146 protein-coding genes, 3 tRNA genes, 2 other RNA genes, 1 pseudogene and 2 riboswitches are annotated in these 184,349 nt (G+C 35.5%); of the genes and pseudogenes, 53 read left to right on the top strand and 99 right to left on the bottom strand.

All coding sequences use genetic code 11. From position 1 onward, the window contains the following. Window positions 1-172: 172 nt before the first annotated feature. The 9 genes from GM552_RS02890 to aroA all read right to left on the bottom strand — a co-directional run bounded on the left by GM552_RS02890 (window position 173) and on the right by aroA (window position 17,945). Window positions 173-2,542, bottom strand: a complete 2,370-nt coding sequence (locus GM552_RS02890) for a P-loop NTPase fold protein (RefSeq protein WP_155565184.1) — start codon at window positions 2,540-2,542, stop codon at window positions 173-175. Between the two features lie 95 nt (window positions 2,543-2,637). Beyond that, on the bottom strand, window positions 2,638-3,096 hold the full coding sequence (locus GM552_RS02885) for a DUF805 domain-containing protein (protein ID WP_196424841.1): 459 nt from the start codon (window positions 3,094-3,096) through the stop codon (window positions 2,638-2,640). A 324-nt stretch (window positions 3,097-3,420) separates the two neighbouring features. Continuing rightward, entirely contained in the window at window positions 3,421-4,107 is a 687-nt protein-coding gene (locus GM552_RS02880; protein WP_155565182.1) for a DUF805 domain-containing protein, read from the bottom strand. A 60-nt stretch (window positions 4,108-4,167) separates the two neighbouring features. Further along, window positions 4,168-5,172: a glycosyltransferase gene (locus GM552_RS02875; RefSeq protein ID WP_155565181.1), complete on the bottom strand. Its 1,005-nt coding sequence runs from the start codon at window positions 5,170-5,172 to the stop codon at window positions 4,168-4,170. A gap of 9 nt (window positions 5,173-5,181) precedes the next feature. Continuing rightward, window positions 5,182-10,254: a glycosyltransferase gene (locus GM552_RS09040; protein WP_155565180.1), complete on the bottom strand. Its 5,073-nt coding sequence runs from the start codon at window positions 10,252-10,254 to the stop codon at window positions 5,182-5,184. A gap of 95 nt (window positions 10,255-10,349) precedes the next feature. Further along, window positions 10,350-13,703: a glycosyltransferase gene (locus GM552_RS02865; RefSeq protein ID WP_155565179.1), complete on the bottom strand. Its 3,354-nt coding sequence runs from the start codon at window positions 13,701-13,703 to the stop codon at window positions 10,350-10,352. Window positions 13,704-13,942: 239 nt separating this feature from the next. Then, window positions 13,943-15,670, bottom strand: a complete 1,728-nt coding sequence (gene rpsA, locus GM552_RS02860; RefSeq protein ID WP_110438746.1) for a 30S ribosomal protein S1 — start codon at window positions 15,668-15,670, stop codon at window positions 13,943-13,945. A 244-nt stretch (window positions 15,671-15,914) separates the two neighbouring features. After that, window positions 15,915-16,559, bottom strand: coding sequence for a (d)CMP kinase (gene cmk / locus GM552_RS02855; RefSeq protein WP_155565178.1), 645 nt, complete (start codon window positions 16,557-16,559; stop codon window positions 15,915-15,917). Window positions 16,560-16,601: 42 nt separating this feature from the next. Next, window positions 16,602-17,945 carry a 3-phosphoshikimate 1-carboxyvinyltransferase gene (aroA, locus tag GM552_RS02850; protein ID WP_155565177.1) on the bottom strand — a complete coding sequence of 448 codons (1,344 nt, stop codon included), beginning with the start codon at window positions 17,943-17,945 and terminating at the stop codon, window positions 16,602-16,604. 155 nt (window positions 17,946-18,100) lie between these two features. On the opposite strand from aroA, the gene GM552_RS02845 reads away from it, so the two are divergent. Beyond that, window positions 18,101-18,424: a TIGR02300 family protein gene (locus GM552_RS02845; protein WP_122123317.1), complete on the top strand. Its 324-nt coding sequence runs from the start codon at window positions 18,101-18,103 to the stop codon at window positions 18,422-18,424. 175 nt (window positions 18,425-18,599) lie between these two features. On the opposite strand, the gene folB is transcribed toward GM552_RS02845, so the two are convergent. The 7 genes from folB to ggt all read right to left on the bottom strand — a co-directional run bounded on the left by folB (window position 18,600) and on the right by ggt (window position 25,036). Further along, on the bottom strand, window positions 18,600-18,995 hold the full coding sequence (folB, locus tag GM552_RS02840; RefSeq protein ID WP_155565176.1) for a dihydroneopterin aldolase: 396 nt from the start codon (window positions 18,993-18,995) through the stop codon (window positions 18,600-18,602). 14 nt (window positions 18,996-19,009) lie between these two features. Beyond that, window positions 19,010-19,816, bottom strand: a complete 807-nt coding sequence (locus GM552_RS02835; protein ID WP_370533582.1) for an SDR family oxidoreductase — start codon at window positions 19,814-19,816, stop codon at window positions 19,010-19,012. 84 nt (window positions 19,817-19,900) lie between these two features. After that, window positions 19,901-20,497, bottom strand: coding sequence for a recombination mediator RecR (recR, locus tag GM552_RS02830; RefSeq protein ID WP_370533581.1), 597 nt, complete (start codon window positions 20,495-20,497; stop codon window positions 19,901-19,903). An 80-nt stretch (window positions 20,498-20,577) separates the two neighbouring features. Further along, a complete protein-coding gene (locus GM552_RS02825; RefSeq protein ID WP_155565174.1) occupies window positions 20,578-20,901 on the bottom strand; it encodes a YbaB/EbfC family nucleoid-associated protein in 324 nt (107 codons plus the stop codon). A gap of 62 nt (window positions 20,902-20,963) precedes the next feature. Continuing rightward, window positions 20,964-22,922 (bottom strand): DNA polymerase III subunit gamma/tau, encoded by a 1,959-nt coding sequence (locus GM552_RS02820; RefSeq protein WP_155565173.1) that lies wholly within the window; start codon window positions 22,920-22,922, stop codon window positions 20,964-20,966. Between the two features lie 95 nt (window positions 22,923-23,017). Further along, an RNA gene (gene ffs / locus GM552_RS02815) (signal recognition particle sRNA small type) lies at window positions 23,018-23,112 on the bottom strand. 88 nt (window positions 23,113-23,200) lie between these two features. Beyond that, window positions 23,201-25,036: a gamma-glutamyltransferase gene (gene ggt, locus GM552_RS02810; protein WP_155565172.1), complete on the bottom strand. Its 1,836-nt coding sequence runs from the start codon at window positions 25,034-25,036 to the stop codon at window positions 23,201-23,203. Window positions 25,037-25,215: 179 nt separating this feature from the next. Between ggt and GM552_RS02805 the strand changes: the two genes are divergently transcribed. Next, window positions 25,216-26,565 carry a discoidin domain-containing protein gene (locus tag GM552_RS02805; protein ID WP_155565171.1) on the top strand — a complete coding sequence of 450 codons (1,350 nt, stop codon included), beginning with the start codon at window positions 25,216-25,218 and terminating at the stop codon, window positions 26,563-26,565. Window positions 26,566-26,644: 79 nt separating this feature from the next. On the opposite strand, the gene GM552_RS02800 is transcribed toward GM552_RS02805, so the two are convergent. The 3 genes from GM552_RS02800 to GM552_RS02790 form a co-directional block, all read right to left on the bottom strand. After that, window positions 26,645-28,306, bottom strand: a complete 1,662-nt coding sequence (locus GM552_RS02800) for a dihydroxyacetone kinase subunit DhaK (protein WP_155565170.1) — start codon at window positions 28,304-28,306, stop codon at window positions 26,645-26,647. 518 nt (window positions 28,307-28,824) lie between these two features. Continuing rightward, window positions 28,825-29,613, bottom strand: coding sequence for a type I methionyl aminopeptidase (map, locus tag GM552_RS02795; RefSeq protein WP_230882736.1), 789 nt, complete (start codon window positions 29,611-29,613; stop codon window positions 28,825-28,827). A gap of 107 nt (window positions 29,614-29,720) precedes the next feature. After that, window positions 29,721-30,677 (bottom strand): D-alanyl-D-alanine carboxypeptidase family protein, encoded by a 957-nt coding sequence (locus tag GM552_RS02790; protein ID WP_230882740.1) that lies wholly within the window; start codon window positions 30,675-30,677, stop codon window positions 29,721-29,723. A 531-nt stretch (window positions 30,678-31,208) separates the two neighbouring features. Here GM552_RS02790 and clpS point away from each other — a divergent pair. Both clpS and clpA read left to right on the top strand, forming a co-directional pair. Then, window positions 31,209-31,529 (top strand): ATP-dependent Clp protease adapter ClpS, encoded by a 321-nt coding sequence (gene clpS / locus GM552_RS02785; protein WP_196424101.1) that lies wholly within the window; start codon window positions 31,209-31,211, stop codon window positions 31,527-31,529. A gap of 123 nt (window positions 31,530-31,652) precedes the next feature. Then, window positions 31,653-33,980, top strand: coding sequence for an ATP-dependent Clp protease ATP-binding subunit ClpA (clpA, locus tag GM552_RS02780; RefSeq protein WP_155565196.1), 2,328 nt, complete (start codon window positions 31,653-31,655; stop codon window positions 33,978-33,980). Window positions 33,981-34,066: 86 nt separating this feature from the next. Here the strand turns inward: clpA and GM552_RS02775 are convergent, their stop codons facing one another. From GM552_RS02775 to GM552_RS02765, 3 genes are read right to left on the bottom strand one after another with little or no spacing between them, the layout of a single operon-like run. Further along, entirely contained in the window at window positions 34,067-34,537 is a 471-nt protein-coding gene (locus tag GM552_RS02775) for a DUF3465 domain-containing protein (RefSeq protein ID WP_155565169.1), read from the bottom strand. 6 nt (window positions 34,538-34,543) lie between these two features. Beyond that, window positions 34,544-35,527 (bottom strand): PPK2 family polyphosphate kinase, encoded by a 984-nt coding sequence (locus GM552_RS02770; RefSeq protein WP_155565168.1) that lies wholly within the window; start codon window positions 35,525-35,527, stop codon window positions 34,544-34,546. Between the two features lie 41 nt (window positions 35,528-35,568). Further along, on the bottom strand, window positions 35,569-36,342 hold the full coding sequence (locus GM552_RS02765) for an SDR family NAD(P)-dependent oxidoreductase (protein ID WP_370533580.1): 774 nt from the start codon (window positions 36,340-36,342) through the stop codon (window positions 35,569-35,571). 187 nt (window positions 36,343-36,529) lie between these two features. Between GM552_RS02765 and GM552_RS02760 the strand changes: the two genes are divergently transcribed. Next, window positions 36,530-37,111 carry a YqgE/AlgH family protein gene (locus GM552_RS02760; protein WP_122123309.1) on the top strand — a complete coding sequence of 194 codons (582 nt, stop codon included), beginning with the start codon at window positions 36,530-36,532 and terminating at the stop codon, window positions 37,109-37,111. A gap of 336 nt (window positions 37,112-37,447) precedes the next feature. On the opposite strand, the gene GM552_RS02755 is transcribed toward GM552_RS02760, so the two are convergent. Continuing rightward, the gene (locus tag GM552_RS02755) at window positions 37,448-39,004 is read right to left on the bottom strand and encodes an inorganic phosphate transporter (RefSeq protein WP_155565194.1); all 1,557 of its coding nucleotides are present in this window, start codon (window positions 39,002-39,004) and stop codon (window positions 37,448-37,450) included. A 462-nt stretch (window positions 39,005-39,466) separates the two neighbouring features. On the opposite strand from GM552_RS02755, the gene cysG reads away from it, so the two are divergent. Continuing rightward, window positions 39,467-40,858 carry a siroheme synthase CysG gene (cysG, locus tag GM552_RS02750; protein WP_230882734.1) on the top strand — a complete coding sequence of 464 codons (1,392 nt, stop codon included), beginning with the start codon at window positions 39,467-39,469 and terminating at the stop codon, window positions 40,856-40,858. 7 nt (window positions 40,859-40,865) lie between these two features. Here cysG and grxB read toward each other — a convergent pair whose 3' ends face one another. Next, window positions 40,866-41,516, bottom strand: a complete 651-nt coding sequence (gene grxB / locus GM552_RS02745; protein WP_155565166.1) for a glutaredoxin 2 — start codon at window positions 41,514-41,516, stop codon at window positions 40,866-40,868. A 184-nt stretch (window positions 41,517-41,700) separates the two neighbouring features. Between grxB and GM552_RS02740 the strand changes: the two genes are divergently transcribed. Beyond that, window positions 41,701-42,186, top strand: a complete 486-nt coding sequence (locus GM552_RS02740) for an ecotin (protein WP_196424096.1) — start codon at window positions 41,701-41,703, stop codon at window positions 42,184-42,186. Window positions 42,187-42,429: 243 nt separating this feature from the next. Here the strand turns inward: GM552_RS02740 and GM552_RS02735 are convergent, their stop codons facing one another. After that, a complete protein-coding gene (locus GM552_RS02735) occupies window positions 42,430-44,145 on the bottom strand; it encodes a hypothetical protein (RefSeq protein WP_155565165.1) in 1,716 nt (571 codons plus the stop codon). A 248-nt stretch (window positions 44,146-44,393) separates the two neighbouring features. Here GM552_RS02735 and GM552_RS02730 point away from each other — a divergent pair, with 248 nt between their 5' ends. From GM552_RS02730 to GM552_RS02720, 3 genes are all read left to right on the top strand, one after another. Further along, on the top strand, window positions 44,394-45,410 hold the full coding sequence (locus GM552_RS02730) for an asparaginase (RefSeq protein ID WP_155565164.1): 1,017 nt from the start codon (window positions 44,394-44,396) through the stop codon (window positions 45,408-45,410). A gap of 164 nt (window positions 45,411-45,574) precedes the next feature. Further along, window positions 45,575-46,093, top strand: a complete 519-nt coding sequence (locus GM552_RS02725) for a hypothetical protein (RefSeq protein WP_155565163.1) — start codon at window positions 45,575-45,577, stop codon at window positions 46,091-46,093. After that, window positions 46,090-46,551 (top strand): hypothetical protein, encoded by a 462-nt coding sequence (locus GM552_RS02720; protein WP_155565162.1) that lies wholly within the window; start codon window positions 46,090-46,092, stop codon window positions 46,549-46,551. Before GM552_RS02725 ends, GM552_RS02720 begins: the two co-directional genes overlap by 4 nt. A gap of 51 nt (window positions 46,552-46,602) precedes the next feature. Here GM552_RS02720 and GM552_RS02715 read toward each other — a convergent pair whose 3' ends face one another. The 4 genes from GM552_RS02715 to GM552_RS02700 all read right to left on the bottom strand — a co-directional run bounded on the left by GM552_RS02715 (window position 46,603) and on the right by GM552_RS02700 (window position 49,725). Continuing rightward, window positions 46,603-47,721, bottom strand: a complete 1,119-nt coding sequence (locus GM552_RS02715; RefSeq protein ID WP_155565161.1) for a glycerol dehydrogenase — start codon at window positions 47,719-47,721, stop codon at window positions 46,603-46,605. A gap of 254 nt (window positions 47,722-47,975) precedes the next feature. Further along, window positions 47,976-48,383: a LysE family transporter gene (locus GM552_RS02710; RefSeq protein ID WP_196424840.1), complete on the bottom strand. Its 408-nt coding sequence runs from the start codon at window positions 48,381-48,383 to the stop codon at window positions 47,976-47,978. Between the two features lie 129 nt (window positions 48,384-48,512). After that, on the bottom strand, window positions 48,513-49,250 hold the full coding sequence (locus GM552_RS02705; protein WP_155565159.1) for a DNA/RNA non-specific endonuclease: 738 nt from the start codon (window positions 49,248-49,250) through the stop codon (window positions 48,513-48,515). Window positions 49,251-49,650: 400 nt separating this feature from the next. Next, window positions 49,651-49,725, bottom strand: a tRNA-Gly gene (locus GM552_RS02700). 189 nt (window positions 49,726-49,914) lie between these two features. Between GM552_RS02700 and GM552_RS02695 the strand changes: the two genes are divergently transcribed. After that, window positions 49,915-50,892 (top strand): tetratricopeptide repeat protein, encoded by a 978-nt coding sequence (locus GM552_RS02695; protein WP_155565158.1) that lies wholly within the window; start codon window positions 49,915-49,917, stop codon window positions 50,890-50,892. Window positions 50,893-50,938: 46 nt separating this feature from the next. Further along, window positions 50,939-51,157 carry a Trm112 family protein gene (locus tag GM552_RS02690; protein ID WP_155565157.1) on the top strand — a complete coding sequence of 73 codons (219 nt, stop codon included), beginning with the start codon at window positions 50,939-50,941 and terminating at the stop codon, window positions 51,155-51,157. A gap of 16 nt (window positions 51,158-51,173) precedes the next feature. Here GM552_RS02690 and GM552_RS02685 read toward each other — a convergent pair whose 3' ends face one another. The 3 genes from GM552_RS02685 to GM552_RS02675 all read right to left on the bottom strand — a co-directional run bounded on the left by GM552_RS02685 (window position 51,174) and on the right by GM552_RS02675 (window position 55,152). Then, a complete protein-coding gene (locus GM552_RS02685) occupies window positions 51,174-52,193 on the bottom strand; it encodes an aromatic acid exporter family protein (protein WP_155565156.1) in 1,020 nt (339 codons plus the stop codon). 47 nt (window positions 52,194-52,240) lie between these two features. Beyond that, the gene (locus GM552_RS02680) at window positions 52,241-53,809 is read right to left on the bottom strand and encodes a Do family serine endopeptidase (RefSeq protein WP_230882733.1); all 1,569 of its coding nucleotides are present in this window, start codon (window positions 53,807-53,809) and stop codon (window positions 52,241-52,243) included. Between the two features lie 263 nt (window positions 53,810-54,072). Next, on the bottom strand, window positions 54,073-55,152 hold the full coding sequence (locus GM552_RS02675) for an OpgC domain-containing protein (protein ID WP_347400610.1): 1,080 nt from the start codon (window positions 55,150-55,152) through the stop codon (window positions 54,073-54,075). A 206-nt stretch (window positions 55,153-55,358) separates the two neighbouring features. Here GM552_RS02675 and GM552_RS02670 point away from each other — a divergent pair, with 206 nt between their 5' ends. Beyond that, complete coding sequence (locus GM552_RS02670; RefSeq protein WP_110438715.1) at window positions 55,359-56,528, top strand: Mrp/NBP35 family ATP-binding protein; 1,170 nt, start codon at window positions 55,359-55,361, stop codon at window positions 56,526-56,528. Between the two features lie 19 nt (window positions 56,529-56,547). Here GM552_RS02670 and GM552_RS02665 read toward each other — a convergent pair whose 3' ends face one another. From GM552_RS02665 to GM552_RS02645, 5 genes are all read right to left on the bottom strand, one after another. Further along, window positions 56,548-56,910, bottom strand: coding sequence for a hypothetical protein (locus GM552_RS02665; protein ID WP_155565154.1), 363 nt, complete (start codon window positions 56,908-56,910; stop codon window positions 56,548-56,550). A gap of 26 nt (window positions 56,911-56,936) precedes the next feature. Next, window positions 56,937-57,077, bottom strand: a complete 141-nt coding sequence (locus tag GM552_RS02660; protein WP_155565153.1) for a hypothetical protein — start codon at window positions 57,075-57,077, stop codon at window positions 56,937-56,939. Between the two features lie 38 nt (window positions 57,078-57,115). Beyond that, window positions 57,116-58,039, bottom strand: a complete 924-nt coding sequence (gene thyX / locus GM552_RS02655) for an FAD-dependent thymidylate synthase (protein ID WP_155565152.1) — start codon at window positions 58,037-58,039, stop codon at window positions 57,116-57,118. 486 nt (window positions 58,040-58,525) lie between these two features. After that, entirely contained in the window at window positions 58,526-58,834 is a 309-nt protein-coding gene (locus GM552_RS02650; protein ID WP_155565151.1) for a hypothetical protein, read from the bottom strand. Between the two features lie 405 nt (window positions 58,835-59,239). Next, complete coding sequence (locus GM552_RS02645; RefSeq protein ID WP_155565150.1) at window positions 59,240-60,643, bottom strand: hypothetical protein; 1,404 nt, start codon at window positions 60,641-60,643, stop codon at window positions 59,240-59,242. Window positions 60,644-60,758: 115 nt separating this feature from the next. Between GM552_RS02645 and ssrA the strand changes: the two genes are divergently transcribed. The 6 genes from ssrA (at window position 60,759) to tgt (ending at window position 67,734) form a co-directional block, all read left to right on the top strand. After that, window positions 60,759-61,069, top strand: a transfer-messenger RNA (tmRNA) gene (gene ssrA / locus GM552_RS02640). A gap of 34 nt (window positions 61,070-61,103) precedes the next feature. Continuing rightward, a complete protein-coding gene (locus GM552_RS02635) occupies window positions 61,104-61,670 on the top strand; it encodes an SspB family protein (protein WP_155565149.1) in 567 nt (188 codons plus the stop codon). Window positions 61,671-62,125: 455 nt separating this feature from the next. After that, complete coding sequence (locus GM552_RS02630) at window positions 62,126-63,487, top strand: glycosyltransferase family 39 protein (RefSeq protein ID WP_155565148.1); 1,362 nt, start codon at window positions 62,126-62,128, stop codon at window positions 63,485-63,487. A gap of 95 nt (window positions 63,488-63,582) precedes the next feature. Continuing rightward, complete coding sequence (locus GM552_RS02625) at window positions 63,583-64,998, top strand: glycosyltransferase family 39 protein (RefSeq protein WP_155565147.1); 1,416 nt, start codon at window positions 63,583-63,585, stop codon at window positions 64,996-64,998. A gap of 87 nt (window positions 64,999-65,085) precedes the next feature. Then, complete coding sequence (gene queA / locus GM552_RS02620; RefSeq protein ID WP_155565146.1) at window positions 65,086-66,138, top strand: tRNA preQ1(34) S-adenosylmethionine ribosyltransferase-isomerase QueA; 1,053 nt, start codon at window positions 65,086-65,088, stop codon at window positions 66,136-66,138. A 453-nt stretch (window positions 66,139-66,591) separates the two neighbouring features. Continuing rightward, on the top strand, window positions 66,592-67,734 hold the full coding sequence (gene tgt / locus GM552_RS02615) for a tRNA guanosine(34) transglycosylase Tgt (RefSeq protein ID WP_155565145.1): 1,143 nt from the start codon (window positions 66,592-66,594) through the stop codon (window positions 67,732-67,734). A 173-nt stretch (window positions 67,735-67,907) separates the two neighbouring features. On the opposite strand, the gene GM552_RS02610 is transcribed toward tgt, so the two are convergent. From GM552_RS02610 to pdxS, 3 genes are all read right to left on the bottom strand, one after another. Then, window positions 67,908-69,014 carry an AAA family ATPase gene (locus tag GM552_RS02610; protein WP_155565144.1) on the bottom strand — a complete coding sequence of 369 codons (1,107 nt, stop codon included), beginning with the start codon at window positions 69,012-69,014 and terminating at the stop codon, window positions 67,908-67,910. Between the two features lie 189 nt (window positions 69,015-69,203). Continuing rightward, window positions 69,204-69,779 carry a pyridoxal 5'-phosphate synthase glutaminase subunit PdxT gene (pdxT, locus tag GM552_RS02605; protein ID WP_155565143.1) on the bottom strand — a complete coding sequence of 192 codons (576 nt, stop codon included), beginning with the start codon at window positions 69,777-69,779 and terminating at the stop codon, window positions 69,204-69,206. 80 nt (window positions 69,780-69,859) lie between these two features. Beyond that, window positions 69,860-70,747: a pyridoxal 5'-phosphate synthase lyase subunit PdxS gene (gene pdxS / locus GM552_RS02600; RefSeq protein ID WP_155565142.1), complete on the bottom strand. Its 888-nt coding sequence runs from the start codon at window positions 70,745-70,747 to the stop codon at window positions 69,860-69,862. A gap of 381 nt (window positions 70,748-71,128) precedes the next feature. Between pdxS and GM552_RS02595 the strand changes: the two genes are divergently transcribed. From GM552_RS02595 to GM552_RS09035, 3 genes are all read left to right on the top strand, one after another. Further along, window positions 71,129-72,559: a PLP-dependent aminotransferase family protein gene (locus tag GM552_RS02595; protein ID WP_155565141.1), complete on the top strand. Its 1,431-nt coding sequence runs from the start codon at window positions 71,129-71,131 to the stop codon at window positions 72,557-72,559. A gap of 60 nt (window positions 72,560-72,619) precedes the next feature. Next, window positions 72,620-72,994 carry a VOC family protein gene (locus tag GM552_RS02590; RefSeq protein ID WP_155565140.1) on the top strand — a complete coding sequence of 125 codons (375 nt, stop codon included), beginning with the start codon at window positions 72,620-72,622 and terminating at the stop codon, window positions 72,992-72,994. Window positions 72,995-73,204: 210 nt separating this feature from the next. After that, window positions 73,205-73,519 (top strand): TM2 domain-containing protein, encoded by a 315-nt coding sequence (locus tag GM552_RS09035; protein WP_155565139.1) that lies wholly within the window; start codon window positions 73,205-73,207, stop codon window positions 73,517-73,519. Here GM552_RS09035 and GM552_RS02580 read toward each other — a convergent pair whose 3' ends face one another. Then, the gene (locus GM552_RS02580) at window positions 73,520-74,764 is read right to left on the bottom strand and encodes an NAD(P)/FAD-dependent oxidoreductase (protein ID WP_155565138.1); all 1,245 of its coding nucleotides are present in this window, start codon (window positions 74,762-74,764) and stop codon (window positions 73,520-73,522) included. Window positions 74,765-75,135: 371 nt separating this feature from the next. On the opposite strand from GM552_RS02580, the gene queG reads away from it, so the two are divergent. The 7 genes from queG to GM552_RS02545 all read left to right on the top strand — a co-directional run bounded on the left by queG (window position 75,136) and on the right by GM552_RS02545 (window position 81,788). Then, window positions 75,136-76,194, top strand: coding sequence for a tRNA epoxyqueuosine(34) reductase QueG (queG, locus tag GM552_RS02575; protein ID WP_155565137.1), 1,059 nt, complete (start codon window positions 75,136-75,138; stop codon window positions 76,192-76,194). Window positions 76,195-76,214: 20 nt separating this feature from the next. Continuing rightward, the gene (locus GM552_RS02570) at window positions 76,215-76,439 is read left to right on the top strand and encodes a ribbon-helix-helix domain-containing protein (protein ID WP_155565136.1); all 225 of its coding nucleotides are present in this window, start codon (window positions 76,215-76,217) and stop codon (window positions 76,437-76,439) included. A gap of 170 nt (window positions 76,440-76,609) precedes the next feature. Next, window positions 76,610-77,440 carry a TerB family tellurite resistance protein gene (locus GM552_RS02565; RefSeq protein ID WP_110438695.1) on the top strand — a complete coding sequence of 277 codons (831 nt, stop codon included), beginning with the start codon at window positions 76,610-76,612 and terminating at the stop codon, window positions 77,438-77,440. A gap of 282 nt (window positions 77,441-77,722) precedes the next feature. Further along, the gene (locus tag GM552_RS02560) at window positions 77,723-78,544 is read left to right on the top strand and encodes a VacJ family lipoprotein (protein WP_155565135.1); all 822 of its coding nucleotides are present in this window, start codon (window positions 77,723-77,725) and stop codon (window positions 78,542-78,544) included. A gap of 15 nt (window positions 78,545-78,559) precedes the next feature. Next, window positions 78,560-79,222 carry a phospholipid-binding protein MlaC gene (locus GM552_RS02555; RefSeq protein ID WP_110438693.1) on the top strand — a complete coding sequence of 221 codons (663 nt, stop codon included), beginning with the start codon at window positions 78,560-78,562 and terminating at the stop codon, window positions 79,220-79,222. Window positions 79,223-79,281: 59 nt separating this feature from the next. Beyond that, on the top strand, window positions 79,282-79,920 hold the full coding sequence (bluB, locus tag GM552_RS02550) for a 5,6-dimethylbenzimidazole synthase (protein ID WP_155565134.1): 639 nt from the start codon (window positions 79,282-79,284) through the stop codon (window positions 79,918-79,920). Window positions 79,921-80,111: 191 nt separating this feature from the next. Continuing rightward, window positions 80,112-81,788, top strand: a complete 1,677-nt coding sequence (locus GM552_RS02545; RefSeq protein WP_155565133.1) for a sugar MFS transporter — start codon at window positions 80,112-80,114, stop codon at window positions 81,786-81,788. 167 nt (window positions 81,789-81,955) lie between these two features. On the opposite strand, the gene GM552_RS02540 is transcribed toward GM552_RS02545, so the two are convergent. From GM552_RS02540 to GM552_RS02530, 3 genes are all read right to left on the bottom strand, one after another. Continuing rightward, window positions 81,956-82,468, bottom strand: a complete 513-nt coding sequence (locus GM552_RS02540; protein WP_347400606.1) for a GNAT family N-acetyltransferase — start codon at window positions 82,466-82,468, stop codon at window positions 81,956-81,958. An 80-nt stretch (window positions 82,469-82,548) separates the two neighbouring features. Further along, window positions 82,549-84,228 carry an energy-dependent translational throttle protein EttA gene (gene ettA, locus GM552_RS02535; RefSeq protein WP_155565132.1) on the bottom strand — a complete coding sequence of 560 codons (1,680 nt, stop codon included), beginning with the start codon at window positions 84,226-84,228 and terminating at the stop codon, window positions 82,549-82,551. A 107-nt stretch (window positions 84,229-84,335) separates the two neighbouring features. Beyond that, window positions 84,336-84,409: transfer RNA gene (locus GM552_RS02530), tRNA-Ile, on the bottom strand. Window positions 84,410-84,700: 291 nt separating this feature from the next. Between GM552_RS02530 and ppa the strand changes: the two genes are divergently transcribed. Then, entirely contained in the window at window positions 84,701-85,225 is a 525-nt protein-coding gene (gene ppa, locus GM552_RS02525; RefSeq protein ID WP_155565131.1) for an inorganic diphosphatase, read from the top strand. 145 nt (window positions 85,226-85,370) lie between these two features. On the opposite strand, the gene GM552_RS02520 is transcribed toward ppa, so the two are convergent. The 9 genes from GM552_RS02520 to GM552_RS02480 form a co-directional block, all read right to left on the bottom strand. Then, the gene (locus GM552_RS02520; protein WP_155565130.1) at window positions 85,371-86,126 is read right to left on the bottom strand and encodes an ABC transporter ATP-binding protein; all 756 of its coding nucleotides are present in this window, start codon (window positions 86,124-86,126) and stop codon (window positions 85,371-85,373) included. 6 nt (window positions 86,127-86,132) lie between these two features. Beyond that, a complete protein-coding gene (locus GM552_RS02515) occupies window positions 86,133-87,068 on the bottom strand; it encodes an ABC transporter permease (RefSeq protein WP_155565129.1) in 936 nt (311 codons plus the stop codon). Beyond that, the gene (locus GM552_RS02510) at window positions 87,065-88,132 is read right to left on the bottom strand and encodes an ABC transporter substrate-binding protein (RefSeq protein WP_155565128.1); all 1,068 of its coding nucleotides are present in this window, start codon (window positions 88,130-88,132) and stop codon (window positions 87,065-87,067) included. Before GM552_RS02510 ends, GM552_RS02515 begins: the two co-directional genes overlap by 4 nt. Before the next feature lie 151 nt (window positions 88,133-88,283). Further along, a complete protein-coding gene (locus GM552_RS09030; RefSeq protein WP_198193409.1) occupies window positions 88,284-89,558 on the bottom strand; it encodes a glycosyltransferase in 1,275 nt (424 codons plus the stop codon). Window positions 89,559-89,628: 70 nt separating this feature from the next. Next, a complete protein-coding gene (locus tag GM552_RS02500) occupies window positions 89,629-90,657 on the bottom strand; it encodes a hypothetical protein (protein ID WP_155565127.1) in 1,029 nt (342 codons plus the stop codon). 116 nt (window positions 90,658-90,773) lie between these two features. After that, window positions 90,774-93,860 (bottom strand): glycosyltransferase, encoded by a 3,087-nt coding sequence (locus tag GM552_RS02495; RefSeq protein ID WP_155565126.1) that lies wholly within the window; start codon window positions 93,858-93,860, stop codon window positions 90,774-90,776. A gap of 35 nt (window positions 93,861-93,895) precedes the next feature. Further along, window positions 93,896-95,752, bottom strand: a complete 1,857-nt coding sequence (locus GM552_RS02490) for a tetratricopeptide repeat protein (RefSeq protein ID WP_155565125.1) — start codon at window positions 95,750-95,752, stop codon at window positions 93,896-93,898. A 35-nt stretch (window positions 95,753-95,787) separates the two neighbouring features. After that, a complete protein-coding gene (locus GM552_RS02485) occupies window positions 95,788-97,356 on the bottom strand; it encodes an HlyD family type I secretion periplasmic adaptor subunit (protein ID WP_155565124.1) in 1,569 nt (522 codons plus the stop codon). 1 nt (window position 97,357) lies between these two features. Beyond that, the gene (locus tag GM552_RS02480) at window positions 97,358-99,628 is read right to left on the bottom strand and encodes a peptidase domain-containing ABC transporter (RefSeq protein ID WP_370533579.1); all 2,271 of its coding nucleotides are present in this window, start codon (window positions 99,626-99,628) and stop codon (window positions 97,358-97,360) included. 439 nt (window positions 99,629-100,067) lie between these two features. Here GM552_RS02480 and metH point away from each other — a divergent pair, with 439 nt between their 5' ends. Continuing rightward, window positions 100,068-103,565: a methionine synthase gene (gene metH, locus GM552_RS02475; protein WP_155565123.1), complete on the top strand. Its 3,498-nt coding sequence runs from the start codon at window positions 100,068-100,070 to the stop codon at window positions 103,563-103,565. Between the two features lie 89 nt (window positions 103,566-103,654). Then, window positions 103,655-104,812, top strand: a complete 1,158-nt coding sequence (locus GM552_RS02470; RefSeq protein ID WP_155565122.1) for a polysaccharide pyruvyl transferase family protein — start codon at window positions 103,655-103,657, stop codon at window positions 104,810-104,812. Between the two features lie 255 nt (window positions 104,813-105,067). Here the strand turns inward: GM552_RS02470 and GM552_RS02465 are convergent, their stop codons facing one another. After that, entirely contained in the window at window positions 105,068-105,277 is a 210-nt protein-coding gene (locus GM552_RS02465; protein WP_122123259.1) for a hypothetical protein, read from the bottom strand. A gap of 339 nt (window positions 105,278-105,616) precedes the next feature. Between GM552_RS02465 and GM552_RS02460 the strand changes: the two genes are divergently transcribed. The 8 genes from GM552_RS02460 (at window position 105,617) to GM552_RS02425 (ending at window position 113,046) form a co-directional block, all read left to right on the top strand. Continuing rightward, window positions 105,617-107,350 carry a Na/Pi cotransporter family protein gene (locus GM552_RS02460; protein ID WP_155565121.1) on the top strand — a complete coding sequence of 578 codons (1,734 nt, stop codon included), beginning with the start codon at window positions 105,617-105,619 and terminating at the stop codon, window positions 107,348-107,350. 202 nt (window positions 107,351-107,552) lie between these two features. After that, window positions 107,553-108,218: a CvpA family protein gene (locus GM552_RS02455; protein WP_196424839.1), complete on the top strand. Its 666-nt coding sequence runs from the start codon at window positions 107,553-107,555 to the stop codon at window positions 108,216-108,218. Window positions 108,219-108,275: 57 nt separating this feature from the next. After that, complete coding sequence (gene purF, locus GM552_RS02450; protein ID WP_155565119.1) at window positions 108,276-109,754, top strand: amidophosphoribosyltransferase; 1,479 nt, start codon at window positions 108,276-108,278, stop codon at window positions 109,752-109,754. Window positions 109,755-109,764: 10 nt separating this feature from the next. After that, the gene (locus GM552_RS02445; protein ID WP_155565118.1) at window positions 109,765-110,469 is read left to right on the top strand and encodes an SDR family oxidoreductase; all 705 of its coding nucleotides are present in this window, start codon (window positions 109,765-109,767) and stop codon (window positions 110,467-110,469) included. A gap of 140 nt (window positions 110,470-110,609) precedes the next feature. Further along, window positions 110,610-110,861, top strand: a complete 252-nt coding sequence (locus tag GM552_RS02440) for a hypothetical protein (protein ID WP_110438671.1) — start codon at window positions 110,610-110,612, stop codon at window positions 110,859-110,861. Between the two features lie 496 nt (window positions 110,862-111,357). Continuing rightward, complete coding sequence (nfsB, locus tag GM552_RS02435; protein WP_155565117.1) at window positions 111,358-112,014, top strand: oxygen-insensitive NAD(P)H nitroreductase; 657 nt, start codon at window positions 111,358-111,360, stop codon at window positions 112,012-112,014. A gap of 299 nt (window positions 112,015-112,313) precedes the next feature. After that, window positions 112,314-112,544 carry a hypothetical protein gene (locus GM552_RS02430; RefSeq protein WP_155565116.1) on the top strand — a complete coding sequence of 77 codons (231 nt, stop codon included), beginning with the start codon at window positions 112,314-112,316 and terminating at the stop codon, window positions 112,542-112,544. A 268-nt stretch (window positions 112,545-112,812) separates the two neighbouring features. Beyond that, window positions 112,813-113,046, top strand: coding sequence for a hypothetical protein (locus GM552_RS02425; RefSeq protein WP_155565115.1), 234 nt, complete (start codon window positions 112,813-112,815; stop codon window positions 113,044-113,046). A gap of 161 nt (window positions 113,047-113,207) precedes the next feature. On the opposite strand, the gene GM552_RS02420 is transcribed toward GM552_RS02425, so the two are convergent. Further along, a complete protein-coding gene (locus tag GM552_RS02420) occupies window positions 113,208-114,740 on the bottom strand; it encodes a lytic transglycosylase domain-containing protein (RefSeq protein WP_230882732.1) in 1,533 nt (510 codons plus the stop codon). A gap of 310 nt (window positions 114,741-115,050) precedes the next feature. Between GM552_RS02420 and GM552_RS02415 the strand changes: the two genes are divergently transcribed. The 5 genes from GM552_RS02415 (at window position 115,051) to GM552_RS02395 (ending at window position 120,220) form a co-directional block, all read left to right on the top strand. Next, the gene (locus GM552_RS02415; RefSeq protein ID WP_155565114.1) at window positions 115,051-115,878 is read left to right on the top strand and encodes an ABC transporter permease; all 828 of its coding nucleotides are present in this window, start codon (window positions 115,051-115,053) and stop codon (window positions 115,876-115,878) included. Window positions 115,879-115,921: 43 nt separating this feature from the next. Further along, the gene (locus tag GM552_RS02410) at window positions 115,922-117,034 is read left to right on the top strand and encodes a glycosyltransferase 61 family protein (protein WP_155565113.1); all 1,113 of its coding nucleotides are present in this window, start codon (window positions 115,922-115,924) and stop codon (window positions 117,032-117,034) included. 10 nt (window positions 117,035-117,044) lie between these two features. Beyond that, window positions 117,045-117,854, top strand: a complete 810-nt coding sequence (locus GM552_RS02405; protein WP_155565112.1) for an ABC transporter ATP-binding protein — start codon at window positions 117,045-117,047, stop codon at window positions 117,852-117,854. A 90-nt stretch (window positions 117,855-117,944) separates the two neighbouring features. Next, window positions 117,945-119,027, top strand: a complete 1,083-nt coding sequence (locus GM552_RS02400) for an AI-2E family transporter (RefSeq protein WP_155565111.1) — start codon at window positions 117,945-117,947, stop codon at window positions 119,025-119,027. Between the two features lie 197 nt (window positions 119,028-119,224). Beyond that, window positions 119,225-120,220 carry an aldo/keto reductase gene (locus tag GM552_RS02395; RefSeq protein WP_122123250.1) on the top strand — a complete coding sequence of 332 codons (996 nt, stop codon included), beginning with the start codon at window positions 119,225-119,227 and terminating at the stop codon, window positions 120,218-120,220. Between the two features lie 59 nt (window positions 120,221-120,279). Here GM552_RS02395 and GM552_RS02390 read toward each other — a convergent pair whose 3' ends face one another. Then, complete coding sequence (locus tag GM552_RS02390) at window positions 120,280-120,603, bottom strand: multidrug efflux SMR transporter (protein WP_110438663.1); 324 nt, start codon at window positions 120,601-120,603, stop codon at window positions 120,280-120,282. A gap of 56 nt (window positions 120,604-120,659) precedes the next feature. On the opposite strand from GM552_RS02390, the gene GM552_RS02385 reads away from it, so the two are divergent. After that, window positions 120,660-120,809, top strand: coding sequence for a hypothetical protein (locus GM552_RS02385; protein ID WP_155565110.1), 150 nt, complete (start codon window positions 120,660-120,662; stop codon window positions 120,807-120,809). Between the two features lie 2 nt (window positions 120,810-120,811). Here the strand turns inward: GM552_RS02385 and GM552_RS02380 are convergent, their stop codons facing one another. The 3 genes from GM552_RS02380 to mutY all read right to left on the bottom strand — a co-directional run bounded on the left by GM552_RS02380 (window position 120,812) and on the right by mutY (window position 123,365). Further along, on the bottom strand, window positions 120,812-121,213 hold the full coding sequence (locus GM552_RS02380; RefSeq protein ID WP_155565109.1) for a POTRA domain-containing protein: 402 nt from the start codon (window positions 121,211-121,213) through the stop codon (window positions 120,812-120,814). Between the two features lie 63 nt (window positions 121,214-121,276). Beyond that, window positions 121,277-122,278, bottom strand: a complete 1,002-nt coding sequence (gene hemH, locus GM552_RS02375) for a ferrochelatase (RefSeq protein ID WP_155565108.1) — start codon at window positions 122,276-122,278, stop codon at window positions 121,277-121,279. A gap of 25 nt (window positions 122,279-122,303) precedes the next feature. Further along, the gene (gene mutY, locus GM552_RS02370; protein ID WP_155565107.1) at window positions 122,304-123,365 is read right to left on the bottom strand and encodes an A/G-specific adenine glycosylase; all 1,062 of its coding nucleotides are present in this window, start codon (window positions 123,363-123,365) and stop codon (window positions 122,304-122,306) included. Between the two features lie 3 nt (window positions 123,366-123,368). On the opposite strand from mutY, the gene GM552_RS02365 reads away from it, so the two are divergent. Continuing rightward, window positions 123,369-123,890 (top strand): DUF721 domain-containing protein, encoded by a 522-nt coding sequence (locus GM552_RS02365; protein ID WP_155565106.1) that lies wholly within the window; start codon window positions 123,369-123,371, stop codon window positions 123,888-123,890. Window positions 123,891-123,893: 3 nt separating this feature from the next. Further along, on the top strand, window positions 123,894-124,808 hold the full coding sequence (locus GM552_RS02360; RefSeq protein WP_155565105.1) for a bifunctional enoyl-CoA hydratase/phosphate acetyltransferase: 915 nt from the start codon (window positions 123,894-123,896) through the stop codon (window positions 124,806-124,808). A gap of 325 nt (window positions 124,809-125,133) precedes the next feature. On the opposite strand, the gene GM552_RS09090 is transcribed toward GM552_RS02360, so the two are convergent. Both GM552_RS09090 and GM552_RS09025 read right to left on the bottom strand, forming a co-directional pair. Continuing rightward, a complete protein-coding gene (locus GM552_RS09090) occupies window positions 125,134-125,253 on the bottom strand; it encodes a hypothetical protein (RefSeq protein WP_408869346.1) in 120 nt (39 codons plus the stop codon). 9 nt (window positions 125,254-125,262) lie between these two features. Continuing rightward, window positions 125,263-125,407, bottom strand: a pseudogene (locus tag GM552_RS09025) (DDE-type integrase/transposase/recombinase); the annotation flags it as partial. A 383-nt stretch (window positions 125,408-125,790) separates the two neighbouring features. Between GM552_RS09025 and GM552_RS02355 the strand changes: the two are divergent. Together GM552_RS02355 and GM552_RS02350 are read left to right on the top strand one after the other, a co-directional pair. After that, window positions 125,791-126,063 (top strand): type II toxin-antitoxin system RelB/DinJ family antitoxin, encoded by a 273-nt coding sequence (locus GM552_RS02355; protein ID WP_370533583.1) that lies wholly within the window; start codon window positions 125,791-125,793, stop codon window positions 126,061-126,063. Beyond that, complete coding sequence (locus GM552_RS02350; protein WP_347400830.1) at window positions 126,029-126,292, top strand: Txe/YoeB family addiction module toxin; 264 nt, start codon at window positions 126,029-126,031, stop codon at window positions 126,290-126,292. Before GM552_RS02355 ends, GM552_RS02350 begins: the two co-directional genes overlap by 35 nt. A 74-nt stretch (window positions 126,293-126,366) precedes the next feature. Here the strand turns inward: GM552_RS02350 and GM552_RS02345 are convergent, their stop codons facing one another. The 5 genes from GM552_RS02345 to GM552_RS08865 all read right to left on the bottom strand — a co-directional run bounded on the left by GM552_RS02345 (window position 126,367) and on the right by GM552_RS08865 (window position 133,658). Further along, window positions 126,367-129,648, bottom strand: coding sequence for a type I restriction endonuclease subunit R (locus tag GM552_RS02345; protein ID WP_155565103.1), 3,282 nt, complete (start codon window positions 129,646-129,648; stop codon window positions 126,367-126,369). Further along, complete coding sequence (locus GM552_RS02340) at window positions 129,645-130,940, bottom strand: restriction endonuclease subunit S (RefSeq protein ID WP_155565102.1); 1,296 nt, start codon at window positions 130,938-130,940, stop codon at window positions 129,645-129,647. Before GM552_RS02340 ends, GM552_RS02345 begins: the two co-directional genes overlap by 4 nt. Continuing rightward, on the bottom strand, window positions 130,940-132,943 hold the full coding sequence (locus GM552_RS02335; RefSeq protein ID WP_155565101.1) for a class I SAM-dependent DNA methyltransferase: 2,004 nt from the start codon (window positions 132,941-132,943) through the stop codon (window positions 130,940-130,942). Before GM552_RS02335 ends, GM552_RS02340 begins: the two co-directional genes overlap by 1 nt. 90 nt (window positions 132,944-133,033) lie before the next feature. Further along, the gene (locus GM552_RS02330) at window positions 133,034-133,432 is read right to left on the bottom strand and encodes a type II toxin-antitoxin system VapC family toxin (protein WP_196424212.1); all 399 of its coding nucleotides are present in this window, start codon (window positions 133,430-133,432) and stop codon (window positions 133,034-133,036) included. A gap of 82 nt (window positions 133,433-133,514) precedes the next feature. Further along, the gene (locus tag GM552_RS08865) at window positions 133,515-133,658 is read right to left on the bottom strand and encodes an antitoxin (protein ID WP_196424211.1); all 144 of its coding nucleotides are present in this window, start codon (window positions 133,656-133,658) and stop codon (window positions 133,515-133,517) included. A 641-nt stretch (window positions 133,659-134,299) separates the two neighbouring features. On the opposite strand from GM552_RS08865, the gene GM552_RS02320 reads away from it, so the two are divergent. Next, the gene (locus GM552_RS02320; RefSeq protein WP_155565100.1) at window positions 134,300-134,533 is read left to right on the top strand and encodes a hypothetical protein; all 234 of its coding nucleotides are present in this window, start codon (window positions 134,300-134,302) and stop codon (window positions 134,531-134,533) included. Between the two features lie 1,043 nt (window positions 134,534-135,576). On the opposite strand, the gene GM552_RS02315 is transcribed toward GM552_RS02320, so the two are convergent. The 23 genes from GM552_RS02315 to GM552_RS02205 all read right to left on the bottom strand — a co-directional run bounded on the left by GM552_RS02315 (window position 135,577) and on the right by GM552_RS02205 (window position 163,539). Further along, window positions 135,577-136,242, bottom strand: a complete 666-nt coding sequence (locus tag GM552_RS02315; protein WP_155565099.1) for a DUF805 domain-containing protein — start codon at window positions 136,240-136,242, stop codon at window positions 135,577-135,579. A 113-nt stretch (window positions 136,243-136,355) separates the two neighbouring features. Beyond that, window positions 136,356-137,282: an ABC transporter substrate-binding protein gene (locus tag GM552_RS02310; RefSeq protein ID WP_230882731.1), complete on the bottom strand. Its 927-nt coding sequence runs from the start codon at window positions 137,280-137,282 to the stop codon at window positions 136,356-136,358. A gap of 14 nt (window positions 137,283-137,296) precedes the next feature. Continuing rightward, window positions 137,297-139,708 carry a TonB-dependent receptor gene (locus GM552_RS02305; protein WP_155565098.1) on the bottom strand — a complete coding sequence of 804 codons (2,412 nt, stop codon included), beginning with the start codon at window positions 139,706-139,708 and terminating at the stop codon, window positions 137,297-137,299. Then, window positions 139,700-139,792: riboswitch (TPP riboswitch) on the bottom strand. Its footprint overlaps the gene before it by 9 nt. Window positions 139,793-139,834: 42 nt before the next feature. After that, window positions 139,835-142,015: an FUSC family protein gene (locus tag GM552_RS02300; protein WP_155565097.1), complete on the bottom strand. Its 2,181-nt coding sequence runs from the start codon at window positions 142,013-142,015 to the stop codon at window positions 139,835-139,837. 115 nt (window positions 142,016-142,130) lie between these two features. Next, window positions 142,131-144,248, bottom strand: a complete 2,118-nt coding sequence (locus tag GM552_RS02295) for an FUSC family protein (RefSeq protein ID WP_155565096.1) — start codon at window positions 144,246-144,248, stop codon at window positions 142,131-142,133. 158 nt (window positions 144,249-144,406) lie between these two features. Beyond that, window positions 144,407-146,317 carry a hypothetical protein gene (locus GM552_RS02290; protein ID WP_155565095.1) on the bottom strand — a complete coding sequence of 637 codons (1,911 nt, stop codon included), beginning with the start codon at window positions 146,315-146,317 and terminating at the stop codon, window positions 144,407-144,409. 71 nt (window positions 146,318-146,388) lie between these two features. Continuing rightward, entirely contained in the window at window positions 146,389-148,542 is a 2,154-nt protein-coding gene (locus GM552_RS02285) for an FUSC family protein (protein ID WP_155565094.1), read from the bottom strand. A gap of 25 nt (window positions 148,543-148,567) precedes the next feature. Then, window positions 148,568-150,151 carry an apolipoprotein N-acyltransferase gene (lnt, locus tag GM552_RS02280; RefSeq protein ID WP_155565093.1) on the bottom strand — a complete coding sequence of 528 codons (1,584 nt, stop codon included), beginning with the start codon at window positions 150,149-150,151 and terminating at the stop codon, window positions 148,568-148,570. A gap of 62 nt (window positions 150,152-150,213) precedes the next feature. Further along, window positions 150,214-151,062: a GNAT family N-acetyltransferase gene (locus tag GM552_RS02275; RefSeq protein ID WP_155565092.1), complete on the bottom strand. Its 849-nt coding sequence runs from the start codon at window positions 151,060-151,062 to the stop codon at window positions 150,214-150,216. Between the two features lie 57 nt (window positions 151,063-151,119). After that, entirely contained in the window at window positions 151,120-151,563 is a 444-nt protein-coding gene (locus tag GM552_RS02270; protein ID WP_110438649.1) for a Fur family transcriptional regulator, read from the bottom strand. A gap of 175 nt (window positions 151,564-151,738) precedes the next feature. After that, window positions 151,739-152,188: a ribosomal protein S18-alanine N-acetyltransferase gene (gene rimI / locus GM552_RS02265; protein ID WP_155565091.1), complete on the bottom strand. Its 450-nt coding sequence runs from the start codon at window positions 152,186-152,188 to the stop codon at window positions 151,739-151,741. A gap of 21 nt (window positions 152,189-152,209) precedes the next feature. Beyond that, on the bottom strand, window positions 152,210-152,902 hold the full coding sequence (locus tag GM552_RS02260; protein ID WP_155565090.1) for a tRNA (adenosine(37)-N6)-threonylcarbamoyltransferase complex dimerization subunit type 1 TsaB: 693 nt from the start codon (window positions 152,900-152,902) through the stop codon (window positions 152,210-152,212). Window positions 152,903-152,906: 4 nt separating this feature from the next. Next, the gene (locus GM552_RS02255) at window positions 152,907-153,503 is read right to left on the bottom strand and encodes a malonic semialdehyde reductase (protein WP_155565089.1); all 597 of its coding nucleotides are present in this window, start codon (window positions 153,501-153,503) and stop codon (window positions 152,907-152,909) included. Between the two features lie 74 nt (window positions 153,504-153,577). Next, window positions 153,578-154,144 carry a NifU family protein gene (locus GM552_RS02250; protein WP_155565088.1) on the bottom strand — a complete coding sequence of 189 codons (567 nt, stop codon included), beginning with the start codon at window positions 154,142-154,144 and terminating at the stop codon, window positions 153,578-153,580. 199 nt (window positions 154,145-154,343) lie between these two features. After that, complete coding sequence (locus GM552_RS02245; protein ID WP_155565087.1) at window positions 154,344-155,576, bottom strand: lipopolysaccharide assembly protein LapB; 1,233 nt, start codon at window positions 155,574-155,576, stop codon at window positions 154,344-154,346. Window positions 155,577-155,605: 29 nt separating this feature from the next. Then, window positions 155,606-156,046, bottom strand: coding sequence for a biopolymer transporter ExbD (locus GM552_RS02240; RefSeq protein ID WP_230873027.1), 441 nt, complete (start codon window positions 156,044-156,046; stop codon window positions 155,606-155,608). A gap of 52 nt (window positions 156,047-156,098) precedes the next feature. After that, window positions 156,099-156,551, bottom strand: coding sequence for a biopolymer transporter ExbD (locus GM552_RS02235; protein ID WP_155565086.1), 453 nt, complete (start codon window positions 156,549-156,551; stop codon window positions 156,099-156,101). Next, the gene (locus GM552_RS02230; RefSeq protein ID WP_230882730.1) at window positions 156,548-157,501 is read right to left on the bottom strand and encodes a MotA/TolQ/ExbB proton channel family protein; all 954 of its coding nucleotides are present in this window, start codon (window positions 157,499-157,501) and stop codon (window positions 156,548-156,550) included. Before GM552_RS02230 ends, GM552_RS02235 begins: the two co-directional genes overlap by 4 nt. Window positions 157,502-157,660: 159 nt before the next feature. Continuing rightward, complete coding sequence (locus GM552_RS02225) at window positions 157,661-157,870, bottom strand: hypothetical protein (RefSeq protein ID WP_155565085.1); 210 nt, start codon at window positions 157,868-157,870, stop codon at window positions 157,661-157,663. Window positions 157,871-157,956: 86 nt separating this feature from the next. Beyond that, window positions 157,957-158,670 (bottom strand): energy transducer TonB, encoded by a 714-nt coding sequence (locus GM552_RS02220; protein ID WP_155565084.1) that lies wholly within the window; start codon window positions 158,668-158,670, stop codon window positions 157,957-157,959. Window positions 158,671-158,763: 93 nt separating this feature from the next. Beyond that, window positions 158,764-159,895 (bottom strand): peptide chain release factor 2 gene (gene prfB / locus GM552_RS02215; protein ID WP_155565083.1). Its coding sequence is split into 2 segments (ribosomal slippage): window positions 158,764-159,825 and window positions 159,827-159,895, totalling 1,131 coding nucleotides; the frame shifts between segments, so codons are not numbered across the junction. Window positions 159,896-159,975: 80 nt separating this feature from the next. Beyond that, on the bottom strand, window positions 159,976-162,513 hold the full coding sequence (locus tag GM552_RS02210; protein ID WP_196424838.1) for a penicillin-binding protein 1A: 2,538 nt from the start codon (window positions 162,511-162,513) through the stop codon (window positions 159,976-159,978). A gap of 123 nt (window positions 162,514-162,636) precedes the next feature. Further along, window positions 162,637-163,539, bottom strand: a complete 903-nt coding sequence (locus GM552_RS02205) for an aldo/keto reductase (protein WP_155565082.1) — start codon at window positions 163,537-163,539, stop codon at window positions 162,637-162,639. Between the two features lie 321 nt (window positions 163,540-163,860). Here GM552_RS02205 and rdgB point away from each other — a divergent pair, with 321 nt between their 5' ends. After that, window positions 163,861-164,466 (top strand): RdgB/HAM1 family non-canonical purine NTP pyrophosphatase, encoded by a 606-nt coding sequence (rdgB, locus tag GM552_RS02200; protein WP_155565081.1) that lies wholly within the window; start codon window positions 163,861-163,863, stop codon window positions 164,464-164,466. A gap of 45 nt (window positions 164,467-164,511) precedes the next feature. Here the strand turns inward: rdgB and GM552_RS02195 are convergent, their stop codons facing one another. From GM552_RS02195 to GM552_RS02170, 6 genes are all read right to left on the bottom strand, one after another. Continuing rightward, the gene (locus tag GM552_RS02195) at window positions 164,512-167,124 is read right to left on the bottom strand and encodes an MMPL family transporter (RefSeq protein ID WP_155565080.1); all 2,613 of its coding nucleotides are present in this window, start codon (window positions 167,122-167,124) and stop codon (window positions 164,512-164,514) included. Window positions 167,125-167,583: 459 nt separating this feature from the next. Next, window positions 167,584-168,060, bottom strand: a complete 477-nt coding sequence (gene ribH / locus GM552_RS02190; protein WP_155565079.1) for a 6,7-dimethyl-8-ribityllumazine synthase — start codon at window positions 168,058-168,060, stop codon at window positions 167,584-167,586. Between the two features lie 41 nt (window positions 168,061-168,101). Next, window positions 168,102-169,379 (bottom strand): 3,4-dihydroxy-2-butanone-4-phosphate synthase, encoded by a 1,278-nt coding sequence (ribB, locus tag GM552_RS02185; RefSeq protein ID WP_155565078.1) that lies wholly within the window; start codon window positions 169,377-169,379, stop codon window positions 168,102-168,104. Continuing rightward, window positions 169,361-169,996, bottom strand: a complete 636-nt coding sequence (locus GM552_RS02180; RefSeq protein ID WP_110438635.1) for a riboflavin synthase — start codon at window positions 169,994-169,996, stop codon at window positions 169,361-169,363. The genes ribB and GM552_RS02180 overlap by 19 nt, the downstream gene beginning before the upstream one ends. Continuing rightward, complete coding sequence (gene ribD / locus GM552_RS02175; RefSeq protein ID WP_230882729.1) at window positions 169,978-171,102, bottom strand: bifunctional diaminohydroxyphosphoribosylaminopyrimidine deaminase/5-amino-6-(5-phosphoribosylamino)uracil reductase RibD; 1,125 nt, start codon at window positions 171,100-171,102, stop codon at window positions 169,978-169,980. Before ribD ends, GM552_RS02180 begins: the two co-directional genes overlap by 19 nt. A gap of 83 nt (window positions 171,103-171,185) precedes the next feature. Further along, a riboswitch (FMN riboswitch) is annotated at window positions 171,186-171,340 on the bottom strand. A gap of 120 nt (window positions 171,341-171,460) precedes the next feature. Continuing rightward, entirely contained in the window at window positions 171,461-173,119 is a 1,659-nt protein-coding gene (locus GM552_RS02170; protein ID WP_155565077.1) for a ribulokinase, read from the bottom strand. A gap of 204 nt (window positions 173,120-173,323) precedes the next feature. Here GM552_RS02170 and GM552_RS02165 point away from each other — a divergent pair. Continuing rightward, window positions 173,324-173,398: transfer RNA gene (locus GM552_RS02165), tRNA-Thr, on the top strand. 1,311 nt (window positions 173,399-174,709) lie between these two features. Here the strand turns inward: GM552_RS02165 and GM552_RS02160 are convergent. From GM552_RS02160 to GM552_RS08860, 4 genes are all read right to left on the bottom strand, one after another. Next, the gene (locus GM552_RS02160; RefSeq protein WP_196424837.1) at window positions 174,710-177,454 is read right to left on the bottom strand and encodes a hypothetical protein; all 2,745 of its coding nucleotides are present in this window, start codon (window positions 177,452-177,454) and stop codon (window positions 174,710-174,712) included. A gap of 319 nt (window positions 177,455-177,773) precedes the next feature. Further along, the gene (locus GM552_RS02155; protein ID WP_155565075.1) at window positions 177,774-180,842 is read right to left on the bottom strand and encodes a hypothetical protein; all 3,069 of its coding nucleotides are present in this window, start codon (window positions 180,840-180,842) and stop codon (window positions 177,774-177,776) included. Window positions 180,843-181,200: 358 nt separating this feature from the next. Then, a complete protein-coding gene (locus tag GM552_RS08920) occupies window positions 181,201-181,359 on the bottom strand; it encodes a hypothetical protein (RefSeq protein WP_230882728.1) in 159 nt (52 codons plus the stop codon). Between the two features lie 793 nt (window positions 181,360-182,152). After that, the coding region (locus tag GM552_RS08860; protein ID WP_196424836.1) for a hypothetical protein at window positions 182,153-184,349 on the bottom strand (2,197 nt) is incomplete at its 5' end.

Raw genomic sequence — 184,349 nt, 5'->3', positions numbered from 1 at the left:
AATCTATTATCGGATGAGTGCCGGCGATATTCGGAAAGCCTTTAAAACATGGATCAGAATTGATGATCTCGCCCAGATTACCAAAGGGCCAATTAACCAGAAATAAAATTATATATTATTGTTATTTATTATATAGGCAGATTTAAATTTTTGCCTTTTTAATTTATTATTCCTAAGATTTTTGAGGTTTATTTATAAACTTCTGAATTTCTTTTATCAGCAATTCCAAATTTACAATTTTAACGATTCTAAGAGAATTATCACTATCGTAATCTTTTATATATTCTGTAAGTTTTTCGACAACTTCTTGCCAAAAGAATTTTTCTTTAATAATAATTTCCTCATTATAAGAATGGTTACTATTATACCGTAAATATAATGCATGATGAAAATCATATATCAAAGAATTTTTGCAATTTACTATTGCCTGAACAAATTCATCAATATAATCATTGTTGATAAAAATTTCTTTTTGCAGATTTTTATCATTAAAGTAAATTACACTATCAAAATCCTTATTTCCCTCTTCCCTTAACATCTGAATTATTTTTTTTAATTTTTCATCACTTGCTTCTTCTTTAGACAATTCAGAAATACATTCTTCTTTGGACTTTATAAATTTTTTCAATATTTCAGAAAAAACAGGATTATCATACGATGCAAAATTATAATTTTTTGGATTATTCCAATATAAATCATTAAAATTTGTAATATTTCCATAATTTATTATCCATGTCTTGCAATATTTCCTGATATAATTAACTGCGAGCCATTTAATTGAATTTATATCTTCCTTAATCAATTTCTTTTCATTAAAATGAATAATTAATCCTAAATAGTGAAAAAATATAGGGAAATCCAAATATTCTAACGAAAAATAATTAACCCTAAATTCATTAAGTAAATTTTGAAAATCTTTTTCATCTAATGATCTATAAAAAAATAATTTATCCAATAAATCCTTACGATTCTTATCAAAAAAACTTTTAATGTTTTTATCTATATTGGTAAAATCTAATCTAAATAGAATATTAATCCATACATGCCATTCAAATATAGTAGTTTGTATTGAATTAAGTCCAAGAAAAAACCTCTCTAAATAATTATTAAAAAAAAATCTTCTTTTATCCATAATTTCCAGAAGTTTATAATTTTTAGCATAAATTTCTTCTAATTCTAGTGGATCACTATTAATAAAATGGTGTGGATTAATTATTTTATTTATATCCCTCATGATTTTTTTAGATAAATCATTGCCCGTTATTTTCCATTCAATAATTACTAATTTTAAAATGAAAAAATTTTCAATTAACATATTAATAAAATTTCTTTTTATTTCATTCTCTACTCTTTCTTCACCCTTTAATTCATTATCCTTTTCCAGGGGATAATAATCGTCTTTGATATTATGTAACAAATATCCACAATCATCTATGGCCTGTTTAAGCCCCCTTAAATTTGGTGTGGCAATCATACCATCTTTATAAATCCGTTTAATAAAATCATGACGTTGTGCGATAAACTTTTTATATTTGTTGGGTTCCGTGCCATTCTTGTCAGTAAATAAAAAATAATCCACTACAGCTTCAAAATCAAAATGAATTTTGAAAGTTTTCCCAATGACTTTCTCTTTAAATTCTTTATATAAATCAGATTTTTTCAGAATTTCAGGATCTACAGCCTGTTTATTGCGATCAATTACATTACCCTGATTTACATTATCAGGTTGCCTGTTTCTGTCTTTGTTGTTTTTTTCGTTATCCTCAATCCCAGAAATTTCAGATTGTTCAATCAAAAGCTTTTCCTCATTGACTATAAGGATAACTTTCATTTTTTCAACCTCTACAACTTGATTGATCCAGCCCAGCAACTCTTTTAAGGGAATATCCGATCTTTCCAAATCATCAAAAATAAAAACCAGATTATGTTTTTTCACTGATGAAATAATAGATTTCAATTTTTTTTTAAAATCTGGAAAAGTTGTTAATGGAATAAATGCCTTGAGTAAGGAAAAATAAGGGTTGGCAAAATTAGAAATATTTGCATTTTTAATCAATAAGGAAGCAACATCTGATAGAATATTAAAATTACCAAAAATTGATTTAGTCAATCTACTTTCAAGCTCTTCTACAGTTTTGATACCGAATACGCTGATCTTGATCAATCGTATATTATATTTTTTTAATTTTTCATTTCTTGATAATACTTTTCTTGATAATACTTTATTTAATCGATCAGGTTCGAATGCAAGATAATAATCAAATTTTATACCAACGGATACCAACTTTCGAAAGATAAATACCAAATATATTATAAACCAATTTCGTTTTTTTTTCGGTAATTCACTTTCATTTAAAATGATTTTGCTATTTTGTAATTTATCAGTCCCTGAATATGCATCGATATAATATGTTTTACCGATGCCCCATTTACCAGTTAACAATACAGCAAATTCTGGCTCTTTTTTATCAAGAACATAGTAATCCAGATATTCAGTGATATGCTGATTATCACCACCTAAAATGTCAGAAAATTTATCCACAGTTTATCTCATTCATAATATCACTTATTTTGATTTTGTAATATTTTAACCTGAAATTTGAATGAATGAGATATTATTTCATAATCAAGTAATCACTATTGATTTATATTATGTGCAGGCTTTCCCCATCTGTTTTCCGTTGTTTTGCTATCAATACAAAACATGATAATAAGGGCTAATGCCCCTATGACGGTAAAATATAGCAATAACCACCACCCCGATAGATTAATATCATGCAAACGCCTGATTGAAACCGAAATCAGGGGAATAAACGTAAATAAAAGCCAACAGAAAATAAAAAGATAAATAACCCATACAAGAATTGACAAGACTGGATGGGATGATGATCCTATATTATATACAACATAAAAAAGAACGACCGTGTTTATAACTAGAACGGCAAGAAAGATAAGCAGAAAATACCAGAATTCCTTTCTTCCAGCCCTTCCCTCTACTGTCAAATAATTTTTTATACATCTATTAAACCAATCAATGATTGTATAATTTTCTTCATTATCATATTGGTTAGATACATCAATGTTATTCTCTGACATGTTCATCTGTTTGCACCCTTTTCAGTAAAGATAAATGGTGGACTTTTTGCATTCACCGAATTATCAGAAACACCTGATTATTGAATATTCTGGTCAATATTCCGGAATATCCCAATATTTGTATTTATATTGTAATAATAAATAATTATACAAACAACCAAAATAATTCCATAATAATAGAATTAATATTTTTATAGAATTACAAACAATACTGTTAAAATTATTAACATAGATTATTTTATATTTTTTTTATTTTATATTATCCAGACTGATAACAAAAATCTTTTTTCTGTAAAACTGTTAGAGAAAAGGGATGAAAATCAGTTATCTATATTTTAATTTTGCTGGAGGCCCCCATTGATTATCCTCATATTTAGTATCAATACAAAACATGATCCAAACAGCAATTGAACCAACGGGTATGAAATGAAGCAACAACCAAAAACCTGACAAATTAATATCATGAAGACGTCTGACCGCAACGGAAATCATGGGAATAAACATTACAATGCTAAATACACTCCACAAGAATATTGATAGATATAGACAGACCTCAAACATTAGTATTCCATCGAATGAAGTATCCATTTGAACAATGGTAGCAGAAAATAACAGGCCAATTATGAGTAGTCCAATAAAAAAAACGGCCCAGTAACAAATTTGAAACGACCAAAATTCTGTTCTTCTGGCCCTTCCTTCAAAATTAACATAATTTCTGATGCATTTACTAAACCATCCTATGATCGTATAGTTTTTTTCGTTTTCAAGTTTTTGTTCATATTGGGTCCGTGATTGAATTTTATTCATAAAATGAACATTTTTATCATCAATTAATATAAAAACTGCAACAGCCCTACCGAGTTGATTGACTTGAAAATCAACACAGGTCCCTTTTTGAGGGACGATATTTTCCTTCCATTCATCGCCACTAAATTCGTAACGCTGCCCATCATCGCCTGAGATATACCCTGTATTAGTCTGAATGATAAAATTGAGTATAAATCCCCGCATATTTAAAATTTTTTTCCTGTCTTAAATAAATGATATCAAATAATTTTTCTAAAATATAATCTAATCTAGAAATCCATCATTTTTCAAAATTTCCATAACGGTCTGAATTCGGTTATTATAAAGATGATTCCGCAGAGTGCGTGCCTGTGCTTTTTTAGCCGTTTCCAATAATAAATCTGGATCATTCAAATATTTATCAAGTTGTTGTTGAAAATCATAACGTGTTGAAAAAACCGGAACCTCATCCCGTTCATAAAAATCATGAATTGCATAATTATCTTCATGAAAAAGCTGCATAGCACCTGCAGCAGATGCCTCGAACGTTCTTGGTCCAGGGTTTGAAGGCATAATCATATACCGTTTATTTTCAAAATGAAGGCTACGACCCAAATTAAGAACAATTTTCGAGCGCTGATATAACTCAATTAACTGATCTTTCTCTATCCTGGCATCTGAAAAGCCAATCCCGAATTCACCCCAACCCGGGCCGATAATTTTTACTTTTAGATTTGTCAGGGCTGGTTTTATGCTGCGCATGACATCCTTGCGGCTACCAAATGCAACACCACAAAACATGACATCAACCGTTTTTTCAATGGTTTCGTCAATGGGACGGTAATGCAACTTTTCACAAGCTGCCAAAGGTAAAAAATGGGTATGTGGATGATTATAAAAATTCGTTCCCCAACGATCACAGGAAAATATTACATCGAAATCGTCAATAATTCTGTAATTGGCATCTTGTTCATATGGATCTTCTGTCGCCCAAAAAATGGTGATCGCACCGAATTTTTTTGCCCTGTGACATACTTCTCCAAAATAGGTGCTTTCCGGCAAATATGATCCAATTGAAAAAACAATCTTAGGTTTTATATACTCAATTGCAGCCGCGGCTCCTGCAATATTCGTGGAAATTACATTACCTTCACCAAAAACACTTTCCCAACCTGATATAATGGCTTCACGGATCTGCGCATTGGCCTGCGATTCATAACGTCCACCACTGCATACCATTACTTTTTCATTTTTAGTTTTTTGAAATTTATTTTTTGATTTTATAGCCATATGAACCTTTTAACACCTGTGTAAAATAACTTTTGATAAAATTGACTGCAACTGCTCCTTAAACCGTTCACGATTGCATTCGCGAGCAATACGATCAAGGGCATTTTGACGCAGTTGATTCCATAATTCCTCCGTCTGGTACAACCTAATAATTTGCGAGGCAAAAAATTCCGGATTATCCGTGGAGGCTGCAAGAATATCCCTTTCATCTTGCCATCCCAGTTGTTCCACCAATAAATTTGACGCCACGATAGGAATTCCATAGGATGCAGCTTCATGTAACTTATAGGGAATGCCACCCGCAAATCTCGTTGGTGCGATATAGACACGATGATCATCATATAAACTGGACAAATCTGGCACCATTCCCAAAAAATCTATATCAGGATAATTAATCAAGGCGGATATATCAACAGAAGGATTTACATAGCCTGCAATTGAAAAAGTAAAATCCGATCCCATTTTATCAATCAAAATCGGCATCACAGAAGTTATAAACCATTTCAAACTGTCATAATTAGGTGCCTGATCATCATGCAAAGCGCCAACAAAAAGAATATTTTTGCGCTCTTTCCATTCCTTTTGTGATTTGCGTATGTTGATACTGTGTCCGAGGATATCGACATTGTTAAATCCTGCCTGTCTAATATAATTTGCATCAATTTCATTAACGGCTACAATTTCTTGACAATGTTTTGCACAGGATAACTCCTCCTCCAGAGCCTGTTGAAAATTTTCGTCTATTTCCTTTTCCAATAGCTTTGCCTGCAATCGTGTCCGGGGTGTCGCAACAACCTCTGTATCAAGGATTATTTCCTGGGGTAAATAACGGCTAGCTTCACCCATCATAGGCAATATTCTATTTAAATTATGAGTTCTTCCTATCCAGACCAAATCATAATATCCCGCTCTTTCCTTAAAGAAATCACGAAGATGTTCAACTGTATGATTGAACAACACCTCAACCGTATCAGGCATGCTTGAATAAATCTGATAAACATGGGGATAAAAGTAATTTATAGGATAAACCGTCACTTCATACCCTAATTCAGACATTTGAAAGATAATGTCATTTGAACGAATATACCCAGACCCAAGATGTTTTAAAGGAACCCTATCCTCAATGAATAAAATTCTTTTATTTATATTTCGTCTCTGTCGCGCAATTAAAACATTATCACTATGCCGGGGAGATTGAAACCTTAAAAAATCCGCATGTTCTCTGGCAAATAATCGATGGTTTCGCTTTATCAAACCACTTGAAATAATCGGATTGCTTGAACAATACTCCATATGTTCCACAACTGCATTGGGATCATATACAATACGATATCCCGCCTTTATCATCCGAACACAGAAATCCGTATCCTCAAAGTAGGCTGGATAATAAATAGGGGAAAATCCATTCAATTCCTTCAGCACTTTTGATTTTACTGCCAACATCGCCGCTGAACAGTAATCAACATCCCGAACAAAATTCGCCTCAGGAATCAATGGGTCTTTTCCCCTCAAATACCCTGTCGTTGTTCCATCCCGCCAAATAATCTGGCCTGCCTCTTGAAGCAATCCATCTGGATGAATTATTTTACCTCCGACTGCACCAATATTATCTGCTGAAGTCAACCGTTTACAAAGTACATCAATTGTTCCCGGCAATAAATTAATGTCATTATTCAAAAAGATAACAATCGGGGCATCAACGTCTTCCATCAATATGTTACATGCTTTACCAAAGCCAAAATTATAGGGAAAACGGTTTACGGAAGCACCGATCAAACAACCTTGGATAAATTTACTGTCATCTATCGAGTGATTATCACCCAAAAGCAATTGTATATTTCCATTAAAATTAGAGCGAAGGGATGCCAACGCGGTCAATGTTACCGTCAGATTATTGTGCATCAACATAATTACACAGATATCCGCCTTACCCTTATAGGAGAAATCAAGCTTTTCATGAACAACCGATGGTAAAACAAGTCTTGATTTTTTTTTAAAATATGTTCTGCTTTCCTTTGTTTCATTAGTTAAGCGATAATGAGAATCATCAGGTTGCTTATTTATCCACTGATCAAGTTTTTGTTCAAATACATAAGCAGCAAAAGCATCCCTGAATATACCCGTTTCAACCTTATCACGAATATCCCCTGATAGATAATATTCGTGTAGATTAATATCGGTCCGTGGAGAACGAAGTTCTAACGCACCATAATGTATGAAATGATCATAGCCGTTTCTAAAATTTGCTGTTGATTCAATGGCTTGATTTATATCCTTATAATGATCTAGGTAAAATTCTTCTTCAAACCATGGAGATGGATTAAATAGTTTTGGTGTTTCATTCAAACAATAATGATGTAGAGCACAAAGATATTCACCATCAGCAATTTTTTGTTTTACATCAGGATATTTTTCTAAATACCATGATGTGTCAAAATAAAGAGAGACATTTGTATTTTTTTCAACATCACTAAGATAATAAAGAAAATTTCTATAAGGATTTTGACTGCGCTTTACATCTTCACGTTCATAACATGCCTGTTGATAGATTGAAGGATCGAATAACAAGGATCCTGTACGACGTAATCCATCCCCTTTTTTCAAATAATGATCATAAGCATTAATATATTGGGAATCATTAATAACTTCATGAATAAAATCAGCGTTATTTTTTAAATAATAATGTGTTGAAAAAAGCCAGTGAGGATCATGTGTCAAATAACCCTGATTACAATAATGCTCAAAACCTGATTTAAACGCTCCACGATCAATATTTTTTCTTAATTCAGGATATCGTTGTAAATACCATTCCTCATCAAAGTAGGGATTGGGAGAATGACCTAAAATTGAACCTACCTGATTATAATAAATTTCCACATCATCCAAACCACAATTTTTCATTCTTTCACTTAGGTCAGGATAGGTTTTTATATACCATTCCCCATCAAATTTAGCCCATAATGCTTGATCAACTGCATCCTTGTCATTTTCTATATTTTTTTGAATTGGCAAACTATCAGATTGTGACGAAACAGGTAAATCCTTATTCCGTCCCCCATAATTTGTTCCGCTAGCTAGCAATCGAATATAGGCATTTGGATAAAGTCCCTTTTGAATATCCTGTTTTACAGCTTTATCCGCAGCATATTGCTGTAAATTTATTTCTTCACAGGGATCCCATAAAAGCTGTATTCCCTCGTAAATAAAATGAGCATATCCATTTCTATATTTTTTGAACGCTTGAACATTCTCAAGCTGGCTTTTATATTTTTGATCATAAAAGGATTCATCAAACCAGGCATTTGGATTGAAATTGAAAGCTTGACTGTTTACTAGATAATGATGAATATAATTGTTGAATGTTCCTTCTGAAATTGCCTTTGTTATTTCTGGATAATTCTGCGCATACCATTCTGGATCAAAATACCAGGATACCTGTATTTTACCATCAATTTCATCCAAATATTTTAGATAATGTTGATAAGGCGATAACCCTTCCTTAATGGCCTGTTGATATTTTCCAATGAAAAAATTACTGTTAAAAAAAAGACTGCCACTATTTCCCTCAATATCTCCCACTTTCAGAAAATGGTCATATCCATTAACAAATCCATTCCTTTCCAAATTCTCATTTGTCAAATGTGGATTTACTTTTTTGTAATATTTTTCAGAAAATAACCAATGCGGATCATGGGTATGATATCCCTCCTTGCAATAATGTTGAAAACCACTGCTAAATTGATGGCAATCAACCATTAGTTTTACATCAGGATATTTCTGTAAATACCATTCCTCATCAAAATAAGGATTGGGGGAATGACCTTCAAAACAACCAAATGTTTTATAATATTCTTCAACACTATCAACTTCCAGTGCCTTCATTTTTGAAGTTACATGATCATATTTGTGAACATACCATTTTTCATCAAAAGCCTGCCATATTGGCATATAATCTGAAGAGGTTATTTCCTTTTCAATATTAGAAATGTTATCCTCGATAACTGAAAACCCTTTTTCATTTTTTCGCGTAGATATGGAGTCTGAAACATCCCCAGATTCAACGGTCTCTTGATTCTTTACTGATTTTTGTATATTAAAACTATTTTCGATTTTGTCTTTATCGTTTGAATATTTTTTTTGGATTTCCATGAATTTATTTAAAAGATGCAAATCCTGTTGAGCCACCCAATATTCAAATATATTCAGATATAGATTGTCTTTTGCAATTTTTTCAAATATCTCATCAGAAAATTGATTATAATCAAAATCCTTCAATGGTTTTCGTTTTTCCTTGCATCCACATACAATAAAATGTTCATAACCATTTCGAAAAAGTCCATGACCATCCATCAAAATCGAAGGAGATAAATCCTGATAGTTTTCAAGATAAAATTGTTCGGAAAATTGTTCCAAAGGCGAGAATAATGTTGGTGTTGGATTGGATAGATAATGATGGAGAAGATTCAAGTATTGATAATTGGTGGTTTTTAATGTTTCCTTTGAATATGTATTTCCATACCATTTTGGATCAAAAAACCATGAAAGTCTGAATTTATCGAAATCATCCGTATCATTTGTTAAAACATATTGATATGGACCATATTCTGTGATTTCGTCTAAATTCTCTTTTTGGGATAAATACAAACAGGGATTGAAAAAAAAACTTCCTTTAAGACAGGATCTATCTCCAACCCGTAAATAATGATCATAACCATTAATATAAGGTTTTCCCTCGCCAATTAGGTCATTTATTTCTGGATTATGCTTTTTATAAAATGTTTCTGAAAATAACCAATGTGGTGAATGATCTTTAAAGCCAATTTTACAGTAATGATCAAATCCAGAAGTGTATTTCCCTTTTTTTATAAGCTCCTTTACATCATAATATTTTGTCAAATACCATTTTTCATCAAAATACGGATTGGGCGAATTTCCAACCTTATACCCATTAGTTGAATGATAAGCAAAAACATCGCCTTGATATATATCCTGTATCAGTAACGAAAAACTTTTATACCGATTACGATACCATTCTAAGTCGAAAACCATCCATTTGGGTTGTTTTTCTTCACTATCATACACAATTTACCACCTTATATTTTAATTAAAATAGCTACTTAAATAATTATACTTATCGCTAGTTAAAATTTATTTGAAATTATTTTTATTAATTAAAATCACTCCCTAAATAATTTTCTTTTCAAAAAATCCGTATATTGATCAATTGTATCTTCATTTATTATATCATCCATAATATTACTGACCTGGTTATTTTTAAAATTCACAGAAATATTCACTGGAACAACCAAAAATTCATTATGAATGAGATTAATCAGAAAAATTTGAAATTTTCCTTCTAATTTTAGAGAATATCCTTTCTGTAAATCCAATTGTATGTAAAAGCCATTGTTTAATGGAACATTTTGAAAAACTGAAATTGTTTCATGACGAATAAATCTTGATGTGGCAACAAAAAAACAGTTTTTAAAAGATTCATTAACAAAGGCAAGATATATCTGCCCTGCCTTACTTGTTGTGCGATCAAAGGCCCATCCGGAAATTTTAAGCAAATTCCCTGCTTTTTCATTTTCCGGATTAACATCCGTAGATAAATTTTGAATATAATATTCTAGTTTACCTAAATTTTTATGAAACAATCTATTTTCAGAAATATCACTTAATTTTATTCCACGCATAATACCATCTTTTTCAGTAATACGCAGAAAATCATCTAATATAACCTGATTATCATGAAATTCATTATAGATTTTAACAACTTTTCCGGCGTTAACCTTTATTTCGTAACCAGCCAGTTGAAATGCCGCTATTCCATTGACAACATTAATCAAGCCAATTCTGAAACGGCCCTCACACCATTTTCCTCTCAATGCTGATTTACACGAAAATCCATTTCGTACAGGAGCATTAACAAAATTAGATGCCACATCCTCCCGACTTTCTCGATCGCATTTTAAGAAAATTGTCAAATCACTATCCTGATGAATCAAAACCGTATACAAATTTCCTGCATTGGACATATCAGGATAAATAAACCATCCACGAATATGGAATTCATCTGCCTCTTTAAATTTGCTGTCATCATCGACATTAAGAATATGATAACAGATATCATCAATATAAAAATGTGCTCCCTGTACAACTGCCCAATCTTCAATTTCCTGTGGAAGCTCGATATAAAGACTGCTACTTGTGGGCGCATCAAAAATATGACGAGGTGGTGCCTGCTCTTTCCAAGATGCATGTGGAATATAATGAAGTCGCCCTATATCCCATCGCAACCCGCTGTTACCCAACATATTTATAGGAACGACTTCATCGTAAACTTGCAATAATTTTTCAGCATAATCTTTTGAATTGACCCATAAATCAGGTGAAATGTTATTGATAAGCTTCTGACGCAATATTTCATCCGAACGTATCAGTTCCAATCGATCAATAACCAGATTCACATCCCCGATGGGAACCGTAAATCCATTAATTCCATCCTGCACACGATCTTTTAACGCACCAACATCTGTCACAATGGGAATTAACCCATTCTGCCAAACTTCAGAAAGCGATATACAATATGTTTCGGGCCATATTGACAATATCAGGGCTACATCTGCTACCTGCAATGCCGAAACTTCACCCAATCCATATGAACCATGCAATATAATATTATCAAGTTTCAAATCTTTTAGGACAGATTCATAGTCAGGCTGCATATATCCAAAAATATGAAATTCATACAAATTTGGATTGGCAGTCTGTAATATGGATAAAATCGTATCTGCACCCTTTGAACGGATAAAATTACCAACAGTCGCAACTTTCAGTTTTCTGCCTTCCAGGGGTTTGAACTCTTTTTTTATCAAAGGTATTGTTGTGTCTGGCGAAGGGATACCAAGAATATAATTTTTTTTACTTTCCACAACAGGATAAATATATTTTGCCACATCAAACGAATGTTGTGTTCCATATAAAAACGCATCAATGGATTTCATGACTTTTCCAACAAATGCACGTCGTGTCTGTTGCACACCAAAATCCAGCTTTTCAGAAATTTTAAGGCAAACATCACAAGTTCCAACATCTTTATTTTCTTCAATACGACAGTAACGTTGTTCGTAATTCAAAAGATTATAATGAGAACAAACCGCCAGAAAATCATGAAAAGAAAAAACCGTTCCAACACCGCAAGCCTTGGCTATAATCGGTAAGGAAAGAGTATGATGGCCTAAATGCTGAATGTGGACCACATCAAATCCATATTGATTAATTACATTCGAAAAGGCAGTTTCTTCCCCGGCATCATTCATGGAATCCAACCAGCCCACATCTGGCATGTCAAACCGTTCCAATTCTTGACCATTAGAATCTGTTAGCGTACATGCACCTCTTCGACGAAGCCAATAATAAAATTCCACATCTTTTACTAGTCCAAAAGAAATAATCTGCTGATATACTTCAATGCCACCCCATACTTGTTCACGAATAGTGGAATGCGTGACAAATAAGACCTTCAATTTTTTTTTAAACTGAGATTCAACAATAATTTTTTTCTCTTTTTTCTTTAAAGAAAAATCCGCCTGAGTCACATCTTCAATAACTTTCAGACGATTTTGATACAAATGTGATTTCATTACAGATTGCTGGGAGGAAATCGCCATTTTCTTTCTGATATTCTTTTTTTCAATCACCTCTGCGATCTGTTTAATGATTTCTTCAGTATTATGGGCAATAGCAACGCCATTAATCTCTTTTAAATATTTCTCATTCATACCTGCTGGCAATTCCACAATCTGTGCTGTACCAGCCAAACCCAATTCATATAGACGTGGACCAGGTGCAGTTGCCTGCCCTATATCTCCATGACTGGCATAATTGCGAAACATTGTTAAGGTAACTTTACTTGCATTGGCAAAATCAGTAAACGCTTCAATACTTACAGGTCTATGTATAACCCTTTCACTCAAATCAGCTGGCAAAGGTGGCAAATATTCATTTCCAGGACAAATCAATTTATACCGTGCCTGGGGAAAGGCAATTATAACACGACGCAAAATATCAACACGGTTTGGCCACATTGTCCCCGCAAAACATATATCATAATCCAGCGCATCAGTTTCTTTCACTTTACGATAATGAATTTGATCACTTGCAGCCAAAGGTAAATAAAATGCTTCTGTTTGATAGGCCTTCACGCAAATAGGGTCGTTTGTAAACACATAATCAAAAATAGTCGTTACCTGAACATTGAAATCCAACATGAAGGGATCTTCAAAAGCCCAGAAAATCATGGTTTTAAAACACGGTCTAAGCCTTTTCATCAATTCATAATCAGTTCGCTGTCCATCAATACAAATAATAACTTCATGTTCTCCACTTGCTGCAACTGACAAGATATCCATATTATCAACTACAACAACATTATCTTCCCCCCATAGTTTTTTTGCTGCCCAAAAAACAGCAAGAGTTAAGTAAGAATTAGAGTTATGCGTATAATTTGTATTGTAAATGACTGCCATGATAAATACTTAATAATTCTTAATTAATTAGAAAAAGTAACAAAATCTATGATTTTAGTAAAAATATAATTTATATACGATATACTACAAAAGATTGCGTAATCACAACCAATTTGAATTATATTTTAAAATTATAAAAATTATCTTTTAACAGTTTTCATTAAAAGAATAAATTGTATCAATAAAAAAAACAGACTTTTTACAAAGCCTGTTTTTTAAAAGTTAAAAATATAAAAATCCTATTCTACATCCGGCTCGTTTTCGTTCCGTCGTCGGAAAGCTGCTCCAAGAATGTCTCCCAAGGAAGCGCCACTATCTGAAGACCCATAATCAGAAATAGCCTGTTTATCCTCTTCAACTTCACGTCCTTTAATCGTTAAGGTTAAACGACGTGCATTTTTATCAATTGAAACAACCTTGGCATCTACACGATCACCGACGTTAAAACGTTCCGGACGTTGTTCCGCCTTGTCACGAGAAAGTTCGGTACGTCGTATAAAACCACTTAAAATGTCATTAACACTTACATCAATACCATTTTGTTGAATACCGGTGATGGTACATGTAACAATACTGCCCTTGTTGACTTTTGCAAGTGCATCTGCAACAGAATCTTCACTTAACTGTTTGATACCCAATGAAATACGTTCTTTTTCAACATCCACATCAAGTACTTTTGCTTTAACAACGTCACCTTTTTTAAAGTGAGTAATAGCAACTTCACCAGGTTCATCCCATGAAAGATCAGACATATGAACCATACCATCAATATCGGCTGATAGACCGATAAACAGACCGAATTCGGTGATATTGCGGATTTCACCTTCAATTTCAGAACCAACCTGATGTGTATCAGCAAACTGTTGCCAAGGATTTGGTTGAACCTGTTTAAGACCTAATGAAATACGACGTTTTGAACTGTCAACATCCAATACAACAATATCAACTTCCTGAGATGTTGATACAATTTTGCCGGGATGAACATTTTTCTTTGTCCAAGACATTTCGGAAATATGAACAAGCCCCTCGACTCCAGGTTCCAATTCAACAAAAGCACCATAATCCGTGATGTTTGTAACGCGACCAGTAAATCGTGAGCCAACAGGATATTTTGTTGTGACATTTTCCCATGGATCAGCTTCAAGCTGTTTCATACCCAATGAAATACGATGAGTTTCAGGATTGAAACGAATAACCTGAACACGTACCGGCTGACCAATCTGTAAAGCTTCAGCTGGATGATTGACACGTTTCCAGGCTATATCCGTGACATGCAATAATCCGTCAACACCACCCAAATCAACAAAGGCACCATAATCCGTGATGTTCTTTACGACACCATCCAGAATCATGCCCTCTTTTAATCCTTGTATCAACTCGCTGCGTTGTTCAGCACGTGTTTCCTCCAATACCGCACGACGAGAAACAACAATATTCCCACGGGCACGATCCATTTTCAAAATTTGGAAAGGCTGTGCCACACCAATCATGGGGTTGATGTCACGGATAGGACGAATATCAACTTGTGATCCAGGTAAGAAAGCCATTGCCCCACCTAAATCAACAGTAAATCCACCTTTGACACGACCGAAAATGGTTCCGTTTATGCGTTGATTATTTTCAAATGCTTTTTCAAGAGCAGACCATGCCTCTTCACGACGTGCCTTTTCACGTGAAAGCAGAATTGAACCGTCACGATCCTCGTAACGTTCCACATAAAGTTCAACCATATCGCCTGGTTTAACTTCTGCCTTTACACCCGCAGGTGCGAATTCTTTTAAAGGAACACGTCCTTCACTTTTTAAACCGACATCAACGATCGCATAATCATCCGTTAAACGAACAATTTTACCTACAACAACGGAGCCTTCGAACCCAATATCTTGTCCAAGGGTTTCATCTAAAAGCGTAGCAAAATCTTCCCCACCAAAATGATCATTAGGGGTTTGTGTGGTGGCTGCAGCCATGAGTTTCTGTAATCCCAGTCACATTTAAAGACAAATATTGCCTTTTATATACAGACTTTAATTTGCGCGTTTCCAAAATAGAATGAATCTATTTATAAAAATACGACTTTTTCACGATTGAATTCATGAAACAATTTCAACGAAAAAATAATTTATTCTATTCTTTAAGAATAGAGGGGAGCATATAAGGAAGTTACTTTTTTTTCAATAATTTATTAAAGATAAATTTAAATTTCTTATCTCTTTAACAATTATTATGTCTTTTTACTTTATTAACCACTTTTTCTAGAACCTCCAGAGCTGTCAAATGATCTGTATCAATTACAATAGCATCCTCTGCAGGTTTTAACGGAGCTACTTCTCGAGACGAATCCATTTCATCCCTGGTTTTCAAATCCATCTCTATTTTGTTAATCTGCTGTTCTTTATTTTCCGCTTTTGAAGAATTCGCAAATTGCAACCAGCGTCTTTCTGCCCGTATCCTTGGTGAGGCCGTAAGATAAAATTTAAAATCAGCGGAAGGAAAAATGACCGTTCCAATATCCCGACCATCCATAACCCCGCCTCTTAACATGGCGAAATTGCGTTGAACATTTAATAAAGCGGCTCTGATTTTTGGATTGGCAGCAACCTGGCTGGCCGCTTTATCCACTTCAGGTATACGCAGATCATTTCTTAACCAATCTTTTTCTTGAAGATTTTCAGCAAAAGCCAAGACAGATTTGGAATCTGGTTTTTCACCTGCATCCAGCATTTTTCTACCAACTGCCCGATAAAGCAATCCCGTATCAAGATAAGGTAAATGAAAATAATCAGCTACTGACTTGGCCAATGTTCCCTTTCCCACTCCTGAAGGTCCATCGATTGCTATAATTATATTTTTATCCATAATGAATATTTATTAGCCTTTATATTAAGTTATAATTATATTTTATATTTGAAATCCACATCCCAGTGAATTCATCAATTCAAAATATCCAGGAAAACTGGTGCGTATAAAACGAATATCATCGATAATTATCATTTTTTTTGCAACTAATCCCAAGATTGAAGCGCTCATTGCCAATCGATGATCCATATGGGTTTCAACCTCGCCTCCCCCTGGAATATTACCAAAGGTACCCTCAATAATCATATCATCTCCGTGAGATTCAACAGAAACACCATTTTTCCGCAACATGTTTATGATGCTATTAAACCGATCACTTTCCTTAACCCGTAATTCTGCCAATCCTCTAAAACGGCTCTCGCCTTTGGCATACGCAGCAGCAACCGATAGAATTGGAAATTCATCTATCATGGATGGGACAATTGAAGCCGGAAGATCAACACCCTTTAATGTCGTGTTTTTAACAATGATATCACCCGTTATTTCACCACCTTCCTTACGCTTATTAGATATCTGCAAATTTGCTCCCATCATTTTCAACGCTTCAATTATCCCGGTTCTCAAAGGATTAAGCCCGACATTCTCTATCAGTATTTCTGATCCGGAAATAATCAAGCCAGCTACCATCAAAAATGCAGCAGAGGATGGATCACCTGGAACATTAACATCTTTAGCCACTAGTTTTGTTGGGCCTTGCAAACAGATTTTGCGACCTTTTTCAGCTAAGGTGCTAATATCAACCTTTACCCCAAAATGATTCAACATATTTTCTGTATGATCTCTTGTTGCAATCGGTTCTTCTACAATTGTCATGCCATTAGCATTTAGACCCGCCAACAAAATGGCGGATTTTACCTGGGCAGACGCAACAGGTAACCGGTATGTAACGGGATTAGCCTTTTCCACTCCCTTGATCGCCATAGGCAAACGTCCTTCATTGCGCGTAATAAACTGGGCACCAGTCTGGCTCAAGGGTTCTATAACTCTTCTCATGGGGCGTTTTCTCAAACTGCAATCACCTGTCATAACGCTGAAAATATTATGTGTTGATAAAATCCCACTCAACAACCGCGCCGACGTTCCGGAATTTCCCATATTCAAAACATCATCGGGCTCATTCAGATATCCAACCCCCTTGCCTATAACGTGCCATTCACCGGGTGCCTTTTGATAAATAATTGCTCCCAAAGCACGCATGACCTGAGCGGTTTGCATAACATCCTCACCCTCAAGCAATCCCGTGATTTTTGTTTCTCCATTTGCCAGAGCCGATAACATTAGAGCACGATGGCTGATTGATTTGTCACCTGGAACATTCACTTTACCTTTCAAAGGCTGTTGTAAAAAAGAAACAACAAGTGGTTGTTTTGAGTGAGTAACTGTCATAATTTTATTTTCCAATTTAACAAATAGAGTATAAAAACAAAAAAACTTTTGATTTAAATCAACAAATCGTATTTTATCATTTGACAATAAGACAATAAACTGGCATTTCGCCATATTTATGTTTTATTTTTTCGATCAGAGAACAGGATACATAAATGGTCAAGCTAGAATTGGGTATTAAAAGAACATGTTGTGCTTGTGGGACTCGTTTTTATGATTTAAACAAAATGTTACCTGTATGCCCAAAATGTGGCACTGAACAACCCATTGAACTACCTCGTCATCGTCAAATTGAAGGAAGCGGCAATCTGGACGAAGAAAAAGAAATCGATACCATGATTGATACTGATGATCTGGAAAATTCAGATGCTGATGTCGATGATGTAATTGAGGATGCTTCAGATCTTGAGGACGATGTTGATGCTATCGGCTCTGAAATAGAAGCAATTAAAAATAACGACGACGATAACGATTCTTAAAAATGATACAGGAATTCATAATGAATTCCTCTTTTCTGGTTATAAATACATTGAACCAGTCTTTCCATTTAAATCGCATTTGATATCATAACAAACTTGAATTTTAATAAATTTGTATTTAATCAATTAAAGATAAAAAAGTATTTTGCAAATTTTCTGGTATTAATAACTTACTTTATCTATTCCATCGTTCAATTTCAACGCCGACCCCAGCTGTCTCCGGAATAATATCCAGTTTTTCAATCATGACGCGAACAACCTGAATCCTCTCATCCTTCAATATACGATCAGCCAAGGTCTCAGCCAACGTTTCGACCAAATGAAAATGGGTCTGAAGAACAGTGTCTTTTACATCATCAACAATATCCGCATAGGATACCGTCCGGGATAAAATGTCTGGACCAACGCCTTTTTCTTCCTGAATTCCAATGGAAATATTCAATTGAATACGTTGAGTATTTTCCTGTTCAAAATCATAAACACCTATACGTGCCATCAAAATTAAGTCACGAATAAAAATACGACGTAAGGGTATGTCATAATGCCCTGACCATACTAGGGAAAAATTCATAAATAAATCCTGTTTTACTCGTTTTTATCTGGCATTAATGTCGGTGACCACTGTAAATGTTGCCCTCCATCCAAAGCGATCATCTGTCCCGTCACAGAGGGTAAACATATCAAGCTTAGTACCGCTCGAGCCACTTCCTGTGCAGACGTGCCACGCTGCAACGGAACAGATTTGCATTGATTGGCAAATTGTTCGGCGGTTTGACGTTTATGGGCCATTGCTGGACCGGGTCCAACAGCATTGACTCGAATTGATTTATGTGCCAATGCTAGGGCCATTGTTTGTGTTAATGTCCATAATGCGGATTTGGAAACTGTATAACTGACAAAATGTGGTGTTAGAGACCATACACGTTGATCAAGCAAATTAATAACACATCCACTAGATTGCTTCGGTAATAATTTTGCAAAATCCTGAATTAACTGAAAAGGGGCCCATAAATTGGGCATTAAATGTTCTTGCCAGGATTGCAGGGTTACACTATCCCATTCATCGCGCTCAAATACACTTGCATTATTAATCAGAATACCCATTGATCCCAATTGATCTACTGCCAGTTCAATCAAGCGTTTAACCTGATCAGCATCGGAAAGATCGGCTGTCAGTAGAATTACATTTCTCCCAAGCTGCCGAATTTCCTCTATCAATGTTTCAGCTTCTTGAGTGCGCTTACGGGCATGTAAAACAATATCAAATCCAAATCTTGCCAAGGTTAAAGCAATTTCACGCCCTAACCTTACGGTCGCCCCCGTAATAAAAGCAACTTTAGGGAGTGAATCAGAAACTGGGAAAAAATTAGTTGATCTCCCTTGATTGGACACAGAACTTTCCTTTATTTTGTAAAGATGCAACTTATTATCATAAACAACATGATTTTTGCAGTAAAAAATTACGAATTTGCATAACTAAGCTGGACGTCTGGCGGTCAAAGCCGCTGTCAGGGTTCCTTCATCAAGAATTTCCAGTGAGCCACCCATTGGAATGCCTTGACCAACACGGGTAATTTTTACATGCCAGGGTAACAATTGATCATATAGCCAATGCATAGTTGTTACACCCTCAACCGTAGCACCAAGTGCAAGAATAATTTCTTTGACCTCATTGCGCTTCAACCGTTTTAAAAGAGGCGCTAGATTTAAATCCTCTGGCCCTACCCCAGCCAAGGGGGATAAGGTGCCGCCCAACACCTGATAATAGCCCCTGAACGCCCCGGTTTTTTCCAGTGCCCATAAATCCCCAACTGTCTCAACGATACAAATCAATTCACGATTACGATTTAAATCATTACAGATCTGGCATGGGTCACTGCTATCCAAATTACCACAAGAAGAACAGGTTTTCACCATCTTGGCTGCCTGTTCTAACGCGTTTGCCAAGGGAATCATACGGGAATGTGGCTGTTTTAGTAATGACAAAACAGCACGACGCGCCGAACGTGGTCCAAAACCAGGTAATTTACCAAATAAAGAAATTAGCCGTTCAATTTCCGGACCACCATCCACGATACCCTCTTCTTACCAAGATAATTAACAAACAAAAAATTACCTTTATTACCCATATTCACAAGATAACTTCTGGTCAATTAGAAAGGAAATTTTAAACCTTCAGGAAGATTTATTCCCCCGGTAACTTTCTGCATTTCCTCCTGTGTTGTTTCATCAAGTCGCCTACGTGCATCACTGTAAGCTGCAACAATAAGATCCTGCAACATTTCCATTTCAGCTGGATCAGCCAATTTGGGGTCGATTTTTATAAATTTCATGTCACCTTTTCCACCCAATGTTACAGTTACCATACCGGCCCCTGAAACACCCTCAATTGTAATGGTGGCAAGCTTTTCTTGCATCTCGGTCATCTTGCTTTGCATTTGAGAAGCTTGTTTCATAAGATTGGCAAAATTTTTCATTCAATTCTCTTTCAAAATTTAATTTTGGGACTAATTATATGTCAATTCGTCAAAATCATCTATCATTGCTGATTTTTTTCAGTTTCAAGATCTGACATACTTTGCTCATCCCTGTCTGTAAATGAATTGTGTTCTGGAAATAGACCATATTCATCAAGATGTGGATTGATAACCTTATTAACAACAGCCCCAGGAAATATACGCATAATTTCTTTTACGATTGGTTCAGATGCAACTTTGTCAAAATCGGCCTGAACCTGTAAAGATTCCTGTTCCATCAAGGTTGGTTCACCCTTTTGCTGGGAAAGAACAATTGTCCATCGCAACCCTGAATGTTCATTCAACAATCTTGATAATTGTTGGGGCAGATTTGCGGGAGCCCTATCTTCAATTCTTATTTCAATCATTGGTGGTGCGAATTTAACCAGATGAACCGCGTTACGTAAATGGGCATGCAAAATTGCAGCCTGTTGCTGCTTTACAAAAGATATGATTTCCCGCCAACTGTTCCATAAAATTTTGGGGTTTTCGATCTCGGGATTTTGTTTAGGTAATGACAGGACTTCAGATTTTGGTTGTATCAAAGAATTTGAGGCATAAGTTTTACCATATCCATGAAAATTGCCACCCTCTTTTGATACAGATACCAATGACATTGGCTTTGATGATTGCATATCTGAAGATGATAATGAGGAATGATGAGAATATTGGTCTGACTTCTGTTCCGGGGAATTGGATAAATGATCGATTATTTCACCAGGAGTGGGTAAATCGGCTATAAAACATAAACGAATCAAAATCATTTCAGCTGCTGCCTTACGATTGGGAGCCATATCAACCTCCTTGATCCCTTTAAGCAGCATTTGCCATGCGCGACCCAATACGGGTATGGAAAGCATGGAAGCCATATGACCACCACGATTTCGTTCAAGTTCTGATAATTCAGAACCATTTCGCAGATTTGGCAATGATTTCATTCTTGAAAGAAGATGAATTAGTTCCAGAAGATCGGATAATAACACACCTAGGTCAACGCCGCCTGCATAAGCCTGTTCAGTCAAGCTTAGAACCTGATCAGCTTTTCCTGACATAGCCGCTTCAAGTAAATCGAATATTAGGGTTTTATCCGCAAAACCCAACATGCCTGAAACAGCTTCAGCCGTTATTTCATGATCCCGCTTATCATTTTCTGGCTGATCAGGGATAGTGGCACGGCCAAGTGCAATAGCCTGATCTAACAAGGATAAACCATCCCGGACCGATCCATCAGCTGCACGTGCAATCAAATGAATAGCCTCTTCAGATATGTTTACTTTTTCCCGATTTGAAATTTTTTGAAAAAATTGACTTAGCTGATCCTGCGGGACACGTCGCAGATCAAACCTTTGACAACGTGATAATACCGTTACGGGAACCTTGCGAATTTCAGTTGTCGCAAAAATGAATGTAACCTGGTCAGGTGGCTCCTCGAGTGTTTTCAACAATGCATTAAACGCATTACGCGATAACATATGAACTTCATCAATGATATAAACCTTCATCCTGGCCTGAATGGGACGGAAACGTGAACCGTCTATAATTTCCCTTACATCATCAACACCCGTATGAGAAGCTGCATCAATCTCCAATACATCAGGATGCCGATCTGCCAAAATTGCCTTGCAATTTGGACAAACACCACAGGGATCTGCCGTAGGTCCACCCTGACCATCAACCCCTATACAATTTAATGCACGCGCGATAATACGGGCGGTTGTTGTTTTGCCAACTCCCCTAACTCCCGTAAGCATAAAAGCATGAGCAACTCTACCCATTGCAAAAGCATTACGCAGAGTGCGTACCATTGTTTCTTGACCGATCAAATCCTTGAAATCCTGGGGTCTATATTTTCGTGCCAAGACACGATAGGACTTTTCATCAGATGAGGATTTGGTCTCAGAATCATCGCTCGATAAGGATTCAAATAATCCAGCGGGCTCAATATCTGGGGCGGGTAATTGTTCGTCCGGAATATCTTTCATTAACAACCATTCCAGAAAATATGATAAAACCAGTTTTTGCGAATTTTGATTATACCACTAAATTACCTGAGATTCTAATTTATTTGTCTTAAATCCAGGGAAAGCTTGAATGACCCAAACGATACTCGTGATGGCTGCTTCCTTCCGGACCTGACCGAGTTCACAAGGTGTTCGTCCACCCAAGCTTTCCAGTTTCTTTCTATTACAAATTAAAAAAAATTGGCAAGTGTTTTTTTTGATTTTTCAAAAAAATTATTTTTCATATGAATAATCAAAAATTAATATCCTATAGCTCCCCCGCCAGCATGACGATAATCCACCCCGCCATAATAAACAGTCTTACCGTTTTTATCCTGTTCAACAAGAATCCCTTCGGCAATTCCCCAAGTAGAGTAAAGATCCAAGGGATAGTTTTTTCTTTTTAAAATTTTACGAACTTGACCGCTTAACGCATTATGTTCAAGCTGAATTCCCTGAGGCTGCCATTGTTCATGTATACGGGGGAGATTAATCGCCTGCTGAATATTCATTTTGTAATCAATGACACCTGTTATTACAGAAAGAATAATAGTGGGAATTCTTGACCCCCCAGGGCTGCCTATAACCATAAAGACCTTATTGTCTTTGGAAACTATTGTTGGTGTCATTGAAGATAAGGGCGTTTTCCCCGGGGCAATTTCATTAGCCTTACCCCCGATTATTCCATACATATTTGCTTCACCTGGCACCGTGGTAAAATCATCCATTTCGTCATTCATAATTATACCGGTATTGCCAGCAACAACCCTCGCTCCATACCAGCCATTAAGCGTATAGGTTAATGAAACCGCCATGCCATCCTTGTCAATCACAGAAAAATGCGTCGTTTCATTCCTTTCATGTGATAATAATGCTTTTCTTTCCTTCTTATTCAACGATGTTGCCTCGGTAACCTTTCCTGGAACCAAATCAGAGGAATTAACCGCTTTTTTAAAGGTCAAGCTTTTGCGTATTTTTTCTGCATAATCGGGATCATTCAGGTGTTTTACAGGATTATCAACAAATTCTGGATCCCCCAAATCTCTCCGATCTGAATAGGCCCGACGCATTGCTTCAACCTGTCTTTCCACCGCAGGAACTGTCTGAAGACCCATTTTATGTAAATCATAACCGGATAAAATATTTAACATTTCGCACAAAGCTATTCCCCCACCACTTGGAGGCGGGGCTGTATCAATATGATAACCTCGATAAGAACAGGTTAATGGCAGCATCATTCGTGGATGATAATTTTCAAAATCTTTCAAGGACAATATTCCACCATGCTTTTTACTGGCATCAACTATTTTTTTTGCAATTGAACCATGATAGAAAACATCTTCCCCATGCTTTGAAATAGTTTGCAAGGTATCTGCCAAATCTTTTTGACGAAAGATATCCCCTTTTTTCCATGGATTTCCGTCTGATTTAAGAAAAATTTTAGCTGCATTGCGATCTTTGGCAAAATCAGACAAAGAAGTCGCCATCAGATCGATATCTTCCTGCGTCAGGATATATCCATTTTGCGCAAGTTTAATAGCTGGAGCCATTAATTCCGCACGAGACTTGCTTCCCCATCGTTTACGCAACATTTCCATACCTGCCACCGTTCCCGGAATAGCAACAGCTTTCCATCCCAATATAGAGGCATTAAGAATTTTCTTTCCATTACTGTCAACAAACATTTTGGAAGTTGCTGCTTTTGGCGCCTTCTCTCGAAAATCTATAAAATAAGCCTGTCCATTTGGTAAACGAAGCGTGAGGAACCCCCCGCCCCCTAAATTTCCAGCGGCAGGATAGGTGACCGCCATTGCATAGGCAACTGCCACAGCTGCATCAGCTGCATTTCCGCCATTTTTTAAAACCTCAGATCCAATTTTTGCAGCAAGATTACTTGCCGAAACAACCATTCCTTTTGACGCCACAACAGGTTCTGAAGACATGGTTTCTTGAGCAACCTCACCAAATGCTAAGGCATCAACCCCATTACCAACCTGCGCATAAACTGCCCCAGAAAAACAACCACTTGAAAGGAGTAATATACCTAATGAATATTTATATTTTTTTTGTCTTATTTCTTTGAGTACGCTTTTCATATCACTTCCTGAACGTGTATTATTTAATTAAAATATTTCTGAAAAAATCTATTAAAGAAATATTTTTTATATCTTGCATAAACAAACATAACACAATTTTATTTTTAATATAAAAATAGACAAAATAACACTTACAAAATATATATTAACTTTCAATATTTTATTTTAAGGTTTTTTCAATGAGTGTTATTATTGCATTTAGAACTCATATTTGGAATGATGATATCGAATATATGGCAAGACGCCTTAAAGGTTCTTTTAGCAAAGCTGATTTTGTTATTCTTGCTGATGAAAGCAGGGAGATCTTGGATGTAGGTGATTTTCCTAAAATAGATCATACCTCTGATTTTTCTGAATTCAATATCCCGAATATTCCCGGTCAAAAAACTTTATGGTATAACGCTGATTATCCTTTATATGCCTTACGCAAAGCATTGCCTAACTATAATCATTATATAATGATTGAAAATGATGTCTTAATAAATATTAATCTAGACCCCTTAATAACATCCCTTGAAAAAAAACAGACAGATTTAATTGCCCACAACATTTTAAGCATACCGGATCATTGGGTTTTCAAAGATACGATAACACCCTATTTTAAAAATTCTAAATATTGTTTTTTACCGGTATTGGCACTATCCGCCCGGGCAATTGACCATCTTCTTATGAAAAAACAGGAGATTTCACACCTATACAATAATGATAATTCCATCATATGGCCATATTGTGAGGGATTTATTCCATCAGCTGTTTTTGAAATGGAAAACCCTATTGTGGAAGAATTGCGCAACTTCTGCAAATTACAACCATATGATTTTTGTAGTGGTTATTACTATCTTGATCCATATGTTAACATTCATGGCACGATATGCCATCCTGTCAAAGGCAAAGATTTTGTGGAACGTTGCATTACACATGATGGTATCAATCCAATTTTCAATCCACGTTCTTCATTAAGAAGAGGTCTAAAGAATCTTAAGCCCAATGACTTTTACCAATATATTCATGATACAATAAAAAAGACAGGAAATGTGGGTTTTTATCAACAATTCAATGAAATTGCACTTCAGGAAAGGTGGATAAAAAAACCTGAGGCTGTGAACTGGGCGCTTGGCGGTAAAGCTTCACAATCATCCGTTTGTGCATTTTCAAAATTCAATGACATATACAAAGATGCTGCGGGCGCAGTTAATGGACGTATTGGTCCAGATTACAATTTTCATACTGCAACAGAATATAACCCTTGGTGGAAACTGGAATTACCCCGCACAATCAACATTAAACACATAATCATTTATAATCGTCTAAACTTTGAAGATCGTGCCTCAAAAATAAAAGTTGAAGTATCTGATGATAACGAAAACTGGATAATTGTCGCTGATTATCCTGACGGAATTATTTTTGGTGGAGCCGATGGCAACCCATTAATTATAAGAGTGAATAATATTAACGCCCAGTATGTCAAAATAAGTCTTTATGATGAAAATGTATTACATTTAAATCAAGTAGAAGTATATGACCAATAAAATTTGATTTCTCATTATCAAAAAATTAAAGCTAGCTTGTTATTATAACATAGCCAGCTTTTCAAGAATAATTTATAATTTATTTATTTGGACACTGTTTTGACAAGGCTGCAAAAACACCTGCGACAGCTACAGCACCCGGATCAGGATTTCCCGCCAAACTACCACTGTTCAAATAGGATGAACGTCCTGCATTTGCTTTCGTTGCTTTTGCCGTATTTTCAACGCCTTTTTCAGCCGCTTGAACGGCACCTTTTAAATCGTTCTGATCTTTAAGCAATATTTCCAAAGCAGGTTGTAACGCATCAATCATCGTACGATCCCCAAGATCAGCCCCACCATAATGTTTCATCTGTTTTAAGCCAAATACAAGACCTTCAACAAATGATGAGCCTTCAGCAATTTTTTGACCTGTTGCAGTAAAGAAAATCGACATTAAAACACCACTGGAGCCCCCCATAACAACAGCCAGTCTTTCACCAATGACTAGACAGAGTTTTGTCAGATCGTTTAGGGGTAATTGATTGGTATTTAACAATTCGGCAATACCTCTTGCCCCTGCAGCAAATGTTGAACCTGTATCTCCATCCCCAACCTTGGCATCCAGATCATTCAATTTTCCTTCAAGATCAATTAATGTCTTTGTAACAACGGCGATAATATGTGCCACAACTGGATTATCAGAAGGTGTGAATTGCACTTTAGTTTCAACAGGATTAACAGGCATATGTACAATTTTAGCAGGTTGAACAGCCTTAAAAGATCCTGTAATTTCAACAGGTGCTGTCAAAGCGCTGACGATCTTGTCATCCAAAACCATGGCTGATAATGAAAAACCCTTCATGTCAAGCGCTGTCGTAAACCAGTCTGGTCCTACAATCCAGTCAATATTTGAAGCAAGTGCAGAATATGAAAGTTCTTTAGCCAAAATGGCCATTTCTGTAACCGAAACACCGCCCAGATTATTCAACATGACAGCAAGACGATCCGAATCATTTATACAAGCCTTGATTTTTGCCGTCATGATATCCATGATTTCACGACTATTTTGAGTATTAATTGTCGTGGCGCCTGGTTCACCATGAATACCAAGACCCAGTTCAATAGACCCTTCTGGAATTCGTTTATCATCACTTTGGGACTGGGGTAAATCACACCCAGTCATGGCAACTCCCAGGCTAAAAATCTGCCTATTTGCATAATCAACAAATTTTTTAACTTCCTCAAGAGAATACCCGGTCTCGGCAGCATAACCGGCCATTTTATGGACAAAAATAGTGCCAGCAATACCACGTGGCTGTTTATTGTCAGGTAAAGAAATATCATCCTTAACCATAACAACTTCTACCTTGTAGCCTAACTGTTTTGCCTTTTCAGCCGCAAGTCCAAAATTTAGACGATCTCCTGTATAATTTTTGATTACCAATAAACATCCAGCTTCACCTGTTACTGTTGTAATGGCGGTCAATACGGCATCAACTGAAGGAGAGGCAAACAAATCGCCACATACAGCGGCTGTCAACATCCCTTTACCGACAAATCCCAAATGAGTAGGCTCATGTCCAGATCCCCCCCCCGAAATAACGGCAACTTTTTTCTTATCCCAGTCTTTACGAACCACAATTCGCATAGAAGGGTCAGTATCAAGTTTCACAAGATTATTATAGGGAGCTGTGACTAATGTACCTTCAATAGCATCATTCACTAATGAAGCACGATCATTAAAAAAGAAATTGGACATTTTATATCTTTCATTTTTGAAAGTTCAAATCACTATAAATTGACTTATAATATCTATATATAATAATTAAATAAAGACTTAATAAGACAACCGTTTGTTTTATTATTTATAATTTTAATTGAACTAAACAAATTAACATCTTTTATAATGCTCGATAGTCAATTTTATAATAATGCCAGTTTAATGAACGTTTTTAAAACATTAATTAAAACTTTTGGTCTCGATATTGTTTAAATACAAGACCAAAGCATTCTTATCCTATGGTAAATACTTTAATTTATAATAATTTTATAAATAAATAATTATTTGGAGTTTCCAAAAATAAAAAACTTGATTGAAATTAAGTTTCAACTCTGTTTAAAAATTCTAAATAACTCAATATTACAACGTTTTTGAAATTCTCATCTATATTGTTTTGATGAATTTATTAGTCTTAAATTAGAATTTCAAACAAATATTCATTTTATATAACTCTTTATCAAATTTTGATTTATTAATTTCCATTTTGATAAAAATCATCAAATATAAGGAGGACAATTCCAACCTTTGGGTGAATAGGTGAATACTTCACATCCATCTTCAGTTACTCCCATCATATGTTCAAATTGCGCACTGAGAGATCGATCACGCGTTACGGCTGTCCAGTCATCATCAAGAATTTTAACGTCTGCCTTACCAGCGTTTAACATAGGTTCAATAGTGAAAACCATTCCTGGTTTTAGCACAAGTCCCTGCCCCTTTTTTCCATAATGCAATACATTGGGTTCTTGATGAAAAACGCGTCCAATTCCATGACCACAAAAATCGCGTACAACAGAAAAACGCTGTGATTCTGCATATTGCTGAATGACGTAACCTATATCCCCCAAAGTGTTCCCGGGTTTAACAATATCTATTGCCCTTTTCAGACTTTCATAGGTTACATCTATCAATCGTTGTGCCAAGCGTGAGGCCTTGCCAACGACATACATACGGCTACTGTCACCAAACCATCCATCAAGAATAGATGTAACATCGATATTAACTATATCTCCATTTTTTAATTTACGATCTCCAGGAATACCGTGACAAACTACATGATTGATAGATATACAACAAGATTTTGGAAAACCACGATAGTTAAGTGGTGCTGGAATGGCACCTTTATCAATTGTATAATCATGAATAATCTGGTTAAGTTCGTCTGTTGTAACACCTTCCTGAACATGAGGAGTAATCATGTCAAGTGTTTCTGCTGCCAAACGTCCCACAGCTCTTAACCCAACAAAATCCTCGTGAGTGTAAAACATCATGCGACGATCTGTCATTCCTAACTCTCCAATAAGACTTTATCAAATTACCAATAATAAATAACTTGGTATAATTTACGAACTTTTCTTATATACCTAGCTAGGATTATGATCCCTGTCCAGTCTTACTTTTTCCGATTATGTCTGGATGTGGTATGATGTCTCACAGCCGCCTTTTTGATATTACGCTTAAAAATCGAATCCCGTTTTTTTGCAATTGAAGTACGTGACGAGGCCTGTGCCACTTCAACCGACTTTTTACCTCTTGTAGTACGGGTTGCACGAACAAGAATTACTTTTGGATGTTTATTATAACGTGGGTGTTTTTTCAAGGAATTTGTTCTTGCCAGATAAACCGGTCTAGCAACAGGAGCCACACCACTTTTTGCAAATCCGTCATCTAGTGCACTCATCATGTATTGATTTCGTGAACCATTACTTGGTGCACCCATTACAACACCAATCAAACGGACATTATCATGAACGGCTGATCCTACAAGATTATGCCCTGCCGCAGCTGTATAACCTGTTTTTAACCCATCCGCGCCAGCATAACCTTTTAACAAGGGATCGTGATTGGGAATTGTCCGTCCACGAAAATAAAAGTAAGGTGTTCTGAACAAAGGATAATATTGAGGAAAATCCGAAATCAAATGTTGTGCCAAAATTGCCAAATCACGCGCAGTTGTTAGTTGCCCAGGATTTGGAAGGCCAGAAGCATTATAAAAACGTGTCCGATTCATTCCCAAAACTTTGGCCTGTTGTGTCATCATTTTGGCAAAGCGTTCTTCGTCTCCACCTCCAATAAATTCACCAAGAGCACTAGCCGCATCATTCGCGGATTTAGTAATCAAGCCTAAAACAGCTTCCCTGACAGTAATATATGAACCTGGACGGACTCCTAATTTGGAAGGTTCCATTGAAGCTGCATGAATGGTTATAGGAATTCTCTGATCAAATCGTATGGCATTGGCATTTAAGGCACGAAATGCCATATATAAGGTCATCATTTTTGTCAAACTGGCTGGAAACCGTTTCAAATCAGCATCTTGTTCTGACAAGACTCGGCCATTAACGTCCATTACAATTGAACTGATTCTTCCTACATACTGGGCATGCGCACAATGCGCATAAAATAGTGTATAAGAATATACAGCCGTAAAAAAACCTAAGAAAAAATTCCTAAACGTTTTTCTCATAATTTTCTTAAGACTTACGGTAAAGTTTAACTGTTTCAATTTTTTTATATGATTGCAATAAGTGGACACTTTAATTTTCCAGCTTCTTTTTCATTAAACGTTTACTTGACCTTTAAAAATGATTAACTTCTTAAATTGTTTTGTTTATTTTGGAATCAAATCCCCATGTTAAACAAAACGTTACAAGAAATTACACCACTATCTTTACGAATATATATTTGGGACTTTATATTCATATAAAAAATATACATCTGAATTTACGCCATATTTTGCAACCATACAAGTCCAAATCAAAATCATTCAATTAGATTCTTCCTTAATTTGAACCTTAACAAAATATTTTATGAAATTTATAAAATGCACTCCAAATACATCATAATGAATCCCTTTAGTAAATCATTTTCTCTTTATTGTATGACTTCCAACCAGAACCAGCATGATTCTAGAAAGAACACAAAAACGCTGACAAAAACAAATTTGAAGAAACCCACCCTGTATAAAGTTCTTATGCTCAATGATGATTTCACTCCCATGAATTTTGTCATTTACACATTGGAAACAATATTCAGAAAAACAACTGAAAATGCTGTTTCAATCATGTTAAAAATCCATCACAATGGAATAGGAATATGTGGTATATTCACATACGAGGTTGCTGAAACAAAAGTTATGCAGGTTATGAATCTTGCCAAACAACATCAATATCCACTGCAATGCCTATTAGAAAAAGAATAAATTTAATTAAATATGATTTGATCAAAATATTAACTGTATAAACCCTTTTCAATAACTATATAATAAATAAAAGGAATATGCAGGATTTCTCTTTCGATATTTCACAGTTTGAAAGTTTAAATGATGTTATCTGATAACTTAGAACATTCCTTACGACAAGCTTTTGAGTTTGCTTTAAATTTTCAACATGAATACATGACGCTTGAACATTTGCTCTATGCATTGACAGGCGATCCCGATGCTATTGTAATTTTTGAAGCCTGTCAGATAAATCTTGAAAAATTACGTCAAGATATCTTCACATTTATTAAAAATGACCTGAATATTCTAGTAACTGAAAAAAAACCATCCCCCAAACCCACGCATGCATTTCAAAGGGTCATTCAAAACGCGTCTGTCCATCTTTCTTCAGACCCAAGTGAAAAAATTAGTGCCGTGCATGTTTTAATTGCTCTTTTTTCTGAGCAGGAAAGTCATGCGGTTTACTTTTTACAAATGCATAATTTGTCAAAATTGGACATTCTGAATTTTATCGCACATGGTATAACAAAAAATACAGAATCCACCCATTTTTTTGGATCAAATTTTTTACCTCAGAATGATATCGATAACCAATTGAATGATCTGTTTACCTATACTGAAAAAGAAAATTCAAACTCTAAGAATACCAATCCCTTACAACTTTATTGCGTTAATCTAAACGATAAAGCCCGTCAAAACCGTATTGATCCCTTGATTGGAAGGCAATATGAAATTCAGCGTGCAATCCAAATATTGGCACGTCGAACAAAAAACAATCCGTTATTGGTTGGAAATCCTGGTGTAGGAAAAACCGCTATCATAGAAGGTCTGGCCTTACAGATTGTAAACAAGACAGCACCTGAGTTATTGCATAATTCTATAATTTATGCATTAGACATGGGAGTTTTATTGGCTGGTACACGATATAGAGGTGATTTTGAGGAACGTTTAAAATCCCTCATTCAATCCATTAAACAAGAAAAAAATGCCATTCTTTTTATTGATGAAATTCATACAATAGTCGGGGCTGGTTCCACTACAAACGGATCCATGGATGCATCAAACCTTTTAAAACCAGCACTCGCCGAAGGCAGTTTAAGATGTATCGGATCAACTACCTATAAGGAATATCGGCAATATATTGAAAAAGATCATGCCTTAGTCAGAAGATTTCAAAAAATCGATATTCCCGAACCTTCGATAGATGAAACAATCAACATCTTAAAAGGTCTTAAAAAAAATTATGAAAAATATCACAATGTAAAATACACTCATGATGCTCTTGAAACAGCGGTTACCCTATCTGCCAGATATATCCATGACCGTAAATTTCCGGATAAAGCATTAGACATAATTGATGAGGTTGGTGCTATACAGGCCATTTCCCCTGCCAAAAAACGCAAAAAAACGATTACAGTCAATGACATTGAAAAAACAATTGCTAATATCGCCCGCATTCCTGAAAATACTGTTTCAACCAGTGATAAAAAGGTTCTCTCTCAAATTGATAATAAACTGAAAAAAGTTATTTTTGGGCAGGATCAAGCAATTGAGACATTAGCTTCAGCCATAAGAATTTCCCGTGCAGGATTGCGTTCCGAAAGAAAACCAATAGGTAACTACCTCTTTGCAGGACCAACAGGCGTTGGAAAAACAGAAATCGCTCGACAACTTTCAATTCATCTTGGCATCAAGCTTATCCGATACGACATGTCTGAATATATGGAAAAACACTCTGTTTCAAGAATGATTGGTGCACCACCCGGTTATATCGGTTTTGATCAGGGTGGATTGTTGACAGATATAATTGACCAGAATCCCTATGCCATTCTTCTTCTTGATGAAATTGAAAAAGCTCATCCTGATTTACATAATATTCTTTTACAGGTAATGGATCATGGTATTTTAACAGATCATAATGGTAAGGAAATTAATTTTCGAAATATTATCATTATTATGACCACCAATACAGGAGCAACAGAATTTGCTCGTTCAGCAATTGGTTTTGTAAAAAATCATCAAGCAGGATATGCAAACGAGGCCGTAAACGAAAAATTTTCACCAGAATTCAGAAATCGTCTCGATGCGATTATTAATTTTAGACCTTTATCAAAACCAATCGTTGCTCAAATTGTTGATAAATTCATTAATGAACTAAACACTAGATTATCAAATAAAAACATTATTATAGAAATTTCCAAATCGGCAAAGGATTGGCTGGTTGAAAATGGATATGATCCATTATATGGAGCACGCCCTATGCATCGTATTATTCAGGACTTTATTAACAAACCCCTCTCTAATGAAATATTGTTTGGTACATTAACAAAAGGTGGCAAAGTTCATGTAGTAGTAAAAAATAATAAAATATTCCTTAATTGCATAAAAGAAATAAATTCAATTCTATCAAGAAAAAACGAGCTGGTTTAAAATATATTCTACTTTATCATCAAAATTTCAAAAAATGATGTTTCAAAACGCATAATCTTATTTTTATATTTAAAATTCTAATTGAATTAATAATATTTTATACCATTTATAATCACATAACCTGGATAGGGCCATTTTCTGCTTGCTCCCTTATGCGTCCAATCAACTCCTTGACGTCTTGGGCTATCATAATAATATCGCCCGACAACTTCAGCATAATCCCCTATTTTTACCCAAGGCCAGGTTGGAGCTTTCATTTCATCGAGATTATTCACAATTCTAATGGATACACCTTTCCCGACATAAAGATAAAAATAGCCATGTAAGCCACTTCTGGTATAACGTGCATCACTTACTGTGATCACCTTACCACAAAGATGAACAGGAACATCCTTGAAAGTTAAATGTTCAATATTATTTTCATACTCTTGTTGAATATGTAAAAAATTTTCATTATCACATTTATCAGAAGCAGGTTGTGCCAGACTTTGAAAAGAGTAAAAAAAGAGGCTGGACAATATGAACAGCCAAGAAAAAAAACGAGTTTCAATAATCATTGAAGATTATTCCTTAGACTTATTTAGATTTTTTATTTTTTTATCTTTACCGATTTTATTATTCTTTTTGATTTTTTTTCCTACTTTATTATCAGAAAATTTACCTCCTAATTCAGCTTTCAGTGAATTTAAAGATTCCAGAACTTCTTGACTTGGCTTGGGTTCTGGAATATGAAGTTTTTCCAATTCATCAATCATGATTTCCGCAACAACCAAACGTGCAAACCATTTGTTGTTGGCAGGAATCACAAACCAGGGGGCGTTTGGTGCCGCTGTCTGCACAATAACCTCTTGATATGCACCTTGATATTCTTCCCAAAATTGACGCTCTTTTGGATCATTGGGGGAAAATTTCCATTGTTTTTCTTTATTTTCCAAACGTGCCAATAAACGCTTGCGCTGTTCCTCTTTGGATATATTTAAAAAACATTTAACTATTCCAATACCTTGTCGATAAATATATTTTTCGAAATTACGAATATCTTCATAACGGTCAGACCAGAAATTTTTATTGTTAAGTACCCGTAACGGTAGTTTTTGATTGGCCAAAATAGAGGGATGAACCTTGGTAACAAGCACTTCCTCATAATGACTTCGATTAAAAATCGTAATCTTGCCTCTGGAAGGAACGGCCATATGAATACGCCATAAATAATCATGCATCAATTCTACAGGACCAGGCTGCTTAAATGAAGTTATCGTAATGCCCTGCGGATTTATTCCAGAAGTGACATGTTTAATCGTACCGTCTTTACCAGAAGTATCCATACCTTGCAAAGCGACCAATAAAGCTGAATGCCCATTCGCAAATAACAGCTCTTGTAAATAGCTTAACCGTTTAATACGTTTCTTCAGCACTTTTTTTGCTTCTTTGTGAGATAGGGATAATCCGGCAGTATCATCCGCATTATAATCCGTTATAAGAAATTTTTTTCCATCCTCTACACGATATTTTGTTCTTAACAACTCACGTATTGATTGATCCGACATTTAAAGCTCCTTTAATGTTAACGATAAATTATTACGATATATCAATTTCCTATTTTTACTACTGCAACCCCACCCGGCGCTTGGCAAACAGGCATAAGTTCAATTCGATTAACATTGACATGAGAGGGAAGACTTAAAATCCAACGTACCGTTTCAGCAATATCCATAGCTGTTAAGGGAATTGTACCTTTGTAAACTTCTTTACCTTTAGCAGAATCTTTTAGTCTTACCTCGCTAAATTCGGTTCCACCACAAAGACCCGGTTCAATATTTGTTACCTTCAATGCAGTGCCAACCAGATCAGTTTTAAGATTTAACATAAACTGTTTAACAAATGCCTTTGTCGCACCATAAACATTCCCACCACGATATGGATACGTACCTGCAATACTGCCCAAGGAAATAATATGTCCCCTCTTTCTTTCAAGCATTCCACTAATAACCAACTGAGTCAAATGAATTAACCCGATAATATTTGTTTGAACCATCCGATCCCAATCCTTTAAATCAATATTGGGAATTGGCTCCACGCCAAGTGCCAATCCTGCATTATTGACCAAAACATCAATATTCTGAAATTTGGCTGGTAAACTACCTAATTGACGCAAAAACAATTCTGATTTGGTCATATCCATTTCAAGTGGAAAAATTTTTCCAGGATGTTTGCTTGATAGGGATTCCAATTTATTCATCCTACGTGCCGCTGCAACAACCTGATAACCCTCCTGCACCAATACTTCGGCTATTGCCATTCCAAATCCAGCCGATGCACCTGTGACCAGTACCGTTCCCCTCATGATTTTCGTTCCCCTCATGATTTTCGTTCCCCTAACTATTAAAAAAACTAAGTAAATTATAATAATTACATTACCGCAATTATAAATTATTTTTTTGAAACGGACCATTAAAAGCTGTTCATTTACATTTCATTAAATCTGATAGTATAGTTTAATTTGAATCATCTCATTTTAAATAAATTATTATATTTGGTTTCTTTGAAAAATGACACATTCTTTCCTTGATCTTACCAAAGGATTGGCAGGCTGTTTTCTAATGTCAAGTCCTTTTACAACCTCACCCGCATTTGCACAGACGGTTGTTTTTATTTGTGCATATTCTCCGAAGGAAGGTACAATGGGCATTGTCATTAACCGTCATATTGCCAAACCAACTCCAAAAGAATTGCTAAATCAGCTTGGAATTAAAACCATGCCAACATCAAATAATTTTTCCATTACAGCGGGTGGTCCAATTGAAAATGCCCATGGTCTGGTTCTGCACACAAATGACTGGAAAGGTAAGGAATCAGTCTATGTAACAAAACAAATCAAATTGAGTACAAGCCTGGATATCTTACGTGATTTATCAGAAGGGCATGGTCCTTCAAAAGCGTTACTAGCCCTTGGTCATGCCAATTGGTCACCAGGACAGCTGGAAGAGGAACTTAATAATAATCTTTGGTATGTTGCTCCCTGTCAGGAAAGCATTTTATACAACAAAAATTTCAAGAATAAATGGTCAGACTGCTATAAATCCATTCTAACAAATCCAAGAAAAATATCTTTATATTCCGGAGAAGCGTGATTTAGTTTGATACATAAAAAAATAACTCAAATATTTAATCGTTTCCGTTTCCTGAATAGCCAGCTCAACTTTAACAAAGCATGTTATGATTTTTTTTCTAATATGACAAAACAAGTTTGATTATTTAATGATACATTTGTTAGCTCTTACAGTTTGTTATTGAATGAAATAAAAACATACAATAAACAGATTTTTATCTTTACGTTTTTCTATATACAAATATAGAAAAACGATACGTAATTTTACCAAATTATTTACAGATTTTTTATTTATTTCAAGTAGTGGATAGACATTTTACAAAAAAATTTTATTTGTTTATTGAACATAAATTCCAAACTAAAATAATTTTAAAAATATCCAAAATAGAACTGCAGATAACATAATTGAAACAGGCAAGGTTAAAATCCACGCCATTGCCATATTACGTATTGTTCTCCATTGAATACCATCACCATTGGCCAGTGCAGTTCCTGCCACCGCAGAAGTCACGACATGAGTGGTGCTAATAGGCATATGAAACTGATTTCCCATTTGTATCATTGTCATTGCGACAGTTTCAGCAACCGCACCTTGACCATAGCTCATTTCATTTTTACCAATTTTTCTGCCTACTGTAACAACCACTCTTTTCCATCCAACCATTGTTCCCAAACCTAGGGCAATTGCAATTACAGCCTTGACCCACGGAGGAATGAATTGTATTGCCGTGACAATCTCTTTCTCGAATTTTTCAAATAAATCCTTTTGAGAAGATGTCAGAGGAGATACCTTGGTAAAATGCACCAGATTCTGTTCAACCAAATACAAATCGTTTCTTAAATTGGCCTGATATTCAACAGGGACTTGCTTAAAAGTTTCCTTGTTATTTACATCATGCTGAATGGATTGCAACATCATACGAATAGCAGGAATAGTTTCGGGAAAAATTTTACTGGACTGAATTGTTTTTGTCAGAATTTGACGACTTTGATCAATTGTAGGTAAATCCGGATTATTATTATATTTCATGAGAACTTGATCAATAACTACCGCTTTATTCATGAAATTCTCGACTTGTTTTGATGAAACCGCATTATTCAACGCATATGCGGTTGGTACGGTTCCTATCAAAATAAGCATGATTAATCCCATACCCTTTTGCCCATCATTTGAACCATGACTAAAGCTTACACCGGTACATGTAAGAATCAATAATAAACGGATCGGCCAAGGAGGTGTCTTTCCTGCTTCAGGTACTTTGTAAAAAGAGGTGATGGGCAAAAAATTCTTCAACAGAAACATTCCCAGTAATGCAATCGTAAATCCTGCCAAAGGACTGAATACAAGAGCCTTGAAAACCTGCAAAGCCTGTCCCCAGTCAACACCACTTGCCCTGTTATTTCCCATAAGCAACTGATTCATTAGACCAACGCCCAAAATCGAACCAATTAAAGTATGAGATGAAGAATTCGGAATCCCGAAAAACCAGGTTACCAGATTCCAGATCACTGCAGCCAGAAGTAATGCAAAAACCATTGAAAATCCAGCTTCACTTCCAACCTTGAGAACTAATTCAACAGGTAAAAGAGAAACTATTGTAAAAGCAACAGCGCCGCTTGAACACAAAACACCCAGGAAATTCCATAAACCTGACCAGACAACAGCTACAATTGGCGGCAAGGAATTGCTGTAAATTACAGTTGCAACAGCATTGGCTGTGTCATGAAAACCGTTTATGAATTCAAAACCCAAAGCAATAACAAGAGCCAGAGCCAATAATACAAATGCCAGAAAAGATGGATTGGTAACGCCTATTATATCTTCACGCAAATGAAGGATAATGTAGATTATGCTACCCAATAAAACTAAGATAAAAGCGATCTTGTTGAAACGTGGATTATTAGGTAGGATCATATTCAAGGCTTTTTTCACTATAGACAAAATCCGTTTCTTGCATCATCAAATTGATCATAAAATTAACTTTATTTCAGAAACGCTACAATTTAGTTGGATAGAATTGTTTACGGATAGATTAATTGTTTACAATGGCCTGACCCCTTTATCATAGGTCTTCATATAGTCATCCAAACCTTAATTTATAATGTTTTCATATTTATCATCATCAATCTTTTTTTACAAAAGAAAAATATGCTTCTCAAGAAATGAGATTTATATCTTTCACATTTATGAATAAAAAAAATCATATACGTCATCGCAAAGATACACCCCGAACAATTAAGAACTATTTTCTTACGTGTTTTTTCTGTTTTCTCTTTATTTTTACAAATTATTTGTTTAAATAAATATGAGGCTTTTTGTCAGATAAATTTCTTCAGTTGAAACTCTATTTACTCTCTACTATCCATGAATGACAATTTGATAAATTCGGAAGTTCCCTCTTATTTTCCAATAACTTTGCGTATAGATGGAACGCGAATAGTGATAATTGGCGGGGGTAGAATTGCGGCACGTAAAATCAGGCTTTTATTAAGGAAAAATGTACAAATTGAAGTTTATGCGCAAACCTTTAATAAAGAATTGCAAACCTATGAAAAAGAAAAACTGATTAAATTTTGTTCCCCTTTACTAAACGAAAATGATTTTATTCAAAATGCGAAAGACGCTACCTTAATTTTTATCACGACTGACGATCATGAATATAATACTCATATTTCCCTATGGGCAAAAAAATTAAATATTCCTGTCTGCACTGTTGATAATGCGGAATTATCTACCTTTATCACTCCTTCGATTATTGATCGTGATCCCGTGCAGATCGCCATCTCCACAGGAGGTTCCGCTCCTGTATTGGGACGGCGAATACGTCAAAAAATTGAACCTCTACTCGGACAAGTCATCGGTCCATTAGCTTCATTCATCGGAAAACACAGGAATTGGGCCAAGGAAATATTATCAACCCATCAAGAACGACAACGGTTATGGGAAAGATTCATTGATGGCTATGGCACTTCCCTTATTAGCCAACAAAAAGAAAAACAAGCATTTGATTTTCTCAAGAATATTGCAAAAAAACCTTTTTTAAATAAAGGTGAGGTATGGCTGGTTGGGGCAGGACCGGGTGATCCGGATTTACTAACCATAAAAGCACTTCATCACCTGCAAAATGCTGATGTCATTTTATATGATAATTTATTATCACCCAAAATCCTAGATTACATACGTCGTGATGCATTATTATTTTTTGTAGGAAAACAAAAAAATCACCATACTTTAAAACAAGAAGAAATAAATGATTCACTAATCAAATATGCACGACAAGGCAAACGTGTTTTACGATTGAAAGGTGGTGATCCTTTTATATTTGGCCGCGGTGGGGAAGAGGCCGAGGCATTAATGCATGCTGGAATTCCATTTAAAATTATACCCGGCATCTCCGCTTCTAATGGTTGTGCGGCATATGCCGGAATTCCCCTAACACATCGTGAATGTGCACAAGCCTGCTTATTTTTAACCGGTCATACCAAGAAAACAGATCAACTTAACTTACCTTGGGAGAACATGATATTTAAAGACCAAACCTTGGTCATTTATATGGGACTTTCTTCTTTACCTCTTTTATGTAAAACACTAATTGATAAGGGATTGGAACAAACATGGCCTGCTGCTGCGATTGAAAAAGGTACCTTTCACGATCAGCAGGTAATTATCGGAAATTTAAAAACCTTACCTGATTTGGTTATGCAAAAAAAAATAGGTAGTCCCGTTTTAATAATAATCGGTCAAGTCATTCATCACAGAGTTACATAAAACACATTCAGTTTGCAAAAGCGTCGTTCAAGGGAATGGAACATGTTTCAGAAACTTTCTTACGCCATCGATCAACATTGACGCCATAGGTAATCCCCTTGATAATCGATAGCGAGTGAAGCATACTGTAAAGTGAAAAGTCGTTCCAAGATAGCTGCCGTTTCAAATCCAACAAAGAATAATTTTTCATTAAGGGTTCCAGACAATCAATCGCCTTTTGAGTTCTCTGGATCAAGCTCGGATCAGCCAGATCAGAAACAAATCCCCCGCCAGAGGGATCCTTTTTTTTACGGTAATATTTCTTTGCCTCTTCTGTGGAAAATTCAGGAAACGGTGCATTTACCCAACGAGGATAGGTCAAACGATAAATAAAACGTTGAACATGACTGATCCATTCCATAATTTCTTCATTATCAGGCAACGTAATCTTTGGCTTATCTATGGTTGTATCAATATAGTTAATAATATCACGACTTTCCGGCATAAAGCGGTTTTGCTGATATTCCAATATAGGCAACTGTTTACGCCCTACCATTTGCATGGGACCATGAATGTCATCATATAGTAAATATGATATTTCGACGGGATAATTTTTCAAAACAAAAATCATTTTTGTCATGACACAAAAAGGACAATGTTCATAGATATAAAGTTTCATAGCAATTAAACAACACCCCTCAAATGATCAACCCTGCAAATTATCAAAATTTAAATTAATATATTTAAATCCCTTTTACTTTAATTAAAAATTATATTTGAAAATAAAATTACAAGGTCTTGTTGAATAATTTTACTATCATAACTTATAATTAAAAACTAAAATTATCATTTAGGAAATAAAAATGTTAATTCGAAAACAATTTCTTCTTCTTTTATCCATGTGTTATTTAATACCACTATATCATGCTTCTGCTAATCTTGGTAAAAATCAACTATCCATATGGCCTAAAGCAGAAAAAGGATATCAAAGATTCGTAATTCAACTACCACCCCTTTCCAATGAATACAATGCACGTGTTGAATTGATTCCCCAGAAAAAAATTAAATCAGACTGTAACACGGTCATAATCCACGGTCATATGACAACACAAACAATTCAAGGATGGGGATATGATTTTTACAGATTAGACAAAATCAGCAAACCGGCTTCTACCCTTATGGCCTGTCCACAGAACATTGAACAAGAGAAGCAGGTTTCAATTACGACCAATTTAACCTTTATAAACTACAATAGCAAACTACCCCTCGTTGTTTATGTGCCAGACGATATAACTCTTGCTTATCGGATTTGGACATCTTCTTCAATGCATCAAGCTAGAAATAAATAAATTTGCGGCATAACTTCATAGAGACAACAAAGATAAGATTGAAACAAACTTTTTTGGTTCATCTACCTTAGCAAAACTGAATATTTATTTAAATAACTTCCCATTGATTTATAAGATTCATATTCCTTGGTCATACTGTCATATATTATACAAACAAATTTAGATTTATTGATGAATATATGTTTCAGGCTATAAAATCATATGGTTATTCAATTAATTTCACTTTGAACCTGATAAAATTACTTATAAAATGTATATCTCGAAAACAGCTTTACTAATTTTCAGGTCCAGATTGTTTTTCAAGGTATCAGGCTGATGCAAATAAACCGTTTCAAAACTTATTTGATCTCCTTTTGTTACAGGAATCGCATTAGAAAAAGTTAACTTTGGACTGGCACAAATTGTATTCATCACATCATTGATATAAGGAATCAGGGGAAATTCAATTTGATTAACAGGTTGAAACCGAATTGTTTTATCGGTTTTAACAATTTTTAAAACCAATTGATCGCCGCCATGAAAAGAGATTGGTCCTGACAAATCCATATTTTCTTCCTTGAATATGAATGAGCCATTTATTTGTAACAAGCCCGTTGCAGGAATCTGCCATAATTCATTTTTATTTTGCCATTCATCTGAAATGTTTTGAACAGGGGATATTTTATCCAGTTTAAGTTTAGTCCATGAATTTTCTATTTTCTTTGAATATGGTATGATTGAATCTTTAGATGACAACCTTATATAATGGTGATTATTTGCAGAAAAAGATTTTTTTTCTGAAGGAACAGGCTTAACAGTCCGATTTGAAATATTTGTGACCGAGGGTCTTATCTCTACAATTTTATCATCATCCAATAATGATAAATTGGAAGAAACTACAGTTAAATCCGGTTTTCCCGATATGTTATTTTTTACCAAGACTTTATCATTAACAATATTCCATTCCCCAGAATTTTTCGGTTTATCCTTGATGGAGCAAAGTAAAACTGGTGAAGAATAACCTGGATAATCATGGCATAATATTAATGTGCCTATTGGAACATAATTTGGTAGTTCTTTAATGGAAAAGAATGCGAGTTGCAAAAAATCTGCTGAAAGATGTTTAGTCGAAACAACCCCGTTACAACCAAGATAAATATTTTTAGGTTTTATTCTTGTTGTTCCAATATAAAGACTTTGTCCGGCAATCATTCCTTCTGTAACGACAGAAATCCCTTTTCCTATAGGATTCCCAGATATAAATGCATCTGTATGAATGGACTTGACATCAATATTCTCATTACACAATGAATTCCTTTTTATATCAGGTCTTGATGATTTTTCAATTTGCGATAAATAAGATTTGTCAAAAAGGTTATATTCAATTGGAACCGGCTTAACGACCCCCTGCATTGTAAAAATCTTAAACCATTTTGAATTAATTTTAGGGTCATATTGCCAGAGATTGTGTGTTTTAAGATTTAATAATAAATCACCTTCAATCCAGGACAATCCAAATTCCTGTTTATAATGTTGATCTGGATCGCTGTTAATAACCCATAATTCAGGTTTTCTTAAACCATGCCTTTGATTATAAACTGTTTTATTTTGACCAATAACATCCAGTAAAACCGTAAAAATTTGCTCTAATCCTGTATCAGTAATGATTTTAAATGCAATCGTCGATTTCGTATTTATTTTTCCTCCGGAAATATTGACTGAAAATTTACGTTTTGAAATCAAGAATTCATTCAGATTTATCGTAGGATCTCCACATTCAAATTCTATCGTATTAATGAATGATTGTGGATGCAGGGCGTAAGATAGATCAATTAAACAGGTAATGTCACAATTTTCAGTTACCTGTATAAAATCTGTTTTATATCCCTTTTGCAAAACAGGTAAAATTGTCATCTTCCACTGTGAAAAATAAGGCATCATGAACCGTTTACAGCCTTTTTTGAACACACTCAAAACCATTTTAACCTGTACCTTGTCTCTTTATTAGAGCATATTAACAATAATATTTTTAATTAATAGAAAAATAGTATATTGAATATGGGTAGGGTAGTAACCTGGATCAATCAATATAATTAAATTATATAAAATTAATTCTGATATAATGAATATTTTAACTAGACCCCTCTTTCAGTTTTTAATTATCCCCATAGAATTAAGTCTGATTTTACTTTCCCCCTTCTTATGCAAAAACTGAGAAAGATAAACCGATGAATGATATAGATCGTGTTATCAGGCCTGAAAAAAAACAGGTTCTTGTACTAACTACCGGAGGAACCATCGCAGGATCAGCAACAACAGACAAACTCGAATATAAAGCAGGTAACACCAAAGGAGAAGATCTTGTCGCTTCCATACCTGATTTACAAAACATGGCAAAAATTCATGTTGATCCCGTGGCGCAAATCGGTTCTCAGGATATGTCTGATACAATTTTATTAAAATTGGCCAAAAAAGTTCAGGCTGCTGAAAATAATCCTTCAATATCAGGAATTGTCATTACCCATGGCACTGATACCATGGAAGAAACCGCGTTTTTTCTTGATAAACTTATAAATTCGAAAAAACCAATTATTTTGACGGGTGCAATGCGCCCGACCAATTTTATCAGTTCAGATGGTGCATCCAATCTTGTCAATGCTGTTAAATTGGCTACACGCCCCGAGGCTTATCACCAACCTGTCATGATTGTAATGAATGACATGATTTATGATGCACATTCTGTTCAAAAAAGCCATACAACCAGCCTCCAAACTTTTCAATCCCCCAATACAGGGCCAATCGGCATTATCAATAATGATCATGTATATTTTTACCTTACGTCCAGTAATGCAAGGAAATATATTTACGCCATACCTGAGAAAGCCCCTTTTCCGCGTGTTGAAATTATTTATTCTCATATCCAGATGGATGGAGATCTGATTCATGATGCGGTCAAAAGAGGTGCAAAAGGCATAATCCTTGCTGGCGTTGGTGATGGAAATACATCAACCCAGGCAATACAAGCATTGAAAGAGGTCGCCAGCAAGGGTGTTATTGTTGTTCGATCCAGCAGAACGGGAAGCGGATTTGTCAATCGTAATGTTGAAGTTAATGATGATGCCAACAAATTTATAGCCGCAGCTGATTTAAACCCGCAAAAAGCCAGAATTTTGTTACAACTTATCTTGGCAAACAAGATTAATGAATTAGATACTATTCAACAACTTTTTTATGAAATGAACTGATTTAAAATAAATGCCATTATTATTATAAATATGGCATCCTAATTTTCACAATTTGATTCGTAAGCTTTAATTTTTTTACAAGCTTGAAATCAGAACAAGATTACGCTTATCCTAAACCTTCATTTAGAATAATTTTTATTAAAACCCAAATGTGGAGTTTTAGATTGATAAAATTTTTATCGTATACAATCCTGTCTCTAATAATCTCTTTGACTGTTCTATCGAATTTGACATATGCAAGATCTGTAAATACAAAATCCAGTGTTAAAATCGGTCCATTAAATAAATCGTCTAGAATCTTACCACAAATAGAAATTTTCGAAAGCCATGTCGGCATAAGCAAAAATTATGTTATAGCCTTAGATCCCATCCATCCTGGAGCAACTTTAATAGCCTACAATTCTCCTACCTGTCAGGCCAATACCCATGGAAATACGGTACTCAACCATCATGATCCATCAAAACTAGAATTCACTGCCAAAGAAGATCCCTATTGCAAAATATCTATGCAAATTACAAAAAACCATCAATTGAAAATACTTAGTGAGACAATTCCTTGTAGTACATGGCATGGGGATTTTTGCTCTTTTGAAACATTGCCAATAGTAAACCGTATTTATCCGATAACGATTAAAGAGAATATTTCTTCAAGCAAATCCGAAGAAAAGGGTCAACCCAAATGAAATCCTTATCCTTGATATCAAAAATAAAATATGCATATACATTTATCTGCATTATTTTATCTTTACCCACAATAGCAATGAATCCATCTCATTCCTCACAATCCATTACAGAACAAACTGTCGAAAAGGATCCCGTTAATCTGATCCTCTATGAAAACAGAACTCAGGGTAATTATGCGGCTGTAGGTTATATGCCATACTATCCGGCTTATGGCATGATTCATTATAACACTCCAAGCTGCAAAATTGAGATAACAGGTTTCGTTGATCCTTTTGCACTCAAGAAAAATAAATTAATTATCAGCTACAAAAAATGCAGGATATCCTTTGATCAGGATGGACAATCCCTAAAAAATCCACATGAAAATGAAGCCTGTATGATTTATCATGTCAAGGAATGTAATTTTAGGACGCTTTCTAATTTAAGAAAAATTGATTTTCAATCTAATACAGAATAATTAACAAAATATCATACACAATCTCACGAAATTGCGTATGATTGAATGCAGCTACAAAACAATATTATAGTTTTTTAACCATTTATGACCAATTCTATCAGCAGCCATAATAGCGGCATAAACCTGATCTTCAGTAACTTCGAAAGGCATGTTGTGTATAGTGTCATCTTTTGCACAACTTGCCTTTGCCACTTTCATTATTTTTCCCTTAAGATCATCATTATCCTGTATACCAATTTGGTCAAGCGTAACCGGTAAACCTATTTGTACACAAAAATCAAGAACGGTTTCCAATTCTTCCTGTTTCGCATTTTCAAGTACAAGCTGGGCTAAAGTACCGAATGCAACTTTTTCACCGTGTAACATGGAGTGACATTCTTCAAGAACGGTTAATCCATTATGAATTGCATGTGCCCCTGCCAGGCCAGAACTTTCAAATCCGATACCACTTAAATACGTATTCGCCTCGATAATGTGGTCGACAGCTTTTATAGCAACTCCAGCCTCGACAGCCGCTTTCGCCTTCAACCCTTCCTCCAACAAGGTTTCATAACACAACCTGGCCAAATTCAAGGCTGCCAATGTTGATTGCCCCCCTGCCATGGAGACAGCTCTTGCCTCATAACAGGCTCTGGCTTCAAAATAGGTAGATAATGCATCTCCCATTCCTGAAATCAATAAACGAAGGGGTGCATTGGCAACAATTGTGCTATCCATAATTACCATATCAGGATTGGAAGGATACATCAAATATTCCTCAAAAGCGCCATCTTCGGTATAAATTACAGATAAAGCGCTGGTTGGCGCATCATTCGATGCAGCTGTCGGCACAATTATAACCGGAACCTTATTATAAAACGCAATGGCTTTCGCTGTATCAAGGGCTTTCCCGCCACCAACACCGACAACCCCTTTGCAACCGTGTCTCTTTAGAATTTCCCCTAAACGATTAATCTCTTTTTTACAACACTCTCCCCTAAAAATTTCAAAATATGCCTGCACCGAGGAAATCTGGAAACTTTTTTCCAATGTGGCTTGTGTCAAATTCATTACAAAACTATCAGCGACAACCAAATAACTATTGGCCAGCATCAAGGCATATTTACCAACTTTTTCAAGTGCACCAGCACCTTGGATATATTTTGACGGAGATTGAATAATCGTTAACATCACAAATCCTCTGATTATGTGTTCCTATTTTCAAATATTCACAAGCATGGAATATACTAAATAGTTTAATACCAACTTAATTATACATAATAAGGATAATTTATTTTACAAATAATTTAAATATAATTGAGCATGCAAACATTATAAAAACACATGCTGATAATCTATCTATCCTGGACTTATAGATTTGATAAAAGGCCTGTATCCCGGAATGTGAAAAAGCCAATCCTACAAAAAGAAACCGGATCAGGGTTTCAAGCGTTATCATAATAAAAATAAAAAAAAACATTGGAAGGATTTAACCCAAAATGAATAATTGAAAAAATACTTGAAAAATAAAGTAAAGCTTTCGGGTTGGTTAAATTGGTAAACAATCCGGTAAAAAAATATGAATGACCAATGCCGTGCTCTGCCGGCAATGGTAAATCAGCCGATCTGTAAATCTGAAATGCCAGATAAAATAAATAAACTAACCCGCCAAATAAAACTAATTCTCGTAAAAAAGGGTAATATTGAAAAATAAGGTGCAATCCCAACAACGAGAACAAAGCCCAGATAATTGCCCCCAATGTTGTACCCGTTACAACTTGAATGACAGCTTTTTTATTGCCTGTTAACCCTGTTCTTGAATTTAATAGAAAATCAGGGCCCGGTACTACCAATACACATAAGTGTATGAAAAATATGCTGATAAAAAGCATAATACAATAAAATTCTCATTAACTATTCAAAAAGGTCAGAAACAGTATTCCATATTAAATTCAATTCTTGTCTTCAAAATATAAAAAATATTACTTAACCCTTGGACGAACAGGTTTAGGCAAGGGAAATTTATTTTCCTTGATATCATTGGATAACGCTGGAAAAGGATCGATCCCGGTTTTGTAAATGAAAAAAGCTATACTCATGCGATAACATACAGGCCTATGTGAATTTTTACAAAAATAAACCCCAGCCTTTTTTAAGGACGGAATATAAACCGCTTTCCAGACTGCATAAGGAACCCATACTCCGTCATAACCGATTCTTTTGACCGGTTCCTGAAAATAAGAACCCGTTATAACATATAACTGATCATAGGATATTGCCATTTTCCTTACATTATGTTCAATCCAGTTCCATTTTCCACTATTCAGCTGCTTTGTCTGAGGTACAATATTACTGGAGATAAAAGTCTGTAACTGAGATTGATAATCAGGCATATCCCCACTAGGCGTCATATGACCACGATCAAAACCTGATCCTCTGTAATCCCTGACAACAGGATCACGATTATCAAATTTACCATATCTTTTCATATTCTTACTGGCCATTACCTGATTTTTTGTCAAAAATTCAGCTGAATAAATATTCCCCAAAGTTATATCTGAAAAAGAAGCGGCATAATCTTTGAAGCAGACTGTTTTTATCGGCCATTCAATAACTGGCGGTTTTCCATATAAAAACTTATTTTGACATGGAATTTGCGCTTGAACACAAATTCCAAATCCCAATAAAATAAAAAGTAAAACCAATAACTTTTTTTTCACAATTACTCTTCAATCTTTATCTAGTCCATTAAAAAAATAATGATTGATACATAATTACTGCGAACCTATTGCACAATATAAAGACAATTTTTTCTGATAGAAATTCAAATAATAAATTCCAAGAAAAATCAATAATGGAAATTTTCAGTTTATATGAATTATTTTTGAAATAAAAAATCATATAACCTTTTGAATTTATTACGAACTATATTTAGTTGAAATATTCAAATTAAACATCAAGCTATGACGATAATATCTTATTCTCGATCATTTATACATTTAATCACAATATATGAACTAATTTCATATAATCTCTTTTGTACTCTATAGAAAATATAATGATTATTTGATTAAAAAATTAATTTATATTCAGTAAGATTTAACTTAATAAATTATTAATTGGAGCGGGCGATGGGATTCGAACCCACGACCCCAACCTTGGCAAGGTTGTGCTCTACCCCTGAGCTACGCCCGCTCTGATGAACGTAAAAGCCTTTTATGATATTTCCATTAAAGATGCAAGCGGAAAAAACAAAAATTAAAAATTATTTTTATTTCCTGTCTCTCATCCACTATAATATATACAAAAACCAATTCTAATATCTAGAAATTGTTAAACATATGAGAATCAAATTTTTCATTTAAATGAAACAGGATATGATTTATGGCGCTTTTTAACTCTCCGTCCCAACCTGCAAAAGGTCAACTTTTGACTGAACATGGAACAGCCATTTCCTCGGCTTCTTCTTCCAAAACGAGTATTATTGAAGGTAATCAAAATAACTTTGTTCAGGAAGTCGTTGAAGCCAGCCAAAAAATTCCTGTTTTAGTTGATTTTTGGGCGAATTGGTGCAACCCTTGCAAACAACTTACACCATTATTGGAAAAAATTGCAAATGTCACCCAAGGACGCGTGAAACTTGTAAAAATCGACATAGACGCGAATCAAGCCCTTGTCCAACAGTTGATGCAGATCGGCCTTCCCATTCAGTCTATCCCTCTGGTTGCTGCTTTTTGGCAGGGGCAAATAGTTGATTTATTTCAAGGAGTGCAAGCTGAAAGTGCAATTCAACAATTTGTCAGTCAATTATTAAAAACCGCTGGAAGTGCAATGCCCAGCACGGATTTAATTGAACAGGGACAAACATTGTTGCATGACAAAAAATTCGATGAGGCAATGGGTGTTTTTTCCCAAGCCCTTGAACTGGAACCCGAAAAACCGGAAGCATGGGGCGGGTTGATACGATCAATTCTTGCCAGTGCAGGACCAGAAGCGGCACAGGAAAGTCTTGAACAAGTTCCGGAATCCATACAGGATCATGCCGAAATTATAGGTGCGAAATCTGCCATTGACCTTGCTCTGGAAGGTGAAAAAAACACTGGGGATACACAGGCATTAATGGATAAAATCAAATCGGATCCAGATAATTATCAGGCTCGCTATGAACTGGCTACCGCTTTAAATGGAGCCGGAAAAAAAAATGAAGCCGCACATGAATTGCTTGAAATTATGAAAAGAGACAAAAGCTGGAATGATGAAGCGGCAAAAAAACAATTGTTACGTTTTTTTGAATCTTGGGGATTTGACGATCCAGCCACGTTGCAGGGCCGTCGTCAATTATCAACCTTATTATTTTCTTAAGCCCGATTGCCAATAGAATTTATCTAATTCATTAAAGGATAAACAAATGTCTCAAAATACCCCTCCCATTGATCCAAAACTGCTTTCAATCCTTGTCTGTCCTGTGACAAAAGGCCCTCTTATTTATGATCGTGATGCTGATGAACTGATCAGTTGCAATGCAGGTCTGGCTTATCCAATTAGGGATGGCATACCAATAATGCTTGCCAATGAAGCAAGAACATTAAGCGATGATGAAATCTCAAACTATAAGAAACCAAAATAATATCGTTAAAAGCATTTCATGAGGAAAAGATATCATGACCTCTGCAAAAATCATTACAAAGCGCCTTTAATGTAAATTGAATGATGGAAGGGCAAGATTTTTTAGCCTCTTCCAGCAGTGGATTTAACAAGGAATCAAAATCAACATGAATATCACAGGCATTCGGCAATTTTTTATGTTTGCCGTTGGCCTGTCTTAAAGACTGAATCTTAAAAAAATAAAATATTTCTTTTAAAGCATGTTCCAGGGCTTTTTCGGTATTGGGATGTAATTTTTGACCATAAGCCTCCATTGCTCTTGCCACGAAAATACTATCACTTTGCAAACGTCGCAAAATTGGAAATAATTGCACAAGCACAGGATCCGTTTCTTCCAAAACACAGGTAGGCCGTTCTTTACGTGCTTCATCTATATCACTGGCCAATTCGCGAAGTTCTGTAATGATTTCATCATTTTTGGCTTCAACAGCATCCCATGAAATTCCTTCAATCAATACAGCGTGTAATAATTTATATAATTTACTAAAAGCTTCCTTGGCATGTAAAAAGGCATGATATCTAGCCTGAGGTCTCAATATACAATAACTAACCAATAAAGAGGCCAACACACCTACAACAATAGAAAAGATACGATCAAAAGGTCTTTCAAAAATCCCTCCGGGTGAAGGGAATAGAAAAACGACTGCAAGTGTCACAACTCCAAGCCTCATGGTGGGACGCCATGAAACGAACATAACCATCGGAATCATTACGATTGTAAATACTATAATCGGTGACCAGCCACAATAAATCTGCAAGGCAATGGCTATGATCCCTGCAATTCCACCAATCAGAGAACCAATAATTTGATCACGACTGGTCTGAAGAGTTTGAGCGATACGACTTTGCGTCACGATAACAGCTGTAATTAAAGCCCAATAAGGTTCGTTCAATTTACATAGATGTGCAAGTAGACTTGCTGTTGCTACAGATAATAATAACCGAACACTTTGAATAACAGCGGGATATAAATTCAGCCTTTTAATTCCAAACCTCATTTATACCTTGCTCGATTAACCGTAAATCTTGGAATTCATGATCAGAATTATCGTTTATGATCGCTTTTGTTTCTTTCGGAAACGAACGGGACTGCAACCCAATGCATAACGGAACCGCTTTGAACCAGTAAAAGCATTGAAGTGGGATTTCTGTTTTCTTTTTTTGCACTTGTGATTGCCTGTTGAAGCATATCAACATCATTTACAGTTTTAGTATTTGTTCCCACAATTACATCTCCAGGCTTTAAACGCTGCATCAAATTTTTCTCTTTATGATGTACGGTGGTCACTACAACGCCCTGCTGTTTTTCTGCCAGATTATATTTCTGTCTTAGTAAATTCGTTATCGTACTGACCGTAATATTCAGATCTTTAATTACTAATACCCTTGCCTTTTCATCCTGAATATCACTCTCCTTACTTTCCTCATTTTCTTCAAGATTTTGTATCTCTATGGGTAAATCAACAACTTTTCCCCGTCTTATAACTGTTAAATTAATTTGTGAATGAATGGGAGCGGCAGCAACCATCCTTGGCATTGTGTGGGCTGTAACAACCTGGCTATTTATTTTTTCTATGATATCGCCAGATTTTAATCCAGCTTTATCAGCAGGGCTACCCTTCTCAATTTTTACGACCAAGGCTCCCTGAAACGGCTTTACATTCAGGCTACTCGCTATACTTTCATTAATTTCCTGAATACGAACACCAATCCATCCACGAGTCACCTTGCCGTTTACACGAAGCTGATTGATAATATCCCTTGCCTCATTGGCAGGTATGGCGAAAGCAATGCCTATTGACCCTCCAGAAGGTGAAAAAATAGCTGTATTAATGCCTATGACCTCTCCTTTGATGTTAAATAAGGGACCTCCGGAATTTCCCTTGTTGATTGGGGCATCTGTCTGAATAAAATCGTCATATGGCCCCTGTTCTATATCCCTTCCCCTTGATGAAATAATACCGAATGTCACGGTTCCAGATAAACCATATGGGTTACCAATTGCCAAAACCCAGTCACCTATCCTTGAATAATCACTATTGCCAAAATGCGCAATGGTTAATGGTTCTTTCACATTAATCTTAAGTAAGGCAATATCTGTTCTTTCGTCATATCCCTTCAATACCGCTTTAACCGTCCGATTATCCTGTAAAGTTATCAAAATCTGGTCGGCATCTTTAATAACATGATAATTTGTAACGATAAGACCTGATGAATCAATAATGAAACCAGAACCCAACGCCTGAAGATGATCCATACCGTCATCAGGACCACTCTTGCCATTCATATAGTTTTGAAAGAATTTTTCGAAAGGGGAATCTGGATCAGAAGCGGTATCCTCCGTATTGTCATCATCTTCATCGTCATGCTGCCCCGGTTTAAGAACTCGACTGGTTGAGATATTAACCACCGTCGGCAATAATTTTTCGGCAACATTTGCAAAACTACCAGAAGAACATCGAGAACTAAATTTATCTAGCCAAGTTAAACGACCTATAAAAGGTAAATTAACAGCAGGTTGAGCTTGCAACCGATGAGTTGAAACAAAACCGAATATCCCCATGGTAAGGATCAAACAACGTGTCAAATCCCCTTGAAAAAGATTTTTTGACATACTTATTCTTTATTCATTAAAAATAATAACAGCATTATTACAGGTTACTTCATGCGCAAACTTATCTCTTTTCTAAAAATCATGTAGAGATCAAATAACTGAATTAATTTAACCATAAAATTCATTAAAATAAATATAAATCTATCTAAAATCATGATTTTATGGTTACACTGTTTTAAAATTCTAACATCTTAGACATGAATTCATGATAAGCTTATTTCTGAATAAATCCTGATTTTTGAAATTATTGAACTTTAATAATATTATTGGGATCTTAGATTGATAGTTCTTAATCGTTGTCTTTTTTTATCAAGATATAAAGACAGGAGATAAAGAATATATATTGCGATACAATTTATACCTAGCTGCAAAAATACTGATTGTCCCCAGCTAGCGAACATCAAACGCCCCCATAGATCAAAAACCGTACTCAAGGAAAAAACCTCCAGCGAATGTCGACCATATAAAGCCAAAAGCTGCCCAATTTTATTTTCGGAAAAATGTTTGGTCCATTTTGAAGATTGAACAAGATAAAATATTGCGATAACGTCCATCAATCGCAATGGTGAAAGATAAGCCTTTGCAGGAGTATGTAGTTCTATCAATCTCAAATCGGGTAATCCCCAATATCCCCATGGAAACGCTTCTAGGAAAGAAAAGATTAAATAAGCGATAGCAAGTCCCTGTAACCATATAAAATATGGAAAATCACCTTCATGCTTACCTGCAAGAATAGAACCATAAACCCCAAGCGTGAATAAAAACTGCCATGCTAAAGGGTTAAAAAACCAACCATCAGGATCGAGCCAGTTAGGAAAATTGAACCATGGATCAAGATTAACCCAACTCCATAGCAAAAAACTTATTCCCAACGCCAACCACCAACGATATTTCATGATTAAATAAAGGATGGGAAAAAAGGCGAGTAAAATGATATAGAGTGGCAAAATATTCAGATTACTTGGCAATGCATCCAGAAGTAACAACCGCCAGAATACTCTTAAGATACTGTGACCATGTGCCAATTCAGGCTCTAAAAAATCAACTGGCAGTATCCATACCCGACGCCACTGATAGATGCTGAATAATGTAATTAATACCAAACCTATCTGAAAAAGATAAATTTTCCAGCAACGTGCAAAAATCCTTTTACAAATTTTCCAAAACCCGTCAAGCGGAATCCTTCTTCCATATGCAAGCCAGGAAGCATATCCAGCTAATAATACGAAAATTTCTGCTGCATCGGCAAACCCTACATTCCGCATAGTAAAACGATTTAGAAGATTTTCAGGAATATGGTCAATATACATCATGATCAGCGCCAATCCACGCAAAGCATCGATACGATGATCCCTTTTTGATTTTTTTTGCTGTTTGATCAGAACTTTATTCCTTAACGATTCTTTCCAATTTATTCTACATTTTCTTTCTAAATAAAATGAAGAAAATTAGTTTCAGAGCTTCATTACAACTTTACAAATCTGTTATATACTTTTTAAAATAAACTTGATAATTACATTTTTTAATGATTGTTTCTTCAAGGTTTTACATGAATAACCCTATTTCAATTAACCGGCAAAAAGTCAAAGAGGCTTTGAAAGATTTTACGCTTCCATGGTCTCCCCATATTCGGCTGCTAGACACTGATTTGATTGAAACGCTTCATATTGAAAACCAAAAAATACATATAACGTTAAAAGTCCCCAATGTCGATCCCGCTCAAGTGGAACCATTACGGGCAAAAATCGAACACCATTTAAGTCAGCTTAAAGATGTGGAACAAGCCCGTGTTTTTATGAATGCCATTTCTTCCGGCTTACATGATCCAACCATATCAAAACGCTTGGTATTCCCACCCAAACAAACCGGTCATACCAAATCAGATACAACTTCAATAAAAGCAAATAATATAAAAAATGCCAAACCCATTGAAACTCTCAATTCGGTTAAATGTGTCATTGCAATCGCTTCAGGAAAAGGAGGTGTTGGAAAATCCTCAACAACTGTCAATCTTGCGATTGCCTTGTCTCAAAAAGGATTAAAGGTTGGCATCATGGACGCTGATATCTATGGCCCTTCCATTCCACATATGCTTGATCTAAAAGGCAAGGTAGAAGTAAGAGACCACAAACTGATCCCAATGACGGCATGGGGTATTTCAGCAATTTCCATTGGCATGCTGGTTCCCACGAATCAAGCGGTTATATGGCGGGGACCCATGGTAATGGGGGCGGTCAAACAACTGTTGTCAGACGTAAAATGGGGAGAGTTGGATATCATGTTGATTGATATGCCTCCTGGAACGGGTGATGTTCAAATTACCCTTGGCCAATCCATTAAATTAGATGGTGCGATAATGGTTTCCACACCTCAGGATATTGCTTTATTGGATGCCAAAAGAGGTATTTCTCTTTTTCAGAAAACGCGAACCCCTATATTGGGTATCATTGAAAATATGTCTTATTTTCTTTGCCCTCGTTGTCAGGAAAAAACCTATATATTTGGACAGGATGGTGTTAAAAAAGAAGCCAAAGCTTTGAATATACCTTTTTTGGGGGAAATACCTATTTTACCTGCGATCCGTACGGCATCAGATGAGGGAATTCCCATAACCGTTCAACAACCTGATGGCCCAGAAAGTCAAGCCTACCATGCTATTGCAGATTTAATTTATCCCGCCATTTGTAAAACAGGACTTGCAAATAGCAAAAATTCCTAAAAACCTTGTCACCCCGAATCTATTTCTCTAAAGAAGATCCAGGACCTGCCAAAACATAACAAACCTTATTTTTTGGCATATACCGACATAAAGGTCCCTGCTTTCCGTTTTTTCCTAAAATTCCAAATTCAAAAATCAACCCCAAAACCAAAACGAAAGTACAGGCAATATACCAAGGGCGTAAAGTGGCAAATTCGATTTTTTGATTTGGATCTAGAGGTTTAATGTCAGAATCAAGATTTGAAGGTTGGGTAAAAAAACTTTCTCCCATTGATTCAGATGACGAATGGACAGATTTACCAGGTAATTCATACTCATATTCATCGACATGAAGATTCTTTTTATCTTTATAATCCATAATGAAATTTTCAACTACTTTCATATTTATAATCAAATATTTAGCATAGTTCATTTTTTCTTTGTATAAAAAGTCTCATGTAGATACTGATTATCCGCATCCAGATTACGTCCAAAAGGAAGAAACCACATCGCTGCAACAATGCCGATAAATAAAATGATAATACCAGCAACATATAAAAGTTTTTCCATTTTCAATCTTTCCAAGAGATTTTATATACACATTAACTCTAGGATTTGTAATGATCCAGAATCTGCATCATTTCTGTCCATTCACGTTTGCTTAATCCACTGTCAGCTTGATCAACAGATTGTCCATTTAACAACTTGCCAATAACATTCATCATGGTCGAGGAAAATGTTACAGCCCCTTTGCGATAATCTTCAAATGCCTCACAAGCCAGAGGAACCCATGCCCGAACCGTTTTCAGCATTACTTCGGCATAAACACGGATTTCATATTGTGCATGCGAGTCAATTCTTAGCTGCAAGAAATGAAATAAATTATGTAAGTTAACCTTCCAGTACCATTGACTATAACTGTTCAAGGTCAAGTTCATTCTGGCAAGCTCACGAGCCAGCCCAAAACCATTTTCTTCAGGAGTACGAAGCATTTTTTCATAATCATCATAGCATTTTTGCGCATCATTACGTAAAAGCGATAAAACTGCCTCTGATTGGTCAGCAGAAAGAACTTCTCCACGACCTTGATGATTAACCTTACTTTGCATTGCCAATACGCGAGGTTCGGGAATATAGAATTCTCTATCCATTATTGAATATCGGGCCGAATATTCATTTACGCTGGCCGTACGATGACGAATCCATTGTCGTGCTACAAAAATTGGTAATTTAACATGAAACTTAATTTCACACATTTCAAAAGGGGTTGTGTGATAATGACGCATTAAATATCGAATCAAACCACGGTCTTCCGATACTTTTTTTGTACCGGTTCCATATGAAACTCGGGCTGCCTGAACAATTGCAGAATCATTACCCATATAATCGACAACCCTGACAAATCCATGATCCAGTACAGGAAAAGCTTGATAAAGCATTTCTTCCAAACCTGGTGAAATTGGCCGTTTTGTATAAAGTTGCTGACTTGACTGCGCTTTAATATCTGCCTGTTGTTCTTCTGTAAGTGCCATAATAATCTATTTACTCATTTTAAGTACGACTAAGAAATTATTTATAAACCAGTATAAAACTATTTTCCTAAAATATATGATTTTAATGGTTTTTAACAGTCATGATTTGCATATTCCCCTCGTTAGCTATTTAAAAAAAATCAAGAAAACTGCTTTTAAACAAATCATTAACTTTCACACCCTGTCCAAAATCAGCTGATATTTTTCATTTCATTATGTGGATCCCTAAAGATTTTGGCAAACTCTGACAAAAATGATAATCAAGAGTAAAATTTTTTCCCTGTTGGGAAGATTCAAGATTAATAAATTTTATCGATCATATCCGTTCTGGAAAGATTAGATTTGTATTCTCTCTCCCTTAGGAATTGCTCTTTTAAACCGGGATCTATAATAAATAGTTCTCCGGATTTTAAAATTAATCGATTATATAAAATATCCATATCAAAATTTTGCGGCTTTAAATTCAAACCCGATAAACAGGACAGATCAATGTGGACAAAATTTTTTCCGAAATATATAGCGGGCTTCATTAGTAAAAAATGACTGATTATCATCATATGAAAAATCAGCCGTAATTGAATGATAGCCTGTTTTATATAAAAAATTGGCTATACTTCCCAAAATAATTCTTGTACCGTTTCCCATACCCTTTGTTCTCAAATAGTTAATATGAATTTGATACCCTGACTTTTCCGATACTCTGGTCTTGTAAAAATAATCTATCCCGCTTAGCTGATGGGATAAAGATTTAATCCGCCAATTTTCAGCATTTATTCTGCCAATATCAAAGTTCACATGAACTTTGTTTAAAACGGTTTTCTATATTGAAGTTTCCCAGAAACCGTTATTTGAAATCCCTATTTTCTTAACATTTAAATGACTAACATCTTCAAGCGTCACATTTATATTCTCGAAAATGACCATTTGGAAAACTTTAAGGACAAACGCCTTGGAATATGAATAATGCCCTTTTTTCCTGCAATCCGTGTCAGGGCATTATGCGTGTATTCTAATATGAACGGAGCCTCCCCATAACGTATATTATATAAATTCAGTCCTATAATAAATAAAAAGCAAAACAAATAGAGAGAAAAATACTTTTTTCAATTTATTCATTTTGCACATCTTGAAAATGTAATTTATGTAAGTTTATTCAATCCAGCCGAATAAATTCATGAATTTATTTTATAAAATCCATTATTAATGCTTAGAATCACTATGAACCTTAATATTCAAATGATCAATTATCTGACTGGCATTATATGAAGTTAGATCTAAAAATGAATAAGGTTTATCCGGATTAACCTCAATTGTAAGCTCATGATCCGGATGATGAATAACATCAATGACAGCATTTCCAGCTTGTTTAGACAATTCCGGAAAATCTCTATCGGGTTTCTGTAAATCCTCAATCCATTCTTGCTTAATCTGATCAACGGATTCATTCTTTTCACGGCTTTTAAGATCAGCCAAATGTTGTATTAATCCATCATCACGAAAATGCATTGTAAAGGATACAATCTTATAATCATTTATCATTGCCATTTCATTATTTGCTGATGGTTTTTCCGGACCTTTTACACGAGCATTAATTTTTACATTCCCAATATTTTTTGCACCAATCTGGAACGGTTCAAGATTCCATTCTTGCAGATCATAATGATACTGCGCGGACAAATTCCCGAACATATTTAGTTGATCATAACCATATTGCTTTAAAGCGTACAATCTTGGATCACTATCGGTTTGTAATTGTAAGTTATCGAATTTATTACCTCTAAACAAACGGTTTTTTCCATCTTTTTCTGTCGAAATTTGCATGTCACCAAGCTGGTATCGTGCAGCATCAATTTTTAATTCGACATTTTTAATATGAAAAAGTTTAGGTTCGTCACTTGCAAATTCAAATGTTTTTCCATTTTCAATATTTTGGAAAAATTTAGCAAAACTCAAATCCTTAATCTGAAGTGATTGAATATTGAAATAATTGTCCCGATTGTTAACTTTATCATAATAACGGAAATCATTCAAAGTTTGGTCGGATTTTCGATCTAATCCATAATTTTTGATTTGATATTGAGCTATTGCTATCTTTTCAGATCCAGAAGATAATTTCATTGTAATATTCTTCAGATTTAATAAATCAAATTTTGCCTTTGAAAAATAAACACTCTTGATTTTTCCAGATGCATCGATGTCAAGCAAATCCTTTCTGGGAACAAAATTGTTTAAATCAATATGATCAACGTGAATCTGCCCGTTATTCATCATCAAGTCACTATCAATTTTTGTTTCAAAATTATCAATTGTAGCGCTCATCAATCCATTACGTGAACCAGATTTGATATTCAATTTATCCATTGTATATAATTGCCCAGACTGGCCTTTGATCTTCACTTTTTCCAAAATGGCACTACGTGTGAATACATTGGTTACACTGCGATCATAAACAATAGAAGAACCCGGAAAGGATTGCTCCAACATTTTAATTCCCGCATCAAGACGATTGTGTAGCTGATGCTGAAGATAGATATATCCACCTCCAAGACTTGAACCTAGTACAAGAATGGCTGCGGTTGTTCCAAAGATTACTGATTTTTTCATCGCTTATTTCCTGTTAAGATTATTACGGAAAATTATAAAGAAATAATAAGTAAAAACAATTGGAAATTAATTACGGTGACCCAGAAATTTAATTTGGATCAAAAAAAATTAATTTCCCCTTTTTTTATTAGTGAAATATTATTATATTAAAATTGTTGGTTTACCCAACTATGGCAATAAACGGTATATGAAATAGGCGTAGTGGACCCGGGGGCGGTACCCGGCGTCTCCACCATAAAGCTTATGGGGACGAAACAGGATCGACACGCGTAGTAAAGATATATTTTTTGCTCGGTATTGTACCACCGTTATCGGACTGTTTTTTACAAATGCCAACGATAATTTCGAGGCACACGCTATCGCGGCCTAATAAGCCAATGTGACAAGCGCGGCTTGAAGGGTGCCGGGCAACAGAAACCCTTCACTTTAGATTATTGATTTTATAGTTAAAGTTTAGACAATGACCAATTCAGATAATTCAGGTTCTAACGAAAACCCTCCTTCCCTTTTACCATATAATGAATGGATTGAAGCTGCCTATCGTGAGGTCATGTTAAAAGCTCTGGAATCAGTTGCAAAAGATGGACTGCCTGGGAGCCATAATTTCTATATCCAATTTAAAACCGACTATCCTGATGTGATTATTCCACCCCAACTTAAAGAAAAATATCCAGAAGAAATGACGATTGTTTTACAACATCAGTTTTGGGATCTGAAAATCAACAGAATTAAACAGCAAATGTCTGTTGGGCTATCATTTGGTGGCGTTGGAAGTATATTGGTTATTCCGTTTGAATCTGTTATTGGGTTTGCAGATCCGTTTGTTAATCTAGCATTTAATTTTCAGCCTATTCCCTCTAGTCTAACCGTGATTCAATCTGAAGAAAAGACACCTGTTCAAACACTCCGTACAGTTACAAATAATATGGAAGAATTAAAAGATGCTAAACCTTCTAAGGAAAGTAACGCATCGAAAGAGAAATCACAGGTTATAAGTTTAGATGCTTTTAGAAAAAAGACCGATTAAATTTTATAATATAATATCAAATGATAAATAGTTTAACAAAACCAAAAGCTTAATTGGTAATAAACCGTATTGTGCTATAAAAAATATTAATCATTTTTTTAACAGTTAAAATACAACTTTTGTTAAAGATAGATTAATTACAACATAAAGCGATTTATGAGGCTAATAGATTTTCCAGATTATAAAAAATATCATAGTTGATTAGACTATTAATCCTACTATCATGCTTCGTAGTTTCTAATATAATTTAAATATTTAAATTATATTCCTTTACAATAACAAATAAACTGCAAGTCTTTATATTCATTATAAATTTATTATTATATAAAATTTTATTGTATAATATTCATTGACTCCCAATCATTTTAATATAAAAAAATTATTTTTAATTTATAAATATTTTAAACATGTTAATAATCATAAAGAATTTTTGGAATATTTTATTAATAGCCTTAATGGGTTTATTTATTTTTATTCTATTCTTTCATATCAACCAAATCCCTTTTGCCAGTTCTGATGAGAGCCGACACGGCGTCAGTGCTTTGGAAATGATCTACAATCATAATTATATTATAAACAGTTGGGCTGGCCAACCCGACATGTGGAATTTAAAACCTATTTTAAGTTTTTTGCCAACTTGTCTAATGATTTTACTTTTTGGCAAATCAATTCTAGCAATCCGTCTTTTTTCTCTTTTATGTGCAATATTTTTATGTAATCTTGTCTGTTATTATACAATTAAAAAATATAATATTTACACAGCCATTCTTTTTATTTCACTTCTATTTACAACCTCACTTTTAATTCGTAACCATGCTTTCAGAAGCGGCGACATTGATTCATTTTTTATCCTTTGTCAAATTACCGCAACATTATCATTAGCAACAAAGTATGATCATTTTCATATTACTCTGGCCGCTTTTTTTTCATCGTTAGCTTTTCTAGCAAAAAGTTGGCATGCTCTTTTCCTGGGCTTACCCTTTTTAATTTCCTATGGTTATCTAATTAAAAGCCATCGGTTCAATATAAAAGCTATTTTATATCCTGTCATTTGTTTTAGTTTGCCCATATTAATATGGCTTGGCATACGTTATCAATATGATGGTTTTGCTTTTATCAAAGAAATGGTGCGTTATGATTTAATAAAACGCTCCTCCCATATGATTGAAAATCATATTCATGGCTGGAATTATTTTATAAAAATTTTATTCAATAATTTTGGCCTCATTTTTTTAACATTTATATTTTCCATATTTTATAGTTACAAATATAGAAAAAAACATTTTTTAACTTATGATATCATCATTTATTTATCAGCCATTTTGAGTAGTCTGCTGATTTACAGTATGGCTAAAACAAAACTTTACCATTATGGCTATACGCATATTATATTAATCTGTCTGGTCACAAGTATTTTGATTGGTCGAGACATTAATAAATATACCCGATATTTTATTATTATTCTAAGTTTTATAGCATTTATTTTTGCATTTACCAATCTACATAAAATCTCTTCAATACATTTGCCAGACTATTATTATCAACTACAAAAAAATGCCTATCCAAAATATAATACCTTATATGTACCACAACATATAGAACAGAATGAACGTTTAGCCATCATGGTATTTGGCAATTTCAATTATGATAAAATCAAATATGGAAAACCCATATCAAAAGCACTGGTTTTTTATCGGGATCTAGGCAACGACAATTCCGATATCAATCGATGTCATCCCATAACTGAAAAAGTAACAGAATTAAAAAATAAACATGATCAGAACGAAATATCTTTATTTTCTTGTAAAAATTTATAAATTAACATTTTAACGCTCATTCAAACCCTATATTTTCTAACGAAATAATTGATTATGAATAAAACCCCGCTTTTTATAATGATGACTGAATAATTATGTTTTTATTAACAAGAAAAAATTTTTTTATTATTCTATTGTTTATACTTCTTGCAGTTTTCTATTGCACCCTTTTCTATCACATAAATCTTACCCATTTCGATAGCTGGGACGAAAGCCGTCATGCAGTCAGTTCAATTGAAATGAATATCAATAAAAACTGGATTATCAACACATGGATGAATAAAACTGATATGTGGAATTTAAAGCCCATACTCAGCTTTTTACCAACTTGTATTATCATTTCTTTATTTGGGAAATCCATTTTAACGGTACGATTATTTTCAATAGTCTCAACAATACTGCTTTGCAGTATTGTCTGTTATTACACATATAAAAAATATAATATAATCAGCTCCATTCTTTTTTTATCCCTAATATTTACTGCATCCCTGATAATCAAAACCCACGGTTTCCGTTCTGGAGACGCGGATGCTTTTTATATATTTTGTCAAGTTATGGTTGTAATCGCCCTAGCAAGTAAAAATGATACCCGACATATTACACTTGCGGCTTTTTTTTCTGCCTTGGCTTTTTTAACAAAAAGCTGGCATGCTCTTTTTATGGCTATTCCCTATTTTATTGCTTACGGTTATTTATTCAAAAACAAACAGCTTTCAATAAAATCATTTACCTTTCCCATAATCGTTTTTTTTTCACCTATTTTAATCTGGCTAGCATTACGTTATCCCTATGACAAGTTCGATTTTATCAAGGAAATGTACCGCTATGACCTTATAGCCAGAGCCTCTGACCGTATTACAGGTCATTACCATTCCATCTGGTATTTTTTTAATCAGCTTGTGGATCATTTTAGTCTGATCACCATAATTTTCATTTTCGCCTTGATTTATTCTTTTTCATTTAGAAAATGGAAAATGTTTTCATATGATATTTTAATTATTCTTTCTGCAATCCTGTCAAGTTTTCTGATCTTCAGTCTCGCCAAAACAAGACTGGCCCATTACAGTTATACCCATATAATTTTGATCTGTATCATCAGTGCCATTTTAATTGGGCGTGATGTTAATTATTATACAAAATTACTAACCTTATTATTAGCAATCATTGCATTAATCTATAATATGATTACCTTGCATCAATTTTCGAAAAATAAGTTACCTGCCTATTACGATCAATTACAAAAAAACGCTTTCCCTCTAACCAGCGCCATTTTCACGCCACATGAGATAACACAGGCGGAAAGATTATCCTTTATGGTTATGGGTAATTTTAATAATGATACGATTAAACAAGGGAAACCAGTAAAGAATTCATTGGCTTATTATCGCGTTGGAGCAAAAGATAATCCCGATGTGACAGGATGCCGTATTTTAACTGAAGAAAAAACATTAAATGATATACGTTATGAAGACGATACAGTTCGTTTGTACACTTGCCAAGAGAACCAATAATTCTTATCTCTTGATCTTTCTAACCGATATATACATTTAATAAATGTATATTCTCAACATTTTTTAATGGCCCAACCATAATAATCCATGACTGATCTTACTGCAGATTTTGATTTCAAGCTTCCTGAACATTGCATTGCCCAGCATCCGGCCCGTCCCAGAGAGGCTGCCAAACTTCTTTACATTCCATCAAAATCGGGAAAATTTCAGGATAAAACAATACGGGATTTACCCTGTTATTTTCAAAAAGGTGATATCTTGATTGCCAATGATACAAAGGTCATTCCCGCCAAATTATTCGCACAAAGGGGTATGGCTCACATTGGCATTACACTTGATCGACCGATGGGAGATGGTACTTGGCATGTATTGATCAAAAACAGTAAACGTTTAAAGAAACAAGACCGCCTTGATTTTCCAGATAAAAAATGTTTTGCCACAGTGGTAAAACTTGAAACAGGTGGTGGTGCGTTTATCCGTTTTAATCTTGAGGGTAATGAATTTGATAAATGGCTTAATACATCTGGTCAATTGGCGCTACCTCCCTATATTCGTCGTCCCAATGGACCAACTGGAAGGGATGAGCTGGATTATTACACAATATTTTCACAAAATCCTGGTGCAGTTGCCGCTCCTACAGCCGGATTGCATTTTACAGAAGAATTATTAACCCAGCTTGATCATAAAGGTGTTGAACGGCTGGCCCTTACTCTACATGTGGGTGCTGGAACATTTTTACCAGTGCGAAGTGAGAACATCAATGACCACCATATGCATGCAGAATATGGCGTGCTCAGTCCAGAAAACGCTGAACGATTGAATCAAGCTAAAGTTGAAAAAAGACGTATTATCGCGGTGGGAACAACAACCTTGCGATTATTGGAAAGTGCAATTGATCGACAAGGAATATTTCACCCTTTTCAACAGGAAACATCCATTTTTATACGTCCGGGTCATCAATTCAGATCCATCGATATCTTGATGACTAATTTTCATTTACCCAGATCCACATTATTTATGCTGGTTTGCGCTTTTGGTGGAACAGAAAAAATGCGTCAAGCCTATGAACATGCTATTCGAAACAATTATCGTTTTTATTCTTACGGGGATGCATGTATTATTGAAAAAGAATTTTTATAATAAACAAAGTATTTTAATTTCTTGAGTTATAACAACCCTGTCATTTTAAATAAATGAAACATTTTCAGGTTTCATGCAAGATAAATTATCATAGGGATTTTTCTGGGAGAAATTAAGAAACTGATTCTGTTTTTTCTGGATAGAACCAACAACAACCATATCTTCTGCAATACTTTGATTTATTACTGAGTGAATATTAACTATATTAAATACCTATCTCTAAATACAATATTTATCAATTATAATGTTAAAATATTCAGGTTTTTCGAAAACTTGTAAGAATTTCAAAGAATATAATCACTTTATTTATCATTTTATTAATGATCACTATCCCCCAGATTATGATAAATTTTCAATATCCATGATAATTAGATAATTTTTTAATCTTCCTTTTCATAGAATAAATTTATATAACATCAATAAATTGACCTTTTATAATTTGACACACCAATCATGACATCGTTAAAATTCCATTGGACACAACAAGCTCAAGATCATAAAGCCCGTGCGGGAATATTACATACCGCTCATGGCGACGTAATCACGCCAACCTTCATGCCTGTAGGAACAGTGGGAACAGTCAAAGCCATGACCATGGATGCTGTCCGTTCAACCGGAGCGGGAATAGTATTGGGAAACACCTATCATCTGATGCTTCGTCCAGGGGCGGAACTGATTCATGAACTGGGTGGATTACACAAATTTATGGATTGGTCTGGACCTATTTTGACAGATTCTGGCGGGTTTCAGGTTATGTCTCTGGGGGCCTTACGTAAACTGAACGAGGAAGGTGTTACCTTTCGTTCTCATATTGACGGATCCACATATAAATTGACACCAGAATCCTCGACGGATATTCAATATCTGCTTGATGCCACCATAACCATGTGTTTTGATGAATGTCCTGCACTTCCAGCCAGTCATGATACCATTGCCAACTCAATGCGTATGTCGATGCGTTGGGCGGAACGATCAAGAAAACGCTTCAAGACAAGACCTGGTTATGCTCAATTCGGCATTGTTCAGGGAGGTATTGAACCCGATTTAAGGATTGAAAGCGCGGAGGCATTAAACAAAATAGGATTTGAAGGTTATGCAATTGGCGGACTTGCTGTTGGTGAACCCCAAGAACAAATGTTTGAAACCCTTGATGTAACTATTCCCTATCTTCCATCAGACAAACCTCGTTATCTAATGGGTGTGGGAACGCCACAGGATATGTTGGGATCAGTTATGCGGGGGATTGACATGTTCGATTGTGTCATGCCAACAAGAGCGGGAAGAACCGGTCGTGCCTATACAAGCCGTGGAACACTTAATATGAAAAACGCCTGTCACATTCATGATCGGCGACCTATTGATCCAGAATGTGATTGCCTCGCCTGTTCAAAACACAGTCGTGCCTATATCCATCATCTTTTCCGCAGCAAGGAAATCCTTGGAGCAATGTTGCTAACCTGGCATAATCTTGCCTATTACCAAAGGCTAATGCGAACTATACATCAGGCTATCTTGGATCAAAATTTAGAAGAAAAAGCGACAGAATTGCATAATGACTGGAATAAAGGCGATTGGAAACTGGATGAATGGAATTGATTATAACTTCAATAATATAAACTAAAAATATTGCTTAAAGCTTTGTCTTGATACCCCTTGAAGACAAAATTATTGTTTAGATGAAGCACATTCCAAAATAGGTTCAATAATATCCCGCTCCATTTCTTTATAAAGTTTAGTATCAGGAGTAATAAGGGGACACATCGTATCTCTCATAAAGGTAATGTGATCATTTCCTCATCAAAATTAAAACGTTTTTTACCCTCTAAACTCCCTTCACACATGACAATAATTTCGGGAGCCAATTTTGTTTCCAAACCATCCAAAGCAACCGACATGAATTTCTGCCATACCACCCGATCAATCGGCGAAGGCCTTAACGTAACCGCTTGATCAAAGTCATGCTGGTCAAAATTAAGAAAAGCGACACTGCCTGGATCTTTAAGGGAAAGTTCTTTAGCCTTCATCATGACACCAAGTGAATGTGTCGTAATCCATAATTGCCCTTCACCTTTAATAAGATTATACATCTCTTCAATCACTTTACCCTGTAAATTGGTATGAATATGCACTTCAGGCTCGTCAATAAGAAATAAAGCACCTTGATATTCATCAAGATTAATAATTAGGTCTAATAATAAATCAAAGGCGGCTTTTTCCCCACTGGACAGGTTTTTATAATTATAATGATCTACAATTCCTTTTTTGAAGTAAAAGGTACCCTCTTCTAATGGTGATTTAATGTTGTTTAATATCAAATCACTAAATACATTTTGCACTGATTGTTGAAGTTTACCAATTAGTTCTTCTCTTAATTTTTTGATTGTTTTACTGTCATTGTCTTCTTCATATAACCTATCAATTGTTCTTTTTATGATTTTTTGGTAATTCAACATAACACGTTGGTCATTTTCAATAAATGCCAAAGTATTATTGCCACCACTAGCTTCAAGAGTATTAACGGAAAAACCAGGGTCGTTACGGTATGCTGTCCTAAAATAAAATTTCGATTTATTACCATTTTGGTGTAAATATATTTCAATTTTACATATATCAAGATAATATTCAGAATGATTATCTATCTGTTCTATCATTGCCCTCTGTTTAAGAAAATACTCTTTTTGAGCTGAACTATTCATTTGATGAATTTTTTGTGAAAAATTCGATGACTGCCAATAATTAAATGCCTCAAACACTGATGATTTTCCACAACCATTCGGCCCTACCAAAACAACCATTTTAGCAGTTTCTGGAATCCCCTCAATTTTCAAGTCAGTAAAACGCTTGAAATTCCTGATTTGAACGTTTTTAATTTTCATTATCAAATACCTTAATATAAATATTTCAAATAAATAAACTATTTTATTAAAATTTAAAATGATAAATAAGTGAAACGTTTTATTTAAAAATTATCTTTTTGCAAATAAAAAAACCAGCAATCACTATACCATGCTGGCTTTTTTGTTCATTGGAAAGAAAACAAAGGAACGATTAGCTTATAAATTTCATCAACTGTCAATCTTGGATATAAAATAATCCATAACCTGATTGTTTTCTGTCAATTCGGGATGAAAAGAACAAACTAGAATATTGCACTGTTCCGCCATAACGATTTTTTTATCATATTCCGCCAGGACATTTACATCTTCACCAACTGAAGCAATATAGGGGGCGCGAATAAAAACGGAAGGAATATTTTTTCCTATACTTCTTATATCCAAATCAACTTCAAAACTGTCAATCTGACGACCGAAACCATTACGTGTTACGGCAATGTCGATCAAATTTAAAGGTTTTAATTTCTCTCCACCATCTGTAATAGAGGAACCACACAAAATTAAGCCTGCACAAGTACCAAAAACCGGATTTTTTCTTGCAAAATCACGTATTGGTTCATAAAGTCCAACTTCTTGTATCAAACGGCTAATTGCTGTTGATTCACCACCAGGTATAATCAATCCCTTTACCAGTTTAAGGTCTTCTGCTGTTTTGATCTCAATTCCCAAAGCACCCAATCCCTGCAACTGGGCAATATGCTCACTCACTGCTCCTTGTAACGCAAGAACCCCAATTTTTTTATGCATTATAATTCATATATACCTTTTTAATCAACATTATAAAAATTCCTATAAAGGGGAAATTCAAATTTCCCCCTTCCCAAAACCTAGTGGGACCGTTCTTGCATTCGTTCATCCACTGATAATTTGCTCATTTCAATACCCTTCATTGGCACACCCAACCCTTTGGATAATTCGGCAATCAATCTGTAATCTTCATAATGAGTTGTGGCCTGAACAATTGCACGGGCAAATTTTTCGGGATTTTCTGATTTGAATATACCGGATCCAACAAAAACGCCATCAGCACCCAATGACATCATCAAGGCCGCATCCGCAGGTGTTGCCACACCACCCGCAGCAAAATTTACAACAGGTAATTTGCCAAGTTGTTTAACCTGTTTAACCAATTCATAAGGTGCGCCAAGATCACGTGCATATACCATCAATTCATCGTCTTTCAATCCCATTACATGATGAATTTGTAACTGAACCTTGCGCATATGACGTACAGCTTCAACAATATTACCTGTGCCCGGTTCCCCCTTGGTCCTTAACATAGAGGCACCCTCTCCGATACGGCGCAATGCTTCACCTAAATCACGGCATCCACACACAAAAGGCACTGTATATTCACTTTTCAGCAAATGATATTCATCATCAGCAGGTGTAAGAACCTCGCTTTCATCAATATAATCAACACCCATCGCTTCAAGTACGCGAGCTTCGGCAATGTGACCAATCCGGGCTTTTGCCATTACAGGAATAGTCACCGCTTTCATAACAGCCTCAACAATAGTTGGATCAGCCATACGAGCCACCCCTCCAGCAGCACGGATATCAGAAGGAACCCGTTCCAGAGCCATCACGGCAACTGCACCCGCTGCTTCTGCTACCTTTGCCTGTTCTGCATTCACAACATCCATAATGACCCCACCCTTTTGCATTTGGGCCATACCACGTTTTACTCTTTCAGATCCTACTTTTTTATTCATTAATATATTCTCCGGTTTAAATTAAGATTATCATGCATAAACATTCAGGGAATTAAAACATCCAATTGGTATGATTCAAACCCATCCAATTTATATATAATCCTCACTTAAAAAGTGCCATGACTAATAACCAATGTCGGATCAACTGGAATTATAAATTTGACAAAAAGTTTCCCGTTTGTAGAAGGGATAATAGAAAGATCGTTCGATACCTTTACAACAAATACAATCGGCAATTTTGAAAGGAATATATTTTATAACCAAAAACCTAGCTTGATAATATCCAGCAATGGAAATAATTCCATAATGATAATAAAAAAATAATATAGTAAAAAAAATATTAATATTATATCATGTCTCTGTATTCAGGGTTTGATCATCATGTGGACTTTGTCTTCCTCTTCCAATAAACCGTTATATCAACAACTTATTCATCTTATTCAGCAAGCCATTATAAATGGTACCCTGGGTCCTGGTGAACGATTGCCTTCTGAAAGGCAGTTGAGCCATCTCCTGAACATCAATCGTTCAACTGTTATCCGTGCATTGAACGAATTGACAGATCGAAAATTATTAATTCGAAAAATAGGCAGTGGATCATATGTAAATCCGCTCAAACATGAAATAAATCTTTATCCATCAATGAATTGGTATCCTGTCAAATCGGTATATACCCAATATCAGCGAGATCCCTATCAAATTCATATACAAGAATTACGTAAAAAGGCTCAGGAAAAGCATATCAACCTTAATGATATGGCAACTGGTGATCTTGCACCTTCCCTTTTACCAAAAATTGATCCTACCGATTTACCCTGGCAACATGTTCTATCGTTAGAACAAGATGATGAAACTACTCTTCTAGGTCTTTATTCCTTTCGCCAGGCCGTTCAATATCATATGAAAAAACGTATAGGTATATCAGTTGACCTATCCGAAATTCTGATTACAACTGGAACTCAGCAGGCCCTTTTTTTATTGACTCAAACCTTGTTAGGGCCAGGCGATCATATTGCGATAGAAACCCCTTCCTCTTTTTTCCGACTTCCCATTTTTCAAGCTTCCGGTTTACGTGTTCATCCTGCTGCACTGGATCAAAATGGGGTGAACCCAGAAATACTCCAGAAATTGATTCGTAAACATCCCGTAAAAATGATTTTTTTAAATCCAGTTTTTCAAAATCCAACCGGTTCAATCCTTTCATCTTTTCGTAAAAAAGAAATCCTACGGCTTTGTCATGATAATCAAATTCCTCTTATTGAAGATGATGCATATAGCCTACTTTCGTTTGATGAGAATACCGATTGTAGATCCATCAAAATGTATGACAAATACAAACAGGTTATATATCTTGGTTCTTTATCTAAATATATTGGTAAAGCAATCCGTGTTGGTTGGATTATAGCCCCTCGTCCCATTATCCATCAGCTTGCCAATGTTAGACGTCAAATCGAGGGTGGAATAAGTGTTTTACCACAATTACTTGCCCAGTATTATTTAACCCATCAAATGGATAATCATTTCAATTTTCTACAGAAAAAACTTTCGAAAAAAGCAAAGAATCTATGTCATTGGTTGGATCAAAATTACCAATCTCTGTTTCAAATTCAACCTCCAAAAGGTGGACTTTATCTCTATTCAAAATGTCCTCCAGACAAAAACAAGGAATTGTCCACCCTTTTACAGGAATGGTTAAAACAAAAAATAATTATTGCAAAGGGTGAAGAATTTGGAGGGTCTCAAGGAGAGATACGATTTAATTTCTCTCATTTTTCTTCAAAAACAATCAAAAGATTAAAAAATTCATTGTGAAAAGGCAATATCAATTCTAACCTATTTATACAAATCAAGTAATTTTATAAGGAAATAAACATGTTATTCAGTCACATCTGCGTCGGCACCAACAATGTAGAAAAAGCAAAGAAATTCTATGATTCTATTTTCAAGGTTATGAATCTTTCCGATTCAGGATTTGATAAAAAGGGGCGTCCTTTTTATGCGAAGGATGGTCAAAAACTGATTATTTGCAAGCCAATCAACGGACAGGCTGCAACTTATTCCAATGGTGGAACTATCGGATTTCAAATGAACTCTCCCGAACAGGTCAATCAATTCCATGCCGCAGGAATAGCCAATGGTGGTGTGTCAATTGAGGACCCTCCAGGTTTACGCAAAGGAACAAATAAATATCTGGCTTATCTTCGTGATCCTGATGGAAACAAACTTTGCGCTTTTTATGAAGAATAGAATAGTTTCTTGAATGATTCAAAGTTTGTTACATATTATTTACAATCAATGTTCAAAAATAATGAACATTGATCTAATATAAATCAATAATTTATTTATATTTTAAACAAACAGTTAATACTACATTCCCATATCCCAATACATTTAAAATCAAGATATTTGAATTATATAATACATTGATCATTAATTTTTAATGGAAGCTAATCATCAATGTTCAAAAACAATTTAACTTTAAAGGAATGTAAAAGATTAATAAGTCTGGTAACCAATTTAAATGTTAGTAACCGGTCATTTGTAATCGCTATGATCCTTTGGTTTTTTTTGGGCTTCTTCGGGGTGCATCGTCTCTATATCAACAAATTTTTTACCGGTATCCTGATGGCTTTCCTTATGGTTTTAGGATTAGTTACAAAAATAGTCCTGATAGGTTATGTTTTTTGCGGAATTGTCTGGCTGTGGTGGATGTATGATTTATTTATGCTCTTAATACAAACAAGCAAACCCAAAACCTTTTATCGAGCCTAACTATATTGACAGCTTTCTGAATTTATCTGCCAAAATTGCGCTGATTGCTCGTCTCAAACCCAATATTCTGATTTGATGTGAGCGATACAAATATAAATGTGCAATTTTGGCAACCCACCCTCTTATTGCAATATGATGACCAAAAACACCAAAAGATTGATAACGTCCAACACTGACAAGTGAACCATAATCTTTATAATCAAAAGGGTTGACCGAAGCAGGATCTTGAATCAGTTTTAAAAAATTACGACTTAAATAGTAGGCCTGTTGCGTAGCCACTTGCGAGGTTGGTGGTAAAGAGTTATCCTGAACAGAAGAGCAATCTCCCATTGCAAATACATAGGGAAACCCAATGACTTGTAATCGTGGGGTCACAACAATCTGGGATCGTTTGGAATATTCGACACCATCAATTTCCTGCAATAAATTATCACCTTTTATTCCGGTTGTCCAAGCAACCTGATCTGCAGGAATTACAGCACCATTTTCAAGATATACGTGATCCTTGGTTACTTCCTTTACGCGCGCTGATAACAAAGTATTTATGCCAATTTTATTCATGGTCACTTTGACAGCATTACCAATTTCTTTCTCAAAAGTGGGTAAAATCTGATCCCCTGATTGCACAACTGTCAAATGCAAATAATCGGTAAAATCATACCCAACATACTGTGAAGACTGTTTAAGCTGATAGATAATTTCACCGCTTAACTCAACTCCAGTCGCTCCGGCCCCAACAATGACAACATGATGCTTTTCCTTCAAAATTGCAGCTTGTATTATAAAATTCCTTAAATCATTGTAAAAATCAAGGGCATGATCCAGATCATCAATTGGATAGGCATATTCTTTTACACCTTTAGTATTAAAATCATTGGTTTTACTGCCCATTGAAATAACCAAGTAATCAAATTCAATATTCCGTTCCGGAAGTATTTCTTTGTTGGTTTTGTCATATAATGCGTCTAAAGTGATTTTTCTCTGTTTCAAGTCAATTTTTGAAACATTTCCCGGATTAAAGATATAACCATCACGTTTGGCCTGTGTAAGAAAGTTAATCCCCTGTTCATTGGGTTTCGCACTTCCTGCAGCAAATGTATGCAGCATCGGTTTCCAAATATGATATTCGCTTTTATCAATTAACATTAATTCATATTGTTCAGATTTCAATAAAGAGGATAATCGGGTCACGAATTCCATTCCCGCAATTCCACCTCCTAATACAACAATACGTTTTTTCTGCATTTTTACTTGCCCCTTTACGTGATCTTAATTGAATACTTATAAAGTTTATGATTTAAAAAAAACCGTACAATTGTTTAATTGATAAACTGAATTTTTATTTGAATTATTACTTTTCTTAAAACAACAACTTATTATTTGTTCTTTAATGATGACGTTACAATTTTTAAATAATTAGGTCAATTGCAAATAAAACTATATAATCATGACCTATTTCTATATTTATTTATGTGACAATAAAAATCATGTCTCTTGATATTTTTCATTTTAAGAATGTTTTCTACACTTAAAGAAAACTTGTTTGAATATACAAACCTATTCTATAAATAAATAATCTGAATTACAATTGATGATAGTTATATATTCATATCTTCATGCTACCTAAAAATTTTTCCAAACTTATTCAAAAAAAAGCGATTGAATTGGGATTTGATCAATGTGGCATTTGTGAAGCATCTCTACCACCAGAAAAAGCGGTTTTACTTAAGGAGTTTATTTCTCTCAAACGGCATGGAACCATGCAGTGGTTGGAAGATCGTCTATATTATCGTTCCAGTCCCCACCATTTATGGCCAGAAGTGAAAACGGCAATTGTCTTGGGAGTAAATTATGGCCCCCGGGAAAATCCCCTGGAAAATCTTAAACATCCTGAATGTGCTAATATATCTGTTTACGCCCGTAATCGGGACTATCATGATATAATCAAGGGATGGCTGAAACATTTAGCCCAATTTATATTAAAAGAGACAAAATATTATTCAAATAATGAACAGGTTAAAGTTTTTGTCGATACGGCACCTATCATGGAAAAACCTCTCGCGCAAAAGGCAGGTTTAGGTTGGCAGGGAAAACATACAAATCTGGTTTCCCGTCAATTTGGCAGTTGGCTTTTTTTAGGTGAGATATTGACCACTCTTCATATTCCCCCTTTACCTGCAAGCAAATCACATTGTGGTTCCTGTAAAAAATGCTTGGTTTCCTGTCCAACTCAGGCTTTCCCCGAGCCTTTTAAACTGGATGCAAAACGCTGTATTTCATATCTCACTATAGAATATGCCGGCAGTATCCCCATCGAATTTCGTAAGGCTATGCAAAATCGAATTTACGGTTGTGATGATTGTCTGGCTGTCTGTCCATGGAATAGTTTCGCCAGTCAAAGTCGTCACATCAAGTTACAGGCTCGAACCGAACTTGTTTTACCCCCACTTGCAAAATTTCTTCAATTCAATGAGGAAGATTTCAGAAGTTTTTTCACTGGATCTCCTGTAAAGCGTATTGGTCATTTACGATTTATCAGGAATATCCTGATTGCGGCAGGTAATTCAAATATAGAAAATCTTTTACCACTAATAATAAATTGGAAAAATCATGATAATGCTATTATCAAGGAAACAGCCCAATGGGCATTTGATCAATTTATGATATCCATATAATTGCAAGCCAATCAAAAATCATGTCACGACATTATTTAAAAAAACGCAGTTTTCAAATTTCTGGCCATCGCACAAGCATCGCTCTGGAACAGGACTTTTGGGATATTCTAGATCAAATGGCGGTATCAAAAAATCTTACCCTGCTTCATTTGATTACTGAAATTGATGCAAAACGGTGTGCAAATCATCCGCTATCCTCTATGCTAAGATTAACAGCGTTACATTTTATATTAAAAAAAATATAGTTATTTGATTTTTCCAACTTTTTTTCAATAAAAATCATTGACTGTAATTAAATAAAAAGATTATCCCTCATATTACAGATAATATATGCCACGAAAACTTTTAAAATAAATTTGCCTTTTAACAAAAGAATAATAGAATGAAGCGAGTTTAATTCTATTATATTAATTCAATGCCTGTTTTTGGAAAAATTTTTGGAACAATCGCCGGCTTCGCAACAAGTGGTCCTCTTGGAGCATTACTAGGTGCTGCCATTGGTCATGCTGCAGATAAAAACAAGCTGTTAAATCCACCTTTGGGAGGATGGGTTGAACAATGGAAACATAAGATCTCTCCCGATCTTGTGGGTGCCAGCACCTATATTGCTGTGCAAATGGCCTCAAATGCCGGTAAAAAAGAGCAAGTTATGGCATTATGTCTCATCATTTTATCTGCCAAGCTTGCCAAATGTGATGGTCCGGTCAACCGAAGTGAGGTTGATTATTTTAAACATCATCTTCATATTCCACCACAGCAAGAAAAGCAAATAGGTATGCTTTTTGATCGGGCCCGTTCAAGAGTTGATGATTATCCAAAATTTGCAAAAATTCTTAAACACAATTTCCAAGAGGAAAAAGGCAAACTTGAAAATGTTTTTATCCTTCTATATATGCTGGCCCGTTCTGATTTAAAAAAATCGGAACCTCTTCATCCGCTTGAAGAAAAATATTTGCGACATATCCAGCATATATTCGGTCTCTCAGAACGAGTATGGGATTATGCAGCCCAAGGAGGCAGTCCCCGTTCTGTTTCTGACGAACCTGATGCATACGTAATACTTGGGGTTGATCCTAAAACGGATACCGAAACTATCCGCAACCGTTGGCGTGAACTTGTTCGCATCTATCATCCTGACCTTATTGCAGCAAAAGGGGGAAATCCACAGGAAATTGAAAAGGCAAACCAAAAAATCGTAAAAATTAATGCTGCATGGGATTATATTAAACATAATCGTGGAATTTAATTTCAACAATTTTCTATATAATCGTTTGGATCAGATTCTTAATTTTGAGACATGAGCATAACATAAAAGATCTTTCGTTATTTGTTGTTTTATTATCACAATCAGATCTTTCATGTCTCAATTTTAATTAATACAAATTCTTTTTTCTGTTGTTTAATGATGAATCTGCTATGTTCTGAATTGTTATTGCCTAAATTGTTATGATTATTTATTTAATTCATTTAAATTGTATGATCAAAATTTAAAATTGTTATAACGAATTAAAAGTTAACAAAGGTTGCCATGAATTTCACCCCATTTTCTTTCTTTAATTTTCCAAAATCATCCGAACTGAAAAAAAAGAATTTTTTATTACCTTGCTTAACTTTTCTGGGCTGTCTTGGCATTTTTCTGAATGGATGCAGTAATCCGCCACCAAAAGATCCTGAAGCCTTGGCTGAATATAAACATAATAATGACAAATATGAGCCAACCAATCGTAAAATGTACAATTTTACAATAAAAATGGATAAATATACGCTGAAACCTGTAGCCAAAGCGTATGTATGGGCGGTGCCAAAAGTGGTCCGGAAATCACTCAGCAATATGATACGCACCATGGATGAACCCGTTGTCTTTTTCTCAGATGTCGGGGCAGGTAAATCAAGACGCGCTGGAGATGCTTTTGCCCGTTGGTGTATAAACATGGTGGCCGGAATTGGAGGATTAATAGATGTAGCCGAAATGGCTGGATATAAACATCATGACACCACCCCCGGTATGACTCTGGCCAGTTGGGGCGTAAAATCAGGTCCCTATCTATTCGTTCCCTTCATGGGACCAACCTCTCTACGTGAAGGTGGGGGATCCATCATTGCGGTTGGTCTGTCACCATGGAATTATGTCCCCAGAGGATATGGCTTGATAACTTTTAACTGGGCATATAATATTTTAGGTGTAATAAGTTCGAGGGCTGATTATCTTGATGCAATGAATCAATTGCAACAGGATTCTTTGGATCCTTACGCAACCATCCGAAGTGCCTATCAACAACAGCAAGATGCTGAAATCAAAGCACTTATCGAGGATCATAGAGCAACTGTCCCTGCATGGTATGTTAAATAATTTAGGAGCTATATTTTGAAAATTCATCCCTGTAAAATCTTTTTTCCTGCACTTGCGATTAGCGGTATTCTCCTTGCTGGGAACGTTGTTTCAAAACAAGCGATTTTCCCTCTTATAACCCAAGTTCATGCTTCAGAAGCCACCTATTCCGACAATCAGTTGAAAGAGTGGCTGCGATCCACCGGGAATGAAATGGTTGCCATTGTAAATGCAGATTATTCGAAGACTGAACAAAAAGAAAAATTTCTGCCTATTTTGAATAAATATGTTGATGTCGATGGTATCGCGAAATTCTGTCTGGGGCGTTTTTGGAGGGTCGCCACTTCAGACCAGCAACAAGAATATACCCAGCTTTTTCATCAGGTACTCGTTAATTCAATTACCAATCGGCTTGGAGAATATAAAGGGGTTTCATTTACCATTGGCGAAATTACGTCAACAGAGGGAAACAAAAAATCCATTCAGACTACCTTGAAACGTCCAAAACAGCCAGATGTCGTCATTCAGTGGATTATTGAAATTAAAAATGGCTCCCCAATGGTTGTTGATATTATTGGTGAAAATGCGTCACTTGCCGTAACTCAAAGAGGAGATTACACATCTTTTATTGCACGTCATCAAAATGATGTATCCGCTTTGATTGCAGCCTTAAAACGCCAACTTCAAAACCATTCCTAAATTAAATTGACCATCATAAAATATTTTATGATGGCATAATAATTATCCTGCCAGTAATCATGACTAAAGAGCGTTTTTCAGATCATTTTATAAATGAGCTTGAACAGCTGTTCACTTGGCGAAGGGATGTCAGGCATTTTAAACCAGATCCTATACCTGACGAAATAATGAATCAATTATTGTCTTTTGCATGTAAGGCACCTTCTGTTGGATTGAGTGAACCCTGGTACTTTATCAAAATTAACAGGCCCGAATTGCGACAGAAAATCTATAATGTTTTTAAAAAAAATAATTTACAGGCAAGCCGTGATTACAGTTCCGATAAACAAAAACTTTACAATTCTTTAAAACTATCCGGAATGGATGACGCTCCACATCATATTGCTGTTTTTTCCGAACGCAATCCCGATCAGGGCAAAGGCCTAGGACGCAAGACAATGCCGCAAACCACCGCTTACTCAACTGTTATGGCCATATATAGCTTCTGGTTAGCTGCCAGAGCCTATGGTATAGGCGTTGGATGGGTTTCCATCATAACACCAAAGGATATACATCAGATTCTTGAAATACCGGAAACCCTTGAATTTATCGCTTACCTCTGTGTTGGATATCCACAAACGATCCGGGATAAACCAGAGCTTGAAGAAAAAGGTTGGGAAAAGCGTAATTCGCAAAAAAATAAATGGATCATCAAATAACAATTCAAGATTAAGAATTCCGTGGCATTTTTTACGGTTTAATTAAAAAAAAACCTTTTTAACAGACACTTTTTATGCTTTGCTATAATTTATGAGTTCTTGTTAAATAAATATTGCCTTTCTATATTTACCTTAAAAAAGAAACCATCTTGATATAAAATATAACCCTAAATAACAAGGGAATTAAGTTTATGAGTCATTCTTCAAATGAAGCGTCAACCATAACAACTCAAGACAATAAATTTACCAATTACCCTATTGCCTTAAGTGTTATTTCAATCGTGTTTTTCATGTGGGGTTTCTTAACCTGTCTAAACAACATTTTAATTCCACATCTCAAAACCGTCTTTAACCTTAATTACACACAAGCGATGCTGGTGCAATTCACGTTTTTTGGAGCATATTTTTTAATGTCTGTTCCAGGAGGCAAAATTGTATCCAGGCTTGGCTATAAAAAAGGAATCATTACCGGATTGATTATTGCCGCCATTGGAACATTTTTATTCTGGCCAGCAGCAACAATTGCGAATTACTACTTTTTCCTTCTTGCCCTATTTATTTTGGCAACCGGCATTACCATCCTGCAAGTTTCAGCCAATCCTTATGTCACACTTTTAGGGCCACAAAAAACAAGTTCTAGCCGCCTTAACATGGCCCAGGCCTTGAATGCCCTTGGGACGACTGTTGCTCCTTATCTTGGCAGTATTCTAATCTTAACCGGTGCCGCTTATACAATACCCAACAGGATTGCATCCGATCCACAGACCATCCAGTTAATTTCAACTCTTGAAAATAATCCAACAAATGATATAGAGGCAATTTTTGCAAAGGCCTCCAATGAAAATGTTGCTTATGCTTTGAAAAACATACCTCCTTATGTATACGAAAAGCTTCCGGATTCCCTAATCCAACAAGAATTACAAAAATTTTCACCCGAATTAATTGGAACAACACTAAACAATATACCAACTGAAAAAAAATTAAGCTTATTAAGTCATTTCACCGCTGAACAAATTGATCAAATTCCAACCGGGTCCTTGGTTGAAGCTCTTGAAAGCTTTTCAACCCTGAAATTGCAACCAATTGATCAGGAAAATCTCACACAGCTCAAACAACATATTTCTGATTCAACCAATACTAAAATTGAACAGTATCGTAAAGAACAAGCTAAATCTGTTCAAACTCCTTATGCAGTGCTTGGAATTATCCTTGTTTTACTGGCTGGCTTTGTAGCAATCTTTAAATTACCTACCAACAAAGACGACAATCAAAACCAACAGAAACAAAAATATAAACTTTCTGACGTGTTCAAACATCCTCATGCAGTTTTGGGCGCTATAGGAATCTTCTGTTATGTTGGTGCCGAAGTCGCATTGGGCAGTTTTATGATAAATTATCTGACCCTGCCAGAAATAGGCAGAATGTCTGAACAGCAAGCTGCACAATATGTTACTTTATTCTGGGGAGGCACCATGGTTGGCAGGATTGTTGGATCAGCCGTGATGGTCAAAAGTTCGCCAAGTAAAATGCTAAGTTGGTGTGCAATTATCAATCTCTGTCTTTTATTGACAACCATGTTTAGCACAGGGTATGTTGCAGTTTATTCCATCGTGGCGATTGGGTTGTTCAACTCTATAATGTTCCCAACCATATTCTCACTTGGTATTGCAGAAATGGGCCCTCTAACAGAACAGGCATCGAGTTTGTTAGTTATGGCTATTGTTGGTGGTGCAGTCGTACCGTTCATTCAGGGAATGCTAAGCGATGCCATTGGAATTCAGCATGCATTCTTTCTAACCCTGATTTGTTACGCATTTATTCTATATTACGGTGCCAAAGGTTCCAATCCAAAAAAAGTAACAGCATAATTTATTCATAAATATAATTCTTTAAAAAACCTGAAATCTGGAATACGGATGTGCCTTTAACTGAAAAAAAAATTTTTGTCCGTATTCTGGATTTTTCATGTCTGCATAAAAATTACAATATACATTACATCATTTGAAATTTTGGTCGGACTATACAGTCATTCTCTCTACGATAATACACTGACATAAGTTAGCATCTTGTATCCATGACGCACGAATTGCTCCTCAACATTCATGCCAATACTTCCAAGAATACGACGAGATGCTATATTTCTTTCTTTGGTAACCGCCACTATCCGTTGATACCCACGCTCATGGGCGGCCGACAATACAGCAAATGCTGCCTCACGGGCATATCCTTTCCCTTGCGCCCATCCCCATAGTGCAAATCTCAATGCATGCCCACGGTTATCATTGCGCAAATGTATCCCTGTTATTCCCAAAAATTGACCTGTTCTATTTTGAATATGCTTGCGAACAGTATATATGCCAATCCTATGAGATCCCCAATAAAGAATATCCTCAGCCATTTCCTTTTGCACTTGCCATGAAGTTCGAACACCACCCAACATACTACTAAAGGTCAAAACATCCGTTTTTAAAGCCAAAATATCCGGCATATCCTGCCAATTTACCGGCGATAAAATCAAACGTGAAGTTCTTAAATCCAACCAGTTCACAGATATCAAAACTTACATAAAAAGCCCATCATGACAAAAATCATATGGGCTTTTTCAATTTAAATCAATAATAACCGAAATTATCGTGAAATTGGACGATATTTGATACGACTAGGTTCTGTTGCATCAGGGCCCAGACGCCGTCGCTTATCCTCTTCATACGCTTCAAAATTGCCTTCAAACCATTCGACATGGCTATCCCCTTCAAATGCAAGGATATGAGTTGCAAGACGATCCAGAAACCATCGGTCATGGCTAATGACCACAGCGCAACCGGGGAATTCCTCCAAAGCTTCCTCAAGAACACGCAAAGTATCGAGATCAAGATCATTGGTTGGTTCGTCCAGCAGGATTACATTGCTTTCCTGTTTTAACATTTTGGCAAGATGAACACGGTTTCGTTCACCACCGGATAGAACACCAACCTTTTTCTGCTGATCCGATCCCTTGAAATTAAATGTTCCAACATAGGCTCTCGAAGGAATTGCACGCTTACCCAGATAAAGGACATCCGTCCCACCGGAAATTTCTTCCCATACGGTTTTATTGGGATCCAATTCATGACGGGACTGGTCAACATATCCCAACTTTACCGTATCACCAATACGTATCTCACCTTCATCAGGTTTAACAGCACCTATAATCATTTTGAACAGGGTTGATTTACCCGCACCATTTGGACCGATTACTCCTACAATCCCTCCAGGAGGCAATTTGAAGTTCAATTTATCAATTAATAAACGGTCACCAAATCCTTTGCTGAGATTATCCGCTTCAATAACAACATTACCTAAACGGGGGCCAGGAGAAATATAAATATCCGCAACACCTGTTGCCTTTTCCTGGCTTTGAGAAAGCATTTCCTCATATTTTGCAATACGGGCCTGGCTTTTCGCCTGACGTGCCTTTGGTGAGGAATTGATCCATTGCTGTTCTGCAGCCAGGGCCCGTTGACGTGCACTTTCCTCTTTTTCTTCCTGAGCCAGACGTTTGCGCTTTTGTTCAAGCCATGAAGAATAATTACCCTCGAATGGATAACCACGGCCACGCTCAATTTCCAAAATCCAGTTCGTAACGTTATCCAGGAAGTATCGATCATGGGTAATCAGAATAACGGTACCAGCATATTCCCGTAATGTCTGTTCTAACCATGCAACACTTTCCGCATCAAGATGATTTGTCGGCTCATCCAATAAAAGAATATCTGGTTTTTCCAGCAACAGACGACACAGGGCGACACGACGTCGCTCACCTCCTGATAATTTATCGACTCTTGCATCAGCTGGTGGACAACGTAACGCATCAAGGGCAATTTCAATTTGACGATCAAGTTCCCAACCATTACCGGCATCAATTTTTTCTTGCAGATCAGCCTGTTCTGCCAACAAGGCATTCATGGTGTCATCATCCATCGGCTCGGCAAATTTCATTGAAATTTCGTTAAACCGATCAACAGCCTTTTTTAAAGGGCCAAAACCTTCGGCAACATTTTCACCAACCGTTTTAGTTTCATCCAGCTGCGGTTCTTGTTCTAAATATCCAACCCTGATTCCATCAGCTGCCCAGGCTTCCCCGCCAAATTCCTTATCCTTGCCTGCCATAATGCGTAATAGAGTTGATTTACCCGCACCATTGACCCCAAGAACACCAATCTTTACCCCAGGCAGAAAAGACAAAGTTATGCCTTTAAACACTTCACGACCACCGGGATAAGCCTTTGTCAAATCTTTCATCACATATACATATTGAGGCCCAGCCATCGTTAAGAAGCTCCTTATATCATCTATCTAGTATTAAATATTTAGGGGGAAGAACCTGAGACAATCACCGTTATCTTTTATTGCCCTCAGGCTGGATAAAAAGCGTCTGCGCCTGGCAGGACTCGAACCTGCAACCAGGCCGTTATGAGCGGTCGGCTCTAACCAATTGAGCTACAGGCGCGTTGACGCAGCTCATATTTGCCGCAAAACAATCATTTTTGCAAGCGTTTTCTTTACGTTTATCTGAAAAAAACTTTGATTATTACCCATTCCATTCAATTTCATTTATCCATAATCCTGATATTATCAAAAGTTTTAAGATATATTTTTATAATTTTTCCAAAATGTTAGGATAAAGTCCAGATATAACTATCAGGTCATCCCTGTTTAGAAATTTAACCCGTTTCAATATATTGATAAATCAACGGCAATTCGTTAGTATTCCTGTTTTAAATAATAATGGAACATGATTATGGATCTTTCTAAGATTGCACCGGGCAAAGACGTGCCTAATGATATTAATGTTGTTATTGAAATTCCCAAGGGTTCAAAAGTAAAATATGAAATTGACAAAGAAAGCGGTGCTGTTTTTGTTGACCGTATTGTCTTTACCCCCATGGCTTATCCTGCTGCTTATGGATTTATTCCCAACACCCTTGCAGCTGATGGTGACCCTATTGATATGCTGGTTTTGATTCCGGAAGCGGTGGTTCCAGGTTGTGTTATTCGTGCCCGTCCAATCGGTGTTTTAAAAATGGAGGATGAATCAGGCATGGATGAAAAAGTGATCTGTGTTCCACACAATAAAATTCATCCTCTATACTCGAAAATTCATGAAGTTTCAGAGCTTCCAGAAATTACCCGCCAAGAAATCGAACATTTCTTTACCCATTATAAAGATTTGGAAAAGGGTAAATGGGTTAAAATCCAAGGCTGGGACAATAAGGCAAAAGCTTGTGAATTAATTGAAACCGCAATTAAAAAATATAAAAAATAAATATATAGCTTATCAGATAAACTAGGAGCTTAAAATTGCTCCTAGTTTATTATAAAAATCATCAAAGATTAATAATGATTTTTATAATTCATCCTATTTCTTTAAATAAAAGTTGAACGTTTAAATATGCTGGTAGATCTAATTTTTACCAATCTGATTGATGACCCAAAAGATGAAAAATATCTTTACGAATTTTAATCAGTTCTTCCGAGTCTCTATGCCTTGGATAATCCATATTGAGCCGAAATTCACCTATGATATGCGCTGGACGATGCCGCATGACAATAATGCGCGTTGCCAGTAACAATGCCTCCTCAATATCATGGGTTACCATAATTGCCGTGAATTTTCTTTGTTGCCATAAATGAACCAACTCTTTTTGCATTGTAATGCGAGTCAGGCTGTCCAATTTTCCCAGTGGTTCATCCAAAATAAGAATGCCTGGATCATTAACCAAGGCTCTGGCCAACGCCACCCTTTGTGCCATGCCACCCGATAATTGTCGAGGGTAGGCATTTTTAAAACTATTCAACCCGATCAGTTCAAGCATCAGTTGAACGGCATGATCGTTCTTTACCTTACGGATTTTGAAACCCAAATTGACATTATCCCAGACTGTCAACCATGGATATAGGGTCGGATCCTGAAAAACAACCACTCTTGATGGATCTGCCTCAGAAATTTCCTGTCCATTTGCCTGAATCAATCCATTCAAAGGTTGCTCAAGCCCCGCTATCATTCGTAACAATGTTGATTTACCACATCCTGATGGGCCCAGTATGACAACAAATTCCTGTGGTTCAATTGTCAGATTAATATCATCCAATACCGGCAAATCATCATTATCCAGACTATAACCATGACTTAAATGTGTGATGTCAATCCTTTGTTTTTCTGCCATACATCCCTACCATTTAATACTTTCTTTTTGCCAACGCAGTAAACGATTCCTAATTTTAAAAAGTAGGGTCATGAAGCTTGTGCACATTACCGCCATGATGATTAAAGCCGCATACATATTTGGATAGGCAGCCCATCCCTGCGCCCATTGCATATAGAACCCGAGGCCTGCTTTTACCCCCAGCATTTCCGCTACGACAAGCATATAGAAACAGGAACCCAAAGCCATGAACATCCCTACAAAAACAAAAGGTAAAGCCGCAGGAATGGCAACATGACGAATCAAGAAGGATGAGCTTGCCCCCATCGTTCGGGCAACATCATAATATCCCGGATTGACCCCTGCGATTCCTGACCATGTCAATACTGCAACAGGAAAAGCGGCGGCAAATGCCATTAACAGTTCACCCGCCAACCAACTGGATGGTATAACGGCAAAAAGTAAAGGTAAAAAAGCTACAGGTGGCAAAGGTCCAAAAAACCTCAATACAGGATGGGCCCAATAGCCAAAACGTAAAGACCATCCCATTCCTATCCCGATTAAAAAGCCAATAAGACAACCAAAAATATATCCCCCCAACAGCAACGTTAGGGAATGTAACAGGGAATCCAGTAGACGATACCAATCTGTTATGAATACATCCAACAATTCCTGTGGTGCACCAAAAAAAGGACGCGGCAGTAATAACCACTTTGCCTGTACAATTTCCCATCCTCCTGTAATAAGAGCCAGAGCCAGCAACCATGGTCCATAATATCTAACTTTATTAAATGGAAGCGTTACTATACAAAAAAACGCTATAATGATACATAGACAGGCAAATTCAGTTGTTCTGGGAAAATCATCAGCATTTTTGATAAAATAGGTAAGAAAAGCAGTCCCAAACCACATTATAAAAGCTGCCAATTGCGGCCAATATGCCATTTTTACTTTTTGAATCATAAAGCAAAAATGTCCTCGGTAACTTTATCGGCATACGCATTTATATCGAGAGAAAGAGGAAAAACACCTATTTGTTTTAATTGCTGTGCATAAAAAGATACATTTTGCCGGAGATTGCTGCCAATAACCTGTTGATGAGTTCCTTCTGATTCAAGAATTTCAGTTAACTGCCCAACAGTTGCCTTGGGCGCATAGGGTTTAAAAATTTCAGCCGCCTCTTCCTTATTATGATGCACCCATTGACCTGCTTCCAGAATTGCCTGAGTAAGTGCCTTACCTACCAATGGATCTTTTCTTATCAGTGACCCTCTTAAACCGACAACACAGCAGGCGATTTTTGCCCATTCACCTGACATATTGGAATCTATAGTGACAAGATGATGTTCCTGCTTAAGTAAATAAGCCAAGGGATCATCCAGTCCTGCAGCCTGGACCGCCTGACGTTTTATAGCCAAAGGTAGAATGTCAGATGGAAACTGACGCCAATTTACGTCTTTTTCAGGATCTATCCCGATTTCCCTGAAACGCATGCTGAAAAAATTTTTTGCTGGTCCACCAATATCTCCAACACCGATTGTCTTACCTTTCAGATCTGCCAGATTCTTTATGGAACTTGTACCAGAAGCCAATAAATGCAAACAGCCAGAATGTAACCCCGCAACAAGTTTAACATCAAATCCCTGCTGTAAAGGTTTCAACCAACGCAGGGCCATACCTGACGCACCATCAGCCTTACCTGTCGACATTGTTTCCAGCATTTGGTCGACAGATCCTGCAAAATCAATAAAATTTACATCCAGATTATATTTACTAAAAAAACCCTTGGCTTGTGCAACTGGAAAGGCAACCGTACATATTGAATCCGCACTCCAAGCAAGTGTTATTTTTCTTGCGGCACCCTGAAGTTTTTGCATTGTTCCCAAATTAGGAAAATGACTATCTCCAGTTTGAGATTGCTCTTCAGCGAAGGCCTGATTTCCACAACGACCGGCGATAAAAGCGGCACCAGAAGCCATTAGAAAGGAACGCGTAAATTTACGACGGCTGATGCGATCAAAATCCATAAGGTTTTTCCTTATTATAAATCAGAGAATTTGGCAAAAAACGTATATATCAGTATTTTTCAATAAAATACAATTTTAATATAACTTAATTTAAAAAAAATTGTAATATACAATAATTTAACGTATTTAAATTCCCTTTTACGAATATGATCTACAGCTCCTCTCCAATCATGGCAGGGGATTTACCCAGACTTAGATCTGGCGTTCGATGATTTATAAGATCATCGATTAATGTATTATAATTATTTAAATAAATATCCATTGAAAGAGATCGTTCAGCCTCTTCCCGAGAAAAATGTCTGATTTTACTTGAAAGATCCTTATTTTCTAGAACCTCCAAAACATTATCAGCAAGTTTTTCTTTATCAAAAAAAGGTGTCAGAATTCCAGTTTTCTGATGAACAATAAATTCTTTGACTGGGTCAGTATCACTTGCAATAATCGGACAACCCATCGCCATCGCTTCTCGTAAAGACCACGATAAAACAAAAGGATAGGTCATATACACATGCGCATCTGACCGTTTTAAAAGTTTGCAAAAAACGGGATAAGACAAAAGCCCGGCAAAATAAATTCTAGTGGGATCCAGCTGATTACCCAACTGTTGAAGAAAATAGTGTTTCCAGGTCAATTTACCGGGAAGCGCAGCACCATAACTGACTTGATCCCCACCAACTATAACGATTTTTGCGTCTGGACGTTCTTTTAAAATTTTGGGTAAGGAGCGCATAAGAATATGAAACCCTCGATAGGGTTCCAATCCACGGGCAACATAGGTGACCAATTTATCTTTGGGGTGGATGATGAAATCCTCGAATTTCATTGTATGATTATATATATCTGCATCAGGACTGCAAATCTTTAAATCAACCCCTTCTCTCAACACTGTAATTTGTCCACGCGCCCATTCAGGATAGGTTTTCCACTGAAACAACGTAGGGGTCTGTCCCCAACCTGGATTATTCGCAGAGATTAAATTAATGGTATTCTTGATTCTGACCCGTGACGGAAGCAGTTCATCAGATAAAAATTCCGGATCAAATTTAACATCCAATCCATCTGAATGATAATAGAACTCACAATATTTCAATATTGGAACATCAGGATAAATATCCTGAACATTCAACATCTCCCCCCATCCCTGATGACCAATAATGATATCAGGGACAAAACCTAGCTGTTTTAATTTTTTAAGAGTTTGGTAAACTTCCTCTCCTCTTTTAACGGCCTGATGCAATTCGTTCAAGGAAGAGTGCAATTCATTTACGGGATCAATTTTACCGTAAAAGACATTCCGAATTCCCCCAATTGTTCGCCTCGTCACTTGACTGACAAAAACAATTTCATTATCAGGCTTTCCCGCAAGATATTTTATTATATGTAAATACTGACCGGGGAAATTTTGATGTATGAATAAATATTTCACAATTTTAACGAGCTAATTCAATAATTATTAATTAAACATAATTAATTTTTGTAATCAATATTGGTTAAAATCAGCTTTCAGTTTTTTTCTGATTAGATGAAGATTTATGTTTAGCATTTTTAACCTTGATATTAGTTCTTGGTTTTATACTCTTCACATTGCTAGAACTAACATGAGTTTCAGGGACTTCCTTGCTATTTTTTCCCTTGTCATGATCAATCAAATCCAGGCTAAATGCCTCTAGAGGCGCAATGGTTTCCGATGAAAGAATGGTATCATCATCGACAGGACCTAATTTAGTTCCATCTATAAAGGTTGCTTTCACGGATAAGGTATATTTTTTCGCGGCATCACCATTCAATCTAACACGCAAACCGCACAAGGGAAGTGACATTCCTCTACTTCCACAAAATTCATTACCCTTATACCAGGGAGAAAACCACCCTTTTCCCAATACAGCCTGATATTCAATATCTTCTGGCTGTATACGATCATCTAATGACAAACCGAATCCTTCAATCCATGTTTTACTGTCTGGAATACCAATCCAATCTCCAAGTTCGACACTAACGTCACCAAGACGTTGAACATGGGCGACAACACGCATTTTGCCTTCTTTTTCAATTTCATTCTGTTGTTGAGCGACCGCACGCTTTGACTGTCTGGCTATTTTTTCATTGATACCCGAATTTTGATTGCCCAATCCATTTGTCAAATTATTTGAATTATCATTTTCAGAAGCATCATTAAGTCGAATAACCTGTAATTGAGGTGCGGGATAATTATTTGATGGATTCCGATAAACTGTTACAAGAACCAAACCAGCATCTCCCGAAATACGTACTAGAACAGCATTTTTTTCAGCGCCTAGCCACCCATCATTTTCAAAAGTCTTGATCTCAACTGTAGCATTCTGTTTGAAGGGAGGAACAGAAATACGCAGGCCGGGCAAACCAAATTCATCAGCCGGAATTTGATTGGCAACATGATAAATACAATATAATCCAGTGTCCAAACTCATTAAATGACCATTTACATTTAAATCAATAATTCGTTGTTGATACTGATTATTATTTGATTGATCATCAGACTTTGACATTAATATATTTCCTTTTTAAAAGATGGCTAAGTATAGCAAAGTTAAAATAACTAAATAATATTTTATTAAAACTAATAAAAAATTAATAATTTCTCAAAACAAATTTTAATTTTTATTTAATGACCAACATATTTACATTCTTTTAATAAAAAATCATTCTGTTTGGCAATAGATAAATTTAACGAAATGACATTTCCTCGTCCAGTTCGCTTAATTCTTTCAGCAATAGCACCAATATCGTAACTTATTGTCCTCAATCCAGCCCGCCAAGCAATGCTTAGTGAATAACACCAGGTTTCCGGACAAATTGACGGGAAAAATGCAAGATCAGCCTCTTGTTCCCGCACCATGGAAACTGCCTCTTCCTCCTTATATTCTCCTGTTACAAATATGCGACCGGAACGCATTAGCAAATCATCATCCACGGAACGACCAACCAATACAAACTCAATCGGCAAATCACGCTTATCAGCATCTTGAAGTAAGGCAAGAATGACATCAAACCCTTTTTCCACTCCAATCGCACCTATTAAGCAAATACGGAAACGATTTGAACTATTATCTCTAGCTTTGATCTTTCCATTCAACTGGCAGGGTTTTTGAGAAAAGAATGTTAATTGTTTCATAGTGAGATCAGGACGATCGTCTTCCAGAAATTTTAACGCCAACTGTCCCAATTCTGGAAAATGTTTTGAAACACGTTCAAATGCATCATTGGAAGGCACATAAACAGCCCTTGCCTGTTTTAATTCCTTCCATGAATCATGCCACCATTTTTCCATATCAATGAAATTAGGGCTTTTTTCTTCCTTCCACAAACTATTTACACAATTTTGACAAATCTGCAAATCATTCGGATCGCCACAATAATGCATGGTTTCATTTAACAAAACGGTTCTCGGACAAAAAATCAGATAGTCATGAATATATACATCATAAGGTTTATTTATTTTAAGTAATAAATCTGTCATCAATTTATGATGTTTTTTCAAATGATGTATTTCACACGAATCTACAGAAAGAAATTGTAGAAAAATTAGGCATTTTTCTAATTCATGAGGAAAATAAAAAATTAGATTGGGAAAAATCAGGTTTATTTCTTTTTCCAAATTTCTTTTTGATTTGAATTGAATTTCAATCTGACATCCATCCCCCAAAATTGTCGGTCTGATCAATACTGGAATAAAGCCCTGGGAACGTAAAATATCTGTTCTTTCTTGAACCGCCCTTTCCACCCCTCCACCAAATTGATGCGTGACCAGTAAAACAAATTGATACTTCTCATGACGTTTCTTTTGAGCATCAAGCAGGATTTGAATTCTATATAGATCAATATTTCGACGGAATGGCAATAACGGATCATCACGTATGAAATCCTGTACCATTTCATCATATCCTGGATAAAGCCGATTGAGAATTTCCGTATTTCTTTTCCCTAATAGTTTTTTTGCATACGCAAATGAAACACCCCCTTTATGTCCTATAAAACAATCAGCTGCCAAAACATGTTTCCAACCCAAATGCCGTGCACGCATGCAAAAATCATTTTCCTCACCATATCCCTGGGCAAATAAATCCTCACGAAACAATCCTGTTTGCGCCAGACAGTCATGTCGGATAAACATGCAAAAACCATGTGCCGTAGGTATCTCTATTAATTGATGCTCGTTTATTTTTTTAAATATTTTTGAAAAATGAAAAATTGTTTGATTATCAGGCATCAAATTTTTCTTATCGTGATAAGGATAAGAATAAATACCCGCATCATTTGAAAAAGGAGTTACCGTTCCAATATTTTCTTCCTGATAAGCGGCCCGACAAAGCGTTTCGGTCCATTTCCCTCCTACAAAGGTATCACTATTTAACAAGATAATATCGTATCCAGGCCAAGCCTTCATACCACTGTTAACAGCAGTGGGAAAACCCTTATTTACCTTATGATTAATGCAAAAAACTTGCTGGTCATCTATGAATTTCTTTAATGAAACAACCAGTTCCTTATCAGGAGAAGCATCATTAACCAATTGAATCTTTACATTTTCCGGTACACTATTCAATACGCTCTGAAGTGCATCCAATGTTATCTGTTTTCCCTTATAAACAGGTATGACAATAACTATGCCCTCTGATGATTTTTTATCTATTACTGGGTCATATCCTTTATAAACTGCTTGAACAGGAAAAAAATGAGCTACATTTGAAATTTTAATATTTTTCTTATGATATGCAGGGGTTTGCATATGGATTAAAAAAGTTTTTGCCCTGAATTCCAAGCTAGGATCCAAAGGACTACCAATTAAATGACGCAAAAACTCATCTTGAACAGAATACATTCCGGCAGAAAAATCATGGATGGGAATTCTAAAAGATTTTGCCTGTAATAAAGGTGTTTCAAGAGTAACAACCTCAATATCATCCTTGGGTTGAAATTGACGATAAATCTTTCCCTTATAATCTTTTATAGTGATCAAAGGTATTCGACTGGGCTCGGCTGGACACCAAACCCACCCGATTAATGTTTCATTCTTAACTTCTACAAACCCAATTGTTAGATTAATTGACTCCAAATCAACAGGACTGCCTACAAAAGGAACACCATCTTGTTCAATACGTAATTTTTTATATTTTTTCTGCCATCCTGAGGGCAGGATAATTTTTGGCTGATTTGTTTTAATAAATAATTGATTATCCAAATAAATACTGACTGGATAATCATTAAATGAATCTATCCATATTTCATTTAATGAGCCCTTGATACAACAACAGCCGACAATATTTGAAACCTGTTTCAAGAGATTAATAGTTAATAACCATGTTTCCGGGGATGGACTGTAATGAGAAAGAAAATAATTCAGAATTTCAATTAATTGTTTTGAGGATTTGCGAGAAGAATAAATAACTGCTTGTGCTATCCAGCCTTCATAGAAATCATATTGCTTCAATAAAGGCTGCAATAAATCATGGGCACCCTCTAAATTACCAGTTTTTAGATTTAAAACTGCCAAATCAAAGATAATGTTCGGATTGCCTCGTGTTAAATGATGCGCTCTACACATCCATTGAAGTGCAATCTCAATTTGTCCATTTTGCTTAGCTTCTTGGGCTTTTGAATATGCAATCTGTGCATTCTTTCTTAGTTTTTCGAGCCCTTCTGCTTTTTTTCTAGCGTAAACCACTAATTGTGCTTTATTTTTTCCTGACACAACGCCTCACAATTAAGCAATTAAATATAAATTAGCTATGTGTCTTGAAATATAAACAAACCAGGAGCCACTTCCACTTGTTTATTTTTAACAGGTTTCAAATCTTGCTGATTTATTTCCTCATCTAGTGCATTCAATACCAACCCTGCTTCTTTTTCCCCATTATCTTTTGCTTTTTCAAACCAATAACGCGCTTTAGCTATATCTTTATTTCCCGCTAAACCGTCATATAAATAACGTCCCAACATCAGCTGAGCTTTTGAATGACCCAATTCAGCAGCTTTTTCAAACCATTTTTGAGCTTCCTGCCTATTTTCCCTTAAATGATTTCCACCCCCATAAATTGCACCCAATGAAAACATGCCCGATGCATCACCTTTTTCAGCAGCCTTTTTAAAAAATTCTAAAGCTTCCTGAATATGAATTTTTCCATCTTCCGTTTTCCCTTCCGACAAAAGGGAAGCCCATAATAATTGCGCTTTGACTATCCCATGCTCCGCTGAAGACTTGATCCATTTACAAGCTTCTTTAAGATTTTTTTCCCCAGCAACTCCCTGCAACAACATGCGCCCATACCAATATTGAGCTTCTGCATCTTCATCACAACAGATTTGCAACCACTTTTTTGCTTCTTTTTCTTTGTTTAAATCAACTTCAGAATTTTTATTGTTTGTCAATGCCATCGCTAATTTTAACATAATTTTCTTGTTGCCTTTTTCCGCTTGGGGACGCAAATAATTATCGACGACTTCTTCTACAGAAATATATTGAGAATTTGTAAGAGCGATTTCGGCAAGAATATCTAACGCTGGCAAATATCCTTTATCAGCAGCAAATTTATAAAGATCGATTGCCTTATCTACAGCCTTAACAACTCCTAAACCATTAAAATATAAATATCCCAAGGCAAAAGCGGCACCAACATGCTGTTTTTCTAAAAACGCAAACTGATACCATTTTATAGCCTCAGTATAATTAGGTGGTATATCCTTATTACCTGATGCCAGCATATCGGCCAATACCGAAGCAGCCTCTACATCCCCACCTACGGCAGCACGTCTTAACCAAGTTTCAGCTTCAACGAAATTCCGCTCAACCCCATTTCCTTTTCGTAAGGCAATGCCATATAATGCTTGCGCCTGTCGGATACCCAATTCCGCAGCCTGTTTATACAACTGAACAGCATATTCATGATTAATTTCAACCCCCTTTCCAGTTTCATACATAATAGCCAAGGTATAAATCGCCGTACCAAGTCCATTTTCAGCTGCAACTTGCAATAATGCAGCCGCTTTGGAAAAATCATCCTGGGTTTTGCTAATTTTTAATAAAAATAATCCTTTCCCCATATAACCTTGCGGTGAACCTTGGGAAATTGACTTATCATACCATTTTATTATTTCATCAAATTGATTTTGTTCAGATGTGATTTCTGATAAGAGGTAAGCATAGAGGGCCTGACCATCAGCAGACCCATTTTCAGCTACTTTTTGAGCCCAATAACGAGCTTTTTCATAATCGGTTTTTAAGTCATCGGAAACTTTAGCCTGTTTTAGGGTAAATATATCATGTCCCGTTACTGCATTAAGTTCGGGAAGTCCACGCATATATAATAATGCAAGCATATATTCAGCGTCATTATAGCCAGCTGATGCCGCACTTTCAAACCATAAAGACGCTTCTTGCAGGCTAAAAGCAACTCCATGTCCATTTAAATAACATAAAGCCAGGTAATATTGAGCTTCAGGGGATTTTAAAGATGCGCCCTGTGAAAAACAATTATATGCTGAAACATATTCTTTTCTTTCATAATGTTTTTTCCCTTTATTCAAAAGTTTTTGAATTTTCTTTTTTCTGACTTTATTCAAGGGATTAAAAAAAACACGCATCATAAATTTCCCAATTCAATTTCACCTTATGTTTTACATTACTGTGGATCACGCATTCCTTCTGTTAACTTAGGTACAATACCATTCATTAAATACTGAGCCGCTGTTCTTTTACCAACATGAACATCAGCTGTAACAGTAAGTCCAGGGGTTGGATGAAAAAAATTCGGTATACTGTGCAAAGTGTATTTATTGATTTTCAATCTTACACGATAAAAAGGTTTTTCTCGAAATTGTAAAGGTGCTGCACCCCGACGATTACTCATATCCTGACCTGTATCACCAGGCTGAAAGACATCGGCACTAACATTTGTTACAACTGCTTCCGCTCCACCATATTGCGTATAGGGAAAAGTATCAAATTTTATAATCGCTTTATCACCCAACTTCATATATCCAACATCCGCATCTTGTACAGCAGCTTCAACCTCCAAACCTGTACCGACAGGCACTAGAGTCATAAACGGCATTCCAGAATTTAGTATAGAACCAACAGAACCTTTTGAAATTGATAGTACGATTGCATCCTGTTCGGCCCTCATCAAGACTTTTTTACGACGAAGTTTTGCCTTTTCATACTCTCCCTTATCTTTTGCCAGTTGTCTTTGAATTAAAGTTAGATTCTTATAAACTTCACCCTTCCAACTTTCAATGTAGGCCTGTTTATCAGCCAATAAAGATGCTATTTTCTTTTGCGTGGCATTCGCTGATTGTTGTGCCGTTATTAATTTATCCTCAACATCCATTAAAGTATCTTGCGAACCCAAAGTTGATAAGCGACTTCCCACTTGTTGTTCCTGCAATTTTTTCCGCATCAAATGAATATCAGATGCAACTTGTAATCTCCCTTTCAATACAGCAGTAGTTGCGAGAAAGTTTTTAAGTTGAAACGATTGTTCGTTGATTTTCTGGTTGAAACCATCAACTTTCGCATCATACTCAAGTTTTCTTTTTATAAAACTATTCCCCTGTTCTACCGAATAAGGATTAGATGGGTCCACTGTATAGTTTTTATTAGCAGCTTCGGCCTGCAAACGGTCAAATTCAGCCTGTCCACTTTCAACTTGTAAACGTTGATTATCAATATCGGCCTGTTGAATTGTCGGATCCAAATGAGCCAAAACCTGTCCTTTCGTTACAAAATCCCCCTCTTTAACATCAATTGATTTAATAATACTCTCTTCCATTGGTTGAATTAACAAAGGTGGATCCACTGAAACCAGTCGACCTTGAGCTGAAACCACTTTGTCAAGTGGAAACACACATAACGCGATAATGGAAAAAAGCGCCAAAGCTCCAATAACCCAAGTAATATACTGGGCAGAAGCCGTTGGCGGCATATTGATAATAGCTGCAGTAGGTGAAGTAAACTCTAGTAAAGCTATCGGCATATCAGCTTGAGATTCTGTCTCGTTATCTGCTGCAGGCAAATATCCTTCTGGTATACTTGTCTGTTCATCAGTCAATGAAACATCTTTTTTTTCTGAAGTTTTTTTTATTTTTTTTTCAATAGTATCTGTCAATTCATTAGAAATATTAGACTTTTCATTGTTATTTTCAGAATTCACATTTCCTGGCAACTGATTTTTATGATTATCATCCACCATTTTATGTTCCTTCCGTAATTACAGGGTTCTGGGCTTCATTCTTTTTTGAATGCTTTCTCTCATCAACATGTCGATTTTGCTGCAACCATAAAGTACGATAAATTTCGCAGGTTTCTAACAATTGTTCATGTGTTCCAATTGCCTGCATTTCACCCTGATCCATAACCAGTATTTGATCACAATTAACTAATGATGATAATCGATGTGAAACAATAACCATCGTTCTTCCCTTGGCAATTCGCTCCAAATTGGCATTAACCAATGCTTCACTTTCAGGATCAAGAGCGGATGTTGCCTCATCTAGAATCATTAGTTTTGGGTCTAGAATAACAGCTCTTGCAATTGCAAGACGTTGCCTTTGTCCTCCTGAAATATTCGTTGAACCCTCTTCGATAAAAGTGTCATATCCAGCGGGCATACGTTCGATAAATTCTTCAGCGCCAGCCATTCGTGCTGCCCAGATAACCTTTTCCATTGTCAATCCGGGACGTCCAGCGGTAATATTATCCCTAATTGTTCCACGAAACAAAAAATTATCCTGTAAAACAACACCAAAAGAGCGTCTTAAATGGGTAAGATTGATTTCACGCAAATCTACACCATCCAGCCTTAGAAAACCTTCATAATTTCGGCTAACGCCTTGTAAAAGACGCGTTATAGTGGATTTACCGGATCCACTTCGTCCTACCAAACCCAACATCGTACCTGCTGGAATTGAAAAATTTAAATCCTTTAACGCCCGACTACTTCCCCCGGGATATGTAAAATTAATATTTTCAAAGGATAGCGCACCAATAATCTTTGGTCTTAATCCTGTAGTCAACGCTTTTGTTTCCGTTGGATTATTTAATATTTCCCCCGCTTGAAATAATGAGGTTTCTACTTCTGTTATTACGGTCATTAATTTAGCCAATCCAACGAGAGGAGCCGCGACACGACCTCCCAGCATCATAAAAGCGACAATTGCACCGGCATCAACTCCCGCTGTTGGATTGGTTATACAAATAAAGGCACCAATAAGAATAATCCCTCGATTGATAAAGAAATCCAACGGCATAACCAATGTTTCAGGCCAATTTTGCATACGCGTTGTTGATAACCGCCATTTACAAACCTCAGCAACAATATTATCCCATTCACGACGACGGGAAGGTTCCAAAGCTAAAGTTTTAACAGTTCGTATACCCGCAACGGTTTCATACATTGCTGATCCACGTGTCATTTCCGCTTCAATACGGTTACTATAATAATATGTTAAGGGTTTAATAAAAATAACCACAATTAAACCTATTAAACCTGCTGCAACAACGGTCAGCCATGCTAAAATAACACTAATGTAAAATAAGAATGGTAAAATAACAACTAATGTAAACAAATCCAGAAAAGTTGTCATTAAACGGCCCGTGATAAAATCTCGCACCTGATATATCTGAGAAACCTTTCCGATCAAACGACCAGTCTGTTGTCGTTCAAAAAATTCCAACGGTAAAGAAAGCAAACGATTATAGGTATGAATTGAAATACGAGCATCCAAACGTGTTGCCATAACGTTGGTAATCTCTCGTCTGGCATAACTAATTAAAATTTCATAAAAACTTAAGACAATCAACAATCCACTAATCGATACCAGTGTCGCCATTGATTGAAAAGCAACCACCCGATTTACAACCTGCATCACTATAAAAGCAGGAAAAATTTGCAAAACGCTGATTATCATCGAACTTATTGAAATATCACGCAAGGAGGCACGTTCACGCAATACCATTTTGAAAAGCCATTTAAAATCAAGCTTATCTTCACTTTCAGACAGGTTTTTATTTTGCTTTACAAGAAGAATATCACCTGTCCATGCCTGCCTTAAACGGACTTCTTCAACAGGAATAGGAGGTTCACCCTCTCCCTTCAACGGATCTCTTAAAAAAACAATCCTTTTTTCAGGATTGACACCCACCATCAATCCTGCGGAACCATCCTTAAACATTAGTACTATGGGAGGTGAATTGTACAAGCGTATCAAATATCGCCATTTCAAACGCATCCCTTTAGCAATCAGCCCCTGACTATTCAGCCAGCGTGCCAAGGTTGCCGGGGATGGAGAGTCTTCACCAGGCTCAGCTGCAAAATCACGTATATCAAGATCAACCCCATGATATTTTGCAGCTGCCATTGTTGCCCGTAAACGAATCATCATTGGGGAAAGCTTCTGCGTTTTCCCTTGATTATTGCTTTGCCCTGCTCCTGACTGTATGGAGCCCTTATCTGGTTGATCCACCGATCATCCTTTATCAATTAAATTAACAAAATATTTTACAAATTTTTAATAAGGACAGCTTTTTTTAATATGCAGTCTTCATTATCATAAATTCATTTGACCATTAAAATAAACAATAAAATCATTTCCTTAATTAACTATATCAATTAATGCTTTGCAATTTTTCTGCCAAAATATCATTATCATTTTAATAATTCAATTCTTTTCATGCTGAATATGCAATAAATACTATAATGAGTTTTACCCTATCATTCTTTTCACATATCTTCAAACCGGACTTGGAGTATCAAAATTAATTCAAATAATTAAAATGCGAAATGGACCTCTTATTCTTTTTTTTTATTTATTTAATAAATTTCATTTTATTAAAATTATGGTAGATATTTCAATTGAGTATCCTGATTTTAATAAATAAAAAATGCTAACATCAAGGTTTTCTATGTCCAAACAAAGTCAGCTTTTGAATCAACTTCATGAACAGATTCTTTTATGTGATGGAGGAATGGGATCTATCATTCAAGCACTTGATCTCGATATTAACAAAGATTTTTGGGGAAAGGAAAACTGTACAGAAATCCTTAATTTATCTAGACCCGATTTGATTAGGGATATTCATAAACGCTATTTTTCAGCAGGTGCAGATATGGTGGAAACAAATTCTTTCGGAGGATCTTCCATCACCCTATCCGAATTTGACCTTCAGGACCAAACAAGAGAAATCAACAAACGTGCCGCTGAAATTGCCAATGAAGCCGCAAATTCATTTGCTGATAAAAAAAATAGATATATTCTTGGATCAATCGGACCCGGGACTAGACTACCCTCCTTGGGAAATATTGATTATGATTCACTTGAAGACGCTATTACAGAGCAATGTAGAGGTTTGATTGAAGGAGGTGTTCACGCTTTTTTAATTGAAACATGCCAAGATCCACTTCAAATCAAGGCTGCTGTAAACGCAACCAAGATAGCATTAAAAGAAGCTGATATTTTTTTACCAATCTTTGTACAAGTAACCATTGAGACAACAGGCACCCTTCTTGTTGGAAGTGATATCGCTGCCGCAGCGACCGTCATTGAAGCGTTGGATGTTCAAATGATGGGAATGAATTGCGGAACAGGTCCTCGGGAAATGGCCGAGGGTATCAAATGGCTATCTCAATACTGGCCGCATTTAATTTCAATGCAACCTAACGCAGGATTGCCAGAACTCGTCAACGGTAAAACGCACTATCCACTCTCTCCAGAAGAAATGGCCGTTTGGATGTCCCGATATATAAAAGAACAGAAAATAAATATGATCGGTGGTTGCTGTGGAACTAATCCTAATCATATTGCTGCATTTGATCAGATGCTCAAAAACGAAGCGGCTTTGGGGGGATGCTTCACAGACCGACCAGCCTGTATACCCAGAAGTTCAATATGGATTCCCTCGGTTTCAAGTCTTTTTACCCCCACACCTTTAAGACAGGAAAATAGTCTGTTTTCGATTGGGGAACGCTGTAATGCCAATGGCTCTAAGAAATGGCGTGATTTACAGGATCAACAAGATTGGGATGGATGCGTTACAATCGGTCGTGAGCAACTTAAAGAAGGATCAAATGCCCTGGATGTTTGTATGGCCTTTGTAGGTCATGATGAGAAAAAGGATATGAAGGAAATTATTCCTCGCTTCACGTCATCTATCAATGTTCCTCTCGTTATAGATTCTACTAGTTCGGAAGTGATTGAAACTTGTCTTAAACTTCATGGTGGAAAACCCATCATTAATTCAATCAATTTTGAGGATGGTGAAGAAATAGCGGCTCATCGTTTAAAACTGGCCCGTAAATTTGGTGCCGCTGTTGTTGCATTAACCATTGATGAACAAGGAATGGCACGAACACCTGAAGACAAATTACGAATAACCCGTCGATTAGTTGATTTTGCCTGTAACAAATATGGCCTGCCTCACTCCGATTTGATGATTGACCCTCTTACCTTTACTATTGCCACCGGAGTAGAAGATGACCGTAAACTGGGTTTATGGACCTTACAAGGGATCAAAGCCATCCACGATGAATTTCCTGACATTCAAATTGTGCTCGGATTATCCAATATATCATTCGGACTTAATCCAGCCGCCAGAGCAGTTTTGAATTCTGTTTTTCTTTATCATGCCCAGAAAATGGGAATGACAGCTGCCATTGTTCATGTTTCTAAAATACGCCCCATGCACCTTTTGGACAAAGATGAAGTTAAAGTCATTGAAGATTTGATTTTTGATCGAAGAACTGATGATTATGACCCACTCAAAAAAGTTTTAGAAATTTTTGCCGATCGTAAAGCCACACAAGTGGCAACTCGCGCTGTCGCTACCACCATTGAAGAACAATTGCGTAACCGAATTGTAGATGGAAATCGCAAAGGTTTGGAGGATGATTTAAAAAAGGCGATGGAAACCTATGCCCCCCTTGAAATAATCAATTCCCTTTTACTTAATGGCATGAAAACGGTAGGTGAATTATTTGGATCTGGGAAAATGCAGCTTCCTTTTGTCTTGCAATCTGCCGAAACAATGAAGGCAGCCGTATCCTTTCTTGAACCTTTTATGGAAAAGAAAAATAATGAAACCAAGGGTACGATGATCTTGGCAACGGTGAAAGGGGATGTACATGATATTGGCAAAAATCTTGTCGATATCATTTTAAGCAACAACGGTTTCAAGGTTGTCAATCTAGGCATTAAAGTACCTGTAGCAGACATGATTAAGGCAGCAAAGGAACATAATGCTGACGCGATCGGCATGTCTGGATTATTGGTCAAATCAACTGTTATCATGAAAGAAAACCTTGAAGAAATGGCGCAACAAGGCCTCAGCATACCTGTCCTACTCGGAGGAGCAGCTTTAACACGTGCCTACGTTGAAGAAGATTGTGCGGAAATCTATAAAAGAAATAACGGAATGGTTGCCTATGCCAGGGATGCCTTTGATGGTTTGACACTTATGGAACAATTAACCCATGGTGATTTAGATAATTATCTTGCTGCCCAAAAAATCAAAAATAAAAAACCCAAACGTCCCGAAAAAAAGGAAAAAACCATTGTAGCTCCTTTTTCCATGAAAGAATCATCCTTGCGAAGAAATAAAATGACTTCTCACGAACCTCCCCTCAATCCACCATTTTGGGGAGCGCGAAAGTTAGAAACCAGTTTAAAAGCTGTTTTACCCTTCCTAAACGAACGTTCTTTATATCAATTGCAGTGGGGAATGAAAAAGCAGGGAAAAACGCTGGAAGAATTCCTGCAAGATGCGAAAACAAATTTACGACCAATCCTATATAAATTGATCCAACAATGTGAGCAGAAAAAAATCCTTCAACCACAAGCCGTTTATGGTTACTGGAAAGCCGCTGCGAGCGCTGAGGACCTAATCCTCTTCGATAGGGATGGGAAAACCGAATTGTGCCGATTTACCCTTCCAAGACAGCCTGGCAATCAACGCATTTGCATCACTGACTATATCCGGGATTATAATGATCCCATTCGTGACGTAATTGGCTTGCAAATTGTCACTGTAGGTCAAAAAGCTTCAGACACAGCCAGAATCTGGTTTGAAGAAAACCATTACCAGGATTATTTATATTTGCATGGTTTATCTGTTGAAATAACCGAGGCAATGGCTGAATATACGCATCAACGAATGAGGGCAGAGCTAGGTTTCAGTAGTGAAGATGATCCTGATATGAACAAGCTGTTGATGCAAAATTACCGCGGGTCCAGATATTCCTTTGGCTATCCCGCTTGCCCTAATCTTGAGGATCAAAAATATATATTGAATCTTCTTGACGCAAAGCAGATTGGAATCTCCCTATCTGAAGAATGGCAATTGCATCCAGAGCAGTCAACGTCAGCTTTGGTAATTTTTCATCCTAAAGCAAAATATTTTATTGTATGACAATAAAAATATGAATTTCATTGACGCAATAAACATTCACATTTAATTTAGGTGACAAAATTTAAATTAGGTTAAAAACTTTTTTAACTATGTCACTTAAAAATTTTATAATCTGCAGAACTGAAGAAGAATCTTCTTTATGCTATCTAAACCATCACCTCTATATGGTTCAGAAAAAAAACAATCACCACCCTGTTTATTTGTCCACAACTGATATGAAAACAGGATTCATCCATGATAAAAAAGACCTGTTTGATCATGTTATTATAAAACATCAATTTCCCGGAAATTACTCTTTTATTTCCCGACGATTAAACTGTTATTATTATAATATTCCCATTACAACACATCATCATCAAACATTATTTCAAACTGTACAACTAAAAAATAAACAATGGAAGAAATTCAAGCTTCAAAAAGCACATAAAATAAAATTTGATATAAACCAATTCAACACTTTGATTAACAAAAAAATGAACAATTCTGTTAATCTGTATTGGTGGCGCAACAAACAGTTCACAAATATAGGTGATGAACTAAATTTATATATTATTGGATATTTAAGTAAAAAAATAATATGTAGAACCAATTTAAAAAACACAGACTTAATCGGAATAGGCAGCATTTTAAACTGGGCAACACCAAGAAACAGAATTTATCCTGTATGGGGGAGCGGAACTCTTTCACCTTCCTCATTACCTACTGAATTATTCAAGATTTCTTTATTACGTGGACCATTGACCCATGAATCCTTAACTTCACATAAATGTAAATTACCTTATGGGGATCCTGGATTAATATGTGACCGTATATATAACCCCAACAAAGAAAAAAAATATGACTGGGGTCTTATTGTTCATCACAGTCAATATAAAAAGAGTTGGGTAGAGCAAATATTACAAAATACACCCAATACTCTTTTTATTGATATCACCGATCCTGATATTAACGTTTTTATTGACCAGCTAAAATCCTGCAAATATATTGCATCCAGCAGTTTACATGGACTTGTAATTGCAGACAGCTATCATATCCCAAATATTTGGTTGTGGGATAATAAATTGCATGATGGCGGAAAATGGAAATTCTTTGATTATTTCGCAGGCATACATCGTACAGAAATAAATTTTTATAACCCCGTTTTATTCAAAAATTTAAATCATATTCCGTTAAGACAACTTGATTTAAGCTATTTTGATAAACTCGAAAACACCAAAAACCAAATTATTGATAGTTTTCCGTTATAAATCATTCCATAATAAAATTTAAAATTAGCAAAACGGTATTTATTAAAAAATATAATCAATTATTCAATTCACAATAATAAATAATTAATTTAAATCTTATATTTATATTCAATAACATTGTGATAAGGTTAGAATAATTTATAATTTACATAACAATAACATAGTGATGGCTTTATCACCTTTTACTATTTAAAAATTAATCCCTTACCACAATTTTTTTAAAACATATAATCCCTTATCATCCTCAACCCCAGTTTATCTTAATTTATCTAAGTGTTTTTCTAGATAAGGATAAAACTCAACATGTTTTAGCATTTTTGACCTTGTTTCATCCTTATAGGCTTGACCAAGTTTTTTCAATTCAACCCGATTTTCATGCGTTTGAGATTTATGATATTTTTTTAAAATATAATTCAATTCATCATCTTGTGAAAAATTGATATAATCATGATCCGATACTGACATATTTATATTCTCCTTTATATGGAAATAGTAATTGTTTCAATTTATGATATAAATGATGAAAAAGCAATTTTCTTCCTGAAAAATATCAAAAAAATCAATATATTATCAAAATATCCCAATTAACGAAAACCGATACCAGTAATATTTCCAAAATTTAAATCCGACAGTTTCGAGAATTAAATTGGAAAGTTTAATTTCAAGCGCGTAAAATTATGCTATATTCACCTTTTGACAAGGAATTTTTCAATTATTTATATAATTTTAATTTATAACTTTTTTTATTTAAAAAACTTTTTTCTTCTAACTTCAATAACTTAAAACTTTAAAAGAGGATATTTCTTGAATTTTGTTACTGTAATTGATCTTGCTGGTAGTGTCGCCCTGCTTTTATGGGGTGTTCATATGGTTCAAACCGGTGTGCAACGAGCGTTTGGCGCACGGTTAAATCATTTCCTGTCAACCATGTTACGAAACAGATTCCAATCTTTTATCGCAGGTGCAGGTATCACTGCAATCTTGCAATCCTCAACTGCAACGGGACTTATGATCACTGGATTTGCCGCCAATGGGGTAATCGGACTACCTTCTGCATTGGCGGTTATGCTGGGGGCAAATGTTGGAACCACCCTAATTGTCCAGCTATTATCATTTGACGTGTCCCGTATCGCACCCCTTTTTGTTTTGATAGGCGTCATCATGTTTCGCCGGGGTCTTAATCATATCCGTGATTTTGGACGCGTCTTCATCGGATTAGGCCTGATTCTGATCTCCCTACATCAATTTCTGGTAATCCTTCATCCCTATACCAACCAACCAGCGCTTCGTACAGTATTGGGCAACATTACAGATATGCCTTTTATTACAATTTTATTATCAATGATCCTGACCTGGATTATGCATTCTTCCGTGGCGGTTGTATTGCTAATAGCGTCCTTCGCCTCTCACAATGTCATACCTGCTGAAACAGCCTTTATCATGGTTTTGGGCGCCAATATCGGTACCGCTCTCAATCCCGTGATAGAGGGAACAGGAAAAAACGTGATTGCCAAACGTTTACCTATGGGAAATTTAATAAACCGTGTTATCGGTGCGGCCATTGTCTTTATCTTTATTCATCCACTCACCCATTGGTTCACATATTACTATCCTGATATCAACCGATCTATCGCCAATTTTCACACATTATTTAATATTGCAACGGCACTTCTATTCTTGCCTTTCCTAACCCCCTACGCCAATTTACTAAAAAAAATATTTCCACGCACAAAAGAGGAAACTGTTCAGGATCCCTCAAAACCGGTCTATCTTGATAAATCCGTCATTCAATCACCTATTCTTGCCCTTGGCAATGCAACCCGGGAATCATTGCGTTTATGTGATATTTTGGAAAAAATGCTGAATGGTGTTGACGATAGTTTTAAAAATCAAACACCTCAAATTGCCAGCGCCGCACGACGTTTTGATAATACGCTAGATAAATTAACAAACTCAATACAAAGTTACGTCACCGGTTTGGATCCCGAAGCTTTGAATCAAAATGAATTGAATCAGGTGGAAAAAATCCTAACCTTCTGTACACAAATTGCCAATGCGGGTGATGTCCTGGACAGGAATGTTCTTTCAACCGTACAGAAAATGGTTAAACAAAGAATCATTTTACCAAAACCCATGATGGATCCATTGCAAAAAATGATGCGACGCATCCATAAAAATCTGCATACAACAGCAACCTTGCTGATTAATGAAGACGAGAATATTGCCCGTAAACTTGCCGAAGAGAAGGATATATTCCGTGAAATTGAAAGCAAAGTTATCGCTATCTATTATGAAAATCTTCGGCAAAGCACAGACAATAAAAAAAACCAGATTCAGTATGGTTCATTCATGATTGAATTGGCCCGTGATTTAAAACGTACAAACACTCATGTTGTAGCTTCAGCCGCCTACCCTGTTCTGGATCAGAATGGAATGCTATTACCCAGCCGTCTGCAACCTGAAGAGGATACAGAAAATTACGACAATGATCCAATCAAGATTTTACAACGTGAAGATAATATATTAACCCGTGATTGAAAAACTCTGAAAAATAATTTCTATTTATGATATAGTTCAACCATCTTCATGAATGAGATCGATGACTATCAAACAATTTACAGTTATTTGTTTTTTGTAATTAAAAATTATAAAAATATTTTTTATTTACCCATTGCGGTAAATGAATTGTTTATTTACTAATACCGCTTTATAATCTTATTAAAGGGAATAAGTTAATCAAGTGCTTAATTCTATGAACTGGATTGATCTTGTTTGTCTTGGTGTAATTATCCTTGGTGCCTTATCCGGTCTTACGCGAGGGTTTACTCGTGAATGTATAGGTCTATTTGGATGGGTTATCGCAGCCAGCTTGGCCAATCGCTGGTATCCCGATCTTGCCCCCAAGCTATCGCCTTACGTAAACTCTGAAAATTTGGCAAATATTGCCTCCTTTATTGTTATATTTGCCTTGACCTGTATTGTCATTAATGCGCTGGCAAATGCCGTTGTCGGTCAAAATTCTGCACGAATCTCCCTTTTGGGTCGTCTGGACAGGTTGCTTGGTGCAATATGTGGTGGGGTTAAGGGATATGCAGGGTTGGCCATTCTCTATCTGATTGGCGGAATAATTTTTCCTGCCGCACAATGGCCTGAACCTCTTCAAGAAAGTCAAATGGTTCCCTATATATATCAGGGAGCTGTCCTGATTAATAATCTTCTCCCAAGCTCAATGCAACGGGATGTTGTTGTCCCCCAAACAAAGACACCAAGAGTATCAATACCTGACGGAACTGGATTACATAATGGAATATCTCATCAATCCTCTTCGACAGATCAATCGCATAATGATGAGCCTTCTGCTGTTCAACCAGAGGGGGGGTATTCCTCAATTGCTCCCTCACAATAAACATGGCCATTTTTAACTCATAAAACCCTTATCTATTCATTTATTTTCGGAATTGCGATGAATAAATCTAGCGAATCAATATCCTATTCAACAATACATACATCCCCAGATCATGAAGATGATAAATTTCATGAGGAATGTGGCGTGGTAGGCGTCTGGACAACACAGGATGCCGCATCATTGACTGCATTGGGATTACATGCCTTACAACATAGAGGTCAGGAAGCGACAGGTATTGTTACTTACGATGGAAATTTTCATATTCATCGTGGTTTGGGGCTGGTCGGTGAAGTATTTGCCGATCCCCAGGTTATCGCCAAATTACCAGGTGGAATTGCGATTGGTCACAATCGCTATGCTACAACAGGTGCCACGCAACTTCGTAATGTACAACCTTTATATGGTGATTTTGAATTTGGTGGATTTGCTGTTGCCCATAATGGAAATCTTACCAATGCACAACTCCTTAGACAATCCCTGGTACGCAGAGGATGCCTATTTCAATCCAGTACAGACAGCGAAGTCTTTATCCATTTGATTGCCATTTCCCTGTACAGCAATGTTATTGACCGCTTTATTGATGCCTTAAAACAGGTTCAGGGTGCATATTCTCTGGTGGCCCTTTCCAAGGATATGTTAATTGCCGCTCGTGATCCGTTAGGTGTTCGTCCCCTGATACTCGGCAAACTCAACCAGAATAAGGAAAAAGAATGCTGGGTTGTTGCCAGTGAAACCTGTGCACTTTCCAGCATGGGCGCGGAATTTGTCCGTGATATCGAGCCTGGTGAAGTCATCATCATTAATGATGAGGGTATCTGTTCCATTAAACCTTTTCATAATATTTCTCATCGCTTTTGCATTTTCGAATATGTTTATTTTGCCCGTCCCGATTCCATTATTGAAAATAAATCCGTATATATAGCACGTCAAAAAATTGGAGCCGAACTCGCGCTTGAAAATCCCGTTGAGGCAGATATTGTTGTTCCTGTTCCCGATTCCGGTGTGCCTGCTGCGCTCGGCTATGCAAAAGCCAGCAATATTCCATTTGAGTTAGGCATAATCCGTAGTCATTATATAGGAAGGACTTTTATTGAACCGACTGATCAAATCCGTAATCTTGGAGTAAAACTCAAACACTCCACAAACGGTTCAATCTTAAAAGACAAACGCGTCATTTTAATTGATGATTCCATCGTCCGTGGAACAACATCCAAAAAAATCGTTGAAATGGTCAGAGCTGCAGGAGCAGCCGAAGTTCATCTGCGTATTGCCTCTCCCCCCACACGGTTTTCCTGTTATTACGGAATTGATACTCCATCAAAAGAAAAACTACTGGCACACACACATGATATTGATGAAATGTGCAAATTGATTGGGGCAGATTCACTGGGATTCATTTCATGCAATGGATTATACAAAGCTCTGGAAGAAAAGGAAAGAAATAACGAAAAGCCGCAATATTGTGATGCATGTTTTACAGGAGACTATCCTATTCAACTTACAGATCATGACATGAACCTAACACAAAATAAATAATGAAACTGTCATGTCATCCTTAGTTAATCTCCCTTTTAAAAAAAAGGTGGCTTTCATTACTGGTGCAAGTCGTGGCATAGGTCAGGCTTGTGCCATAGCATTGGCCAAGGCTGGTGCACACTGCGTTCTCAGCGCAAGAACGCAGGGAGGATTAATACAGACAGATAATATAATCCGCCAAAAAGGTGGTAAGGCCACCTTATTTCCATTTGATTTGCAACCCAAAAATCCATTCGATACAACAATTGATAATATTGGCCCTTCCATTGCCCAGCAATTCCATCGACTTGATATTTTCATTCATGCAGCCTTTCATTACACGCCACTTACACCTGTTGACCAAATAACGGATCAAGACTGGTCAAAAAATATTTCCATCAATCTTACAAGCTGTATGAAACTTGTTCGAACTTTGTCCCCCTTGTTATGCGCCACACCAAATTCTCAAGCTCTTTTTCTTCAGGGGATAACGAAACCCGGTGCATTTTGGGGATCAGTCACCTCTGTTCAGGCAGCTATTCAAAATCTTATAAATTGTTGGAAAGAAGAAATAAAGGATATCTCTACAGTTCATGTTCAAACCATTACCCCTCCGCCAACCAAAACCTTATTGAGACAATCCTTTTTTCCTGCGGAAGATAAAGATAAACTTAATTCGCCAGAAAAAACGGCAAAAATAATTCTTGCTTTTTTACTAAAAAAACAAAATCCATAACGTTAATAAATCAAAATTAATTGATATAACCACTTTATTAAATTGATTTTTTTTATAATTTTCAATATAATGGTAAATCTACTTGAAATAATGGAATATTACGAATGTAAAAACCGTATTCTGTGAAAGGAGGAAGGAGCATGTTAAAATTTAACCGTATCATTTATGGTATCTTGTTTAGCAGTATTATTGCTTGGACAATTTATATTCTCACTATTGATTTTTATGCCCTTACACTTTTAACCTATGGACCTCAATCTGTTACTACAGGCCCCATTCCTATAAAATTATCGCATCTTTCCTCTCTAACCTCGATAAATTTATTTACCTTGCTGATTATTACGCTATCAATTCTGTTTAGTAAAATAAAATGTCAAAACCTTTTTGACTGATATCTTATTAAAATTTAATAAAATATTTTGAGATAATACCACTGTACAAAATAACCGTAAAATCCTATCTAAATACACTGCCTAATCTTCAAGTTATTCATCTATTTACTATGAAGAATTAAAATGTTGTTGAATCTCATAAATGAACACAAAAAATTTGAAAAAATACACTTTAAAAAATGACATGTTTAAATTGATAAATTAATTTTTTTGGTGCAAATTTATATATTAATAAAACATTTCATGAAACACTCAATACAAGCCTAAAGTTGTAAATTAATTAATAATTAAAAAATTGAATTGCATGTATATCTATCATTATACGGGCTGTAACTATATAATTCTTTATCACTTTTATAATAATCGTAATATAAACCGACCATTTTAAGGTTGATCTCTGTTTGCATTCATTTTACGATTATGGACATATATTAATTTATTATACATTTTTTACATGTATATAATTTTATTATGAATTATTAACGTAAGGATAATCATGGATATCGAAAAACTTGCACTCCGTCGCTTTACCGCTAAAAGATATGATCCAACAAAAAAAATTCCTGATCATATTATAAATCAGTTAGTTGACCTTTTACGCTACACACCTACTTCAATTAATTCACAACCTTATCACTTCATTGTCGCTTCCACGGAAAATGGTATTAAGCGCGTTGCCTCATCAATGGTAAGGGAAGAATTCCTTTATAATAAACACAAGGTTGACCGTGCTTCACATACAATTGTTATTTGTTCAAAAACAGATATGGATGAAGCCTATATTCGCAAAATTATTGAACAAGAAATTAAGGATGGCCGTCATAACCCAAATTTAAACAAGGAAGAATTTATCAATCTTTACATCGGATATATGAATCTGCATAAAAAAATTCTAAAGGATCTTCCCAATTGGACAGCAAAACAAGGTTATATTGCTCTTGGAAACTTATTACTAGGTGCCTCGTTAGCAAATATAGATGCCAGTCCCATTGAAGGATTTGATGCAGATATTATAGACAAAGAATTCCACCTAAAAGAAAAAGGGTTTACAAGTATTCTTGTCATTACTTTGGGTTATCATGATGAAACTGATTATAACGCCAAACAACCTAAATCACGTTTCCCCAAAGAGGAACTCTTTACATTCTGTTAATCAGGATAACTGATTTTTAACGATTACAATATTGTGTAATAATAGTAATAGATTATTGATTCACTTTTTTGTACCATAAACGATCGGTTTCCTATCTCTGGAAAACCGTATTATCATACCCTCATTATGCCAATATAGTGCCGATGTTGAAAAAAACAGATTGGTATCTTGTTCATATTGGCAGTATATTAAATCTGGAACTGGTTTTTTAATTATCAAGGCAACAGCTGTTTCACTTAAAAGACAAACTTCTCCTCATTGTGTCGAATTATGGCCTGAAAAAGCAAAACAAGCTAAAAATGAACTTGATTTCTATATACAACGTTAATCATCAATGTCAGTCGCCATTCAACTGGCCTATGCCGGTTGAAAAGTTTCAACTCATATTCCATGAAAAACCCGTAATCAAAGATATGCATCCTATTCTTCCCTCTGACCCATATGGCTGGAAAACCACTTTTCCTTCAGCCATTTTTTATGATTTCTCCTGTGCCAACGGTAACGACTATCAAGGGCATTCAAAAAACTAAATCTGGATTTTATTAATTAATAGAAACGAAAAAATAATCAGTTTGGATGACATTGAAATTCATATGGTTAATGAATATTACTACATGATTTTCTTTCTCCACTATCTAATCTCAGATCAGATTAATATAAAAAAACTCATTTAACCACATGAGTTTCCCTTTAGAGATTTTTTAAGTCGCAAGAAAGAGATTTCTACCAACATTCCTTTTTGGGCAAATTTCCGATACTGATTAAATCAAAAGCGGATAAAATCGGGAAAAATCCATCTTGTTCTGTAAGGGATTGGAAAAACCAGGCTTTGCTGTTATTCACGTTTCATCTGCAATCTTGACCTTGATCTGTAGAACCCCTCCGAACCATATTTTCAGATTTCTTTTTGAAAAAGAAATAAAACAACAGGCGGACATTACAACTATTGCTGTTAGTTATATATCCAAGCTGATGCCATTGCAATTGAAAGAACAATTATGCATAATCCATACTGATCATGAATTGCAGTAGAACAGTTGAACCGGAAGATTGCAACAGACCTTCAATATTTTCGGACAATAACTGAACCCAAATTGCAGGTATTCAAAATTTAATTTTTAATAAAAGCGAACTAAACATATAATTATTTGGCACGCTTTTAATATTAGCTAATGAATTAAATTTTAGAATCATTAACTATTGGATGGTTTTACCATGATGCAAGCAGTTAGTTTTTTACAGGCCATCTGGGCGGCATTTAGACTTAACCCTGTCACCCTAGCGCGATATATCTTGCTTTTACCTTTTTGAACGACTTGTACCTGTTGTTTACCTGAAAAAAGAGAAGCTCGATTTTTTGCAATACCAATAGCATTTTTCGCCTGACTTGATGAAGCAAAAGCTCCGACCTGAATTCCCCAGTTTCCTGATAATGACGACATATTTTCTTTTTTAGTTAAATTCATACCTCTTTTACGATTATAATTTACAGAAGCCTCTGCAGCTGGAAATTGGTAGGAAATGGGTCTATAATATTGTTTCCGTTCTGATCTTGATGGCAAAGCTGCCGGAGCTGATGCAACCTGAACAGGCATTGGACGCGATTGCATTGCTGGTGCCTGGGTTGATTGATATCCCCTAGCCAGCCATGCTGATTTAACATCTTGACGCGTAACGACTGATGGTGCAGTTGAAGAAGCAACTGGATGAGTGTCAAAATTCTTCCATTTAACTGGATAGGTTGATACAGCAGGCTGTGAAGGCAGTGGTGATGTCATAGCAACTTGTATCGCTGCTGAGCCTGCCCCTTGTAAACTTTGCCTGTTCAAACTATCAGTTGTTGCAGAGCTTGTCCCATTAAGACTGGCCTGATTAAGCGTTTCTGTTGTCTGGCGATTTTGCCATGCATTCTGCACTGCTTGAGCTTGAGGCGACAATGCCATTCTTTGAAATCCGGGTTGCGTTGCCGTAGCATATTGAACTGCATTGACACCCATACCATTTTCATGACCCTCTACCATCAAATCAGCTTGCGATTGTCGGTTTGGTTTTATACCCTGAATTTGAGGGCCAATTGAGGCAACATACCGTCGGGTTTCCAAAGGTAATGTACGATTATGTGTTAAGAAATCATCCAATCTGCCAGGCCCCCCATTATATGCAGCCAAAAAACCTGGAGAGCCATAAATATCATACATTTGACGAATATATGCCGTTCCAGCCATGATATTATCATGAGGATCATAAGCATCATCCCCTAGATTATAAGCAATTTTCATTTCATCATATGTTGGGGGCATTAACTGCATCAACCCCATCGCACCGGGACCAGAAGTTACCAGTTGCCCATTATGATATAAACTTCCACCAGACTCCTGCTGCATAACTGCCCGAATCCATATTTCCGGCACATCAAACCGAGCAGATGCCTCCTGAATATATGGCCCCCATGGATCCTCTGGAGGCCCTGGTGGAGTATAGTAAGAACGGGCATTCGCTTTATAATGCGCAACTTCCTGAGCAATAGGTATTTGTTGCTGACGGGGTGCATTGTTTGTACATGCAGCCAACATTCCAACAATACATCCGAGCACACCAAAACGAACCAGGGATAAATAAAGAGATTTATCATGAAGTTGTTTTTCGTTTTGTCTGGAAATAATAAACTTCATTGAACCAGATTTGAGTTTTCCGCCAGATCCTGTAAAATCTTCTGATCGCTTCATTATACCTTACCCTTATCTACATTCCATAAAGAATTTATTTCCAAATAAATCCATTTTTTTTCAGTGTTATCTTACGAAGCTGTTCGGATTGCAAAGACTTGTACGAATCAGATAAACACTTTAAGAATTCTATCTAAGGTGTACATTATAAAGCATTTCTTTACAATAGAGTAAGAAAACTTATTATTAAAAGTATAAGAATAAAAAATCCCCGTCATTTTTTGAAGAATGATTTGTGTATATTTTATTCTTTGTGATAAACCATGACTAATTATTTTATTTCAACAAGAATTGATGTCTAATCTTTAAAATGTCCACGCAAATACGAACCAGTAATCAGAATTTTTATTATCGACATTTACAATGTTGGATCGATATCAAAGAAAGTTTAAAATTGTGGAAACTGGCTTATTCAATGGCATGGCTAGATATCAAATTACGTTATAAGGGTTCCCTTTTAGGGCCTATATGGATGACATTCTCATCAGCGACGATGATGTTGGCAATTGGTCTCATTTACGGTTCCCTGTTTAAAATCCATACGGAAACCTACCTACCTTATCTTTCTTTTTCCCTAATTTTTTGGCAAAATGGTATTGCCAGTATGATTGTTGATGCATGTCAATGTTTTCTACAAACAGATACTTTCATCCACTCATTAAAACTTCCCTTCTTCTTGCAAGCAATCCGTACCGTTATCAGGAATTTCCTGATTACCTTTTTAAACTGCATTACTCCTTTTCTTGTATTTATTTATTATCATAAATGGCCTGGAACGATTATTTTATTATCCATACCAGGATTTATTATTTGGATTATCAATAGTCTCGCCATCAGTATTTTGCTGGGAAGTATTTGTGCACGTTTTCGGGACATTCCACAAATAATCAACAGTCTGATACAAATCGTATATTATATTACCCCGATCATGTGGATGCCATCTCAGATTCATAATTTTCAATCATTACTTTTGCTTAATCCAATATACAGCACGATGCAGATTATTAAGGGACCTATTCTGGGAGAAATCCCTACCATTTCTGTTTATCTAAGTGCTTTAGCTTATAGTTTGGTATTATGGGAACTTGCTTGGATAATGTTTATACGGTCGAGAACAAGGCTGGCTTTTTGGATATAAAATTTAAACTATTTATTTATAAGATATACAAAGCGATTGAACCATGAATATTAAGGAAAATTGTTCTATTTTTACTTTTCGCCCGCCTGGCGTATTGAAAAGCTCAGTTAATCATTCAAAACGTTTGCGTCATCCCTTGATCCCGGCTTACGAAGGGCAAAATTTAAATGATTTAGGATTTGAGATTGATCCGCACAATAACAATTTAAATGATATTCTAACTTATATCCCTGAAGGAAATCTTTTTTTATCAATTCTTGAAAATGCTTATTTTATTGTTCAAGAGGGATTCGATGGTGTAGTTATAACAAATGATTTACAATTAATTGATGAAACTCTTCATTTTTGTAAAAATCAGTCTTTAGATCAAATAAAGATTGATTTGAATGATGCACAATTATTAGAAGAAATTTTTCTCGCTTTTGATCCCAAATGGATGCAATACGACCACTGGATGGGATATTGTCTGTCAAAATCTTATCTGGCAAATTTATATACACCTACAACAATGAAAATTGCCATTCCTGAATATAGAAACAATAATATATTCATTGGTAATTTAATATCTCGTGAATTATATGATAACACATTAGAAAAAGCTAAGCTAAACTCTCGTACAATATTTTTGAAGGACGGTATATATAAAGCGAAAAAACTAGCATTATTCCATCCAAACAGTCATTATCCTTACGATTATTTCAATTTTCATGACACTAGAAGAATCTTCAATTTCATTAACAAAAATTCCCGATATAAAAATGACCTTCCCACAAATTTCTTGATTGCAACGAACCAGAAAAATCAACCCTGTTTTTCTGATCATTTTCAATCAATCTTGACCCAGACTTGTAATGAATTGAATTTACCCATTATCCATTTAGAGAATATGGACTGGGAATCACAAATCGCACTTTTTTCACAGGCTGAATTTATCATAGCCCCACATTGTCCTGAACTGATTAATCTATATTTCTGTCAAAAAGACACAACCTTATTGGAATTGACCTCTTTTAACAAAAATAAATCCAGCATATCATGCTGGCCTTTTTTAATAGCCTCCACAAACAATATCAACTACTGCTTTATTGACATGCTAAAAGATAATATCAATATAGAATTTTTAAAAAAAACTGTTCGTAATGTAAGAGCGTTATAAAATCCAATCAATGACTCAATCAAGTTTTATAAAATTAGAGGAACTTTCATTACAATTCCCTCTTTATCATAGCAATCATCGTTCCTTAAAAAAAACATTATTTGCTAAGGCAGGAAAGTTCATCTCTAAACAACAATCCTTAAACCAGAAAACAGGTGCTGATATTCTGGTTGACAATGCTAACCGTATAACAGTTCAAGCATTGCGAAATATCAATCTATCAATAAAAGCGGGAGAGCGTGTTGGATTGATCGGCCACAACGGGGCAGGAAAATCAACCCTGCTTCGTGCAATCACTGGAATATACGAACCCAATTCTGGAAAAATCATTACTAACGGTATAATAGAATCTTTATTGGATACAAATGCAGGCATGAACCGTATTCTCTCTGGTAGAGAAAATATTTATTTAAGGGGTAAACGTCTTAAATACAATAATGAGCAGATCAAAGCCCTGGAAAAAGATGTTGAGGAATTCGCACAATTGCATGAATTTCTTGATTTGCCAATCAAGACATATTCTGCAGGTATGATGATGCGATTAAGCTTTGGTCTGGCAACATCTGTAACCCCAGATATTTTGCTAATGGATGAATGGTTCATGGCTGGAGATAACAATTTTCAGGGTAAGGCAAGACAACGATTGGAAAATATAATCAATAAGGCAGAAATTGTTGTTTTAACAACACATTCCATGCCAATCATCAGGCAATGGTGTACCCGTGTAATATGGCTAAAGGCTGGAGAAATATACGCTGACGGATCAGTGGAAGAGACAGTCAGCCATTATGAACAAAGCATGCGTGAAAATTCTTTCTAAAAACTCAACATGATATTATTTAACTATTGAATTATCACAACAATCATCGCATGATGGATCATATTCATAATATTATAAATATATAATAAAATGTCTCCTAATTCTAATTCAGAACAACCAACCCAACAGGAACAGCTCTATTCTCTTCTTCAAATTGTCATCTTGCTGACCGTAGGGGTTATAGCAATCTGGCTTATTGGCGATTTGATGATGATTATTTTTGCGGCAACACTAACCGCCATAATTCTGAAGGGACTTGCAACGATCGTTCGCAAACATACACATCTTCCCCACTGGCTAGCTCTGACCATAGTTTTAATTTTAATTGTTGGCATTATTAGTGCAGTCATCCTAACCAGCGGACCGCAGATTAATGAACAAATTATCAAATTAAAACATGCTCTTGGAACTCAAGTCGGGACTTTCAGGGATCGTTTGCATAATAATCCCTTGGGAGACATGATTATGAATTATCTTCCCAATTCTATTGGCGGGGGTTCTAATAATAGTAATGCTCATTTTACCCTTGGCTCTAGAATTGCAGGTTCAATGACCGGTTTCATTACATCTGTATTTGGGGTTCTTGGCACCATATTTGTTGTATTCATAGCGGGTTTATATTTTGCTGCCTCACCAAATTTATACGGTAATGGCCTACTCCGTCTTTTCCCAGGTCGTCAACGTCCAAAAATCCGTAAGTTATTAATGGTTGGCGGACATGCCTTATGGTCCTGGACAGCTGGACAATCTCTGGACATGCTAGTCGTCGGGATTTGCTCTTTCATTGGTTTAAGCATTATTGGGGTACCCCTGGCCCTTGCATTGGGTTTTGTTGCCGGCATGGCGAATTTTATCCCTTATATTGGAGCAATCATAGGGGCTGTTCCTGCTGTTTTGATTGGTTTTTCTCAAGGGAATAAAGAAGGTATATTAGTCATAATCTTATATTGTATCATCCAGTTTTTAGAAGGAAATGTCTTATCACCTCTTATCCAAAAACATACTGTAAAAATGCCTCCTGCTGTCACTATCTTATCTCAAACTGTTTTTGGTACAATTTTAGGCATGCCAGGACTGATCCTTGCTTCACCTCTGACAGCTGCAATACTAGCCATTATGGATGCCAGTACTCCGAAACTGAAATCAGATGAAGAACTGCCCCCCATTGAATGATTCAATAATAAAACTGTAGAAACACAAATAAAAATTTTATTTACTACTATTATTACTAAATATTCATTTATATGGATTAATGAAAAATTAAATATTAATATCTTTACTACTAATATTTAAATAATAATTACGCGCAAAATATAAATCATGATAAACTTATTATTGATATTAATATTTAAGTCTTATAAGGAGGGATCATGACTAATCAACATGACACAATCAAAATCCACAATATTGATAAAACAATCGTTCGAATTGCTCTAGGAACATGGGCAATCGGCGGATCATCATGGGGAGGACCCGATGACGACAATGCTATCAAAACCATTCATGCAGCACTAGACAATGGTATCAATATGATTGATACAGCGCCAGTTTATGGTTTTGGCCATGCAGAAGAAGTCGTAGGTAAAGCCTTAAAAGGGAAAAGAGATAATATTGTATTGGCCACTAAAGTCGGATTAAATTGGGATAATTCTGGTAAAATGTTTAGAGATTCCAGCCCAAAACGTATTCAAAAAGAAATTGAGGATTCTTTACGCAGACTGAATACAGACTATATTGACCTTTATCAAATTCATTGGCCAGATGATAAAACCCCGATTAAGGAAACGGCACAGGCTATGGAAAAATTGAGAAAAGAGGGCAAGATCAAAGCAATCGGTGTCAGCAATTTTTCAACCAAACAAATTGAAGAATTCAGCCAATATGCCGATTTGGCCGCTATTCAACCTCCATATAACATGTTCGAAAGAAGTATCGAGAATGATATTCTTCCTTGCGCAGAAAAACATAAATTAGCCACCCTTTGTTACGGTTCAATTTGCCGTGGCTTGTTAAGTGGAAAAATGAACAAAGACACTAAATTCACGGGGGATGATTTGAGAAAATCTGATCCTAAATTTCAACCACCCCTTTTCGAACATTATTTGGCAGCGACTAGAGATTTGGAAGAATATGCACAAAAAAACTACAATAAAAGTTTGCTAGCCTTGGCTGTTCGCTGGGTCATTGATCGTTATAAAGGCAATATTGCACTTTGGGGAGCCAGAAAACCCCAACAGATAAATGGTGTTCAAGATGCCTTGGGCTGGCAATTGACAAAAGAGGACTATAAAAAACTTGATGAAATTCTTGCCAAACATATTAAGAAAAATATAGAACCTTCTTTTATGGCTCCACCAAGCCGATAAAATAAATTGGGGCGTTTATTCTATAATCATTAAATGGGATCAACGCTTCCAATTAATTCCTAATGAGAATTTTGTCCTAAATTAATAATCAAAACTCCTATAATTATAAATAATATTCCCATAATTGAAGTCATAGTTAATTTTTGTTGGTAAATCACCCATCCAATCATGCAAATTCCTACTGTTCCCACCCCAGACCAAATTGCATAGGCTATTCCAACAGGGATGATCCTTAATGCAATCGATAATGAATAAAATGATATGGCATATCCTATCAGGGAAACAATCGTAAATCCCAAATTTGTAAAACCATTTGATGCTTTTAAACTGCTTGTCGCAATAATTTCAATACAGATAGCCATTGTTAAATATAAATAAGGCATTAACAATCAAACCATTTCAACATATAATGAATTAGAATTTTTAAAGGAGGAAGATTATGGGTATTTTTGGCACTATGATTATTATTGACATTATCATTGGCCTGTTGATTTTATTTATATTGAAAATTATCGGCTCCACATTAAAAACCAAAAAAACAGTTGAAGAACGAATTTCCCAAGATACAAATGAATTCAATCAATTTTAATATTATTTTTCGTGAATATCAAATTGAATAGATGTATGATTATTAATAACCTTACCAATAATTGGGGTTATTGTTACTTTTATATTTGCTTTTTTATATTCTTTCGCAATTTTAAACATTGATTGCATCATTTTTGTTTCATTTACATTACTTCTTTGATGAAGTGGAATAACATGTAATAATTTTTCAGAACTTATTTTTTTATTTCCGGTTAATAAAATTGAATCTATAACAGGATTGTCGTTATCTGATTTGTCAGGGTGAGATACAATTGAAGAAATAGTTTTTATAGGGGTTTTCTGATGCTCAACCAAAGCCGAAACATTTGTTGATGGTAAAATAAAACTGAAACCTATAATAAACAAATAATAAAATTTATTGTGTATTCTATATATATTTTGCATAATCTTTCTCATTCCTTAAGCTAAAATCATTTATTTCAATATTTCATCAAAATAATCAGATATTTAAATCCACCCCCGCAATTCTTCATTAATCAAGCCCTCAAGCATATCAATTCCTATTTCCTCATCGTTTAGACAGGGAATATAAATGAATTTTTTACCTCCTTCTTTTAAAAATAAAGCTTTATATTGATGACCGATTTCTTCAATTGTCTCAAGACAATCTGTTATAAAACCAGGCGCCATAACCGCTATATTTCTTACACCTTCCGTGACAAGTTTTTTAATAACATCAGTGATATTAGGTTCTAGCCACTTGCCGGGCCCAAAACGAGACTGATAAACCAACGGCATATATCGCTCATCTTTATTCATCATTTTTCGCAATGCCGTGGCGGTCTTTTGACATTCCTGTTCATAGGGGTCTCCTCTATCGACATAGGTTTGCGGCAGACCATGAAAAGATAAAATTATACGTTCGGGTTGTTCGGATAATGAGTTTAAGGTCGTTTCAATTTGTTTATATAAAGCTTGAATATAAACCGGATGATCCGCAAACGAAAACATCGTGCGTATTGCAGGTTGTTTGCGATATTTCTGCAAAATTCTAAATAGCTTATCATTGACACTTGCCGTGGTTGTCGCACTGTATTGCGGGTATAAGGGCAAGAGAAATAAATGATAAAATTGTTTTTTTAAGAAATGACTGATTTTTTGCTCAATGGATGGTTTTCCATATGACATTGCCCAATCAATTAATACAGGTTTGTTCTTGAACCGTGATTGCAACTTTTGAATTTGACGTTCTGTAATCACACTTAATGGACTTTTATTTTCTTGGTTATCCCAAATCATTCGGTAAGGTTTTACAATCCGGAATGGTCGAACTGTTAGAATGATCCCCTGTAAAATAGGTTGCCAAATCAAAGGATTCATTTCTATAACACGTCGATCCGAGAGAAACTCTGATAAATAACGTCGTATTGCGCCATAAGACGCTGCTTCCGGTGTTCCCAGATTAACCAATAAAATCCCAATTTTTTTCGGGCTTACGACAGTTTGCATATTTAAAACCACCTGTATTTATGTATCAATCAAAGCCCAGTTGAACAAGTTTTTTCATCAATGAAGAAAATGGAAGAAATTGTATGTCATCGAAATCATACCATAACTCATCTCGATTTCTAAACGATAAATCAATTTTTTCTATTCTTTTATAAAGTCTTAATTTAAGCACAAAATGTGTAAAAACATGTTTAATACAACCTTTGTCCTCAAATAATCCTTTCACCCCAACGCTTTCTTTTGCATTATCCAGTGATATTGGCTTTAAATCCCATTGAGTGCCTGGCAATTCCAAGGTTCCGCCCAGCAATCCCTTTGCTGGACGTTTCCTAAATAAAATCCTGCCTTCCCGATCCTGAATAAAAAAAGCAATTCCATATCTTACAGGTCTTGAAGATTTTACAACCTTTCTTGGCAATGTTTCAGCTATTCCCTTTTTATATCCCAAACATTGTCTAGACAAAGGGCATGATAAACAGGAAGGTTTTTTTGGTTTGCAAATTGTTGCTCCCACATCAAATAACGCTTGGGAAAAATCACCGGCTCTTTGTTTAGCTATAAGATCATCATTTAAATGACCAGCTTTTTCATCAAGATATTTTTTTGCTTTTGGTAACTCTGCGTCAATAGTAAATAAACGTGCTGTCAGACGTTCGACATTACCATCAATTGGCACTACAGGAACATTATAGGCAATTGACGCTATCGCTGCCGCTGTGTAATTTCCAACACCTGATAAAGCCTTTAGTTCCTTGACCGTATCAGGAACCTCGCCATTTTTACGCATAATTTCCTGAGCACAACGGTGCAAATTCCTGGCTCGACTATAATATCCCAGTCCAGTCCATAGTGACATGACCGTATCACGATCTGCATCTGCCAGAATATTAATAGTTGGAAAATGTTCTATAAAACGGTAAAAATATGGAATAACCGTTGCAACTTGTGTTTGCTGAAGCATAATTTCACTTAACAGCACATAATAAGGATTTGGTTTTTCATCTTTTTTTGCTCGCCAAGGAAGATCTCGCCGATTATGATCATACCATTCTAATAATGACTGCGCACAAAAACCCTGTTTTGACATAAAATGACAAATATTCCCAAACAAAACCAAAAAAAACGCAATTTATCACAAACTTCAAAAGAACAGAATTCTCGACATCCTGACAGGCGCACCTTTACAATGAGTCAAATTGGCGGTACTGTTCATAGCCTTACGAAACAGGCTTTTCGCCAAAAATCCCTTGCCCACAGTCAGATCAGCATTAATTGGGTCGATATTATCGGCCCTATATACGGCAATAGAACATCTCCACGTCACTTAGCCAACGGGACGTTAACCATTGCATGTTCTAATACAACAGCAACCGAACTTCAATATTTTTCTGAACGTCTTATTGAAAAAATCAATCTTTATTTTGGCCAGAAAATTGTGGCTCGTTTAAAATTTGTTTACCAACGATACAACACTTACCCTTTGACAAAATCTATAAATCATTCATCTTTGGTGGAACCTGTAGAAATTCCGATATTACCGCCTGGTCCCCTGCAAAACGCACTGTCACGATTGGGGGGGCACATACAAATAAAAAAGAAAGGAAAAAATTGATCCATGTATAACCATCATCAAAAAATTATTGAAAAAGCAAAGGATAAATCCCCACCTTATTGTGCTGTATGTTATCCATGCGAAGCAACCGCTATCGAATCAGGACTTGAAGCCTTTAAACTTGGTTTACTCACCCCAATTTTTATTGGTCCCAAAAAACAAATCAAGCTTATCGCCGAACAATATAGATTGGATCTGAAAAACCATCAAATTATTGAGGCATCTTCAGAATCTGAGGCCGCCACACATAGTGTAAAATTAATTCGCGAGCAAAAAGCGCATTTATTGATGAAAGGCAGTCTGCATACGGACATTCTCTTGAAAGCTGTAATCAATAAAGAGGCCGGTTTAAGAACAGGTAAACGCATTACCCATGTTTTCCTAATGGATGGTCCCAATTGGCATACCCCTTACATGATTACAGATGCCGCCATTAATATTGCCCCGGATCTTGTCACTAAAATGCATATTATTCAAAATGCCATAGATCTGCATCATGCTTTAGGATATGGCGTTCCCAAGGTTGCAATTCTTTCAGCCATAGAAATGGTAAATCCAGATATTAGTTCTACTCTTGAAGCCGCAGCCTTGTGCAAAATGGCAGATCGAAAACAAATTGTTAATGGTATTCTTGATGGACCGCTTGCATTAGATAATGCCATCAGCCCTGAGGCAGCGGCGATGAAAGGTCTTGATACACCCGTAACTGGAAAAGCCCAAATTCTGGTTGTTCCCAATCTAGAGGCAGGAAACATTTTTTTCAAATCTCTATCATTCATTGGACAGGCAGACAGTGCTGGAATAGTACTAGGTGCGAAGGCCCCAATCATTTTAACCAGTCGTGCCAGCAGTTTGGATAGTCGTCTTGTTTCCTGTGCTATGGCAAAATTATCCTATCATCATAGTTTAACTCATTAATCAAAATTCCTAAGGCAGTTTTATCGCTGCCTTCTAATATAATCCCTAATTCAAGAGATTTTTATCGCCAATAATATTTTAAGGTGTAGATATCCGTAAAGTGATCTGACTTAGACAGGTATCTTATTATTTAATCCGAACATATTTTGAATGAAATTTATTTGTTCATTGATTATCCATTTTCCTTTAAAGCCCAATTCTTTTTTTATCCAGAGAATGGCCTCATATCCTCTGAGCGTTTTTCTTGCCGTATGGAAAGACTGAAAAACCCATTTTTTAGGATAACCCTCTTTAATCTGAAATGATCATTTTCTATTCCCTGTTGTCAGGATTTCTTTGTTTCATGAAAGCAGTGATCAGGGAGTATATTCTTATTCTTCATGATTTGTATGGTTTTTGGAAAAGTTAATGCTTTATCTGTGCCTATATGGGTTGGAGCGAACAGACCATCTTCTTTAAAGGCTTTTCTAAAGAAACGCTGAGCTGCTTTGATATATTCTCTTGGCAGTTAGCAAAAAGTCAATCGCAGTGCCATCTTTATCAATAGCTCTGTATAGATACTTTCACTGACCTTTTACTTTAATATAAGTCTCATCAACCTATTAAAATGACGGTCTTTAAAATCATCTTTAGATCTTAATATAAACTTCCTTATTAATTCAATAGACATAAATCGTTCTTAAACATGAATATTTAATTCATATCTATAACAGATTAAAATCCATACTCTAAATTTGCGACATAACCAGAAATAGTAATTTTAGTTATTGCCGTGGGAAAACGTGAAGATAAAAAAGTCTATGGAACAACCAATACTCAATTAAATAGTAAGTGAGAGTTATCTAAAAACTTATACGATATGAAGAATTTACGTAAACTCGTTTAATTAAATAGTTTATAAACTAAATCCTATTTTTAATTAAGTAGACGTTCTTTAAAAGAAATTATCATGCACATAAAAATGGCTAATTTACAAATTTAAATAGATGATGATTTTAGAAACCAAACCCAACAAATCGCACAAGATTTAGGGATGGATTTTACAACAGCGGTCAGAGTGTTTTTAAAGCAAATAGTTCATAATCATAGATTACCTTTTAAACCTGAGTTAGATCCATTTTATATGACACATAATAAAATAGCTTTGATGGATTCAATGCAACAATTAAATAAAGGTAAGCTTATTCAAAAATCATTAAAAGGTTTACAGGCTATGAAAAATAAATTTTGCTTTTACGACACAAAGTTGGAATGAATATATTGATTGGCAAACTCAAGATAAGAAAATCACTAAAAAAATTAATGAGCTTTTAAAAGATATACTTCGTCATCTATATAAAGACATAGAAAAGCCAGAAGCTCTCAAGAATAATTTATCAGGATATTGGAGCTGTCGTATTAATGATAAACATAGACTAGTGTATCAAATTATTGATAATCAATGTCAGATCATCCAATGTAAAGGGCACTATTATGATACATAATATTGTTTTATCAACAATAAATAAGACGATGGATTTATAGCATCGTCAATTAATTATAAAATTGTGACTTTGTTTTATAATATATTTAAATCTTTTAGATTTAAGTTTTTATCATCTTTCAATAATGAATATAATAACTTGGTAAAATCACTCATAGCCTGTTTATCTTTTAACAATAATGAGGCAGCTTGTTGATGAGATATAAATGCTGTAAAAACAGCATTCTTTACAGAGGTTTGTAAATTACCTTTTAATGCTGTCTCTTCGCTATTATTTTTAATTTGAGCCATTACAACACTATCTTTACGCACAATAGAGATTAAATGGTTGATAAAAATAATATGCTCTGCGCTTGTTGATATATCTCCAAAAATAGCAGAAATTTTATCTATAATTTCTTTCAGGTATATCAGATTTGAAGGTTGCTTTTCTTTATTGTTATTCGATATGATCGGCACCAATGGTGAAGATTGATCTTTTTCATCTTCCGTAGGATCTTCTTTTGTATTTTTAAAAATACCATACCCTGTTAACACTAATCCTGAGATATCAACCTCTTGCACTCCAAGACCATTTAAACGTTTAGCAACTAATTTACTAAAGGCTGCAAAGTTTTCTAATGCAGGATCACCAAAATCAATTAACTGAGCAACGTAAGTATAAATACGTCCAAATTTACCTAAGTTACTTTTGAAATCTGTTAACTTTTGCAACTCTACATCTAATGATTTTCGTTCGAACTCCGCTTTATCAGCACTATCCTTATTGCCCTCTTTAACAGCATTGTCAAACTCATCCCTTAAAAAAGCTATATCTTCTTTAAGTTTTTTCAGTCTTTCATTATATAAACGTACAATATGATCTGTCGATTTAAATAAATCAGGATGTTTAATGGCAGAAAAATTATTGTTATTAATATCTTTTATTGTTTTAAACCGTGCAATTTTAAATTTTTCTAGATCGTCTTTGGTATAAAGATTAACCTCATCCAAGTGATCCTTAATTGTGTAAACAATATTTGGATCTTGGATATTAAGTATTTCTGCCCCACTATCATATTTTTTAAAACACTTTTCTATCCACTCAGCATCATTAACAAAATCTATGATATAGATTTGATCCTTACCTGTTGTTGTGCGATTTAAACGGGATAAAGTCTGAACCACCTCAACTTCATTTGCAATTTTCTTATCAAGATACATGGCACAGAGTTTTGGTTGATCAAAGCCTGTTTGAAATTTATTTGCAACAACCATCAAGCGATATTCAGGACGATCAAAAGTAACTCTTAAATCTGAATTAGGAATATTGAGATTCATACTTGCTTCTGTAAATTCTGCATCTTCCCCTATATTAAAAATTTCTCCACCTTGCACTTCCCCATCATCATCATGACTAATTTGCTTTCCTGTTAAACTACCAGAAAACGCAACCAACACATGATATTGACTATATTCTGGATTATCTTGGATATATTTATCTAAAGCGAGTTTATACCGTGCTGCTGCTGGACGTGAGCTTGTCACAATCATTGCTTTTGCTTGCCCATTTAATAGATTTGCAACATTATTATGAAAATGTTCAATGATAAATTTTACTTTTTGCGTTACATTCGTCGCATGTAAGCTCATCCATTTTGCAAGGGCTTTTTTTGCAGCTTTACTATCAATACGTTTATCATCATCAATGGCATCCCCTCCTAGTCGATATGCTGTTTGATAAGAAACATATCCTTTTAGTACGTCTAAGATAAACCCTTCTTCAATAGCTTGACGCTGTGTATATAAATGAAATGATTGAGGAAGATTTGTGTCTGTTGCTGGCTGACCATTTTTAGTGCGACCAAATAACATTTTGGTAGAATGTTTGGGCGTTGCTGTAAATGCAAAATGACTAATAGATTTAGATTGCACTCTGGATTGTTGGATTTTCTCTAATAATTCTTCAATCGTTAAAGATTCCATATCCTTTTCAGATTTAAGGGCAAGCGTTGCTTGTAATTTTGATGCGGTTGCCCCTGTTTGTGAGGTATGCGCTTCATCAATCACAATGCCATAGTTACGATCACTCAAACTTGTGTTTGTTAAAATGGCTTCCATAACGTGGGGGAAAGTTTGGATAGTGACAATAATAATCGGTTTATCTGATAATAACGCTTCTTCAAGCTGTTTGCTTTTAGACTTTCCTGCCTGTTCTTTACTGTCTCGATTAATTGCTGCAATTAAGCCATATTGATGGTCAATTTGTTGAATAGCCTCTTGTAATTGATTATCAAGAACTGTTCTATCAGTAACAACAATCACTGAATTATAAAAAGGGGTTCCATTCTTTTCACGCAGACGAATAAGCGAATGACATAACCAAGATATTGTTGAAGTTTTCCCAGAACCTGCACTATGCTCACATAAATAGTTTAATCCAACACCATTTTGTTTAATATCAGCAATTATTTTATTGACCGCATCAAACTGATGATACCGAGGAAAAATTAACCGTTCCTGCTTTTTCCAATTATTAAATAAATCAACTTTATTCTTCGTTTCAATGTAAACAAAATGATGAAATATACTTAACCAATAGTCCCTTTTGAGAATATAATCCCAGAAATAAGCGATGGGATAATCTTCACCTTTATCCGTCATTGCTGGTTGGTTGCCTGCATGACCATGATTACCTCTATTAAAAGGTAAGAAAAATGTGCTTTCTCCACATAATTCTGTGGTCATAAAGATTAAAGATTCTGTTAAAGCAAAATGAACAATTGCGCCGCGTCCTTTGGTAAGTAACGGTTCTTTACGTTTTGTTTTGGGATCAATGGGCTGACGATCATTCTTGTACTGCCAAATCGCATCCTCTATGGTTTGATTAAACTCTGTTTTAATCTCAACCGTTGCCATTGGTAAGCCGTTAATAAAGAAAACAAGATCTAAAATTCCTGAATCTTTTGAGGGATGGTATTTTAACTGTGGCACAACCCGCAAAATATTGGCCTGGTATTTATCAATTACGGTTTGGTTACGCTGATCCTCAGGGGCACTTTCGCTGATGTCAATGGTTCCTGCCCCTGCAATCTTAAATCCCTCACGAAAAACTTTCATTGTGCCTTTTGCATTTAACTCTGTATCCAAACGATCTAAAATGACCTTTTCAGTATTTACACCATTTAAGTCAGATAGTTTTTGCCATTTTTGGGGTTGGCTTGCTTTGATCCATGCAAATAAATCCTCTGGATAAAGTGCATACTCCATATGATAGTGATTGCTTTGACCAACAACCCAACCATTTGCTTGCAGTTTATTGACAATATAGCTTTCAAGATGTTTTTCGTAATGATCTTGATCTGAGAACATACTCATGCCACCAACTCCCTTACATCAATTTTACCTGTTACCGCATGAGAAATAACTGAAGCACGATATTCCTTTAATTTCTCGATTAAACGTTTTTGTTTGATAATAGTAATTTCTATTTGCTCATTCTTTAAAAATATTTCGTTAACAATGGAGAGCTGTTCATCTATTTGAGGTAAAAAGAAAATAATTGAACCAATAAAATCCCAATTTGCTCTAGGCATTTTTGTTCCATTAGTTGAGCTATTAACATAATCAATAAATTTATTTGAAATCATTAAAAATTTAAGAAATTCAGGAACAATTAGACTATTAGGTCTTAAAACATATATATCACCAACTGCCTCACCATTATTGTGCGCTAAAAATACTTTAGCTAAATAAGGTCTTAATTTACCAAATAAAATATCATTTTCTTTAAAGCAAACGGCATCACCTTCGTAACCAAGCTCTGTCTCGATAAATTTACTCGTCCAACCTTCAATATTCTCTAACGCAACAGGATTGATTTTATTAGATGTTTTTTTATTGATCAATTTAGAAACAAACTTTATTTTTCGTTCCTCCCAATGCTCGGGTACTTCTCCTAGCCACTCTATACCACTATTTTTCATGGGTGCATTAGGATCTAGCCCTTTAGTCACGGCATGAGAAATAACAGATTTACGCTGTTCTTCCAATAGTTCAATTAACTTCTCTTGCTTGGCAATCAAGGCATCAATCTTGGCTGTTTCTAGGTTAAGGTAAGAAACTATTCTTTCTTGCTCTTTAAAGTTTGGATATGAAAAAACAAACCTTTCAAATACATTTTGATATAAATGAAGTATTGTAGATCCTATAGTATTCATTACAAAAAAAAGATTAAAGGCATTACTGTTTAAGACCCAATACATAAATTCTGTTAAATAATATTTTTCAGGCCTTATTAAAAAAATTCCACTATTCAAACATGCTGATTTATTAAGATTTTTTACTATTGCTAATTTCCCAATAGTTCCATCTTTTGTCATTAGTAAATCCCCATTTTTTAATTGAATATAAGGGTCATCTTCATAACGACTTTCATTTATTTGATAACAACTAGACCAATTTACATATTTTTGTTTAAAATCTGTACCTGTTACTAGATACGCAAAAGAATTAACCTCAAATTCATTAGAAGTTAATCCTTTCCAACCAACACGTCCTTTTAAATATGTGCTTCTTTTAATATTAGATATTTTCCAATGCTCAGGCACTTCGCCCAACCATTCGACACCACTATCTTTATATTTTGGATAGGCTTTGAATTGTGCCATTAAATCTTTCCCAACAGTTTTGCCACTTCTGTCGAAAGCTCTTTAATTTCAGCCATGATGTCATTGGGATGTCTTGGTTGTTCAAACACATAGAAATAACGATTAAAGTTGATCTCATAACCCACTACGCCCACTTGATTATCCTTGCTATCAATATAGCTTGTATCAATCACAGCATCGGGTGCATGGGGTAACACTTCTTTTTCCATATAGGCTTGGATATCTTGTTTTAATGGAATATTTTCATAATCTGTTAAATCATTATCCATTTGCACAATATTGTTAATTTCTATGATCTCAGCCTCAGGATTTTTTACACCAAAAGCAGCAATCAAAGCGTTTTTAAGCCCTTTATTGACTTTCTTGACGGGGATCTTCTTTAAAAACTCATTCTCAAACCAAAGGTAATCTTTACTTTGACCAAATTGTTGTTCAATATAAGCGGAAAGTTGTTTTTGATCCTCATCAGAAAGTTTTCCGTAATCTTTACTTTCTTTAAATAATGCAAGTTTTTCCTTATCAAATTGTAAATCAATACGTAAGGGTCTTAGAACCTTGACCTTACGATACCCAAAATCAGTATAATCAAAAATCTTGCTGACAGGACTTTCTTCAAAGTCAGCATAAATCCTTGTAATATCATCAATTGCATTTTGATCAATAAATTTATTCTTATTCCCCTCATTCTTACGCATAGAAGCCCCCATATTGGTGGCATCAATCAGTTGAACTTTTCCTTTACGTTGTTCAGATTTGCGGTTTGAGATTAACCAAATATAGGTGCCAATTCCTGTTCTAAAGAAAATATTCGTAGGCAAGGCAATGATTGCTTCTAATAAATCATTCTCTAAAATAAAGCGTCTTATTTCTGATTCACCAGAACCTGCACCCCCATTAAATAAAGGTGACCCAGATAAAACAATTGCCCCTCTTCCCCCACCATTATTGGGTAATTCCAACTTAGAAATAAGGTTTTGTAGGAATAGCATCGAACCATCGCTGATTTTAGGCAATCCTGCACCAAAACGACCTAATAATCCTTTTTCATCATGCTCTTGTTGAACAAGATTGGCATCTTTTGCCCAGCTCATTCCAAAAGGAGGGTTAGAACATTGATAATGAAAATGCTGTCCCGAGAATTGATCGTTACTTAACGTGCTTCCTAATTTAATGTTTTTTGACAGGTCACGACTGGGATCAGTCTCAAGTTTTTTTAATAACATTGATCCAAGTGCCACAGCATGGGTTTCTGGTTGTATCTCTTGACCATAAGGAATTAATACAGGAGCAACCTCATAACGATCCTTATAACCTTCTACATAATTCATCATATCTGTTAAAAACCCACCTGTTCCACAGGTTTGGTCATAAATAGTGCGAATTAATCCCTGTTTTTGCTCAAACAATTCATTGTCAGGATCCAACAGTAACGTTGCTGCTAGATGGACAATATCACGAGGGGTCATAAAATCTTCTGACCCAGTTCCGACTTCGGCACCAAATCTTGCGATCAAATGTTCGTAGACATTACTCATCGTGCGATCAGAAACAACATTTGGATGCAAGTCTATTGCCGCGAAATTATTGCAAATACGAAAAAGTAAATTTTGTTTTGATAGTTTATTAATGGTTGTTGAAAAATCAAATTGTTCAAAGATGATACGAACATTATCAGAGAATTTAGCAATATAATCCTCCAGATTGGCTTTAGTATTGGTTCCCCCCAAATTAGAAAGATTATAATTAGAAAGATTAAAAAATGGATTGCCACTGACATTTGTTAAAATATCATCCATATTTAACCCTTGATCTTTAAATTGGTCATAACTGTTAAGAACAGCGTCTTTTGTGGGTTCTAAAACACATTCTAACCGTCTTAATACGGTTAATGGTAAAATGATCCTTCCAAACTCTGTGTGAGAGAAATCTCCCCAAAGATCATCAGCATTTTTCCAGATAAAACTTGCTAATGTCGTATCAGAACCATTTTGTATAGAAGACATTTTTATAACCATATATAATGAAAATTAATTTTGTGTTTAAAATATTAACTTATTAAGAATATTGTAATTTAATTTATCCGTTTGGAATAATCATATACAGTTTTCTACAGTTAAACCTTTTACTCTTTTAAACTCTTTCACATTATTGGTAACCAACATTACATTCAATGCTAGAGCATGAGCAGCAATTAACATATCCAAACTCACGATAATTTTTCCTTTTGATTCTAACTGATGTCTTAATTCGGCGTAATATCCAATAAATTGCTCATCATAAGGAAATATCTCTAAAGGTACTAAAAACTTATTAAAAGCCTGTTTATTTCTTTGTGATCCAGATTTCTCAACACCAAAAGCTAGCTCTGAAGCCGTAATACTGGAAATTCCAAACTGTCCTAATTGAAACTTCCTAAACTTCTCAAAGACATAAGGTGGCTTATTATTAATAATAATATAAATACAAATATTGGTATCTAGTAAATAAATCACTTTAAATCCTCACGAGTTTGATCTTCTTGAGGTTCTCTTATTAATTGGAAATCCCTTTCAAACTCATTGACAGCTTCCTGCATTAATAGCCACGGATTATATTTGGTGATAACAATACACCATTTCCAAATGCTTTTACGATGACTTCATCTTCATTAAACCGGAATTCTTCAGACAGTCTAACAGCTTGACTTCTTCCATTTTGAAATATTTTTGCTATCTGCATATTATTAATCCTCCATGATATATATCAATAATTTATATTATAAGTAACATTCTACTTACAACTAATAAAAAACCTCATTCATAATGAGAGGGTTTTATTTATTGATTTTTCCTTGATTTTTCAAACACGCACATAAAGCCTTCAGAAAGCATCTCTGATGTGTGATAATATTTTCCTGTAGGTAATTTTAACAAGAAAAGTATTTAACAATATTCTAGGGCAAATCTATGACTAATAAAATGGGTATTTATAGATTAATTTTATTAAATAGTACTTTATAAAGTTAATTAAATTATAGACTATATTCTATAAATACAAATCGTAACTATTACCATAAATAATGAATTTGTTAAGTAATTTTCTATCATTTATTTTTAATAAATTATTTATTTTTATATATTTTATCGATATAATACATAAATATTAATCAGCCATAAATTTGGTTTGATTTTTTACTGAACAGACGATTATCAGCGTTCAGTATTATGGCTATAAAGATTAAAACATTACCCGAATAATTAATTAAATAAATAAATTGACCAGATCCATGCGTTTACACTCGTTTTGTATTTAGTTTGTGTGATTTTATGCATTTGAAAGGAAATTAATGAAAATTATTATGATAAAAAAATATAATTTATATGAAGACTACCGCTTATATTGGTAAGAAGAGTGCCCAAACCTTTTATTATATAGCTGAGGTTGCAAAATATATTCGCTTACCTTTAAATCATTTTATTACGATTAATTTTAGTGAGGCAGATATTTTATCATTACAGACTAATGATGCTTTTCTTAGGCTTAAAAGGCAACTTACTCGATGGTTATTATTTTCATCCAAACATAAAGAAGCTATTGAACCCACTTTTGCTTAAGTTTTTGAGAACTGTATTAATGGAGAAAGTTGTGATGATATTGATGAGTATCATTTCCATGTTCATTGGGCAATGCATATTCCAGAGGGATATGAAAATGATGTTTTTTTAAATAAAATTATTTTTAGAAAAAATAATCGTTATTAATGAGAGAACAGTTCATCTTGCAGATACTAAAAAACATCCAACGTTAAGTTATTTCCTTAAAGATTGTCATCCAAATTATATCGATATTTACGGTAGAGATAGAGATGCTATCTAACAAGGAATTATTCCTGGAGATAGAAGGTCAAACACAACAAGAAATATTGGTCCAGAAGCAAGAAAGAGGATGAATAAGGATTTAGGGATTAAAAGAGGTTTTCCTAAAGATTTTTTAAGTGCTAGAGGGCTTGGTTTATTTGGATAATATTAGTTCATTATATGATGTTATTAGTTATATGTTATTAAAGAAATATATAATACTATAAAGTGTTAATGTCTTTTTTTTGTTTTAATGTTTTAAAATTTAACATTAACAGAAATCTATTAAATCTTTCGCTAGAGACGATTAATATTTTTTATGATAATTTTAAACCAAGGCAGACAACTTTAATATTGCTTTTCAAAAAATATAAATTCTTGTATAGAAAATAATGACCAATGTTACCAATTTCTGAAAAAAAATGGTAAGAAAATTATTATCCAGCCAAAAGTAAGTGTCTTGATATTGGTGTTGGTGCTTTGGAACAAGCATATTTGTTTTCTTGTTCCTATTGAAAATCCTAATGGTTCAAATATCTAAATTAATTAATGAATAGTTAAATCAAGAATAATTCCATTCATTATATCAAACATGTTCAAGTTATTTGCAAAGATCTGATAAATTTTATGAATTATTAAGGTAGAAATAACAAAAAATTTAGTATTATATTACATGTCAGGATTTATTGTTAACCTTTATTTTTTAAATTATACTATTACGGATTTTAACCGTAATAGTATATGAATTTCAAATTCTATACCAAATTTAATGATTATACGAATTTCATAAAAATTATCATCTATCTGGATTTAGCAGGTGATCCCCATTTGTTTCTTTCAAATTTGGTATTTTTCAACATCCATATTAAAAATAATATTGAACCAATAATGGGAACAAAACTTATTAGAAGCCACCAACCCGAATGATTTATATCATGCATACGTCGAACGGTTACTGCGAATGAGGGGATTATAAAAACAATGACTAGTAATGAACTTGTAATATTTGTCAATATGCTCATTGTATAGTCATCAAGATTTCCAACCATAAAACCAACAACCAGAAGTACAAAAACATTAGTAAAAATAGTTAATAAAAACAAAATCAACATATAAAACCAATATTCTTTTCTTCTTGCCCTTCCAGAAAAATTAAAAAGATTTCTTAAGCATTTCCAGAACCATTGAAACATATTATAAGTTGACTCTGTTTGATATAATTCATGCATGTTTGGATCGAATTGATCACTATTTTGTTCATGACTTGAACCATTCTGACTATCAAGAGCGAAGAAAACTGATTTAGCTTGTCCTGAGGCATCAACCTCAAAATCTAGACGCTCCCCTTTTGTTGGAATACGATTTTCTTTCCATTCATTTCCAGAAAATTGGTAACGTTGACCATTATCTCCAACAATATAGCCTTTATTATCTTGCACTATATAATTTAGTAATTGACCCTGCATAATAATCTTTCTAAAATTTCGAACTTAAATAAATTTTATTATAATTTTGATATTATTTGACTTCCATGTTACTTTCAATATATTTAAAAAATTATTAAGATTATTACCATTTATCAATAAGCTGTAAATGATGAAATTTGTACAGGATGCTTGATAACCTTTTTATTCCACAAAAAATCAAGAAATTGTTGATATTTTGCTTTATCATAGATAACTGGATCTGTCGGTAATAAATTTAGGGTCACATTCCAAGCGGTTTTATTTAAGGGCGTATTCAATTCAGGATGATCTTTAATTGTCTTGTTAAACACTTCTAGAGAATGGCTTTTCAAATATACATTCCCCTCTTTTAAGGCCTGCATGAAACGGATAATTCGTGAATCTTTTACAAGTTCAGGACGAGTTACAAAAATCATTTCATCATAAATTGGAACACCATAATCTTCTGGATTATAAATATTGAATTGATAATGCTTCTGTTCAAGATCAATCACTTCATAGTTCCGTGATGCACCGATAACTGCGTCAACTGCCCCAGTCATTAATGCCTGTTCTAGCTGAAAATTAACGTTGATGATCTGTACATCGGATAACTGAACGTTTGTCTTTTCCAACATTGTTTTCAAAATCGTATGATCATCCCCGGCAACGGAAACACCGATTTTTTTTCCTTTTAAATCCTGTAAGGTCTTGATATTCCGCGAGGTAATCAATGTATTTAAGGGCTGATTTAAAAGAGATCCAATTCGTATTAACGGAATATGATGGTCAATCATCATACCCAATTGAATAGGATAGGAGATCGCAATATCTGCCTGTCCCGCAGCTACCAATCTTGGTGGTGTACCAGGATCAGCGGGTGAGATCATCTCAACCTGGAGATTGTAACGTTTGAAAGCTCCACTATATTGAGCAGCCAGCAAAGATTCATGACTTGCATTGAGAAACCAGTCCAAAATTACGGTGACTTTATCCTCTGCCTTTACCTGGGAAATGGAACACAAAATCGCAAAAAAGATAAATATTCTTGAAATTCTCATCATCATCCTGACTTTCATAAAGCGGACGTTAGCGTTAACATTGTGGCAAATCCTCCACCAATGTTATAATAAGGTGATGAACCCTTGATTACAGTCCCATTTTTTCCAACCGTATTATGAGCATTCGATGTTGGAGTACCTATTCCTGACAGATGTTTTTGATCAGTTATATTTATAAAATTAAGCCTGATTTCTGGATATTTTGCAAAAGAAATAGAATCAAAACGGTATCCAAGTGCAAGATTGCCAGTTGCATAAGAACCCATTGCTTCATCATTCATGAAGGTGGCATATTGCTTGCCTACCATTTTCATATTTCCATTGGCAAAAAAATGTCCATCATCATAGGTTAGCCCTATTGCAAACTGCCAGGATGGACTTCTTACCGCTTTTTTTCCCCTGGTAGGCAAATAATCTCCACGTGTTTTAAAATCATTATCCATGGTTGCATTTAAATACTCCCCTGATATATAGGGACTAAAATGATGCCAGGGTTTCAATCCTAATTCAGCATCTATTCCACGTGAGGTCTGTCCACCCGCATTAATTGAAGATCCTATCCAGGCATTGTTTTGTCGTAAAACTGTTTTGATCATGCGATTGGTATAATTATAGTTAAAAAATGTAACGGAACCAACCAATCGTGGACCATTATAGCGATAGCCAATCTCTTCCTCGATAGAATATTCTGTTTTCAAATAATTTGTCCCCTTCTTTGTCAATGTTCCAGAATTTGGATCATAGGTATCAAACAACGTTGATTGATGGGGAACAGAAAAATTTGTACTTGCGCTGACAAAAAGCTGATGTTCCTTTGTAAATTGATAAACCATGCCAATTCTGGGCAATGGTTTGGCAACATTGTTACCGGTACGATATTGAGGTCCTGGAATGCGATTATATCCAGCCTGTGATAGCATAACTTGCTTAAATCCCACATCAATATGCAATTTGTTATGAAGAAAATTCATGCGATCCCCGATAAATACCGCATTTACTTGCGTAATTATACTTGTATCCCTTGCATAAAGTGGTTGACCGTCTGGTAAACGGATCGTCTTGCCTTTCCCCCCCCACAAGTCCCATGGTTTGCCATTTTCTGATACTGGCGTAAAAGGTTCATTTATCAAGTTGTCTGAATAATCATACCAATATCCCAAGTATAAATGATGATGTTTTAATCTTAAATGTAATTCTGGAGTAAAACCTGAACGATAAGTTCGCTGGAACCAATCTCCCATAACCATTCCCTGACCGTCAACAGCCCCTGGAATGGAAATGCTCCCTTCCACAGGAAGAGTACCCTGCCATAATCCACGATCGGAAAGCATAGCTCCATATGGCGTATTTCCATAACCATATTGAAAATAGGGAGTTACTGTAAATTGCAATTTATCTGTCAGCGTGAATTGTCCAGGAGTTGCAAGATAAATTTGCTGAAAGGTTTGCTGATATAATTTCCAGTAATTACTATTGTCTATTCCATTATGATACCATGTGCCTGAATAATTATTACCGTTTTTTATTCCGTTCATTTTCCATTCATGCTTAGTGGGCGTATAATAGCTGCTCATCAAAGAGCGGTTCCAGTTACCAAGCAATGAAACCCGATTGTCACTCCCCCATTCTTTGGTAAATTTAAAATCAACATGTTGACGATGGTCATATCCGGCTCCACGCCAATTGTCCCCATCCGTATAAGAATAGGAAATAAAACCCTTAATACCCGTTTTGCCAATTTTTCCGGTATCCATACGGGCAAAAATCTTACCCGTATGATAAGAACCATATGAAAACTGGGTCATTCCACCCAGATGATCAGATGGTTCACGAAACTTGATGTTGACAATGCCACCGGCAGCATTAAAAACAGGACTGTCAAGATCGGGGCTTCCCTGACTTAAACCTACCGATTCAAGATTTTCCATATCAACAAACTGATTCAAATAGCCACCGCCATCGGACACATCATTTAAGGGCATTCCCTCTAGAACATATCCTATAGAATCAGAAGTCATTCCCCTTACCGTCATGTCCGTTTGTGTGGCAAGTCCGAAAGGGTCCGATCCCGACACATTTGCACCTGGCAATAGACTTATAAGATTGTAAACATTGGACGTGGGTGCCTGTTTATGAATAAAATCCGAAGAAACGGTACTAAGGGATCGAACGGAATCTTCTGGTCTAATCAATCCCCCACCAGCTTGCTTACCAATATATCCATTGGCAGAAGGATAACCACGGAAAGTTCCCTTGACTATAATCTGCTCACCAGGATCAGACTGCATTTCCTGTCGCGTTATCGAATGAGTTTCTGGTTGAGATTGAGTGATATGAATATCTTTTGCCTGAATAGAGGGAAACTTCCCCAAAATAGGTATTAACAGTAAAAGATAACGTACAAAAGCAAATAAAATTGATCGCATTAAGTTCCTCCCTTCGCTGGCATGACCCAGATCAGGTTCTACGGGTTTATTCTCAGCCCCTAACGGACACCCCGGTGATTTATAACAAAATGATTTTTATCAATTTTTTAATTAATTACAAGTCTTTTATATGACACTATCCTCTTTTAGCAGGAAAGGATGGGTTACATCCAGAAAAGCCTTGTTTTTATCTAAGGAATCAGCAATGACAGTCAAACAAGATACGGCGGCAATAATCTCCATACGAAGGGCGAGATTTTTTTCACTTTTTTCACGCTCTCTCAATCTTTTTACAACCGCATGACAAACCGCGACTGTCCGACCATATTTACCGCTATATTTGGAGATACGTCTTAAAACAATTCTCAATAAGATCTTTATATCTTCAGTCACAACATCATGATCGATCATGGAGTGCAAACGAAGTATATTCAATCCGATCATCATCACTGCCACAGTACCCTGGCTATATGCATGAATCAATTTTGTATTGGACTCACCACTCAACTGTCGTACCATATTAACCAACAAAGCGGCTGTTTGAAAAAGCCATATCCGGGGACTTCTTTTATAAAAAGATACAGAAGCGAGTGCGTGCATTTTTTTCAATAGCATTTGCCGTAAATGCAAACGGGTTTTAAGAGGACTATAGGGGTATATTATTCGGAAAGAAGCAATCGCGAAAAATATCCCCATTAGCAAAGCTAGGGAATTATTGAAAAATGTTGATTCATTCAACCTGACCTGGTTATCCAGCTGCAACATATAGGGTAAATATGCGGCATAGGAAGCGGATACAGGAAGCGTTTTCAAATTGGCAATTCCCAATCCACCCAACATTGTAGGAATAAAAAGTGCCATACAAAGAGATTCGAAATTTCCCAACGGTGGAATGAGATAAAGCGTCAAAACACTTCCTGCCAATAAAGCCCAAAATGTACCTTTAAACCATCCAAAAGTAACTTGGGCAGGATTTTCAAACAAACAGAAACGTGCACATCCCATTCCAGTCAGGGAGACCATGGTTCCCCCCATATTCCAGCCTGTCATATACCACATCAAACTGGCAGATATCATTGCAACAAAAGTTCGCAAACCATTTTTCCAAGCCAGATCAAAATTTAAAGGTGCAGAAACATGAAACTTAAAATGATCATTTTTAATAGGATGACTGCTTTTATGATATTCCTCTAAAGTAACTTCTATCTCACCCAGTAATTCACTTAACTTACGAAAAAGAATACGGTCGTTAAAAACAATTTCCCTCTGTTTTGCCCCCTTATCGGGAGTTTCAGTATCAATTTTCTTGTAAAAACTATCTGTAATATGCTGTCGACATTCCCATCTCAGTTTATTCAAATAAGATTGGTCCAAATTAAAATCATGATCATTTTCAATGGAATCTAAAATTCTTTTTAAACATTCCTGAACATTGGGAATGATACTGGCAAAGTCAGCTGTTACATTCTTGAAATGCTGCATTCGTATGGATAGACCCATACTTCGCGCCAAAACAGCTGTCACTGAAAATAAAGCCGCATGTGCATGATCCCCTGTATGATCATTACCATTCATTTCAATCTGCCTGAATTCAATTGAATTATCAAAACTTATAACCGAAGTCAGCAATTCCTGTGAATGCAGAACCATCTTTTCATCTTTTGACAGCATATTGACAACAGACTGAATCGTTTCACAGATTGCAAATTTAAGATTATTGTTTAATTGGGTCCGAGCATTTTTATCGATATTAACATCAAAAAAACGACCCACGAAACTATCACACCAAACCCCGAGAAGAATATAAGTGGTTCTGGCCATTGCCATCATAAATGTTCCATGTGGATCGTTTATGGAACTAAAGGCAATTATCGCACAGGTATAACCTGATAAAACCATGGCATACGCCTTGAAACTCTGCATGCATGTTCCACACCAAACACAAAGGGCGACAAACGAGGCAACTGTAATGTTAAATAACCATGGCTGTTGAGGAAAAACCGCAACAAAAACAACAGCAGCAATAGCTCCAAAAACGGTTCCAACACCACGCCAATATGCCTTTGATATCGTTTCCCCACGTGATGTGTTCCTTGCACAAACCCAAACTGTCATGGGAGCCCATTTTGGACTATCCAATTCTAGCCACAAAGCGATTGCCAATGCCAAAAAAGAAGCAATGGTAGTTCTAAGGGCAAAAATAAATGCTGACCAGCCTGGGGCATAAATCCAACGGTAATTTTCTAAGAAATTTTTTCTGGACCATGAATATTTTTTATACCACGGCACATTGGCGGATCCGATCACCTAATCACAAAAACCTTTTTATTTTTTAATCACATAAATATGATGACAGTTTCCAAACTATTCTTTTTTTTGAAAAATGAAAAGGGATTACTGGCAATTTGATAATGTTCAATAGCTACAACCGTAAGAAAGATCCATTTTTGTCCAAGGCATATGAAATAATTATTAGGGAAGAAATAGCGGCACTGATTTCTATACGGATTGCCAGATTTTTTTCATGACTTTCCCTTTCCCGAAACCTAGAAATGGCACGATGGGCAATCACAACAGTTCTTGCATGTGGACCATATTTGGCATGACGGCCATCAAATTTCGCAATACGTCTTAAAACAACTTTTAGAATATTTTTAATATCTTCCGTCATGATGTCATGGGCAGCCATCGCTCTCAACCGAATGATATTGACACCAATCAATGTCACGGCCATCGTTCCATGACGATAGGTTTGCACCAGTGTCGTATTTCGGTCCTCATCAAGCTGACGCATTAACACGACAAAAGCTTCAATTACATAACTAATCCACTCTCTAGGTAATGGAACAACAATAGCATTCGCCAAATGATGCATACCATGCAGCAATTTCTGTCTTAACTGAAACCTCAATTTACGAGGTTGGTAAGGAAAAACCAACCGATATGCGGTAAAGGCGAATAATCCACTCATGAAAATGGCCATTGAATCATTAAAAAAGGTTATTTCATCCATTCTACCAACATTAGTAAATCCAATCATATAACAGAAAAAAAACATGCATGCCGAAGCGATCGCAGCATATTTTGGCACCGCCATTGCTAACCCCCCGATCATGAACGGGATCAAAAGCACAAAATAGAGAACCTCTATACTCGTAATGATAGGCAAGAAAAGAAAATTATAAATAAATCCGCCAAATATAGCCCAACACGCCCCCTTGAACCAACCCTTACAGGCAAGCGAAGCATTCTCAAATATACAGAACCGTGCACATCCCATACATAAAAATGCAAGAAAAAGCGGACCGTAGCTCCAACCAGTAATTTCCCAGGCAATACAACCAAATGTTATTGCCACAAAAGCCCTGATCGCATTTCTCCAAGCCCTTTTGAAATCATAACTATTTTTGACAATAAAACGAAAATGGTCTTTCAAGGTCATATCTCGACTTTTAGCAAATTCTTTCAGAGTAACTTCTAATTCTGCCAAAATTTCACGTAAACCTTGATATAATATACGATCATTTAAAGTTTTTTCTGCATATTCATCATCCGAAATTTTTTTTTCTTTTAGTACACGGTAAAAACTATCAGCAATACGTTGTCGGCATTCCCATCTTAGTGAATTCAAAGCTTTTAAGGATGCATCAATGGAAACACCCGACTTAAGATGATTTAGCAGTTCCTGCAAATAGATTTGTGTAAGGGGTAAAATGCTTGAAAATTGTAAATTTTTCCCTTCTGTCTGTTTCATTAAAATGGATAAACCCGAAGCTTTGATAATCAAACTCAAAACTGAAGATAATACAGCCCTGGCATGATCCCCTGTATGACCTGTACCCTGCATCTCCTTTTCACGAAACTCAATATTATTATTTAATGAAATAACGGATGCCAAAAATTGATCTGATCGTTGAACCGCCCAATCATCTCCGTTCATCATATTAATAACGGATTTAACAGCCTCTTCAATTGACAATTGTAAATCCTCTGTCAATTTTCTATGGGCCTGATGATGCAAATTGAGATCAAATAGGCGAGCGGTAAAATTTTCTGCGAGTATGCCCAAAATAAAATAACTTCCCCTTGCCATTGCGAGCATGAAAACATTATTTAAATTATCAACGGCACCATATAAAACAATGGCACAACTATATCCTGCCATCACCATACCCAGAGCCCTGAAATTTCTTGTGCAACTGCCAATCCAGCAACAAAATGATACCCAAATGGCAACTGAAATTTCAAAAATAAAAGGCTGTTGTGGAAAACAGCCTGCAATAACCAATGCCATGATAATACCAATGACATTTCCGGTAATGATCCAATAAGCTTTGGAAAGGATTTCCCCACGGGATGAATTCTGGGCTACGATCCATACGGCCATAATTGCCCAACGCGGACTATCCAATTCCATCCATAGGGCAATGACCAATACAATATAAGAGGCAATGATGGTTCTAAGCGCAAATATCAAGGCTGTTTTTTGTGGGGCAAATAACCAGCTAAATGACGGTAATGTAAAATCGCTAAGACGCATCTGAATGCCTGATCTTCAATATACAGCTTTAGAAAAGGGATATATCAGAGATCAGGACAAATAGCATCAATTAAATATTCATAAACGCCATGATAACATTTACTTGACTTTGTTATGATAGGAAAAATACATCATGATTTAACTTTAAAAATATTCCCTCACCGATTAAAATTATAAATTCTCAAATTTTTATCAGAATAAACACTGGTTAAATCTGTATAAGGCATATAGCTCCAAACCGGATCATAACGTGTAACAATTATTGCATTACACTGAAACTGTTTAATCAAGGCCAGATCCTTATCATTGGCCTTACCGTTATAAAACTGTCTGATCGCATGATCCATCAATTCAACCTTGTCACCCCAGTTAGGCCCAAAAGTTTTGACATAGCTAATATTTTGAAAACAAAATTTTCTGTTAACCATTACAGGTGGCAATAGATTGCCCCCCCATGGTTCAAAAGTCTCGTTTTGATGAATATTAACTAGTAATCTGTCCTGTTTATGGGTTTGGTGAGTTATTTTGTTTAATTCTTTTAAACTTGGTCTGGGTCTATAATAATCCGCACCGAATATCAACATTTTACTGAAATTTAATGGTTCAATAATACCAATTAGAGCAATAAATATAAAAATTGCTTTTTTGAAACTGGAACAATATTCATTGACATAAAAAGTGACAATCGTTGTTCCTGTCAAAACAAATAATAAAATTGCACGCCAACCCAAATCGTCATTATATATACTACTGTGAATGAATAAAGAAACAAAAATTGACCCTAAACAGATAGATAATATTACCCTAAAAGATGGATCAATCTTTATTCTTTTTAATAAAATCTCAAATATCAAACAATATAATCCAATTATTATTACCGGAAACCATAAAATCATTGCCCCAGTGAAAAAGAAAATAAAATCTATAAACTGTTTATAAACTGATGAATTATATATAAATATACGTATTGGAAAACCGGATTCCCTTACAGGGACGGTAATGACATTATACATAATCGGTAAAATGATTATAAAAGACCCCAGAACCAGCCATAACCAGTTAATTAACACATTTTTTTTATTTTTTTTCCCAACTATTTGTTCAACAAAAATCATTAATGATGTTACGGCAAATGTAAGCCCCCCAACCCATACCGAAAAGCTGAATCCGGCACCAACCAAAATAATAATTGAAAATAAAATTATTTTATTATTTAAATTTCTTGCGCCAATTAAAAATAAGGCCAGAATTGAACATGATGCAGCCAAGAGATGTTGTGGCACCCAAGCGGCTTGAACAATCCATGATTCTAGGGGATGAACATTTGATAGAATTTTAAAAAGTTCATAACCAGTCAATAAATCGACAAAAGGAACAATCGAACCAGAAAATAAAAAGAAACAAAATAAGTATTGACCTTTTTTTTTATTAATAGATTTCGAAAATAATTCACTTAATAAATAGAAACAAGTAAATATAGAAATAAATGCAGAAATAAAAGCAAGAATAATATCGGCATTTAAACCTGAACAATGGAAAAATACAACAATATTTGCTGACAATAAATAAAAAAGATAATAATAATGAAATAATTCCCCTGCAGATGGATCAATACAGAAAGGATTTATTATAGGAAAGCCATCCCTAACAATTGAATTAACCAAGGCTATTTTAATATGGTCAAATAAGGGTGTAGAAATCCCAACATCAGATCCATTTATTTTGATAAAAACACCTGATACTGCTATAAATGACAAAATCAGAGGTAAAATAATAATCGGTTTGTCAGAAAAACCTTTTTTATAACACTCAATACTCGGTTTATTGATCCAAAACGTCAAAACAAGAGGAAATAAAAATATTATAGCGGCCTGAAATGTTCCAATATTAAATAAATTATTGATCCATAATGCAGTTACTCCCAAAATAGCGATACCCAAAGGGAAAGATAATTCAAAAGATCCGTATTTATTTACTTTTCTGGCAAATGGATATCCGACAACATAACTGTAAAACAGTAAAATTATGGTAATAATCATTAAAAATAAAAGATTGGAAACAATAAACATAAATTATACCATTCAAATAATTTTATTTACTCTATTCAATAATTAAAATTATTAATCATAACAGGGGCACATTAATTATCACTGTATGATAAATTGAAAAATGTAAGATTTTTTTCCAATGCATAATGTATTGGTATTAAACATGCAATTGCCGTACCGATTTCAAGTCTTTGTGCAAGGTTCTTTTCATGACTTTCCCTGTACTGTAAACGTCGAATAGCACTTTTAATGATCAAGACAGTCCTGACATGATGCCCTCCTTTAAAATGACTTATTCTTCTAATAACAACACGCAATTGATTTTTGACATCCTCAGGTAAAATGTCATGAATGATCATTTTTCTCATTTCAATAATATTAATCCCGATAACCATTACCGCCAATGCACCTTGATTATACCGTCTAATCAGTGTTAGCTCCTTAGTGGGGTCAAACTGCCTCATCAATGAAACAAACCAGTCCGTCGTTACCGCAAGCCATTTTCTTGCCGGAGGAATGGTCAATAATACTGGCAGGGTATGAATATCTTTTATCATTCTTTGACGAATTGATTTTCGCACCTGAATTGGTGAATATGGTGCGATATATCGGAATGAAAAAATAGCAATCGCTGCCACTGCCACAGTGGCAAAAGCCGTATTGAAAAAAGTCAGTTCGTTCATTTTATCCTGATTATCAACAACCAGCATCAATGATAAAAAGATTGTGAAACTCATCCCTATACCACGGGTTGGCAAATTATAAATCGCCAATCCCCCGATAAAAGCTGGAATGAAAAAAGCGATACAGAGCAACTCAATCGTATTTGCTGACGCAATTAAAGTAACATTCATAATACCACTGACAATCATGGCCAAAACTGTGCCTTTTAGAAAATCCAATGAAAATTTATAACTATTTTCAAAAAGGCATAGGCGGCCACAAATCATACAGGAAAATCCGAGAGCATTTGTAAAATTAGGCCAGGCAGTAACTTCCCAAATCAGACAACACAAAATCACCACCAAAAAAACACGCAATCCATTCGACCAGGCTAATCTGAAATTAAGCAGTGGAGGCATTCTAAATGTAAAACGGTCATGCAGGGGAGGATTGTGAACCATTCTGTATTCCCTTAAAACCACTTCCAACTCGCCCAATAATTCACTTAAAGCCCGATATAAAATTCTTTGATGTAGAAAAGACTGTTTTTCAATAGATTCACGATCTGAATAGTTTAAAGCCGTATCATGAAAAATATGATTGGCAATAATCTGTCGACATTCCCAACGAAGATCGGCAAGCTTTTGCATATGCGCTCTAAAATCCATATTCTTATTTATAAATTGAATCAGAGATTGAACATAAGTATGAACTTGCGAAAAAATACTATGGAAGTCATTTCCTGCCTCTTTGAATTCCCGCATGTAAAGCACTAGATTCATTAATCTAGTCAAAACAATGACTACAGAAAACAAAGTGGCATGAACATGGTCAATCATATGATCGTTACCAGTCATTTCAGCTTTTCTGAATTCTAGGGTATTTCTTGTTGCAGCAATAGCAGAAAAGGTTTCCCTTACCCGGTAGACAGCCTGATAATCACCATTAAAAACATCCTTGATAACATTAAGGGCTCCTGTTATGGCCATTAACATATTCTTCTCAATATTAGATCGAGCTTGTTTCTCCTGATTATAAGCAAAAATACGTTCAACTAAATCCTGACACAATACAGCTAAAATAATATAAGTGCCCCTGGACATTGCCAGCATAAACACATTTTCAGGATCAGAACTTGCTGTAAAAGCGATAATTGTACAGGTATATCCTGCCAAGACAACGCTATAGGAACTAGAGCTACGGATTAGGCTTGCAAAAAAACAGCAGCCCCCTATCCAGCAAGCCAGACATATTTCAAATAAAAATGGTTGCTGAGGGAATGCGGCAACAATCAAAACCGAAACAACAACTCCGACTATGGTTCCCACAATACGCCATTTTGATTTGGTTATCGTCTCTCCCCGAGAGGTTTGAGAAATAATCCATACTGTCATAACAGCCCATTTGGGGCTGTCCATTTCCATCCATAAGGAAATTGCCAAAGCAAGAAAAGAGGCAATGATTGTTCGCAATGAGAAAAAAATGGCTTCTTTTTTAGGAGCGTATAACCATTTAAAAGATTGTATATTTGGTAAAAAAACGTTGAATTTAAACCAATTCAACTTTAAACGAATATTCTCCATCCATACAACCTTGTTCTTTAGCCCTTTAGTTAATTATTTCCCCCCTCGAGAGGAATTTGCCTGCTACTCCTGTAAAAATACAAATAAGTGACAAACAAAAAGGAATAAAACGATGTCCCAACGAAAACAACGTAAAGGACAAAGCTCCTGGTAACGCAACCGCCCTTACTCCTTTGACGCCCCAGTCAATCTGGCTTATTTTTCTTCCATAAGAATCATAAACTGCTGATATTCCCGTATTTGCTACACGCACAACTGGAATTCCTTCCTCCACGGCACGCAATCTTGCCGCAGCAAGATGTTGCCTAGGACCGGCAGAATTTCCATACCACGCATCATTTGTTAAATTCAATATCCATTTTGGTCTATTTTTATAATCAAGAATCTGTCCCGAAAAAATAACTTCATAACATATTAATGGTGCAAAAGAACTTACTCTTGATAAATTCAATGTGACATTTCCCTCACCTGGTGTTAAAACCTGTCCAGGTACAACATGAAATGGAATATACCAAGGTTGGGATTCACCAAAAGGTACCAATTTCACTTTATTATATACATGATCAATCGCTCCATCCGGTTGCCTTAAAACTACCAAACTATTGTAAAGAACATTTGATTCTTGCTGGGTGATGGCTCCTATAATACCGAAAGAGGCATCTGGATTATTTTGCATCATAACTTTTCTCGCTGCGTCATCATATTGAATACTCCCTGGAAAAGAGCTTTCAGGCCAGGTATAAATAATAGGTCTTTCAAACTGCCCCAATTCTTGACGCAAGGTTACCGCCTGAACAATCGCATCCGAAGTAAGTTGCATGTATTTCTGGAAAATTCGGCGAGGATCTGTATTCGCTATCTTGTCATCTTCAGCTATATTTCCCTGAATTAAGGCAACAATAGGTGTATTATTATCTGTAATAGGCGGTTTTTCTGCCAAACGGTAAAAACCAAACAAAGCCAAACCACAAATAGTTCCAGCGATAATCATCCATCCTTTTTTTCCATATAATGGAAGCAAGACGAGAATAACCGTTATCAATGTCAATCCATCCACCCCAATAAGGGAAACGGTCTGGATAAAAATATCCCCTATCCTGCCAGGGATCTCCCAGGTACTGGCCAAAGGATTCCATGGAAAACCTGTCAAAACAGGATTCCACCAATTAGGCGGCAACATCACCGCTCTGGACATATCACAAACGGACCATAAACCAGCGAAAACAAAAATTTTCAATTTTTTTGAAGGCTTTATCCAATAATAGAAAAGCGTAGGCAAACCCGTCCATAATGCAAGTAATATCGCACATAATGGAGATACAATTGGAACAAGCCACCAAAAGTCCTGTGCCCGTATCAGTATAGCATTTACAAGCCACGATAATCCGATTGTATGCAAACCAAAACCAAACCAGTACCCTTTCATCAGGGCACATTTCCAATTTTTGGAACGATCAATTGAATGCAGAAGTAACGGAAATGAAAAAAATAAAATAAATATAAAATAGGTGGGTGGAAAAGCCAAGGCAGATATTCCTCCCAAACCTGTGAGATACAATACTCCTTGCCATCCTTTTAAGTCATGCCATTTATCCAAATGAAAATCCATTTTCTTAATATATGAAATAACTTTATAAAATAGTTTATAAATTTTCAAACTTCATGAATAATTCAAAATTCCAATGCGTCTCTCAAACGACGTTCATAATGACGATAGTATTTATCTGCAATGAGTTCAGTTTTAAGAATTATTGCAACATCCGTGGTATTAAATTGCTGATCGATAACAGCACCATCCCCAACATATCCTCCCAGTCTTAAATAACCCTTAATTAAAGGAGGAAGTTCCAATCGGCAACGAAAATGATCCAAATGATGCGGATCGACACGCAACATTTCCACACGACGCTCTGGCAAAGCCTTGACTAACAAAGCTGGGGGTGCCAATTGAGTTTGATAAAGATAGGTTAAGATTTCGGCATATTGATCGGGGTCTGTTCCCGGGAAACTGGCACAACCAAATAAGATATCTATTCGATAATAAAAAATATAGGCAGCAATTCCCTCCCACAATAACTGCATTGCGGATCGATTACGATATTGCGGATGGACACAAGAGCGACCGACCTCCAAAAGATTGCCAGGATATTCCTGTAATACGGAAAGATCATATTCTGCACGACTGTAAAAACCACCCGCCTTGTCGGCATTTTCCTTTCGAATTAATCGATAGGTTCCCACGACCCGCTCATGATCAGATATTTTATTATAGTCAATTACCAGTAAATAATCTGAAAATTCATCATATTCATCAAAATCTCTTTTAAGATTACGAATATTCTCGTTAGGAATCGCTCCCATCTCTTCATAAAACACTCGATAACGTAAAGCTCGGGCTGCATCCTTTTCCGATTCTGTCTCGGCCAACCTGACTCCTAGGCTACCTGAACGTAATTCAACAAATTTATCTCTTCTCAATTCTAAAGTTGATAAAGAACAGCTTCTCTTTTCCCTATGCATATTTTCTTTCTATATAAATCATAAACCAAAATAATTTATATATATATCTTGTAAAAATTACGAATCTTGTTCTGTCTTAATACGGCGCCCAAACAGTTCCAACCGATGCTGAACCAGTTCGAACCCTAATTTTTTCGCCATGATCTCAATCATCTTGATATGCTCAGGATCTTCAAATTCAATCACTTTTCCAGTATCAACATCGATTAAATGATAATGCGTTCCCTGTTCAGTCACTTCATAACGGGCACGTCCCCCACCAAAATCATGTTTTTCCAGAATACCCTTTTCTTCCAACAAACGAACAGTACGATAGACCGTGGCTACAGAGATATTATTATCCAATTTTGAGGCCCGTCGATATAACTCTTCAACATCGGGATGATCATGGGCATGCGAAAGAACATGGGCAATAACACGTCGCTGCCCGGTCATTTTCAGACCTTTCTTAATACATAACCGTTCTATATGAGATAAATTATTCATTTTTTCACGTGTCATACAATTCATTCAATTATTACAAAGAAGCCTATATGCGCCCTAACTGGAATACGGACAATTGCCAAGTCAATTTTCAACAAAAATTATAACTTCAAAAGATAGCTTTCTTCAAACTATTTATAACTTAATTCAAATCATTAAAAAAGATATATTTCTCTATTTACCAAGAGTCGTTCTAGGACAAAGACTTCAGCATAAGATAAGCATTCTTATTTTTACCATAATAATCAACCCTTTTTGTTTGAACTTCAAAATTATAATTACAATAAAGCTGATATGCCTTTTTATTATCTTCAGCAACTTCTAAAAAAACTGATCTGATGTTTTCCATTTTCATTTTTTTTATAAATTGCTCAAGAATGGCCTTGCCTATCCCTCTTCCCTGAAAGGGGGGGGAAACAGCAAAAGTAACTATTTCTGCTTCATCAATAATTTTGGAGTAAAATAGAAAACCCAGCATTACATTTTCTTTATCCATATAGACACATGCAGAATGTGTAGGTAAAGCCATCAGTGTTTTGAAATCTTCAGGTTTCCAATATTCATGTTCTGGAAAAGCGGATTGATGTAATAATGCCAATGGATATTCTAAACCATTTCCCTCTGTAATAAATTGTATTGGCATCACTTCATTCTCTCGGCATTTTTATTTTGGTGCTTTTCGCAGTCCACCAGCAGGTAAACTCGCTTTGGGAGGATCTATATATAAAGGATAGAGTTTATTCGTAACTTTATCACCCTGATCATAATGATCCGCAATCTTGGCCATCATAACGGCATCCGCCTCATTTATAGAGGATTTGCGCCAATTGACTTTTGTTGGAATAAGAGGTTCTATAATTGGAAACGCTTCACCTGACAAAATAACTTCTTCTTCCGGCCAGGGTATATCAACAAAATCGAAAGCTTTTATTTCAGATTTTTGATTGGTTTCAATAAATACCCTATTTCTTCGGGCCAGGGTCATATGCCAAACTAATTTACCAGAATAGTCTTTTTCGATATATGGAAAAATCGCCTCACCACGGCGTAAAGGGACAACCGGACAATGTAACCCTGTTTGCAATCCCAATGAGAATGCAATGGAAGCCCTCAATCCTGTAAAAGATCCAGGTCCAATAATAATAGAAATAAGATCAATCTTATTAGCGACTAAATAACCGTTCCGTACAAATTCATTGAAATAGATTGGAAATCTTTCTGGGGCACCTCGTTCAAAGGATTTTTTTTCACATTCCAACCTATATATTTGATCCTTAACAACAACAGAAATAAAATTAGGTGCCTGCTCAGATGCAGAGGCACCATTAATGACTAAAATTGTTTTATCGTTTTTCATAGATTTACAACATTAAGCAGGCTTCCTCAAACGCAAGCCTTTCATTTCGTTCCCCAATATTTTCCTTATTCCCGTATCCCAAACATATCAAAAAATTGGAATGCCAACCCTGTTCTTCAAAAAACAGTCGATCCACCATTGTATTGTCAAAACCCGATAGGGGAGCAACATCAAGCCCCAATGAGCGAGCTGCAACAATCATATATCCTCCCTGCAAAGTAGAATTGCGCAAAGCCGTCTCTTCAGCAAATGGCATGTCTCCCGCATACCATGATCTCAATTCAACCGTTGGATATAAAATCGGTAATTTTTCATAAAATATTGGATCATATGCTACAATAACAATAACAGGAGCGGATAGTGCCAGATCAATATTCCCGTCTGTAAGAGCGGGTCTCAATTTTTCCTTACTTACTGGATGACTAAGAAAAGTAAACCGAGCCGGCTGGCAATTTGCAGAAGTTGGACCCATTTTTACCAAATCATAAAGCTGATACAAGACGGAAGATTCCACATCCCTATTTAACCAAGACCTGGGAGTCCGTGCCAAATTAAAAAGACGATCCAGACATTCCATAGGCAAGGAAGATTTTTCATCCATTTCTTTTTTCCAATTCATTCATCCGAATTGATTCGAGACGTAGATCTCTTTAATATTTTCTTTAGCAAATAAAATTAAATTCTTACTTGCTCCACAGTAATAACCTCAGAAAGATATCGCTGCAGAATCACTTCCACCCCATGTTTCAAAGTCATTGCTGAAGAGGGACATCCCTGACAGGATCCCTGCATTCTTAAATAAACACATCCATCCTTATAACCGTAAAATATGATATCGCCACCATCTTTGGCTACAGAGGGACGAATTTCCGTATCTAATATCCATTTTATTTGCTCAACAACCGCTTGATCCTCAGGTGCAACTTCCATCTCGATCACATTGACTTTTGAAATTTTATCGAGAACGGGTCTTTTCATCAAGAGAAAATCCATGATGATAGCACTTAACGCTGATTTCAGCCCATACCAGGAAACTTTCTCATCTTTGGTTACAACAATAAAATTGTAACCAAAAAAAACACGTTTCACTCCCTCAACATCAAACAGGCTCAATGCGAGTGGCGACATATTTGCAGCCTCTTTATTCGTAAAATCAATTGTCTGGTTCGAATCAAGGATCGGTTTACCCAAAATGAATTTCAATGCATGACTGTTTGGTGTTTCTTCCGTATGAATAAGCATTCCCAGTTCCTTAATCCCTCCACCTTAAATAAACAGGCTTTACCCAAATAAAAACCTATCAAGAAATATGCCTTTTAAGTGGATTTATCAAAATAGACAAATAAATAAACAATTGTTAAAAATATCGCAAACTATCCTCTTCACGAAAAAGCATATTATTATTAATTACTTAGTATTTCAATATATCCTATTTCAAGATTTAGGATTTTGTCTGTAATTTAATCAGCCATAAATCAGCAATTTCTTTTATAACTCCCTGTGCTTGAATAGATTTTAGATTTTGAATTGATTGATTTTTCTGGTTAACTTGTAGTTGTGCCATAGCATAATGAAGCAACGCCTCATTAGAATCTTTCAACGTTTTTTTCAGTGCTTCCTTCATCAATAGTAGACCTGACTGACCTTTACCGTCCATAACCTGATCATATCCAAGTATCAACATATCATCACCATTTGGTGCCTTTTCGAAAGCTTCCAATTTTGCAGGTAACGCTGATTTATTCTCGTTAATTTTATCCCGAATAAATTTCCTAAGTCTCATAACACGTGTCGAGTTATGATCCGTACCCAATACTCCCTTGTCATAACCAGCCGCAAGGATTTTCAATGCGAAATGCGGCATATTGGCTTGCATTGCCACTTCCGCCATTTCCATATATTCTTCACTGGTCCTCATTAAATTCATGTTAAAACGCAAATTGAGTATTTCAAGTTTGACAGAGGGTGATAAATCACGGCTGGATGATAGTGCCGCCATAATATGCCCCCAATATTCGGCTTTGGGATAATGCATAGCCAATTGCGTGTAACTATGTCGCAAACCATCCTGATCTCCAAGTTTTTCTTGGCAATTAGCCATAATTTGCCACTGGGATTCAGCTGGTACCTGACCATTTTTTATTTCTTCATCTATTTGTTTTTGCTGAGCTGTCATTGCTTCCTTATAGTTATTGTTGAGAAAATATGACTGGATCAGCAATGTTTTCATGTGTGTGTTGGTACCACCAACCAAAAAATACTGTTTAATATATTCTATTGCCTTCACATATTGTCGAGCTCGATAGGCAAGGCTGGCCTGCGCCATTCTTATTTGAATTTTTTCGGATGCAGACGTACGTGTGGAATTAATCAATTCATCATATCCGGTAAAGGCTGCATCAAGATCATTCTGCTTGATTGCCAAAGCAATCCGCAAATGTTCAATAATATTTTTTTCATAGGTGGAAGGATTTGGAATTGTCTGAACTTCCTTAAGCGCAGCATTGGCCTGGGCAATCTTTCCCTGTTTCATAAGATGTTCTATGTTTTTTAAAGGAGCAGCCATTTTTTTGCTTACCACTTCTTTGGATTCAATGGAAACCGAATATAAACCTCCAGCAGTTCCCAATAAAGCAACCATCCATAAATTTCGCAATAAAGAAACAGGTTTCATAGTTTGATATCCCGATCTATCCTCATTCATTACTGTTGATTGGCAATTGTTATCTTTTTTACTCCTAACCGTTGGGCATCAGCCAAAACAATGGCAACATTTTTATAATTGGCCAATCGATTGGGCTTTACGATAACAACTGGCTGGTCAGAGTTAGCAGCTATTTCACGAAAACGATCAAGTAACGCATCCTCATTGGAAATAGCAGTATCATCAATCGACAAACTATTATCAAAATCAATACCGATTGTCACCGTTTTTGGAAGTTCTGTTTCATTTACTGGAACTGCTCTTCCCAAGGCCAATTGTACGGATTGCGTCTGTAGGGGAATAGTTATAATCAACATTACCAATAAAACCAGCATTACATCAATCAAGGGAGTCGTGTTAATATTTACCATGACCTCTTCTTCCTTTTCACCTTGCTGAATCATGATTCTGCGAGCATGTCCAGAACGTAATGAACGCATTATACTATATCCTTTTCAATCATATAATCTGGCTTAACCCTATACCGTATTACTATTTCCTAATTGGTTTCGTAATAAAATCAACCCGACTGATCCCGGCTTGCTGACAATCCTGGATAACCTGACCAACTTTCTCAAATTTTGCCTGTATGTCTCCCCAAACTTGAATTTGGGGCTGAGGATGTAAAGATGCTACCGAAGCCAATTTTGCCTTTAATGCATTATCATCAGGTAATAGCTGTTCATTCCAAAATACCTGACCATCCGCCTTAATAACAAGGGCTATATTTCCTACCTTGGTTTGAGTTAAATGACTGTTACGTTCTGGAATATCAACCTTTACAGCGTGTGTGGCAACAGGAATAGTGATTAAAAAGATAATCAGTAGTACAAGCATGATATCAACCAAGGGGGTTGTATTGATTTCGGATACCACCTCATCATTATCCCCTTCCGCGCTGATAAAATCCCTCACACCACGATTACCATTCAAATTAAAGCTCATGGGCCTCTCTTTCCTTGCTCGGGGATCGCTTTTTTATTATTCAGGTTTCCCCCAAGTAAGACTGTTTGAACATCTGCAGCAAAATTGCGAGTTTGATCCATAATCACTTTATTGCGACGAACCAGGAAATTATATCCCAGAACAGCAGGAACAGCCGTAGCCAAACCAATTGCTGTCATAATTAAAGCCTCGCCTACAGGACCGGCAACCTTATCCAATGTAGCCTGTCCAGCGATACTAATGGCGGTCAAGGCATGATGAATACCCCAGACTGTTCCGAACAATCCTACAAAAGGGGCAGTGGATCCAACCGTTCCCAAAAAAGCCAGACCGCCTTGCAATTGTCCCTGTATCTTGTCAAGCGCTCTATGTAAGGCCATGGACACCCAGCTGTATAAATCAATCGTTTCCTGCAAGGAGCCTTCATAATGCATCAATGCATCAATACCATTTTCAGAAATATATCGATAGGAAGAATTACTACCTAAACTCTCTGTACCCTTTTTTAAAGTGTTTTGTTGCCAGAACTGTTTTTCACGCACTTCTTTTCCAGCACGCGTCACACGGTTTTGGACAACAATTTTTGCAACGATTACATACCAGCTCCCTACTGACATTATTGCCAACACAAGCAATGTTATCCTTGAAACAATATCACCCGCTTTCCACAAAGCTTTTAAACCATATGGATTTTCTGATGATTGAGGGACAGCTTCCGGTTTTACTGGATTGTCTATGGTCGAAGAAACGACTGGATTTACGTTGCTACCCGCTGAATTTTGCATTGGTTGAGAAGCGGAGTTATCATGTACAGTTGATGTTGGTATATTTTGCTGAGGCTGCTGCGCAAAACCATTGTTTATACCTGACAGGCAAAGCATTCCAGAAAATGCGGCAATCACAGTGAATTTAAAACGAATCAATCGAAATAAACTTTTATTTTTTTCCATATTTAACACATTCCTTCGTTAATTTTACTGGGCAGTAATTTCTTTAAACAACATCAGACAACACAAACATATTCATTGTTATTTATTTTTATATTGATATGAAACACCATCAACTTATAATTGATTCTAGGTTCATTTCAAACCTATATACCATATCTGCTATCGAATGGGTGACGCTCTGGGATTGATTTTTGATAACCCAATGACATAACGATCATGTTCCTTAAATATATTTTTACAAATATTTAAAGCGTCAACTAAACCATCCCTAAAATTTTTGTCATAAAAATTCATATCATGAGAGTACGGATTATCAATATTGGTCTGCCCAATATCTTGTTTGGTAAACTTATTCATATTTTTCGACATTAACGTAACTAAATTTAAAGAAATTTTATCTTTATTTGCATTTAAGGTGATTGCTTGACATATCCAATCCAAAATAAATGAACCATTTATCCAGCACCTAATTTAAAACTGATTGTAAGACGATGGTTTTTCTCTTTTACTGGCATACCGTTGCGTGTGGCTGGACGATAACGGGCAGAAGCCACATAGCGTAGAGCCTCTTCTTTAAACGAGTTTCCTCCCTTGGCTTCAATTACATTACAATTATTGGTATGGCCATCCGCTTCAATATCACAGGATAGTATAACCCGACCTTCCTTACCCGCCGCTTCCATATCAGGAGGATAATTCATTTTAACACCATTAAGTGCACGGCTGCCAGCACTTCTGTCAGGAGGACCATCATTTGGAGTATTCGACATCCCCTCACCAGATGTACCATTCATATTCCCTTGATTTTGACTATCGGATGCCGAGCTTTTTGCAGGTTGGGCAGCCGGTTCCCTTTTTTTGACTTGTTTTTTTACAATTTTAGGCGGTTTAGGTTGTACAGAGGCTTCTGTATTGATTGGGGGGGGCTCAATCTCTGGTGGAGGTGGAACAATCATTTCCGGTGCAGGTGGTTGTGAAACCTGTGCGGAAGCTGAGGATGCGGCGGAAGATACATCTACAACCCTTATTTCTAATGGAGCAGGCATATCTTCTTTTTTATTGGAATGCATCAGAAACAATAATCCAAGAATTCCAAAAATATGAAACAAAATAACAAGAATTAAAATACCAATAGATTCAATAGGATGACGTTGATTAAGATTAACCATGAATCATTTTCCATTTCCTGTGAAATTACTCATCTTCAATATTTATCCACTGATAAATCATTATTAGTCAAAGTTTTTAACAAAGCCTTTTTATCATGTTGCTTTCGCACTTGCTTCTGAACGTGTTGCCCCCACCCTTAAAGCCAGTGCCGCTGCCATGAAATCATCCAGATCACCGTCCAGAACAGCATCTGGATTGGTTTTTTCCACATCCGTTCGCAAATCTTTCACCAATTGATAGGGTGCCAAAACATAAGAACGGATTTGATGACCCCAACCTATATCAGTTTTATTGGCTTCTGTCTGTGCCGCCTCTTCCTCGCGTTTTTTTAATTCCAATTCATATAGACGGGCCTTCAACATTTCCATTGCTGTTGCCCGATTACGATGTTGTGATCGATCCGTTTGACAAGCGACAATAATTCCTGTTGGAACATGGGTAATTCTTATGGCTGATTCCGTTTTATTGATATGCTGTCCGCCAGCACCCGATGCACGATACGTATCGATTTTCAAATCTGATTCATTTACTTCAATATCAATTGAATCATCTATAACTGGATAAACCCAAACAGAAGCAAAAGATGTATGACGCCTTTTAGCGGAATCAAAAGGCGAAATACGAACCAAGCGATGAACTCCCGCTTCAGTTTTCAGCCACCCATAGGCATTTATCCCGCTTATTTGCAATGTTGCCGATTTTATACCCGCCTGTTCCCCTTCAGTACTTTCCAACATGGTTACCTTATAACCATGTTGTTCAGCCCAACGTGTATACATTCTTAACATCATCTCAGCCCAATCCTGCGCTTCCGTGCCTCCTGCCCCGGAATTCACTTCCAGATAACAGTCATTCCGATCGGCTTCACCAGAAAGTAAACTTTCCAATTCAAGACGTTTAACTTCTTTTTCCATTGATTGCAATTGTTGCAAGGCATCCTGAACAATTTCCATGTCATTGTCCTGTTCAGCCAACGCAATTAGGTCAAGATTTTCCTTGCAATCCTGCTCCAACCGTTCAACCCGCTCAATTTGATTGGCAAGCCCTGTTCTTTCCTGCATAATCTTTTGCGCAATTTCCGCATCATCCCATAGATTGGGATCTTCAATGCGGTTATTTAACTCGGCTAGACGATCTTTAGCTGTATCCCAGTCAAAGATGCCTCCTCAGCAGTTCTAAAGACTGCTCTATTGTTTGTTGGAGTGTATCACTCTCCGCAGACATACTCGTTTCCTTTATTTACCTTAAATGCAATTAATTATTAATCCAATTAACAAGATTTTAATAAAAATACAAGGTCAACCTTAATATAATCCACCCATACCTATATCTTCCCCTTCACCTGAAGATGAAGATTGACCTGTTTTTTCACCAATCTTTTTTTCACTTCCTTCATTAGATGGAGATACAATCCCCTCATTACTATCCATGGACTCTTCAGAATCAGGTATATTTTCAGCTCCTGTATCCTGGGCTGTCAACTCACCCGTTGCTGCCCCCTTATTCAAATTGATGCTAATTCCCGGGGTTTGTCCTTCCTTGAAAGCATCGGTTACACTTCCTTTACTCGTATCATAACTTGCTAGAAAAACACCTTCTGGTTTTGCAAAATCAAGTTTGGGACGATTAGCCAGAATGTTTTTCATGAATTCATTCCAAACTGGCGCGGCAACAACAGCGCCAGACATACCTTTTCCCAATGTTTTTGGCTGATCAAACCCAAACCATACTACCGTCACGACATCCGGTGAAAATCCTGCAAACCACGCATCATTAAAATCCTGACTGGTTCCTGTCTTGCCGGCAAGTGGACGATCTATCCCACGCGCTGCCGACATACCGGTTCCACGTTTCATCACGTCTTCCATCATGGTTATAATTTGATAGGAACTTTGAGCTGATGCAACACGTTTACGATGATCAATAATAAGGGGAAGCCTATCTGGATCTTCCGAATGTTCCAACTTCAAGACATCTGAATGCCAGATTACCTTTCCATTCCGATCCTGAATATAGTCAATTAAGGTTGGTTTTGTTAACAACCCCTCTGCCGCAATACTTGCATAGGCACCAGCATGACGGAAAACCGTTGTCTCCACAGCACCCAAAACGGCAGGTAAAACCTTAGGCATTGAATCTACTTCACCTAATGCAATTGCCAAATTTGAAATAGCATTCATCCCGACTTGAGCGGCCAAACGAATGGTGACCAAATTCCTTGAATAACGTAAGCCATTATGTAACGCTGTTGGTCCCCAGAATGTTTTTTCATAGTTGTTTGGATGCCAACTACCTGCTGAAAAAGGGGAATCCATAAAAATCTGAGATGGCGGAATATTTTGTTCCATCCCCGCCAGATAAGCTATGGGTTTGAAAGAAGAGCCTGGTTGTCGTTGAGCTTGTGTTGCTCGATTAAACTGTGACTCAGCAAATGACCATCCACCAAACATGGATAAAACGCGGCCTGTCTGAACATCAACAGAAATTAACGCACCTTCTATCAGAGGAACCTGACGCAAGGCGACTTTACCATTATCAGCCAAAGGCTCAATTAAAACAACATCGCCCATTTTTAATGGATGAGAAGAACGCTTTGTCCAACTTACATCTTTATTTTCCAATAAAGCCAATTTCTCATTCTTATTCTCCAACCATCCAACTTTTCCCGTACTACTATTCAAAACAATGGCAACACGCCATGCATCCAATATCCCGGCAGGATTTTTTTGTCTGGCTAGCAAATCACTCCATTCTTTTCCATCTTCAATATTTAAATGATTTATTGCACCTCGCCAACCATGTTGCCGATCATATTTCATTAATGCCTGCTGCATTAACCTTGTTGCTAGATTTTGATTTTTCAGATCCAAACTCGTATGAACTTCCAAACCACCCTGCATTGTTTTATCCATTCCATAGCGATCTATCAGATCACGCCTTACAGCCTCGGAAAACCATTGTGTTCCTGCCAAAGGTCCACGTCTTATAACAGATTGTGTCACTTGCAGGGGTTCATCCATTGCCTGTTTCAGGACTTCTTTGCTGATTGCACCAGTTTCTAGCATACGGCTCAAAACGAAATTACGACGTTCCAGCCCTGCTTTCGGATGATGATAAAGATCATAATTATAAGGAGATTTAGGCAATCCACCGAGATAGGCCGCTTCTGCCACGGTCAGCTGATCAAGATTTTTATGAAAATAAGTTTGTGCGGCCGCAGCAACCCCGTAGGCACCATCACCAAGATAAATTTCATTTAAATAAATTTCCAGAATTTGATCTTTGGTCAGGGATTGTTCAATTCGAATTGCCAAGATAGCTTCCTTAATCTTGCGATTCAAATTCCGCTTATTGTTAAGCAACATATTACGCGCAACCTGTTGCGTAATCGTTGAGGCCCCCACCAGACGCTTACCTGACGTTTTACGGAACATATCTTGTACAACCGCACGTACAATTGCCAAGGGGTCTATCCCGCCATGAGAATAAAAATTCTTGTCCTCTGTCGAGATAAAAGCATTCTTGACCCGATCCGGAATAAGGGTAATAGGAACAAATAATCTCCGCTCTGATGCCAATTCTGCCATGACACGATCATTATTGGCATATATCCGGCTCATAACAGGCGGGGCATAATTTTTCAACCCCTCAACAGTAGGCAAATCCTGTACAGCTCCCTCATATTTTATCCAGGCAAATAATCCACCTCCCGCAAGAATAAAAAGGAACAAGCCTGCAAGTATTCCAACCAACATCCGCCATATACGGTATCTGGGGCGTTTTATAATTGAATTACTATATTTATTACCAGCATTAGACGGATCAGAATTTTTCGAAGACATAAAAAAAACTCTACATCAATTGTGAAAACTCGATTATTAGGAGTTATTCTTATATAACATTTTTAATATGAGTAAAAAACAACTATGTTGTTATTCCAAGAATATGTCGATCTTTTATTCAGTTTACAAATATAATTTTGCAGATTTTTTTTGTTTATCCCAAATCTTTTTCCCCTCCAAATCAAGTTTTGTCCATTCATCATCCGTCAAATTAACATTCACCGCTGCTGTATTTTCCTCTAAATGTTGAACGGAACCCGTTCCAGGAATGGGAACAATGATTTTTGAACGTTTTAATAGCCAGGCCAACGCTATCTGACGGGCTGAGGCGTGTTTTTTGTTCATAATTTCTTCAAGAACAGGACCAGTGAATTTCACCCCCTGTTCTAAAGGTGCATAAGGTATGAAAGCGATATTATTTTCATCACAAAAATCAACAACGGCTTCTGATTCCCGATTAACCAGATTATATTTGTTCTGAACGGAAGCAACCTTGAAAAATTTTGACGCACGTTTAATCATCCCTACAGATACGGCAGATAACCCGACATGACCGATTAATCCCTCCTGCTGCATTTTGGCGATAGCTTCAAACTGTAATTCCGGAAAAGTATCTTCCCCCACACGATGCAATTGCCATAAACGGATTTGATCCAGTTTTAGACGACGCATACTCATTAAAACACATTGACGTAAATAATCTGGACTGCCAATGGGTCGCCAAATATCCGGCCCATGCCGGGTGTGCCCCCCTTTTGTGCCAATCAATAAATTTTTCGGATAAGGATAAAGTGCTTCGCAAATTAATTCTTCGCTAATAAAAGGACCATAGCTATCTGCCGTGTCGATAAAATTAATCCCCAATTCTAGCGTACGATATAAAGTTGCAATAACTTCCTTACGATTTTCAGGTTCCCCCCATACACCTTTACCAACAATACGCATCGCACCAAATCCTATTCGATTGATCTTGATTTGGTGATCAAATTGAAAATTACCCGCTAAAGCCGCATCAATTGACTGCATTCTTTTTTCCTATCATAGATCATTCATTAATTATTAAAAATAAATGATTTATAAAATAAATACCACTTTAGAAAAATAAATTATCTATCAGAATGATATAAAGTAATATTTTTAATAATGAATTTTATCTATTCAGTATGAAATTTATTAGATCATATTAAAAATAATTGTCGCAATAAATCTTGAGATATTATTTTATTGTACATTAAATCATAACCTTATATTTATTCTAATTTTAAAAAAATTATTATGGCATTATAATTTAATCAGAGATAATTCTCATTTAAACATATTTAATTTTTGAATGATGAAAGAATTTAAATGTTTTCGCTTCCACCTAAAATTATTCGTGATACAGAACTTGTTCTCGCCACCCATAATCCAGGCAAGGTAAAGGAAATTCATCAATTACTTTCCAATTTTTCATTAAGAATTCATTCGGCAGGTGAACTTAATCTGACAGAACCTGAAGAAACAGGGACAACCTTTCATGAAAATGCCCGCTTGAAAGCTTTACAAGCCAGTTATGCCTCAAACATGATTGCTTTGGCAGATGATTCCGGTTTTTGCCTTAATGGATTGAATGGGGATCCTGGTTTATATTCTGCTCGTTGGGCGGGACCCCATAAGAATTATTCTATGGCCATGCAAAAAATGCATGATAAATTACAGTCCATTCCTGATAAATCGGCTTATTTTATCTGTGTGTTATCCCTTGCATATCCAAACGGTAAAACATATGAATTTGAAGGAAAAGTTGACGGTAATTTTATTTGGCCTCCCCGTGGACAATACGGTCATGGATATGATCCCGTTTTTCAACCATTAAATAATCCGTTAACTTTTGCAGAAATGACTGATTCGAAAAAAAATTCAATTAGTCACCGTGCTCTAGCTTTTCAAAAATTCATTCAGGCCTGTTTCTAACCCTTACCTCTATATAATCTATTGGAATGAAACATCCCAATAGATTTATTCCCTATCGATATCCCGTTTGGGTAATAACGCAGGAACAAATATTAATGTCGCCACCAATGTACATCCTAGGGATATCAATAGTAATAACCCCATACTCGCTGTTCCAGGATGGGCTGAAGCCGCCAAAGATCCAAAAGCCGTTCCAGTTGTTAAAGCTGAAAATAGAACCGCTCTAGCAGTTGGCGATGATAAGGGATTCGATAGTCCTTCACGCCAATTCATTACAAAATAGATATTAAAGGATACACCAACTCCAAGTAAAAGCGGTAATGTAATGATATTGGCAAAATTCAAAGGCTGATCGATTAAGACAATCACAATAATTGTCATAAGTCCTGACAATATCAAAGGCATTAATACAAGACACATATCCAATATTCGACGTAATGCGATAAATATAATGATGGCCAAAGTTATTATCGCCATAACCGCCGCGATAATAAAAGCATGAACCACTGTATTTGCACTTTCTATGATATCAACGGAAGTTCCGGCCGCTTCAGGAGCAACGGAACGAATTTGTTTAACAAACGTTGCAATTTGTTCATTATCAAGATTTGTGCCTTTTGGATAAATCTCTATCCTGTATAATCCATCTTTTGTTCGATATTCATTTGCTAACTCTTTGGGAACATCAGTTAAAGAAACGGCTGATGGCGTTAACATAATTTCCAGATGGTGCAATTGAAAACCAAGAAAACGAACCAGATCATCATTGATTTTCATGAGGTCATTATCAGACATACTGACAATTTTTTGCAATGCAAGACGTATTCTTTCCAATGGACTATCAGACGTCAGTGTATTTTGTACCGAATTGAGTTTATCCAACATTTTCTGCATAGACTGACGTAATTCCGATGCTGATGGTCTGGATTTGATTGATGTGTTTGACAAAGTGTTTAACAAGACCGACGCTGCATCCCTGATCATTGGAATTTTAATTTTTTGATCCTCCGGAACAAAAGATCCAAGCCAAATAACATTTTGCACTGAAGAAAGCTGACCAATCTGATCTACGAGTTTTTTTGCCTCTTCAGGAGATTTAGCCATTACATCTGCTGTATAAGGATTAGTATTCGGATCATTCATCAATAGCTGTAAAGCCTTCATCCCTTCAGAATGGGTATCCTTGGTATGAAATGGGTCTGCATCAAAACTGACCTTTTGATCAACCAGAAAGAAAATGCCGATAACAGCAATCACTGCATAAACAGCAAGGATATACCAACGATAATGTCGAAATTTATTATCCAAACTTTTCAATCTGGGAAAACCAGCCATAGCTTGAACTATTTTTGGCTGTAAAATTGTTAACATGGCTGGCAAAAGTGTTAACGTGCAGATCAAAGCAATAATCATACCCGTGCCGGCAATTAAGCCAAGCTGCTTAACCCCAACAAAATTTGTCGGAGTAAACGCCAAAAAACCTGCTGCTGCTGCAACAGAAGCTGTAAATATCTGATGACCTGTATCATATCCTGTTTTAGACAATGCCAATAAAGTTGATTGCCTTTTATTGGTATTGTCATCCGCTTGAATATCTTGCCCCCTGAAACGAACAGAAAACTGGATTGCGAAATCAACAGCAATACTGACAAACAAAATTGCGAAAGAAACGGATATAAGGTTTAACGTGCCCACCGCAATTGAAGCAAAACCTGTTGTAAGAATCAAACCGATCAATAACACATATAGTATGGGTATAATAATACGCCAGGTTTTTACTGCAAGGAATAACCAGCCCGCAACCAATACAAAAGAGGCAAAAAGACCGAGAACCATGCCATCCATGACCGTGGAAAATTCCTCATCATTGATTTTTGCATCTCCTGTAATATGAATCTTCACATCTCCTCTTTGAACATATGATATGGAAGAAATTGCTTTTTTTAATGACGCAACAGCCTCCCCTGAAGGTTGCAAGGAGGTTAAATCCATTTTTGGTTTTGCCACTACGATTTGATATCGACCAGCCAAACTTGAAAGTTCTCCAGAAAGACTTTTCTCCCATGAAAAAGGTTCAAAATCTCTTTGTGATGCTTTCTCTAATGTTTTAGCAAATCCATTTAATTCATTTTTATACTGTTCCAGATCAACCTGATTTTCCTTAATACCTTCTACAACCATACCCAACGTATCAAATAATCCTCGTGCAGAAGTATCCGCGGCAAGACTACTCAAAAAAGGTTGTGCACGAATTATTGTATTCAATGTTTGATCCAACACTGGAGGATCAAGGAACATCAATCCGTTTTTAACAAGAAAAGGATTATTTTCTGGTGAACTAGCAAAATAAAAATGTTTTTTATCCTGATTTAACTGATTAACAAGAATTTCTGCACTTAATTCCCTTTCTTCCGGAATTTTGGCCTCAATAATCGCAACTAAAATTCCCTCTCGATTTGGGAAATTCTTTCCCATCCAGTCCGATCGCTGCTTCCAAGGCATTTTCGTGGAAAACATCTTGGTAGTATCAGTAGTTATATCCAGTTTCTTACTTGTTACAAAAATAGATACAATTGCCAGCAACAGATAAACTATAAAAACAAGCCATGCATGACGTGAGCAAAATTCAACAATCCGTCTAATCAATGCAGAAACCATTCCGGCAACACATCCTTTTCGTACAATACAGAAGAATTCAAAACTCTATAAATTTATAAATATGTTATATCTTTTAATTGATACAATAGAAGAAAATAGCTTTCATCTAAAAGCATTCAACATCCATTATATAAATCAATTTTGTAACAACTTATAAAAAAGGAATAACAATTCAGAAATTTTCATTATGGTTCGATTTCAATATTCTGAATTTTGGATTATTAACTTTTCCATATGACGAATTCTTCTGGCAGTTTAATTTTTTTAAAACTGAAAAACATAACTACTCCTTTTTTTTATATATTTAAATCCCAAAAATAATAAAAATTCATTCAAGATACAATCAATGTTATGCAATTAATAATTATTCTCAATTAATATATAAAAAATAATGCAGCTTTTTTCTTTCTCGATAATTGATCAAGCCAATTACCAAGAAAAATTAAATGCTTGAGAAATTTAAATTTTTTGCAATAAAGCCAAACTTTCAATACAGGCTGCTACAGCCTCACGACCCTTATTCTCCTTATTTTCTTCAGAACGGATTTGTGCCTGTTCCGAAGTATAAGTGGTTAAAACACCAAAACTGATAGGAACTTCTGTATGCAAACTGGCCTGCATCAATCCGATAGTTGCACCCAGACTGATAAATTCAAAATGCGCTGTATCTCCCTTAATTACACACCCCAAACATACAACACCATCATATTTACCTGACTTGGCCAGTTTTTGTGCGATTAAAGGCAATTCAAAAGCTCCAGGTGCATAATATAAATCTTCTTGATAAAAAGGAATTTGATGTTCAGACAACCATTCCTGTGCTCCTTGACACAATCCATTCGTTACTGTTTGATTAAACCGGCTAACAACTATTGCGATCCGTGGTGGCTTGGAAAATGAAAATTTCTGTATTGATTGAGGAGCTTGTTTTATCATGTAAAAACCTTTATTCACTAGTTATAAACTCTAACTGAAATTTATATTTCAGATAAATGGGTTAAAAGATGCCCCATACGATCTCGTTTTGTTTTTAAATATTGACTGTTAAAAGGATTGGCATCAATTTCCAATGAAACACGATGACGAATTTCAAAACCCTGTTTTTTCATCATTTCAACCTTGTTCTTGTTATTCGTCATTAAATTTAAAGATTTGATACCAAGTTTTCTTAAAATAGCACCAGCAACTTTCCAGTCACGCATATCAGTCAAAAAACCCAATTGATGATTCGCTTCGACCGTATCAAACCCTTTTTCCTGTAATGCGTAAGCCTCAATCTTATTAAAAAGCCCTATTCCACGGCCTTCATGACCGCATAAATATAACAGAACACCACATTCGGATTCACCAATCATTTTCAAGGCCTGATGTAATTGGGGACCGCAATCACATCGCAAAGAACCAAACACATCCCCTGTCAAACATTCTGAATGCAGACGAACCAAGGGAATTTGTTCATTGGTTTGATGAAATGGAAAGTCCCCTTTCATAACGGCCAGATGTTCATTACCCTTCAAGTCTATGAATGCCTGAACCTTAAAATCCTCTCCACCATAACAATTGGGTAAATGGGCTCTTGTTCCCGCTTTCACCAATGAAGATACAGAATCCAATTTTTTCGCGTCATACTGTTCACGCCAACGTATAATTTCAGCAATTGTAACGATTGGAATACCATATTTTTCAGCAAACTGACGAAGCTCCGGCATTCTTGCCATTGATCCATCATCTTTGACAATCTCACAAATTGCGGCAATAGGCTTCAATCCAGCGATTTTTAATAGATCAATTGAGCCTTCCGTATGTCCATTTCTGGATAAAACACCATTAGGATCGGCAATTAAGGGGAAAACATGACCGGGACAAATAATATCCTGCGCAGTGACGCAATCCCTTGCAACCACTTCAAAGGTTTTTGCACGATCCGAAGCAGAAATACCTGTTGTAATGCCCTCTTTTGCTTCTATAGAGACTGTAAAAGCTGTCTCATGTGGTGAGGTATTATGTTGAACCATTAATGGTAAACGAAGTTTCTGCGCCAGCTCACGTTGTAAAGGCATACAAAGTAAACCTTTGGCATTCGTAATCATAAAATTAACGATCTCAGGCGTTACAAATTGCCCGGCAGCAACCAGGTCACCTTCGTTTTCACGTCCCTCATCGTCAACCAACAAAACCATCTGCCCATTTTGCAAGGCAGAAACAGCATGTTTCAATTCCGCACTTAAAGTTTGATTCACTTTTGAACTTGACATAGATTTTCCACGTATTTTGAAATGATATCAACCTCGATATTGACAATGTCATCAACCTTTAACAAGCCGAGCCGTGTATGGTTCCAAGTATGCGGAATAATCATCAAATCAATCAGGAACTCATTTATTCCGTGATTTTCTTCGGCTGTTTCTTTTATCCCGTTAATAGTTAAACTGACACCATCTATGGCTATTGAACCTTTTTCCACAACATACTTACGTAATGAAGAAGGTAAAGCGACAAATAATTGATGTGCCTCACCTTTCTGTTCAATTTTGAAAATACGGCCAGTTGCATCTACATGCCCCTGAACAATGTGACCAGAAAGACGGGTGGAAGGTGTTACGGCCCGTTCCAGATTTACTTTCATATTTTCAATTAAAACATATAGATTCGTACGATCTAAAGTTTCTGAACTGATAAAAAAGGAAGCTTCATCATTCGTACCTAGTTTTGTCACCGTCAAGCATACACCATTTACGGCAACACTTTCACCAAGAATCAAATCTGGTATACCAGTTTTAATCTTAATTTCCATAGCTTGAATTTTTAAATCCTGCTTTTCATATTTAACAGCTGAAACAACACCAAGAAATTCTATGATACCAGAGAACATAATGTGCCCTCCTTTCTTTTCGAAAAGTCAACAAAATTGAAATGGGATAAAAGTAATCGCGTAGGTGAAGCAAGATGGTTAGAAATTAACTTTAACTGATCATCCCCTTTATTTTGTTTTCGAAATATAAGCCATTCATCCCAAAGTTTCTTTTGACGAATGACTTGCAATAACTGTGGCCCTCCTTCAACCATTCCCCATAATATATTATGATTATGTAATAAATATGGTAAATCATCAATTTTTGAACATGTAACAAGAGAAAAATTATTTTTTTCAGCATTTTTGATATAATTTACGGGGACAATTTCCTCTAGAGGCTTTTGCTGTTTAGTGCAAATAATCAACAAGCGTTTTCGATCCGGGTGATCAGGGACATAGCGCACGGTGAAAGAGGGATTATCCTCTTTAATTGTATTCACACCTGTTATAATCGCCTCAGTTCCACGCCGCAATTGATGAGCCTGACATAGGGATGTAAAAGAGGTGAATGTCTTTTTCCCTATTGGTGGGATCATGGAGCCTGCAACATCAAGAGCTTGTTTAACCGTTATCCAGGCTTTCCCTCTTGTCACAGATTGAATAAACGGAGCAATAAGATCCTCACATTTTTTTTGCCAGTAAAGAGATTTTTTACCGCAAAGATCTCTTAACAAAAAAACTTCTTTGCCGCCTTGTCTTAACCGTTCATTACCAGCACCACAAACATTAGGATTGGGATCAGCAACTCCCACCCATATACGACGGGCCGGAGTTCGCAATAATGATTCAGAACAAGGTGGCGTACGCCCTATATGGTTGCAGGGCTCTAACGTTACTATAACATCATGAATTTTATCCCAAACACCTGCAACACGACATTGCCGCAATGCCAACGCCTCGGCATGTAGCTTACCTGCCTCATGATGGGCTGCAGTAGCAAGGATTTTACCCTGTTGATCTAAAATTACACATCCAACAGGAGGATTAGGCGCTGTCTGCCCAACATAAAGTAAAGCTTCGCGTATAGCATATGAAAAAGCATTAGAGATTGCTTCGGGTAAATCAATTCCCTCATTCATTTTTAATTGTTCAGCCTGTGAAACCGAACCTAAGCGTGCTTGCATTTCTAGTTCCTATCTCTAGACGCACGCGGGCACTCCATAACATACCTTCTTCACGTTATTAACGAAACGTAAAAGGTAAATTATATCGTTCTTTCTCATCCGGACTGTAACCGTCGGCTTTGGAATCGCACCAAAATCTGCTTGACCCTGCATTATTACAATACAGGCGCTCACGGGCTTAAGAACATGATATTCTCTTACCGTCGGTGAGGAATTACACCTCGCCCCAAGAACGTCGTTATTTAATTATCATCCATTTACTGGACATCATTAAGATAAGCATTTTCATTCTTGTAATCAAGTTTTTTCAGGATAAACACCCATTTCCTCAATGATAAATATTTTTTGATACTTAATTTTAAACATATTGTCTTTCCGAAACCCTAGCCCATTGTTGATACTGACCGTATATCCGTTCGTATTGTTCAGATAAATGCAAATCAGGTTTATAGATCTTGGATATAGGACTGGACATATGGTGCTGAGCTTCCAAAACTGAAGAATACACCTTTGCAGCTACGGCCCCTAAAATGGCGCCCCCCAAAGCACAACACTGTTCAGAGTCTGACACTTTTATTTCACGTTTCATAATATCGGCACATGTCTGCATTATGATTGATGATTTTTTAGCAATTCCGCCAATTGCAATAATTGTGTTAATAGGTATATCCTGTTCTACAAAACATTCTATAATAGCCCTTGCACCACAGGCAGTGGAAACTATCAAGCTTCCAAAAACCGCAACTGCATCAGTGGCCAATGTTAATCCTGTAATTGTTCCTTTTAAACGCTGATTGGCATAAGGTGTTCGACGTCCATTAAACCAGTCAACTGCAATCGGTAAATATTCTAGATTCTTATTTTTATACCATTCTTCAGCTAGATTATTTAGTAAATCATGCTCAATTTCATAAAATTCTTGCAAATGTGTAAAATTATTACGTGCATAGAATTGCAAGGGCCAGCCTAAAAAACGTTGAAACCACGCAAAAATATCACCAAAAGCGGATTGTCCCGCCTCGAAACCGATATATCCCGGGACAATACTACCATTAACCTGTCCGCATATCCCCTTGATAAACCTACCTTTTACCTGCTCATTTTCAGCCGTTAACATATCACAAGTTGAAGTTCCTATGACCTTTACCAGACTATAGGGTTTAACACCCGCACCTATTGCACCGACATGGGAATCAATTGCCCCGCCTGAAACCGTCACATTTTCGTTTAAACCAAGTTTTTCCGCCCACTCCTTTGTTAACTTTCCAACAGCCATATCAGCAGTATAAGTCTCTTTAAATAACGGATAGGGTAATTCTTCAACCAGTACAGGATCTAGGTCTTTAAAAAACTCATAGGAAGGTAAACCGCCCCATTGTTCATTCCAAAGGCATTTATGACCAGCCGCACATCTGTTTCTTTTAATTATATGGGGTAAGGTTGTGCCTGTCAGCAACGCGGGAATCCAATCTGAACATTCAACCCAAGATACTGTGGCTTTTTTAACAGCCTCGTCATTTCTGAAACTATGCAAAATTTTTGACCAAAACCATTCTGATGAATAAACCCCTCCACATCCTTTTAAAAAAACAGAATATGCTGGTTTTTGACATAATCGATTAATTTCTTCCGCCTCTTCAATAGCGGTATGATCTTTCCATAAAATAAACATTGCATTTGGATTTTCTGAAAAATCAGGCCGTAACGCAAGAATTTGACCATGCCTATCTAATGGTGCAGGACTGGATCCTGTCGCATCAATTCCAATTGCAACAATATTTTTAGCAACACCACCCAATTGTTTTACGACTGAGCAAACAACCTCTGTTAATGATTCCATAAAATCCAGAGGATGTTGCCGAAATTGATTTAAAATAGGATTACAGAACAACCCCTTTTTCCAGCGTGGATAATATGTAATACTTGCTGCAAGCTCTTCACCATTTTGACAATCTACAGCCAGAGCGCGAACGGAATCGCTACCAAAATCAAGACCTATTGCAATTTTATGAGGCATATATTGTATATCCATGGAAAATAATTGGAAAACAAAACTGTTTTCATATAATCCCCCTTTACTTCATGATTATCAATTTAATTTCAAGCAATCAAAAAAAATTGATTTTTTATTATAAAAATTAAAAATATTAACTTTTTTGTATTTTTTTCTTGAAATTAAATCTAAAATCAGGCATAGAACTGCACGTGTTGATTGTATATTGCCGGATTAGCACAGTGGTAGTGCAGCGGTTTTGTAAACCGAAGGTCGGGGGTTCAAATCCCTCATCCGGCACCACAAACATAACAAAATCGATATGTGGAAATTTAATATAGTGTGATCAATTATAATTCACCTAACAATTTATTATAGAAATAAGTTATTATTTCAACGTGTAAAAAATTATTGATCAATATAAACAGCCAATAATTTTGTATATCTTTTATTCGCTACCAAATTTAATAATAATCAATAAGCATTGTATAATTGATTAATCATAATTTACAGTTATATTTACATGTTTTGTGAACATTTTATCCATTGTTCAAGACAATATTCTATCAAAAAATTATAATTTCATTTAACATGAATTAGAATTATTATTTATTCAAATAAATATATATTTATTCTTTATTATTGTCATAAAAATTAATTATTATTAAGTAATAAATATAACGATATATAAATTATTGACTATTAGTATTGATATTCACAATTAATTTTGCTAGATTGATTTAGGTAAGGTAAAAAAGGCCTTTATTTCTAAATAAAAATTATTTAAAACCTTTTGAAATTTTTAGTTAGATGTTGTGTCAATAATAAAGGAGGTAATTCTTTTTTTACCTTACCTTATTGATTATATACATTTTATATAAAAAAATCTATAAAAATCATACATAAAATAATTATTTTTAAATTATTAATCTAATAATTTCTTTTATATTATTTAATGAATATTACATATTTTATGTTTTATATTCATAGATTATTTTTGATCTATTTTAACAGTTTATGGCTTATTGAAAATGGTCATAATTCTTCAAATTACTTTACCTAAATTGATACTATAGTATTTTTTATGATACTGAGCCATTGCTACAGTAATTCCTTAATTCGAATATAAAAATACGACATATTGCCACAACAAAAAATGATTACCTATTAATATATCAGGTTTCGGTAATCCCTAACTATCTAAATTAAAATTTCCTGCAATGTATATTAATAAATATATTAAAGATTGGCGTTTAGCATTGTTTAAAAAAATATTGCAAATGTCAAAATAAGTTGCTGGTTCCATCTAACAAATACTTAATGATGGTCCATTACCCATTTGTTTTTAATAAATAAAATTACCTGAATACCCTTCAAAAACAATTACCAGTAACCTGTGATTATCAGCGCGTTATTTCTAAAGACCAAAATAATTTAAAATTGACATGACAACATAATATTTAAGGTAATTTAAACAAATACCTCTCGTTTTTTTTTGATATAAAAATTTATCTTCAGAAAAAATTAAAAAAAGCCCACCATTAAGATAAGTATAAAATTATTAAAAAAATTTAATTATGATTTTATGAAATAAAATCATAATTTATTGATTTTCTAAAAATCTGATAGAGCGACACGTTTCCATTTATTAGATTCTACACAAACATAATGATAGTTTGAATCATCTTTTATATCTCCCGCTTTACAAGGGGCGGATGATGAAGATGGTGTTGAAAGCATAACATGCAAGTTATTTGCGGTAATATTTCCAGTTGTAATAACATTGCCCACAAATTTATAGTTATTACCACCATGATGATCTGTAAAATAAAATGTATTTTTCTCTAGATGGTTACCCCATGGGTCAATATTCGCATATCTGTTGTAATAAAAATTAATATCTGGATTATCTGGATTACTATCTCCTGTATTAAAACGAATTGAACCTGTCGCAGGTAAAATCATAAAAGGCGTTTGAAGATATGATACATCTATAAATGGACTACGGATATGTGCTGTTATTTCTTTGTTACCATTTAAACCGGCAACCCCATTATTTACATTTACTTGTGACTTTAATATTGCATTATCCACAATATTGTTGACAGATTTACCATGAACTGTAAGTTCATTATTTACAATCATATTACTATTCTTATCTACAATTAAGCCTAATTTCGTCTTATCTCCATGTCCGGATCCAAGAGCAATACCACCTATATAACCCAATGGATCATAAATAACTTGTCCCAATACTGAACATTTTCCATTTTGATTACATGTGGGTGAATAATTAGATTGTAATCCATTATTAGATTTTGTCATTCCTAGATGTAGTGAATTATTAGCGGGTCCATCATTAGACATAAAGGAAAATAATTGATAAGAAGAACTACTAGTTTTTGCCTGTCCCAACGCTATCATAACCTGCTCACCATTAATTGCATTCAAAGCTTTAGAAGGCCATACCCATTTATATACTCTAAACCCACCATCTGTATCAATCGGTATCCCACCATCTTCCCATTCACCATCAATCCTCAACCCTATGGGCATTTTACTGAATCCAGCTAACCACATCATATAACTACCAGCAGTCAAACGATGATTACTGCCTCCCCATGACATTGTTAATCCATGACTATTTATTGAATAATCATGATCTGAATACATCCAAAAATCCCATTGATTATCATAAGTTCGTGTAATTGAATCAGTCTTAGAAGCATCATTAGTTTGTAACATATACGTATTAAAGTTCTTGTTACTCAGCCCTAAAAATAAAGCTGGCTGGCTATAATGATGAAAATTGGAATTATGTTTCATTTTCAATGTTCTTGGATCTGTATAGCTTATTTTATAATCCAATTGATCTCCCTTATTACTTCCAGGAACACCATCTGATCCTTCATAAATGTTTGAAAACATTTTTAAGTTTTTCCACAATCCCTTACCTCCAGCACCTGGGTAATAATAAGTTTCAACATTTAACTGAGTATAGGTATGTTTTTTATCTTCACTTATATTCCCTTTTGGAGATCCAACAGATCCGGAATAATATCCATAATAGTAATTTGGCATATCTATAGCATCATTAATTGATTTTTTATCTTCTATGACAGACATACCATTCGCAATATTCGTCCAAAGAGCCATTCTCATAGAGATCATATTCATTTCCTGTTGGGAAAGCGCTGGATAAATTTCAGTTCCATTTTTATATGGTTTTATAGCATAAGCTCTCCCATCAGCAGAGTAAATTGTTATCCTCACTTGACTTAAAGCCTTTATAGATTTTTTTAATTTATAACCTCTAGCAAGTTCAACTGATATAGTATTTTTTTCAGAATCATATGGACCAGGTAATACTTTAACAGATGATACAGTTTCACCCTTATCATTTAAAAATTCAGTCCCTGTCATTTTACAACCACTGACATCAGTTATTGCGACACCACATCCGAAAATTCCGTGAATAACGAATTTTGTGCTTCCTGCTGTTACATCAGATACTATTGTGTAATCATTTCCTTGTACAGCATAATCATGATTACCATCACCCTCTTTTACTAATTTATTACCACCTATAACATCAATAGGAGAATTATTAGAAGTACGAATATCCACATTGACACCATCAGTCAATCCTGCACCTGAACGATGCCACCCTTGTGGTCCAGACATATCCGTAAATTGATAACAGGACCCTCCCAGATCTCCTCCTGAAATATTTTGACAACTAGCTTTTAAACCAACCTTAGAATCCAGTGATTGCCCACCAAGCATTAATGTATTTCTAGCAATATTTACATTATCGAAACCTGAATATCCATCATCAACAACAACCAAAGGTGCATTATTACCATTATTATAAGGTGTCTTAGGCAAATAAGTGGCATAAAGCGCTTTATTGACTTTATCTACAGCATTTTGTACAGATTTACCATTAACTAATATTGAAGAGGCCGAAATCAGCCCTGTGGCCTCTACATTGCCTACAAATTTATAATTATTACCACCATGATGATCTGTAAAATAAAATGTATTTTCCTTTAGATGGTTACCCCATGGGTCAATATTCGCATATCTGTTGTAATAAAAATTAATATCTGTATTATCTGGATTACTATCACCTGTTAGAAAACGTATGGAACCCGTATTTGGCAATAACATAAATGGTGTATATATCGTTTGGCTATTAATATTAGCTGTTACTTCTTTATTACTGTTTGATCCCGCCACTCCATTAGCTGCATTTATTTGTGACCTAGTCACATAATCTTCCGCATAACTAAGGTTACATAAATTTATCAATGGAGATGATAATATCCCCAATGTGAATATCGTTTTAAAATTCATATTTTGTACTTTTTAAATATTAATAAATAGTTTTTTTAAATTATCAATACGAAATTTTACTTTCTATAGATCTGTAATTTCAAGAATTTTTAAATTAAGTATTTTATTAATGAAAATTATAAAATTGATAATTATAGTATAAAAATAATATCAAAAGAATTAATCACGATTTATTTTTAATATAACTTCATTATTATTATAAAGGTTGATTTTTATATAATTATTTAATTTTTTAATATCATGTATTTTTGATTATAAAAGCCTATCACTAAGATAGACTTTTATAAATATTTATTATTCAACTGTTTAATATAATTATTTAAAAATTAGATAATGCAACACGTTTCCATTTGTTTGGCGCAACGCATACATAGTGATAATTTGCATCATCTGCAAACTCTCCTGATGCACATGGAGCTGATGATGAAGATGGCGTGGACAATACACCAATAAACTTTCGTGATGAAATGGAGCCCTTTGCAGTAAATTGATCACTTTCCATACTATTTGCCTTAACAGTGCCATTAAATCTATAATTATTACCATATCTATTATTCGTGAAATAAAATGTATTGGCATCCAATAAATTGCCCAAGTCATCTCTATTACCAACATCACGATTATAAAACATATCAATCATGTTATTATTCGTATCAGGACTATTAGTTACGAAACGTAAAATATTGTTTTTATTATTAAGCTGAAGAAAATTAGTATTAATACTATTGTTATTAGATTGACCAGTTACCGATAAATTTTTATTTATAAAAACATTAGCATCCTTGTCTACAACCAATCCTAATTTAGCTTTATCTCCATAACCAGAACCTAATCCTATACCACCTATATAACCCAACGGATCAAAAAATATCTGACCTAAAACAGCACATTCTTTATTCTCGTTACAAGTTGGTGATTGATTCCAGGCTAGGTTCTGAAGGGGATCAGTAGAATTTTGCTTCGTTAAACCCAAATGCAATGAATTATTTCGCTTGTTATCTACATTACCATCATTAGACATAAATGTCATAAGTTGGTATGAAGCCTGATTGGTTTTTATTTGTCCCAAACCAGATATGCTCATAACATCATTAATATTTTGCAGATAGGGAGATGCTCCTAACATAGTCCATTTATACAAAAAGAAACCTGCATCAGTTTCAAAAGACTTACCACCATATGGCCAAATACCATCAATTTTCAACCCCAATGGCATATGATTGAATCCAGCCATACGCAACATATAGCTTCCTTGAGCCAATGGGTGTCCACCTCCGGAAAAGACCATGGTAAGTCCACGCACAGATGCTTGTCCATCATGATCTTGATTCATAGGAAAATCCCATTCATTATCAAATTCACGGGTAATTGAATCAGGACTTTTATTGAATGATTGTTGAGTGTAAAGATTAAAATTCTTTTGAACCATTCCTAAAAACAGGGCGGGTTTTTGATAACGATGATAATTACTATTATAAATATAATTTATATTATTTATTTGTTCCGGTCTTACAACTGAAGGAATATTAACTTTATCAAAACAATTTGGTCGATTACCAATATGCAATCTCTTTTGTAGTTCCTCATTATCATTTAACTGGTTTTTTGTTAAACAAGCGTAGGAAAGTTTATAATCCAACTGATCGTAAGCATTTAAGCCTGGAGATTTTATATTGGGATCATCATTAAGCGGATGCTTGTTATTCTTCCATTTTACTAAGTCACCAGCTAAACCTGGATAACTAAAAGATCTCATAAATATCTTGGTTACTTTATTTTGTCTTATGGCAAGATCTTTTTCTTCATCTGTTTTTGTTTTATCTGCTTTAATAGCGTCAATATTGGCTTGATTTAAAACAGTATCGTTAAACCCATCAGCATATCCATAATAATAACCGGGCATGTCTGTATTACCACTGTCTTCATTGGTTCCATTTTCAACACTGGCCATCCCATTGGCGATATTAGTCCATACAGCCATACGCGCGTGCGTAAGATTTCTTTCTTTTTCTGATAAAGATGGATAAATTGCCGCATATTGAGAACCATTATCATCTTCAGAAAAATCAATAGCATATGCTGTACCATCAGAAGCATAATATATAATTTCTAATTTTTTATCTGGAGTTAAAATATCCTTCAAAGCATAACCATCATTAATATTCACTTCTGTCGTATTGTTTGAAGGGTTATAAAAACCGGGGGTAACTTTTACAGAATTAGATATTTTCCCTGCATTGTTTACAAAATTGATACCCCTCAATTCACAACGTGATCTGCTTTCACCCAACCCACATCCAAAGGTTCCTTTGATAACAAATTTTGTTGCACCAGCCGGAACATTCGATATTACCGAATATTCATTACCTTTAACAATATATGAACCATCGCTATTTTTAACCAATATATTCCCGCCTATTGAATCCATAGGAGAATTATCCATTGTTCGCATATCCATATTAATACCATCAGTCACTCCAGAACCGCTACGATGGTATGCTTGTGGACCGCTCATATTTGTAAATTGATAGCAAGACCCACCTTGATCTCCTTGTCCGGTATTTTGGCAGGTAGCTTTTATTCCAACTACAGAATTGCGACTACGCCCTCCAACCATTAACGTATTGGGTTTAATATTTCCCCAATCATACCCTGGTTGACTCAAAAATATTAAATTGGCATTATTCCTATCATCATTATACGGATCGACTGGTTCAATCCCCCCTGGAATGGGTTTATTTAATACATGTCCATTAATCTCAATACCACCAACTTTAACCGTTCCATTGAATCGGTAATTATTACCATATTTATTATTCGTGAAATAAAATGTATTCCCATCTAATGGATTACCAAAATCATCCTTATTATTACCATCCTTATTATAAAACATATCAATCTCATTATTATTAGTATCAGGACTGTTGGTAATAAAACGCAAACGATCACCATGTCTTGGGAGTTCAAAATGTCCACTGTTGAACGATGAAGCCTTGACTGTCCCGTTAAATCGGTAATTATTGCCATATTTATTATTCGTGAAATAAAATGTATTCCCCTCTAATGGATTACCAAAATCATCCTTATTATTACCATCCCAATTATAAAACATATCAATCTCATTATTATTAGTATCAGGACTGTTGGTAATAAAACGTAAACGATCATTTTTTTTATTTAACTGAATAAAATTACTATTTATTGAATTATTATTTATTCTATCATTATTTATATTGGCTGTTACTTCTCCATTCTTGTTTAAACCAGCCACTCCATTGGCTACATTTATTTGAGATTTAGCCACATAATCTTCTGCATATGTAATATGAGAAAAATTTATAATAGGGGAAGATACAACTCCCAGCATTAAAAGAAATTTTAAATTCATTTTTTTTGACTTTATAATATATTAATAAATAATTTTTTGTGATGTTATTATTTTGTAATGTTTAAAATTTTACATAAAATAAATGCTAGAAATTAAATAATTTCAAACATTTACTGTAAAATCTCTACACATTTAATATATTATTATTTAAGAATGATACATTCAATATTAATTTTAATTTAGAAATAATTTTGAAAAAATTAATAAATTTTTTTATTTTTTACGCAAAGTTCTTATAATAACATATATCATCCGTATAATCATACTTAATGGAATAGATATAGCTATTACAGGAATAACCCATGGATCATGTAATCTAATCCATTCAACATTATTTTGCCACCACCATTTAATTAATTCATAAATTGTATTCATAAATATGCTCTACTCCTGACAATATACGTGCCAGAGCGTAAAGGTTAATCAAAGCAAATATTCCCCAAGCAAATAAACAAGGTTGATGCAAAAAAAGCTGCAGTGGCCCGACCCAACAGGCTTTCATATAATAAAGCTGCAAATTGAGCAAATCCTATAAAAATAAATAAACTATACCAAACTTGGTTGGATATAATTTTTAAATAACCCTGGATAAAATGGATGAAGAATTTCACTTTTCGGTATTATAATCACATAAATACCGGCACTTAAAAGTAAGATCGCACACCACCATTCTGCAAACCAATGTTCATGATGATAAAGAGATCTATATAATTTTCTTTTCATCATTTTTTCTTGATATTTGCGTGTTTTTTTTAGGAAATTTAAAAGATGCCAGAAAATTGATAAATGACCATAATTTATGTAATCTATTCTTGTTATCTGGTTCTTTCCAAAATCTAGTAACCAATGTACATAACGTTACACTAAACATAAGTAACACTATCAAGTCGGAAGTTACATTGCCCGGTAAAATATCCAAGAAATATTGTAATGCTTGTGATAAAAAATCGGTTGCAACCATTTGTTCAAACTTTGAAAATTTGATAATCACCTTTTCAGGTGATTGTTGAATAAAATTAAGTTTTCAACTTGCTTCTAACATTCCTTGCTGACATAAAGCTCCAACATATAACAAAGGATCTAACTATTAATTTAAAAAGATTATCAACATTCAGAAATTTCGAATTAGAATTGATAAAAAACAATTTAACATTATAAAGATCTTATCTGGCAAATAACCTGAAATTCTATCGAGGATAAAGTGCAAGTTATTCAAATTGACATATAATATTTTACTAATCTTTTTGTTTTTAAATTGTTACTAATTGTTTTTATCACCCAATACATAATAATATAAAAGATTTATAATTTTATATTAAATTCAATGTAGTTCTAACTTTATTTAATCCTAAAGGAAACGGTGAAAATTCCTGAATTTGTGAAGACCAATAACCTAACAATTTTATTCTGTCCCCCTTTTTTACAATTCTTTTCAATTGACCTTTAATATTATTAATCGCAATAACGGGTTGTGGTTCAATAACTATCTCCTTAAAATTTATCATATCATCAATAACATTTATCGAACCTTGATAGAAAAATGAAATGGAAGGATTTATTAATTTTCCACCTTTTAAGTCTAAACTCGCTACTGATTTTTTACTGCCACCTATTGTAATATAAAAAATCTTACTATTATCACTTTTACCTTGCGTTATTTTTTTCACGTTGCTGTCATAATAGATTATATCACGATCAAATAACGAAATTGGAAATTTGGTTTCATTTATATCATAAAAACAATCATTTTCAGAAATTAAATATATATTATAATAAACATCTCCTGAAGAGATATAATAATTATCACTTGATTGACTCATTGTATCATTATATAGACTGTATCCATATATTTCAGAATTTTTTATTCCGCAATTTTTTTCCAGATACAATCCCGTGCTATTATTTTCTTCATATTGATAAGTTCTAAAAATAATTATATTATCTAAAACTGCTCCGTTTTTTAATGTTATCTCATTCCAATTGACTAAATTTAAGGGTTCATTTCCTCTGTATATCTCATCACCATTATCTACACGATAAACATTAACCAAGACAGGACATCCTTCTTTATCAAGAACAATATTTTCAGAGCTATCTTTTACTTCCTCAATATCTATTACTAAATTGTTGTTGGTTGAGTCTCCTAAATACATCAATGTTTTATTAGAAATAAATCTTTGTTTACTATGTTCCTTAACCCATGAAATTATTTCATCTGTATCCATTGCATTATTATATAAAAATTTACTTTTATCTTTAAATAACCAGTAAGATGGATGAGATACTGGACTATCTTCTGACAATAATGGAACAATTGGACAAATAAATTCAGCGTTATTGTAACCTTTTAATCCTATAGGATACCCATCAGTTCCAAACCAAAAAGAATTATCTCCCGAGGAATAATCCTTTGCGCTTGTACACGTTTTGCTTGTTAAACAAAATTTAGCTTTCACTTCTCCCACAACTATCAAGGTATCTTTTAAAGATATTGCATTATTATACAATTCAACCATACTACTTGAATACGTGTTATGATATGATTTTCCCCTTGATATCACATTTCTATAAAATATATTTGAATATGAAATTTTTGCATTTTCCTCAATGACCAAAACATATGGATCTTGTCTTTCATTATTTACATTCGTTAATAAACTGATCCCTGACACTTCGGTACCGGATGATATTGTCACATCTACATCAATTAAAACTACTGGCCCTGCATAAGCTTCCACAATTTCTTCTGTAAAAACGTAATCATTAGGATTAATAGCTTTTTTTAAATACTTATTAGAAATTGTATCAAACCAGGCAATTTTACCTTTATTGATACCTTGCTTAATTTTAACAGTCTTCCAATTACCTGAATCTATAATTGGATATTCACGTTTAAGAAAAAAGGATTTTAAATCTGTTTTATTATCCACCTTTATTTGATTATCTTTTGTTTCTTCAGAAACTAAGTCTAAATTTTCTTTAAGAGGTTTAATGTAAGAAGATATTTCCTGCTGATCAACCACTTCTATAATTTCATTAACTTTATTCAGCTCATTGTTGATTGCCATATCAATGTTAAAAAAATTTTCCGCTTCTACTATAGGAACGTATTTTTTTCCTGACATATCACCAAAAGCAATATCATAATTAATATCCAAAATCCCGTCTTCAGGAACGACCCATTCACCAGTTTCTTTATCGAAACACTTAATTCCGTTTCCATCAATTCTACTATTTTTATCAAAAAGAGGTGTCCAATTATCAATTACTTTCTCACGATCAGATCCAATTGCAATACATTTAACGTCTAAATCATTATTTTCTTTTTTTTCTTGATAAATATTTGTAAATGTTGAAAAGGATACATTATTTAAAACTTTATCGACGACTTTACCCAAAGAGGCATCCTGATGGGATGGAGTTGGGACTTTTATGGTATAATCCAACATTTCAGCAGATAATTTACCCGCGCCATCTGTTCCGACCTTTCCGCCATCTGACTGAATT

Source organism: Commensalibacter sp. ESL0382 (genome assembly GCF_009725775.1).
In the GTDB taxonomy this organism is placed as follows: Bacteria; Pseudomonadota; Alphaproteobacteria; order Acetobacterales; family Acetobacteraceae; genus Commensalibacter; species Commensalibacter melissae.
The sequence above is the reverse complement of the archived record's forward strand: the minus strand, read 5'-3'. Positions and strand labels throughout refer to the sequence as shown.

What these genes read in the sequence shown, in the direction of transcription:
- GM552_RS02380 (WP_155565109.1), bottom strand. Translation starts at nt 121,213, where the DNA reads ATGCAAAATATATATAGAATACACAATAAATTTTATTATTTGTTTATT.
- hemH (WP_155565108.1), bottom strand. Translation starts at nt 122,278, where the DNA reads ATGCAAACTGTCGTAAGCCCGAAAAAAATTGGGATTTTATTGGTTAAT.
- GM552_RS02880 (WP_155565182.1), bottom strand. Translation starts at nt 4,107, where the DNA reads ATGCGGGGATTTATACTCAATTTTATCATTCAGACTAATACAGGGTAT.
- GM552_RS02805 (WP_155565171.1), top strand. Translation starts at nt 25,216, where the DNA reads ATGAGTGTTATTATTGCATTTAGAACTCATATTTGGAATGATGATATC.
- GM552_RS02305 (WP_155565098.1), bottom strand. Translation starts at nt 139,708, where the DNA reads ATGCGATCAATTTTATTTGCTTTTGTACGTTATCTTTTACTGTTAATA.
- GM552_RS02225 (WP_155565085.1), bottom strand. Translation starts at nt 157,870, where the DNA reads ATGTCGAAAAATATGAATAAGTTTACCAAACAAGATATTGGGCAGACC.
- ribD (WP_230882729.1), bottom strand. Translation starts at nt 171,102, where the DNA reads ATGCAAGCACGCTTAGGTTCGGTTTCACAGGCTGAACAATTAAAAATG.
- GM552_RS02170 (WP_155565077.1), bottom strand. Translation starts at nt 173,119, where the DNA reads ATGCCTCATAAAATTGCAATAGGTCTTGATTTTGGTAGCGATTCCGTT.
- GM552_RS02760 (WP_122123309.1), top strand. Translation starts at nt 36,530, where the DNA reads ATGACACATTCTTTCCTTGATCTTACCAAAGGATTGGCAGGCTGTTTT.
- GM552_RS02390 (WP_110438663.1), bottom strand. Translation starts at nt 120,603, where the DNA reads ATGCCTTATTTATATTTAACAATGGCTATCTGTATTGAAATTATTGCG.
- GM552_RS02275 (WP_155565092.1), bottom strand. Translation starts at nt 151,062, where the DNA reads ATGCATAGGGAAAAGAGAAGCTGTTCTTTATCAACTTTAGAATTGAGA.
- GM552_RS02340 (WP_155565102.1), bottom strand. Translation starts at nt 130,940, where the DNA reads ATGGCACAATTCAAAGCCTATCCAAAATATAAAGATAGTGGTGTCGAA.
- thyX (WP_155565152.1), bottom strand. Translation starts at nt 58,039, where the DNA reads ATGGCACTTACAGAAGAACAACAGGCAGATATTAAAGCGCAGTCAAGT.
- GM552_RS02610 (WP_155565144.1), bottom strand. Translation starts at nt 69,014, where the DNA reads ATGAAAATTAAAAACGTTCAAATCAGGAATTTCAAGCGTTTTACTGAC.
- GM552_RS02765 (WP_370533580.1), bottom strand. Translation starts at nt 36,342, where the DNA reads ATGAGGGGAACGAAAATCATGAGGGGAACGGTACTGGTCACAGGTGCA.
- GM552_RS02625 (WP_155565147.1), top strand. Translation starts at nt 63,583, where the DNA reads ATGTTTTTATTAACAAGAAAAAATTTTTTTATTATTCTATTGTTTATA.
- GM552_RS02645 (WP_155565150.1), bottom strand. Translation starts at nt 60,643, where the DNA reads ATGAAAAAATCAGTAATCTTTGGAACAACCGCAGCCATTCTTGTACTA.
- GM552_RS02235 (WP_155565086.1), bottom strand. Translation starts at nt 156,551, where the DNA reads ATGAGCTTTAATTTGAATGGTAATCGTGGTGTGAGGGATTTTATCAGC.
- GM552_RS02210 (WP_196424838.1), bottom strand. Translation starts at nt 162,513, where the DNA reads ATGTCTTCGAAAAATTCTGATCCGTCTAATGCTGGTAATAAATATAGT.
- GM552_RS02160 (WP_196424837.1), bottom strand. Translation starts at nt 177,454, where the DNA reads ATGAATTTTAAAACGATATTCACATTGGGGATATTATCATCTCCATTG.
- GM552_RS02775 (WP_155565169.1), bottom strand. Translation starts at nt 34,537, where the DNA reads ATGATTATTGAAACTCGTTTTTTTTCTTGGCTGTTCATATTGTCCAGC.
- GM552_RS02515 (WP_155565129.1), bottom strand. Translation starts at nt 87,068, where the DNA reads ATGATTCAAAAAGTAAAAATGGCATATTGGCCGCAATTGGCAGCTTTT.
- GM552_RS02335 (WP_155565101.1), bottom strand. Translation starts at nt 132,943, where the DNA reads ATGTCTTCTATACAAAATGGTTCTGATACGACATTAGCAAGTTTTATC.
- GM552_RS02260 (WP_155565090.1), bottom strand. Translation starts at nt 152,902, where the DNA reads ATGAAAAACGATAAAACAATTTTAGTCATTAATGGTGCCTCTGCATCT.
- GM552_RS02630 (WP_155565148.1), top strand. Translation starts at nt 62,126, where the DNA reads ATGGGTTTATTTATTTTTATTCTATTCTTTCATATCAACCAAATCCCT.
- GM552_RS02720 (WP_155565162.1), top strand. Translation starts at nt 46,090, where the DNA reads ATGAAATCCTTATCCTTGATATCAAAAATAAAATATGCATATACATTT.
- GM552_RS02430 (WP_155565116.1), top strand. Translation starts at nt 112,314, where the DNA reads ATGAACTTGATTTCTATATACAACGTTAATCATCAATGTCAGTCGCCA.
- clpA (WP_155565196.1), top strand. Translation starts at nt 31,653, where the DNA reads ATGTTATCTGATAACTTAGAACATTCCTTACGACAAGCTTTTGAGTTT.
- GM552_RS02240 (WP_230873027.1), bottom strand. Translation starts at nt 156,046, where the DNA reads ATGCGTTCATTACGTTCTGGACATGCTCGCAGAATCATGATTCAGCAA.
- GM552_RS02385 (WP_155565110.1), top strand. Translation starts at nt 120,660, where the DNA reads ATGGGTATTTTTGGCACTATGATTATTATTGACATTATCATTGGCCTG.
- grxB (WP_155565166.1), bottom strand. Translation starts at nt 41,516, where the DNA reads ATGAAACTTTATATCTATGAACATTGTCCTTTTTGTGTCATGACAAAA.
- GM552_RS02230 (WP_230882730.1), bottom strand. Translation starts at nt 157,501, where the DNA reads ATGGAAAAAAATAAAAGTTTATTTCGATTGATTCGTTTTAAATTCACT.
- GM552_RS02180 (WP_110438635.1), bottom strand. Translation starts at nt 169,996, where the DNA reads ATGTTCTCTGGTATCATAGAATTTCTTGGTGTTGTTTCAGCTGTTAAA.
- GM552_RS02845 (WP_122123317.1), top strand. Translation starts at nt 18,101, where the DNA reads ATGGTCAAGCTAGAATTGGGTATTAAAAGAACATGTTGTGCTTGTGGG.
- GM552_RS02270 (WP_110438649.1), bottom strand. Translation starts at nt 151,563, where the DNA reads ATGACACGTGAAAAAATGAATAATTTATCTCATATAGAACGGTTATGT.
- GM552_RS02490 (WP_155565125.1), bottom strand. Translation starts at nt 95,752, where the DNA reads ATGATGCGTGTTTTTTTTAATCCCTTGAATAAAGTCAGAAAAAAGAAA.
- GM552_RS02345 (WP_155565103.1), bottom strand. Translation starts at nt 129,648, where the DNA reads ATGAGTATGTTCTCAGATCAAGATCATTACGAAAAACATCTTGAAAGC.
- ppa (WP_155565131.1), top strand. Translation starts at nt 84,701, where the DNA reads ATGGATCTTTCTAAGATTGCACCGGGCAAAGACGTGCCTAATGATATT.
- ggt (WP_155565172.1), bottom strand. Translation starts at nt 25,036, where the DNA reads ATGAAAAGCGTACTCAAAGAAATAAGACAAAAAAAATATAAATATTCA.
- GM552_RS02770 (WP_155565168.1), bottom strand. Translation starts at nt 35,527, where the DNA reads ATGTCGGATCAATCAATACGTGAGTTGTTAAGAACAAAATATCGTGTA.
- GM552_RS02755 (WP_155565194.1), bottom strand. Translation starts at nt 39,004, where the DNA reads ATGATCCTACCTAATAATCCACGTTTCAACAAGATCGCTTTTATCTTA.
- GM552_RS02315 (WP_155565099.1), bottom strand. Translation starts at nt 136,242, where the DNA reads ATGCAGGGTCAATTACTAAATTATATAGTGCAAGATAATAAAGGCTAT.
- GM552_RS02825 (WP_155565174.1), bottom strand. Translation starts at nt 20,901, where the DNA reads ATGAAAAATTTTGCCAATCTTATGAAACAAGCTTCTCAAATGCAAAGC.
- queG (WP_155565137.1), top strand. Translation starts at nt 75,136, where the DNA reads ATGCTACCTAAAAATTTTTCCAAACTTATTCAAAAAAAAGCGATTGAA.
- GM552_RS02405 (WP_155565112.1), top strand. Translation starts at nt 117,045, where the DNA reads ATGACTCAATCAAGTTTTATAAAATTAGAGGAACTTTCATTACAATTC.
- GM552_RS02295 (WP_155565096.1), bottom strand. Translation starts at nt 144,248, where the DNA reads ATGCGTCTTAGCGATTTTACATTACCGTCATTTAGCTGGTTATTTGCC.
- ettA (WP_155565132.1), bottom strand. Translation starts at nt 84,228, where the DNA reads ATGGCTGGGCCTCAATATGTATATGTGATGAAAGATTTGACAAAGGCT.
- GM552_RS08865 (WP_196424211.1), bottom strand. Translation starts at nt 133,658, where the DNA reads ATGCAGATAGCAAAAATATTTCAAAATGGAAGAAGTCAAGCTGTTAGA.
- pdxS (WP_155565142.1), bottom strand. Translation starts at nt 70,747, where the DNA reads ATGAATAAAAAAGTAGGATCTGAAAGAGTAAAACGTGGTATGGCCCAA.
- GM552_RS02560 (WP_155565135.1), top strand. Translation starts at nt 77,723, where the DNA reads ATGAATTTCACCCCATTTTCTTTCTTTAATTTTCCAAAATCATCCGAA.
- GM552_RS02730 (WP_155565164.1), top strand. Translation starts at nt 44,394, where the DNA reads ATGAATGATATAGATCGTGTTATCAGGCCTGAAAAAAAACAGGTTCTT.
- clpS (WP_196424101.1), top strand. Translation starts at nt 31,209, where the DNA reads ATGACTTCCAACCAGAACCAGCATGATTCTAGAAAGAACACAAAAACG.
- GM552_RS02395 (WP_122123250.1), top strand. Translation starts at nt 119,225, where the DNA reads ATGACTAATCAACATGACACAATCAAAATCCACAATATTGATAAAACA.
- GM552_RS02680 (WP_230882733.1), bottom strand. Translation starts at nt 53,809, where the DNA reads ATGTCAAAAAATCTTTTTCAAGGGGATTTGACACGTTGTTTGATCCTT.
- GM552_RS09035 (WP_155565139.1), top strand. Translation starts at nt 73,205, where the DNA reads ATGTTCAAAAACAATTTAACTTTAAAGGAATGTAAAAGATTAATAAGT.
- rdgB (WP_155565081.1), top strand. Translation starts at nt 163,861, where the DNA reads ATGTTTTCGCTTCCACCTAAAATTATTCGTGATACAGAACTTGTTCTC.
- GM552_RS02410 (WP_155565113.1), top strand. Translation starts at nt 115,922, where the DNA reads ATGAATATTAAGGAAAATTGTTCTATTTTTACTTTTCGCCCGCCTGGC.
- GM552_RS02155 (WP_155565075.1), bottom strand. Translation starts at nt 180,842, where the DNA reads ATGAATTTAAAATTTCTTTTAATGCTGGGAGTTGTATCTTCCCCTATT.
- GM552_RS02465 (WP_122123259.1), bottom strand. Translation starts at nt 105,277, where the DNA reads ATGTCAGTATCGGATCATGATTATATCAATTTTTCACAAGATGATGAA.
- cmk (WP_155565178.1), bottom strand. Translation starts at nt 16,559, where the DNA reads ATGGATAAAAATATAATTATAGCAATCGATGGACCTTCAGGAGTGGGA.
- GM552_RS02595 (WP_155565141.1), top strand. Translation starts at nt 71,129, where the DNA reads ATGTGGACTTTGTCTTCCTCTTCCAATAAACCGTTATATCAACAACTT.
- purF (WP_155565119.1), top strand. Translation starts at nt 108,276, where the DNA reads ATGAATAAATCTAGCGAATCAATATCCTATTCAACAATACATACATCC.
- GM552_RS02445 (WP_155565118.1), top strand. Translation starts at nt 109,765, where the DNA reads ATGTCATCCTTAGTTAATCTCCCTTTTAAAAAAAAGGTGGCTTTCATT.
- GM552_RS02800 (WP_155565170.1), bottom strand. Translation starts at nt 28,306, where the DNA reads ATGTCCAATTTCTTTTTTAATGATCGTGCTTCATTAGTGAATGATGCT.
- nfsB (WP_155565117.1), top strand. Translation starts at nt 111,358, where the DNA reads ATGGATATCGAAAAACTTGCACTCCGTCGCTTTACCGCTAAAAGATAT.
- GM552_RS02690 (WP_155565157.1), top strand. Translation starts at nt 50,939, where the DNA reads ATGTCTCAAAATACCCCTCCCATTGATCCAAAACTGCTTTCAATCCTT.
- ribB (WP_155565078.1), bottom strand. Translation starts at nt 169,379, where the DNA reads ATGTCAAGTTCAAAAGTGAATCAAACTTTAAGTGCGGAATTGAAACAT.
- GM552_RS02285 (WP_155565094.1), bottom strand. Translation starts at nt 148,542, where the DNA reads ATGGAGAATATTCGTTTAAAGTTGAATTGGTTTAAATTCAACGTTTTT.
- GM552_RS02820 (WP_155565173.1), bottom strand. Translation starts at nt 22,922, where the DNA reads ATGAAAGATATTCCGGACGAACAATTACCCGCCCCAGATATTGAGCCC.
- GM552_RS02205 (WP_155565082.1), bottom strand. Translation starts at nt 163,539, where the DNA reads ATGCAGTCAATTGATGCGGCTTTAGCGGGTAATTTTCAATTTGATCAC.
- GM552_RS02255 (WP_155565089.1), bottom strand. Translation starts at nt 153,503, where the DNA reads ATGGATGAAAAATCTTCCTTGCCTATGGAATGTCTGGATCGTCTTTTT.
- GM552_RS02320 (WP_155565100.1), top strand. Translation starts at nt 134,300, where the DNA reads ATGAAGACTACCGCTTATATTGGTAAGAAGAGTGCCCAAACCTTTTAT.
- rimI (WP_155565091.1), bottom strand. Translation starts at nt 152,188, where the DNA reads ATGCCAATACAATTTATTACAGAGGGAAATGGTTTAGAATATCCATTG.
- GM552_RS02365 (WP_155565106.1), top strand. Translation starts at nt 123,369, where the DNA reads ATGACAAATATTCCCAAACAAAACCAAAAAAAACGCAATTTATCACAA.
- pdxT (WP_155565143.1), bottom strand. Translation starts at nt 69,779, where the DNA reads ATGCATAAAAAAATTGGGGTTCTTGCGTTACAAGGAGCAGTGAGTGAG.
- map (WP_230882736.1), bottom strand. Translation starts at nt 29,613, where the DNA reads ATGACAGATCGTCGCATGATGTTTTACACTCACGAGGATTTTGTTGGG.
- GM552_RS02195 (WP_155565080.1), bottom strand. Translation starts at nt 167,124, where the DNA reads ATGGTTTCTGCATTGATTAGACGGATTGTTGAATTTTGCTCACGTCAT.
- GM552_RS02420 (WP_230882732.1), bottom strand. Translation starts at nt 114,740, where the DNA reads ATGAAGCGATCAGAAGATTTTACAGGATCTGGCGGAAAACTCAAATCT.
- GM552_RS02310 (WP_230882731.1), bottom strand. Translation starts at nt 137,282, where the DNA reads ATGAGAATTTCAAGAATATTTATCTTTTTTGCGATTTTGTGTTCCATT.
- GM552_RS02360 (WP_155565105.1), top strand. Translation starts at nt 123,894, where the DNA reads ATGTATAACCATCATCAAAAAATTATTGAAAAAGCAAAGGATAAATCC.
- tgt (WP_155565145.1), top strand. Translation starts at nt 66,592, where the DNA reads ATGACATCGTTAAAATTCCATTGGACACAACAAGCTCAAGATCATAAA.
- rpsA (WP_110438746.1), bottom strand. Translation starts at nt 15,670, where the DNA reads ATGGCTGCAGCCACCACACAAACCCCTAATGATCATTTTGGTGGGGAA.
- GM552_RS02715 (WP_155565161.1), bottom strand. Translation starts at nt 47,721, where the DNA reads ATGTTAACGATTATTCAATCTCCGTCAAAATATATCCAAGGTGCTGGT.
- GM552_RS02695 (WP_155565158.1), top strand. Translation starts at nt 49,915, where the DNA reads ATGGCGCTTTTTAACTCTCCGTCCCAACCTGCAAAAGGTCAACTTTTG.
- aroA (WP_155565177.1), bottom strand. Translation starts at nt 17,945, where the DNA reads ATGACAGTTACTCACTCAAAACAACCACTTGTTGTTTCTTTTTTACAA.
- GM552_RS02685 (WP_155565156.1), bottom strand. Translation starts at nt 52,193, where the DNA reads ATGAGGTTTGGAATTAAAAGGCTGAATTTATATCCCGCTGTTATTCAA.
- GM552_RS02740 (WP_196424096.1), top strand. Translation starts at nt 41,701, where the DNA reads ATGTTAATTCGAAAACAATTTCTTCTTCTTTTATCCATGTGTTATTTA.
- GM552_RS02590 (WP_155565140.1), top strand. Translation starts at nt 72,620, where the DNA reads ATGTTATTCAGTCACATCTGCGTCGGCACCAACAATGTAGAAAAAGCA.
- GM552_RS02520 (WP_155565130.1), bottom strand. Translation starts at nt 86,126, where the DNA reads ATGGCAGAAAAACAAAGGATTGACATCACACATTTAAGTCATGGTTAT.
- GM552_RS02635 (WP_155565149.1), top strand. Translation starts at nt 61,104, where the DNA reads ATGACCAATTCAGATAATTCAGGTTCTAACGAAAACCCTCCTTCCCTT.
- folB (WP_155565176.1), bottom strand. Translation starts at nt 18,995, where the DNA reads ATGAATTTTTCCCTAGTATGGTCAGGGCATTATGACATACCCTTACGT.
- GM552_RS02865 (WP_155565179.1), bottom strand. Translation starts at nt 13,703, where the DNA reads ATGGCAGTCATTTACAATACAAATTATACGCATAACTCTAATTCTTAC.
- GM552_RS02665 (WP_155565154.1), bottom strand. Translation starts at nt 56,910, where the DNA reads ATGAAAGTAGTTGAAAATTTCATTATGGATTATAAAGATAAAAAGAAT.
- GM552_RS02510 (WP_155565128.1), bottom strand. Translation starts at nt 88,132, where the DNA reads ATGGATTTTGATCGCATCAGCCGTCGTAAATTTACGCGTTCCTTTCTA.
- GM552_RS02245 (WP_155565087.1), bottom strand. Translation starts at nt 155,576, where the DNA reads ATGAAACCTGTTTCTTTATTGCGAAATTTATGGATGGTTGCTTTATTG.
- mutY (WP_155565107.1), bottom strand. Translation starts at nt 123,365, where the DNA reads ATGTCAAAACAGGGTTTTTGTGCGCAGTCATTATTAGAATGGTATGAT.
- GM552_RS02735 (WP_155565165.1), bottom strand. Translation starts at nt 44,145, where the DNA reads ATGGTTTTGAGTGTGTTCAAAAAAGGCTGTAAACGGTTCATGATGCCT.
- GM552_RS02415 (WP_155565114.1), top strand. Translation starts at nt 115,051, where the DNA reads ATGTCCACGCAAATACGAACCAGTAATCAGAATTTTTATTATCGACAT.
- GM552_RS02790 (WP_230882740.1), bottom strand. Translation starts at nt 30,677, where the DNA reads ATGGACGTTAATGGCCGAGTCTTGTCAGAACAAGATGCTGATTTGAAA.
- GM552_RS02565 (WP_110438695.1), top strand. Translation starts at nt 76,610, where the DNA reads ATGCCTGTTTTTGGAAAAATTTTTGGAACAATCGCCGGCTTCGCAACA.
- GM552_RS02250 (WP_155565088.1), bottom strand. Translation starts at nt 154,144, where the DNA reads ATGCTTATTCATACGGAAGAAACACCAAACAGTCATGCATTGAAATTC.
- GM552_RS02570 (WP_155565136.1), top strand. Translation starts at nt 76,215, where the DNA reads ATGTCACGACATTATTTAAAAAAACGCAGTTTTCAAATTTCTGGCCAT.
- lnt (WP_155565093.1), bottom strand. Translation starts at nt 150,151, where the DNA reads ATGGATTTTCATTTGGATAAATGGCATGACTTAAAAGGATGGCAAGGA.
- GM552_RS02500 (WP_155565127.1), bottom strand. Translation starts at nt 90,657, where the DNA reads ATGTCAAAGTCTGATGATCAATCAAATAATAATCAGTATCAACAACGA.
- GM552_RS02400 (WP_155565111.1), top strand. Translation starts at nt 117,945, where the DNA reads ATGTCTCCTAATTCTAATTCAGAACAACCAACCCAACAGGAACAGCTC.
- bluB (WP_155565134.1), top strand. Translation starts at nt 79,282, where the DNA reads ATGACTAAAGAGCGTTTTTCAGATCATTTTATAAATGAGCTTGAACAG.
- GM552_RS02885 (WP_196424841.1), bottom strand. Translation starts at nt 3,096, where the DNA reads ATGTCAGAGAATAACATTGATGTATCTAACCAATATGATAATGAAGAA.
- GM552_RS02470 (WP_155565122.1), top strand. Translation starts at nt 103,655, where the DNA reads ATGTCACTTAAAAATTTTATAATCTGCAGAACTGAAGAAGAATCTTCT.
- GM552_RS02660 (WP_155565153.1), bottom strand. Translation starts at nt 57,077, where the DNA reads ATGGAAAAACTTTTATATGTTGCTGGTATTATCATTTTATTTATCGGC.
- queA (WP_155565146.1), top strand. Translation starts at nt 65,086, where the DNA reads ATGACTGATCTTACTGCAGATTTTGATTTCAAGCTTCCTGAACATTGC.
- GM552_RS02290 (WP_155565095.1), bottom strand. Translation starts at nt 146,317, where the DNA reads ATGTTTATTGTTTCCAATCTTTTATTTTTAATGATTATTACCATAATT.
- GM552_RS02875 (WP_155565181.1), bottom strand. Translation starts at nt 5,172, where the DNA reads ATGGCTATAAAATCAAAAAATAAATTTCAAAAAACTAAAAATGAAAAA.
- ribH (WP_155565079.1), bottom strand. Translation starts at nt 168,060, where the DNA reads ATGATAAAACAAGCTCCTCAATCAATACAGAAATTTTCATTTTCCAAG.
- metH (WP_155565123.1), top strand. Translation starts at nt 100,068, where the DNA reads ATGTCCAAACAAAGTCAGCTTTTGAATCAACTTCATGAACAGATTCTT.
- GM552_RS02440 (WP_110438671.1), top strand. Translation starts at nt 110,610, where the DNA reads ATGTTAAAATTTAACCGTATCATTTATGGTATCTTGTTTAGCAGTATT.
- GM552_RS02485 (WP_155565124.1), bottom strand. Translation starts at nt 97,356, where the DNA reads ATGGTGGATGATAATCATAAAAATCAGTTGCCAGGAAATGTGAATTCT.
- GM552_RS02670 (WP_110438715.1), top strand. Translation starts at nt 55,359, where the DNA reads ATGAATAACCCTATTTCAATTAACCGGCAAAAAGTCAAAGAGGCTTTG.
- GM552_RS02220 (WP_155565084.1), bottom strand. Translation starts at nt 158,670, where the DNA reads ATGGTTAATCTTAATCAACGTCATCCTATTGAATCTATTGGTATTTTA.
- GM552_RS02580 (WP_155565138.1), bottom strand. Translation starts at nt 74,764, where the DNA reads ATGCAGAAAAAACGTATTGTTGTATTAGGAGGTGGAATTGCGGGAATG.
- GM552_RS02545 (WP_155565133.1), top strand. Translation starts at nt 80,112, where the DNA reads ATGAGTCATTCTTCAAATGAAGCGTCAACCATAACAACTCAAGACAAT.